At 63.8% G+C, this 190,253-nt stretch carries 158 protein-coding genes, 2 tRNA genes, 8 pseudogenes and 1 riboswitch; of the genes and pseudogenes, 99 read left to right on the top strand and 69 right to left on the bottom strand.

What is annotated here, in order from left to right:
• Positions 1 to 300: 300 nt before the first annotated feature.
• Positions 301 to 764: pseudogene (locus LB528_RS08695) on the bottom strand (N-acetyltransferase family protein).
• Between the two features lie 193 nt (positions 765 to 957).
• On the opposite strand from LB528_RS08695, the gene LB528_RS08700 reads away from it, so the two are divergent.
• A complete protein-coding gene (locus LB528_RS08700; RefSeq protein WP_224714672.1) occupies positions 958 to 1,881 on the top strand; it encodes a glycine--tRNA ligase subunit alpha in 924 nt (307 codons plus the stop codon).
• On the opposite strand, the gene LB528_RS08705 is transcribed toward LB528_RS08700, so the two are convergent.
• On the bottom strand, positions 1,878 to 2,060 hold the full coding sequence (locus tag LB528_RS08705; protein ID WP_224714548.1) for a hypothetical protein: 183 nt from the start codon (positions 2,058 to 2,060) through the stop codon (positions 1,878 to 1,880). The two genes, LB528_RS08700 and LB528_RS08705, sit on opposite strands and share 4 nt — an antisense overlap.
• 251 nt (positions 2,061 to 2,311) lie before the next feature.
• On the opposite strand from LB528_RS08705, the gene glyS reads away from it, so the two are divergent.
• Complete coding sequence (glyS, locus tag LB528_RS08710) at positions 2,312 to 4,618, top strand: glycine--tRNA ligase subunit beta (protein WP_224714549.1); 2,307 nt, start codon at positions 2,312 to 2,314, stop codon at positions 4,616 to 4,618.
• 42 nt (positions 4,619 to 4,660) lie between these two features.
• Here glyS and LB528_RS08715 read toward each other — a convergent pair whose 3' ends face one another.
• Positions 4,661 to 5,164 carry a hypothetical protein gene (locus LB528_RS08715; RefSeq protein WP_224714550.1) on the bottom strand — a complete coding sequence of 168 codons (504 nt, stop codon included), beginning with the start codon at positions 5,162 to 5,164 and terminating at the stop codon, positions 4,661 to 4,663.
• A gap of 174 nt (positions 5,165 to 5,338) precedes the next feature.
• Here LB528_RS08715 and LB528_RS08720 point away from each other — a divergent pair, with 174 nt between their 5' ends.
• From LB528_RS08720 to LB528_RS08730, 3 genes are all read left to right on the top strand, one after another.
• A complete protein-coding gene (locus LB528_RS08720) occupies positions 5,339 to 6,301 on the top strand; it encodes an L-threonylcarbamoyladenylate synthase (RefSeq protein ID WP_224714551.1) in 963 nt (320 codons plus the stop codon).
• A 79-nt stretch (positions 6,302 to 6,380) separates the two neighbouring features.
• Complete coding sequence (locus LB528_RS08725; RefSeq protein ID WP_224714552.1) at positions 6,381 to 7,814, top strand: FAD-binding oxidoreductase; 1,434 nt, start codon at positions 6,381 to 6,383, stop codon at positions 7,812 to 7,814.
• Between the two features lie 185 nt (positions 7,815 to 7,999).
• The gene (locus tag LB528_RS08730; protein WP_224515979.1) at positions 8,000 to 8,566 is read left to right on the top strand and encodes a DUF6101 family protein; all 567 of its coding nucleotides are present in this window, start codon (positions 8,000 to 8,002) and stop codon (positions 8,564 to 8,566) included.
• A gap of 197 nt (positions 8,567 to 8,763) precedes the next feature.
• Here the strand turns inward: LB528_RS08730 and ubiA are convergent, their stop codons facing one another.
• Both ubiA and LB528_RS08740 read right to left on the bottom strand, forming a co-directional pair.
• A complete protein-coding gene (ubiA, locus tag LB528_RS08735; RefSeq protein ID WP_224714553.1) occupies positions 8,764 to 9,747 on the bottom strand; it encodes a 4-hydroxybenzoate octaprenyltransferase in 984 nt (327 codons plus the stop codon).
• Between the two features lie 65 nt (positions 9,748 to 9,812).
• The gene (locus tag LB528_RS08740; protein WP_263487081.1) at positions 9,813 to 10,703 is read right to left on the bottom strand and encodes a LysR family transcriptional regulator; all 891 of its coding nucleotides are present in this window, start codon (positions 10,701 to 10,703) and stop codon (positions 9,813 to 9,815) included.
• A gap of 191 nt (positions 10,704 to 10,894) precedes the next feature.
• On the opposite strand from LB528_RS08740, the pseudogene LB528_RS08745 reads away from it, so the two are divergent.
• Positions 10,895 to 11,687 (top strand): annotated as a pseudogene (locus tag LB528_RS08745) (phytanoyl-CoA dioxygenase family protein).
• 185 nt (positions 11,688 to 11,872) lie between these two features.
• Positions 11,873 to 13,153 carry a phosphoribosylamine--glycine ligase gene (gene purD, locus LB528_RS08750; protein ID WP_224714554.1) on the top strand — a complete coding sequence of 427 codons (1,281 nt, stop codon included), beginning with the start codon at positions 11,873 to 11,875 and terminating at the stop codon, positions 13,151 to 13,153.
• Here purD and LB528_RS08755 read toward each other — a convergent pair whose 3' ends face one another.
• The 6 genes from LB528_RS08755 to LB528_RS08780 form a co-directional block, all read right to left on the bottom strand.
• Positions 13,154 to 14,521, bottom strand: coding sequence for an alpha-glucosidase/alpha-galactosidase (locus tag LB528_RS08755; RefSeq protein WP_224714555.1), 1,368 nt, complete (start codon positions 14,519 to 14,521; stop codon positions 13,154 to 13,156).
• Positions 14,522 to 14,541: 20 nt separating this feature from the next.
• A complete protein-coding gene (locus tag LB528_RS08760) occupies positions 14,542 to 16,212 on the bottom strand; it encodes an ABC transporter ATP-binding protein (RefSeq protein ID WP_224515985.1) in 1,671 nt (556 codons plus the stop codon).
• A 9-nt stretch (positions 16,213 to 16,221) separates the two neighbouring features.
• Positions 16,222 to 17,376 carry an ABC transporter permease gene (locus tag LB528_RS08765; protein WP_224515986.1) on the bottom strand — a complete coding sequence of 385 codons (1,155 nt, stop codon included), beginning with the start codon at positions 17,374 to 17,376 and terminating at the stop codon, positions 16,222 to 16,224.
• Positions 17,377 to 18,384, bottom strand: a complete 1,008-nt coding sequence (locus LB528_RS08770; protein WP_224714556.1) for an ABC transporter permease — start codon at positions 18,382 to 18,384, stop codon at positions 17,377 to 17,379.
• A gap of 111 nt (positions 18,385 to 18,495) precedes the next feature.
• The gene (locus LB528_RS08775) at positions 18,496 to 20,577 is read right to left on the bottom strand and encodes an ABC transporter substrate-binding protein (protein ID WP_224714557.1); all 2,082 of its coding nucleotides are present in this window, start codon (positions 20,575 to 20,577) and stop codon (positions 18,496 to 18,498) included.
• Between the two features lie 104 nt (positions 20,578 to 20,681).
• A complete protein-coding gene (locus tag LB528_RS08780; protein WP_224515989.1) occupies positions 20,682 to 22,148 on the bottom strand; it encodes an alpha-glucosidase/alpha-galactosidase in 1,467 nt (488 codons plus the stop codon).
• Positions 22,149 to 22,394: 246 nt separating this feature from the next.
• Between LB528_RS08780 and LB528_RS08785 the strand changes: the two genes are divergently transcribed.
• Positions 22,395 to 23,237, top strand: coding sequence for an AraC family ligand binding domain-containing protein (locus LB528_RS08785; RefSeq protein ID WP_411962126.1), 843 nt, complete (start codon positions 22,395 to 22,397; stop codon positions 23,235 to 23,237).
• Between the two features lie 42 nt (positions 23,238 to 23,279).
• On the opposite strand, the gene LB528_RS08790 is transcribed toward LB528_RS08785, so the two are convergent.
• Complete coding sequence (locus LB528_RS08790) at positions 23,280 to 24,443, bottom strand: glycoside hydrolase family 25 protein (protein ID WP_224714559.1); 1,164 nt, start codon at positions 24,441 to 24,443, stop codon at positions 23,280 to 23,282.
• 246 nt (positions 24,444 to 24,689) lie between these two features.
• Here LB528_RS08790 and LB528_RS08795 point away from each other — a divergent pair, with 246 nt between their 5' ends.
• The 8 genes from LB528_RS08795 to LB528_RS08830 all read left to right on the top strand — a co-directional run bounded on the left by LB528_RS08795 (position 24,690) and on the right by LB528_RS08830 (position 34,553).
• Complete coding sequence (locus LB528_RS08795; protein ID WP_224515991.1) at positions 24,690 to 25,574, top strand: AraC family transcriptional regulator; 885 nt, start codon at positions 24,690 to 24,692, stop codon at positions 25,572 to 25,574.
• A 298-nt stretch (positions 25,575 to 25,872) separates the two neighbouring features.
• Positions 25,873 to 26,955: a sugar ABC transporter substrate-binding protein gene (locus LB528_RS08800; protein ID WP_224714560.1), complete on the top strand. Its 1,083-nt coding sequence runs from the start codon at positions 25,873 to 25,875 to the stop codon at positions 26,953 to 26,955.
• Positions 26,956 to 27,022: 67 nt separating this feature from the next.
• Entirely contained in the window at positions 27,023 to 27,859 is an 837-nt protein-coding gene (locus LB528_RS08805; RefSeq protein ID WP_224714561.1) for an ATP-binding cassette domain-containing protein, read from the top strand.
• Positions 27,856 to 29,109 carry a sugar ABC transporter permease gene (locus LB528_RS08810; protein ID WP_224714562.1) on the top strand — a complete coding sequence of 418 codons (1,254 nt, stop codon included), beginning with the start codon at positions 27,856 to 27,858 and terminating at the stop codon, positions 29,107 to 29,109. The genes LB528_RS08805 and LB528_RS08810 overlap by 4 nt, the downstream gene beginning before the upstream one ends.
• Before the next feature lie 24 nt (positions 29,110 to 29,133).
• Positions 29,134 to 29,862, top strand: a complete 729-nt coding sequence (locus LB528_RS08815; RefSeq protein ID WP_224714563.1) for an SDR family oxidoreductase — start codon at positions 29,134 to 29,136, stop codon at positions 29,860 to 29,862.
• A 118-nt stretch (positions 29,863 to 29,980) separates the two neighbouring features.
• Positions 29,981 to 31,588 (top strand): FGGY-family carbohydrate kinase, encoded by a 1,608-nt coding sequence (locus LB528_RS08820; RefSeq protein WP_224714564.1) that lies wholly within the window; start codon positions 29,981 to 29,983, stop codon positions 31,586 to 31,588.
• A 423-nt stretch (positions 31,589 to 32,011) separates the two neighbouring features.
• Positions 32,012 to 33,781, top strand: a complete 1,770-nt coding sequence (locus LB528_RS08825) for an acyl-CoA dehydrogenase family protein (RefSeq protein ID WP_224714565.1) — start codon at positions 32,012 to 32,014, stop codon at positions 33,779 to 33,781.
• A 19-nt stretch (positions 33,782 to 33,800) separates the two neighbouring features.
• A complete protein-coding gene (locus LB528_RS08830; RefSeq protein ID WP_224515998.1) occupies positions 33,801 to 34,553 on the top strand; it encodes a crotonase/enoyl-CoA hydratase family protein in 753 nt (250 codons plus the stop codon).
• 21 nt (positions 34,554 to 34,574) lie between these two features.
• On the opposite strand, the gene pdxH is transcribed toward LB528_RS08830, so the two are convergent.
• Positions 34,575 to 35,192, bottom strand: a complete 618-nt coding sequence (pdxH, locus tag LB528_RS08835) for a pyridoxamine 5'-phosphate oxidase (protein ID WP_224515999.1) — start codon at positions 35,190 to 35,192, stop codon at positions 34,575 to 34,577.
• Between the two features lie 40 nt (positions 35,193 to 35,232).
• Between pdxH and LB528_RS08840 the strand changes: the two genes are divergently transcribed.
• The 4 genes from LB528_RS08840 to LB528_RS08855 all read left to right on the top strand — a co-directional run bounded on the left by LB528_RS08840 (position 35,233) and on the right by LB528_RS08855 (position 38,307).
• On the top strand, positions 35,233 to 35,697 hold the full coding sequence (locus tag LB528_RS08840) for an RT0821/Lpp0805 family surface protein (protein ID WP_224714566.1): 465 nt from the start codon (positions 35,233 to 35,235) through the stop codon (positions 35,695 to 35,697).
• A 114-nt stretch (positions 35,698 to 35,811) separates the two neighbouring features.
• Positions 35,812 to 36,738 (top strand): DnaJ C-terminal domain-containing protein, encoded by a 927-nt coding sequence (locus LB528_RS08845; RefSeq protein ID WP_224714567.1) that lies wholly within the window; start codon positions 35,812 to 35,814, stop codon positions 36,736 to 36,738.
• A gap of 107 nt (positions 36,739 to 36,845) precedes the next feature.
• Positions 36,846 to 37,664, top strand: coding sequence for an enoyl-ACP reductase FabI (gene fabI / locus LB528_RS08850; RefSeq protein ID WP_224714568.1), 819 nt, complete (start codon positions 36,846 to 36,848; stop codon positions 37,662 to 37,664).
• A 55-nt stretch (positions 37,665 to 37,719) separates the two neighbouring features.
• Positions 37,720 to 38,307 carry a histidine phosphatase family protein gene (locus tag LB528_RS08855; protein ID WP_224714569.1) on the top strand — a complete coding sequence of 196 codons (588 nt, stop codon included), beginning with the start codon at positions 37,720 to 37,722 and terminating at the stop codon, positions 38,305 to 38,307.
• Between the two features lie 194 nt (positions 38,308 to 38,501).
• On the opposite strand, the gene LB528_RS08860 is transcribed toward LB528_RS08855, so the two are convergent.
• Complete coding sequence (locus LB528_RS08860) at positions 38,502 to 38,765, bottom strand: DUF1344 domain-containing protein (RefSeq protein WP_224516004.1); 264 nt, start codon at positions 38,763 to 38,765, stop codon at positions 38,502 to 38,504.
• A gap of 205 nt (positions 38,766 to 38,970) precedes the next feature.
• Between LB528_RS08860 and aroC the strand changes: the two genes are divergently transcribed.
• Both aroC and ribB read left to right on the top strand, forming a co-directional pair.
• Positions 38,971 to 40,080 carry a chorismate synthase gene (gene aroC / locus LB528_RS08865; protein ID WP_224714570.1) on the top strand — a complete coding sequence of 370 codons (1,110 nt, stop codon included), beginning with the start codon at positions 38,971 to 38,973 and terminating at the stop codon, positions 40,078 to 40,080.
• 84 nt (positions 40,081 to 40,164) lie between these two features.
• Positions 40,165 to 41,265 (top strand): 3,4-dihydroxy-2-butanone-4-phosphate synthase, encoded by a 1,101-nt coding sequence (ribB, locus tag LB528_RS08870; protein WP_224714571.1) that lies wholly within the window; start codon positions 40,165 to 40,167, stop codon positions 41,263 to 41,265.
• Positions 41,266 to 41,403: 138 nt separating this feature from the next.
• Here the strand turns inward: ribB and LB528_RS08875 are convergent, their stop codons facing one another.
• The gene (locus LB528_RS08875) at positions 41,404 to 42,624 is read right to left on the bottom strand and encodes an MFS transporter (RefSeq protein ID WP_224516007.1); all 1,221 of its coding nucleotides are present in this window, start codon (positions 42,622 to 42,624) and stop codon (positions 41,404 to 41,406) included.
• Between the two features lie 120 nt (positions 42,625 to 42,744).
• On the opposite strand from LB528_RS08875, the gene LB528_RS08880 reads away from it, so the two are divergent.
• Together LB528_RS08880 and LB528_RS08885 are read left to right on the top strand one after the other, a co-directional pair.
• Positions 42,745 to 43,338: a TetR/AcrR family transcriptional regulator gene (locus LB528_RS08880; RefSeq protein ID WP_224714572.1), complete on the top strand. Its 594-nt coding sequence runs from the start codon at positions 42,745 to 42,747 to the stop codon at positions 43,336 to 43,338.
• A gap of 230 nt (positions 43,339 to 43,568) precedes the next feature.
• Positions 43,569 to 44,552: a hypothetical protein gene (locus LB528_RS08885; protein ID WP_224714573.1), complete on the top strand. Its 984-nt coding sequence runs from the start codon at positions 43,569 to 43,571 to the stop codon at positions 44,550 to 44,552.
• On the opposite strand, the gene bluB is transcribed toward LB528_RS08885, so the two are convergent.
• Positions 44,553 to 45,284 (bottom strand): 5,6-dimethylbenzimidazole synthase, encoded by a 732-nt coding sequence (bluB, locus tag LB528_RS08890; protein ID WP_224714574.1) that lies wholly within the window; start codon positions 45,282 to 45,284, stop codon positions 44,553 to 44,555.
• A gap of 42 nt (positions 45,285 to 45,326) precedes the next feature.
• A riboswitch (cobalamin riboswitch) is annotated at positions 45,327 to 45,505 on the bottom strand.
• 116 nt (positions 45,506 to 45,621) lie between these two features.
• Here bluB and LB528_RS08895 point away from each other — a divergent pair.
• The 6 genes from LB528_RS08895 (at position 45,622) to LB528_RS08920 (ending at position 50,656) form a co-directional block, all read left to right on the top strand.
• Positions 45,622 to 46,548 (top strand): histone deacetylase family protein, encoded by a 927-nt coding sequence (locus tag LB528_RS08895; RefSeq protein WP_224714575.1) that lies wholly within the window; start codon positions 45,622 to 45,624, stop codon positions 46,546 to 46,548.
• A 3-nt stretch (positions 46,549 to 46,551) separates the two neighbouring features.
• The gene (locus tag LB528_RS08900) at positions 46,552 to 46,803 is read left to right on the top strand and encodes an exodeoxyribonuclease VII small subunit (RefSeq protein WP_095766752.1); all 252 of its coding nucleotides are present in this window, start codon (positions 46,552 to 46,554) and stop codon (positions 46,801 to 46,803) included.
• A 44-nt stretch (positions 46,804 to 46,847) separates the two neighbouring features.
• On the top strand, positions 46,848 to 47,114 hold the full coding sequence (locus tag LB528_RS08905) for a DUF2277 domain-containing protein (RefSeq protein ID WP_140694206.1): 267 nt from the start codon (positions 46,848 to 46,850) through the stop codon (positions 47,112 to 47,114).
• Positions 47,115 to 47,124: 10 nt separating this feature from the next.
• Positions 47,125 to 48,045, top strand: coding sequence for a pirin family protein (locus LB528_RS08910; RefSeq protein WP_224516012.1), 921 nt, complete (start codon positions 47,125 to 47,127; stop codon positions 48,043 to 48,045).
• A 265-nt stretch (positions 48,046 to 48,310) separates the two neighbouring features.
• Positions 48,311 to 50,218, top strand: a complete 1,908-nt coding sequence (gene dxs, locus LB528_RS08915) for a 1-deoxy-D-xylulose-5-phosphate synthase (RefSeq protein WP_224714576.1) — start codon at positions 48,311 to 48,313, stop codon at positions 50,216 to 50,218.
• A 150-nt stretch (positions 50,219 to 50,368) separates the two neighbouring features.
• Positions 50,369 to 50,656, top strand: a complete 288-nt coding sequence (locus LB528_RS08920; protein WP_224714577.1) for a hypothetical protein — start codon at positions 50,369 to 50,371, stop codon at positions 50,654 to 50,656.
• On the opposite strand, the gene LB528_RS08925 is transcribed toward LB528_RS08920, so the two are convergent.
• Complete coding sequence (locus tag LB528_RS08925) at positions 50,653 to 51,054, bottom strand: GFA family protein (protein ID WP_224714578.1); 402 nt, start codon at positions 51,052 to 51,054, stop codon at positions 50,653 to 50,655. The two genes, LB528_RS08920 and LB528_RS08925, sit on opposite strands and share 4 nt — an antisense overlap.
• A 109-nt stretch (positions 51,055 to 51,163) precedes the next feature.
• Here LB528_RS08925 and LB528_RS08930 point away from each other — a divergent pair, with 109 nt between their 5' ends.
• The 3 genes from LB528_RS08930 (at position 51,164) to LB528_RS08940 (ending at position 56,177) form a co-directional block, all read left to right on the top strand.
• Positions 51,164 to 51,931, top strand: coding sequence for a TlyA family RNA methyltransferase (locus LB528_RS08930; RefSeq protein WP_224714579.1), 768 nt, complete (start codon positions 51,164 to 51,166; stop codon positions 51,929 to 51,931).
• Positions 51,928 to 53,169, top strand: a complete 1,242-nt coding sequence (locus tag LB528_RS08935) for a class I SAM-dependent RNA methyltransferase (RefSeq protein ID WP_224714580.1) — start codon at positions 51,928 to 51,930, stop codon at positions 53,167 to 53,169. The genes LB528_RS08930 and LB528_RS08935 overlap by 4 nt, the downstream gene beginning before the upstream one ends.
• Before the next feature lie 179 nt (positions 53,170 to 53,348).
• A complete protein-coding gene (locus LB528_RS08940) occupies positions 53,349 to 56,177 on the top strand; it encodes a caspase domain-containing protein (protein WP_224714581.1) in 2,829 nt (942 codons plus the stop codon).
• Positions 56,178 to 56,539: 362 nt separating this feature from the next.
• Here LB528_RS08940 and LB528_RS08945 read toward each other — a convergent pair whose 3' ends face one another.
• From LB528_RS08945 to LB528_RS08960, 4 genes are all read right to left on the bottom strand, one after another.
• Positions 56,540 to 57,211, bottom strand: a complete 672-nt coding sequence (locus LB528_RS08945) for a transglutaminase-like cysteine peptidase (protein WP_224714582.1) — start codon at positions 57,209 to 57,211, stop codon at positions 56,540 to 56,542.
• A 188-nt stretch (positions 57,212 to 57,399) separates the two neighbouring features.
• Positions 57,400 to 58,812, bottom strand: coding sequence for a metalloprotease TldD (gene tldD / locus LB528_RS08950; protein WP_224515395.1), 1,413 nt, complete (start codon positions 58,810 to 58,812; stop codon positions 57,400 to 57,402).
• A 100-nt stretch (positions 58,813 to 58,912) separates the two neighbouring features.
• Positions 58,913 to 59,380: a YbjN domain-containing protein gene (locus tag LB528_RS08955; protein WP_224714583.1), complete on the bottom strand. Its 468-nt coding sequence runs from the start codon at positions 59,378 to 59,380 to the stop codon at positions 58,913 to 58,915.
• 71 nt (positions 59,381 to 59,451) lie between these two features.
• Positions 59,452 to 59,991 carry an invasion associated locus B family protein gene (locus LB528_RS08960; RefSeq protein ID WP_224515399.1) on the bottom strand — a complete coding sequence of 180 codons (540 nt, stop codon included), beginning with the start codon at positions 59,989 to 59,991 and terminating at the stop codon, positions 59,452 to 59,454.
• Positions 59,992 to 60,319: 328 nt separating this feature from the next.
• On the opposite strand from LB528_RS08960, the gene coxB reads away from it, so the two are divergent.
• The 13 genes from coxB to LB528_RS09025 all read left to right on the top strand — a co-directional run bounded on the left by coxB (position 60,320) and on the right by LB528_RS09025 (position 70,178).
• A complete protein-coding gene (coxB, locus tag LB528_RS08965; RefSeq protein ID WP_224714584.1) occupies positions 60,320 to 61,204 on the top strand; it encodes a cytochrome c oxidase subunit II in 885 nt (294 codons plus the stop codon).
• Between the two features lie 38 nt (positions 61,205 to 61,242).
• Positions 61,243 to 62,892, top strand: coding sequence for a cytochrome c oxidase subunit I (gene ctaD / locus LB528_RS08970; RefSeq protein WP_224515403.1), 1,650 nt, complete (start codon positions 61,243 to 61,245; stop codon positions 62,890 to 62,892).
• 73 nt (positions 62,893 to 62,965) lie between these two features.
• A complete protein-coding gene (locus tag LB528_RS08975) occupies positions 62,966 to 63,910 on the top strand; it encodes a heme o synthase (RefSeq protein WP_224515405.1) in 945 nt (314 codons plus the stop codon).
• Positions 63,907 to 64,098 carry a hypothetical protein gene (locus LB528_RS08980; protein WP_224515407.1) on the top strand — a complete coding sequence of 64 codons (192 nt, stop codon included), beginning with the start codon at positions 63,907 to 63,909 and terminating at the stop codon, positions 64,096 to 64,098. The genes LB528_RS08975 and LB528_RS08980 overlap by 4 nt, the downstream gene beginning before the upstream one ends.
• Entirely contained in the window at positions 64,098 to 64,724 is a 627-nt protein-coding gene (locus LB528_RS08985; RefSeq protein WP_224515409.1) for a cytochrome c oxidase assembly protein, read from the top strand. The genes LB528_RS08980 and LB528_RS08985 overlap by 1 nt, the downstream gene beginning before the upstream one ends.
• Before the next feature lies 1 nt (position 64,725).
• Positions 64,726 to 65,607 carry a cytochrome c oxidase subunit 3 gene (locus LB528_RS08990; RefSeq protein ID WP_224714585.1) on the top strand — a complete coding sequence of 294 codons (882 nt, stop codon included), beginning with the start codon at positions 64,726 to 64,728 and terminating at the stop codon, positions 65,605 to 65,607.
• Between the two features lie 83 nt (positions 65,608 to 65,690).
• Positions 65,691 to 66,077 carry a DUF983 domain-containing protein gene (locus tag LB528_RS08995; protein ID WP_224714586.1) on the top strand — a complete coding sequence of 129 codons (387 nt, stop codon included), beginning with the start codon at positions 65,691 to 65,693 and terminating at the stop codon, positions 66,075 to 66,077.
• On the top strand, positions 66,074 to 66,829 hold the full coding sequence (locus tag LB528_RS09000) for an SURF1 family protein (RefSeq protein ID WP_224714587.1): 756 nt from the start codon (positions 66,074 to 66,076) through the stop codon (positions 66,827 to 66,829). The genes LB528_RS08995 and LB528_RS09000 overlap by 4 nt, the downstream gene beginning before the upstream one ends.
• Positions 66,830 to 66,966: 137 nt before the next feature.
• The gene (gene ispH / locus LB528_RS09005; protein ID WP_224515417.1) at positions 66,967 to 67,971 is read left to right on the top strand and encodes a 4-hydroxy-3-methylbut-2-enyl diphosphate reductase; all 1,005 of its coding nucleotides are present in this window, start codon (positions 66,967 to 66,969) and stop codon (positions 67,969 to 67,971) included.
• 6 nt (positions 67,972 to 67,977) lie between these two features.
• Positions 67,978 to 68,940 carry a homoserine kinase gene (locus tag LB528_RS09010; protein ID WP_224515419.1) on the top strand — a complete coding sequence of 321 codons (963 nt, stop codon included), beginning with the start codon at positions 67,978 to 67,980 and terminating at the stop codon, positions 68,938 to 68,940.
• On the top strand, positions 68,937 to 69,464 hold the full coding sequence (gene rnhA / locus LB528_RS09015) for a ribonuclease HI (RefSeq protein WP_224515421.1): 528 nt from the start codon (positions 68,937 to 68,939) through the stop codon (positions 69,462 to 69,464). The genes LB528_RS09010 and rnhA overlap by 4 nt, the downstream gene beginning before the upstream one ends.
• A gap of 132 nt (positions 69,465 to 69,596) precedes the next feature.
• Positions 69,597 to 69,878: a type II toxin-antitoxin system ParD family antitoxin gene (locus LB528_RS09020; protein ID WP_224515424.1), complete on the top strand. Its 282-nt coding sequence runs from the start codon at positions 69,597 to 69,599 to the stop codon at positions 69,876 to 69,878.
• A 66-nt stretch (positions 69,879 to 69,944) separates the two neighbouring features.
• Complete coding sequence (locus LB528_RS09025) at positions 69,945 to 70,178, top strand: type II toxin-antitoxin system RelE/ParE family toxin (RefSeq protein ID WP_318012287.1); 234 nt, start codon at positions 69,945 to 69,947, stop codon at positions 70,176 to 70,178.
• A 29-nt stretch (positions 70,179 to 70,207) separates the two neighbouring features.
• On the opposite strand, the gene LB528_RS09030 is transcribed toward LB528_RS09025, so the two are convergent.
• From LB528_RS09030 to LB528_RS09040, 3 genes are all read right to left on the bottom strand, one after another.
• Positions 70,208 to 70,684 carry a DUF2938 domain-containing protein gene (locus LB528_RS09030; protein WP_224714588.1) on the bottom strand — a complete coding sequence of 159 codons (477 nt, stop codon included), beginning with the start codon at positions 70,682 to 70,684 and terminating at the stop codon, positions 70,208 to 70,210.
• Positions 70,684 to 71,166: a peroxiredoxin gene (locus tag LB528_RS09035; RefSeq protein WP_224714589.1), complete on the bottom strand. Its 483-nt coding sequence runs from the start codon at positions 71,164 to 71,166 to the stop codon at positions 70,684 to 70,686. The genes LB528_RS09030 and LB528_RS09035 overlap by 1 nt, the downstream gene beginning before the upstream one ends.
• Before the next feature lie 85 nt (positions 71,167 to 71,251).
• Positions 71,252 to 72,058, bottom strand: a complete 807-nt coding sequence (locus tag LB528_RS09040; RefSeq protein WP_318012288.1) for a protein-disulfide reductase DsbD domain-containing protein — start codon at positions 72,056 to 72,058, stop codon at positions 71,252 to 71,254.
• A 126-nt stretch (positions 72,059 to 72,184) separates the two neighbouring features.
• Here LB528_RS09040 and LB528_RS09045 point away from each other — a divergent pair, with 126 nt between their 5' ends.
• Complete coding sequence (locus LB528_RS09045) at positions 72,185 to 72,793, top strand: YqgE/AlgH family protein (RefSeq protein ID WP_224714591.1); 609 nt, start codon at positions 72,185 to 72,187, stop codon at positions 72,791 to 72,793.
• Between the two features lie 157 nt (positions 72,794 to 72,950).
• Here the strand turns inward: LB528_RS09045 and LB528_RS09050 are convergent, their stop codons facing one another.
• The 4 genes from LB528_RS09050 to thrC are packed head-to-tail and all read right to left on the bottom strand — an operon-like array spanning position 72,951 to position 79,158.
• Complete coding sequence (locus tag LB528_RS09050; RefSeq protein ID WP_263487086.1) at positions 72,951 to 75,797, bottom strand: EAL domain-containing protein; 2,847 nt, start codon at positions 75,795 to 75,797, stop codon at positions 72,951 to 72,953.
• Positions 75,798 to 75,841: 44 nt separating this feature from the next.
• Positions 75,842 to 76,438, bottom strand: a complete 597-nt coding sequence (locus tag LB528_RS09055; RefSeq protein ID WP_224515435.1) for a GNAT family N-acetyltransferase — start codon at positions 76,436 to 76,438, stop codon at positions 75,842 to 75,844.
• A 15-nt stretch (positions 76,439 to 76,453) separates the two neighbouring features.
• Positions 76,454 to 77,746, bottom strand: a complete 1,293-nt coding sequence (locus tag LB528_RS09060) for a M16 family metallopeptidase (RefSeq protein ID WP_224515438.1) — start codon at positions 77,744 to 77,746, stop codon at positions 76,454 to 76,456.
• 14 nt (positions 77,747 to 77,760) lie between these two features.
• Positions 77,761 to 79,158, bottom strand: coding sequence for a threonine synthase (gene thrC, locus LB528_RS09065; RefSeq protein WP_224714593.1), 1,398 nt, complete (start codon positions 79,156 to 79,158; stop codon positions 77,761 to 77,763).
• 127 nt (positions 79,159 to 79,285) lie between these two features.
• Between thrC and LB528_RS09070 the strand changes: the two genes are divergently transcribed.
• The gene (locus LB528_RS09070) at positions 79,286 to 80,029 is read left to right on the top strand and encodes a hypothetical protein (RefSeq protein ID WP_224714594.1); all 744 of its coding nucleotides are present in this window, start codon (positions 79,286 to 79,288) and stop codon (positions 80,027 to 80,029) included.
• 57 nt (positions 80,030 to 80,086) lie between these two features.
• On the opposite strand, the gene LB528_RS09075 is transcribed toward LB528_RS09070, so the two are convergent.
• Positions 80,087 to 81,649, bottom strand: a complete 1,563-nt coding sequence (locus LB528_RS09075) for a winged helix-turn-helix domain-containing tetratricopeptide repeat protein (protein ID WP_224714595.1) — start codon at positions 81,647 to 81,649, stop codon at positions 80,087 to 80,089.
• A gap of 109 nt (positions 81,650 to 81,758) precedes the next feature.
• Between LB528_RS09075 and LB528_RS09080 the strand changes: the two genes are divergently transcribed.
• Positions 81,759 to 82,220 (top strand): cupin domain-containing protein, encoded by a 462-nt coding sequence (locus tag LB528_RS09080; protein WP_224714596.1) that lies wholly within the window; start codon positions 81,759 to 81,761, stop codon positions 82,218 to 82,220.
• 17 nt (positions 82,221 to 82,237) lie between these two features.
• Here the strand turns inward: LB528_RS09080 and LB528_RS09085 are convergent, their stop codons facing one another.
• Positions 82,238 to 82,927, bottom strand: coding sequence for an HAD family hydrolase (locus LB528_RS09085; RefSeq protein WP_224714597.1), 690 nt, complete (start codon positions 82,925 to 82,927; stop codon positions 82,238 to 82,240).
• A gap of 175 nt (positions 82,928 to 83,102) precedes the next feature.
• Between LB528_RS09085 and LB528_RS09090 the strand changes: the two genes are divergently transcribed.
• Positions 83,103 to 84,236, top strand: a complete 1,134-nt coding sequence (locus LB528_RS09090) for a site-specific DNA-methyltransferase (protein ID WP_224714598.1) — start codon at positions 83,103 to 83,105, stop codon at positions 84,234 to 84,236.
• Between the two features lie 51 nt (positions 84,237 to 84,287).
• On the opposite strand, the gene LB528_RS09095 is transcribed toward LB528_RS09090, so the two are convergent.
• Both LB528_RS09095 and mutY read right to left on the bottom strand, forming a co-directional pair.
• Complete coding sequence (locus LB528_RS09095) at positions 84,288 to 84,899, bottom strand: HAD family hydrolase (protein ID WP_224714599.1); 612 nt, start codon at positions 84,897 to 84,899, stop codon at positions 84,288 to 84,290.
• A gap of 10 nt (positions 84,900 to 84,909) precedes the next feature.
• Positions 84,910 to 86,031: an A/G-specific adenine glycosylase gene (mutY, locus tag LB528_RS09100; RefSeq protein ID WP_224714600.1), complete on the bottom strand. Its 1,122-nt coding sequence runs from the start codon at positions 86,029 to 86,031 to the stop codon at positions 84,910 to 84,912.
• 32 nt (positions 86,032 to 86,063) lie between these two features.
• Between mutY and LB528_RS09105 the strand changes: the two genes are divergently transcribed.
• The 3 genes from LB528_RS09105 to smc all read left to right on the top strand — a co-directional run bounded on the left by LB528_RS09105 (position 86,064) and on the right by smc (position 90,999).
• A complete protein-coding gene (locus LB528_RS09105) occupies positions 86,064 to 86,573 on the top strand; it encodes a DUF721 domain-containing protein (protein ID WP_224515456.1) in 510 nt (169 codons plus the stop codon).
• A gap of 154 nt (positions 86,574 to 86,727) precedes the next feature.
• Positions 86,728 to 87,474 carry a DsbA family protein gene (locus LB528_RS09110; protein ID WP_224515458.1) on the top strand — a complete coding sequence of 249 codons (747 nt, stop codon included), beginning with the start codon at positions 86,728 to 86,730 and terminating at the stop codon, positions 87,472 to 87,474.
• 63 nt (positions 87,475 to 87,537) lie between these two features.
• Entirely contained in the window at positions 87,538 to 90,999 is a 3,462-nt protein-coding gene (smc, locus tag LB528_RS09115; protein ID WP_224714601.1) for a chromosome segregation protein SMC, read from the top strand.
• 30 nt (positions 91,000 to 91,029) lie between these two features.
• Here smc and LB528_RS09120 read toward each other — a convergent pair whose 3' ends face one another.
• Positions 91,030 to 92,742, bottom strand: a complete 1,713-nt coding sequence (locus tag LB528_RS09120; RefSeq protein WP_224714602.1) for an HAD family hydrolase — start codon at positions 92,740 to 92,742, stop codon at positions 91,030 to 91,032.
• 224 nt (positions 92,743 to 92,966) lie between these two features.
• On the opposite strand from LB528_RS09120, the pseudogene LB528_RS09125 reads away from it, so the two are divergent.
• A pseudogene (locus LB528_RS09125) lies at positions 92,967 to 93,889 on the top strand (acetamidase/formamidase family protein).
• A gap of 74 nt (positions 93,890 to 93,963) precedes the next feature.
• On the opposite strand, the gene LB528_RS09130 reads toward LB528_RS09125, so the two are convergent.
• From LB528_RS09130 to LB528_RS09155, 6 genes and pseudogenes are all read right to left on the bottom strand, one after another.
• Positions 93,964 to 94,038: transfer RNA gene (locus tag LB528_RS09130), tRNA-Gln, on the bottom strand.
• A gap of 83 nt (positions 94,039 to 94,121) precedes the next feature.
• A pseudogene (locus tag LB528_RS09135) lies at positions 94,122 to 95,066 on the bottom strand (IS630 family transposase).
• Positions 95,067 to 95,231: 165 nt separating this feature from the next.
• Complete coding sequence (locus LB528_RS09140; protein ID WP_224714603.1) at positions 95,232 to 96,188, bottom strand: NAD-dependent epimerase/dehydratase family protein; 957 nt, start codon at positions 96,186 to 96,188, stop codon at positions 95,232 to 95,234.
• A 95-nt stretch (positions 96,189 to 96,283) separates the two neighbouring features.
• Positions 96,284 to 97,374, bottom strand: a pseudogene (locus tag LB528_RS09145) (GDP-mannose 4,6-dehydratase).
• Positions 97,367 to 98,779 (bottom strand): phosphomannomutase, encoded by a 1,413-nt coding sequence (locus tag LB528_RS09150; RefSeq protein ID WP_224714604.1) that lies wholly within the window; start codon positions 98,777 to 98,779, stop codon positions 97,367 to 97,369. Before LB528_RS09150 ends, LB528_RS09145 begins: the two are co-directional and overlap by 8 nt.
• 93 nt (positions 98,780 to 98,872) lie before the next feature.
• On the bottom strand, positions 98,873 to 99,217 hold the full coding sequence (locus LB528_RS09155) for a VOC family protein (RefSeq protein WP_224714605.1): 345 nt from the start codon (positions 99,215 to 99,217) through the stop codon (positions 98,873 to 98,875).
• Positions 99,218 to 99,432: 215 nt separating this feature from the next.
• On the opposite strand from LB528_RS09155, the gene ppdK reads away from it, so the two are divergent.
• The 5 genes from ppdK (at position 99,433) to LB528_RS09180 (ending at position 105,577) form a co-directional block, all read left to right on the top strand.
• The gene (gene ppdK, locus LB528_RS09160; RefSeq protein WP_224714606.1) at positions 99,433 to 102,117 is read left to right on the top strand and encodes a pyruvate, phosphate dikinase; all 2,685 of its coding nucleotides are present in this window, start codon (positions 99,433 to 99,435) and stop codon (positions 102,115 to 102,117) included.
• Between the two features lie 135 nt (positions 102,118 to 102,252).
• Positions 102,253 to 103,356 carry a glycosyltransferase family 9 protein gene (locus tag LB528_RS09165; protein WP_224714607.1) on the top strand — a complete coding sequence of 368 codons (1,104 nt, stop codon included), beginning with the start codon at positions 102,253 to 102,255 and terminating at the stop codon, positions 103,354 to 103,356.
• A gap of 179 nt (positions 103,357 to 103,535) precedes the next feature.
• Positions 103,536 to 104,081 carry a glycosyltransferase family 9 protein gene (locus LB528_RS09170; protein ID WP_224714608.1) on the top strand — a complete coding sequence of 182 codons (546 nt, stop codon included), beginning with the start codon at positions 103,536 to 103,538 and terminating at the stop codon, positions 104,079 to 104,081.
• A gap of 8 nt (positions 104,082 to 104,089) precedes the next feature.
• Positions 104,090 to 104,695: a glycosyltransferase family 9 protein gene (locus LB528_RS09175; protein WP_318012289.1), complete on the top strand. Its 606-nt coding sequence runs from the start codon at positions 104,090 to 104,092 to the stop codon at positions 104,693 to 104,695.
• A 135-nt stretch (positions 104,696 to 104,830) separates the two neighbouring features.
• Positions 104,831 to 105,577 (top strand): polysaccharide deacetylase family protein, encoded by a 747-nt coding sequence (locus LB528_RS09180; RefSeq protein ID WP_224714609.1) that lies wholly within the window; start codon positions 104,831 to 104,833, stop codon positions 105,575 to 105,577.
• Positions 105,578 to 105,604: 27 nt separating this feature from the next.
• On the opposite strand, the pseudogene LB528_RS09185 reads toward LB528_RS09180, so the two are convergent.
• Positions 105,605 to 105,993 (bottom strand): annotated as a pseudogene (locus LB528_RS09185) (DUF427 domain-containing protein).
• A gap of 106 nt (positions 105,994 to 106,099) precedes the next feature.
• Positions 106,100 to 106,456, bottom strand: a complete 357-nt coding sequence (locus tag LB528_RS09190) for a hypothetical protein (RefSeq protein ID WP_224714611.1) — start codon at positions 106,454 to 106,456, stop codon at positions 106,100 to 106,102.
• 189 nt (positions 106,457 to 106,645) lie between these two features.
• Between LB528_RS09190 and LB528_RS09195 the strand changes: the two genes are divergently transcribed.
• The gene (locus LB528_RS09195; RefSeq protein WP_224714612.1) at positions 106,646 to 108,274 is read left to right on the top strand and encodes a fatty-acid--CoA ligase; all 1,629 of its coding nucleotides are present in this window, start codon (positions 106,646 to 106,648) and stop codon (positions 108,272 to 108,274) included.
• 81 nt (positions 108,275 to 108,355) lie between these two features.
• Positions 108,356 to 109,141, top strand: coding sequence for a DUF1499 domain-containing protein (locus tag LB528_RS09200; protein ID WP_224515493.1), 786 nt, complete (start codon positions 108,356 to 108,358; stop codon positions 109,139 to 109,141).
• Positions 109,142 to 109,244: 103 nt separating this feature from the next.
• On the opposite strand, the gene LB528_RS09205 is transcribed toward LB528_RS09200, so the two are convergent.
• Positions 109,245 to 110,153 (bottom strand): MBL fold metallo-hydrolase, encoded by a 909-nt coding sequence (locus LB528_RS09205; RefSeq protein WP_224714613.1) that lies wholly within the window; start codon positions 110,151 to 110,153, stop codon positions 109,245 to 109,247.
• A gap of 222 nt (positions 110,154 to 110,375) precedes the next feature.
• On the opposite strand from LB528_RS09205, the gene LB528_RS09210 reads away from it, so the two are divergent.
• The 9 genes and pseudogenes from LB528_RS09210 (at position 110,376) to LB528_RS09250 (ending at position 118,404) form a co-directional block, all read left to right on the top strand.
• A complete protein-coding gene (locus tag LB528_RS09210) occupies positions 110,376 to 110,966 on the top strand; it encodes a biotin transporter BioY (protein ID WP_224714614.1) in 591 nt (196 codons plus the stop codon).
• 221 nt (positions 110,967 to 111,187) lie between these two features.
• Positions 111,188 to 112,078, top strand: a complete 891-nt coding sequence (gene rfbA, locus LB528_RS09215) for a glucose-1-phosphate thymidylyltransferase RfbA (protein ID WP_224714615.1) — start codon at positions 111,188 to 111,190, stop codon at positions 112,076 to 112,078.
• Complete coding sequence (rfbC, locus tag LB528_RS09220) at positions 112,071 to 112,625, top strand: dTDP-4-dehydrorhamnose 3,5-epimerase (protein ID WP_224714616.1); 555 nt, start codon at positions 112,071 to 112,073, stop codon at positions 112,623 to 112,625. Before rfbA ends, rfbC begins: the two co-directional genes overlap by 8 nt.
• A 14-nt stretch (positions 112,626 to 112,639) precedes the next feature.
• Positions 112,640 to 113,773 carry a dTDP-glucose 4,6-dehydratase gene (gene rfbB / locus LB528_RS09225; protein ID WP_224714617.1) on the top strand — a complete coding sequence of 378 codons (1,134 nt, stop codon included), beginning with the start codon at positions 112,640 to 112,642 and terminating at the stop codon, positions 113,771 to 113,773.
• Positions 113,770 to 114,687, top strand: coding sequence for a dTDP-4-dehydrorhamnose reductase (gene rfbD, locus LB528_RS09230; RefSeq protein ID WP_224714618.1), 918 nt, complete (start codon positions 113,770 to 113,772; stop codon positions 114,685 to 114,687). Before rfbB ends, rfbD begins: the two co-directional genes overlap by 4 nt.
• A 2-nt stretch (positions 114,688 to 114,689) precedes the next feature.
• Positions 114,690 to 115,442: an ABC transporter permease gene (locus LB528_RS09235; RefSeq protein ID WP_224714619.1), complete on the top strand. Its 753-nt coding sequence runs from the start codon at positions 114,690 to 114,692 to the stop codon at positions 115,440 to 115,442.
• A 195-nt stretch (positions 115,443 to 115,637) separates the two neighbouring features.
• Positions 115,638 to 116,198, top strand: a pseudogene (locus LB528_RS09240) (ABC transporter ATP-binding protein); the annotation flags it as partial.
• Positions 116,198 to 117,676 carry a hypothetical protein gene (locus LB528_RS09245; RefSeq protein WP_224714622.1) on the top strand — a complete coding sequence of 493 codons (1,479 nt, stop codon included), beginning with the start codon at positions 116,198 to 116,200 and terminating at the stop codon, positions 117,674 to 117,676. The pseudogene LB528_RS09240 and the gene LB528_RS09245, both read left to right, overlap by 1 nt.
• 194 nt (positions 117,677 to 117,870) lie before the next feature.
• On the top strand, positions 117,871 to 118,404 hold the full coding sequence (locus LB528_RS09250; protein ID WP_224714624.1) for a hypothetical protein: 534 nt from the start codon (positions 117,871 to 117,873) through the stop codon (positions 118,402 to 118,404).
• Positions 118,405 to 118,629: 225 nt separating this feature from the next.
• On the opposite strand, the gene LB528_RS09255 is transcribed toward LB528_RS09250, so the two are convergent.
• The 4 genes from LB528_RS09255 to LB528_RS09270 are packed head-to-tail and all read right to left on the bottom strand — an operon-like array spanning position 118,630 to position 122,012.
• Entirely contained in the window at positions 118,630 to 119,010 is a 381-nt protein-coding gene (locus tag LB528_RS09255) for a hypothetical protein (protein ID WP_224714626.1), read from the bottom strand.
• Positions 119,000 to 119,950, bottom strand: coding sequence for a WxcM-like domain-containing protein (locus LB528_RS09260; RefSeq protein ID WP_224714628.1), 951 nt, complete (start codon positions 119,948 to 119,950; stop codon positions 119,000 to 119,002). Before LB528_RS09260 ends, LB528_RS09255 begins: the two co-directional genes overlap by 11 nt.
• Positions 119,947 to 120,897 (bottom strand): glycosyltransferase family 2 protein, encoded by a 951-nt coding sequence (locus LB528_RS09265; RefSeq protein WP_224714629.1) that lies wholly within the window; start codon positions 120,895 to 120,897, stop codon positions 119,947 to 119,949. Before LB528_RS09265 ends, LB528_RS09260 begins: the two co-directional genes overlap by 4 nt.
• A complete protein-coding gene (locus LB528_RS09270; RefSeq protein ID WP_224714630.1) occupies positions 120,882 to 122,012 on the bottom strand; it encodes a DegT/DnrJ/EryC1/StrS family aminotransferase in 1,131 nt (376 codons plus the stop codon). The genes LB528_RS09265 and LB528_RS09270 overlap by 16 nt, the downstream gene beginning before the upstream one ends.
• Positions 122,013 to 122,584: 572 nt before the next feature.
• Between LB528_RS09270 and LB528_RS09275 the strand changes: the two genes are divergently transcribed.
• The 3 genes from LB528_RS09275 to LB528_RS09285 all read left to right on the top strand — a co-directional run bounded on the left by LB528_RS09275 (position 122,585) and on the right by LB528_RS09285 (position 126,213).
• Positions 122,585 to 124,618, top strand: a complete 2,034-nt coding sequence (locus tag LB528_RS09275; RefSeq protein WP_224714631.1) for a UDP-N-acetylglucosamine 4,6-dehydratase — start codon at positions 122,585 to 122,587, stop codon at positions 124,616 to 124,618.
• A 122-nt stretch (positions 124,619 to 124,740) separates the two neighbouring features.
• Positions 124,741 to 125,673 (top strand): glycosyltransferase family 2 protein, encoded by a 933-nt coding sequence (locus tag LB528_RS09280; RefSeq protein WP_224714632.1) that lies wholly within the window; start codon positions 124,741 to 124,743, stop codon positions 125,671 to 125,673.
• 3 nt (positions 125,674 to 125,676) lie between these two features.
• On the top strand, positions 125,677 to 126,213 hold the full coding sequence (locus LB528_RS09285) for a sugar transferase (protein ID WP_224515539.1): 537 nt from the start codon (positions 125,677 to 125,679) through the stop codon (positions 126,211 to 126,213).
• Between the two features lie 13 nt (positions 126,214 to 126,226).
• On the opposite strand, the gene LB528_RS09290 is transcribed toward LB528_RS09285, so the two are convergent.
• Both LB528_RS09290 and LB528_RS09295 read right to left on the bottom strand, forming a co-directional pair.
• The gene (locus tag LB528_RS09290) at positions 126,227 to 127,171 is read right to left on the bottom strand and encodes an NAD-dependent epimerase/dehydratase family protein (protein ID WP_224714633.1); all 945 of its coding nucleotides are present in this window, start codon (positions 127,169 to 127,171) and stop codon (positions 126,227 to 126,229) included.
• Positions 127,168 to 128,460 (bottom strand): O-antigen ligase family protein, encoded by a 1,293-nt coding sequence (locus LB528_RS09295; RefSeq protein ID WP_224515541.1) that lies wholly within the window; start codon positions 128,458 to 128,460, stop codon positions 127,168 to 127,170. Before LB528_RS09295 ends, LB528_RS09290 begins: the two co-directional genes overlap by 4 nt.
• Before the next feature lie 454 nt (positions 128,461 to 128,914).
• Between LB528_RS09295 and cysD the strand changes: the two genes are divergently transcribed.
• Genes cysD through cysQ form a run of 3 tightly spaced genes read left to right on the top strand, consistent with a single transcriptional unit; the run spans position 128,915 to position 132,550 of the window.
• Positions 128,915 to 129,820, top strand: coding sequence for a sulfate adenylyltransferase subunit CysD (cysD, locus tag LB528_RS09300; protein ID WP_263484120.1), 906 nt, complete (start codon positions 128,915 to 128,917; stop codon positions 129,818 to 129,820).
• A gap of 2 nt (positions 129,821 to 129,822) precedes the next feature.
• Positions 129,823 to 131,760, top strand: coding sequence for a sulfate adenylyltransferase subunit CysN (gene cysN / locus LB528_RS09305; protein ID WP_224515543.1), 1,938 nt, complete (start codon positions 129,823 to 129,825; stop codon positions 131,758 to 131,760).
• Between the two features lie 10 nt (positions 131,761 to 131,770).
• Positions 131,771 to 132,550, top strand: a complete 780-nt coding sequence (gene cysQ / locus LB528_RS09310) for a 3'(2'),5'-bisphosphate nucleotidase CysQ (protein ID WP_224515635.1) — start codon at positions 131,771 to 131,773, stop codon at positions 132,548 to 132,550.
• A 117-nt stretch (positions 132,551 to 132,667) separates the two neighbouring features.
• Here the strand turns inward: cysQ and LB528_RS09315 are convergent, their stop codons facing one another.
• From LB528_RS09315 to LB528_RS09345, 7 genes are all read right to left on the bottom strand, one after another.
• A complete protein-coding gene (locus LB528_RS09315; RefSeq protein WP_140846230.1) occupies positions 132,668 to 132,964 on the bottom strand; it encodes a DUF982 domain-containing protein in 297 nt (98 codons plus the stop codon).
• A gap of 199 nt (positions 132,965 to 133,163) precedes the next feature.
• Complete coding sequence (locus LB528_RS09320) at positions 133,164 to 135,332, bottom strand: amylo-alpha-1,6-glucosidase (RefSeq protein WP_224714635.1); 2,169 nt, start codon at positions 135,330 to 135,332, stop codon at positions 133,164 to 133,166.
• A 224-nt stretch (positions 135,333 to 135,556) separates the two neighbouring features.
• A complete protein-coding gene (locus LB528_RS09325) occupies positions 135,557 to 136,651 on the bottom strand; it encodes a glycosyltransferase family 4 protein (RefSeq protein WP_224714636.1) in 1,095 nt (364 codons plus the stop codon).
• 465 nt (positions 136,652 to 137,116) lie between these two features.
• Complete coding sequence (locus tag LB528_RS09330) at positions 137,117 to 138,286, bottom strand: DegT/DnrJ/EryC1/StrS family aminotransferase (RefSeq protein ID WP_224714637.1); 1,170 nt, start codon at positions 138,284 to 138,286, stop codon at positions 137,117 to 137,119.
• A gap of 254 nt (positions 138,287 to 138,540) precedes the next feature.
• A complete protein-coding gene (locus LB528_RS09335; RefSeq protein WP_224515549.1) occupies positions 138,541 to 139,464 on the bottom strand; it encodes a carbohydrate kinase family protein in 924 nt (307 codons plus the stop codon).
• On the bottom strand, positions 139,461 to 139,907 hold the full coding sequence (locus LB528_RS09340; RefSeq protein WP_224515551.1) for an RbsD/FucU family protein: 447 nt from the start codon (positions 139,905 to 139,907) through the stop codon (positions 139,461 to 139,463). Before LB528_RS09340 ends, LB528_RS09335 begins: the two co-directional genes overlap by 4 nt.
• Position 139,908: 1 nt before the next feature.
• The gene (locus LB528_RS09345) at positions 139,909 to 141,132 is read right to left on the bottom strand and encodes an ROK family protein (RefSeq protein ID WP_224714638.1); all 1,224 of its coding nucleotides are present in this window, start codon (positions 141,130 to 141,132) and stop codon (positions 139,909 to 139,911) included.
• A 210-nt stretch (positions 141,133 to 141,342) separates the two neighbouring features.
• Between LB528_RS09345 and LB528_RS09350 the strand changes: the two genes are divergently transcribed.
• The 10 genes from LB528_RS09350 (at position 141,343) to LB528_RS09395 (ending at position 157,769) form a co-directional block, all read left to right on the top strand.
• Entirely contained in the window at positions 141,343 to 142,377 is a 1,035-nt protein-coding gene (locus LB528_RS09350) for a sugar ABC transporter substrate-binding protein (protein ID WP_095767162.1), read from the top strand.
• 162 nt (positions 142,378 to 142,539) lie between these two features.
• Complete coding sequence (locus LB528_RS09355) at positions 142,540 to 143,601, top strand: ABC transporter permease (protein WP_224515557.1); 1,062 nt, start codon at positions 142,540 to 142,542, stop codon at positions 143,599 to 143,601.
• Positions 143,602 to 143,603: 2 nt separating this feature from the next.
• Positions 143,604 to 144,386 (top strand): ATP-binding cassette domain-containing protein, encoded by a 783-nt coding sequence (locus LB528_RS09360; RefSeq protein WP_176477005.1) that lies wholly within the window; start codon positions 143,604 to 143,606, stop codon positions 144,384 to 144,386.
• Positions 144,387 to 144,528: 142 nt separating this feature from the next.
• Positions 144,529 to 146,991, top strand: a complete 2,463-nt coding sequence (locus LB528_RS09365) for a glycogen/starch/alpha-glucan phosphorylase (RefSeq protein ID WP_224714640.1) — start codon at positions 144,529 to 144,531, stop codon at positions 146,989 to 146,991.
• Between the two features lie 154 nt (positions 146,992 to 147,145).
• Positions 147,146 to 149,359, top strand: coding sequence for a 1,4-alpha-glucan branching protein GlgB (gene glgB / locus LB528_RS09370; protein WP_224714675.1), 2,214 nt, complete (start codon positions 147,146 to 147,148; stop codon positions 149,357 to 149,359).
• A gap of 63 nt (positions 149,360 to 149,422) precedes the next feature.
• A complete protein-coding gene (glgC, locus tag LB528_RS09375; RefSeq protein ID WP_224714641.1) occupies positions 149,423 to 150,691 on the top strand; it encodes a glucose-1-phosphate adenylyltransferase in 1,269 nt (422 codons plus the stop codon).
• A 151-nt stretch (positions 150,692 to 150,842) separates the two neighbouring features.
• Positions 150,843 to 152,288, top strand: coding sequence for a glycogen synthase GlgA (gene glgA / locus LB528_RS09380; RefSeq protein ID WP_224714643.1), 1,446 nt, complete (start codon positions 150,843 to 150,845; stop codon positions 152,286 to 152,288).
• A gap of 3 nt (positions 152,289 to 152,291) precedes the next feature.
• Complete coding sequence (locus tag LB528_RS09385; protein ID WP_224714645.1) at positions 152,292 to 153,920, top strand: alpha-D-glucose phosphate-specific phosphoglucomutase; 1,629 nt, start codon at positions 152,292 to 152,294, stop codon at positions 153,918 to 153,920.
• 196 nt (positions 153,921 to 154,116) lie between these two features.
• Positions 154,117 to 156,114, top strand: a complete 1,998-nt coding sequence (glgX, locus tag LB528_RS09390) for a glycogen debranching protein GlgX (RefSeq protein ID WP_224714646.1) — start codon at positions 154,117 to 154,119, stop codon at positions 156,112 to 156,114.
• Positions 156,114 to 157,769, top strand: coding sequence for an alpha-glucosidase family protein (locus LB528_RS09395; RefSeq protein ID WP_224714647.1), 1,656 nt, complete (start codon positions 156,114 to 156,116; stop codon positions 157,767 to 157,769). Before glgX ends, LB528_RS09395 begins: the two co-directional genes overlap by 1 nt.
• Before the next feature lie 7 nt (positions 157,770 to 157,776).
• Here the strand turns inward: LB528_RS09395 and LB528_RS09400 are convergent, their stop codons facing one another.
• Positions 157,777 to 159,531: a TadG family pilus assembly protein gene (locus LB528_RS09400; RefSeq protein WP_224515575.1), complete on the bottom strand. Its 1,755-nt coding sequence runs from the start codon at positions 159,529 to 159,531 to the stop codon at positions 157,777 to 157,779.
• Positions 159,528 to 159,893 carry a TadE family protein gene (locus LB528_RS09405; RefSeq protein ID WP_263487083.1) on the bottom strand — a complete coding sequence of 122 codons (366 nt, stop codon included), beginning with the start codon at positions 159,891 to 159,893 and terminating at the stop codon, positions 159,528 to 159,530. The genes LB528_RS09400 and LB528_RS09405 overlap by 4 nt, the downstream gene beginning before the upstream one ends.
• 374 nt (positions 159,894 to 160,267) lie before the next feature.
• On the opposite strand from LB528_RS09405, the gene LB528_RS09410 reads away from it, so the two are divergent.
• The 4 genes from LB528_RS09410 to LB528_RS09425 all read left to right on the top strand — a co-directional run bounded on the left by LB528_RS09410 (position 160,268) and on the right by LB528_RS09425 (position 165,712).
• On the top strand, positions 160,268 to 161,860 hold the full coding sequence (locus LB528_RS09410; protein ID WP_224714650.1) for a peptide ABC transporter substrate-binding protein: 1,593 nt from the start codon (positions 160,268 to 160,270) through the stop codon (positions 161,858 to 161,860).
• 177 nt (positions 161,861 to 162,037) lie between these two features.
• Complete coding sequence (locus LB528_RS09415; protein WP_224515579.1) at positions 162,038 to 162,961, top strand: ABC transporter permease subunit; 924 nt, start codon at positions 162,038 to 162,040, stop codon at positions 162,959 to 162,961.
• Positions 162,954 to 164,078: an ABC transporter permease gene (locus LB528_RS09420; protein ID WP_224515582.1), complete on the top strand. Its 1,125-nt coding sequence runs from the start codon at positions 162,954 to 162,956 to the stop codon at positions 164,076 to 164,078. The genes LB528_RS09415 and LB528_RS09420 overlap by 8 nt, the downstream gene beginning before the upstream one ends.
• A gap of 17 nt (positions 164,079 to 164,095) precedes the next feature.
• Positions 164,096 to 165,712 carry an ABC transporter ATP-binding protein gene (locus tag LB528_RS09425; RefSeq protein WP_224714651.1) on the top strand — a complete coding sequence of 539 codons (1,617 nt, stop codon included), beginning with the start codon at positions 164,096 to 164,098 and terminating at the stop codon, positions 165,710 to 165,712.
• A gap of 26 nt (positions 165,713 to 165,738) precedes the next feature.
• On the opposite strand, the gene LB528_RS09430 is transcribed toward LB528_RS09425, so the two are convergent.
• Positions 165,739 to 166,068, bottom strand: coding sequence for a hypothetical protein (locus LB528_RS09430; RefSeq protein WP_224515589.1), 330 nt, complete (start codon positions 166,066 to 166,068; stop codon positions 165,739 to 165,741).
• A gap of 178 nt (positions 166,069 to 166,246) precedes the next feature.
• Positions 166,247 to 166,323, bottom strand: a tRNA-Pro gene (locus LB528_RS09435).
• 192 nt (positions 166,324 to 166,515) lie between these two features.
• On the opposite strand from LB528_RS09435, the gene LB528_RS09440 reads away from it, so the two are divergent.
• Positions 166,516 to 168,756 (top strand): AGE family epimerase/isomerase, encoded by a 2,241-nt coding sequence (locus LB528_RS09440; RefSeq protein ID WP_224714653.1) that lies wholly within the window; start codon positions 166,516 to 166,518, stop codon positions 168,754 to 168,756.
• Here the strand turns inward: LB528_RS09440 and betB are convergent.
• From betB to betI, 5 genes are read right to left on the bottom strand one after another with little or no spacing between them, the layout of a single operon-like run.
• On the bottom strand, positions 168,750 to 170,213 hold the full coding sequence (gene betB, locus LB528_RS09445) for a betaine-aldehyde dehydrogenase (protein WP_224714655.1): 1,464 nt from the start codon (positions 170,211 to 170,213) through the stop codon (positions 168,750 to 168,752). The genes LB528_RS09440 and betB overlap by 7 nt on opposite strands.
• 49 nt (positions 170,214 to 170,262) lie before the next feature.
• Positions 170,263 to 171,915, bottom strand: a complete 1,653-nt coding sequence (gene betA / locus LB528_RS09450) for a choline dehydrogenase (RefSeq protein WP_224714656.1) — start codon at positions 171,913 to 171,915, stop codon at positions 170,263 to 170,265.
• A complete protein-coding gene (locus LB528_RS09455; RefSeq protein ID WP_224714657.1) occupies positions 171,908 to 172,912 on the bottom strand; it encodes a threonine/serine dehydratase in 1,005 nt (334 codons plus the stop codon). The genes betA and LB528_RS09455 overlap by 8 nt, the downstream gene beginning before the upstream one ends.
• Positions 172,909 to 174,438 (bottom strand): choline-sulfatase, encoded by a 1,530-nt coding sequence (gene betC, locus LB528_RS09460; RefSeq protein ID WP_224714659.1) that lies wholly within the window; start codon positions 174,436 to 174,438, stop codon positions 172,909 to 172,911. The genes LB528_RS09455 and betC overlap by 4 nt, the downstream gene beginning before the upstream one ends.
• Positions 174,435 to 175,025, bottom strand: coding sequence for a choline-responsive transcriptional repressor BetI (gene betI / locus LB528_RS09465; protein ID WP_224714660.1), 591 nt, complete (start codon positions 175,023 to 175,025; stop codon positions 174,435 to 174,437). Before betI ends, betC begins: the two co-directional genes overlap by 4 nt.
• Before the next feature lie 188 nt (positions 175,026 to 175,213).
• On the opposite strand from betI, the gene LB528_RS09470 reads away from it, so the two are divergent.
• The 3 genes from LB528_RS09470 to LB528_RS09480 all read left to right on the top strand — a co-directional run bounded on the left by LB528_RS09470 (position 175,214) and on the right by LB528_RS09480 (position 178,349).
• Positions 175,214 to 176,380, top strand: coding sequence for an acetyl-CoA acetyltransferase (locus tag LB528_RS09470; RefSeq protein ID WP_224714661.1), 1,167 nt, complete (start codon positions 175,214 to 175,216; stop codon positions 176,378 to 176,380).
• A 51-nt stretch (positions 176,381 to 176,431) separates the two neighbouring features.
• On the top strand, positions 176,432 to 177,436 hold the full coding sequence (locus LB528_RS09475; protein WP_224515606.1) for an asparaginase: 1,005 nt from the start codon (positions 176,432 to 176,434) through the stop codon (positions 177,434 to 177,436).
• 100 nt (positions 177,437 to 177,536) lie between these two features.
• The gene (locus tag LB528_RS09480; RefSeq protein WP_224714662.1) at positions 177,537 to 178,349 is read left to right on the top strand and encodes a class I SAM-dependent methyltransferase; all 813 of its coding nucleotides are present in this window, start codon (positions 177,537 to 177,539) and stop codon (positions 178,347 to 178,349) included.
• On the opposite strand, the gene LB528_RS09485 is transcribed toward LB528_RS09480, so the two are convergent.
• Positions 178,346 to 179,722, bottom strand: coding sequence for a TIGR03808 family TAT-translocated repetitive protein (locus tag LB528_RS09485; RefSeq protein ID WP_224714663.1), 1,377 nt, complete (start codon positions 179,720 to 179,722; stop codon positions 178,346 to 178,348). The two genes, LB528_RS09480 and LB528_RS09485, sit on opposite strands and share 4 nt — an antisense overlap.
• Positions 179,723 to 179,828: 106 nt before the next feature.
• On the opposite strand from LB528_RS09485, the gene greA reads away from it, so the two are divergent.
• Positions 179,829 to 180,311: a transcription elongation factor GreA gene (greA, locus tag LB528_RS09490; protein ID WP_224515612.1), complete on the top strand. Its 483-nt coding sequence runs from the start codon at positions 179,829 to 179,831 to the stop codon at positions 180,309 to 180,311.
• On the opposite strand, the gene LB528_RS09495 is transcribed toward greA, so the two are convergent.
• The 4 genes from LB528_RS09495 to LB528_RS09510 all read right to left on the bottom strand — a co-directional run bounded on the left by LB528_RS09495 (position 180,308) and on the right by LB528_RS09510 (position 184,645).
• Positions 180,308 to 180,694: a type II toxin-antitoxin system death-on-curing family toxin gene (locus LB528_RS09495; RefSeq protein ID WP_224714664.1), complete on the bottom strand. Its 387-nt coding sequence runs from the start codon at positions 180,692 to 180,694 to the stop codon at positions 180,308 to 180,310. The two genes, greA and LB528_RS09495, sit on opposite strands and share 4 nt — an antisense overlap.
• Positions 180,691 to 180,921, bottom strand: coding sequence for an AbrB/MazE/SpoVT family DNA-binding domain-containing protein (locus LB528_RS09500; protein WP_224515618.1), 231 nt, complete (start codon positions 180,919 to 180,921; stop codon positions 180,691 to 180,693). The genes LB528_RS09495 and LB528_RS09500 overlap by 4 nt, the downstream gene beginning before the upstream one ends.
• A gap of 167 nt (positions 180,922 to 181,088) precedes the next feature.
• Positions 181,089 to 183,206: a methylmalonyl-CoA mutase gene (gene scpA / locus LB528_RS09505; protein ID WP_224714665.1), complete on the bottom strand. Its 2,118-nt coding sequence runs from the start codon at positions 183,204 to 183,206 to the stop codon at positions 181,089 to 181,091.
• A complete protein-coding gene (locus tag LB528_RS09510) occupies positions 183,203 to 184,645 on the bottom strand; it encodes a methylmalonyl-CoA mutase subunit beta (RefSeq protein WP_224714666.1) in 1,443 nt (480 codons plus the stop codon). Before LB528_RS09510 ends, scpA begins: the two co-directional genes overlap by 4 nt.
• A gap of 247 nt (positions 184,646 to 184,892) precedes the next feature.
• Here LB528_RS09510 and LB528_RS09515 point away from each other — a divergent pair, with 247 nt between their 5' ends.
• From LB528_RS09515 to LB528_RS09530, 4 genes and pseudogenes are all read left to right on the top strand, one after another.
• On the top strand, positions 184,893 to 186,416 hold the full coding sequence (locus LB528_RS09515; protein ID WP_224714668.1) for a helicase HerA-like C-terminal domain-containing protein: 1,524 nt from the start codon (positions 184,893 to 184,895) through the stop codon (positions 186,414 to 186,416).
• 251 nt (positions 186,417 to 186,667) lie between these two features.
• Positions 186,668 to 187,237, top strand: coding sequence for an AraC family transcriptional regulator (locus LB528_RS09520; RefSeq protein ID WP_224714669.1), 570 nt, complete (start codon positions 186,668 to 186,670; stop codon positions 187,235 to 187,237).
• Between the two features lie 183 nt (positions 187,238 to 187,420).
• On the top strand, positions 187,421 to 187,876 hold the full coding sequence (locus LB528_RS09525; RefSeq protein ID WP_224714671.1) for a hypothetical protein: 456 nt from the start codon (positions 187,421 to 187,423) through the stop codon (positions 187,874 to 187,876).
• A pseudogene (locus tag LB528_RS09530) lies at positions 187,873 to 190,253 on the top strand (calcium-binding protein); the annotation flags it as partial. The gene LB528_RS09525 and the pseudogene LB528_RS09530, both read left to right, overlap by 4 nt.

A 190,253-nucleotide genomic window follows, 5' to 3' on the forward strand; every position in this document is an offset into this window, starting at 1 on the left:
CGTCGCAAGGAAGCTCCTCGTCGTCCTCAACGCCATCATGCGCGACAAAACCGCATTCGCATGAACACAGTTGCCATTCCGTAACGTCAGAGCGTTGCGACGGTGCAGAATTCTGCTCCGCTGCATTCCTTGATCAGGGTCACGGAATGGATTCCAGGGTCTCCGCGACGCCGCTTCGCCGCTGCTCCGCCCTGGAATGACGAGGTTGAGAGGCTTCAGCCAATCGCCAGCGTTGCGCTGATTTCGGCGAAAATCTTGTCCGTCGACAAATGGACTTTCAAGACCCTTGTGTCGAGGAAACTAGAACATCTTTCTGTAGACGACGAACCCGGACTTCTCGCCGACCTTGTCGTAGAGCTGCATCGCCGTGTGGTTCGTCTCATGCGTCAGCCAGTAGACGCGGTTCGCGCCCGCTTGCCTGGCGCGCTCATAGACGCCTTCGATCAGCGCCCGGCCGACGCGCCCTGGCCACGCGCGGCCTCCGTGGTGAAGAGATCCTGCAGATAGCAGCTCGGCGCGATCGACGTTGTCGAGCGATGATAGAGATAGTGGACGAGGCCGAGCAGATTGCCATCGCGCTCGGCCACCAGCGCATGCACCGGCTCATAGGCATCGAAGAAACGCGACCAGGTCATCTGCGTGATCTCGCCGGCAAGCGCCGTCGGGCCGGAGCGCCCGTAAAACGCGTTATAGCCGTCCCACAGCGGCAGCCATTGCTCGTAATCCTGCCTTGTGACGGGTCGGACGGTGAGTTGACCGGACATAGCGAAACCCTCTGTCGTTGAAATGGAACGGAGCAAACGGCGACCGCCGCTCGACGGCAATGGGCCAGCCCGCCGCAAAGCTTTCCGCCTTGCCGGGCGCGAGCCTCCGCCTTGACGCTCGGCGGCCCGGCAACTAGGGAAGCGTCATCCTGCGCTTTCCGAGGCCGCCGTGACCATCGAGATTCCCCCCCATATGCATCCCAGCCGCTCCTTCCAGGGGCTGATCCTGACCTTGCACAATTACTGGGCGGACTATGGTTGCATCATCCTGCAGCCCTACGACATGGAGGTCGGCGCCGGCACCTTTCATCCGGCGACCACCTTGCGCGCGCTGGGTCCGCTGCGCTGGAACGCCGCTTACGTCCAGCCCTCGCGCCGGCCGAAGGACGGGCGCTATGGCGAAAACCCGAACCGGCTGCAGCACTATTACCAGTACCAGGTGATCCTGAAGCCCAATCCGCCAAACCTGCAGGAGCTCTATTTGGGCTCCCTTGAGGCGATCGGCGTCGATCCGCTGCTGCATGACATCCGCTTCGTCGAGGACGACTGGGAAAGCCCGACGCTCGGCGCCTGGGGACTCGGCTGGGAATGCTGGTGCGACGGCATGGAAGTCTCGCAGTTCACCTATTTCCAGCAGGTCTGCGGAATCGAATGCGCGCCGGTGGCGGGCGAGCTGACCTACGGGCTGGAGCGGCTCGCCATGTATGTGCAGGGCGTCGACAATGTCTATGACCTGAACTTCAACGGCCGCGAGGGCGCCGAGAAGGTCACCTATGGCGACGTCTTCCTGCAGGCCGAGGAGGAATATTCGCGCCACAATTTCGAGTTCGCCAACACCGCGATGCTGCTGAGGCATTTCGAGGACGCCGAGGCCGAGTGCAAGGCGCTGCTCGATGCCGGCACGCCGAAGCCGAGCGACAATCTGGCAATGCACCGCATGGTTTTCCCGGCCTACGACCAGTGCATCAAGGCAAGCCATGTCTTCAACCTGCTCGACGCGCGCGGCGTGATTTCGGTCACCGAGCGGCAGAGCTATATCCTGCGCGTGCGCAATCTGGCCAAGGCCTGCGGCGAAGCGTTCCTCAAGACGCGGGCGGGCGGGCTGGCGGCGGCTTAAGCCGACACGGCTTTCACGGTCTCAATGGCGGCGCCGGCCGGCAACGCGATCTGCGCCGATGCGCCGTCAATCGTGCGCATGGCCTGCCTGACCCCTGGCATCGTGATGGTGCCATGCGCCTGGGCGGCGAAGCAGGCGCTGAGCGCCAGGATCTGCAGGGTTCTCGATGCCGTCTTCATCGTCGTTCAGCCAATAGGTCTCTGCCTGAGCGTTTGTCGCTTCAGCGCAGCGTTCGGTTCATCGGAAGGTCTGCTCCAAGGACGGGCCGCCTGGCGCCAACCCGACAGCGGACCGAAAAATTCCGTGAAATCGCTTGAAGAGGCGATCTGCTTGCGGGTGACAGCGGCCGACCGAGTTGCTATTTCCCGCCCATTCGTTACGGCGCCGCGCGCCGACCCTCCCCATCAAGGGGAGGGTAGGGAACCAATCAATGCCCGACTTGCTGCTCGAACTTCGCTCCGAGGAAATTCCCGCCCGCATGCAGCGCAAGGCTGCCGGCGACCTCAGGAAGATGCTGACCGACGGTTTGGTCGAGGCGGGCCTGACCTATGAGGCGGCGCGCGAATACTGGACGCCGCGGCGCCTGGCGCTCGATATCCGTGGCTTGACGGCGCGCTCCAAGGATATCCGCGAAGAGATCAAGGGACCCTCGACCACGGCCCCCGAGCAGGCCGTGCAGGGCTTCCTGCGCAAGGCCGGCCTGTCGTCGATCGCAGACGCCCATGTCCATTCCGACCCGAAGAAGGGCGACTTCTATGTCGCCCATATCGTGAAGCCGGGCAGGGCGGCCGAAGAGATCATTGCCGAGCTGGTGCCGGGCATCATCAGGAACTTCCCTTGGCCGAAATCGATGCGCTGGGGGCCGGCTTCGGCGAAACCCGGCTCGCTGCGCTGGGTGCGGCCGCTGCAGTCGATCGTCTGCACCTTCGGGCCGGAGACCGAGGAGCCGGTGGTGGTCGATTTCGAGATCGACGGCGTCCGCTCAGGCAACGTCACCTATGGCCATCGCTTCCACGCGCCGGGCCCGATCACCGTGCGCCGCTTCGACGACTATGTGGCGAAGCTCGAAGCGGCCAAGGTCGTGCTCGACGCCGACCGCCGCAAGGAGATCATCCTGGCCGACGCCCGCAACACAGCCTTCGCCAACGGCCTTGACCTCGTCGAGGACGAAGGCCTGCTGGAGGAAGTCTCCGGCCTGGTCGAATGGCCGGTCGTGCTGATGGGCGAGTTCGAGCAGGATTTCCTCACCATTCCGGGCGAGGTCATCCGCCTCACCATTCGCGCCAACCAGAAGTGTTTCGTGACCCGGCCGCAGGGCGCGGGCGAAAACCTGTCGAACCGTTTCATCCTGGTCGCCAACATCGAAGCGACCGACGACGGCAAGGAAATCGCCTACGGCAACGGCAAGGTGGTGCGCGCTCGCCTGTCCGACGCGCTCTATTTCTGGAAGACCGACCAGGGCGATCTGCCCGACCTCGACCAGCTGAAGGAATCGGCGGAGAAGTTCGGCCTGGATTTGAAAAAGCCGCTCGACCAGCGCATGGCGCGGCTCGATCACCTCAACGTCACCTTCCATGCCAAGCTCGGCACGCAAGGCGCGCGCGTGGAGCGCATCAAGCAGCTGGCCCAGGAGCTGGCGCCGACGGTCGCGAAGTCCATCTCCCCCCTTGCGGGGGAGATGGCCGGCAGGCCAGAGAGGGTCGCCGCGCGTGAAGCGCCGACCCCCGTGGCGAGAGGCAGCGTCGGCGCTCTACGTGAGGCGACCCCCTCTGTCGCTTTCGGCGACATCTCCCCCTCAAGGGGGGAGATTACCGCGCTCGTCGCCCGCGCAGCCGTGCTCGCCAAGGCCGATCTGCAAACCGAAGTGGTCGGCGAGTTCCCCGAGCTTCAGGGTGCCATGGGTCGCAAATACGCGCTGCTGCAGAGCGAGCATCCTTCGGTGGCCGCAGCCGCCGAGGAGCATTACAAGCCGCAGGGTCCTTCCGACCGCGTGCCGACCGATCCGGTCTCGGTTGCCGTCGCGCTCGCCGACAAGCTCGATACGCTAACCGGCTTCTGGGCGATCGACGAGAAGCCGACCGGCAGCAAGGACCCGTTCGCGCTGCGGCGAGCCGCGCTTGGTGTGGTCAGGATCCTCATCGAGAATCGCATTCGTCTGGCGCTGACGTCTGTTTTCGCCAAGGCCTTTGCAAGCTTCAAGGGCGGTGCGGATCAGTCGTCCGACCTCCTCGCCTTCTTCCACGACCGCCTGAAAGTCTATCTCCGCGACCAGGGCGCGCGGTACGATCTGATCGATGCCGTCATCACACCGCAGTCCGACGACCTGCTGCAGATCGTGCGCCGCGTCGAGGCGCTCGGCTCCTTGCTCGACACCGAGGACGGCAAGAACCTGCTTGCCGGCACCAAGCGCGCCGCCAACATTCTGGCCGCCGAGGAGAAGAAGAAAACGCTCATCGCTGAAACTGTTGAGCCGGCTCTGTTCCGCGAGGACGCGGAAAAGAAGCTCTATGCCGCGGTGAATCAGGCCGAGAAGGAAGCCGGCCAAGCAATTCAAAATGAAGATTTTTCCGCTGCCATGCTGGCTCTTAGCGTGTTGCGCGAACCGGTTGATTCCCTCTTTGGGGGCGTTCTCGTGAATGATGAGGACCAGGCCGTGCGCGCCAACCGTCTGGCGCTTCTCGCCCGCATCCGCGCCGCCACCGATCAGGTCGCGGATTTTTCAAAAATCGTAGGCTGACGGCGCAGAAATCGCGACTCACATCGAGGCGGTATCCAGTGTCTACATCGCCTTGCCGACGCGCGGCAGCGGCTGAGCATTCGGCGGCTGCGCGCCGCCCGATGCGTTGGCTGTCGCGGCCGGCTGGCTGGCGGTTTTGCTGTTGCCGTTCGAAGCGGACGCGGTGCCGTTCGCGGGCGTTGCCGGCGACGTGCCGTTTGCCGGCGCGGTGGCTGTAGTTGCCGGCGTGGTGGGCTTGGCCGCTGCGGTCGCCGCAGGCGTTGCGAAGGCGCCGCCGACGATGCCGCCGCGAATGATCATCGGGGCTTGCTGGTGCCCGGACTTCTCGGGAATTGCCGCGACCTTTTCGTCGGTGACTGCGGGCATGGGGTCGCCAAGCGCTATCACCGAGGGGGTCGAGGCCGAGGACAGCTTGGCCGGCTCGATCGCATTCAGCCGGATGACTGAAGGCGTCGAGGTCGAGGGGGCGACCATGACGATCGACGAGGCATATGCCGCGCCGTTCATCGTCAGAAGGCTGATGCCCAACGCTCCAAGCAAACGCATCACAACAACTCCCAAGCCCGCAACCGCATGGAACCCGCACCTTAGGGCCGGCAGATTGAAGCCGGCTTGCCTGGAAACTTAACATCTTAGGGATTGATAAATCGCCAATGCCCGCACTTGCCCGATGAAAGCGGTCGTATTACGGGACCGGCATGTTCAGGACTGGTGGCGGATTTGGCTGAGATACTGGCGGTCGGCGAGGCTATGGAGCTGGCATTGGCGCTGCTCGAAGGCGGTGACGTCGTCGCCATCCCGACCGAGACGGTTTATGGCCTGGCGGGCGACGCCACCAACGGCGTTGCCGTGGCGCGCATTTTCGAGGCCAAGGGCCGGCCGCGCTTCAATCCGCTGATCGCCCATATCGCCGATCGCGCGATGGCGGACCGTATCGCCGGTTTCGACCCGCTGTCGGCAAAACTGGCCGACGCCTTCTGGCCCGGCCCGCTGACCCTGGTGCTGCCGCAGCGCGCCGGCAACCGCATCCATCCGCTGGTCACCGCGGGGCTGGACACGATCGCTTTGCGCATGCCGCGCGGGTTCGGTGGCGAACTGATCGCGCGCCTCGGCAGGCCGCTCGCTGCCCCAAGCGCCAATTCCTCCGGAAAGATCAGCGGCACGACGGCGCAGGCGGTCGCCGCCGATCTTGGCGACAGGATCAGGCTGGTCGTCGATGGCGGCGCGACGCCGGTCGGCCTGGAATCGACTATTCTCAAGGTCGAGAACGGCAAGTTGCGGCTGCTGCGGCCCGGCGGCATCGGCGCAGAGGAGATCGAGGCGGTGGCCGGCGCGAAATTGTCGCGCGGCGCCGGCGGCATCGAGGCGCCGGGCATGCTCGCCTCGCATTACGCGCCGGGCGCCGCAATGCGGCTCAACGTCGGAAAAATTGCCGAAGGCGAGGCGTTGCTTGCGTTCGGCCGCAACCGCGCCGAGGACTGGGAACGGGCCGTTGCGCTGCGCAACCTATCCGAAATAGGCGACCTGCGCGAAGCGGCAAGCAACCTCTTCGCCTATATGCAGGCGCTCGACCGTGTCGGCGCCGCGACCATCGCCGTCGAGCCGATCCCGTTCGAGGGCTTGGGCGAGGCGATCAATGACCGGCTCGCCCGCGCCGCCGCGCCACGTGACAAGACCGCCTGAGTCTATCTCTTTGTTTTGACGCAATTCCGGACGGAAACCGCTTCGCACTTTTCCTGGAATTGCTCTAGTCTCGCCGCCCATGAACGATCAGCCTTTAGACCTCGATCCTGCCGTCATCGATCGCTTCGCGGCGATCGTCGGCGACAAACATGCGTTGCGCGACCAAGCCGACATCGCGCCTTACATCACCGAGCGGCGCGGCCTTTGGCACGGCCGGACATCGCTGGTGCTCAGGCCCGGCAGCGTCGAGGAAGTGAGCCGCATCATGCGCCTTGCGACCGAGACCGGAACGCCGATCGTGCCGCAAAGCGGCAATACAGGCCTGGTCGGCGCCCAGGTGCCGGACAAATCCGGCCGCGACATCATCGTCTCGCTGTCCAGGCTGAACCGCATCCGCGAAATCGACGTTTTGTCGAACACGGTGACCGTCGAGGCCGGCGTCATCCTGCAGACGCTGCAGGAAGCGGTCGACGCCGACGACCGGCTGTTTCCGCTCTCGCTCGCCGCGCAAGGGTCCTGCCAGATCGGCGGCAATCTCTCCTCCAATGCCGGCGGCACCGGCGTGCTTGCCTATGGCAATGCGCGTGAGCTCTGCCTCGGCGTGGAAGTGGTGCTGCCGACTGGCGAGGTGTTCGATGATTTGCGCAAATTGAAGAAGGACAACACCGGCTACGATCTGAAAAACCTCTTCATCGGCGCCGAAGGCACGCTCGGCATCATCACCGCCGCGGTGCTGAAATTGTTCCCGAAGCCGAAGGGCAGGGAGGTCGCCTTTGCCGGCCTGCCGTCGTCGCCGAAAGATGCGCTGTCGCTGTTCACTTTGGCGATGGACAGGGCCGGCGCATCGCTCACCGCTTTCGAGCTGATCGACAAAAGGCCATACGATTTCACGCTCAAGCACGGGCAAGGCATCACGCGGCCGCTGGCCGACGACTGGCCGTGGTATGTGCTGATGCAGATCTCGTCCGGCCGCTCCGAGGAGGACGGCAAGGCGCTGATCGAAGAAATCCTGGCCGAGGCTCTCGAGCAAGGCATCGTCGGCGACGCGGTGGTGTCGGCAAGCCTTGCCCAGGGCGACGCTTTCTGGAATTTCCGCGAGACGCTGCCTGAATGCCAGAAGCCGGAGGGCGCCTCGATCAAGCACGACATCTCCGTGCCGATCGCCTCGATCCCGGAATTCATCGAAAAGGCGGCCGGGGTGGTTGAGGGGGTCTGCCCCGGCGCGCGCGTCGTCTGCTTCGGCCACATGGGCGACGGCAATCTGCACTACAACATCTCGCGTCCCGTGGATTGGCAGGACGAGGCGTTCCTCGAGCTCTACCACCCCATGAACAAGGCCGTACACGACGTCGTGCGCTCCTTCCATGGCTCGATCTCGGCCGAGCACGGCATCGGCCAATTGAAGCGCGACGAGCTGATCGCCACGGCGCCGCCGATGGCGATCGACCTGATGCGCCGGGTGAAGGCGGCCTTCGATCCGGCCGGCATCATGAATCCCGGTAAGGTTATCTGATCCTTCTTGGATCCGGCGGCCGGTCGCATTCCGATAACCATCGGCTCAGATCAGCAAAATTTAACCGACTTTCTTAAGCGCGCCGGTAAGAAGCGAGCGCTAACATTTCTTCCCATAACGAGGCCGGAAAAACCGGCCCTGAGAGAACCGGAAAACGGCCCTCAGGACTAACAGGGAAGACATCGATGAACACTGGACTGAAGCCAGTCTGGGCCGGGCGCAACATGCGTCTCGACCCGTTTCGCCTGCCGCAGATGGTGAGCTATGCCACCCGCGACGACTATGGCGATGTGACCTTCACCATCGACCAGCGCGGCGCCGTCATCCGCCGTGTGCTGGAGATGAGCGGCGTGCCGGCGATCATCGCGCTGCCCCCCAATGCGTTCCGCGGCGTCGCCGCGCGCGCCATGGAGGATCCGGACGGCAACGTCACCGTGACGCTCGAGCTCCTGCACAATGATCCGATGCTGTCGGTGCCGCTGCTGGTCGCCGACGATCTCGAGGACGTCGCCGCCGACTGGCGCGCCTGGGCCGATGCCTATCGCCTGCCGATGCTGCTGATCGAGGCCGACGGCATCGCCCGCACGTTGGAAGAATCGCTCGGCGCCGCCATCAAGGCGCTGCCGCCGCAGGAACGCCGCAAGGGCCGCGTCTCCACCATGCGCCGCCCGCGCTTCCTCGCCCGCCGCAAGGCCGGCAATCTGGGCTTGAGGCTGGTCATCGACGGCCAGGAGATTATCGCAAGGGAGTAGGTTTCTTCTCCCCGTCACTATACGGGGAGAAGTGCCCGGCAGGGCGATGAGGGGCAGCGCCGACCTGGGGGTTTAGCCGCCTCAAAATTGATCCAACACACGCTATATCGCCGTGCCTTTCGCCTTACCTCCAAGGTCGGCGCCGCCCCTCATCCGGCTGCCGCCACCTTCTCTCCGTGGAACGGGGAGAAGGAAGACTACACCAGCGGCTTCAGCCATATCCACACCGAGCCGCCGATCAGGCCGAGGAAGATCAGCCAGCCGACCTGGTTGTTCGACTTGAACAATTTCAGGCACTGGTCCGGATTGCCGATGTCGAGCCGGATGATCTGGCGCGCCATATGTGCGCCGGCGGCGATCAGCCCGGCCAGCGCCACGATCGGCACCTGCGCCGAGGCGAAGGCGATGGCGAAGCAGATAAGCGCGCCGCCATAGAGCCCGGTGAGCCACATCTTGGTGTTGTCGCCGAACAGCCGCGCCGTCGAGCGTACGCCGACGATGGCGTCGTCTTCCTTGTCCTGATGCGCGTAGATCGTGTCGTAGCCGATCACCCACAGGATCGAGCCGATATAGAGCATGATCGCCGGATCATCGATGTCGCCGAACTCGACCGCCCAGCCCATCAGCGCGCCCCAGGAGAAGGCCAGCCCTAGCACGAGTTGCGGCCAGTTGGTGATGCGCTTCATGAACGGGTAGACGGCGACGATCGCCAGCGAGGCGATGCCGAGCGGAATGGCGAAGCTGTTGAACTGCAACAGCACGGCAAGCCCGATGAGCGCCTGGATGATGACGAATGCCCAAGCCTGGCGACGTGTCACCTTGCCGGCCGGCAGCGGCCGCGAGCGGGTGCGCTCGACCTGGTTGTCGATGTCCTCGTCAGCGAGGTCGTTATAGGTGCAGCCGGCGCCGCGCATGGCGACCGAGCCGATGAAGAACAACAGCAGATACCAGGGCGCCGGAAGCAACGTCAGCAACGAGTCGGTCGGGCGTGGATAGGCGCCCGCGGCAAGTGCTGCCGACCACCAGCAGGGCCACAACAGCAGCTGCCACCCGATAGGCCTGTCCCAGCGCGCAAGCTGCGCATAGGGCCACAGCCAGCGCGGCAGCACCCGATAGACCCAATGGCCGCTCGGCGCATCGGCGACGCGGCCCTGGATCGCTTTCGACTGGACGGTTTCCATCGCGCTGGAGTGGCAGCAGCTAAGGGCGCTGTCAAGCGGCAGCGTTGTCGCTCAAGCGCTGAAACCTAGGCAGTGAAAACGTCGTGACCGGCAAACCATGCCTTGGCGACGTCGATGAACGCCGCAGCCGCCTTCGACAGGCGCTGGCGCGTGTCGTGGGTCAGGATGATGCGCTGCATCGGCACAGGATCGGACAGGGGCTTTAAGACCAGCGGCAGGCCGTCATAGCTGCGGTCGCCATAGGGCCTCGTATAGCTGACTGCGACGCCGAAGCCGTTGGCCACCATGGAGCGCTGCAGCTCGAACGAGCTGGTCGTCGCCCGGGCGACCGGCGAGAGGCCGCGGCTGAGGAAGAGGTCCAGCATATGCTGCCAACTATGCGGCTGGTCGGTGGTGACCAGCGGATGCTGCGCGAGCTCGGCCAGGCTGACGGCGTGCTTGTCCGCCAGCTCATGGCCGGCCGGCAAAAGCGCGTGCGGCCGCAGCTCGTGCAGGAGGATGCGCTTGAAATGACCGGGCAGGCCGAGATCATAGGTGAGGCCGAGATCGACGGCGCCGTCGGCCAGTCGGCGCCCCAGCGTGTCGAAGGTTTCATCGCCGATGACGACCGTGACGGCCGGGCAGCGCTCGGCGAAGGCGCGCATCAGCGCGGGCGCGAAATAGGGCGCCAGATCCTCGAAGCAGCCGAGCACCAGTTCGGCGCCGACATCGGCGTCGCGCGAACCGAGCGCCGCCAGTTCATCCGCCTCGCCCAGCACCTGCCTCGCCTTGGCCACGGCCCTGCGGCCGAAGGATGTCAGCGAAACGCCGCTGCCGCGCTGGCGCACGAACAGTTTCTGGCCAAGGTCGGCCTCGACATTGTCGATCGCCACCGAGATCGACGGCTGCGACAGGTTCAGCGCCTGGGCTGCCGCGGTCACGCTGCCATAGCGGGCGACGGCAACGACATAGCGCAACTGGTGAGGGTCAATCTCATAGGTGAAAACTATAAATCAGATGGCAAGTTATTATTTTACGCGATGTCAGCCGCTTGCGATAGTCGGCCACCGAGCCACGAGCAGTTCCAGGAAAGCGTGAAGCGGTTAGGCTCGGCGACTTCGCCGTAGCCTTCCGTCCGGAATTGCGTCAAACAATGAGATCGAGCGCCATGGCCAGCCCAGAGATCTATGCTTCGACGATTGCCGATTACCAGCGCGACGGCGCGGTCTGCATCCGCGGCGCCTTCAAGGACTGGGTCGACGTGATCGCCGACGGCATCGAGCGCAATATGCGTCACCGCAGCGCCACCGCTTCCGACATCGCCGGCGGCAAGGGCACCTTCTTCGACGATTACTGCAACTGGGAGCGCATCCCGGAATTCGTCAGGATCGTCAGGGAATCGCCGGCCGCCGCGCTCGCCGCCGCGGTCATGCAGTCGCGCAGCGCCCAGTTCTTCCACGACCACGTCCTCGTCAAGGAGCCCGGCACGCAGAAGCCGACGCCCTGGCACCAGGATATTCCCTATTATTCGTCGACGGCAGCCAGACGGTCAGCTTCTGGATTCCGATCGATCCGGTGAAGGAAGCGACGCTGAGGCTGATCGCCGGCTCGCACAATGGGAAAAGATGGTGCTGCCGGTGCGCTGGCTGAACGACGCCAATTTCTACGCTGGCGAGGACGACTACCTGCCGGTGCCCGATCCCGACAACGACCCGTCGATGAAGGTTCTGGAATGGGAGATGGAGCCGGGCGACGCCATCCTGTTCGACTTCCGCACCGCGCATGGCGCGCGCGGCAACCTGACGGCGGCACGCCGCCGGGCGCTGTCGCTGCGCTGGGTCGGCGATGACGCGCATTATGTCGAGCGTCCCGGCCGCACCTCGCCGCCCTATCCCGGCCACGACATGAAGCCCGGCCAGAAACTGCGCGAAGATTGGTTTCCCGTCATTTTCCAAAGCTGAGGCATTTCCAGAGCTGAGCCGTCCTCCGGAGCTTGAGCCGTTCCCGACCGAGGTCGGAGCCCGTCTCATTGGCCTTGATGAGGCCCACGTTCCCGTGCGCAATTGCCGCCAAAATGCCGAGACGCCTTGACCCGTCGCCCGCGGACCAATAGCGGGTTCGGGGAGACGATCAGCAAGAGGTGGCCATGAACGTTCTTCTTCTCGGTTCGGGTGGCCGCGAACATGCGCTCGCCTGGAAGATGTCCGCCTCGCCGCTGCTGACGAAGCTCTACGCCTCGCCCGGCAATCCGGGCATCGGCCGCATCGCCGAACCGGTGAAGCTCGACGTCGCCGACCATTCCACTGTGGCCGCCTTCTGCCAGGAAAAGAAGATCGATCTGGTCGTGGTCGGTCCGGAAGGCCCGCTGGTCGCCGGCATCGCCGATGATCTGCGCGCCTGGGGTATCCGTGTCTTCGGTCCGTCAAAGGCCGCGGCAAAGCTCGAAGGCTCGAAGGGCTTCACCAAGGACCTTTGCGCCAAATTCAACATCCCGACCGCCGCCTATGGCCGTTTCAGCGACTTCGCCTCGGCGAAAGCCTATGTCGAGAAGACTGGCGCGCCGATCGTCATCAAGGCCGACGGGCTCGCCGCCGGCAAGGGCGTTACCATCGCCATGACGCTCGATGAGGCGAACGCCGCGCTGGAAGCCTGTTTCGACGGCGTTTTCGGCGCGGCCGGCGCCGAGGTCGTGATCGAGGAATATCTGACCGGCGAGGAGGCGAGCTTCTTCTGCCTGTGCGACGGCGCCACCGCGCTCCCCTTCGGCACCGCGCAGGACCACAAGCGCGTCGGCGACGGCGATACCGGGCCGAACACCGGCGGCATGGGCGCCTATTCGCCGGCGCCGGTGATGACGCCGGAAATGACCGAGCGCACCATGCGCGAGATCATCGAGCCGACCATGCGCGGCATGGCCAATCTCGGCGCACCTTTCGCCGGCATCCTCTTTGCCGGCCTGATGATTACCGACCAGGGCCCCAAGCTGATCGAATACAACACCCGTTTCGGCGATCCCGAATGCCAGGTGCTGATGATGCGGCTGAAGGACGACCTGCTCGTCCTGCTCAACGCCGCCGTCGACGGCCAGCTCGCGCATATGTCTATCCGCTGGAGCGACGAGACGGCGTTGACGGTGGTGATGGCGGCGCGGGGCTATCCGGGCACGCCGGAAAAGGGCTCGGTCATCCGCGGCCTCGATAGGGCGGAAGGCGAGGGCGTGCAGGTCTTCCATGCCGGCACCGCCATCAATGGCGGCGCGCTGGTCGCCAATGGCGGCCGCGTGCTCAACGTCACCGCGCTCGGCAAGACCGTCGGCGAGGCGCAGGCCAAAGCCTACGCGGCGATCGAGCATATCGACTGGCCGCAGGGCTTTTACCGCCACGACATCGGCTGGCGCGCCGTCGAACGCGAAAAAGCTGGAAGCTGATCAGGGAGCCTTGCTTCTGCCTCTCCGCGCCCAGGCCGGCAGCCAGTCGCCATGCGCGGCAAGCAGGTCGTCGACCAATGACCAGATCTGGTCGAGGTCGAGCTCGGCCGCGGTGTGCGGGTCCATCATCGCCGCGTGGTAGATGTGCTCGCGGTTTTCGCTCATCAGCGCCCGCACCGTCAGCTCCTGCACGTTGATGTTGGTGCGGATCAGCGCTGTCAGCTGCGGCGGCAGATCGCCAATGTAAGTGGGCTGGATGCCGGAGGCATCGACCAGGCACGGCACCTCCGCCGCGCAGTCGAAAGGCAGCGAGGTGATGCAGCCATTGTTGCGCACATTGCCGTAGATCACCGACGGCTCGCCGGTCCACACCGAGTTCATGATCGAGGAGGCATATTCCCTGGACTGCTCGACCTCGATTCGGTCGGCCGAGCGGTAGGCTTGCGCCTCGCCCTTCCAGCGCTCGATCTGCTCGATGCAGCGTTTCGGATATTCGTCGAGCGGAATGCCGTATTTCTCCATCAGGTCGCCGCGCCCCTCCTTGATGAAATAGGGCGTGTACTCGGCGAAATGCTCGGAGCTCTCGGTGACGAAATAGCCGAGCCGGGTCAGCATCTCGTAGCGCACCTTGTTCGGGCAGCGCGGGTTCCAGCCGGGTTTTGGCGCGCGGCTCTCGCGATAGGCGCGCACGAGGTCGGGATAGAGGTCGCGGTAGGAGCCGTCCGGCTGGCGATGCTCGAACTTGAGATAAAACGCCATGTGGTTGATGCCGGCCGAGCGATAGCGGATCTCCTCATAGGGAAGGTCGAGATCGTGCGCCAGTTCCATCGCCGTGCCCTGCACCGAGTGGCAGAGCCCGACCTGCTTGATCGTCGGATATTTCTCGGCGATCGCCCAGGTGTTGATCGCCATCGGGTTGACATATTGCAGCATGATCGCCTCGGGGCAGACGGCGAGCATGTCCTCGCAGATCTTCCACAGATGCGGCACGGTCCTCAGGCCCCGCATGATGCCACCGACGCCGAGTGTGTCTGCGATGGTCTGGCGCAGGCCGTATTTCTTCGGCACCTCGAAATCGGTGACGGTGCAGGGCTCGTAGCCGCCGATCTGGAAAGCGACGACAACGAAGTCGGCGCCGGAAAGCGCCTTTCGCTGGTCGGAATAGGTCTCGGCCTTCGCCTTGACGCCCAGCGTCGCTATCAGCTTGTTGACGACGACGGCGCTCTCTTCCAGCCGCTGCGGGTTGATGTCCATCAATGCGATCGTCGCGCCCGACAGGGCCGGCCGCTGCAGCACGTCGCCGACGATGTTCTTCATGAATACCGTTGAGCCGGCGCCGATGAACGCGATCCTGGGATTTCTTGCCACTGTAAAAACCTCCGGCACTTCTAGGCCACGTCGAAAGCGGCCCTGACGAGCCGTTCCGTGTAGGCGGTCTTGGGATTGGAAAGGACCTCGTCGACGGGTCCCTGTTCGACGATCTTGCCGTGCTGCATGACGATGACGCGGTGGCACAGCGCCCGCACCACCTTGAGGTCGTGCGAGATGAAGAGATAGCTCAAGCCGCGCTCGTCTTGCAGCTTTCGCAACAGGTCGATGATCTGCGCCTGCACGGAAAGGTCGAGCGCCGAAGTCGGCTCGTCGAGCAGGATGAATTCGGGCTCCAGCGCAATCGCCCGCGCGATCGCGATGCGCTGCCGCTGGCCGCCGGAGAATTCATGCGGGAAGCGCGACAGGATGTTGCCGGGCATGCCGGCGCTCACCAGCGCCTCGCGCACCCGTTCGTTCCGCTCGCGCCGCGTCGCACCCAACCTGTTGACGACCAGCCCTTCCTCGATGATCTGGCCGATCGTCATGCGCGGATTGAGCGAGGAGAACGGATCCTGGAACACGATCTGCATGCGCGAGCGCAGCGGCCGCATCTCGGCCCGCGTGAGACCCTCTATCGGCTGGTCGTCGAAACGGATCTCGCCGCGCTTGGCGTCGAGCAGCCGAAGCAGGGCTTGCCCGAAAGTGGTCTTGCCGGAGCCGGATTCGCCGACGAGCCCCAGCGTCTCGTGGCGGCAAAGTTTCAGGTCGAGATCGTCGACGGCGACCAGCTCGCGCCAGTCCGGCTTCATGAAAGAGCCGTGGCGCAGCATGAAACAGACGCGCACGCCATTCGCCTCAAGGATCGTGCGGGACTTGTCGGGCAGCACCTTCGGCCGTCCGTGTGGCTCGGAAGCGAGCAGCCGCTGCGTGTAGGGATGTTGGGGATTGGCAAACAGTCGCTCGGTGACGTTATGCTCGCGCATCTCGCCATGCTGCATGACATAGACGTAGTCGGAGAACTTGCGCACCACGGTGAGGTCGTGCGTGATCAGGATCACCGCCATCCGCAGCTCTTTCTGCAGGTTGCGGATCAGGTTCAGGATCTGGGCCTGCACGGTGACGTCGAGCGCGGTGGTCGGCTCGTCGGCGATCAGCACGTCCGGTTCGTTGGCCAAGGCCATCGCGATCATGACGCGCTGCCGCTGGCCGCCCGAGAGCTGATGCGGATACTGCTTGAGCCTTGCCTCCGGTTCGGGGATCTGAACATGCCGCAAAAGCTCGAGCGCTCGCGCCCAGGCTTGTCTGCGGCCGACTTTGCGATGCACCCTGATCGCCTCGACGATCTGGCTGCCGACCGTATAGATCGGGTTCAGCGAGCTCATCGGCTCCTGGAAGATCATCGAGATGCGGTTGCCGCGCAGCTTGCGCCGGGCGCTCTCGGCAAATTTCAGGATGTTCTGCCCGCAATAATCGATGCTCGACCGGGGCGAAACCGTCGCCCGCCGCGATAAAAGCCCCATGACGGTGCGCGCCGTCACCGACTTGCCTGAGCCGGACTCGCCGACGATCGCGATCGTCTCGCCGCGATAAAGCTGGAACGAGACGTCCTTCACCGCCTCGACGGTGCCGTGCTCGACCTTGAAGGCGACCTCGATATTGCGCGCGTCGATGATGGGCTGCTCATGGCGCGCGTCATGGTCGAGCCGGACGGCTGGCGCGAAATTGTCTGCGAGCGCGATCGTCGTCATCCGGCCACCTCAATAGGGATCGACGGCATCGCGCAGGCCATCGCCCAGCGCGTTGAAGGCAAAGACGGTGATCAGCACGAAGCCGACCGGCGACAGGATCCAGGGATAGGTGCCGATGACCGAATAGGTCGCCGTGTCCTGCAGCATCAGGCCCCATGAGATCAGCGGCGGCTTCACCGCGAAACCGAGAAAGCCGAGGAAGGATTCGAGCAGCACCACGGTCGGGATCGCCAGCGTCACCGCGACGATCACGTGGCTCATCACATTGGGGAAGATGTGCTGCATGATGATGCGCCGGTCTGTGGCGCCCACCGCCATCGCGGCGCGCACATAGTCGATCCGCGCCAGCGCCAGCGTCTTGCCGCGCACCTCGCGCGACATCTGCGCCCAGCCCAGCGCCGACATCACGATGATGACGAAGGCGAGGAAGACATTCGTCGGTGCTGTCACGGGGATCAGCGTCGTCAGCGCGAGATAGAGCGGCAGTTGCGGGAAGGCGAGCACCAGCTCGACGAAGCGCTGCATCCAGACATCGAACTTGCCGCCGAAATAGCCGGAGACCATGCCGACGGTGGTGCCGATCACGGTGATGATGAAGACCACCGTCAGCGCGATCATCAGCGACACGCGCGAGCCGTGGATGGCGCGCGACAGCACGTCGCGGCCGAACTTGTCGGTGCCGAGGAAATGCACCGGCTGACCATCCATCGAGCCGAAGAGGTGCCGGTTCGCCGGGATGAGCCCAAAGAGCTTGTAGGGCGCACCCTCGACGAAGAAGCCGAGCAGCCGCGGATGGTCGTAGTCAGGCCCGACGATCGGCTGGAAGGTGACCGGATCGAGGTCGGTCGAATCGGCCAAGGCATAGATTCTCGGCCGCGCGACGAAATTGCCGTCCTTGTCGTGGAAGACGGGCAGTTGCGGCGGCGCGAAGGCCACATCGGTCGCCTTCGGATCGGAGGGCGCCAGGAAATCCGCGAACACCGCCATGACAAGCAGGAGCACAACCAGGCACAGCCCGGCCATTCCTGTCCAGGAACGCTTCAGGCGACGCCAGACAAGGGCGATATAGCTCTCATTGCCGTGCGCCGGCTCAGCAAAGGTCACGCCTGCCGCCGGCAAAGGCGTAAGGGATGGGGGCGTCGGGGAGGGGTCGCGCGCCAGCATCTAGCGCTCCCCGAACTGGCGGATGCGGGGATCGAGCAGCACCAGCAGCATGTCGGCAATTATGTTGCCGACGATCAGCGTCGCCGACAGCACCATCATGAAGGTCGCCGTGACATAGACGTCGCCCACCGCCATCGAGCCGACGATCGCCGGCCCGACGGTGGGCAGCGCGAAGATGATCGCCGTCTCGATCTCGCCGGTCAGCATGTAGGGCAGCACTACGCCCTGATACATCACCAAAGGATGCAGCGCGTTGGGCACGGCGTGCCGCATCACCACGGCGCCGCCGGTCAGGCCTTTGGCCTTGGCCGTCTCGACATATTGCGCGTTGAGCGTGTCGAGCAGATTGCCGCGCATCACGCGCATATTGTAGGCGAGCCCGCCGAAGGTCGCGATCGCCACGACTGGCCAGACGTGCTTGACCAGGTCGACGACCTTCGCCCACGACCACGGCGCGCCGCCATATTGCGGTGAGAAGAACGAGCCGATCTCCGAGACGTTGAACTGGAAGACCAGCAGATAGACGATGATCAACGCCATCAGGAAGCGCGGCACCGTCATGCCGAGGAACGAGATCGCGGAAAGTGTCGAGTCGATCCAGCTATACTGCCTCGTCGCCGCCCATATACCGAAGGTGATGCCGAGCACCGAGGCGAGCAGATGGCAGACCAGCGCCAGAAGCAAGGTGCGCGGCAAGCGCTCGCCCACCACATCGGCCACCGGCTTGTTGTAATAGAGGCTGTAGCCGAAATCGCCGCGCGTGACGATGCCGCCGATCCAGTTGAGATACTGGACGGGCAGCGGCTTATCGAGGCCGTGTTCGACCCGGTAAGCCTGGGCTTGCGCATCCGCTTCGGCGTAGGAGGCGCCGCCCTGGTTGATCAGCTGCGATTTGATGTAGTCGGCATAGTCGCCAAGCGGCGCCTGGATGATGGCGAAGGTGACGAGGCTCAAGATTGCTAGCACGGGAAGCGCCGACGCTATGCGCATAAGCAGGAATCGCAACATCGGATGGTCCACTTTCCTTCTTCCCGGTCGCTCCTGGGGCGCCCCCGAGATTTGGTTTTGTCCGGCCGCGCCAGCGGCGCGACCGGAGTTCTCTTCGTCAGGGGAGGTTAACTAGTTCATCGGGCCCTTGTCTCCGGGCTTGCCGGGAAGCTCCTCGGGGAAGAGCTCATATTTCGCCTGCTTGTCGGCGGCGACGAAGACGCGCTCGCGGATGATCGAATCCTCGGCCCAGTTGAACATGTAGATCGGCGTGCCCTGCGGGACGTTGGAGAAGCGCTTGTTGACGATCAGCGCTCCGGGGTATTCCGTCAGGCCGACATTGTAGACGTTTTCCGTCGATATCTTCTGGAACTTTCGCATCAGGTCGGCGCGCTCGTCATTGTCCTGCGTCGCGACGAACTTGTTGACGATGTCGACAAGGTCCTTCTCGAACGGCATCAGGTCGACCTCGCCGCTTTCCGGCGCGCGATGGTTCCAGCTGGTCTTTGGACCGACGGGAGCGAGCTGCTCGGTGTTCTGCACCACGGAAGTCAGTTCGGTCTCATTGCGCCGGATCAGCCAGTCGAAGCGGCCGGAATATTGGGTTGCATCGCGCTGCGTGCCGTTGACGCCGTTGATGACCACCCTCAGCCCAAGCTTTTCCATTTGAGCGACGACGCCTTCGGCCAGGCTCTTGTCGGTCGTGTAGTCGTTGTTGACCAGCATCACGATCTCGACATTCTTGCCGCCGGCCGTCCCGGCCGGGAAGTTCACGAAACCGTCGCCATCCGTGTCCTTGAGACCGGCCTTGGCAAGTTCAGCCTTGGCGCCCTTGAGATCGAAGGGATAGTAAACGGTCGATTTGCGGTCATAGAAGCTGGTGCCCGAGGAGAAGCCGCCCGGATAGATGGCGGTGAACGGGCCCTTGACCAGCGAGTCGCCCAGCGCCTTGCGGTCGAGCGCCATGGTGACCGCCTTGCGGAAATCCTCGTTGCGGTTGAGCTCACGCAGCGCCTGGCCGCGCTCGTCCGGATTGCCCCAGCCATTGGCGGAAAAATTCATGCGCAGATTATAGCCGATGAGGCGCGGACCGAAGGCAAGCCGTGCCGGCGCGTTCTTCTCGGCGGCACGCTTCAGCGAGGCGACGAAGTTCTCCGGCTGCTCCAGGTTGGAGAAGTCGCCCGAGCCCGCCACCGCCTGGACGTCGCGATCGGCCCAGGTCGAGAGCTTGTATTGCAGCTCGTTGAGATAGGGCAGTTGGTTGCCCTTCTCGTCGACCTTCCAATAGTAGGGATTGCGGCGCAGGACGATGATGTCGTCCGGCCGGTATGCTACAGGCACCCAGGCGCCCATCACCGGCATGTTCATGAATTCCGGCGGGAAGGCATTCTTGAACTGGTCGTAGGTGTTCTTCGAATATTTCGGATGCTGCGGCTTGAGGATATGCGACGGGCCGGGGCAGAAAGTGCCGTAGGCCATCGCAAAGAGATATTGCTTCGGGAACGCCGCCTTGAACGTCCATTCCACGGTGTAGTCGTCGATCTTCTTAAGCGTGGTGCCGACGCCGAAGGTTTCCTGCGTCGCGCCGTTGAGCGGCGAGACGTTGGGATCGAGCACTTCGTCCTCCCAGTAGAACATGACGTCGTCGGCGTTGAAGGGTGCGCCGTCCGACCATTTGGCGCCTTCGATCAGATGCATGGTGAGCTTGTGGCCGTCCTTCGACCATTCCCAGCTCTTGGCGAGGTTGGGCAGCGGCTCGATGTCCTTGGCTTCGACCTGGAACAGCGGCGCCGTGCGGGTCAGGCATTCGGACAGGCCGATGTCGATGCCGCCCCAGCCTTGAGTCTGGCCGGCGCCATAGTTCCAGCCTTCCGGCCTTCCGCCGATGACGTGGCGCATCGTGTCGCCATAGACGCCAATGCCGTCCGGCATGTTGCCCGCCTTGAAGACCATGGGCTCCTTGGGTAGCCTCTCCTTGACCGGCGGCAGCTTGCCGGCCTTGACGTATTTCTCGGTCACCCAGCCCGGCTCGTGATATTCGGGCAGCGCCTTGAACTCCAGGATGGAGTCGCGCGCCACGTAGTGGATCTTGCCCTCGGCCGGAAACGTCGCCGGTTCCGGCGGGATCGTCGGCTCGGATGCAAAAGCGTGTGCCGGAATGGCGGCGCTCACCGCCAGTCCGGCGGCAAAGCCAATTGTGCGTAAGGTCCTCATAGTCTCCTCCCAGTTGTTTGGACGCCTGCTGCTGCCCGCCTCTTGTTTCTGGACGGCTGATCCGGCGGACGTGCCTCCTGCATGTCTGCCTGCCTGCCCGGATCTCAGCCGGCCTGTTTGAGTGCCGCCTTTTCGGCGCGCAATTCCTCGATCGAGCGCACGTTGCGCCTGGCCGCGCCCGCCCATTCGCGGGTCTTGACCTTGGCTTTCGAAAGCCGCTCCTTTGCCGCCGGAACGGCATCGGCATATTGCGGCAGCCAGGCCGCCTGGGCGACGACCATCTCGTCCACCATCTGCCAGACCTCTTCCGGCGTCGACACCGCGCCGACCAGCGGGTCATGCAGGACGGCGAGCTTCAACAGGTCGATGTCGCCGGCGATCGCGGCATGCACTGACATGCGCTGCACATTGATCGAGGCCATGCAGGTGGCCGCGCAGGCCTCCGGCAGCGTGATGCCGGCCGCCATGTTGATGCCGAAGCGGTCGACGAAACCGGGTGACTCGATGATGGCGTCTTGCGGCAGGTTGGTGATCACGCCGTTGTTCTTGACGTTGAAGTGGCCGCGATAGACGCGGTTGGTCTCCAGCGCTTCGAGAATGTGGCTGGCATGCTCGTTGGAGCGTTTTGCCGGGTCGATCGGCTTAGACGCCGCTTCGAGGAACTGCGGATATTCCGTCTCGAACCAGTTGCGGGTCTCGGTCGAGTAGCGCAGATAACCGCCCGTCTCGCCATGGATCCAGTCCGACATGTCGATCCAGCGCGTGATCTCGTCAGGGCGCTTGCGATACCAGGGCAGATATTCGGAGAGATGCCCGTTGCTTTCGGTCGAATAAACGCCGAAGCGCTTCAGCACGTCGATGCGCAGCTTCTCCTGCTTCGAATAGACGGGGTGGGCCTCGAAGGCGGCGACCAGCTCGTCCTTGCCGATCGGCCGGCCGTTCAGCCTGAGCTCGACGAACCAGGTCTGGTGATTGATGCCGGAGCAGACATAGTCGAGCTCCTCGGGCGACTTTGCGCCCAGCACTTCGGCGATCTGCTCGGCGCCGTGCTGCACGCCATGGCAGAGGCCTACCGTGTCCACCTTGCCATACTCGATCGCGGCCCAGGTGTTCATGGCCATAGGGTTGGCGTAGTTCAGGAACTTGGCGCCGGTCGCGGCGACCTCGCGGATGTCCCGGCAGAAATCGAGGATCACCGGAATGTTGCGTTGGCCGTAGAGGATGCCGCCGGCGCAGATCGTGTCGCCGACGCACTGGTCGATGCCATATTTGAGCGGGATGCGGATGTCGTCCGCATAGGCTTCCAGCCCGCCGACGCGCACGCAGCTGATGATGTAGCGCGCGCCCTCCAGCGCCTTGCGGCGTTCGGTCGTTGCCGTCACCTTGGTCGGCAGCTTGTTCGCTTCCACGATCCTGTCGAGGATCGCCTTGATCATCCCGAGATTGTGCTCGCTGATGTCGGTCAGCGCGAATTCGACGTCCTTGAATTCCGGCACGCACAGGATGTCGGTGAACAGCTTCTTGGTGAAGCCGACGCTGCCGGCGCCGATAATAGCGATTTTGAAACTCATCACCTTCACCTCGATTCAATCGAATGCTAGGCAAGGAGCCACGGAGGAGAACATGGCCGCACGCAACAGCGCGCATGCCATTTAAACCCGGAAATCCGGCTTTTCTCCTCCCGCCCGCTCCTCGACCGCGGGTCTTTCGCGTTCTGAGAAGCCGGATTATGCGCTTATTCGCCGGCGCGACCAGAGAAGGATTATGCTTTCGAGGGTAATTTTGTGCTGCATGACCTGATCGCCAACGGAAAGCTGATGCGGACGATCTCGCTGCCGCGCGGCCGCCAGCGCCTGCACGCCATGCCGACCAGCACCGGCTACGAAGTGCGCGAGGACGAGACCTACGACTGGGACGGGCGAAAGCGCGGCCAGACCCCGTTCACGGTTCTCCAGCATACGATCAGCGGCACCGGTCAGTTGCGCTACGAGAGCCGCAACTATCGTCTGCAGGCGAACGATACGCTGCTGGTTCTGGTGCCGCACAACCATCGCTACTGGTTGGCCAAGGGCGACCGCTGGGAATATTTCTGGATCTCGATGAACGGTGAGGAGGCGCTTCGCGTCCACAAGTCCATCCTCAGCGTCTCGGGCCCGGTGCTCCGGCTGCAGCCGGCGACCATCGACCACCTTGCCGATTGCAGCCTGCGGCTGATCAAGGGCGCCGCTTCGCCAGGCGCGGCCTCCGCGATCGCCTATGAAGCGGCGATGGCGCTCTATGACGATGTCTTCGGCTCGCATGCCTTCGCCGAGAAGCAGAGCGCCATGCAGCCTGTCATCGACCACATCAACGCCAATCTCGACAAGCCGCTGCCGGTGGCGGAGCTGGTCGAAATCAGCGGCCTTAGCCGCGCCCATTTCTCACGCTGCTTCGCAGAGAGCGAAGGGCTGGCGCCGGCCGAATTCGTCCTGCAGCAGCGCCTGCAGCGCGCGGCGAAGCTGCTCACCAAGGCGGATTTCCTGCCGGTGAAGGAGGTCGCGGTGCTGTGCGGCTTCGAGGATGCGAACTATTTTTCGAAGGTCTTTCGCCGCTGCTACGGCATCAACCCGACACAGTTTCGCACCACCGGCATGTATGCGAGCCTCGGCAGCCATCGCTGATGTCCCTCTGGGCTCCTGGAAGAAGTCGGCTCCTGGAAAAAGTCAGCGCCTGGCGCTGTCGAGCGCCGTCGAGGCGGTGCTGACCGGATCGGCCGCGGCGGCGAAAGCCGCGTCGATCTGCTCGGGCGTGCGCTGTCCGGAGCGTTTCCAGGCGACATATTGCACAATGCCGAAGCTGGCACGCCGCGGCACCGTCTTCACCACCGGCATGCGGAACCCGTCGCGGAATTTCTCCCAGCGCGCGCCGAGCACCGCGACCATTTCCTCGACGGTCGGCGGCGTCGCCACGTCGGCATAGGTGATGGTGACCTTGCCGGCCAACGCGGCCTGACGCGAAACCGGCACCGGGATCGAGGCGAGGTAGTCGGCCGGGACGTCGAGCAGGCCGCCAAAAGACCATTGCCGGCGCAGCTCGTCGGCGCTCATCGGCGCGACGCTGACGTCGATGTCGTTGCGCGTGCCGGGTACACGATATGGACAACGCAAACGTCCGCAATTGGTGTGCGCCGAGAATTGCCAGAGCGCATAGCCCTGCCAGTTGCCCATCGGAAAATGCACGTCGATGTCGGGCTTGTAGCGCGCATACCAAAGCGGCAGCCGCGACAGGAGGCGATACTGGTAGCGGTTGTCGGCGATATACTGGGCGGTCTTGCCGTTGACATAGAGCACCGGGAAGCGGCCGAGGCGGCGATGCACCTGGCGCACGAATTCCTCGGCGTCTTCCAGCGACATCCATTGAGTTGGATCGATGCCTTCGATGTCGAGCGCCATCAGCTCGTCCGGGGCCGGCTCGGCGAAATCGATGAAATTATTGGCCTGCTCGACCGGATTGCCGGGCCGTGCCAGGTGATAGGCGCCCCATTTCAAGCCAAGCGCCTTGGCCACGATCTTGCGCGTCTGGAACAATTCGCGCGTCACCGCATAGCGCTTCCATTGCGCCTTGCAAAGTTTGACGTCGGCTTCGGCGCCGAAGCAGAAATAGGGCGGTGGCAATCCGTCGGATGCCTTATTGATGAAGCCGGCGATGCGCTTGTCGGTGACGAGCTGCTGCCAGTCGATCGAATTGTATTCGTAGGCGTCGATCACCAGCGGGCGGTCGGCATTCTTCCACGGCTCGGAGAAATCCGAGGCCTTTGCCGCCGTGCCCAGCGCAACCGCCGCCGCGAGAAGCGCCAGGCGGCGAAGAGGGCGCGCCGGCTTTTTCATCAGGGTCCCCACTGACCAGGAAACGATCCTGAACCGCTATGGTTAAGGAATTGCTTTCAGGACATCGGCTGCTTTGACCTCCTCCAAAACGTCAAAAAAGTATCAGTGGGGTGGACAAGCCGTGGTGGCAGGCGTTTCAATTGCCGCCTAAGCTTTCAATCACGGCGGCCAATGGGAATACACGGGCCGCCTGACGAAGCGCAGCAACCGGTCACAAGACCGGACCCGCGCGGGGAGGAAATGAAGATGAATCCGGACCTGGAAGTCGTCCAGATCAGACAGGGAGAGTCGTTCAAGGCCTGGGCCCACGGCTACCCTTTCCGTACTGTCCGCTGGCACTTCCATCCCGAGTACGAGCTGCATCTGGTCGTCGCCACCACCGGCCGCTATTTCGTCGGCGACTTCATCGGCGAGTTCGAGCCGGGCAATCTGGTGCTCACCGGGCCCAATCTGCCGCACAACTGGGTCAGCGACGTGCCGCCGGGTGAGACCGTGCCGCTGCGCGGCCGCGTCGTGCAGTTCTCGGAAGAATTCATCGCCGGCGCCGCCGCCGCCTTGCCCGAACTTGCCGCCTGCGCCGGCATCCTCGAAACCAGCCGCCGCGGCGCGCTGTTCTCGCCGGCGACGGCTGAGCTCGTGGCGCCCGTACTGGCGGAACTGACCGAGGCGCAGGGTGTGCGCCGCCTGTCGCTGTTCATGGCCGTGCTCGATATATTGAACCGCGCCGGCGACGTCCGCACGCTGGCCAGCGCCGGCTATCTGCCCGACCCCTCGGGCTTCATGTCGGCCGGCATCAACCAGGCGCTCGCTTACATCAACTGCCACCTGACCGAGCCGTTCAGCGAAGGCACTCTGGCCGAGATTGCCGGACGCAGCCCGAGCGCCTTCTCGCGCAGCTTCCGCCGCCACACCGGGATGGCGCTGGTGCAGTATGTCAACCGGCTGCGTATCAACCTTGCCTGCCAGCTCTTGATGAGCGAGGCCCAGATGTCGATCACCGAAATCTGCTATGCCGCCGGCTACAACAACATCTCGAATTTCAATCGCCAGTTCCTGGCGCAGAAAGGCATGTCGCCTTCGCGCTTCAGGGCCTTGCTGGCTGAGAACGTCAACGCGGAGATTGCCGCCTAACAGGGAGGAAGCGGGAGGAGCCTAAAGCGGTTCCGGTCAGAAAGATCTTTCGTCCGGAATTGCATCGACAAAGAAATATTCAGGGAAGGAAAGACGCGGGGTGCAGGGCACCCTGTGCTGGGGTTCGTTTGCCCGAAATCCAGCACGTTCAGGAGGATGTCTGCGTGGTTAATCGGGATCGATCGATCCTGGGCCGCTGAGAACATTCCTCCCAACAGTTCGTCATGCAGTCAAGGCCTGGCGCGTGGTTCACCGCGCAGGTCCTCGTGAAACCATTTCTCGAAACGGAGACATTCGAATGACCAGACATGCTTGGAAATCGCCGTCTGCCTTGAAGTCGACAATCGCGGCCGTTTTCGCGGTCTCGCTGCTCGGCAGCACCGCGGCCTTCGCCGACAACGTAACCGACGCCACGGTTGCCTTCCTGATGCCCGACCAGGCGTCGACCCGCTACGAGCAGCACGACTATCCCGGCTTCGTCGCCGAGATGAAGAAGCTCTGCCCGGGCTGCAAAGTGATCTACCAGAACGCTGACGCCGATGCGGCGCGCCAGCAGCAGCAGTTCAATTCGGTGATCTCGCAGGGCGCCAAGGCCATCGTGCTCGACCCGGTCGATTCGACCGCCGCCGCCTCGCTGGTGAAGCTCGCCCAAAGCCAGGGCGTCAAGGTGATCGCCTATGACCGGCCCATCCCGACGGCGCCCGCCGATTTCTACGTGTCCTTCAACAATGAAGGCATCGGCAAGGCCATCGCCGACTCGCTGGTCGAGCACCTCAAGGCTCTGAAGGTCGACCCGGCCGGCGGCGGTCTGCTGCAGATCAACGGCTCGCCGACCGATGCGGCCGCCGGCCTGATCAAGAAGGGCATTCACGAGGGTCTCGACAACAGCGGCTATCCGATCCTGGCCGAGTTCGACACGCCGGAATGGGCGCCGCCGAAGGCACAGCAATGGGCGAGCGGCCAGATCACCCGCTTCGGCGCCAAGATCCTCGGCGTGGTGGCCGCCAATGACGGCACCGGCGGCGGCGCGATTGCCGCCTTCAAGGCGGCTGGCGTCGACCCTGTTCCGCCGGTGACCGGCAACGACGCGACGATCGCGGCGCTGCAGCTGATCATTGCCGGCGACCAGTACAACACCATCTCCAAGCCGAGCGAAATCGTTGCGGCCGCCGCGGCCAACGTGGCCGTCAAGCTCTTGTCGGGCGAGAAGCCGAAGGCCGAGATGACGCTTTACGATACACCCTCGCAGCTCTTCACGCCGGCGGTGGTGACGCAGGAGAACCTCAAGGCCGAGATCATCGACAAGAAGATCAACACGGCCGCCGAGCTCTGCGTCGACCGCTATGCCGAGGGCTGCAAGAAGCTCGGCATCACTAAGTGATCATATGGCATCCGGCCGCCACTCGGCGGCCGGATGTCCAGGGAACGACTGTCAAGAAAGGCGGCGCATGAGTGAGAGTCTTGAAGAGTCGGCTTCCGTCGGCGAGCTGGTGCTCAGCCTGCGCGGGATATCGAAGAATTTCGGCGCCGTTTCGGCGCTGACCGATATCGATTTCGATGTCCATGCCGGAGAAGTCGTCGCGCTGGTCGGCGACAATGGCGCCGGCAAGTCGACGCTGGTCAAGATCCTCGCCGGCGTGCACCAGCCGAGCTCGGGAACGATCAATTTCCGCGGCAAGCCGGTCACGCTTCCGGACCCTCGCGCGGCGCTGACGCTCGGCATCGCCACGGTCTTCCAGGATCTCGCGCTCTGCGAGAATCTCGACGTCGTCGCCAACATTTTCCTTGGCAACGAGCTCAGCCCGCTGCGGCTGGACGAGGTGGCGATGGAGATGCGCGCCTGGACGCTGCTCAACGAACTGTCGGCACGCATCCCGAGCGTGCGCGAGGCGGTCGCCTCGCTGTCCGGCGGTCAGCGCCAGACCGTCGCCATCGCGCGCTCGCTGCTGCTCGAGCCGAAACTCATTCTGCTCGATGAGCCGACCGCAGCGCTTGGGGTCGCCCAGACGGCTGAAGTGCTCAACCTTATCGATCGCGTCCGCTCGCGCGGCCTCGGCGTCGTGATGATCAGCCACAACATGGAGGATGTCCGCGCCGTCGCCGACCGCATCGTCGTGCTGCGGCTGGGGCGCAACAACGGCGTCTTCGAGCCCGATGCCTCGAACCAGGATCTGGTGAGCGCCATCACCGGCGCATCCAACAACGCGGTGTCGCGCCGCGCCGAGCGGCTGCGCATGGAGCGCGATCACAGCGGCAGCGCACAGGCGGGGGAGCAACGCCCATGACGGCAGAGAAAAGCCCCTCCGCCCCGCTGGCGCTCGACCGCGCCGACGCGCGGGTGAAGCATGAGGCGGGTATAGGCGGAGCCGTCCGCGCCTTCCTCGACCGCGTGCGCAGCGGCGACCTCGGCTCGCTGCCGGTCATCGTCGGCCTCGTCGTCATCTGGACCGTGTTCACCAGCCTCAATCCGGTGTTCGTTTCCAGCAGCAATCTGGTCAATCTCCTGTTCGACTGCTCGACCGTCGGCGTCATCGCGCTCGGCATCGTCTGCGTGCTGATGGTCGGCGAGATCGATCTTTCCGTCGGCTCGATCAGCGGCTTCGCCTCGGCGCTGGTCGGCACGCTCTGGGTCAACCAGGGCTGGCCGGTCGCGCTCGCCATCCTCGCGGCGCTCGCCTTCGGTGCCCTGATCGGCTCGCTCTATGCCCTTTTGTTCAACCGTCTGGGCATGCCGAGCTTCGTTTCGACGCTTGCCGGCCTGCTCGCGGTGCTGGGCATGCAGCTCTACATCCTCGGTTCCACCGGCTCGATCAACCTGCCCTATGGCTCGGCGCTGGTGGATTTCGGCCAGCTGATGGTGATGCCGAAATGGGTCTCGCACACGCTGGCGGCGATCCCTGGCTTGGCGATGCTGGCCAGCGGGCTTCGCACCTTCGCGCGCCGCCGCGCGGCCAACCTGTCTGCGCCGTCCGTGACCGGGCTCATCGTGCGAGTCGCCATAATAACCATCGGCCTCGAGCTGATCGTCGCCTACCTCAATCAGTCGCGCGGCATTCCGTGGATGTTCGGCCTGTTCGTCGGCCTCGTCGTGGCGATGAACTATGCGCTGACCCGGACCAAGTGGGGGCGCTCGATGACCGCCGTCGGCGGCAACCGCGAGGCGGCGCGGCGCGCCGGCATCAAGGTGCGGGCCATCTATCTCAGCGCCTTCGCGCTCTGCTCGCTCTTCGCCGCGCTGGGCGGCGTGCTGGCGGCCGCACGGCTCGCTTCCGCGAGCCAGCAGGCCGGTACCGGCGACGTCAACCTGAACGCCATCGCGGCCGCGGTCATTGGCGGCACCAGCCTGTTCGGCGGCCGCGGCAGCGCCTATTCCGCGCTGCTCGGCATTATCGTCATCCAGTCGATCGCCAGCGGCCTGACGCTGCTCGATCTGTCCTCATCGCTTCGTTACATGATCACCGGTGCCGTTCTGGCCATCGCCGTGATCGTCGACTCCCTCGCGCGCCGCTCCCGTGCCTCGCACGGCCGCGCCTGAACAGTTCAAACGAGAAGGGTACACATGGCTCACAATCTTTCGGGAAAAGTCGCCGCGGTCACCGGCGCGGCATCGGGCATCGGTCTCGAATGCGCCAGGGCGATGCTTGCCGCCGGCGCCCGCGTCGTGCTGGTAGACCGCGCGGAGGACAGGCTGAAGGAGGTGGTCGCCGAGCTCGGCGACGGCGCGATCCCGCTGGTGGTCGACCTCACCAGCCCCGCCAGCGTGGCGACCATGATGCCCGGCATCCTGGAAAAGGCCGGCCAGCTCGACATCTTCCACGCCAATGCCGGCTCCTATGTGGGCGGCGAGATCCTCAACGGCGATCCGGATGCCTGGGACCGCATGCTGAACCTCAACATCAACTCGGTGTTCCGCTCGGTGCACGCGGTGCTGCCGCATATGGTCGAACGCAAGACCGGCGACATCGTTGTCACAAGTTCGATTGCCGGCCTCGTCCCTGTCGTCTGGGAGCCGGTCTACACGGCCTCCAAGCACGCCATACAGGCCTTCGTCCATACGCTGCGCCGGCAGGTGGCCAAGCACGGCCTGCGCGTCGGCGCAGTGGCGCCCGGACCGGTGGTGACGGCGCTGATCAGCGATTGGCCGAAGCAGAAGCTCGAGGACGAGCTGGCGGCCGGCGGACTGATGCAGCCCACCGAGGTCGCGGACGCCGTCCTGTTCATGCTGACGCGGCCGAGAAACGTCACCATTCGGGATCTGGTGATCCTGCCGCAGAGCAATGATTTGTAGGCAGTAGGAGTTAGGCAGTAGGGAATAGGGAAAGAGGCGGTTGCCTCCGGCCATCCAACACGGACCATCTCCTACTGCCTACTGCCTACTGCCTACTGCCCTACCTTGAGGTCCCCCCATGCCTTCCCACTTCCTCGGCATCGATGTCGGCACCGGCAGCGCTCGCGCCGGCGTTTTTGACGAGCGCGGCGAGCTGCTCGCTTCCGCCAAGCGCGACATCGCGCTCTTCGTCGAGCCCGGCGAGATCGCCGAGCAGTCGAGCCGGGACATCTGGCAGGCGGTGTGTGCCGGCGTGCGCGAGGCGGTAGGGAAGGCGGGCGTCGATCCCCGGGAAATCGGCGGCATCGGCTTTGACGCGACCTGTTCGCTGGTGGTGGTCGGCGACGACGGTGGGCTTTTGCCGGTCGGCCGCTCGGGAGATAGCGACAGGAACATTATCGTCTGGATGGACCATCGCGCTCTCGACCAGACCAGGCGCATCAACGCCCTCCGGCATCCGGTCCTCGACTATGTCGGCGGCGTCATTTCGCCCGAGATGGAGACGCCGAAGCTTTTGTGGCTGAAGGAGAACCTGCCGGGGACCTTTGCCAAAGCGAGGCATTTCTTCGACTTGGCCGATTACCTGACCTGGCGCGCCACCGGCAGCCTTGCCCGCTCGGTCTGCACGCTCGCCTGCAAATGGACCTATCTCGGCCACGAGCGGCGCTGGGACGAAAGCTATTTCCGGGCCGTCGGGCTCGGCGAGCTTGCCGAGGAGGGTTTTGCCCGCATCGGCACCGACGTGGTCGATCCCGGCACGGCGCTGGGCGCCGGCCTGACGGAAGCGGCGGCCGCTGAATTGGGACTGGTTTCAGGCACGGTTGTCGCTGCCGGGCTGATCGACGCCCATGCCGGCGGCGTCGGCACCGTGGGGGCCGCGGGCGAAGCCGGCACCATCTCGTCGCGCATGGCCTATGTGCTCGGCACCTCTGCCTGCACCATGGCAAGCAGCGAAGGGCCGGCCTTCGTTCCGGGCGTGTGGGGACCCTATTATTCCGCCATGGTGCCCGGGCTCTGGCTGAGCGAAGGCGGCCAGTCGGCGGCCGGCGCGGCCATCGATCTGCTGGTGCATTTCCACCCGGCCGAAGCCGAGGCCTCCGCGCGCGCCGCGGCCGAAGGCAAATCGCTGGTCGATTGGCTGGCCGCGGCCGCCACGGCGGGTTCGCCCGACCTCTCGGCCGCTGCCACACTCGCGGGAAGCATCCATGTCGTCCCCGAATTCCTCGGCAATCGCTCGCCCTTGGCCGATCCGGATGCGCGCGGCCTGATCGCCGGGATCGGCACCGACCGTTCCGTCGAAAATCTCGTCGGCCTCTACGTGGCCGGGCTTTGCGGCCTCGGCTATGGCGTGCGTCAGATCGTGGCGGCGATGGCGTCATCCGGTCTTGCCGTCGATACCATCGTCATCAGCGGCGGCGCCGGGCAGTCGCCGCTGGTGCGCCAGCTGCTTGCCGACGCCGCCGGCTTGGCGGTCGCCGCGTCGCAGTCGCCCGAACCGGTGCTGCTGGGTGCTGCGATGCTCGGAGCGGTGGCAGCCGGCCGGTATGCGGACATTTCGAGCGCCATGCCTGCCATGTCCCGGCTTGGCGATGTCTTTACACCTGCGTCGAGTGACATGCGCGCTTGGCACGACAAGCGTTACGAAGCCTTCCTGGCGCTGCAGGCGGTGGGACGCAGCATACGTTGAGAGAGTCGCTTTATCCTTGCGCAATTCCGGACGGAAAACCGCGCCCCACTTTCCTGGAACTACCAGCCGGATGTAATTCGTCGTAGATTCTGAGTGGTAATTGCAGCTTTGAGATAGGCCTTGGCCTTCGCGATTTCGTCATTCTATGGCGGAGCAAGGAGCGAAGCGACGCGCGCAGACCATAGAGTCCATTGCGTTACGTTGAGGCCCTTCTACGGTCCAGAATTCTGCTCCGCTGCACTCCACGGCAAAAGCCACGGAATGATCCCCGGGTCTGCGCGTCCGCTCCGCCCGTGGATGACGACGTCTACGCAAAATCCGCGTGACAAAGTTTGACGTTTACGTAAAAAGAAGGTGCGAAATCGACGCGTGGTTTCGCTTCGGCCATGCACTAGGATTGGCTGGAACGGAGGAGGAGCAGACATGTATCGCGCGCCGGTCGAGGACATCGCCTTCACGCTAAAGCAGGTGGCGGGGCTGAAGCCGGCGCTTGACGCCGGCATTTTTGCCGATCTCGGCGAGGACCTTGTCGACGCGATCCTGGCCGAGGCGGGCCGCTTCGCCAGCGAGGAGGTCGCTCCCCTCTACAAGATCGGCGACGAGCAAGGTGCTGTGCTGAAGGACGCCGCGGTCACCACGCCCCCCGGCTGGAAGGAGCTCTACCGGCGCTGGATCGAAGGCGGTTGGAACGCGCTGTCGGGTCCGGAAGAATTCGGCGGACAGGGCCTGCCGACCATGCTCGGCGTCGCCGCGCTCGAAATGTGGAACTCCGCCGCCATGGCCTTCGGCATCGGCCCAACGCTGACCATGGGCGCCGTCGAGGCGCTCGACAAACACGCCTCGGAGGACCTCAAGGCCAAATACCTCGCAAAACTCGTCTCCGGCGAGTGGATGGGCACGATGAACCTGACCGAGCCGCAGGCGGGCTCCGATCTCGCGGCCTTGCGCAGCCGCGCCGAGCCCGTCGGCGACGGCACCTACCGCATCTTTGGCCAGAAAATCTTCATCACCTATGGCGAGCACGATTTCACCGACAACATCGTGCATCTGGTCTTGGCCAGGCTTCCCGACGCGCCGGCCGGGACGCGCGGCATCTCGCTGTTTTTGGTGCCGAAGTTTTTTGTCAACGACGACGGTTCGCTCGGCGCCCGCAACGACGTCTTCTGTTCCGGCCTCGAGCACAAGCTCGGCATCCATGCCTCACCAACCTGCACCATGATCTATGGCGACGGTTTTCAAGGTTCTACACCCGGCGCCATCGGCTGGCTGATCGGCGAGGAGAACAAGGGGCTGGCCTGCATGTTCACCATGATGAACAACGCCCGCCTTGCCGTCGGCATGCAGGGCGTGGCCGTGGCCGAGACCGCCACACAGAAGGCGATCGCCTATGCCAATGAGCGCCGCCAGGGCAAGGCCTCGGCCTATTCGGGCCCCGGCATGGCGCCGATCGTCCATCACCCGGACGTGCAGCGCAATCTCTTGACCATGAAGGCGCTGACCCAGATCGCGCGCTCGATCAGCTATTCCTGTGCGCATGCGCTCGACCGCGCGCGTGTCGGCGAGGGCGAGGCCGCCGCCAAATGGCATGACCGCGCCAGCCTGCTGACGCCGCTCGCAAAAGCCTTTTCCACCGAGATCGGCGTCGAAGTCGCCTCGTTGGGGCTCCAGGTGCATGGCGGTATGGGCTTCATCGAGGAGACGGGTGCAGCCGCGCTTTATCGCGATGCGCGCATCGCGCCGATCTATGAAGGCACCAACGGCATCCAGGCGATCGACCTTGTCGCGCGAAAGCTGCCGCTCGGCGGTGGCGAGCATGTGTATTCTTATATCGGCGAATTGAAAGCGGTGGCCGATGCGGTGCGCACCTCCAACATCGACGGTTTCGGCCGCACCGCCGACAATCTCGACCATGCACTGGCCGATCTCCACGAGGCGACGGGCTTTCTGCAGAAGCTCACGGCCGATGGTAAGGCCGATGCCGCCATGGCCGGCGCGACGCCCTATCTGCGCCTGATCTCGCTCGCTGCCGGCGGCGCTTATCTGGCGCAAGGCGGGCTGGCCGATCATGGCCGCATCGCCCTTTGCCGCTTCTTCGCCGAAAACCTGCTCGGCGAGACGCGCGGGCTCAAGGATCGTGTCGTGGGCGGCGCCGAGAGCCTTGCCGTTGCCGGCAAGGAACTGATTCCCGCTTGACGTTCACAAGGAAAAAATCGTGACAGACCACATCCTCGTCGAGCGCCAGGGCGCGGTGCAGATCATCCGCATCAACCGCCCCGACAAGAAGAACGCGCTGACGCGCGCCATGTATGCGAAAATGTCGGCGGCGCTCGCCGAAGGCGACGCCGATTCGGCGGTCCGCGTCCAAGTCTTCCTCGGCGTTCCGGGCGCCTTCTCCTCCGGCAACGACCTAGCCGATTTCCTGGTCATCGCCACCGGCGGCGAGGGCGGCAACGAGGTCTGGGATTTCCTGATGGCGCTGGCCAAGGCCGAAAAGCCGATGGTGTCGGGCGTTGACGGCATTGCGGTGGGCATCGGCACTACGCTCAACCTACATTGCGACCTGACCTTTGCCACGCCGCGCACGCTGTTCCGCACGCCCTTCGTCGATCTCGGCCTGGTGCCGGAAGCCGGCTCCAGCCTGATCGTTCCGCAACTGCTTGGCCGGCAGGGCGCCTTCGCGCTGCTCGGCCTCGGCGAAGGCTTTTCGGCCGAGCGCGCCAAGGCCGCGGGGCTGATCTACGATGTCGTCGCGGAAGACTCCCTCGAAAGCGCGGTGTTGGCCGCCGCCAACGACATCGCGGCCAAGCCGCCGCAGGCGCTGAAGATCGCGCGCGACCTGATGCGCGAGCCGCGCGATGAATTGATCGCCCGCATCAAGGTCGAAAGCGAGCATTTCCGCGAGCGGCTGACCTCCGAAGAGGCGCGCGCTGCGCTCACCGCTTTCATGACGCGCAAGAAGGGCTGAGTCCTTCGCCTCTGTTACCGTTCAAGGATAAAGCCGCGTCTTGTCCCATCCGCCTTGCGCGTTGCGCGAAAAGACGACGCGGTCATGCAGGCGGAACGGCCTGTCGTGCCAGAACTCGATCGTCTGCGGCAGGATGCGGAAGCCCGACCAGTGTTTTGGCCGCGGGATATCGCCGATGGCGTAGCGCGCCGTGTATTCGGCCACCGCCTTTTCCAGCGCGAAGCGGCTCTCCAGCGGCCGCGACTGTTTCGAGGCCCAGGCGCCGATGCGGCTGCCGCGTGGGCGCGTGGCATAATAGACGTCGGCCTCGGCGTCGCCGACGATCTCGACCGGCCCGCGCACCCGCACCTGGCGGCGCAGCGATTTCCAGTGGAAGCACATCGCCGCCTTCATGCTGCCAAGAATTTCGCGGCCCTTGGCGCTCTCGAAATTCGTGTAGAAGACAAACCCCTTTTCGTCGAAGCCCTTGAGCAGCACCATCCGCACATCCGGCATGCCGTCGGCGTCGACGGTTGCCAGCGCCACTGCGTTGGGATCGTTGGGTTCGCTTTTCGTGGCGTCCTCCAGCCATGCGGCAAAGAGCCGGAAAGGCTCCGCGGCCTCGGTGAAGTCACCGCTTGTTAACTCAGTTTCGTTCATAGTTTTCCGAATTTTTACCGTTCCGGGAGGAGTTCGCCGATTGTTGCGTATCGCGCAAGCTTTTGACAGCAGGCAATGGGGCGTTATCGCTTCGGCCAGCGTCAAGGCTGTGGTCGTGACGGCGGCCATTTCCCTTGCCGGCTGCGGTGCGGGCGGCTTCAGCCTGGAAAAGATGGATGTCGACCGCTCGATCATCACTTCCAGCGCGCCGTCCTCGCCTGCTGCTCCGGCGATCGCCGACAAGGACTCCGACCAGACCACCATCGGCAACGCCGTTTCTTCCGCCGATATCAAGGAACTTGGCGGCCAGGCCGTGCCATGGGCCAACGCCGGCACCGGTTCGCGCGGCGCCATCACCGAGTTGGTCGAGCTGAAGGACGGCGGTGTGACCTGCCGCCGCTTCAGCGCCACGCGCGAGAGCTTCGACGGTGTTGCGCTCTACAAGGGCGAGTTGTGCCTCGCCGAAGCCGGGGGTTGGCGCATGCAGGAATTCAAGGCGCTCTGATTCCGGTGCTCTGAGTTTCAGGCGCTAATTGCCCTTGCGCCACTGGAATTTCTTCCTATGCGAGCGCATATAGGGGGGCGACTACAAATCCATTCTCTCTTGCAGGCAGGAAGCATGCGCGACCCCTATGAGGTGCTGGGCGTTGCCAAGAACGCATCGGCCAAGGACATAAAATCGGCTTACCGGAAGCTCGCCAAGAAGTATCATCCGGACCAGAATCCGAATGATCCCAAGGCGAAGGACCGTTTTGCCGCCGCCAACCAGGCCTACGAGATCGTCGGCGATGAGAAGACGCGCGCTGCCTACGATCGCGGCGAGATAGACGCCGAGGGCAAGCCGAAATTCCAGGGTTTTGAAGGCGCGGCCGGCGGCGACCCGTTCGCCGGTTTCCGCCGTCAGCAGGGCCCGGGCGGTGCGCATTTCGAATTCCGCACCGGGCGCCCGGGCGGCGATCCGTTCGACGGCAACAGCGACATCTTCAGCCAGATATTCGGCGAAGCCTTTTCCGGCGCCCGCGGCGCCGGCCGGGCAGACCGCCGCCAGCCGGTCCAGGCGGCCGATCTCAACGTCACCATGGATATCAGCGTCGAGGAGGCAGCCACTGCCGATAAGGTGACGGCGATGTTTCCCGACGGCCGCAAGGTCGCGGTCAAGCTGCCGGCCTATGTCGAGGACGGCCAGACGATCCGCCTGAAGGGCCAGGGCGAGCAGGGTCCGGGCCAGCCGGGCGACGCGCTGGTCAAGATCCATATTCGCCGCCATCCGCGTTACCGCATCGAGGGGCGCGACCTACATGTCGATCTGCCCGTCGATCTGGCCGATGCCGTGCTCGGCGCCAAGGTGGCGGTCGAGACGCCGACCGGCAAGCTCGCGGTCAACGTTCCGGCATGGTCGAGCTCGGACAAGGTGCTGCGCCTGAAGGGCAGGGGTCTGCCGGAAAAGGCCGGCGGCCATGGCGATCTGTATGCCCATGTGCGGCTGATGCTGCCGGAGAGCGGCGATGCCGAGCTCGAGGCCCTGATGCGCCGCAGAAAAGGGTGATTGAGGGAATTTTGTTCCTGTTGCAGTGTCTTTTGAGCGCTTGAAGGGGCTTTGTGCCTGTGCGATAGGCTCTCCACAAAGCAGATTTTCTTGCGGAGAGCTTGCACATGGCGGGTGGACAGGGCCTGATGGCCGGTAAGCGGGGCCTGATCCTGGGTGTCGCCAACAATCGGTCGATCGCTTTCGGCATCGCCAAGGCTTGCGTCGATCACGGCGCCGAAATCGCGCTGACCTATCAGGGCGAGGCCTTCAAGAAGCGCGTGGAGCCGCTCGCGGCTGAGCTCAACGCGCATGTCGCCGGCCATTGCGACGTCACCGACCCGGAAAGCCTCGACGCCGTCTTCGCCGATATCGCCAGGCACTGGGGCAAGCTCGACTTCCTCGTCCACGCCATCGCCTTCTCCGACAAGGACGAGCTCACCGGCCGCTATGTCGAGACGACCCGCGACAATTTCCTCCGCACCATGGATATCTCGGTGTTTTCCTTCACCACCATCGCCAAGCGCGCCGAGCCGCTGATGACCGATGGCGGCTCGCTGTTGACGCTGACCTATTACGGCGCCGAGAAGGTGATGCCGCATTACAACGTCATGGGCGTCGCCAAGGCGGCGCTGGAAGCAAGCGTGCGCTATCTCGCAGTCGATCTCGGTGCCAAGAAGATCCGTGTCAACGCGATCTCCGCCGGTCCGATCAAGACGCTGGCCGCCTCCGGCATCGGTGATTTCCGCTATATCCTGAAGTGGAACGAGTACAATTCGCCGCTGAAGCAGACGGTCACCCAGGAAGAAGTCGGCGATTCCGGCGTCTATTTCCTGTCGGACCTGTCGCGCGGCGTGACCGGCGAGGTCCATCATGTCGATTCCGGCTACCATGTCGTCGGCATGAAGGCGGTCGACGCGCCGGATATCTCGACCGTCAAGGACTGATCCTTACCTTCGCCTATCCTTCGTCCCAGGCCCTGGCCCGACCTTGGAAGACCTGATGTATCCGCTCGCCTACATCGCGCGCCACGGCCAGACTGAGTGGAATGCCGAGCACCGCCTGCAGGGCCAGGCCGACACCGACCTCAATGCGTTCGGCCGCAAGCAGGCGACGCGCAATGGACTACGACTGGCGGAACTCGTCAGAAATCCTGCGGATTTCGACTTTATCGCCAGCCCGATGCGGCGCACGCGTGAGACGATGGAACTGATGCGCGAAGCTATGGGGCTCGATCCCTCCGGCTACCGCACCGATCCGCGCCTGGTCGAGATAAGTTTCGGCGACTGGCAGGGCTTCACTTTCGCCGAACTGGAGAAGCGTGCCCCCGGTTCAACCGACGGCCGCCGCCACGCCAAGTGGGACTTCCAGCCGCCGGGCGAGGGCGCGGAAAGCTACGAGATGCTGCTCGAGCGGATAAAACCGTGGTTCGACGCGCTGCGCCAGCCGACCGTCTGCGTCACCCATGGCGGCGTCATGCGCTGCTTCTTCCGCTTGGTCACCGGCATTTCCAAGCAGGAGGCCGCCAGCCTCGAAATCCCCCAGGACCGTCTGCTGCGGCTGGAGGGCCGGAGCTTGGCGTGGCTTTAACAAATCGAGCCCTGGCAAATTCAGGTCAGGCCGAGTCGAGAAAGCTGATTCCGAGAACGGGCCTACGCTGGCCGTAGCCTTCGTAGCGCGGAGGCCCTCATTAGAGCTTCGGGCGGCGAAGGCCGGAGCGTACTTTCAGTACGTGAGCACCGGAAGCGCCGGAAGCCGCCTTCGCAGGCCGGCATCACCTGAATTTAGTTCTGGTCGCTGTCGGGCAACTGCATATCCGTCACGACATTCTCGCCATTGGTCACGTCATAGGCAATGACGATGTCCATGCCGGGCTTCAGCGAGTCGAGATCGGTCTCGGCGTTGAGCTTGTAGGCCTTGCCGTCGTCAAGCGTCAGCGTCAGCGTGTCCTTGTCGACCTTCTTGATCAGGCCTTCGGTCTGGCCGGCGAACGCGGCGGCGGTGGAAATCAGCAACATGGCGCAGGCGGCGCCAATCAGGGTACGCATCGTCGTCCTCTTTAGGTCATTGCGCCGGCTGGTAGCGGCGGATCCTCAACGGCGGATGGGAAGAGAGCAGAAACCAACCGAATGTGTCAAAACTAAATCCGCCACATCACAGTTTGATGCATCCGATCACCGTTTGACCACTGTGGAAAACGCCAATAGAAGGCAGCCTTAACCGGGTTCCCTCGCCGGGGCAGGGCGTATTCTCATGTCGCACAACACATTCGGCCATCTCTTTCGCGTCACCACCTGGGGTGAAAGCCATGGCGCCGCGCTCGGCTGCGTTGTTGACGGCTGTCCGCCCGGCATCCGCTTCAAGCGCGAGGACATCCAGGCCGAACTCGACCGCCGCCGCCCTGGGCAGTCGCGCTTCGTCACCCAGCGCCGCGAGCCGGACGAGGTCAAAATCCTGTCCGGCTTCATCCTCGACGAAGACGGCAAGACGATGATCACCACCGGCACACCGGTGTCGATGCTGATCGAGAATGTCGACCAGCGCTCCAAGGATTATGGCGAGATCGCCCGCCAGTACCGGCCGGGCCATGCCGACTATACCTACGACGTCAAATACGGGCTGCGCGACCACCGTGGCGGCGGCCGCTCCTCGGCGCGTGAGACGGCAGCGCGGGTGGCGGCCGGCGCCCTGGCGCGCAGGATAGTGCCCGGCATGACGGTGCGCGGCGCGCTGGTCTCGATGGGCGAAAAGTCGATCGACCGCGCCAACTGGAACTGGAATTTCGTCGGCGACGCCGAGAACCCGTTCTTCACCCCGGATCCCGCCTCGGTCCCGGTCTTCACCGCCTATCTCGACGGCATCCGCAAGGCTGGCTCTTCGGTCGGCGCGGTGATCGAGATCGTCGCCGACGGCGTGCCGCCCGGCCTCGGCGCGCCGATCTATGCCAAGCTCGACCAGGACATCGCGTCCGGCCTGATGTCGATCAACGCCGTTAAGGGCGTCGAGATCGGCAATGGTTTCGAGGCGGCCTGCATCACCGGCGAACAGAACGCCGATGAGATGCGCATGGGCAATGACGGCAAGCCGGTGTTCCTGTCCAACAATGCCGGCGGCATCCTCGGCGGCATCTCGACCGGCCAGGCGATCGTCGCCCGCTTCGCCGTCAAGCCGACCTCATCGATCCTGACCCCACGCCAGTCGATCGACAAGGACGGCAAGGACGTCGAGGTGATGACCAAAGGCCGCCACGACCCGTGCGTCGGCATCCGCGCCGTGCCGATCGGCGAGGCGATGGTTGCCTGCGCGATTGCCGATCATTATCTGCGGCACAGAGGACAAACAGGGAGGGGAGCAGGGGAGTAAGGCAGTAGGGGAGCATGCTAACGCCTGCCCGGTGGCCAAAACTTTTTCCTTTCCCCTACTCCCTTGCGAGCGAAGCGAGCACCGATGCCATACGACCAGAAGAAGATCGTCGAAGCGATCCGTGCCTTCGAGCGCGGCGAGATCGTCGTCGTCATGGACGATGACGGGCGCGAGAACGAGGGCGACCTGATCGTCGCCGCCGTCCATTGCACGCCGGAGAAGATGGCCTTCATCGTCCGCCACACCTCCGGCATCGTCTGCACGCCGATGCTGCGCGAGGACGCGAGACGGCTGAACCTCGCGCCGATGGTGGCGGATAATGATTCCGCCCATACCACCGCCTTCACCGTCAGCGTCGATTTCAAGCACGGCACCACGACCGGCATTTCCGCCGACGACCGCACGCTCACCGTGCGCAACCTTGCCAACGGCAATGTCGGCCCCTCGGATTTCGTGCGCCCCGGCCACATCTTCCCGCTGATCGCGCGCGAAGGCGGCGTCTTGATGCGCTCCGGCCATACGGAAGCCGCGGTCGATCTCTGCAAGCTCGCCGGCCTGCCGCCGGTCGGCGTTATCTCGGAACTGGTCAATGACGACGGCACGGTCAAGCGCGGGCCGCAAGTGCAGGCCTTCGCCGAGGAACATGGGCTGAAGCAGGTCTCGGTCGCCGACCTCATCGCCTATCGGCAGCGCAAGGAGACGCTGGTCGAACGCGTCGCCTGCTCGGACATCGATACGCCCGGTGGCAAGGCGCAGGCCTTCACCTACACGCTGCCCTGGGATTCCATGCACCATCTCGCGGTCGTCTTCGGCGACATCCGCGATGGCGAAGAGGTGCCGGTACGGCTGCATTCGGAAGATGTCGTCACCGACGTCTTCGGCACCAGCCACCGGCTCGACGGCATCATGAAGGCGATGGGCGAGCGCAGGCGCGGCGTCATCGTCTATCTGCGCGAAGGCTCGGTCGGTGTCGCCCATCAGGAGCGCAAGCGGCCCGCGAGTGGCGACGGCGAGGACCACGAGGAAGCCCGCCACCGCGAGAACGAATGGCGCGAGATCGGGCTCGGCGCCCAGATCCTCAAGGACCTGGGCATCTCCTCGATCAACCTGATCGCCTCGCGCGAGCGCCACTATGTCGGGCTTGAGGGGTTTGGCATTCACATCGCCAAGACGGAAATTCTGTAGGCCTCGAAGGGTTGACGAGGTCCTACAGCGGTCCGCCGGCCTGGCTGGCTGACCGAAAGCCTGCGCGACGGAGGCGATGTCGCAGGCCGTCGGATAACTGCCAACGTCTGCGACGATGATCGGACGGCCGAATAGCCGTCACTCCGCCGCAACCACCGCCTCGCCCCTGTCCGCCTCGCAATCCTCCGTCGCCAGCCGGCATTGGCCGGCCAGCACCGTGACCAGCGCGATTGCTCCGGCCGCGACCGAAACCCAGAACCCGTTCTGCGGTCCGAAAGTGTCGACCATCCAGCCGGCGGCGAAGGAGCCCAGCGCCATGCCGATGCCGATCCCGGTCGTCACCCAGGTGACACCTTCGGTGAGCATCGCCGGCGGCACGTGGCGCTCGATCAGGCCGAAGGCGGTGATGAAGGTCGGCGAGATCGCGACGCCGCTGACGAACACCGCGAGCGCGAGCGTCGGCACCGTGTCGGCGAAGAGCAGTGGCAAGGTGGTGAGTGCGATCACGGTGACCGCGAGTGCCAATTGCCGTTGCAGCGGCGCCTTGAGGCTGAGCGCGCCGACGATGATGCCGAGCACGAAGGATCCCAGCGCATAGACGCCGATGACGAGGCTTGCCGCCTCAGGTTGGCCAAGCTCTTTGGTGATGGCGACTGTGGTGACTTCCGTCGTGGCGAAGGTCGCGCCGACGAAGATCAGCGCGAAAGTGATGATCTGCACCGGCCGCAGGCGGATCGCCGACCCGGCCGCGCCATGTTCGGCCGGGCGGACCGGCGGCTCGGACGAGCGCTGCAGCAGGAATGCCGCCGAGCCGAGCGCAAGCAGCAACGTGCTGACCACCATGCCTGCTTCGGGAAACAGCGCCGCGCTCAGGCCCACCGACAGCGAGGCGCCGGCGACATAGACCAGTTCGTCGGCGGCCGATTCGAAGGCAAACGCCGTGTTGAGCTCCGGCCGGTTGCGGAAGATCTCGGTCCAGCGCGCCCTGACCAGGGCCGGGATGCTGGGCATGGCGGCGGCAAGCAACGCCGACAGGAACAACGTCCAGACCGGCCAATGCCGGTTGGCCGCGACGACCAATGTCGCGAAGGAAAGCACCGAAACGAGCGTCATCGGCGCGGCGATCGCCGTCTGGCCGCGCCGATCCACCAGCCGCGACACCTGCGGCGACAGGAAGGCGTTCACCAGCGCGTATGTGGCCGAGACGGCGCCGGCCAGCCAATATTCGCCATGTGTTTGTGACAGCATTGCCACGATGCCGATCGGCGCCATGGCGATCGGTAAGCGCGCGATGAAGGCCGCCGCGGCAAAGCCTTTCGTGCCGGGAGCCCGAAAGATGTCCGAATAAGGGTTTCGCATGGTCCTGCTCCTCGACAAGGGTGAATGCCGCAACTACATACGCAGCGTATGAAAGTCAGATAATTCATACGCCGCGTATGTCAATTGGCATACGAAGCGTATGAGAATAGGTCCAGGGCCATGCACAAACCGCGCAAGGAGATGATCGCCGAGACGCGCGCCAAGCTGATCGCGGCCGCCCGCCATGCCTTTGGCACGATCGGCTATGCTGAGGCCTCGATGGACGATTTCACCGCTTCGGCCGGCCTGACGCGCGGGGCGCTCTACCACCATTTCGGCGACAAGAAGGGGCTGCTGCAGGCGGTGATCGCCGAGATCGACGGTGAGATGGCCTTGCGGGTGAACGAGGTGGCTTCGAAAGCGCCCACCCGCTGGCAGCATTTCGTCGACGAATGCACCACCTATATCGAGATGGCGCTGGAGCCGGAAATCCAGCGCATCATGTTCCGCGACGGCCCGGCGGTGCTCGGCGATCCGGCACTGTGGCCGAACGCCAATGCTTGCACCGCCTCGATGACCGAGCATCTGACCAGGCTGCAGGAAGAGGGCGTGGTCGTTCCGGAGCTTGATCCCGAGACGACCTCACGGCTGATCAATGGCGCCAGCAGCCAGGCCGCGCAGCGCATCGCCAATTCGAACGATCCGGAAGCCACCTCGAAGAAGGCGATCGCGGCCTTCAAGCAATTGCTCGAAGGCTTGCGCAAGAAGCCATGACGGTTCGCTTGGGTAACCAAGCCACCGGGTTGTGCACCGGTTTCAGGCCGGCGCAACCCTGCCGTGATTGACAATCGCCGGGGCAAGCGCATCCTCCTCCGCCATCTCTTACAGCGCCGCGCGTTCTTTGAACGCGCAAAGGACGCTGTAAAACTTTAATTCGGCGCATGATCCTTTCCGAAAATCGATTCCGATTTTCGGGTCATGCGCGGGGTGTGGGAGTCGGGGCCATGTGGGACTTCAGCATTGGCCGGTCTGTGTCGATCATGATGCGGACATGGCCGTTCATCATCTTTCGCATGATCGTCTATTTCGGCATCACAGGCGCCTACATCATGGCGACCGGTACCGGCGCCAGCGTCGGTTATGGCGTCGGGCACATCTCGACCAATCCCGACGGTCCGATGTCCTTTGCGCTGTGGGGCGGGGTGGTCGGCTTCGGGGTCGTCTCGATCGCCGTCTACTGGATCCGCGAATACATCCTCTATGTGCTGAAGGCGGGTCATATCGCCGTCATGGTGCATCTGATCGACGGTCATGACGTTCCCGACGGCCAGGGCCAGATCGCCTATGCGAAGGAAGTGGTCACCCAGCGCTTCGCCGAGGCCAACATCCTTTTCGTCGTCGACCAGCTGGTCAAGGGCGCCATCCGCGCCATCACCGGCCTGATCGGCGGCATCGCCGCCTTCCTGCCCATTCCGGGACTGGGCGGCGTGGTCAGCTTCATCAACACGGTGATCCGCCTGTCGCTGACCTATGTCGACGAGATCATCCTCGGCTATAACATCCGCATCAGTTCGAACTCGCCATTCGAGACGGCAAGACAAGGCGTGGTGCTCTACGCGCAGAACGGCAAGCACATGGTCAAGAACGCCGTCTGGCTGGCGGTGATCATGTGGGGCGTGTCCTTCGTCATCTTCCTGTTGATGCTGGCACCCGCGGCCGCCATTCTGTGGGTAATGCCGGGCCAGCTTGCCGGCTGGGCTTTCGTGCTCGCCATCGTCTTTGCCTGGGCCTTCAAGGCAGCCTTCATCGAGCCCTTCGCCATCGCCTCCCTGATGCAGGTCTATTTCGAAGCCATCGAAGGGCAGGAGCCCAATCCCGAATGGGACCGCCGGCTCGCCGAGACCTCGTCCAAATTCAGGGAACTGCGCGACAAGGCGCTGGGCTCTTTCGGCGCCGGCTCGCGCTGGGATACCCCGAGAGCCGCCTGATCATGGCTCTGATGGGCCGCCAAGCTTTGCGATTGCCGATTTGAGCGGCGCCTCGCCGGCGCCGCGAAACGTCTCGCTCATGACCAGTTCGGGCAGCGGCAGGCGCTTGCCCCAACCATGCGCCTCGAGGTCCGGCTTCGGCGCGAAAGCCGAGACGCGGCCGACGCAGAGATAGGCGATCGGCGTGACATGCTCCGGGATCGACAGAAGTTGCTTCAGCGACTCGGTTTCGATAATGCTCACCCAGCCGACGCCGACACCTTCGGCCCGCGCCGCCAGCCAGAAATTCTGCACCGCGCAGACGGTGCTGTAGAGATCCATCTCCGGATTGTGCCAACGCCCGAGAGGCGAGTCCTTCGAGCGCTTCCGGTCGCAGGTGATGCACAGATTGAGCGCGCTTTCGCAGATGCCTTCGAGCTTCAGCTTGCGATAGAGCGCCTGCCGCTCCGCCTCGATCGCCGGCAGTTCCTGCTCGCGCGCGGCGAGAAAAAGGTCAAGCACCTCCCGCCGTCTCGCGGGGTCGCGGATGACGATGAAATTCCAGGGCTGCATATAGCCGACAGACGGCGCATGATGCGCGGCGGTGATGAGCCGGGCCAGCACATTGTCATCGAGATCGTCGGGGACAAAATGGCTGCGCACGTCGCGCCTGGTGAACATGGCCCGGTAGACCGCGTCGCGCGCCAATTGGTCAAAGTCGCCGCCACTCGCGGCGATCGCTGCTGCTGTCATCGCTTTTCCCCTTGCGATAAACAGTCCCCCGCCTGACCAAGCGGAAGACCATGTCTGCCGGGCCGGTCTTCTGGCTCGGGATCGTCCCGCATCCGGCGCCTTCCCGTCTTCGACAGTGGCGTTTGCCGGCGCGGTCCCCCTTACAGTGTTGGGCACGCCACGGAGTTCAACCGTGTTCCCGATTCTCCCGCGTCGCGGGCACCAGGCAGCGAGGAGACCTTACAGCGAAGCCCGGCACCCGCCAATGGCATTAGCGACACGGCAAGACGCGATTTTCCCCAGCCATTCGGCCTGCCAAACATGGTCATTGCGGTCATAGGTCCCTAGATTAGGCGCCATGGCCACCCGTCTCTACACGCATCCGATCTTCCTCGAACACCTCACGCCGCCCGGTCACCCCGAGCGGCCAGACCGCCTGCGCGCCATCGAGCGCGTGCTCGACGACGAGGCGTTTTCGGCGCTCGACCGCGTCAAGGCGCCGGAAGGCGACGAGAAAACGATCCTCTATGCGCACCCGGAGGATTTCGTCGAGCGTGTCCGCGCCGCGATCCCTGAGAGCGGCATCGTCTCGATCGACGCCGACACAAGCGCCAGCCCGAAAAGCTGGCAGGCCGTGATCACCGCGATCGGCGGTGCCAACGCGGCGGTAGACGACGTCTTCGAGGGCCGTGCGGCAAACGTCTTCGTCGCCGCTCGTCCGCCCGGCCATCACGCCGAAAAGACCACCGCGATGGGCTTTTGCCTGTTCAACACGGCGGCGATCGCCGCCCGCTACGCCCAGAACAAGCATCAGGCAGAACGCGTTGCCATCGTCGATTGGGACGTCCATCACGGCAACGGCACCCAGGACATCTTCTGGGACGACCCGTCGGTCCTCTATTGCTCGACGCACCAGATGCCGCTTTATCCGGGCACCGGCGCGAAGAGCGAGACCGGCGCCGGCAACATCGTCAATGCGCCGCTGGCGCCGCAGACCGGCAGCGATCTCTTCCGCGACGCCTTCCTGTCGCGCGTGCTGCCGTCGATCGACGCGTTCGCGCCGGACCTGATCATCATTTCCGCCGGCTTCGACGCGCACCATCGCGACCCGTTGGCCGAGATCAACCTGACCGAGGACGATTTCGACTGGGCGACCGGGCAATTGATGGAACGCGCCGGCCGCCACAGCGGCAACAGGCTCGTCAGCCTGCTGGAAGGCGGCTACGATCTGCAGGGACTGGCATTTTCAGTCGCCGCTCATGTCGGGCGGCTGATGAAGGGATAGAGTATGGCATTGGAAGGCAATGAGGACGTCAAGGCGATGAGCTTCGAACAGGCGCTCGATGCGCTGGAGAAGATCGTCGATGATCTTGAGCGCGGCGACGTCCCGCTCGACCAGTCGATCAAGATCTATGAGCGCGGCGAGGCGCTGAAGGCGCATTGCGACAGGCTGCTGAAAGCGGCCGAGGACAAGGTCGAGAAGATCAGGCTTTCGCGCGACGGCAAGCCGGTAGGAACGGAGCCGCTGGACGCCGACTGATTTGGAATAGGGTGGGCAGAGAGAGCAGGTAAGGAGTTCAAGCCATGTGCCGCAACATCAAGACCTTGGCCAATTTCGAGCCGCCGGCGACCAATGACGAAGTGCATGACGCAGCGCTTCAATTCGTGCGCAAGCTGGCCGGCTCGACGAAGCCGTCCAAGCGCAACGAGCACGCTTTTTATCATGCAGTGGAAGCGATCGCGGCCGCTGCGCGCGAATTGATCGATTCGCTCGAAACCAATCAGGAACCGCGCAATCGCGAGGAAGAGGCTGCCAAGGCGAAGGCCAGGTCGGCGCTGCGTTTCGCCTGAGGGAACCGACATGAGCTTCTTTCCGGGAAACGACCCCGAACCCGGCGATGCCTTCGCCTGCGACCAGATCGAGCTGATGGTCGTTCCGAACGCCAAGGACATTGGCGGCTTCGAGGTGCGCCGCGCTCTGCCGACGGCAAAACGCCGCCTGGTCGGGCCGTTCATCTTCTTCGACCGCATGGGCCCGGCGATCCTGCGCGCGGGCCATGCGCTCGACGTGCGTCCACATCCGCATATCGGGCTGTCCACCGTCACCTACCTGTTCGACGGCAGGATCAGGCATCGGGATTCGCTCGGCACCGAAATGGTGATCGCGCCGGGCGACGTGAATCTGATGACAGCCGGGCGCGGCATCGTTCATTCCGAGCGCACGCCACAGGAACTGCGCGGCGCGCCGATGTCGGTCTCCGGCCTGCAGACCTGGCTGGCTTTGCCCGACGGCAAGGAGGAGATTGCCCCGGTGTTCGCGAACACGTCCGTGGCCCGCCTGCCGCAGATCGATGCCGAGGGTGTCAGCGGCCGCGTCGTCATTGGCGCGTTCTCAGGCCTGCGCTCGCCCGTGGCGACCGCCTCGGACACGCTTTACGCCGATCTCAGGCTGGCCGCCGGCGCCAGCGTGAAGATTCCGGCCGATGCCGAAGAGCGCGCCATCTATACGCTGGAGGGCAACGTCTCGATCGCCGGCGATGTTTTCCCGGCCGAACGGCTCCTGGTGTTCAAGCCGGGCGAGGAGATCGTTGTCTCTTCCGAGCGGGGTGCGCATTTCATGCTGTTCGGCGGCGCTTCGCTGGGCTCCAAGCGCTATATCTGGTGGAATTTCGTCTCGTCCTCCAAGGAACGCATCGAGCAGGCCAAGCAGGAATGGAAGACAGGTCGCTTCGATATCGTTCCCGGCGATGAGGAGGAGTTCATTCCGCTGCCCGAGAACTAAGGTGTGTTGATATTCAGGTGAAGCCGGCCTGCAAATGCCGGTTTCCTGCGCTTCCGGTGCTCACGTACTTTGAGTACGCTCCGCTCCGGTTCTCGGAATCCATCATTTTCGGCGCGGCCTGACCTGAATCTCAATACACCTTGCAGCGTAGCACGCGTCACTGACGCACATTTACATTCGCCCGCCGGCGGACTATTCCCGCGCATGATTATGGCGCGATCTGCTGGTAGCGCCGTGTTCGATCGATAAGGCAGGACGCGCCCGAGTGAAGCCAGACACGCCGCTGCTCGACAAGGTCCGCATTCCGGCGGATTTGCGGACGCTTGATGAGAGCGCGCTGCCGCAGCTTGCCGCGGAACTCCGCGCAGAGCTCATCGACGCCGTGTCGCAGACCGGTGGCCATCTCGGCGCCGGCCTCGGCGTCGTCGAACTGACCGTCGCGCTGCACTATGTGTTCAACACGCCGCAGGACCGGCTGATCTGGGATGTCGGCCACCAGGCCTATCCGCACAAGATCCTGACCGGCCGCCGCGACCGCATCCGCACGCTGCGCCAGGAAGGCGGCCTCTCCGGTTTCACCCGGCGCGCCGAGAGCGAATACGACCCGTTCGGCGCCGCCCATTCCTCGACCTCGATTTCAGCCGGTCTCGGCATGGCCATGGGGCGCGACTTGTCGGGTGGCCGCAACAATGTCATTTCCGTTATCGGCGACGGCTCGATGTCAGCCGGCATGGCCTTCGAGGCGCTGAACAATGCCGGCGCGCTCGATGCCCGGCTGATCGTCATCCTCAACGACAACGACATGTCGATCGCGCCGCCGACCGGCGCCATGAGCGCCTATCTGGCGAGGCTTGCCTCCGGCAAGGCCTATCTGGGCTTACGCGATTTCGGCAAGAAGCTGACATCCTACCTAGGCAAGCGCGCCGACCGCGCCATCACCCGTGCCGTCGAGCATGCGCGCGGCTATGTTACCGGCGGCACCTTGTTCGAGGAGCTTGGCTTCTACCATATCGGCCCCATTGACGGTCACAATCTCGAACATCTGATCCCGGTGCTGAAGAACGTCCGCGACAATGGCAAAGGCCCGGTGCTGATCCATGTCGTGACCCAGAAGGGCAAGGGCTACGCGCCGGCGGAGGCCGCGGCCGACAAGTATCACGGCGTCAACAAATTCGACGTCATCACCGGCGCGCAGGCCAAGGCGCCGGCCAACGCGCCCGCCTACACCAAGGTCTTCGCCGAGAGCCTGATCCAGGAAGCGCGTGAGGACGACCGCATCGTCGCCATCACCGCCGCCATGCCGAGCGGCACTGGCCTCGATCTCTTCGGCGAGGTGTTTCCGCAGCGAACCTTCGATGTCGGCATTGCCGAACAGCATGCGGTGACCTTCGCCGCGGGGCTCGCCACCGAAGGCTACAAGCCTTTCGCGGCCATCTATTCGACCTTCCTGCAGCGCGCCTACGACCAGGTCGTCCATGACGTGGCGATCCAGAAACTGCCGGTACGTTTTCCCATCGACCGCGCCGGTTTCGTCGGTGCCGACGGCGCCACCCACTGCGGCGCTTTCGATACGACCTTCCTGGCCACGCTGCCGGGCTTCGTTGTCATGGCCGCCGCCGACGAGGCGGAACTGCGCCATATGGTGCGCACCGCGGCCGCTTATGATGACGGCCCGATCGCCTTCCGCTATCCGCGCGGCAACGGCGTCGGCGTCGACATGCCGGAGCGCGGCTCGCTGCTCGAGATCGGCAGGGGCCGCATCCTCAAGGAAGGGACCAAGGTCGCGCTGCTTTCCTTCGGCACGCGGTTGCAAGATTGCCTTTTGGCGGCCGAGGAACTTGGCGCTGCGGGCCTTTCCACCACCGTCGCCGACGCCCGCTTCGCCAAGCCGCTGGACGAGGATCTGATCCGGCGGCTCGCCCGTTCGCATGAGGTGCTGGTGACCGTGGAAGAGGGCGCCATTGGCGGCTTCGCCAGCCAGGTGCTGCACTTCCTCGCCCATGAAGGCCTGCTGGAAAGCGGCCTCAAGGTGCGCCCGCTGGTGCTGCCGGACGTGTTCACAGACCATGCCAAGCCGGAAAAGATGTATGCCGATGCCGGGCTGGATTCGGCCGGCATCGTGCGCACTGTCTTCGCCGCGCTCGGCCGCGGCATGCAGGCGCAGCGCGCCTGAATCAGAACGTCAAGACGCAGAATCGATTTGCCGGCTTCCTGAACTAAGTTTTTGTTAAGGCTCCTGTTTTGCGGTTCGCTTACCCTGTCTCTTGGCCGTTTTTCAACGGCGCCCTGCTAAGACCTTGGTCCGAGGCAGGGGATAAGAACAATGAAGTCGTTCCTTTGCGGCATGGCCTTGTTGGCTGCAATGGCCGCGCCGGCGGCAGCCGAAACGCGTTACGACCGCAACCTTGAAAAAGCGGTGCTGGATATCGTCGCCGGCAAGATGGGCAACATCCGCGGCGGCTTCTCTTACAAGCAGGTTCCTCAACTCGTCGTGCTACCGGAAGCGGTGCGCGCCGCGCCCACTGCAGTTGAACCGCAGCGCAAGGAAGCCTCCGGCAATGAGGGCCTGATGCCCGCCGTCGAGCGCCAGGTTTCGCGCACTATTTTTTAGAACCACATATCACGTACGCATCGGCCGTCGCGCGGCAGGTCGTCGAAACTATTCAGGCCGTCGAAATGGTCGATCGGCAGGTCGGCGACCTCCTCGGGCGGCGCAAGCCTGACATTGACCGCGATACGCGTGCGGCCGCTTTCGCCGGAGCGCAGGCCGCGCCAGGCGACCACGCAGGCGCAGGTCGGACAGAACAGGATTTCTAGCGCGGGCTCCGCCACCTCGGCGCGTGTGTACGACTTCAGCGGTCCGGCGACGCGGATGCGCTCATCGACATAGTCATAGGCCCAGAGCGCACCGTAGCGGCGGCAAAGCGTGCAATTGCATGCGGTGATTCCACCGGGATCGCCCTCCAGCGTCCAATGAACCGCGCCGCAATGACAGGTACCTTTCAGCATTGCCACCTCCACCGGCTGAGGAACCGCCTGATCCTGTCGGCATTCTGTAGCCTATTGCCCGATATTCAAACCCATTGCGTTCGCGCCCGGCTTTCGCCAATGAAGGCCGATGAGTTCCCCTTTGCCAGCCAGCCGGCGCCAGCGGCTCGACGAATTGCTCGTTGGGCGTGGCCTGTTTGCCAGCCGTTCGCGCGCCCGTGACGCGATCGAGCGCGGCACGGTGACGGTTGACGGCGCCGTTGCCCGCAAGCCCGGCCAACCTGTCGCGCCGGACTGCCTGGTCGCCATCGACGATCCGGCTCAGGCCTATGTGTCGCGCGCCGCGCTGAAGCTGATCGCCGGCCTCGACCGTTTCGGCCTCGATCCTTCCGGCAGCGAGGCGATCGATATTGGCGCCTCGACCGGCGGCTTCACCCAGGTGCTGCTCGAGCGCCGCGCGGCCCATGTCACGGCGATTGATGTCGGCCACGGCCAGTTCCACCCTGACATTGCCGGTGACCCGCGCGTCACGGTGATCGAAGGGCTGAACGCGCGCGATCTGACGGCAGTCGATCTCGGCGGCCGCGTTCCCGGTTTCCTTGTCTGCGACGTCAGCTTCATCTCGCTGAAGCTTGCGCTGCCGCCGGCGCTGGAATTGGCGGGCGAGGGCGCCAAGGTAATCCTTCTGGTCAAGCCGCAATTCGAGGCGGGCCGCGAGGCCATCGGCAAGGGCGGCCTGCTCAAGGATCCGGGCGATGCCGAGCGCATTGCCGCAAATTTGCGCGACTGGCTGGCCGGCGTTCCCGGCTGGCGCGTGCTGGGACTTCAGCCATCGCCGATCGAAGGCGGCGACGGCAACCGCGAGTTCCTGCTCGCGGCCATGAAGGACGGGCGATGAGCACACGCTTCACCATCGCGAGGCTCGGTTCGCAGGGCGACGGCATCGCCAATGCCGAAGGCGGGGAGGTCTTCATCCCGTTCACGCTGCCGGGCGAAACGGTCACGGCCGCGCGCCAGAAGGACCGCGCCGCGCTGATGTCTGTATTGGAAGCCTCGCCGCTCAGGATCGGCCCGGCCTGCCGCCATTTCACCGAATGCGGCGGCTGCGCGCTGCAGCATTACGAGGCCGCAGCCTACCAGCAATGGAAGCGTGAGAAGGTCGTGCAGGCGCTGAAGGCCAAGGGCATTGTATGCGACATCGCTGCGCTGGTGCCTTGCGCGCCGCACAGCCGCCGCCGCGTCACCTTCAGCGCGAGGCGCACCGAGGCCGGCATGCTGCTTGGCTTCATGCGCGCGCTGTCTTCCGAGATCATCCCGATCGAGGAATGCCCGATCTCGCTGCCGGCGATCGTCTCGGCGCTCGACAAATTGCGCGCCCTCGCCGGATTGGTCTGCGCCACCCCGAAGACGTTTCATATGACGGTGACCGTCACCGCTTCAGGCCTCGACATAGCCGTGCACGATGCCGGCAAGCTTGGCGACCATCAGCGCCGTATCGCGTCGAATTTCATCATGGCCGAAGGTCTGGCGCGGCTTTCCGTCGACGGCGAGATCGTCGTCGAGCCGAGGAAGCCAGTGGTGCAGTTCGGATCGGTCGCGGTCGCCGTGCCGCCCGGCGCCTTCCTGCAGGCGACCGAAGCCGCCGAGCAGGCGATGGCGGACCTTGTCGGCCGGCATTTGTCGCGCGCCAGGAAGGTCGCCGACCTGTTTGCCGGCTGCGGCAGCTTCGCGCTCAGGCTCGCGGCGAAGTCAGAGGTTCATGCTGTGGAGGGCGATGCGCCGGCGCTCGCCGCGCTCGACCGCGCCTTCCGCTTCGCCGGCGGCCTGAAGCGGGTGACCAGCGAACGCCGCGACCTGTTCCGCCGGCCGCTGATCTTCAAGGAGTTGAACCTCTTCGACGGCCTCGTCTTCGATCCGCCGCGCGCCGGCGCCGAGGATCAGTCGAAGCAGATCGCCCGCTCCGACGTGCCGCTGGTCGCCGCGGTGTCCTGCAATCCGGTGACGCTGGCGCGCGATCTGCGCATCCTGATCGATGGCGGCTACACGCTGAAGAGCGTCACGCCGATCGACCAGTTCCTGTGGTCGCCGCATGTCGAGGCCGTGGCGCTTTTGGAGAAGCCGAAGCGGCGGCGGTAGCCCACGGCCGAGGGCTCGCATGAAAATTGTGAAGCCTCTGTTCTTTCGACGAAATTGTGCCCTAAAGCCGCCTTCATGCGGGCTCTTAATTCTGCTGTTAGGGAAACATTCCTGCCTCTCCGGCGTTATCGCGTTGGACCAATGGCGGACCCAATGGCGGACAAGGATGGCGGATTGCAATGCGCTCGCTTCGGAAAGTCATCGGTCTTGTCGTCGTTCTCATCGCGTTCGCCGTCGCGTCCACGACGGGCGCGCTCGCCCAACAGCAGAAACGTCTCGCATTCGTCATCGGCAACGCCGCCTATCCGTCGGATGCGCTGGTCACCTCCGCGAATGACGCCGGCCTGATCGCGCAGACCCTGCAAGCAGCAGGGTTCGATGTGGTCGGCGCGCGCGACGTCGACCAGGAATCATTGCGTGGCGCGCTGCGCGATTTCCTTGGAAAGGTTTCCGCCGCCGGTCCGGACGCGACCGTTTTCGTATACCTCGCCGGCCGCGGCGTGCAGTTCGAAGGTGAGAACTATTTCTTGCCGGTCGACGCTCAGATCGCCAATCCGGCCGACGTGCCGCTGCAAGCCATGCGGCTCTCCGATATCACCAGGTCCCTGGCGGGACTGCCGGCGAAGGTCAATATCGTCGTTCTCGACGCGGCTCGGCCGAATGCGCTTCCGAAAATGAGCCAGCCGCTGGCCAGCGGTCTCGCGCTGGTCGACCCCGACCCCAACATGCTGATTGCGTTCAATGCGGCGCCTGGAACGGTTGCGCCGGAAGGCAAAGGCCCATACGGCGCCTATGCTCAGGCGCTCGCCGAGATGATGCGCGAAGGCGGCTTGTCGCTTGACGATGTTTTCGACCGCACGCGGCTACGCGTCAACGAGGTGACGCAAGGCGCCGAAATCCCGTGGGACGCCTCGAAGATCAACACGCCTTTCGTCTTCTTCGAACGCGCTCCGGACGCGCCGCCGCCGAAGGTTTCGGAGGCCGAAGAACGGGCCAACCGGACTAGGCCGATCCGCGACTTCAATGCGCATGACGCCTATGTCGCGGCACTCGATCGCGACACCATGCGCGGCTACGAGGAATTCCTCGTCGCCTATCCGCACGATCCGATGGCCAAGCGTGTGCGCGCCATCATCGCTGCGCGGCGCGAGGCGATCACCTGGCGCGAAACATGGCTGCGGGATACGCCGGAGGCCTATTGGTCCTACCTCGAGCGCTATCCGCACGGGCTGCATGCCTGGGACGCGCGCCGCCGGCTGGAGCATTTCGACGCCGAGCTCGAGCCACCGACGAGCTTCACTGTCATCGTCTACGACGTGCCGCCGCCGCCGCCGGAGGAAATCGTCTATGTCGATCGTCCGGTGCTCTATTTCGACGATCCCGATTTCGATTTTGAGCCGCCGCCCCCGATCGACGTGATATTCCTGCCGCCTCCGCCGCCGGATTTCGTCGTGCTGCCGCCGCCCCCACCGCCGGTCGATGTCTACGTCCTGCCGACGCCGGTCTTCGTCCCCGTGCCGGTCTGGGTCAGGCCGCCGCGTGACATCGTGCCGCCGCCGAACGACATCATCTTCAACAACATTCACAACACGACCGTCATCAACAACACGACGATCAACAACGAGCCGGCCAATCAGGCTGGACAGCCGAGCGCCAATGCACCGAGCGGTCTCACCCCCGGGCAGAAGATGGCGGCTGGCGCGGGCGCGGCCGCACTGGCGGCCAAGGTGGCGCTGCCGCCGGTGCTGCAGAAAAGGGCGGTGCTGTTCAGGCAAAACCAGGGCGGCCAGCCGCCGAAGCCGGGCCAGGCTGCCACGCAGGGCCAGCAGCCTGGTGCGACGCCGCCATCGCTGAAGCCGGGCCAGGCTGTCACGCAGGGCCAGCAGCCGGGTGCGACGCCGCAGGCGAGGACGATGGGTAAGCACTCGACCGATCACGCCCTGCCGGGAGCTGACGGCAAAGCGCTGCCGCTTGTCAACGGCAAGCCGGTGCTCAACGGCCAGAACGCGCCCAACAGGAAGGTGCTGGGCAAGCAAGGCACGGCGAGTGGCAACGAGCAGGCTACCGGGAATGCCGGCGCCCCCGTTACGGGCAACGGCCAGCAGAACGGAGTTGTCGACGATCAGGGCAAGAAGGGTAAGTTCCGCAAGCTGCCGACCGTCAATGGCGCACCGGGCGAGAGCGGACAGAACGTCCAGCAGAGGTTCAGGAAGAACAATCCGAATGCGTTGTCCGGCCAGAACGAGGGCAGGCCGAGGAAGCTGACACGCAAAGATTTGTCGGCAGGCCAGACAGCTGTCGGCCCGAGCGATCAAGGCTCGGACAACGGAGGCGGTAGAGGTAAGAAGCTCCGCAAGCTGCCGACCGTCAATGGCGCGCCGGGCGAGAACGGGCAGAACGCTCAGCAGAGGTTCGGGAAGAACAATCCGAATGCGTTGTCCGGCCAGAACGAAGGCAGGCCGAGGAAGCTGACACGCAAAGATTTGTCGGCAGGCCAGACAACTGTCGGCCCGAGCGATCAAGGCTCGGTCGTCGGAGGCGATAGAGGCAAGAAGTTCCGCAAGCTGCCGACCGTCAACGGCGCGCCGGCCGACAACCGGCCGAGCGTTCAGGAGCGGCTCAGGAGAAACAATCCGAGCGTGTTCTCCGACCAGAATCAGGGCGCGGCCAACGGAAACAGGAAGTTCCGCAGGCTGCCGAACGGCGAAGAGGGCTCCGCCGGCGCAGGCACCAACGTCCGGCGCAACTTCAAGCAGGAAAGGCCGGACGTGCAGGTGCTCAGGCCGCAAAGGCCAGAGTTCCAGGCGCAGCCAAGGCCTCAGATGCAAGAGAGACGCCTGCAGCAGTTGAGGCCTGAGCCTCAGATGCAAGAAAGACGCTTGCAGCAGCAGCGGCCTCAGCCTCAGATGCAGGAACGGCGCCTGCCGCAGCAGCCCAAGGAGCAGCCGCCGCAGGGAAACAAGAAGCCGACCTGTGGGCGTCCTGGCGAGCCGCCCTGCCAGCAGTAGGCCAGCAAGGCTTGCCTGGCGGCAATGGCCCGTCCGTAGGCCGGATTATTTTACGGCCCACGATTTGCGAGGTTGAGAATGTGACGGCCAAATCTGTCAAAAGCAGACCGGACCGCTCTGGTCGCGCCGGGAGCGATTGTGGGAAAAAGGTGAAAGGGTCGAGCTCGGCGACTCCACCGTAGCCTTCCCTCCGGAATTGCATCCCAGGGATATAGAGCGGCTCGCCGTTTCCGTGAAACGGCAAAACGCTCTGGCTTTAGTCTAGAGCATGATCCCGAAAAGTGGGAACCGGTTTTCGGAGAAGATCATGCTCCAACAAAGAGTTAGATCAGGATGGCGATTCAACGAAACGTCATCCTGATCTACGAGCTTGGAGACAGCCGTTTCGCCGTGCCGCCGCGCTGGTTGAGCGAAACCCAGACATTCGGGTTCTGCTGCGATTGGCGTTTCAGGAAATAATAGCCGGTGGCGTTCCAGGGCCGGATTTCGTCGACCAGATTGTCCAGCACGAAATCGCCCTTGTCGGTCTTCACCGTCAGGATGGTGTGGCCCTCATTGTGAAGATCGCGCACCACCGTCATCAGCAGCGCCTGCCGGGGAAATCCCGCGTCCTGGAGAAGCTTGCGCTTGTAGAGCGCGTAGATCTTGCAATCGCCCTTGCCATCGGTCGGATAGTCCCAATGGTCCATCATCGTGCCCCAGTGGTCGTAATTGCTGACCGGCTTGATGGAACGGTTCGCCGTCCGATTTATCCGCTTGAGGATGCTCATGTTCTGCGCGGTCAGCCTAATGCTCGCGGGGGGCAGGGTGGGCACCTTGCACTCCTTCGGCCGGCGATGACAGAAATCGAGCCAGCCATATGGAACGCTGGTGCTGCTACCGACGGCGGCGGAGCTTGCAGCAGGTCGTGTCGACGTTGGCTTGAACGGCGACGACTGCGCCGCTGCAGGGCCGACTTGCAGCGACGCGGCGCCAACCAACGAAACGAGGCCAAGGAGGAGGGAAGAGGCCAGGACGCCAGGGGAACGCTGCATTGCCGACACCACCGCAACCAGAAGACTGGCGAGAAGCTAATGCGCAAACGCCTGCCCCGCCAATTAAACAATTACTAATGTCCTAACACGATTGTGTTCACTTCAAGGTGGAGGATGCATTCAAGCCGGAATCAATCGCCTGGCGCGGGGACTGCTCGGATGGTCGTTCGGGCAGCGAACGAAAGGCCTCAAACCCTGGTGCCGCCCACCGTCATCTGGTTCATCCGCAGATGCGGCTGGCCGACGCCGACAGGCACGCCCTGTCCGGCCTTGCCGCACATGCCGATGCCGGTGTCGAGCTGCATGTCGTTGCCGATCATGCTGACGCGGTGCATGGCGTCAGGACCGTTGCCGATCAGCATCGCGCCCTTGATCGGCTGCGTCACCTTGCCGTCCTCGATCATGTAGGCTTCGGTGCAGCCGAACACGAACTTGCCGGAGGTGATGTCAACCTGGCCGCCGCCGAAGGAAACGGCATAGATGCCGTTCTTGACCGAGGCGATGATCTCTTCCGGCTGCATGTCGCCGGAGGTCATGTAGGTGTTGGTCATGCGCGGCATCGGCTGGTGCGCATAACCCTCGCGGCGGCCGTTGCCGGTCGCCTTCATGCCCATCAGCCGGGCGTTCTGGCGGTCCTGCATATAGCCGACCAGTATGCCGTCATCGATCAGCACGTTGCGCGCCGAAGGCGTGCCTTCGTCGTCGACGGTGAGCGATCCGCGCCGCTCGGGGATCGTGCCGTCATCGACCACGGTGACGCCCTTTGCTGCGACCTGCTGGCCCATCAGGCCGGCGAAGGCCGATGTCTTCTTGCGGTTGAAATCGCCTTCGAGCCCGTGTCCGACCGCCTCGTGCAGCATCACGCCCGGCCAGCCGCTGGAGAGCACGATGTCGAACGTGCCCGCCGGCGCAGGGACGGCCTCGAGATTGACCAGCGCCTGCCTCAGCGCCTCGCTGGCTGCATGCTTCCAGCTTTCCTCGCTGACGAATTCGCCAAAACTCTTGCGGCCGCCCATGCCATAGGAGCCGCTCTCCTGCCGGTCGCCGCTGCCGACCACGACCGAAACGTTGATCCGGACCAGCGGGCGGATGTCGCGCACGATCTGGCCGTCGCCGCGCATGATCTCGACATGCTGCCAGGAGGCGGCGAGCGAGGCCGTCACCTGGCGCACGCGCGGATCCTTGGCCCGCAGCCAGCCGTCGATCTCCTGCAGCAGCTTTGCCTTGGCCTCGAAAGACGGCGAGGGGATAGGGTTCTCGTCGCCATAGAGATGGCGGTTGGTGCGGGCGGGCGCTCCGGCCAATGTGCCGGAATAGCCGCCCTTGACCGCCGAGACGGCATCGGCCGCGCGCAGCAGCGAGGCCTCGGAGAGATCGCTGGAATGCGCGTAGCCGCTGGCCTCGCCGGCCACGGCGCGCAGGCCAAAACCCTGGTCGGTGTTGAAATTGGCCGTCTTCAGCCGGCCATTGTCGAACATCAGCGCTTCGCTTTCGCTGTATTCCAGGAACAGCTCGCCGTCGTCGGCGCCCTTGATGGTCTCGGTGACGATCTCTTTGACGCGATCGTCGGAAATATCGAATTGGCCGATCAGGCTGTTCATGGCAAATCCATTCGTGGAAACAAAATCGTTGCACCGGATGTAGGCGCAAAGCCGCCATTGCACAATCGCCAACAGGATCAAGCCGACGATTGCGCCGCCGTCACTCGCCGCTCAGGAAGTTCTTGATGTTGGCGGCCATCGCGTTCCAGTTGGAAAACTGTTCCTCGAGATTGGCTTTGGTGATGCCGCCGGCGAAAGAGACATCCATCTTGAAATTCGAGCCGTCGCCCGAATAGGCCTTCACCCAGCGGTATTTTGCGTTCCAGGCGTTGGCTTGGTCGGCGGTCAGCGGGTCGGTGTAGCCGGTCGAGAACTGCAGCGACTTGCAGTTCTCGTGGTCTTCGCAGCCATAGAAATAGATCACGTATTTGACGCCCTCGACCCGCCCGGAAATCATCGGGTCGCCATTATCGTCCCTGCCCATCCTGGCCGAGCCGAAACCCTTGGCGACATCGAGGATCGCCGCCGGTTCCGGGCTCTGGAGGATTTCGGCATCCTCGGCCCGCGCGGCCGAAACCGCAGCGACCAGCGCCAGACCGGTAACGAAAGCGGATAAATTCGCGCGCATTGAGCCTCCTGGCCACCAAACGCGCATTCGCCACCTGACCTCAGGATCAGGAGCGGCGCGTAGCAAGAAGATCAAGGTAGGGCGGCGAAACCTTCCGCAAAGCCCTTGAGGTCGACGGGAATGCCGATGCCTTCCTCGGGCGTCTGGAAGACGATGAAGGTGGCCGAGGTGCCGCTCTTCAACGTGTCGAGCAGCGGCTTTTCGAGGATCACCTCGGCGTAGCAGCCGTCCTGGAAGCAGCGCACGAAATAAGCGCGGCCGATATCCTTGCCGTCGACATTGAGGCCGAGGCCGTTGGGAAGCAGCACGCCGAGCGGAGCCAGCACGCGCAGGATCTCGGCCTTGTTGTCGGCGGTGCGTAGCACCACGACCGAAAGGCCCATTTCAGGACGGTCCTCGGCGACGACGTTCTGCATCATCACGCATTGTTCGGACGTCGCGCCCGCCGGCGTGTCGCAGATGATCGACCACGCGCCATGCGTCGACTTTACCGTGCCGCTCGGGGGCGTGGCATTGTTCGGCGAGGCGGCGGCGCCAACGGCTATGCCGACGCCGAGCAAGGCAAGGGCAAGAACGACCTTCGCCAAGGTTCTCGAAAGCCAGGAAGTCATGACGGCTCCATTGCGAATCACGGCACTTTAAGCCGCGCCGGGGCCAAGTAAAGGATGAGACCGTCGCCGGCCCGCCCCGATACCGGCAATTCCATGCTTTTCCAAAGCAAATTCGCCCGAATTGCGACCGTTGCGCATATGGCGCGGCGGGCGCAGAAGATGTCCCTCGGCCTACGCGCAAAAATGCCGCACGGTTTCCTCCGCTCCTTTCTTGCGGAGGGAAATAGAGTATGGTTTGAACCACCCTAGGGACAGACCGGGATTCCCGATCCTGGCAGCGTCCGTTATTGGTGCGACCAGATCGCGGGAAGTGGGAGACGAGAGGGCGATGAGGAAATTCCTGGCAAGCGCTGAATTCTTGGCAGGTGCGGCCGCTTCGGCCGTGCTCTTCTCCAGTGCGGCGGCCCGCGCCGACCAGCCGCGGGAATGGGAAGTGACCTTCCAGGCTCCGGCGACCGACATGATGCGGCAGATCGAGCGGTTCGGGAACTACACAATGTGGTTCATCGTCCCGATCACCATCCTCGTGCTGGTGCTTCTGCTGGTCTGCATCGTCAGGTTCCGCGCCAGCGCCAACCCGGTGCCGTCCCGGACCAGCCACAACACGCTGATCGAGGTGATCTGGACAGTTGGGCCCGTGATCGTGCTTCTGCTGATCGCCATTCCCTCCTTCCAGTTGCTCACCGCTCAATACACCCCGCCGGAAGAAGCCAAGCTCACCGTCAAGGCGACCGGCAACCAGTGGAACTGGGACTACGAGTACCAGGTCGACAAGACCTTCTCCTTCAACTCGGCGCTTCTCCAGGACGCCGACCGCGCCAAGGCCGGCAAGGAAGATCGCGCCCTCTATCCGCGCCTGCTCGCGGTCGACAATGAGCTGGTTGTGCCGGTCAACACCATGACCCGCGTGCTGATCACCGCGGCCGACGTCATCCACTCCTTCGCCGTGCCGTCCTTCGGCATCAAGATGGACGCCGTTCCCGGCCGCACCAACGAGACCTGGTTCAAGGCGGAGAAAGAAGGCCTCTACTACGGGCAATGCTCGCAGCTCTGCGGCAAGGACCATGCCTTCATGCCGATCGCCGTGCGCGTCGTATCCGATGCGCAGTTCAAGACCTGGCTGGAGACGGCCAAGACCGACGTGCCTGCTGCCAACAAGGCGCTGATGGCCGAGATCGATGGTACCAACAAGGTAGCGGCCGCCGGCAACTGATGCCGCGGGTTAGCAAGATTTAGGGAACGGAGCGGAACATGGCAGAGGCTGCAGCTCACGATCACGGCGACCACAGGCCGCATGGCTGGGTCCGCTGGGTCTACTCGACCAACCACAAGGACATCGGCACGCTCTACCTGATCTTCGCGATCATAGCCGGCGTCATCGGCGCCGCGCTCTCGGTCGCCATCCGCATGGAGCTGCAGGAGCCGGGCATCCAGATCTTCAGCGGCCTGGCGCAGATGGTCTACGGCATGCAGGGCGACGCCGCCATCGACGGCGGCAAGAGCATGTATAATGCCTTCGGCGCCGCGCACGGCCTGATCATGATCTTCTTCATGGTCATGCCTGCGCTGATCGGCGGCTTCGCCAACTGGATGGTGCCGATCATGATCGGCGCGCCGGACATGGCCTTCCCGCGCATGAATAACATCTCCTTCTGGCTGCTGCCGCCGGCATTCATCCTGCTGCTCTCCTCAATGTTCGTGCCAAGCGCGCCGGGCGCTTTCGGCGTCGGTGGCGGCTGGACGATCTATCCGCCGCTCTCGACCTCCGGCCAGCCGGGACCGGCGATGGACCTGGCGATCCTGGCGATCCATATCGCCGGCGCGTCGTCGATCCTCGGCGCCATCAACTTCATCACCACCATCTTCAACATGCGCGCTCCCGGCATGACGCTGCACAAGATGCCGCTGTTTGCCTGGGCGGTGCTGATCACCGCCTTCCTGCTCCTGCTCTCGCTGCCGGTTCTGGCGGGCGCCATCACCATGCTGCTCACCGATCGCAATTTCGGCACCGCTTTCTTCGTGCCGGATCAGGGCGGTGACCCGATCCTCTTCCAGCACCTGTTCTGGTTCTTCGGCCATCCCGAAGTCTACATCCTGATCCTGCCGGGCTTCGGCATCGTCAGCCATATCGTCTCGACCTTCTCGAAGAAGCCGGTGTTCGGCTATCTCGGCATGGCCTACGCCATGGTCGCGATCGGCGCTGTCGGCTTCATCGTCTGGGCCCATCACATGTACACGACCGGCCTGTCGCTCGACACCCAGCGTTACTTCGTGTTCGCCACCATGGTCATCGCGGTGCCGACCGGCGTGAAGATCTTCTCCTGGATCGCCACCATGTGGGGCGGCTCGATCTCCTTCAAGCCGCCGATGCTGTGGGCGCTGGGCTTCATCTTCCTGTTCACCATCGGTGGCGTCACCGGCGTCCAGCTGGCCAATGCCGGCCTCGACCGCTCCCTGCACGACACCTATTTCGTGATCGCCCACTTCCACTACGTGCTGTCGCTGGGCGCCGTGTTCGCCATCTTCGCCGGCTGGTACTACTGGTTCCCCAAGATGACCGGCTACATGTACTCGCCGGTGATCGCCAATACCCACTTCTGGGTCACCTTCGTCGGCGTCAACTTGATCTTCTTCCCGCAGCACTTCCTCGGCCTTGCCGGCATGCCGCGCCGCACCGTCGACTATCCGGACGCATTCGCCGGCTGGAACATGGTGTCGTCCTACGGCTCCTACATCGCGGCCGTCGGCGTTGCGATCTTCCTCTACGGCGTGTTCGAAGCCTTCCAGAAGAAGCGCGTCGCCGGCGCCAACCCGTGGGGCGAGGGTGCCACCACGCTCGAATGGCAGCTGCCTTCGCCGCCGCCGTTCCACCAGTGGGAACAGCTGCCGAAGATCAAGTAGGCGCCCCTACGCATACGAGGCCGCCGGCTTGCACGGCGGTCTTGGCCAACGGAATGATGGACTTTAAGTACGCATGGCCCTTGCCGAAGACAGATTGATGGAGGAAGCGGGTTTTCGCATGTCGGAAGCGACCGCAGGCGATTTCTTCGCCCTCCTGAAGCCGCGCGTCATGTCGCTGGTCGTCTTCACGGCGTTTGTCGGCATGATCGCGGCGCCCGTCGCCATCAATCCGCTCATGGCGGTGATCGCCATCCTCGCAATCGCCATTGGCGCCGGTGCTTCCGGCGCGCTCAACATGTGGTACGACGCCGACATCGACGCCGTGATGACCAGGACCGCCGGCCGCCCGGTTCCGTCCGGCCGCGTCACCCCAGGCGAGGCGCTGAGCTTCGGCCTAGTGCTCTCGGTGCTGTCGGTGATGACGCTCGGCGTGCTGGTTAACTGGCTGTCGGCATCGCTTCTCGCCTTCACCATCTTCTTCTACGCCGTCATTTACACCATGTGGCTGAAGCGCTGGACGCCGCAGAACATTGTCATCGGCGGCGCCGCCGGCGCCATCCCGCCGGTGATCGGCTGGGCCGCCGTGACCGGCTCGGTCAGCCTCGAAAGCGTGATCCTGTTCCTGATCATTTTCCTGTGGACGCCGCCGCATTTCTGGGCGCTGGCTCTCTTCAAGTCCGACGACTACGCCCGCGCCGGCATCCCGATGATGCCGAATGTCGCCGGCCATGCCTCGACCCGTAGGCAGATCTTTGCCTATGCGCTGATCCTGGCGCCGGTCGGCGTGCTGCCATGGGCGCTTGGTTACACCACGGCCGGCTATGGCGTCGTCTCGGCGGTCCTCGGCGCGGGCTTCGTCTGGTATGCCTGGAAAGTGCTTGCCATGACTGACGACGACCGCGCGATGAAGCCGGCCAAGGCGCTGTTCGGCTATTCGCTGCTCTATCTCTTCGCCATCTTCGCCGCCTATCTCGTCGATTGCGTCGTCGGGCGCGCGCTCATGATGGGGGGGGTATGACCGTGGCCGAAAAGAACCTCGAACTGGTCACGTTGACAGAGCGTCAGCGCAAGGCGCGCCGCAACCGCTCCATCGCCATCGGCGTCGCGCTGGCGGCGCTCGTCATCATCTTCTATGCCGCCACCATCGTGCGCTTCGGTCACCATGGCGCGAGCCTCACCGGCTCGGGTCTGCTTGGGGGCGGCTGATGAGCGGCGACTTGAGCAAGCCCCGCAAGGTCAACAACGGCATCGTCGCCGCTGTGTGCCTCGCCTTCTTCGCCGGTATGATCGGCATGGCCTATGCGGCGGTGCCGCTCTACAAGATGTTCTGCCAGGTCACCGGCTATGGCGGCACCACGCAACGCGCCGAGAAGCAATATGCCGGCCGTGTGCTCGAACGCGACATCACCATCCGCTTCGATGCCAACACCAACGGCATTCCCTGGCAGTTCGAGCCGGTCGCCCGTTCGGTGACGATCAAGATCGGCGAGACGACCCAGGCGCATTACAGCGCAACCAACAGGTTCGATCGCCCCATCACCGGCCGCGCTTCGTTCAACGTGCAGCCTGAAATGGCCGGCGCGTATTTCAACAAGGTGGAGTGTTTCTGCTTCACCGACACGACGCTGAGGCCCGGCGAGACGCTGGACATGCCGGTCGTGTTCTACGTCGATCCAGACATCGTCAATGTGCCGGAACTCAAGGACTTGAAGACGATCACCCTATCCTACACGATGTTCCCGGTCGAAAAGAAACAGCCGGTCGCCTCGTCGGCGCCGGCCGCTGGCAGCAGCAACAAAGTTCCAGATTCCGAAGCAAGCCTCGGGGGTTGATATGGCAGACGCGCACGCAAAACCACACCACGACTACCATCTCGTCAACCCGAGCCCCTGGCCTTTCCTGGGCTCGGTCGGTGCGCTGGTCACCGCTGTCGGCGGCGTCTGCCTGATGCAGTATCTGAAGGGCGGCAGCTTCCCGGTCTTCGGCCACAACATCGCCAATCCGTGGCTGTTCTTCATCGGCATGATCATCGTGCTTTACACGATGTTCGCCTGGTGGTCGGACACCATCAAGGAAGCGCATGAGGGCTACCACACGCGCGTCGTGTCGCTGCATCTGCGCTACGGCATGATCATGTTCATCGCCTCCGAGGTGATGTTCTTCGTCGCCTGGTTCTGGGCCTTCTTCGATGCAAGTCTCTTCCCTGGCGAGGCGAACCAGTATGCCCGTACCGCTTTCACCGGCGGTGTCTGGCCGCCGAAGGGGCTTGAAGTCCTCGATCCCTTCCACCTGCCGCTCTACAACACCATCATCCTGCTTCTGTCGGGCACGACGGTGACCTGGGCGCACCACGCGCTTCTGCATGGCGACCGCAAGGGCCTGATCAACGGCCTGGTGCTGACCGTCGGCCTCGGCATGCTGTTCACCATGGTGCAGGCCTACGAGTACATGCACGCTCCGTTCGGCTTCAGGGATTCGATCTACGGCGCCACCTTCTTCATGGCCACCGGCTTCCACGGCTTCCATGTCATCATCGGCACCATTTTCCTGCTCGTTTGCCTGATCCGCGCGTGGCGCGGCGACTTCACCCCGAAGCAGCATTTCGGCTTCGAGGCGGCCGCCTGGTACTGGCACTTCGTCGACGTGGTCTGGCTGTTCCTGTTCAGCGCCATCTATGTCTGGGCCTCGAACGGCGCGCTGATCGAAGGCCATTAAACCGACAGGTTTCGGAATCCCAAAGGCGGCTGCGGCGACGTGGCCGCCTTATTCTTTGGGGCGAAAAGGTCTACGGTGAGAACATGAGCGAAGATAAAGCGATCTGGCCACCCATCGATCCGATCTCGGCCGGCCTGCACGGCCGCTGCCCGCGCTGCGGCGAAGGCAAGCTGTTCTCGGGTTTCCTCACCGTCGGCAAGCGCTGCTACAATTGCGGGCTCGATTATTCCTTCGCCGATGCCGGAGACGGACCGGCGGTGTTCGTCATCCTGATCATCGGCTTCATCGTCGTCGGCCTGGCGCTATGGATGGAGGTGACGCTCAGCCCGCCGCTCTGGCTGCACTTCATTTTGTGGATACCGCTGGCGCTGGTTCTCTGCCTGACGGCGCTGCGCCTCATCAAGGGCGTGCTGATCACCTTGCAATATTCCAAGAAGGCCGCTGAAGGCAGGCTGGAATCCCAACAATGAATGAGACGACAGGCTCGGTGGCCGACCGTTCGCGGCCGCGCTTGGCGTTGCTCACCGGTCTCGGTCTTGTGCTGTTCGCCGTCCTGATCGGGCTCGGCACCTGGCAGGTCCAGCGCTTGCACTGGAAGGAGGACCTGCTCGCAACCATCGATAAGCGCACGCATTCCGCGCCGTTGCCGATGGCCGACGTCGAGAGGGAGTTCGCCGCTTCCCACGATGTCGATTACACTCCGGTGACGGTGACCGGCACGTTCCTCCACCAGGGCGAGCGGCACTTCTTTTCGACCTGGCAAGGCGACAGCGGCTTCAACGTTTACACGCCCTTGCAGCTGGAGGATGGCCGCTTCGTGCTCGTCAACCGCGGCTTCGTTCCCTACGATCTCAAGGATCCGGCCAAGCGCCAACGGGGCGAAATTGCCGGCAAGGTGACGGTGACCGGGCTCGCCCGCAATCCGCTGCCTGCAAAGCCGTCGATGATGCTTCCCGACAATGACACCGCCAAGAACATCTTCTATTGGAAGGATCGCGACGTCATGGCGGCGACCGCCGGCTTGCCTGCCGGTTTCGTGCTGGTGCCGTTTTTCATTGATGCCGACAAGACGCCGAATCCCGGCGGCCTGCCGGTCGGTGGCGTCACCATCATCGACCTGCCGAACAACCACCTGCAATATGCCGTCACCTGGTACGGGCTGGCCGCCGCCCTGGCAGCCGTGCTGATTCTAAGACTGCGCCGCCCGGCGAAGGAGCAGTGAGCGCCGCCGCTCTTGACAGGGCAGGGGTGCGCACCTCATTTCGCCTACAACAAAGAGATAGAGCATGATGTGGTCCGAAACCGCTTCACACTTTTCGGCATCATGCTCTTGATTCCGACTGAACCGGCTTCGCATTCATGACCGAGAAAAAACCACCGCTGACGATCAGGCTGTGCCAGCCACGCGGCTTCTGCGCCGGCGTCGACCGCGCCATCCAGATCGTCGTGCTGGCGCTGAAGAAATACGGCGCGCCGGTCTATGTCCGCCACGAAATCGTGCACAACCGCTACGTCGTCGAAGGGCTGCAGAGCCTCGGCGCCGTCTTCATCGAGGAACTGTCCGAGATTCCGCCGGAGCATCGCCAGTCGCCCGTGGTCTTTTCCGCGCATGGCGTGCCGAAATCGGTGCCGGCGGATGCCGAGGCGCGCAATCTTTTCTATCTCGACGCCACATGCCCGCTCGTCTCCAAGGTGCACAAACAGGCGATGCGCCACCAGCGGCTCGGCCGCCACGTGCTCCTGATCGGCCACGCCGGGCACCCGGAGGTGATCGGCACGATGGGCCAATTGCCGGAAGGCGCGGTTACGCTGATCGAGACTGAGGCCGACGCCGCGCGCTTCGTGCCCGTCGACGCTTCGGCATTGGGCTTCGTCACCCAGACGACCTTGTCGGTCGAGGACACCGCCGGCATTATCCGGGCGCTCCAGGAGAGGTTTCCCGAACTACACGCGGCCGCGGCCGAATCCATCTGCTACGCCACGACCAACCGCCAGGAAGCGGTGAAGGAGACGGCGGCGGGCGCCGATCTTTTCCTTATCGTCGGCGCTCCCAATTCGTCCAATTCGCGCCGCCTTGTCGAAGTGGCGGAGCGCGCCGGCGCCACGATGTCGCTTCTCGTGCAGCGCGCCGCCGAAATTCCGTGGGATGAGATCGCCGGGATCAGGACGCTCGGCCTGTCGGCCGGCGCATCGGCGCCGGAAATCATCGTCGATGAGATCATCGACGCGTTCCGGCAGCGCTTCGAAGTCACCATCGATCTGGCCATCACGGCCACGGAAACGGAGGATTTTCCGGTGATGCGGGTGCTGCGCGATGTCGAACTGACGGCGGCCGACATGGCCTTCGTCAATGGAGCGGCGTGAAACCGGATGGCCGTCTACACCGACGTCAACGAAGGCGAGCTGACCGCATTCCTCAAGGCCTATCCGGTGGGCGAGCTGCTTTCCTACAAGGGCATCGCCGAAGGTACCGAGAATTCCAATTTCCTGGTCCATGCCTCGACCGGCTCCTACATCCTGACCCTCTACGAGAAGCGCGTCGACAAGGCCGACCTGCCGTTCTTTCTCGGCCTGATGGGCCATCTCGCCAGGAAGGGCATTTCCTGCCCGCTGCCGGTCACCGCGCATGACGGCACCGTCATCGGTACGCTCGCCGGCCGGCCCGCCGTCATCATCACCTTCCTCGAAGGCCTATCGCTCAGGCGCCCGACCGCCGCGCATTGTGGCGAGGTCGGCAAGGCGCTCGCCGGCCTGCATCTTGCCGGCCAGGATTTTCAGATGCGAAGGCCGAACGCGCTGGCCATCGACGGCTGGCGCAAGCTCTGGGCGGCCTCGCGCGAGCGGGCCGACGAGGTCGAGCCCGGCTTGGCGGCCGAGGTCGATGCCGATTTCGTCGATTTCGAGCGCAACTGGCCCACCGGCCTGCCGAAGGGCATCATTCATGCCGATCTGTTCCCGGACAATGTCTTCTTCCTCGGCGAGAAACTGTCGGGGCTGATCGACTTCTATTTCGCCTGCGACGATCTCTATGCCTATGATGTCGCCACCTGCCTCAACGCCTGGTGCTTCGAGAAGGATTTTTCCTTCAATCTGACCAAGGGCACGGCGCTGCTGGCCGGCTATCAGTCGGTGCGGCCGCTCTCGGGCGACGAGAAGGCGGCGCTGCCGATGCTGGCGCGCGGCTCGGCGCTGCGCTTCATGCTGACCCGCCTCTATGACTGGCTGACCGTTCCGGATGGCGGGCTGGTGATGAAGCGCGATCCGACCGAATATATCCGCCGCATGCGCTTCCATCGCGCCATCAAGTCGCCATCCGAATACGGGCTGACATGAACAAACAGATCGAGATCTTCACCGACGGCGCCTGCTCGGGCAATCCCGGGCCCGGCGGCTGGGGCGCGGTGCTGCGCTACAACGGCGTCACCAAGGAGTTGTCGGGCGGCGAGGCCGAGACCACCAACAACCGCATGGAGCTGCTCGCCGCCATCACGGCGCTCAATGCGCTGAAGGAGCCTTGCGCGGTCGACCTCTACACCGACAGCAAATACGTCATGGACGGCATCTCCAAATGGATCCATGGCTGGAAGAAGAACGGCTGGAAGACCGGCGACAGGAAGCCGGTCAAGAATGGCGAGCTCTGGCAGGCGCTCGACGAGGCCAACCGGCGCCACAAGGTCACGTGGCATTGGGTGAAAGGCCATGCCGGCCACCCGGAGAACGAGCGTGCCGACGAACTGGCCAGGCAAGGCATGGCGCCGTTCAAGAAAGGCCCGGTGAAGCCTGTCGTGGCGGCGCAGCCCCTAGCGCAGCCGAAGCGGCCGGCGGTTGCGAAGGCGCGACGTTCGACTCAAAGCTAATTAGGCCTGCCGGCCTGCCGGTCGATGGCGGGAGGAGGTGCGATCACAGCATTTGATCGGCTACCGGATCAGCAGTGCCATTGATTCCTGCAAGGGGGTATTATTTTCTACCATAGAGCAAGGATAGCTGCCATGGCAAACGTGGAAAAAATCAGCGTGGCGGTCACGACGCAGCAGGCGGCCGTCATGCGTGAGGCCGTGGAAACCGGCGAATACGCGACCACGAGCGAAATCGTGCGCGAAGCGGTGCGCGACTGGTTGGCTAAGCGAGAACTGCGCCAAGAGGACCTGCACCGTCTGCAACGGCTCTGGGATGAGGGCAAGGCGAGCGGGAGACCGGAGCCTTTGGACTTTGACGCCCTCAGAAACGAAGCTCGGCAGAGGCTAAAGGACGCCGCGCCGAATGGCCGTTAAGGTAGTCTGGTCACCGCGGCCAGAGCCGATTTAATCGACATCTATGTAGCCATCGGCAGCGAAAGCATGAGGGCCGCCGATCGCTACTATGACTGGATAGAGGACCGGGCGCGGCAGTTGGCGGACCAGCCACGTATGGGCGTAAGACGGCCTGACATTCGGGCCGCGGCGCACATGTTGGTGGCGCCGCCGTTTGTGTTGTTCTATGAAACTATACCGGACACCGATAATGGCCCAATAGAGTTGGTGGAGATCGTTCGCGTCGTGGACGGGCGCAGAGACCTGAACCGTCTGTTCTGATTTAAGCTCATCTGCCGGTGCCGGAATCGTCAGCGGATCAGCAGCGCCGTCGAGAACATGCCGAGCGCGAACACCGTGTGCGCCAGGAGGTTGAGCGCGCGCACCTTCGTCGGGTTGGGGAGCTTGGATGCCGCCCAGCCGGCGCCCATGCCAGGCGCCAGCAGGAACCAGCCCGCCCCGACCGTGACGATGCCGAGGATGAAGGCCGGCAGGAATGTCGGCGTCGCCAACCAGCCCGCGCCGGCGAGCACGACAAGGATCACGCCGTAGAGAATGCCGACGAGGTAGTGGAACGCCCAGCCGAGCGCCTTTTCATGCGTATAGGGCGCCGCCTTGCCGATATCGTCGTGAAAGACCCTCTCCGGCAGATGCCGCACCCAGCGTCCCACCATGGCCCAGTTGGGCAATGGCTGGCCGATTGCCTTATTGAGGATGATCGCCCAGATGTCCATGAACACCGTGGCGCCGATGCCGATCGCCACTGCGCGCCAGATGGTGTCGAGCATCAGAGCTGCTCGAGGATCTTGGCGGCGCCGGACTCGTCGACGCCCGGTTTGGTCTCGACATTGAGCGCCATGACCTTGCCGTCGTCGACGATCATCGAAAAGCGCTTCGAGCGCAGCCCCATGCCGGCGGCGGAAAGATCGTTGTCCAGCCCCACCGATTTGGCGAAATCACCGCTGCCGTCGGCGAGATAGAGGATCTTGCCTTCGCCGCCGGTGAACCGCGCCCAGGCGCCCATGACATGCACGTCGTTGACCGAGACGACGGCGATCGTGTCGACGCCGCGCGAAAGAATGGCGTCATGGTTCTCCAGATAGCCCGGCAGGTGGTTGTTGCTGCAAGTCGGCGTGAAGGCGCCGGGAACGCCGAACAGCACCACCTTCTTGCCGGCGAATATCTCATCGCCGGTGATCGGCTTGGCGCCGTCGGCGGTCATCACTTTGAAGGTTACTTCGGGCAGTTTTTCGCCAACCGAAATGGTCATGGGGAGCCTCGCTTGGGGGATGGGAAGGACCGATGTTTTCGATATCGGACTGCGCGGGCTCCGGCAACCTCTTCACAACCCTGGATCAAGGGAAAGGCAGCAACCCGTCGACCGAGCCCTCGGCGCTGGTCAGCGTGTAATATAGCCCGCCATCGGTCGGCGTCGCCGACGGCCGGTCGAGGATCGGCACGGTGAAGACGAGCTTGCCGTCCCTTTGGCTGCGCACCGGCGCGCCGAACATGTAGTCGCGCTCGCCGGCGATGAAGAAGTCGACGGATTGCGGATCGCCGGGCGACTGCGCCTGGACGACAAGAGTTTCGTGATCGCCGGGCAGCACGCTGACTCCGAAATCGGATCGGGCCGGGGAAGGCAGCGTCGCGAGCGCGGTTTTCACCAGTGCGACGTCGGTCGCGTTGTCCGGATCGGAGTCGGGATCGACACTGAGCCGGGTCTGCACTGGAATGCAGATCGTCTCGCAGATGCCAAGGAAGACATGGGCGTCGATGGTCGCCGGTTGGCCGGGCGAAGACACCGTGTAGGTCACCGGCAGCGACACCGGACGATCGTAGCCGGCCCATTTGCCGTAGCCGTCGTCATGCCGCTGCGGCGGCGGGAACGACAATTGGGCGTCGGCGATGTTGGTGCTGCCGGAGATGTCGAGCTGCGGCGGCACGCCGGCATCGCCCGGATCGCGCCAATAGGTCTTCCAGCCGGGCTTCAAGGCGATATCGAGCACGCCGTGGATCTTGCCGGCCTGGTCGGGCTTGCCGGTGGTCACCAGCCGAACCTTGCCGCCTTCACTGTTGTACCAGTTCGAGGAGGAGGCTTCGGCGGGGAGGCTTGCAGCCCACCCGAAAACGGCACCGATAACCAGTATTTTCATATATCGCATAGCGGTGATTTGACCGTCCGTTCTTGGCCGCGCAATGACTTCGTCAGCTTCCCGGTATCATATTTGCGTGACATCGGGGACCCGCACCATCTTTTCGGCGCTGCCGAAACGCGTTACGCTCAAGCCATGGACTTGCTGCGCCACAAGAAGGCGGCCGCCGGACGCGGCTTCCTCGACGACCAGTTCCTGATTGCCATGCCGGGCATGAAGGACGACCGTTTCGCGCGCTCCGTCATCTACGTCTGCGCCCATAGCGACGAGGGCGCGATGGGCCTGATCATCAACCAGACGCAGCAGATGCTGTTTCCGGACCTGCTTGTGCAGCTCGGCATCATGAACGAGCAGGAAGCGATCCGCCTACCGGCGCATACGCGCGATTTCGTCGTGCGCAATGGCGGGCCGGTCGACCGCAGCCGCGGCTTCGTTCTGCATTCCGGCGACTATCGCGTGGAGTCCTCGCTCAACGTCTCCGACGATATCTGCCTGACGGCAACCGTCGACATATTGCGCGCCATCTCCACCGGCCGTGGCCCGCGCTATGCGCTGATGGCGCTTGGCTATTCCGGCTGGGGCGCCGGCCAGCTCGAAACGGAGATCGCCGAGAATGGCTGGCTCACCTGTCCGGCAACGCCCGAGCTTCTCTTCGACACCGACATCGAGCGCAAATACGACCGCATCCTCGCCTCGATCGGCATCGACCTCGCCCATCTGAGCGCCGCCGCCGGGCACGCTTAGCCTGCCGTGCCGAGCAGACGCCGTTTCCAAACTCGCTCATGCGAGTCATATGGTGGTGATTTCGAGAACCGGACCGGAGCGTGCTTAACGCACGTGAGCACCGGAAGCGCAGAAAGCGCCGCCAGATGGCCGCAGGAGTAGAGTTTCCAAACGGCCTCTAAGCCTGGGTCAGCGGATACTGCTCCCTCAGCGTCTTCAGCACCTGATCGCCGGGCATCGGCGCGCCGAACATGAAGCTCTGGACATATTCGCAGCCCATCTGGCGCAGCTCCAGCGCGTCGCTCTCGTCGGAGATGCCTTCCGCGACAACCGAAAGCCCGAGCTCATGCGCCATGTTGACCATGGATTTGAGCAGCACGGCGCGCTTCGGCGTGGCGTCGTCGACGAAGCTCTTGTCGATCTTGATCGTGTCGAAGGGGAAGCGCGTCAGATAGGAGAGTGAGGAATAGCCGGTGCCGAAATCGTCGAGCGACAGCCCGATGCCGAGCTGCTTCAGCTTGGTCAGCACATGCGCGGTCTGCTCGGGATTGTCCATCACCAGGGATTCGGTGAGCTCGAGCCGGAAGCAGCGCGGCTTCAGATTGGCGCGCGCGATCACGGAGCGCACGTCGCTGACCAGGTCGCGGCGGATGAGCTGGCGGCTGGAGAGGTTGACCGAGACCGACAGCGGCGCGTCGCCGATCTGCTTTTGCCAACCCGCCAGGTCCTCGGCCGCCTGCTGCATGGCGAACAGGCCGAGCTGCACGATCAGCCCGCAATTCTCGGCGACCGGGATGAAGTCCCCCGGCGGGATCATGCCGCGGCGCGGATGGTCCCATCGCAGCAGCGCCTCGAAGCCGGCGACGCTGCCGTCTTCCAGCCGCACGATCGGCTGGTAGGCAAGCGTGAACTCGCGCCGCTCGATGGCGCGGCGAAGGTCGGATTCGAACTGCAGCCGGTCGGTGCCGACGGTGCGGAAGGCCGGCCGGAACGGCTCGATCCGGTCACCGCCGAAGCGCTTGGCCTGGTGCATGGCAAGCTCGGCGTCCTTGACCATATCCTCGGCCGAAGTCTGCGCCGTCGTCCAGGTGATCAGGCCGATCGAACCGGTCAGCACGATCTCGCGCTTGGCGAAGGTGATCGGATTGTTGATCGCATGCTTGATGGCATCGGCGATCGCCGCGATGCGGGCCGGGTCCTGCTCCGAAAGCAGCATCAGCGCGAACTGGTCGCCGGCAAAGCGCGACAGCGAATCCTTCGGCTTGAGCAGCCGGTGCAGCCGGCGCGCAACAGTGAGCAGAATGGTGTCGCCTGCGGAAATGCCCAGACCGTCATTGACCTGCTTGAAGCGATCGATATCGATGATGAAGACCGTCGGGCGCACCTTCTCCTCGGTGCGGGCGATCGAGATGATCGCCTCCAGCCGGTTCATGAACAATTCGCGGTTCGGCAGGCCGGTCAAATTGTCGTGCACGGCATCGTGCAGCAGCCTTTCCTCGGACTTCTTCTGTTCGGTAACGTCGACCATGGTGCCGACGCAGCGGATCACCTCGCCGTCGGAGCCGATAACCGGGCGGGCGCGCAGCGAGAACCAATGGTAGTGGCCGTCGGCGCCGCGCAGGCGGAAATTCTGCGCCACCTTGCCGCGGCGATGCTCCAGCACCACGTCGAGCGTGGTGCGGAACGTGTCGCGGTCGTCGGCATGCAGCACCGGCAGCCAGTTGCGGGCAGCACCCCCAAGGCTGTTCGGCGCAAGGCCGAGCTGCAGGCTGATGTCCGGCTTGGTCACCACGCGGTCGCGCAGCACGTCCCAGTCCCAGACGATGTCGCCCGAGCCCGCCACGGCCAGTGCCTGCCGCTCGAGGTCGGAGAACAGGCCCTGGTGCAGCGCGCCGCCGGCAAAGGCGTGCTGCATGACCGTGAAGCCGATCAAGAGGATGATCAGGATCAGCCCGCCGCCCAGCGCCGGCTGGGCGATGTCGTTGTCCAGCATGCCCGTGATCGCCATCCACGACCCGCATAGCCATAGGAGCACCATCACCCAGCTCGGCACCAGCATGATGGCGCGGTCATAGCCGCGAATGCCAAGGAAGATGATGAGGCCGAGACCGGTGAGCGCGGTGGCGGCAAAGGAGAGGCGGGCGATGCCGGCGGCGACCGCCGGATCGACGATGGCGACGCCGGCGATCAGAAGCAGACCCAGGATCCAGACCAGCGCGCCATAGCTGAAATGGCCGTGCCACCGGTTGAGGTTGAGATAGGCGAACAGGAACACCACGAAGGTTGCGGCTAGAGCCACCTCCGTGCCGGCCCGCCATATCTGCTCGTTGCCGGGCGATATCTCGATGATCTTGTTGAGGAAGCCGAAGTCGACGCAGATATAGGCCAGCACCGCCCAGGCGAGCGCCGCGGTGGCCGGGAACATCGAGGTTCCCTTGACCACGAACAGGATGGTCAGGAACAGCGCCAGAAGGCCTGAAATGCCGATGACGATGCCGCGGAACAGCGTGTAGGAATTGACCGAGTCCTTGTAGGAATCCGGCTCCCAGAGATAGACCTGCGGCAGCTTTGGCGAGGCGAGCTCGGCGATGAACGTGACCACCGTTCCGGGGTTCAGCGTCACCCGGAACACGTCGGCGTCAGGGCTTGTCTGGCGGTCGAGCGCGAAGCCTTCGCTGGGCGTGATCGCGGCGATGCGCGTCGAGCCGAGGTCGGGCCAGAAGAGACCGGAATTCACCAGGCGGAAATGCGGCGCGACGATCAGCCGGTCGAGCTGCTGGTCGGTGGAGTTGGCGAGCGCGAAGACGGCCCAGTCGCCGCTCGAGCGCGCGTCATTGGCCTCCACCTCGATGCGCCGCACGATGCCGTCGGGCCCGGGCGCGGTCGAGACCTGGAAATTCTCGCCCTGGTTCCGGTAGATCTCCACCGCGCCGGAGAGGTCCAGCGCCTTGTCGTCGCGCGCGATCTTGATCGGCTCGACGGCGAAGGCCGGCATGGCCGAAAAAAGCGTGACGACGACCGTCATGATGAGGGCGAACAGCGACGCTAATCGCGGAGAATTCGTCACAATCAGCCCTTCGTTCCTTCGCCCGGGGGATCGTCCGCGATTCGGGCGTAGAGGTAGTGATCCTGCCAGATGCCATTGATCCTGAGATAGGATCGCAGAAGTCCTTCGCGCCGGAATCCGGCTTTTTCAAGCACGCGGATCGACCGGGCGTTTTCGGGAATACAGGCAGCTTCGATCCGGTGCAACCTGAGCGTATCGAAGGCGAAGCGCGACACCAGCTTGACCGCCTCGGTCATCAGGCCGCGGCCGCCGAAGCGTTCGCCGATCCAGTAGCCGATATGGCCGCTCTGCGCGACGCCGTGGCGGATGTTGCCGAGCGTGATGCCGCCGGCAAGCTTGCCGCTCGATTTTTCGAAGATGAAGAAGGCGATGGCCGTGCCTTGCGCGTAGTCCTCGCGGTAGCGGCTGATGCGCAGCCGCCAGGCAGTGCGGTCAAGCTCATCCGGCTGCCAGCGCGGCTCCCAAGGTTCGAGGAAAGCACGGCTTTCGCCCCGCACCGCCGACCATTCGCGGTAGTCGTTGGTCAAGGGCACGCGCAGCGTGACCTTGTCGCCCTTCAGTGCCGGCAGGTCGCGGCGAAAGAAAGGAAGCGCGAACACGGTTTTGGTCGAAGATCAGACGGCGAGCCGGCGGGCCGTCGTCTGCGGGCCCGCAAGCGATTCGAGGATCGCCTCGTAGGGCGCAAGCGTGCCCACAGGGCCGACCGCGGTGAGCGTGGGCTTGGTCGAAAACAGCCGCGAGGAGAGGTCGGTCAGCCGCTCGATGGTCAGCGCCGAAAGCCGCTCCATCAATTCCTCCTTGGCGATCGGTCGCCCGAACAGAAGCAGCTGCCTTGCGATCTGCGAGGCGCGGCTGGCCGGGCTCTCGGCCGACATGATGAGGCCGGCGCGATATTGCGCGCGCGCCCGGTCGAGCTCGTCCTGCTGGATGCTCTCGCCGGCCTTCTGCAATTCGTCGATGATCACCGGCACCAGCTTGGCGATGTCGCTCTGCCCGGTCGCGGCATGCACGCCGAAGATGCCGGTGTCGGAAAAACCCCAATGGAAAGCATAGACCGAATAGCAGAGGCCGCGCTTCTCGCGCACCTCCTGGAACAGCCTCGACGACATGCCGCCGCCCAGGATCATCGACAGCACCTGCGAGGCGTAGAAATCGCGCACATGATAGGCGCGGCCCTCGAAGCCCAGCACGATCTGCGCATCCATCAGGTCGCGGTCCTCGCGGAAGTCGCCGCCGACATATTGCGCATATTGCGGGATATTGCCCGCCGCCTTGGAACGAAAGCCGCCGAGCTGTTTTTCGACCTCGCGCACGAAATTGTCATGCTTGACGTCGCCGGCGGCCACGATGACCATCCGCTCTGCGTCATATTGTCGTTCGATGAAGTTGTGCAGCTGTTTGGAGGTGAAGGATTTGACCGTCTCCGGCGTGCCCAGGATCGAGCGGCCGATGGTCTGATGGCGGAAGGCCGTTTCGGTAAAGCGGTCGAAGACGATGTCGTCGGGCGTGTCGTGCGCGGCGCCGATCTCCTGCAGGATCACATGCTGCTCGCGCTCAAGCTCGTCGGGATCGAATTCGGACTCCTGCAGGATGTCGGCCAGGATATCGACCGCCAGCGGCACGTCGTCCGAAAGCACTCTGGCGTAGTATGAAGTCGTCTCGACGCTGGTGGCAGCATTGATCTCGCCGCCGACATTCTCGATTTCCGAGGCGATCTCGAAGGCGCTGCGGCGCTTGGTGCCCTTGAACGCCATGTGCTCGAGCAGATGGGCCATGCCATGCTCGTCGTCCCGCTCATTGCGGGCGCCTGATTTGACCCAGGCCCCTAGGGCAACCGATTCGATGCTTGGAAGGGTTTCGGTGGCGACTGTCAGGCCGTTCGACAGACGGCTTACCTCAACACCCATATGGCAAGTGCTCCTTAACGCGCCGCCCGCGAGTGGCGGCTCACGTAATCTTCCACCATTTTCAAGTCGGATGGAAGTATCGTGTATTTTTCGTCGGCTGTCATCAAGCCGCCTAGCCATGCGGGCAGGGTAGGGGCGATGCCGCTCGCAGCCTCCACCGCCGCCGGGAATTTCGCCGGATGCGCGGTGCCGAGCACCACGATGGGCACCGGACCGGAGGCATGGGCGACCGCGACATGAACGGCCGCCGCCGTATGCGGATCGAGCAGGTAGTTGCTGTTCTCCAGCGTCGTGCGGATGGTGGCGGCGACCTCGTCGACAGTAGCGCGGCCGGCGTCGAACTCGGCGCGGATGCGCTTGAACTCGCCCTCCTCGATGGTGAAGGCGCCTGATTGCTTCAGCCCGTTCATGTAGCGCCTGACCGTCTCGGTGTTGCGGCCCGAAGCCTCGAACAGCAGGCGCTCGAAATTCGACGATACCTGGATATCCATCGACGGCGAGGTCGTGGCGAACACGCCCTTGGTGCGGTATTCGCCGCTCGCCAGCGTGCGCGCTAGGATGTCGTTGTCGTTGGTGGCGATGATCAGCCGCTCGATCGGCAGCCCCATGCGCTTGGCGGCGTAGCCGGCGAAGATATCGCCGAAATTGCCGGTCGGCACAGTGAAGGAGACCGGCCGGTCGGGCGCGCCGAGCGACAGGGCCGATGAGAAATAATAGACGATCTGGGCCATGATGCGGGCCCAGTTGATCGAATTGACGCCCGAAAGCGACACCCGGTCGCGAAAGCCGTGGTCGTTGAACATGTCCTTCACAAGGCCCTGGCAGTCGTCGAAATTGCCCTCGACCGACAGCGCATGGACGTTGGGGGCGCTCGACGTCGTCATCTGGCGCTGCTGCACCGGCGAGACCTTGCCGTGCGGGAAAAGGATGAAGATGTCGGTGCGGTCGCGGCCGGCGAAGGCGTCGATCGCAGCACCTCCGGTGTCGCCCGAGGTCGCGCCGACGATGGTGGCGCGCTGGCTGCGTTCGGCAAGCACGTGGTCCATCAGCCGCGCCAGCAACTGCATGGCCACATCCTTGAAGGCCAGCGTCGGCCCGTGGAAGAGCTCGAGGATGAAGGTGTTTTTCCCGGTCTGCACCAGCGGGCAGACGGCCTCATGCCGGAAAGTCGCATAGGCTTCTCGCACCAGCCGCTCGAAGACCGGCGCCGCGATCTCGCCGCCGAGGAACGGCGTCAAGACGCGGATGGCAAGGTCCGGATAGGCAAGCCCGCGCATGGCGCGGATGTCGGCGGCCGAAAACTGCGGCCATTCGCGCGGCACGTAAAGCCCGCCGTCGCGCGCGAGGCCAGCCAGCACCGCGTCCGAAAATCCAAGCGCGGGCGCATCCCCGCGGGTACTCACATATTGCATCGTCAAAGGCCCATTGCTGCCGGTCGCGTCATCCACGGCAATTGTTAATTTTCCGAGCCGGCTCAGTCGCATTTTTGCCGCGCGGTTGCTATACGTCACCGGCTTTGTGAGAGGGAAGTGCAGTTTCATGGCGTTTTATTCGGTCAACCGTCGATTTGTCGCGGGTCTGGCGCTTACCGGCTTTATGCTTGCCGCCGCCGGCTGCCAATCGGGCGACAGTGGCATTCTTAACTTTGGTTTGACCAAGAAGGATCCGACCGCGCCGCCGCCGCCGCAGGATCCCAAGATACTCGCCAGCCAGTTGCGCGCCTATTGCCCGAAAGTGTCGCTGCGCGACGGCACCGCCTATTTCAACAGCTATGCCAAGGGCGCAACGGCGAAGCCCAAGAAAAAGAAGCTTGACCCCGCGGCGCAAGCCGAGGCCGAGGCAGCAGCCGCGGCCGCCCAGACCGGCCCCAACGGCCAGCCCGTCGATCCCGCTCACGATCCGTCCAAGATCATCTACCAGGCCTCGATCACCGATGTGACGCGCGATTGCACCCATGCCAATGGTCAGATGTCGATGAAGATAGCCGTCGCCGGCAAGGTCGTGCCGGGGCCGATGTTCGCGCCCGGCACCATCACCATGCCGATCCGCATCGCGGTTCAGCACGGCGACGAGGTGCTTTATTCGCAGCTGCATCCCTACCAGGTGCAGGTTACCGACCCGTCGGCCGCTACCCAGTTCGTCTTCGTCGACAACAACGTCGTGGTGCCGGAGCCGACCGCACGCGACTACCAGGCCTATGCCGGCTATGACGAGAATACGCCGGCCGCCTCGGCGGATAAGTCGAAAGGCAAGAGGAAGAAGCGCGCTCCGGCGACGAACTGAGCAAGGGCAGGAAACAACGGCGTCTCGCTGGCCAACGGAACACGCGCTGTTCGTCATCTACTCAGGTAATCCGGCTGCCCGTAGTGCGCTGCCAAGAGCCTGCGCGAGCGCGGGCGCGCAATTCACGCCTGCAAACTGGCGGCTGTAGCGAAAGCCGGGCTGAAGCTCGATCACGCGGGCGGCAGCCGCCCTCGCTTCGTCCAATCGGCCAAGCTTGGCCAGCGCGGCGGCCAATTGCACATAGGTGATGCTGTGCGCCGGATTGGCTTGGACGGACTTGTAGGCAGCACGGCAAGCCTCTTCGTAACGGCCGCGCAGCAAATGGCTCATCGCCTGCGCATCAAATGCAGCCCAGGCCCATGAATCGAACGGGCTCAGCCGCACGCCCTGCTCGCTCCACTCTATCGCGCGCTCCGCTTCACCGCTCCATCCAAGCATGACGCTGCCGAGGATGTAGGTCAGCGCCGATGACGGGCTGATGGCAAGCGCAGCTTCCAATGCCGCGAACGCACCGGCGCGATCATGCGCATCCATTCCGATGGAAAAGCCCGCCCATGTGAGGGCGAGCGCATCATCCTGCCCGTGAACGATGGCCGATCGCGCGTGGCGGATCGAAGACGCACGGTTGATCTCCTGCAGGCCGGCGCGGAGGAACAGGCAATGATGGCACATCGCGGCATTGCCATGCGCCAGCGCATAGGCCGGTTCGAGCGCGAGCGCACGCTCGAGCAGCACCAGCGCCCTAGTCACCTGCTCCGGCATGCCTGAATCCACGTCGGGCTGGGCCTGCAGCACGAGATCGTAGGCATCGAGACTGTCGGGGCGCTTGCGCCTGACTCGTTCGATTTCGGCTTTCCGCACGCTTGGCGCAATCGCTCCTACTGCTGCCAGTGCGATCTCGTCTTGGAGCGCGAAGATGTCTTCGGAGCTGCGATCGTAGCGCTCGGCCCAGACATGAGCGCCAGTCGAAGCATCGATCATCTGCGCGGTGACACGCACGCTGCCGCCAGCCTTGCGCACACTGCCTTCGAGGACATAGCGAACGCCAAGCTCGCGGCCGACCTGCTTCACGTCGACGGCGCGACCCTTGTAGCTGAAGGTCGAGTTTCGCGCGATGACGAACAGCCACTTGATGCGCGCCAGACCTGTGATGATATCGTCGACCATCCCATCGGCAAAATATTCCTGCTGCGGGTCGCCGCTCAAATTCGAGAACGGCAGGACCGCGACGGAGGGCTTCTCAGGCAAGCTCGGCGCCGACGCGGCGCGGGCGGCGGCCGAGGTATCGGGAACATTGGTGACAAGGGCCGGTCCGACATAGCGATAGCCGCGGCGCGGCAGCGTCTCGATCCAACTCGCGACATTCGCCGCGTCGGCCAGAGTCCGGCGCAAGGCTGCGATCTGAACCGTCAGATTGTTGTCGGCAACCGCCGATCCGCCCCAGCCAGCCTCGATCAGCGCGTCCTTCGATACGGGTTGGCCCGCATTCTGGATCAGCAGCCGCAGCAGCGCCACGGAGCGCCGCCCGAGCATGGTTGGCTCGGCCCCGTAAAAGAGAATGCCCACCTCAGGATCGAGGCGGAACGGGCCGAACTGGTAGGCGTCGCCCCTGGCTGTCATTCGAGTCTTTTAGCAAATTTTTGGCAACGGATTCACGACTTTCCGGTGTGAACGGCCGATGTTGCGCGAACGCTTGCCAGAAACAAGCACCCTGTCAGAGGAGGATCATATGAGCGCTGATGCCGTCATCCGCATGCCCGACGAGAAGAAGGGCGTCATGTTGCGTGGCCATCCAATGGCTTTCCTCGTTACCGATGAAAATACCAGGCATACGAGCATGTTCGACTGGACGATCCCGCCGGAATTCGCCACCGGGCGGCATGTTCACCGGGTGCAGGAGGAGACCTTTTACCTGCTCGAGGGCGAGTGTGAATGGCATGTCGGCGACAGGACGATCCAGGCAACGCCCGGCACTTTTCTGTTCATCCCGCCGGGAATGCCGCACAACATCACGAATGTCGGCGAGAAGCCGGCGCGCGTGCTGATGACCGTCTCTCCGCCCGGTCACGAGCATTATTTCGAAGAGCTTGCCGAACTCACGGCGCAGGGCGCGCCGGATCCGAAAGCGCTCGCCGATCTGCGAAACCGCTACGACACCGACCAGCTGTCGACGCTGACGACGCGCTCGTAGCCGGGTCCCTTGGGTTTCTAGGCGTCTTCCGACCACTCCGACAGTGCCGCGATCGTGCTGTTGAGCTCCGCCCAGCGCCGGATGACCGTTTCGGCGCCGGCCTCGGTCAGCGCATCGGCGTGGCCCGGGTAGCTGTGCCCTGCGCCGGTGAAGCCGATGACGCGCATGCCGGCCGCCCTGGCGCCGGCAATGCCATGCACGGAATCTTCGATAACGAAGGTGTTCTTCGGGTTGGCGCCGAGTTTTTCGGCAGCGTAGAGGAACACGTCCGGCGCCGGCTTGGTCTTCTTGCTGGGGATATCAAGTCCTGAAAAGATACGGCCGGCGAAGAACGGCAGCAGCCGCACCTTCTCCAGCATGAATTCGACCCGCTCGGTGCGCGAATTGGAGCAGACGGCGCGTGGCGCGGTTACGGCCGCCACCGCCTCGCGAGCACCGTCGATGATGCGCACGTCTGCGCGCAGCTTGCGGTCGACGAGTTCTTCCTCGCGGTCGATCAGCGAGGCCTGGAGCGGAATCCGCGACTTCTCCTCGACCCGCAGCATGATGTCCTTGAAGGTCAGGCCGGCATAGGTCTCGGCAAGCTCCTCGGCCGAAATCTCGAATCCGGCCGACGTCAGAAGCTCGGCATCGACGCGCGCGGCGATGATTTCGGAATCGACGAGCACGCCGTCGCAATCGAAGATGACAAGGTCTGGCTGGGGCATGGCAATCCGAAGCGTGGGAGGAAATGACCTGGCTGGCTCAAGCGGCGCGGCATACACCAATGGGCCGGCCTTCGCAAACCGCCGTGGGTCAGGCGGCGAGCCTTCACCGAATGTTTACGCTGATCGGTAACCATAACGGAGAGTAAAACCGTAACGCGTACTTTTGGGTGTTTCGATGTCTGTCGTGCGTCTTCTCGACGAGCTTTCCCACGCTCCCCAGCAGTCCGAATGGCTGGACACCATCCTGAAGGGCGATTGCGTCGCCGCCCTCGACCGGCTGCCGGAAAAGTCGATCGACGTCATCTTCGCCGACCCGCCCTACAATCTGCAGCTCGACGGCGACCTGCACCGGCCCGACCAGTCCAAGGTCGACGCCGTCGACGACGACTGGGACCGGTTCGAGAGTTTCGAGGCCTATGATGCCTTCACCCGCGCCTGGCTGCTCGCGGCGCGCCGCGTGCTGAAGCCCAGCGGCACCATCTGGGTCATCGGCTCCTACCACAACATCTTCCGCGTCGGCGCCCGCATGCAGGATCTCGGCTTCTGGATCCTCAACGACATCGTCTGGCGCAAGACCAACCCAATGCCGAATTTCCGCGGCCGCCGCTTCCAGAACGCGCATGAGACGATGATCTGGGCCTCGCGTGACCAGAAGGCCAAGGGCTACACCTTCAATTACGAGGCCTTGAAGGCGTCGAATGACGATCTGCAGATGCGCTCCGACTGGCTGTTCCCGATCTGCACCGGCGGCGAGCGGCTGAAGGACGAGAACGGCAACAAACTGCATCCGACGCAGAAGCCGGAAGCCTTGCTTGCCCGCATCATGATGGCCTCGACCAAGCCGGGCGACGTGGTGCTCGATCCCTTCTTCGGCTCCGGCACCACCGGCGCCGTCGCCAAGCGCCTTGGTCGCCACTTTGTCGGGATCGAGCGCGAGCAGGCCTATATCGTTGCCGCCAACGAGCGCATCGCCGCGGTGCGGCCGCTGGAAAACGCCGATCTCACCGTGCTTTCGGGCAAGCGCGCCGAACCGCGCGTCGCCTTCATCAGCCTGATCGACAACGGCCTGGTGGTGCCGGGCGCCACACTCTACGACGCCAAGAAGCGCTGGGCGGCGAAAGTGCGCGCCGACGGCACGCTGGCCATCGGCGACAGCGCCGGCTCGATCCACAAGATCGGCGCCGAGGTGCAGGGGCTTGACGCCTGCAATGGCTGGACCTTCTGGCACTATGAACGCAGCGGCGGCCTCACCCCGATCGACGAGTTGCGCCGCATCGCGCGCCTCGGCATGGAGCGGGCAGGGGCCTGATCCGCCTGAACCTGAATCAAAACGTCAACGGATCGCCGCAAGCGATTCAGATCAGGCTGTAATCCCGAGCCGTTCAAGGTCCGCTTTAAGCGTCTGGGCGTCGGTAAACAGCACCGCCTGCCAGCCGGCGGCCTTGGCGCCGTCGACATTCTTCTGGCTGTCGTCGATGAACAGCGAAGCCGCCGGATCGAGCCCGAACGAAGCGACGTGATGGTCGTAGATGGCGCGGTCCGGCTTGATCAGGCCAATATCGCCGGAGACCGTGATGCCGCGCGGCTTTTCAAGGAACGGAAAACGGGCGCGAGCCTCGCGGAATGTGTCCGACGCCCAGTTGGTGAGCAGGGTCACGTCGCGGCCGTCATCGATCAGGCCCTCGAGAAGCGCGACGCTGTCGTCATAGGCATGCGGCACCATATCATGCCAGTGGCGGCGGAAGTTGCGGATGTTCTCGGCATGGGCGGGATGCTCGGCGATCAGCAACGACTCGGCTTCTTCCCAGGTCCGGCCACGGTCCTGCTCGATGTTCCAGGCGCTGGTGCAGACATTGTCGAAGAACCACTTCCGCTCCCCGGCGTCCGGGATAAGCCGGCTGAACGGGATGTCCGGATCGTAGTGGACCAGCACCTTGCCGATGTCGAAGACGATGTGGCGTATCTCGGTCATTGCAGGCCTTTCAGCGGGTAGGTTGTTTCTTAGTCGCGCCCGGTATCGCCGCCTCGATCACCTTTTTCATGACGGTAGGCAGCGCTTCCCCGGAAATTTCATGGGCCAGCGACCAGAAGTGCCCCGCCGGCGCATCGCGCTTGATGTGGGCATGGAAGATTTCGAGTTCGAGAGAGAAATGGGTGAAGACATGGCCGATCTGCCCGGCGCGCCGCCAATCGGCGGCAAAAGGCGCAGCCTCGGCCGTCGTGGCGCCATCGATCCGCGCCGTCCAGCCGGTGGTCGGCACCTCCGTCATGCCGCCGAGCAATCCCTTCTCCGGCCGTTTGCGCAGAAGGATGGCGCCGTCGTCGCGCTCGGCGACGAAGGCAGCACCCTTGCGCAGCGGCTTGTCGTCCTTCGGCAGGCGGACCGGGAAGCGTTCCGGATCGCCGGTGAGGATGGCGCTGCAATCCTCGCGCACTGGGCAGAGCATGCAGCGCGGCCGCTTCGGCGTGCAGATTGTCGCGCCGAGATCCATCATCGCCTGGGCGAAATCGCCGGGCCGCGTCCGCGGCACCAGCTTTTCGACCAGCGCGCGGATTTGAGGCTTCGCTTCGCTGAGCGGCGTTTCGATTGAATAGAGCCGGGTCATCACCCGCTCGACATTGCCGTCGACGACCGCCGCCGGCTGGTCGAAGGCGATCGCCGCGATCGCCGCCGCGGTGTAGGCACCGATGCCGGGCAGTTCGCGCAAGCCCGCCTCGGTGTCGGGAAAGCGGCCGCCCCGCAGCGCCACGAGGTCGGCGCAGGCTTTCAGGTTGCGCGCCCTGGAATAATAGCCAAGCCCGGCCCAGGCCTTCATCACGTCCTCGGCTGACGCCGCCGCCAGCGCCTCGACCGTCGGCCATTTCTCGACGAAGTTGCGGAAATAGGCTTGCACCGCCTCGACCGTGGTCTGCTGCAGCATTACCTCGGACATCCAGACGCGATAGGGATCGGCCCGCACGCCGCGCGCAAACGCGCCCGGGGCGACGCGCCAGGGCAAGTCGCGATGGTGGGCGTCATACCAGGCAAGCAGGCGGGACGCGATATCCGTATCGCCGGACGCGGCCTGCTGTGATGCCTTGCGGGTCTGGTTCAGTGGTGCCATTGATCAGATTAGTTGGGGATTGGAGAACGCACATGGCAGGGAAAAGGCCCTTCGGCAATCCCGTTCCGGTGAGCGATCTCGCGACCGAGATCCTCGATCCGGTGCTGAAGAAGCGCGCCGGCATCTCGATCGGGCTGGTGCAGTCCTGGGAAGAGATCGCCGGGCCTCGGCTCGCCAGCCATTCGCGGCCGGAGAAGATACACTGGCCGCGCCGCCTGCATGAAGACGACCCGTTCGAGCCGGCGACGCTGATCATCGCCTGCGAAGGCATGGCCGCGCTGCACCTGCAGCACGAGGCCGGCGAGGTCATCAACCGCGTCAACGCCTTTCTGGGCTTCAACGCGGTCGGCCGCATCAAAATCCTGCAAAAACCGGTGCTTTCGCAAAAGGCGCGGCCGAAGCCGGCGCCGCGGCCTTTGAGCGAGGCCGAGAAATCGAAGCTTTCGCATCTGGTCGGCAAGATCGAGGATGACGGCTTGCGCGCTTCGCTGGAGCGACTCGGCGCCACAATTATGGGTGAAAGGAAGCCCAAAGGGTCGTAAGAAGCGTCATGAATGCGTCGCCAATCTCGCGCATTCGTGATGCGTATGATCGAGTTTCGCGATTGGATTGGGGATCGCAATGCCTTAATTCGCGCCAACTCTCGCCTTTTCTAGCCCTTGCATTGCAAAATCCAACCGATATCAGGTGATTCGCATGAACCGTGCCCCGTTTGGCAAAAGTCTGTCACGCAGAAACCTTCTGACCACGCTGGCCGCTGTTCCTGCGGTCGCGCTGCTTGCCGCATGCAGCGACTCCGGCGAGGAGGCGAAGGCGGCCGATGTGAAGCCTGCCAACCCGTCTACGCCTGCCAAGCCGGCCGCCACGCCGGCGGCGGCCCAGGCGCCCGAGGCGCAAGGCACCGTCGACATGGCGGAATTGCTCAAGCCCGGCGCGCTGCCCGACAAGCAGCTCGGCAAGGACGACGCCAAGGTCACCATCGTCGAATACGCATCGATGACCTGCCCGCATTGCGCGCATTTCAACGACACCACCTTCCCGCAGTTGAAGTCGAAATACATCGACACCGGCAAGGTCCGTTACATCCTGCGCGAATTCCCCTTCGACCCGAGCGCCGAGGCCGGCTTCATGCTGGCGCGCTGCTCCAAGGACAACTACTTCGCCATGGTCGACGTGCTGTTCAAGCAGCAACCGAGCTGGGTCGGCGTCAGCAACACCAAGGAAGCACTGCTGCAGATCTCCAAGCTGGCCGGTTTTACACAGGAGTCCTTCGAGGCCTGCTTGACGGACCAGAAACTTCTGGACGATGTGAGAGCAGTCCAGAAACGCGGAGCGGACGAGTTCAAGGTCGACTCGACGCCGACCTTCTTCATCAACGGAAAGACCTACAAAGGGGCGATGTCGATTGAGGAAATGTCGGCCATCATCGACCCTCTGCTCTGACATCCAGGCCGCGCCGAAGCGGTCCGGCTTCGGCGCGCACGCCTGTAGTGTTGGGCGGCGCGAATGAAGTTTTCGCGCCTTCGCCTCCTCGGTTTCAAGTCCTTCGTCGAGCCCGGCGAGTTCGTCATCGAACGCGGGTTGACCGGCATTGTCGGGCCGAATGGCTGCGGCAAGTCGAATCTCGTCGAAGCGCTGCGCTGGGTGATGGGCGAAAGCTCCTACAAGAACATGCGCGCGTCCGGCATGGACGACGTGATCTTCTCCGGTTCCGGCGCGCGGCCGGCGCGCAACACCGCCGAAGTCACGCTTTTCCTCGACAATACGGACCGCACCGCGCCAGCCGCCTTCAACGATGCCGATGAATTGCAAGTGTCGCGCCGCATCGAGCGCGAAGCGGGCTCGCTCTACCGCATCAACGGCAAGGAAGCCCGCGCCAAGGACGTGCAGCTTCTGTTCGCCGACCAGTCGACCGGCGCGCGCTCGCCTTCCATGGTCGGCCAGGGCCGCATCGGCGAGCTCATCCAGGCGAAACCCCAAGCCCGCCGCGCGCTGCTTGAAGAAGCCGCCGGCATCTCCGGCCTGCACACGCGCCGCCATGAGGCGGAACTGAGGCTGAAAGGCGCCGAACAGAACCTCGAGCGGCTGGACGACGTCGTCGGCGAGTTGGAAGGCCAGATCGACAGCCTGAAGCGCCAGGCGCGCCAGGCTTCGCGCTTCAAGAACCTGTCGGCCGACATCCGCAAGGCGGAAGCGACGCTTCTGCATCTGCGCTGGACCTTGGCCAAGACCCAGGAAGGCGAGGCGCGCTCGGCGCTCGCCGTCGCCACAACGCTGGTCGGCGACCGCGCCGCGGCCCAGATGGCGGCAGCCAGGGAGCAGGGCATCGCCGCGCACCGGCTGCCGGACCTGCGCGACGCCGAAGCAGCCGCGGCCGCCGCCTTCCAGCGCCTGTCTATCGCCAAGACGCAGATCGAGGAAGAGGCCGGCCGCATCCGCTCGCGCCAGGCCGAGCTCGAACGCCGGCTGCAGCAGCTCGACGCCGACATCGCCCGTGAGGAGCGGATGGTGCGCGACAATGCCGATATCCTCGAGCGCCTGCGCTCCGAGGAGGCTGAGCTCAACTCGGACAATGCGGGCGCCGCCGAGCGCGAGGCGACCACGCGTGCCGCCTTCGAGCAGGCCGGCGCGACGCTGTCGCAGAGCGAGGCAAAACTTGCCGCGCTGACCGCCGAACGCGCCGAGGCCGCCGCCTCGCGCCACCAGATCGAGCGCAGTTTGCGCGAGACCGCCGAGCGCCGCGACCGCTTCGCCCGTCAGCTGGCCGAGGTCGACCGCGAGCTTTCCGATATCGCCGCACGCATTTCCGGCTTGCCCGATCCGGCCGAAAAGCGGCTTCTGGTCGAGGATGCGCTTGCCCGGCTGGAAGAGAGCGAGGCCGGCGCCACCGCCGCCGAGCAGGCCGTCGCCGAGGCGCGCGCAGCCGAAAACGCCGCCCGCCCGCCGCTGCAGGACGCCAGGGCGGAACTGGCGCGCATCGAGACCGAGGCGCGCACGCTGGCGAAGATCCTCAACGCCACCAGCGGCGGCGCTCTTTTCCCTTCTGTGCTTGAGCAGATCAGCGTCGAGCGCGGCTATGAGACGGCGCTGGGTGCGGCGTTGGGCGAGGACCTCGATGTCCCGCTCGACCGCAGCGCACCGGTGCATTGGGGCGAAAGCGCGATCCAGCCGGGCGACGCGTCACTGCCCGAAGGCGTGAAAAGCCTTGCCAGCGTCGTGCGCGCACCGGCGCAACTCGCCCGCCGTTTGGCGCAGATCGGCATCGTCGATACCTCGGACGGGCGCCGCCTCCAGGCGCAGCTTTCGCCCGGCCAGCGGCTGGTCAGCCGCGACGGCGCGCTCTGGCGCTGGGACGGCTTGACCGCGAGCGCCGATGCCCCGACCGCCGCCGCGCTGCGGCTGGCGCAGAAGAACCGTCTGGCCGAGCTCGATGCCGAAGCCGTGCAGGCGACGCGCGTCGTGCGCGAGGCCGAGGAAGCGCTGGCGCGCGCCGAGCAGACGATGCGCCAGGCAAGCGAGGCCGAACGCAATGCGCGCCAGGCCGGCCGCGACGCCCAACATACGCTGGATGCCGCCCGCAACGTCCTGGCCGAGGCCGAGAAGGCCGGCGGCGAGCTGGTGAGCCGGCGCGCTGCCCTGGACGAAGCCCGTGCCCGCATCGTCGACAGCCACGAGGAGACGCAGGCCGCCTTCGTCGAGGCCGAGGAGATGCTGAAGGACGCGCCTGATCTGGGCGATCTCCAGCTGCAGCTCGAACAGGCTTCCGCCAACGTCTCGCGCGACCGCGCCACGCTTGCCGATGCGCGTGCCGTGCATGAAGGGCTGCGGCGCGAGGCCGAGGCGCGCATGCGCCGGCTGGATGCCATCGGCGCCGAGCGCAAGAACTGGCTGGAGCGCGCCGAAAATGCCTCGACACAGATCGCCGCGCTTGGCGAGCGCAAGGCGGAGGCCGAAGCCGAACGCGAGCGGCTGGCGGATGCGCCCGACGAAATCGACGCCAAGCGCCGCGCGCTCCTGACGCAGCTTTCCGAGGCCGAGGCGTTGCGCCAGGCGGCGGGCGACCGCTTGCAGGAGGCGGAGAACAAGCAGGCCGAGCTCGACAAGGCGGCGACCGCCGCCATCCAGTCGCTCGCCGAGGCGCGCGAGACCCGCGTGCGCGCTGAGGAGCGGCTCACCGCCGCCGACGAGCGGCGCGCCGAGATCGAGGCGCGCATCCAGGAAGCGCTGAACACGCCGCCGCATCTGGTCATCAAGCACACCGGCCTCGAAGCCGACGATCCGATGCCCGACATGGCCGAGATCGAACGCCAGCTTGACCGGCTGAAGATTGAGCGCGAGCGGCTCGGCGCCGTCAACCTGCGCGCCGAGGAAGAGCAGAAGGAGCTGTCCGACAGGCTCGAGACCATCGTCTCCGAGCGCGAAGACATCATCGAGGCGATCCGCAAGTTGAGGCAGGCGATCCAGAGTCTCAACCGCGAAGGGCGCGAACGGCTGCTGTCGGCCTTCGAGATCGTCAACGGCCATTTCCAGCGGCTGTTCTCGCACCTGTTCGGCGGCGGCACGGCCGAATTGCAGCTGATCGAGTCGGAAGATCCCCTGGAAGCGGGGCTGGAAATCCTCGCCCGCCCGCCCGGCAAGAAGCCACAGACTATGACGCTGCTTTCCGGCGGCGAGCAGGCGCTGACGGCGATGTCGCTGATCTTCGCCGTGTTCCTCACCAACCCCGCGCCGATCTGCGTGCTCGACGAGGTCGACGCGCCGCTCGACGACCACAATGTCGAGCGCTTCTGCAATTTGATGGACGAGATGTCGAAGACCACCGAGACGCGCTTCGTCATCATCACCCACAACCCCATCACCATGGCGCGCATGGACCGGCTGTTCGGCGTCACCATGGCCGAACAGGGCGTCAGCCAGCTGGTCTCCGTCGACCTGCAGGCCGCCGAGGCAATGCGCGAGGCGAGCTGAGAACTTGGACTGATCGGGCTAGGAACCGATCTACTTCTCCGGAGCGGTGGCCGGCGCCGTATAGCGCCTCCGCACCGCATCGATCACCAGCTTGCGGCTTTCGTCGGCCGACAATGTCTTGTTCTTCTCCGCCTCTGCCGTTTCTCGGGCGAGGTCCTTGTCCCTGATCTGCTGACGAAACCATTTGGAATAGTCGCCGGCGCGCAGATGGTATTCCCACGTCCTGTCATCGATTCCTTCCGCCATTTGCGCGAAGATTATGAGATTATGGGCTCTGAGGTTCATCGCCTTCTTCGGCCCGGTGAAATAGAAGCTGCCCGCCTCGTCGAGCTCGCCCTCGGCATATTTGCGGCTGTGGCGCTTCAACGACTGCTCGGGCTCGATCGCCTTGACCGTGAATGGTTTCTTGCCGTTGTGCGGCCGCCAGAACAGCACCCGGTCCCCCTTGGGCATTGGAATGTCCTTTGGCGCCTGGATACCTGTTTCCTTGCAGAAGGTCTTGATGACGCCCTTCGCCTTGGGCCCAAGCGCGATTACCGCCGTCACCAGGCCGAGCGCATCGGTCGAGATTGCTTCGGGATGGACAGTGATCAGCACGGTGCCGGGCAGCTCGATCGAAAGCACCGATCGCGTATCCCCGCGTCGCTTGGGCATCAAATGATGCGCCTCATCGATGATCAGCCAGTGCGGCCTTGCCGTGCGATAGCGGACATTGCCGAGGCCGGGCAGCAATTCGGCGAAGAAGTCGGGCCGCTCATCGACCTTCAACGCCAGGCCGTTGACCACGACATTGGTCTGCGGTTTCTCGATCAGTTCCAGCAACTGTTCCTTGTTCGGCGCGGTCGAGCCGTTGCCGAGCGGCACCGCGCCTTTCAGCCCGTCATAGTCGCCCTCAGGGTCGAAAATGCAGAATTGCAAACCCTTTTCGACCAGCCGCTCGGTGAGCGCCGTCGCCAAAGTCGATTTGCCGATGCCCGAGCTCCCGGCGATCAGCACCGTTTCTATCGGCGAGAGATAGATCTCTTTCCCGCGCGAGGTCCCGAGCAGAACGCCGCGCAAGCGTTTCTTGGCCAGCAGGTAATCGTGCTTGATCAGCTTGCGGATCAGTTCCTCAACGCCCTTGCCGCGTGCCTCCTTGGTGACGAGGTCGGCGGTTTCCTTGACGGCGGGCAGCGCGTTGGCCACCGCGACGCTGCAGCCGGACGACCTGAGGAAGGCATGGTCGTTTTCGGCGTCGCCAACGGCCACGACGTTATGCGGCGACAGCTTCAGGTCGTCGAGCGCCGCCGCCAGCCCGGTCGCCTTGTTAATGCCGGAAGGCAGGATCATCACCGCGCCCTTGTTGAAAATGATCTCCAGCTCCAGCCCAAGCTGCTTGATGACGTCGAGCACGGTGGCCTGGTGCGGCTCCCAGGTGGCGACGATCGAGCGGCCGACGGACAGCGGCTTCACGCCGCGCTTCTTGAGCCTGTCGACGAAATCTGCGGAAGGCGAGGGCGAGATCGTACGCTCTTCCTCGCTGGCCGGCGTGTAGATCAGCGCGCCGTTTTCGGCGACCACCTTGTCGAACAGGGAAAGTTCGGGAAACACGTCCTTGAGATCGGGCAGTTCCCGCCCGGTGACGAGGATCAGCTTGCGCCCGGACTTCTTCAGCTTCTCCAGCGCCGAGACCGTGCTGGCCGCGACCAGGCCGTCATGCGCCAGCGTGCCGTCATAGTCGGTGGCCAATGCCATGAAATACATCGGTTGAACGTCTCCGAAGGCTGTTTGCCCACCCGCCAGGAGAACCCGGCCGCGTGGACCACAACGCCCGGCGGCACAAAAGGTTTAGGTCGAGCACTGGATTTGTCAGGCCGGTGCCAGGCCGTCATCGCAGCGGGGGACTCGCCCATGCAAACGAAACGGTCGCACACCCGGAGCCCGATCTGCCACTTGCCGCGCCACAACGTCTTCGCTACTGCCATTCCATGGCAACGCACAGGCTTATCAACACCACGTGGCACAATGTCCTCGGTATGGTTGCGCCGGCGCTCACAATTGCATCCGGCGATGTGGTGACGACGGAAACGCTCGACGCTCGGGGCTTCGATAAGAACGATGTGCAACGGGCACGGGGACCAAACCCAATGAACGGCCCGATCTTCGTGACTGGGGCCGAACCTGGCGACGCCCTCCGCGTGGACATCCTGCGCATGGACCCGATCCGCTCCACCGGGTGGACGATCTCGTCACTGGCCCAAACGTCGTCGATCCGGAGGCTGCTCGCGGGTTGCCGGCACGGGACAAAGTCACCTGGCGGATCGACCCGGAATCGCGAACTGTGGCGTTGCAGGAGCCGCCGCCGGGCCTTGAAAGCTTCATTTTGCCGGTCGAGCCTATGATTGGCTGCTTTGGCGTGGCGCCATCGATGGGCCAGGCTTTCTCTACTGCGACCAGCGCAGAAAATGGCGGCAACATGGATTACCGCGGGTTTCGGCCTGGTGCGACCGTCTGGTTCCCCGTTGCCGTGGAGGGTGCGCTCTTCTTCGCCGGCGATTGCCATGCGGCGCAGGGCGATGGCGAGATTGTCGGAACCGGGATCGAAACCTGTTTTCAAATCGAGCTTCGCTTAACCGTTGAAAAGGATAGGCGGCTAGTATGGCCTCGCGGTGAGAACGAGACTCATATTTTCTCTATTGGCAACGCGCGCCCGCTTGATCAGGCCCTGCAGCACGCGACCACGGATATGCTTAACTGGCTGACCGGCGACCACGGCTTGTCCGCCGAAGCCGCATCCCATCTGATGGGACAGGTTGTCCGATATCACGTCGGAAACGTTTTTGACCCTGCCTACACGATGGTTTGCCTTATCGAAAAGCGATGGCTTCCGAAGCCGGCCTCCGTAGGCTGACCGGGCGATCGCAGGAAAGAGCGGTTTTCTGTTCGGAATAGGGTCGAAAATGGCCGGATCTGCTTGATGGCAGTTGGCTGGGGCGCCAGGATTCGAACCTGGGAATGTCGGTACCAAAAACCGATGCCTTACCGCTTGGCGACGCCCCAGCAGGCGGGGCATGCCGCGCTGCGCGCGGCCTTATAGGACGAGGCGGAGCAAAGCTCAATGCCGGAAAATCAACTAGAGTCTTTCATGTTTTGACGGAAGCGTATCCGGCGTTCGAAGTAGTTCTTGCATTCGGTTGCCTCGATGGTTGCGACGAGGTGGCCGATGTGGCGCCAAGTGTCCTCGACGGTGCGTTTCTGAGCCTGGCGCATCCAGTGCTTGATCTTGGCGAAGGCCTGCTCGATCGGATTGAGGGTCCGGTGAGTAGGGCGGCAGGTACCAGAGCCTGGCGCCAGCGGCCTTGATCATCTGCCTGATGGCAGCGGACTTATGGCTTCCCAGATTGTCCATGACGACGATATCGCCGGGTTTCAGCACGGTGATGAGCTGCTGTTCGACATAGGCGGAAGCATTGGCCGTTGATCGGTCCGTCGAAGACGCAAGGTGCCGCGAGCCGATCACAGCGCAGCGCGCCGAGGAAAGTCAGCGTGCGCCAGTGGCCATGTGGAGCCAGGCCGCGCAGCCGCTTGCCCTTCGGCCCCCAGCCGCGCAGGGGAGCCATGTTGGTCTTGATCCAGGTCTCATCGATGAAGACCAGGCACTGCGGATCGAGGCCGGCCTGCCAGGATCGCCATCGCTGGCGCCTGCGGGCAATATCGGCGCGTGCCTGCTCAAGGGCGAACAGCGTTTTTTTAAAGCTCAGGCCTTCGCGGCGCAGGAACTGCCACACTGCGTTGTGCGAGACCTTGAGCCCACGAGCGGCCAACTCGTCCTTCAGCCGATGCAGAGTCAATTCACAGGTCTGATTGATCCGCTCCACGATGAAGGCACGGTGCGGCTCCAGCACCCTCTTGCGATGCCCGCCCATTTTGCCAGGCGCTATCGAGCCGGTCGCCTGATGACGCTGCAACAACTTCACCGCCGCCGAAACCGAAATGCCGAACCGCTTGGCGGCCGACCGGCGGCTCTCGCCGCTCAAAACTGCCGCTACAACCCGCTCGCGAAGATCATCGGAAAGAGGTCGAACCATCTGATGCTGGCCTCCAATCCAGCCAGCATCTTGAATCACAAATCCAACCGAGCGGGAATCCCTTCCGATTCTGTCGAGCGGTGAAACGCTCTAAAGCGATAGCGACGCGGGGCCACGGCAGCGGTTCAGCCTACGCTCTCCGGGAAACAGGCGATGCATCCCTGCCTACGCCTGGGCCACACGCACGCGGCAATCCTCCAGGACGGCCGCAAGCGTATCTTCGAAGGAATGCTCGGGCGCCCAGCCAAGCAAGGTCCGGGCACGGGTCGCATCGCCAACGATGCATGGCAGATCGCTCGGTCGCAACCGCAGGGGATCCTGCTCCGTGACGATCCTGGCGCTGCTTTGCGCGAGCAGCAGATCGAGGATGTCTCCCATCCGCCAGGAAACGCCGGATGCAATGTTGAAAATGGTGTTCGGGGCAAGGTCGCGGCTGGTCAAGACCGCGCGGGCATAGGCATTGGCGATGTCGCGCACATCCAGGAAATCGCGCCTCGCATCGAGATTGCCGACGCGGATGACCGGCTGAGCCAGGCCTGCTTCGATCCGTGCGATCTGCATGGCGAAGGCCGGGACCGCAAAGGCTTCCGTCTGGCCCGGGCCTGTATGGTTGAAGGGACGCATCCGGACGCACTTCAATCCCTGGCGTGAAAGTGCGCCGAGCGCGAGGTCGGCCGCGGCCTTGGTCACGGCGTAGTCGTCGATCGGAGCAAGCAGCGTGTTTTCGTCGAGCGGTCGTCCGGTTTTCGCGCTTTCGCCATAGACCAGGCCGGATCCGATATGGATCAGCCAGCAGTCCGGAGCCTTGTCGAGGATGGCATTGGCCAGGTTGAGTGCGCCGTCCACATGAATGCGCCACGTGTTTCGGGGGTCGGCCTGGGCGGCACCCAGTGCCGCGACCGCCGCCAGGTGAACGACATGGGTGGGCCGGTGACGGGCCACGGCGTCCTGCACGGCAGTCGCGTCTGTCACGTCCAACTCCTCGACCTGGCCGAAAGCGGGATGCGGACCACCGTCCTTTGAGGTCGCGGCAACGGCAATTTCGTGGCCGCAAATCCTGCGCAGCGCGTCGAGCACATAGGGACCGACGAAACCGTTGGCGCCGGTTATCAAAACCCGCATGCCGGCCTCACGAACCACGACGTATCGTCCGCATGTCGATGCGTGGCGAAAGACGGTGCGTCAAGTCATCGACCCGTAAATGCAAGGGCTTCCTTTCAACGCCTGGGTGCCGCGTGGCGCGCCAGATCGGCGTCCACCATTTCACGAATCATCTCTTCCAGGGAGATCGTCGCTTCCCATCCGAGTTTCGCCTTTGCCTTGGCCGGATTGCCGAGCAGGATTTCGACTTCCGCCGGCCTGAACAAGTCAGGATCGATGACGAGATGATCGTCCATCTTCAGCCTCACATGCTCGAAGGCGATTCTGCACATGTCGCGCACCGTCGTTGTTCTGCCCGTGGCGACGACATAGTCGTCGGGCTGATCCTGCTGCAGCATCAGCCACATGGCGCGGACATAGTCCTTGGCGTGGCCCCAGTCGCGCTTGGCGTCGATGTTGCCCAGGCGCAGTTCCCTTGCCAGGCCCCTCTTGATGCGCGCGACGGCGTCCGTGACTTTGCGGGTCACGAATTCGATGCCGCGCAGCGGCGATTCGTGATTGAACAGGATGCCGCTCGATGCGTGCAGGCCGAAGCTCTCGCGGTAGTTGATGTGATCCAGTGACCATAGGCCTTTGCCACCGCATAGGGGGAACGGGGATGGAAAGGCGTGGTCTCCGACTGCATCGGCTCCTGGATAAGGCCATACATCTCCGATGACGAAGCCTGATAAAAACGCGCCTCGGGAATTTCGAGACGCAGCGCCTCGAGAACATTCGTGACGCCGATGCCGGTGACGTTGCCCGTCAGGATCGGCTGCTGCCAGGAGGATTTGACGAAAGACTGTGCGGCAAGATTATAGACCTCGTCCGGCCTTATGTTGCGCATGGCTCGGGCCAGGCCCGACAGGTCCGTGAGGTCGCCATCCACGATCCGCACTTCGTTCTCGATCCCTAGCCATTTCAGGCGCGCGGTGTTGACCTCGGCTGTGCTCGACCGTCGCGCCAGCCCGTATACTGTGTACCCCTTCGAAAGCAGGAGCTGTGCCAGATAGGCGCCATCCTGCCCCGTAATGCCGGTTATCAACGCTGTCTTCGTCATCGATGCTCTCGGGGGTCGAGCGGCCGCGACTCCCAGTTGTAGAGCGGGCCGCGCTCCCGGGCTGTGGCAACCGCCGTCGCCACTTTCGTTATACGGCCTCTCAATCATCTGCCAGTGTGGCGTCCCGCGCCCGTTTCAGCGCCATTGCCACAATTTCACTCGCCCTGTCATGACTGCCGGCCTCGGCATAGCAGCGAAATTCGGGAGCGTTGCCGGAAGGCCGCAGATGGATGATCTCGCCGCTGGTCATCCGTGCCCTGAGACCGTCGGTCTCATCGACATCCGCGAGGGTGCCGAAGGGGGCAAGAAATTGCCGCAACGCGTCGCGGTCGGCTAGCTTGCGCATCAAGCCGCGCGATTTCTCGACAGGGAAGTTCTCGAGGCGCTCGCTGGCGCAGACCGGAAGGTTCCAGGTTTCGCGCAGGCCGGACAGCGATTTGCCCGTCGACGCCATCGTGCCCAGCACCGCCAGGATGGGCAAAAATGAGTCCCGCGTCGGCAGCGCGGACAAGGTCCTGCCATTCACCTGGCAATCCGATCCCAGAAGAACCCCGCCATTGGCCTCGAAGCCGACCACGATGCCGCCTGCCTGCCGCGCGGCGTCCATTCCCTCTATGACGAAGGGAGACCCGACCTTCGTTCTCCTGACGCTGAATCCGAAAGCCTCGGAGATGCCTGAATTGGAGGTGACCGGCGTCACCACGATTTCGGCCTTGAGGAAGAGCGCCGTAGCCAGCCCGATCAGGTCGCCGCGGAACATCTCACCCTTGTCGTCGATGACGAGAGGACGATCGGCGTCGGCATCGGCGGAGAGCACGGCGTCGAATTTGAATTCGCGCACCCAGTCCTTCACCTTCGCCATCGTTTCCCGGCTCACGGCCTCCGTGTCGACGGGCACGAAAACCTCCGTTTTGCCGACGGCGATCACATCCGCGCCAAAGGATCCCAGGACCTCAACCAGCAACTCCCCCGCCACAGTGCTGTGCTGGTAGACACCGAGCTTCATTCCGGCAAGGGCGCCAGGGGGCAGTATGTCGTCGACACGATCTCGAAAGGCCGCGAGCGCCTGTTCATGGCCGGTTTGCCAGTCCGCCTGGGCCGGCGGCCAGGGATACCGGTCCGACAGCTCCGCGACATGAGCGGTGATCGCGGCCTCGTCCTGCTTGTCGATCTCCCCCTTCGGCCCATAGAACTTGATGCCGTTGCGGTCGGCGGGAATATGCGAGCCCGTCACCATGAGCGCCGCGGCGCCATGCAGGCGCGCATAGAAGGCAAGCGCGGGTGTGGGGATGGGGCCGCAATCGACCGGCTGGAAGCCGCTTGCGGCCAGCGCCGCCATGCAATCTTCGGCTATCGTTAGACTGCTGTCGCGCAGGTCGCGCCCGACGAAGACCTCGCCTTGCCGAAAGCCGGTCGACCGCAAGCGCCGGGCAAAACCCTCGGTATAGAGTCCGCTCGGCCGCCCGACCAATTCGGAAGCCAGACCCCGAACACCGCTTGAGCCGAATTTCATCAGTCTGCTTTTTTGAAGGTTGCCGCCGTTCTATGGAATGAGCCCGGCTGCCCCCCGGCTGTCAACAGCAAAACAACCCGAAATTGCGACTCCCTAATGTCCCCAAACGGCCAGTTCGTTGCCGGCCGGATCGGTGAAGTGGAACCGCCTGCCGCCCGGGAAGGAAAAGATCGGCTTGACGATGGTGCCGCCGGCACTCTCGATCGCGTCCAGCGTTTCCTCGAGATTTTCGGAGTAGATGACCGGAAGCGGCTTGGCCGGCGCTTCGTCGGCATCTGCCTGGAAGCCGCCGTCGAGGCCTTCGGCAAAGGCGGAATAGGTCGGGCCGTAGTCGGTGAACGACCATGAAAACGCTGCGCTGTAGAAGGATTTGACGCTGTCCAGTGTGCAGCCCGTCGCCGACAGTTCAAGATAGTCGAGTTTTCCGTTGAGTTTCATCACGCTACTCCACTAAGTTCTTGTTATGTTCTATATCGCGCGATACCCTCCGGCAAGTCTTTTTGACGCAGCGTTTGCTTAATCGATTGTAGTCGCGACAGGCACCCGGCCGGTGCTTGCCTTTCGCACTGCAGCATCCTATCGCTCGGATCGCGAAGGCGGGGAACCGGACCCTGGTCCGGCTGTTTCTATCTTCCACGAACTGGAGGGCAAGCATGACCAAGTGGGTTTACACCTTCGGCGATGGCGCCGCCGAGGGCCGTGCCGGTGACCGCAACCTTCTCGGCGGCAAGGGTGCCAATCTGGCCGAGATGTGCAGCCTCGGGCTGCCGGTGCCGCCTGGTTTCACCATCACCACTGAGGTCTGCAACGCCTATTACGCCAACGGCCGCACCTATCCCGAAGCGCTCGAGGCGGATGTCGTCGCTGCTCTCGACCATATCGGCCGGATCACCGGCCGCCGCTTCGGCGATCCGTCGAAGTTGCTTCTGGTCTCGGTCCGCTCCGGCGCCCGCGCTTCCATGCCCGGCATGATGGATACGGTGCTCAATCTCGGTCTCAATGACGAGACGGTCGAGGCTCTGGCCGCCGATTCCGGCGATGCGCGTTTTGCTTATGACAGCTATCGCCGCTTCATCCAGATGTATTCCGACGTCGTCATGGGCCTCGACCACGAAGTATTCGAGGAAATCCTGGAGGACCAGAAGGCCAGCCTCGGCCATGAGCTCGACACCGAGCTGACGGCCGAAGAATGGCAAGGCGTGATTTCGCTCTACAAGGCCAAGGTCGAGGAAGAGCTCGGCAAGCCGTTCCCGCAGGATCCGCACGAGCAGCTCTGGGGCGCGATCGGCGCCGTGTTCTCGAGCTGGATGAACAGCCGCGCCATCACCTATCGGCGCCTGCACGACATCCCGGAAAGCTGGGGCACGGCGGTCAATGTCCAGGCCATGGTGTTCGGCAACATGGGCGACACGTCCGCAACCGGCGTCGCCTTCACCCGCAATCCCTCGACCGGCGACAGGCAGCTCTACGGCGAGTTCCTGGTCAACGCCCAGGGCGAGGACGTGGTTGCCGGTATCCGCACGCCGCAGAACATCACCGAGGCGGCGCGTATCGCCGCCGGCTCCGACAAGCCGTCGCTGCAGAAGCTTATGCCCGACGCATTCCAGGCTTTCGTCGACATCTCCGACCGGCTGGAAAAGCACTACCGCGACATGCAGGATCTCGAATTCACCATCGAACGCGGCAAGTTATGGATGCTGCAAACCCGCTCCGGGAAGCGCACCGCCAAGGCGGCGCTGAAGATCGCCGTCGAAATGGCGAAGGACGGGCTGATCACCAAGGAGGAGGCGGTCGCCCGCATCGACCCGGCCTCGCTGGACCAGCTGCTCCATCCGACCATCGACCCGAAGGCGGCGCGCGACGTCATCGGCATGGGACTGCCGGCCTCGCCGGGCGCCGCCACCGGCGAGATCGTCTTTTCATCCGCCGATGCCGAGGACGCCAAGGCGCAAGGGCGCAAGGCGATCCTGGTGCGCATCGAGACCAGTCCGGAAGACATCCACGGTATGCATGCCGCCGAAGGCATCCTCACCACGCGCGGCGGCATGACCAGCCACGCAGCGGTGGTGGCGCGCGGCATGGGCAAGCCCTGCGTGTCCGGCGCCGGCTCGCTGCGCGTCGACTACAGGGCCGGCACGCTCATCTCGATGGGCCAGACCTTCCGCAAGGGCGACATCATCACCATCGACGGCGGCAACGGCCAGGTGCTGAAGGGCGCGGTCGCCATGCTGCAGCCGGAGCTGTCCGGCGATTTCGCCGCCATCATGGAGTGGGCGGATGCCGCGCGCCGCATGAAGGTGCGCACCAACGCCGAAACGCCGCTCGACGCGCGCATGGCGCGCTCTTTCGGCGCCGAGGGCATCGGCCTCTGCCGCACCGAGCACATGTTCTTCGAGGGCGACCGCATCGTCGCCATGCGCGAGATGATCCTGGCCGACACCGAGAAGGACAGGCGCGCAGCGCTCGACAAGCTCCTGCCCATGCAGCGCTCGGACTTCCTCGAGCTGTTCGAGATCATGGCCGGCCTGCCGGTGACGATCCGCCTCCTCGACCCGCCGCTGCATGAGTTCCTGCCGAAGACCGAGGCCGAGCTCGCCGAGGTCGCGACCGCCATGAATGTTTCAGCCGACAAGCTCAGGCAGCGCACGGAGGCGCTGCACGAATTCAACCCGATGCTCGGCCATCGCGGCTGCCGGCTCGCCGTCTCCTATCCGGAGATCGCCGAGATGCAGGCGCGCGCCATCTTCGAGGCAGCGGTCCAGGCCGGCCGCAAGGCCGGGGCGCTGGTGGTGCCGGAAATCATGGTGCCGCTGGTTGGCCTCGTGAAGGAGCTGCAATACGTCAAGGCGCGCATCGATGCGGTCGCGCAAAGCGTCATGCAGGAGACCGGCACCAAGATCGATTACCTGACCGGCACGATGATCGAATTGCCGCGTGCGGCGATCCGCGCCCATGTCATTGCCGAAGCGGCCGAATTCTTCTCCTTCGGCACCAATGATCTGACGCAGACCACCTTCGGCATCTCGCGCGACGACGCGGCCTCCTTCCTCGAAACATACCGGCGGAAGGGCATCATCGAGCAAGATCCGTTCGTGTCGCTCGATATCGACGGCGTCGGCGAGCTGGTGCGGATCGCGGCCGAAAAAGGCAAGACGACGCGGCCCGCTATCAAGCTCGGCATCTGCGGCGAACATGGCGGCGATCCGGCCTCGATCCGTTTCTGCGAGGAGGTCGGCCTCGATTATGTGTCGTGCTCGCCCTACCGTGTGCCGATCGCCAGGCTCGCAGCCGCGCAGGCTGCGGTGGCTGCAGCAAAGAGCGCGGCAAAACGCGCCTGACGGGCTTCGGCTAGCGGCGTCCCGATGCCTTACGGTTTTGTATGCGATGTCACGCGAACGTGCGCGTGACGGCCCTGAATCTCGACATCGTTTCAGGGGAGGTTCCGACACCGAATTCATTGGTGACGGAAGCCCATGTTGCAGATTTCCTCGTCCGCCTGCCGCTCCATCCTGATCCTGCAGACCAAATTCATCGGCGACATCGTGCTGGCCTCGGCGCTGGCGAAGAACCTGCAACTTCAATATTCGGGCGTCAGGATCGTGTTTCTCTGCGAAGCGCATTTCGCCGGCTTCCTGACGGCGCACGGCATTGCCACCGAGGTCGTCCCCTTCAGCCGCGCCAAGATGCGCGGCTCGCCGCTCCAGCGGGGACGCGAGCTCTTCCGCATGGTACGGACTTTGCGGCAGCACCGCTTCGACGTGACCATCGACATCACAGACTCCAAGACCTCGCGGATCATTTCCGGACTGGTCAACGCCCGGGTCAGGGTCGGCTATTTTCCGACGGAGCGGCCTTTGCGCTGGCACGAACGTCAACCCGCCAATTTCAGGATGAAGCCCTTCGGATTCGGCAAAAAGCACTATCTCTATCGCTACTTGTCTCCGTTGGAGGCACTTGGCATCGCGTTGCGCGTCAGGGCTCCGGCGATTCGGCCGCCGCCCTTCGAGACGACGCGCGCCCGGGCGCTGCTTGCCAGGCACAGAATTCAGCCAAACGCCTTCATTGCCGTTCATGCCGGGGCAAGCTTCGCGGGTCGGCGCTGGCAGCCGGAGCGCTTCGCCGAAGCAATCGACAGGATCGTGCGGCAAACCGGCCTGCGGGTGGTTCTAGTCGGCGGTCCGGACGAGAGCGAGGCGACCGACAGGATCATCGCGGCGGCGAAGACGCGTGTCGTCAACCTTGCGGGCATGCTGGAGCTGGAAACTCTGCTGGCGCTGCTCAAGGAGGCGCGGCTGTTTCTCGGCAATGAAAGCGGGCCTATGCATATAGCGGCCGCGGCAGGCACGCCGGTGGTGGGCCTGTTCGGTCTGACCAACCCGGTCCGTTGGGCGCCGGTCGGCGTGCCGAGCGTCTCGCTCAGGCCTTCCATGCCTTGCGATTGCGTCGGCGGCGACCTGTGCCGCCGGACCGATCCGAGCAAGGCATGCTGTGTCTGGCGCCTGGAGGTCGATCCGGTCGTCGAGGCCGCGCTGGAACTCCTGGCACGGACGGAGATGTCCCTGGAGGCCGCAGTCTGACATCCGCGGGAAAGCCCCGCATCGGCTGCGTCGCGCCTCCTGGAGCAATTCCAGGAAAGGCCTGAAACGCCGGGCTCGGCGCCTCCGTCTTTCGTGCCTATGGGCGCGCGAGTCACTCTGGTCCACAACCTTGCCGTCTTGTATGAGAGCCACGTGAAACACACGCATGGCGGCTCCACATGTCTACGTCTCAGCCCAGCTTCGTGGACTCTGATCCGTCCGGCGCCCGGACATGGATGTCGCGGCTTCGCTCCGGCCCTTTGCGTTCGATCCTGATCCTGCAGACGAAGCACATTGGCGATCTCGTTCTTTCCACCACGTTGGCGAGCAATCTGCAGCTCGAATATCCCGGCGTCCGTATCGTCATCCTCTGCGATGGCCGCTTCGCCAGCTTCCTCACGGCCAACGACGTCGCCTCGGAGGTCGTGACCTTCCGCCGTTCCCATATGCGTGGCACGCCGCTGCGGCGCGCGCAGGAGCTTATTCTCACGCTCCTTAAGTTGCGCCGGAGCCATTTCGATATGGTCGTCGACATCACCGATACGAAGACGTCGCGGTTCATCTCGGGGCTGGTTGGTGCACCGGTTCGCGTCGGATATATCCATCCGAAAGGCCGCCGCGTTGGCTCGAGCGCCAACCTCCCAACGTCAAGGCAAAGCCGTTCGGCTATGGCGGGCAGCACTTCCTCTATCGTTATCTTTCGCCGCTGGAGGCGCTTGGCATAGAGCTGCGCGTGCGGGATCCCGACATCCAGCCGCTGCCGTTGGAGACGACGAAAGCCTTGGCGCTGCTGGACAAGTTCCACCTTCGGCCGAACGCCTTCGTCGCCGTGCATGCCGGGGCAAGCTTCCCCGGGCGCCGCTGGCAGCCCGAGCGCTTTGCCGCCGCAATCGACCGGATATCGGCCGAAACCGGTCTGGACGTCCCTCTGGTCGGCAGCCCGGACGAGAACGAGGTGGTCGAAAAGATCCTGGCGGCTGCGAAGACACGGATCGTCAACCTTGTCGGAGCGCTCCCGCTTGAGACCTTACCGGCGTTGTTCAAACAGGCGCGGCTGTTTCTCGGCAACGACAGCGGCCCCATGCACATGGCTGCCGCGGTCGGCACTCCCGTCGTCGGCCTGTTCGGCCTGCAGAGCCCCGTTCACTGGGGACCGGTCGGCGTGCCGAGCATCGCGGTGAGCCCGGCCATGCCTTGCGACTGCGTCGGCGGCGACCTGTGCGAACGGCCGGACCCCAACAAGGCGTGTTGCGTCTGGCGCCTGGAGGCCGACACGGTCGTCGATGCCGTGCTCCAACTGCTGGCGCGAACGGAGATGGCCCCGGAGGCCGTGGTGTAAGGCGAAAGCAAATTTTCGCGACTGCTGCTTTTTGCGCTGTTTGCCGTCCCGATTTTCGCCTAGATGCCGGTTTTGTAGGGACAAGTTTTTGGCGCAGCGCGGAGAATGCCCGATCGCGCCGGTTTGGAACGAATGATGGGCCTGTTTCGAAACTCCCTTTGCGCAATGGCGCTGTCGCTGTTCGCGGCGTCGGCGGGCAATGCCGCGACGCTGCTCGAGCCGACGCTGCATGTGAAGCCGCAGGGCGTTGAAGGCGGTGGCGGTCGCGTTGCCCTGACGCTCGATGCCTGCGGCGGCAAGACCGACACAAGGATACTTTCGGCGCTTGTCGACAACAGGATACCGGCGACGATCTTCGTTACCGGCATCTGGCTGAAGCGCAATGCCGAAGCCGTCGAGATCATGCGGGCGCATCCTGATCTGTTCGAATTGGAGAACCATGGCGGCCGCCACATTCCGGCAGTCGATACGCCGCAGAAGATCTACGGCATCCGCAGCGCCGGCAGCCCGGACGCCGTGCAGGCCGAGGTTGAATCCGGCGCCGCCGCCCTTGCCGGGGCAGGCGGGCCGGCGCCAAGATGGTTCCGCGGCGCCACGGCCGAATACAGCCCCTCGGCGATCGCCATGATCCGCAGGCTGGGCTTCAAGATCGCAGGCTTCTCGGTCAACGGCGACGGCGGCTCGCTGCTCGGCGCCAAGGAAACGGCGCGCCGCATCGGCGCCGCCAAGGACGGCGACGTCATCATCGCCCATATCAACCAGCCGACCCATGCCGCCGGCGAGGGCGTGGTTCAGGGCCTGCTCGCCTTGAAGCAAAAGGGCATGACCTTCGTACGCCTCGACGATGCCGAGGGTATAGGCAACGACGGCACGACGGACTGAGGTGCCGTCTGGCGGGCCAACGAAGGCTCAGCCCGGTTCGGCTTCGACCGTCACCTTGTTCGTATAGAACGCGCCGTGATTGCGGATTCGGCCATTTCGTCGAATGGCGTCTCGTAAGCCCACATCGCATTCTTGCCTGCCTCGCCGGCCGGCTGGACGCTCCAGTAGCTGGCATGGCCCTTGTACGGGCAGTGCGTCGAGTGCTCGGTGCCGGCGAGCTTGCTGAAGTCGATGTCGTCGAAGGGGATGTAGAAGGCGGCCGGATAGGGCGGTTCCGAAAGCACCTTGGCCCTGGTCGATCGGGCGATGACGGTGTCGCCCGCGCGCACGGTGACGCCGCCGCGATAGGGTTCGACCCTGATCACCTTGTCGGGATTGCGCTGAAAGCCGGGAGCTGGGTTGGCGAGCTTGTCCATGAATGGTCTCCTTGCGGAGAACTTACATGTGTCGGCCAGGCGCATCGCGCAAGCGCGCGTTCCGCTTGGTGTCATCACCATTCATTGCACGTCTGTTTTCCAGTCGTCAGGCGGCCGTCTTGAAGGCATCCATAAGGCCGGCATAGGCGGCGGCAATGCCTGCGACCGGATTGGTGCTCCGCGCTGCGGCTTCGACTTTGAGCGCGCCGCCGCTGGTCGGCAGCGTCAGCAGCAGGAACTGGCGGTTGCCGGCGTCGCCGATGCAGGCGGCGGCGACATGCTCGCCCTCCGCGCCGTTTTCGACCCGCATCTTGAACAGTAACGTTCCGCCGACGGCCTCCAGCGCGCCGCCGACGACTTCGGCAAATTCATCTTCGGAAACGGTTTTGATGTCCGGCGTCAGATCGTCCAGACTTTCGGCAAGCGTGCTTTCGAGGGCTTTTTCATCGAGCTGCGCGTCCATGCGAATCTCTCCATTCGCCAATCTCACCCAGCCCGTTAATGAAGCTTAACGGCGACGATGGCCGGATTATGGCGGTTTTCCCGGTCCTTCGATCCATCCACCGGCTTCGACTTATGGCGGCTGGACAAACCGCCGGTTCGTTTCACAATGCGTGAAACAAATGACGCGAATGCGCAAAGGGAGGAATTGATGCTTGGATTGATGCAGGAATGGCCGCTGCTTTGCCATAAGCTGCTCGACCATGCGGAACGCCAGCACGGCAGCCGGGAGGTCGTGTCGCGTTCGATCGAAGGCCCGATCGTGCGCACGACCTTTGCCGAGATTCATCACCGGTCGCTCAAGGTGGCGCAACGGCTGGAGCGCGACGGCTTCAGCCTGGGCGACCGCATCGCGACCCTCGCCTGGAACACGGCCCGCCATATCGAGGCCTGGTACGGCATCATGGGCATTGGCGCGATCTATCACACGCTCAACCCGAGGCTTTTTCCCGAGCAGATCGCCTGGATCATGAACAATGCCGAGGATAACGCGATCTTCGTCGACCTGACCTTCGTGCCGCTCCTGGAAAAGATAGCCGGCGCGGTCAGATCGCTGCGACGGGTTATCGTGCTGACCGACCACGCGCATATGCCGCAAACATCTCTGGCGAATGCCGTCGCCTACGAGGAATGGCTGGCCGAAGCCGACGGCGCCTTCACCTGGAAGACGTTCGACGAGAACACCGCCGCTGGCATGTGCTACACCTCCGGGACGACGGGCGACCCGAAGGGCGTTCTCTACAGCCACCGCTCCAATGTGCTTCATGCGATGATGGCGGCGATGCCCGACGCCATGGGCCTGTCGACGCGCGATGTCGTCCTGCCTGTCGTGCCGATGTTTCACGCCAACGCCTGGGGGCTCGGCCAGAGCGGGCCGATGATCGGCACCAAGCTGGTGATGCCGGGCTGCAAGATGGATGGCGCCTCGATCTATGAACTGCTCGACACGGAAAAGGTGACGTTCAGCGCCGCCGTGCCCACCGTCTGGATGATGCTGCTGCAATATCTGGAGGAGACCGGAAAGAAGCTGCCTTATCTGAAGAAGGTCGTGATTGGCGGGGCGTCCTGCCCGCGTGCCATCATCGCCAAGTTCCAGGACAATTACGACGTGCAGGTGGTGCATGCCTGGGGCATGACCGAGATGTCGCCGCTGGGCACGCTGTGCACCTTGAAGCCTCAACATGAGATGCGGACCGGCGAGGCGCGGCTCGATGTCCAGGGCAAGCAGGGTTTTCCGCCCTTCGGCGTCGAAATGAAAGTGACCGACGACGATGGTAACGCGCTACCCTGGGACGGCAAGACTTTCGGACATCTCAAGGTGCGCGGCCCCGCGGTAGCCCGCGCCTATTATGGCGGCGACGGCGCCGAGCAGTTCGACGCCGACGGTTGGTTCGACACCGGCGATGTCGCCCATATCGACGCCAGCGGCTATATGCAGATCACCGACCGCGCCAAGGACGTCATCAAGTCCGGCGGCGAATGGATATCGACCATCGATCTCGAGAATCTCGCCGTCGGCCATCCGGACGTGGCGGAAGCGGCGGCCATCGGAATCCCGCATTCCAAATGGGGCGAGCGGCCCCTGCTCGTCGTCGTGCGCAAGCCCGGCAGGGAGCCGAGCAAGGGCGACATTCTGACCTTCATGAGCGGCAAGGTGGCGAAGTGGTGGATGCCCGACGACGTGGCCTTCGTCGGCGAAATCCCGCACACCGCCACCGGCAAGATCCAGAAGACCAGTTTGCGCGCCCAGTTCAAGGATTACCGCCTGCCGACGGATTGACGAAAAATGTTCGATCTTCGGCTTCAAGCCCGCGCTAAAAACCTCTAAGTCTCGGTTCGGACTGGGGTAATGCGGCAGACAATGGCTACAATTCCTGAACGGCAGACGTCGAGGGCGGCCGGCTGGTCGCGGCGGATCGGCGCATTTTCGCTCGTCCTTCTGCTGACCGTCGTGGCCGGCTATCGGCTCGATCTCATCGAGACGCCGCCTTTCCTGTGGGTGCTGGCGGTCGTAGCACTGTTGGCGGCGCTTGCCCTGTTGCTGGCAGGCCTCGCCCTGTCGCGGGTCTGGAGCTTCGGCGATCGCGGCGGCCGCGATCTCTCCATCGGCGCGCTGTTGGCGCTTCTGGTGCTAGCACCCTACGGCGTCGCGGTCTATTGGGCCACGATCTATCCGCCGCTGCGTGACATCTCGACCGATCTCGACGATCCGCCGGCGTTGGACATCAGCGACCGCACCGCCGACATGAACGAGCTGTCGCCGCCGACGCCGGGCGAACAGGCCCTGCAGGCGGAGGCCTATCCGCTGGTCAGCGGGCGCAGCTACAATCTGCCTTTCGAAACCGTCGTTGACGCTGTCGAAACCGTGCTCGACCGCCGCGACTGGCAGTTGACGGCGCCTTATCCCGACATCAACGGCCAAAGCGAAGCGACGATCAACGCGCTGGCCAAGGGCTTCGTGCTGGGATTGCCGGCCGACGTCGCCATCCGCATCACCGACGACGGCGAGCAGGTCATCGTCGACATGCGCTCGGCCTCGCGCTACGGCCGCTACGACCTCGGAGACAACGCCGCCCGCATCACGGCTTTCCTTGGCGAGCTCGACCAGGAGGTCGCCGGGCAGGTCGGCGCTGCGCCAGCCGAGTAGAGCAATTCCGGGAAAAGTGTGAAGCGGTTTCCGTCCGGAATTGCGTCAAAAAGGAAGTGGGAGCGCTTCGCTGTTTTCGGTGAAACGGTAAAGCGCTCCGGACTTATGCGTCGGGTGCGAAAACGCCGTCTATGGCCGGATCGCCGTCGGTGACGACCAGTCCGCGCGCGACCAGGTCCTCGAGATGGGCAAGCACCGACAGGCCGGCTGCGCCGTGCAGCCGCGGGTCGGTGTCGCGATAGATCGCCGCGACCATTTCCGTGATCGTCCGATCTCCGGCGCGGATGCGTTCCAGGATCGCCCTTTCGCGCATCTTGCGATGCGTCTTCAGGCCGCGCATGAAGCTTTGGGGCGCGGCCACAGCTCCGCCATGGCCAGGCAAAAGCAAGCGATCGTCGCGCGCCAAAAGCTTGTCGAGTGAGCTCATATAGTCGGCCATGGCGCCGTCGGGCGGCGCGACGATCGAGGTCGACCAGGCCATGACATGGTCGGCTGAAAACAGGGTTCCGGTTCCCTCGAGCGCAAACACGGCGTGGTTTGCGGTGTGGCCGGGCGTCAGCACGGTGCGGATGGCCCAGCCGTCGCCCTCGGTCAGCGCATTGTCGGCCAGCACGACATCGGGAACGAAGTCCAGGTCGGCGCTGGCGTCGAGCGGATTGACCTCGCCGATGCGCAAAGCGCGGGCCGGCCGATGCGGGCCTTCGGCAAGCGTCGGGGCGCCGGTCAGCTCCTTCAATCGCGCCGCGAGCGGCGAATGGTCGCGATGGGTGTGGCTGACGAAGATGTGGCTGACAGGACGGCCAGCGATCGCCGCAAGCAGCGTTTCGAGATGGGCGTCGTCGTCCGGCCCTGGATCGATCACCGCCAGTGTGTCGCGGCCGACGAGATAGCTGTTGGTGCCGTGGAAAGTGAACGGGCTTGGATTTCTGGAGGTGACGCGCAGCACACCCGGCGCAACCGCAACCGCCCGGCCATAGGCGGGATCGAAGCTGGTGTCGAATTCAAGGGCCATGCCGGCGTGCTCCGTTGCGATGCGGCAAAATGATTGCCGTCCGATACGGAAGCCAATATAGGAAAATCAATGCATGTTGCCCAAAACTGCGCCGCGGTTTTGGGAGAACGACATAGATCAAGACGAATTTTTAAAGCGCGTCGCCTGGATCCGTTTCTGCGCGGTGCGGTTTAAAAGCCAGCAAATCAGCCACCCAATAAATTAGCCAGAACGGGGAAGACCATGGCAACTGCAACCACGATGCGCCCGCTTGTTTCTCTCACCCTGCCGGATCGCGGCGCTGCCCGGCTCGCGACCCAGCTCTTCCTGGCGCTTGCCGGAACCCTGCTGCTGACGCTTTCGGCCAAGACCAAAGTGGTGCTCGGCCCGGTCGACATCTCGCTGCAGACGCTGGCCGTGCTGTTGATTGCCTCTGCCTTCGGCCTGCGCCTTGCCGTCGCGACGCTCCTTCTCTACCTCGCCGAGGGCGCTTTTGGCTTGCCGGTCTTCCAGGGCACGCCGGAAAAGGGCATCGGCGTCGCCTATATGCTGGGCTCGACCGGCGGCTACCTCGCGGGCTTCGTGGTCATGGCCGCGATCGCCGGCTGGGCCGCCGATCGCGGCTGGGACCGCAATCCCTTCAAGCTGTTCAGCGCCATGCTGACGGCGGAGGTGGTCATGATGGCCATGGGCTTTGCCTGGCTGGCGATGCTCATCGGACCGGAAAAGTCCTGGCAGTTCGGCGTCCTGCCCTTCATCGTCGGCGACCTGATCAAGGTGGCTTTGGCCGCCAGTCTGGTGCCGGCCGTGTGGACATTGCTCAAGCGCGGCTGAGCCAGATTGACGCAAAAGGGCCGGCGGGCGACAAGCGCCTGCCGGCCCTTTTTCATGGCACGGTCGGATTTCGCTCGAAACCACCGCATGCCGGATGGTAGCAAGGGGTTAAGTAACGTCGGGAAGCAGTCGAAGCCGACATTGACAAGCAAGCGTCCGAAACCTAAGCACGGGCAACTTGGCGTCGAGGCGGGGGCCGCGGTAGTTCAAGGAGAGGCTTGTTGAAAGGAATTATCCTTGCGGGTGGCAGCGGGACACGCCTCTACCCGCTTACATTAGCGGTTTCTAAGCAGATACTGCCGATCTACGACAAGCCGATGATCTATTACCCGCTGAGCGTGCTGATGCTCGCTGGGATTCGCCAGATTCTGGTCATTTCAACTCCGCGCGACTTGCCGGTTTTCCAGGCGTTGCTGGGCGACGGTTCCGAATTCGGGCTGGAACTGTCCTATGCCGAGCAGCCGCAACCCAACGGCCTCGCCGAGGCCTTCATCATCGGCCGCGACTTCATCGGCAAGGACAGCGTGTCGATGATTCTCGGCGACAACATCTATTTCGGCGGCGGCCTGTCGCAGCTCTGCCGCGAGGCGGCGACGCGCAATGGCGGCGCCTCGGTCTTCGCCTATTATGTCGACGATCCCGAGCGTTATGGCGTGGTCTCCTTCGACAAGGCCACCGGCAAGGCGCTGACGATTGAGGAGAAGCCGCAAAAGCCGAAATCCAACTGGGCCGTGACCGGTCTCTATTTCTACGACAACGATGTGGTCGACATCGCCTCGACGATCCGGCCTTCGGCGCGCGGCGAGCTCGAGATCACGGCGGTCAACAATGTCTATCTCGAGCGTGGCAAATTGCATGTCCACCGCCTCGGCCGCGGCTATGCCTGGCTGGATACCGGCACGCATGACAGCCTGCTCGAGGCATCGTCTTTCGTGCGCACGATCGAGCATCGCCAGGGCATCAAGATTGCGTGCCCGGAAGAGATTGCGCTGGAGCAGCACTGGATCAGCGCCGACAAGGTTCTGGATCGCGCCGCGCGGCTCGGTAAGAACGAATATGCCGCCTATCTGCGCCGGCGCGTGGCCGATCTGATGGAGCATCAAGGTGCTTGAGGTCAGGCCGCTCGGCCTCGACGGCGTGCTGGAGATCGTGCCGAAGCGGCATGGCGATGCGCGCGGTTTTTTCAGCGAGACCTGGAATGCGGAGCGCTTCGCCGAAGCCGGCATCGATCTCGCCTTCGTGCAGGATAACCATTCCTATTCCGCCGCGGCCGGCGTGCTGCGCGGCCTGCATTACCAGCTGCCGCCGCGCGCGCAAGCCAAGCTGCTGCGCGTCATCCGGGGCAGCGTGCTCGATGTCGCGGTCGACATCCGCCGTTCTTCGCCCACTTTCGGCAAATGGGAAGCGCTGGAGATATCGGCCGACAAGGGCAACCAGATCCTGGTGCCGAAAGGCTTTGCGCATGGTTTCGTCACGCTCGTGCCGGATACCGAGGTGCTCTACAAGGTGACCGACACCTACTCGCCCGCGCACGACCGCTCGATCCGCTTCGACGATCCGGCGATCGGCATCAAATGGCCGGAGATCGCGGGCGGTTTCCATCTGTCGGATAAGGACCGTAACGCGCCGCTGCTGACCGCGGCGGAGGTGTTCGCGTGAGGAGGGACGGCGGCATGAATTTTCTGGTCACCGGCGGCGCCGGTTTCATCGGCTCGGCCGTATGCCGGCATCTGTGCGCCAATCCGGCCTACCGCGTCACCAATCTCGACAAGCTCACCTATGCCGGCAACCTCGCTTCGCTGAGGCCGATCGAGAACGCGCATAATTACCGTTTCGAGCAGGCCGACATCCGCGATGAGCGCGCGGTGCTGGAGATCTTGCGCCGCGACGACATCGACATCGTCATGAACTTAGCCGCCGAGAGCCATGTCGACCGCTCGATCGATGGGCCGGGCGCCTTCATCGAGACCAACATCGTCGGCACCTACCGCATCCTGAACGCCGCGCTGGAATATTGGCGCGGCCTTCCCGACGAGCGCAAAGCGGGCTTCCGCTTCCACCATGTCTCGACCGACGAGGTGTTCGGCGACCTGCCTTTCGACGGCGGCATGTTCGTGGAGGAGACGCCCTATGCGCCGTCTTCGCCCTATTCGGCCTCCAAGGCGGCCTCCGACCATCTGGTGCGGGCCTGGCACGAGACCTATGGCCTGTCGGTGGTGCTGTCCAACTGCTCCAACAATTACGGCCCCTATCATTTTCCGGAGAAGCTGATCCCGCTGGTCATCCTCAATGCGCTCGACGAGAAGCCGCTGCCGGTCTACGGCGCCGGCACCAATGTGCGGGACTGGCTGTTCGTCGAGGATCACGCGCGCGCCCTTGAGCTGGTGGCCACCAGGGGGCAGCCGGGCGAGAGCTACAATGTCGGCGGCAATTCCGAGCGCACCAATCTCGGCGTGGTCGAGGCGATCTGCGATCTTCTCGACCTCAGGCGGCCGCGCGCCGGCGGTAAGCGCTATCGCGAGCTGATCGCCTTCGTCAGCGACCGCCCCGGCCATGACCGCCGCTATGCGATCGACGCCTCCAAGATCGCGCGCGAGCTGGGCTGGACGCCGCGGGAGGATTTCGACAGTGGCCTGGCAAGGACCGTCGACTGGTATCTCGACAACAAATGGTGGTGGGGGCCGATCCGCGAGCAGCGTTACGCCGGCGAGCGGCTGGGCCACGGTTCAGTCGCAAAGAGCCAACACAGTCCGATCCAAAGCAGCCCGGCCGGGAACGCGGCCGAGAGCAGGAAGGTAACCACGTGAGGCTTGCCGTCACTGGACGCGAGGGCCAGGTCGCCGCAAGCCTGGTCGAGGCGGCGCGGAACCGCGACGATATCGAGGTCGTCGCCGTCGGCCGGCCGGCGCTCGACCTTGCGCGGCCCGACACGGTGTTCGCGGCCCTTGAAGCGGCAAGGCCCGACATCCTCGTTTCGGCCGCCGCCTACACCGCCGTCGATCAGGCCGAGGACGAGAAGGACCTGGCCTTCGCGGTGAACGCAACCGGCGCCGGCAAGGTGGCGGAAGCCGCGGCAAGGCTCGGCGTCCCCGTCATCCATCTGTCGACCGACTATGTCTTCGACGGCGCCAAGGACGGCGCCTATGTCGAGGCCGACCCGACCGCCCCGCTCGGCGTCTACGGCGCCTCCAAGCTCGCCGGCGAAGAGGCCGTGGCGGCCGCCAACCCGCGCCACGTCCTCCTGCGCACGGCCTGGGTCTACAGCCCCTTCGGCAGGAACTTCGTCAAGACCATGCTGAGGCTGGCCGCAGACCGCGACGAGATATCGGTCGTCGCCGACCAGTGGGGCAATCCGACCTCGGCGCTCGACATCGCCGAAGCGATCCTGCATGCGGCGCCGAAGCTGGGCGACGACAGGAATTTCGCCGCCTTCGGCGTCTATCACTTGGCGGGCGAGGGCGACACCAACTGGAGCGGCTTTGCCCGTCACATCCTCGACAAAAGCCGAGCGTTTGGTGGTCCGTACGCGAAAGTGCGCGATATCGCGACGGCGGATTATCCGACCAAGGCCAGGCGCCCGCAAAATTCGCGACTGTCGAGCGCGAAGTTTGAGGCTGCATTCGGGTGGCAGGCGCCGGGGTGGCGGGAGGCAACCGAGGAAGTAGTGAGCAGGCTACGGGGCGGCGCTGCGGAAGCTACAGCGGCCACTCTGAAGGGATGAAGATGATCTCAAATACGTCAACGCTGTGGTTTCGGCTTGCTCAGTTCGACATAACGCTTCGTTACCGAAACTCGACCTTCGGTCCCCTTTGGATAGCTTTGAATACAGCGATATTTGCTGCATCGGTTGGCTTTCTTTATGCAGTTCTGCTCAACCAGCCAATAAAAGAATACCTGCACCATTTGGCGACGAGCATAGTTCTTTGGCAATTCCTCTCGGCAACTGTGGTCGAAGGTGCTGACAGCGTAATTAACGCTCATGACCTAATTTTGAATACAAAAATGTCTCCGGCTTCTTGTGTATTTCGATGTGTCACAAAGAATTTTATGATACTTCTTCACAATCTGTTGGTTGTTTTGGTGACGATGTTAATAGCTTATCCGAACGTTGGATTAAATTTTCCAATGTTCGGTATTGGTGTCGCGTTGCTGATAGCTCACGCGACCTGGATATCGTCCATTGTATCGGTTGTTTCGGTGAGGTTCAGGGACGTACCGTTAATCACAGCATCGGCGATGCAGTTGCTTTTCATACTATCGCCGATCCTTTGGACAGCGAAGGTTCTACCCTCTGAATCGCTATTCCTGGTTTTCAATCCCATCACCTACATGATCGACGCCGCGCGCACGCCGATTCTAAATGGTGGCACAGACTACACAAGCGTACTGGTTTCTGCCGCGATCGCTTTGCTGGGCAGCCTCGCCGCATACGGGCTTTATCGAAGAACTCAGCACCGAATTCCCTATTGGCTCTGAACTCTGAAGCCAGCAGTAAATTGGAGTCCAATGTCACAGCCATCGATTCGACTATCTGACGTCGCGGTTCGAATCCCGATCTGGTCGGCCCCCGCTAACCGTTCGCTCAAGCAGGCGGCCCTCAGATTTACGACCGGCGGTCGTCTTTTGGCGAGTGATTCCGGTCGTTTCGAGGTGGCCGCGCTCGACGGCGTTTCGCTCGACCTTCAGCCCGGTACGCGATTGGGCCTGTGCGGGCACAATGGTGCCGGCAAGACGACGCTGCTCCGGGTGCTGGCAGGTATTTTGAAGCCGACGAGTGGGATTGCCACTATTAAGGGAGATACGGCCGTTTTAATAAAGCCGTCGATGGGTCTGTCTCCCGAACTTACCGGACGAGAGTTTGTCCGGCTTCAGAGCCTTATGGCTGGAATATCGCCAAAAGAAGTTGAGCAGAAGATTGAGTCGATCATCGATTTTTCGGAGCTCGGCGACTTCATCGACCTTCCCGTCCGCACATACTCGGCAGGCATGCAGACACGATTGTCATTTTCAGCTGTTACGGCTTACCCAACCGACATCGTGCTCCTGGATGAGGGATTGGGAACCGGCGACGAATCTTTCCAGAAGAAGGCGCGCGATCGGATGGACCGTTGGCTGAACGACGCGGCCATTATTGTTCTGGCGTCTCATTCGGATGCATTGATCCGCTCCATGTGTCACTCGGCAGTATATCTCGAAAAGGGTCGAATCGTTAGAGAGGAGATTTTCAGGTAATGCGTCGACGGCTTACTACAGCGCTTGCCGGCGCGGGATCGCGGTTGTTTGGGCACCAGGAGTTGAAGCAGTCCTATCACAAGGTCTTCGATCCGCATGTCCAACTCCAGAGCTACAAGAGTCGGTTTGCCTACCTTTGCCTCTCTGCGGCTCACCGCTTTGGACTCCTTGCAGATCTGCAGTCCTCTTATCTCGCGGGTCTCCCACTGGTTCCTGCGATCGCGCCTCCGAACCACATTTATGATCGCGATTTCCTCAATCTACGACTGAACCGTGTCTACGATTTGCCGGAGGTCAAAATTGATGAGCGCAGGCCGCAGACGATCAACGTTCTCGTTCCGGCTTTCGATTTTAAATCGATCTCCGCGGGTTTTTTTGGCGTCTTCCAGATGGCGCTTTTCCTGCGCAAGACTGGCGTGAACGTTCGTCTTGTAATGTTTGATAACTTCTATTTCAACATTTCAGAATTTAGGGAGAAAGTTCTGAAGTATCCTGGAATGGAAAATATATTTGACGAATTGGAGGTGGAGTATATCGGCGAAAGACGGTCGCCGCTTTGTATCTCAAAGTACGACTGTGCTGTCGCGACCGTCTGGTATTCTGCCTATTTTGCGGAGAAAATACAGTCTTTAACCGAAAATGATAGGTTTATATACCTTATACAAGATTACGAATCGCTATTTTATCCAGCAAATAGTTTGCATGCGATTGCCGATCGAACCTACGAAATGGATTATCACGCAATTTTTTCCAGTGAGAGCCTTATGAATTTCTTTATTGAGAATGACATTGGTGGGATCAGGCATCGAGGCATTTCTCATACATTCTTCAACAACGCATGCTCGGCCAATCTTCTACCCAAGGAATTATTCATTCAGCGTAACCGAGCTAAGAAAAAGAAAAAGATAGTCTTTTATTCTCGTCCGGTTGTGGATCGGAATATGTTTGAATTGACAGCGTTGGCTCTCTCGACTGCGTTCAGGTCAGGAATATTCGACCCTGATGAATGGGATTGTGTTGGGATGGGTCTTGGTGAAGGTGTTGTTGAATTACTTCCAGGCGTTCGGTCGCTTTCGCTGCCCAGAATGGATCTAAGCACGTATATCGAAGAAGTTGCCAGCTTCGATATCTGCCTTACCTTGATGGCTTCGCCGCATCCAAGCATGATACCGATGGATTTGGCTGGGTCGGGATGCGTCGTCGTGACGAACACTTTCAAGACGAAGACCGAGGGCTATCTGCAGAGCTTGAATGGAAACATAATTCCGGCGGCGCCGGGGCTGAATGAGATCGTTTCGGCATTGGAATTGGCAAAGTCCAGAAGCCAGGATTTGGAGGCGCGCTTTAGGTTCGCGAAAGCTATGAAATATCCTCGTAGCTGGGATCAGTCGCTCACCGCCAGGCACGTGAATTTCTTCAAGCAGCGCATCCGCGTTCCGGCAAACCAAAAGCTAGGCGGGGAGCGAAAGCCGGCTTAATGTCAGCGCCCGTCGGCACGCGCTACACGGCGAGGCCGGGTGCTAACATCGGAACGATAACGACAAAGATGGCTACATCACATAAGGCGATCAGGCTTGAGGCGGCCAGCTCCCAAAGAACCTTAATAGTAGTTGGCTGTGGGCGGGGAGGAACTAGTCTTGTTGCTGGCGCGGCCAGGATATTGGGCGTGCCAATGGGCACTGCCGCAGACTCGCTCAATCACGAAGACATCGAACTCGTCAATCTGGCGCAAGGGCGGGACCTAGATGGCAACCCGACCGGTGACGCGTCCCAAATGGTAACGGAGAAGCTTAGGAAGTTAGTTCTGGCAAGAAATGATGCAAATGAGCTTTGGGGCTGGAAAGATCCTTCAGCCGATCTCTACCTTGAGACGATATCGGACGTTCTACGCAACCCATTCGTCTTGTTCGTCAACCGCGATATGGCCGCGATTGCGCAGTCAGAGCTCAGCCAAACGCAGGGCTCGATAGAACAGGCCTTCGAGCAGGCGCTGCTTCGCTTCGGCAGATACTGGGAGTTGCTGCAAAGATTGCAGTGGCCGACTTTGCTTGTGAGTTATGAGCGGGCTGCATTGAACTCCGAGGCTCTGCTTTGCGAAGTTGCGGATTTTATAGGGCTCCCCCCACCAACAGAGAGGCAAAAGACCGCGGTCAAGGCGTTCGCCTTCGAGCGGACCTATCGGCAAATAACTCAGTCTCTTGAGTAGCTCCGGGCGACGGGGCCGGGGATTTGCAATCTGAAGTGGCGTGGACGATGTTTTGTCCGGCGCCGTTCTGATGCATCTTCATGCGCGGAGTCAGTACTACCCAATGACTGTATGCGTAGAAGCCGTGGCGCGCCATAATCGTGCGCTTCTCCCGCACGGCCCAGCCTGCCGAATACGCCGGCATCATGGCCACCGAGACCGCCGCCCGGATCGAGGAGGGGCGTATCAGTATCGTCTGCGGAGTATCCATCGGGAAACCAGGAAATTGAGCATCGTCGTGACGACAAGCGTTGCAAAGAAGGCCGCCGCTTGGCTTTGCAGCGCTCGCTCAAGAAAATGAAGGGTCGCCAACCCGGCTACAAATACCACCGCGACCGAGCCGCCGACCGCCAGCCGATCTGCGAAGCCGGTGCGCCCTCCGGGAAAGACGCGATCCGGATAGAACACCATTACGAATGCGAGACCTGCCAGCCAGGCAATGGTGTAGGAAACGCCCGACGACACGATCGTCAGGCCGGCAAAGTAGACGCCACTCGTCAGCGCGGTGTTCAGTCCTCCCGCCGCAAGAAAACGGATTGCATCCGAGCCTATCCGGTCAGCGGTCATCCGGCCCGACCGTCGCGAGGAAATCCGAATAGTCCCTGATATAGTCGCTTGCGTCATATGGATGCGAGGCCATGACGAGCAAGACCGTGTCCGGCTGGAACTTGTACTGGATGCCCCACACGCCGGGCGGCAGGTAGAGCCCGACCGAGGGATCCGCCAGCGACACTTCCTTTCTGCCGTGGCCGTCATCGACGACCACCGACAGGCGACCATGGGAGGCAATCAGGAATTGCTGGCACTGGCGGTGCGCATGCTCGCCCCTGACCTTGTCGGAACGAACGCCGTAAACGAGAAACGAGCGCAAGGGCTTGAAAGGCAGGTTCTGTCCGAACTCGAGCGGCGCCAGCTCGCCGCGAAGGTCGCTGAAGTGCGGCAGCCGCCAGAGCTCGCATCCGCCGACCCCGAGCGCCATCCTGTCGCCTGCAGCGCCGGGGGCCGCTTGCGTCATCACAGGCTCGACCTGCGGGCCGGTCTGATAGCCGACGATGATGGCCGGATTTCCGACCACCACGGCATTGGCCGGGACGTTTTTGGTCACTACGGCGCCGGCGCCGATCATCGCCTGGCGGCCAATCGTTATGCCCGGCAGGATCGTTGCATTGGCGCCGATCGACGCGCCGTCCTCGACGATCGTCTGGAGAAACTGCTCCGGATAGTGTTTCGAACGCGGGAAGCGGTCGTTGGTGAAGGTGGCATTCGGACCGACGAACACGCGATTGCCCAGCCGAACGCCGTCCCATAGCTGAACGCCGCTTTTTATCGTGACGTCATCGCCGACGGTCACGTCGTTTTCGATGAAGACATGATCGCAGATGTTGCAGTTCGCGCCGATCACGGCCCCCGGGAGGACGTGGGCAAACGCCCATATGCGCGTGCCATTGCCGACGCGCGTGCTTTCGCACATACCGCGGTCGTGAACAAAAAATGGTTTGTCGTTCATGCGGAGGTCCCGTCAACAATGCGGCTTATTATCCGCAATGGCCGCGATTTGGTGTTTTCAACCGCCCGCCAAAGATAACAGCCGAGGATGCCTTGCACCGCGAGGATCGCTGATCCAAATCCCACGATCAGCAGCACCAGCGTCGTGTATCCGGCCGCGTCGATTTTGCCCAGCAAGCGGGCGACGACGGTGATTGCCGCAAACACAAGGCTGAGAATGCAGCCGGCGATCCCCACCCACAGCGTAAGAACGATCGGAAAGTCGGAAAACGAGAAGATCGAATCCATCATATATCTGAGCCGGCGCCCAATGCCCCAGGCACTCTTCCCATGCTCCCGTTCGCGCCGGCGGTAAGGCACGAACTCCCGCCTGAACCCAACCCAGAAGAGCTGAACCACAAGCGAGCTGTTTGGCTCCTCGATTGACAGGATCGCATCGAGAGCCTGGCGGTTGCAGGCAAATATGTCGACGCCGCCGCTCGGCATGCTGGGCAAAATCAGCCTGCGGTAAACGCTCCAGAAGGCCCGGGACAGGAAACGTGTCAGAAGGGGGTCGTCGCGGCCGGTTCTGCGGCCAAACACGACGTCGGCCGCGTCCTTTTCCAGCATCGAAAAGAATTCGACAATGAGCCCGGGCGGCTCCTGCAGGTCGGCCGCCATCGCGGCCACATGTTTGCCGGACGCATGCTCGAGCCCCGTCCGAATGGCCGTGAAGGAACCGAAATTCCGGCTGTGAAATATGATCTTGTACCTGTAGCTTGCGTCCTTCAAAGCCCTGACCAGCAGGCCGCCCGACTGATCGGGCGACCCATCGATGACGAAGACAAACTCGATGTCGCCCTCGTATAGGGCGTCGAAATCGGCGACAGCCCGCAACAGGGAAGGGAGGTTCGGCTCATTGCGGTAAATGGGAAAAACAAGAGAGCGCGCAGTCACATTGCCTCCCATTCGGTCAGGGCCCCGCACACTTGCTCGACCTCATCATTCGTCATGTCCGGGTAGCACGGGACGGAACAGAGACGACTGATGCTTGCCCGGGAAATTGCGAGATTTTCGGTCCCTTTCATGGGCAGGGCAGCCCAACCAACCTGATCGCAATCGAGCACGGGATAGTGGACATCGGTATCGACGCCGCGCTCCTTCATGAAGGTGCGGAATGCGTCACGGTCGTCACACAGCAGCACCGCGAGGTGTGCGACGGCGCCGTTGCCGCCGTCCAGGAATTTGAGCCGGCGCCCGGTAACCGCCTTAAATCGGCCAAGGATGCTACGGCGTTGTTCGTTGCGGCTGTTCAACTCCGGAAGAAGCACATCCAAAATCGCGGCCTGGACCTCGTCCATGCGAGAGTTGCGCCCTCCCGGCAGGGCCACATGGTATTTGGAACTCCAGCCATATTGATGAAGCTGACGAACGCGCTCCGCCAGTCTTGGGCTGGAGGTGAGGACTGCGCCACCGTCACCCATCGCGCCGAGATTTTTGGTTGGATAGAAGCTGAAAGTGGCGATGTCTCCAAGTGATCCAGCCGTTTCATCCCTGATGCGAGCACCATGTGCTTGGGCGCAATCCTCAATGACGGGTATGTGCGACATGCCGGCATTGACAAGTCCTGCCCGGATAGCGGGAACATCGACCACGCCGCCGTAAAGATGGGTAACGACGATCGCGGCTGTGTCGGTACTCGTCGCTTCCAGCACCGATTGGACGCTTACAAGTTGGCTAGTTGGCTCGATGTCGACGTAGTGTGGAATGAGGTCGTTGTGCCAGCACGCACAACTGGCATATCCCCCGGCATTCGCCGCCACGATCACCTCGCGTCCATGCGCATCGTCAAGCCCGACGACAGAGCGTAAAGCGAGTTCAAGGGCGTCCGTTCCGTTTGCGACGAGGATGCAATCCGAGGCTCCTACAAACGTCGCAAAGTTCGCTGCGAATCGCTTCCCTGCCGCGCCATTGAGCCACCATCCGGACCGCAGCGTGCTCGCTGCTTCGCGCGCGATTTCTACCTCATAGCGCTGGTACAGGCGCTTGAGATCATTCATCGGAACGGCATTCGGCTTCGTCATCAACAACTCGACAGCGTGTCTTATTCATTCCGGCGTGTTCGCCCGCAAACATTCGGAATTCAGATGATTCTGACATCACTCAGTTAAGAATACTTGCATCGCGGAAACAGCGGAAAGCCAGGACCACAGCACAACTGTTGAGATTCCGGCTCGGACGCGATAGGCCGGCGTCATTTTGGGGAACGCCGTGAGCCAAGGGGCTGGCCAAAACCGCTTCGGCAGACCTGATCGGCACCGCGGTCAGCGACTCATAGCCATTGCGACAGGCATGGCAGCGTGCTGCGGCTTAGTGAAGCCGGATCGTCACATCGTGACATTTATTAGCTTTCCCTATTGGGCATCCGACAGTTTCTCTGAACGACTGGCAATCCAGCCTGAGTTATTGCCGTTCTTAGTCAAATCATTCGCACAATCGAATATCGCCCAAAAAACCTCTAGCCCTTCCGCCCTCTCCGCGCTAAGGCGGTAACCGGGCGACGGGGTCGGGGAATTGCAATCTGAAGTGGCGGTGGACGATGTTTTGTCCGCGGCCGTTCTGATAGTATCCCCGCGCCTGGAGTCAGTACTGCCCAATGACCGCATACGTAGAAGCCGTATCGGAACTCCGACCGAGGATGCGGCGCGCCATCATCATGGTCCAGGACCTCGTCATGGTCTTGGTCGCGGTTGCTCTCAGCCTCGTCCTGTCGCAGTCGCGGCTGTCGTTCGACGCGCTATCCGCCGGCGGGCTGGCCTGCTGGGCGCTCATCGTGCTCATCGCCCATCTGCTGTTCCGATCCAGCGGCCTTTACAACACCGTCTGGCGCTTTGCCTCCACGCCCGATTTCTTCAACATCCTTAAGGGCTGCGGCAGCCTGACGGTGGTGCTCTATCTGGCCTCGCTTGCCTTCCGCTTCTTTTTCCAGCCGGTCGCCGGCCTCAACGAGCGCCAGTTCATCGTCTTCTTCCTGGTCTCCTTCACCATCATCTCGGCGCCCAGGCTCTATTATCGCTTCCTGCGTGACGGCGCGAGCTGGCGCATCTTGCGCCGCGCCGCCAGCGATGCCCCGACCAAGCAGGCGCTGTTCATCGGCCGGCTGAGCGAGGCGGACGTGATCGTCCGCTTTACCCGCACGGCCCAGCCTGCCGAATACGCCATCGCCGGCATCATGGCCACCGAGAGCGACGCGCCGCTCGGCACGCGGATCCGGGGCGTTCCGGTCGTGGCGCTCAGGCCGCGCCTGGTCGAGGTGCTGGAAGACTATGTCAAGGGGACGCAAAGCCTCGACCTTCTGATCTTCGGCCAGGGGGTAGAGCGCGAGATCGAGGACTATGCCGAGCTGGTGCGCGTCGCCCGCCACAGCGGCATCGCCGTCGTCCAGTTTTCCGGCCTGTCGGAACTGGGGCAGGGCGGCAAGCTGGTTCTCGATGATGTCGAGATGGAAACCATCATGCGCCGCTCCGCGGTCGCCACCGACACCACGCGCATCGGCGCCTTCGTTGGCGGCAAGCGGGTGATGGTCACGGGCGGCGCCGGCTCCATCGGCCGTGTGCTCGTCAAGCGCGCGCTGGAGCTGGGCGCCGAGGCGGTGCTGGTGGCCGATAATTCCGAGTTCGGCATTTTCCAGCTCGATCAGCAGACCGACGACGCCGACCGCGACCGGCTGACCAGCCGCATCGTCGACGTCACCGACCGGCCTCACATGACGCGCCTCGTCAACGAGTTCAAACCCGCGATCATCTTTCATGCCGCGGCCCTGAAGCACGTGCCGTTGCTCGAGGAGAACTGGGAAGCGGCGATCGCGACCAATGTCTTCGGCACGCTCGCCTGCGCCGAGATCGCCGCCGAATGCGGGGTGCCGCAGTTCCTGCTGATTTCCAGCGACAAGGCCGTTGATCCGACTTCGGTGCTGGGCGTCACCAAGCGGGCGGCCGAGCAGATCGTCTCCTCGCTGCATGAGGCCGAGGCGGCGTCGCCGCCGCCGCGTGCCGGCGCGGCGAACGGCCATGCCGGCGCTCCCGATCTGCGTCGTTCGAGCACGAAATTCATCGCCGTGCGCTTCGGCAACGTCTTCGGCTCCAACGGCTCGGTGGCGACCATCTTCCAGGCGCAGATCGAGGCCGGCGGGCCGGTCACCATCACCGACCGGCGCATGACCCGCTATTTCATGACCATGGCCGAGGCCGTCGATCTCGTCATCATGTCGGCCGCCGATGCCGAGCAGCGCCGGGGCGCGGATGACTACGCCATCTACATGCTCGACATGGGCAAGCCCGTGCCGATCCTCGAAGTCGCCGAAACCATGATCCGCATGGCCGGCAAAAGCCCCTACACCGATATTCCGATCCGCTTCACCGGCATCAGGCCCGGCGAGAAGCTGCACGAGACGCTGCACGCCGAGAACGAGGAGGTGGTCAAGCTCGACACCGCCAAGATCTTTGGCCTCAGGACAGGCGTCGTCGAATGGCCGAAGATCGAGGCGGCCCTGCCGGCGCTGGTTGCCGCCACGCACGATCGCGACAAGGCCGCGGCGCTTGCCATCCTGGCCGGGTTCTACAGGGCGGAAGAAGACATTGGCGGCCTGCGCGAAGAGGCAGCGCCGAAAGCCGCCGGACAGGTCGGTTAGAGCATGTCTCCCGAAAGCGGGAACCGGTTTCGGATAAAGACATGCTTTACACCTGTGCCGCGTGCCAGCAACTGGCTATTGAAACCTGTTCAAACACCCTGCGGGCAAGCGATTCCACCGCCGTGACCAGAAAAGATCAGCGCGTCGCCGTTCTCATGGGCACGAAGGATGGCGCGGCCTATATCGGCGAACAATTGGAATCCTTGCTGGCGCAGTCCTGGCCGCTCGTCGATCTCTGGATCTCCGACGACGGTTCGTCGGACGCCACGACCGCAATCGTCGAGACGTGGCGGTCCCGTTGGAACAAGGGCTCTCTCACACTGGTGGATGGTCCGCGAAAGGGCTTCGCCGCCAATTTCCGCTCGATGATCATCGATCCGCGCATCGATGCCGACTACTACGCCTTTTGCGACCAGGACGATGTCTGGGAGGAGGATCGGCTGGAGAGCGCCATCCGCTGGATGGAGGGACAGGACATGGAAACGCCGCTCCTGTTCTGCTCGCGCACCGCGACCATTTCGCAGACCGGCGTTCCGGCCGGCTGCTCGCCGCTCTTCCGGCGTCCGCCGTCCTTCCGCAATGCGCTGGTGCAAAGCATCGCCGGCGGCAACACGATGCTCTTCAACCGCAAGGCGCGCGACCTTCTGGCGAAAGCATCGGCCAGAGCCGAATTCGTCAGCCATGACTGGTGGGCCTATCTCATCGTCACCGCCGCCGGCGGCAAGGTCCGCTACGAGCCGCGGCCGCTGGTCAGGTATCGCCAGCACGCGGCAAATCTTGTCGGTGCCAATGTCTCGTGGAGGGGAAGGCTTTCAAGGCTGGCACGTCTGTTCAAAGGCCAGTTCGCCACCTGGACCGACACCAACCTGCGCGGCCTCGCCGTCAACCGCGACCTCATCGCACGCGATGCTGCACTATGCCTTCGCCTATTCATCAGGGCGCGCAAGGGTAATGTCTTCAGGCGTTTCAGCCTGCTCGGCAAAAGCGGCGTCTACCGGCAGACATTCATGGGCACGCTTGGGCTCTACATCGCTTTCCTCTGGCGCCGGATCTGAGCCATGACGGCGAAGCGTGTGCTCGACCTTGCGGTCGCCGTTCCGATGCTGGCGCTGACGTCGCCCGTCCTGCTTGTCGCGATGCTGGCGATCCGGGCCACGTCGGCGGGCCCCGCCATCTTCTCGCAGATCCGCGTAGGCCGGGGAGGAGCCCTCTTTGCCTGCCGCAAGCTGCGCACCATGTATCTCGCAACGCCTTCCTTGCCCACGCACGAGGCGCCGGCCGGTTCGGTCACCGTCGTCGGCAAGGTGCTGCGCGCAACCAAGGTCGACGAACTGCCGCAGCTCTGGAACGTGCTCAAGGGCGAGATGAGCCTTGTCGGCCCTCGTCCATGCCTGCCGACGCAGACGGAACTGATCGAACGGCGCAAGGAACTGGGCGTGCTCACCGCACTTCCAGGCATCACAGGACTGGCGCAGATCGAGGGCATCGACATGTCCGATCCAAAACTTTGCGCTGAGACCGATGCGGCCTACATCAAGGCCGCCTCGACGAGCCTGGACCTCAAGATATTGCTGGGCACAGTCTTCCGCGCGTAGAGCGTTTGGCCGCTCACGGTACCGGCGAACGGCCCCCTTGTCGCGCCAGTTCCTCAAGCCGGCCGAGCGTATCGGTTTCCCGTTCCCAGCCTTCCGAGGCCAGCAACGACGAATCGCAGACCTGCGTCGCCACCAGAGCCTGCCACGCGGCCTGTCTGCCGGTGAGCGTGGCCAGCACCCGGAAAGGCCAGGCCGGCATGGGAAGAAGCCGGGCAGGCCGGCCATATCCGCGCCGGAACGCGGCGACGATTTCGGACATCGCAACCGGCGTAGCGTCGCCGAGCACATAGGTCGGGCGCGGCGGCACGGGACGGGTCAAAAGATGCCTCACGGCGCCGGCCACGGCATCATGCGAGACGAGCGAGCGAACCGCCGTCAGAGCGGCTGTTGGCAACGGCAGGCCGGTGGCCGCCAACCGCATCAGCCAGCGCAGGTTTCCCTTCATGCCTTCGCCGTAGACCGGCGGCAGCCGCAGCGCCGTCGCGCCGTCGCGTCCGGCCGTTGCAAAAGCCTCCAGCATCTTGATCTCGCCTTCGCGCTTGGAGTGCCCGTAGGCGCATTGCGGGGCGGGGGGCGTCGCCTCGTCGATGGTGCCGCTGAAACCGGCACCCGTCACGGCGCGGATCGAAGAGAGATAGATGAAGCGCCCGTCGGTGCGCGTGGCGGCTGCCTGGGCGAGCCGTCCGGTCAGCATCGCGTTGACGGTTCGGAAGTCGGCCGCGCCGGCGCTGCGATCATTGTTGAGCGCCGCGCAGTGGACGACATGCGTCACGTCGCGCATCAGCGCCAGGAAGGCTTCCTGCGGCGCATCGGCGCCGGGCAGCGCGACGGCATCGTCCGCTCCCGCCAGCCGCTGCGGCAGGCGCGAAGCGATCCGTATGTCGAATCCGGCTTCGCGCAACCGGCTGAAGACCCGGCGCCCAATGAGGCCTGTCGCGCCGGTGACCAGGACCTTCATGGTTGCGGGCTGACACTCGGCGCCATGGCAGGCGCGTCTTTGCCGGTTGGCGCCACCGTCCGCCCGGACGCAAGGTAGGTTCCCGCAATCAGGAATACCATCAGCGTCGCGTCGAGGATATCGTGGCCGACGAGGATGCCGGTCATTCCGCCGGTGAGATAGGTGATGACCGCGACAAGGATCATCGTCGCGCCGAACCGCTCCACCGGATCGGCGCTGCGGCGCAGCGTCCTTGCGGCGTTCCAGGCGGCAACGATGAAGATCGACGCCAGGGCCAGCGCTCCCAGCAGGCCGGCCTCGACCATCGCCGTCAGGAAGCCGTTGTGAAAATGGCTGAAACCCGCGCTTAGACCGAACTGCTCTTGAAAACCCTGCTTCATCAGCGCGCGGCTGGCCGTGATGCCATGGCCGAAAATCGGCATCTCGCGAACCGCGGCAAAGCCGATTTCCCACATCGCCACGCGCAGGCCGAGCGCCGTCGAATGGTCGCCATTGGCATTCAGCGCATCCCAGTCGCTGACCAGGAAGTCGGTTCGATCCAGCACGACGCGAGAGCCGATGGCGGCGATCACAAGGGCAACCACCACGCCGATCGCCACGAAGCGCGCCACGCTGGCGCCGGTGAACCGGCGGCGGTTGATGACAAGCAGGACGATGCCGGCAATCGGCACGGCCGCCCAGATCATGCGTGATCCCGAATAGACGATCGCCATGGCTCCGGCGATCGCCGCCAGGACCAGCAGCTTCCAGCGTTTCTCGATGCCCGACAGGGCGCCGGCGAGGCATGTCATGGCGGCAAGGCAGGTAACGGTTGCGAAGACGATCGGGTTTCCGGCGCCGCCCTCGGCCCTCACGCCGAGCCAGTGATACTGGAATAGGGCGATCGCCAGCGCGCCGAAGCAGGCCGCGGTGCTCGCCAGAATGGCAATGCGTGCCAGCGTGGCCTTCTCGGTGATGCTCCAGGTCGAATAGGAGATGGGGAAAAGCAGGAAGGTGATCAGCGGCAGGAAAAACCGCAAATCGGCAGCCAGCGTGCCGTTGACGATCGAAGCGAGAACCATGGCCGCGCAATAGGCATAGATCGCCACCGTTGGCGCGAGCATCGGCTGGTCGATGTTGAAGCGCCGGCGTTTCGTCGCCAGAAGCATCACGGACCACACGCCACCGGCATTGAAAGCTATGCTGACCAGCGATCCAAGCACCGGCGGCGAAAAAAAGCAGACGATCGAGAAATAGAAATTGATCTGTGCGGGCGTGAGGCGGCGCCGGAGCTTTGTAAACGGATTCAATGCTTTGCTTCGCAATTTACCAGGTTGCGCCCGGATCTCCATGGAGCCGGCCAAAGGCCGCCTCGCCGATCTCCGTTTGCCGCCCCTGCCGTTCCCCAAGCCCGTATAGCGGCTGGCGCCGCCCTGCGATAGAGCAGTCGACAATGTTGCGACAGAAATCCCCCGATCCGGCCAGGATCGAACGGCCTCGGAATTCCCCGGACGGCACGGTCTTTCCTCGCGTCCGCCTTTTGATGCCCTGGCAGGATTTTCCGCTTTGCCGGCCATGCTTGGAAAATTCGTTCTCTAATCAGCTCGCGCCGCGCGGGTCCTGCATTGTTATTGGCGGCGCCGATCTGTTAGAACGCACGCACGAAACAGTTTGTCCGAAGTGAAGCTTGCACCCGAGCGGCATGGGATTGCCCCCGCGGTGCAAGATTTCCGCCCGACGGCACGAGAGAACGCTCGACGCTCCATGAATATCGCGCTCACGCATCTGCAGCGGCTCGAGGCCGAATCCATTCACATCTTCCGCGAGGTCGCGGCGTCTTTCTCCAAGCCGGTGATGCTCTATTCGGTCGGCAAGGATTCTTCCGTGCTGATGCATCTGGCGATGAAGGCCTTTTATCCGGCCAAGCCGCCTTTCCCGTTCCTGCATGTCGACACCACCTGGAAATTCCGCGAGATGATCGCCTTTCGCGATCAGATGGCGCAGAAACTCGGCTTCGACCTTTTGGTCCATGTCAACGAGGATGGTGTGCGCGAGGGCATCAATCCCTTCGACCACGGCTCCAACACCCACACCCATGTGATGAAGACGGTGGCGCTGCGCCAGGCCCTCGACAAATACGGCTTCGACGCGGCGTTCGGCGGTGCCCGCCGCGACGAGGAGAAGTCGCGCGCCAAGGAGCGCATCTTTTCCTTCCGCAACGCCCAGCATGCCTGGGACCCGAAGAACCAGCGGCCGGAAATGTGGAAGATCTTCAACACCCGCATCGCGCCGGGCGAATCGATCCGCGTCTTTCCGCTGTCCAACTGGACCGAGCTCGACATCTGGCAGTATATCCTGCAGGAGAACATCCCGATCGTGCCGCTCTATTTCGCCAAGGAGCGGCCGGTGGTCGAGCGCGACGGCATGTTGATCATGAAGGACGATGACCGCATGCGGCTGCGCGCTGGCGAGACGGTCGAGAACCGTCTCGTGCGTTTCCGTACGCTCGGCTGCTACCCGCTGACCGGCGCGATCGAGTCCGACGCCGCCACGCTTGAGGCCATCGTCGCGGAGATGCTGACCGCACGCACCTCCGAGCGCCAGGGCCGCCTCATCGATCGCGACGAGGCCGGCTCGATGGAAAAGAAGAAGCGCGAGGGTTATTTCTGACAATGCGCCACATCATGGCCAAGAGCCTCGCCCCCACCGATTCGATCCGCGACTACATGGCCGCGCAGGAGAAGAAGTCGCTGCTGCGCTTCCTCACCTGCGGCTCGGTCGACGACGGCAAGTCGACGCTGATCGGCCGGTTGCTCTCCGACACCAAGCAGATCTTCGAGGATCAGCTTGCGGCGCTCGAAAAGGATTCGCGCAAGCACGGCACCACCGGCGACGACATCGACTTCGCGCTGCTGGTCGACGGGCTGGAGGCGGAGCGCGAGCAGGGCATCACCATCGACGTCGCCTACCGCTTCTTTGCCACGCCGAAGCGCAAGTTCATCGTCGCCGACACGCCCGGCCACGAGCAGTACACGCGCAATATGGCGACGGGCGCCTCGACAGCCGATCTCGCCATCGTGCTGATCGACGCGCGCCAGGGCGTGCTGCGCCAGACCAGGCGTCATTCGATCATCGCCTCGCTGCTCGGCATCCGGCACATCGTGCTTGCGGTCAACAAGATCGACCTCGTCGGCTTCGACAAGACCGTGTTCGACCGGATCGTCGCCGACTATGGCGAGTTCGCGCGAGAGCTGGGCTTCGTGAGCGTCGCGCCGATCCCGATGTCGGCGCGCTTCGGCGACAACGTCACCAGCCGCTCGGAGCGCACGCCCTGGTATTCGGGGCCGTCGCTGATCGAGCATCTCGAGACCGTATCGGTCGACGAGGCCGCCGTCGAGCTGCCGTTCCGCTTCCCCGTCCAGTATGTGAACCGCCCGAACCTGGATTTCCGCGGCTTTGCCGGCACCGTCGCCTCGGGCACCGTTTCGCAAGGCGACGAAGTCGTCGTCGCGAAATCCGGCAAGGCGTCCCGGGTCAAGCGCATCGTCGCGCAGGGCGGCGACCTCGAGCAGGCGGTCGCCGGCCAGGCGATCACGCTCGTCCTTGAGGACGAGGTCGAGGTGTCGCGCGGCAACCTGCTGGTTTCGCCGGCAGCGCGTCCGCAGGTCGCCGACCAGTTCGCCGCCAACATCGTCTGGTTCGACGAGCAGGCGCTGCTACCCGGCCGCTCCTACATCCTGCGAACCGAAACCGACCAGGTGAGCGCGACTGTCACCGACCTGAAATACCGCGTCAACGTCAACGATTTCGCGCATGAGGCGGCGAAGTCGCTCGACATCAACGAGGTCGGCGTCTGCAACCTCTCTACCCGCGCGCCGATCGCTTTCGATCCCTTCGCCGAGAACCGCACCACCGGCGCCTTCATCCTGATCGACCGCGTCACCAACGCCACCGTCGGCGCCGGCATGATCCTGCATACGCTGCGCCGTGCCGAAAACATCCATTGGCAGTCGCTCGATGTCGGCAAGCGCGGCCGCTCCGACCTGAAGAATCAGCGCCCGGCCGTGTTCTGGTTCACCGGGCTGTCCGGTTCAGGCAAGTCGACCATCGCCAATTTGTTCGAGAAGAAGCTGTTCGCGTCCGGGCGCCACACCTATATCCTCGACGGCGACAATGTCCGCCACGGCCTCAACCGCGATCTCGGCTTCACTGACGCCGACCGCGTGGAGAACATCCGCCGTGTCGCCGAGGTGGCCAAGCTGATGGCCGATGCCGGCCTGATCGTCATTGTCTCCTTCATATCGCCCTTCAGCGCCGAACGGCGCATGGCGCGCGAGCTGATGGCCGAAGGCGAGTTCGTCGAGGTCTTCGTCGATACGCCGTTCGAGGAATGCGCACGCCGCGATCCGAAGGGCCTTTACGCGCGCGCTCTGAGCGGCGAGATCAAGAACTTCACCGGCGTGGATTCTCCTTATGAAGCGCCGCAGAATCCGGAAATTCACTTGAAGACCCTCGGCAGGAGCCCGCAGGAAATGGCGGAAGCCCTGGAGCACTGGCTGACCGAGCGCGACATCGCCGAGGAACAGTATGGCAATGGCGGCGGTATCTGACGACGAGGCGATGCTGGGCGTCTTCGAGCGCCTGGCGCTGGAAGCGGGGCGCGAGGTGATGCGCGTCTTCCACGAGGGCTGTGCCGTCGACGGCAAGGCGGACTCTTCGCCGGTGACGGAAGCCGACCGCGAAAGCGAGAAGATCATCCTGGCCGGCCTGCGCGCCGCCTATCCCGACATCCCATGCGTGGCCGAGGAGGAGGTTGCGGCGGGCATCGCGACGCCCGATCTCGACGGCGCCTTCTTCCTGATCGACCCGCTCGACGGCACCAAGGAATTCGTCAACCGCCGCACGGACTTCACCGTCAATATCGCCCTGATCCGGCACGGCGTGCCGGAAGTCGGCGTCGTTTTCGCGCCGTGCACCGGGCGCTTCTTCAGCGGACGGCCGGGCAAGGCCGAGGCGCTGGAGGTCGATGCGGATTATCGCATCACTGAACGCCGCCCGATCCATGTGCGAGAAGGCGGCACGCCGCTCGCGGTCGTGGCCAGCCGCTCGCACAACACGCCGGAAACCGAGGAATTCATCCGCGATCTCGGCGCCGCGGAGATCGTCTCGATCGGCTCATCGCTGAAATTCTGCCTGCTCGCGGCGGCGGAAGCCGACGTCTATCCGCGCTTCGGCCGCACCATGGAATGGGACACGGCGGCAGGAGACGCGGTGCTGCGCGCCGCCGGCGGCATGACGCGCACGCTGGACGGCCAGCCGCTCGTCTACGGCAAGCGCAACCAGGCCAGCGACGGCGACTTCGCCAATCCGCATTTCATTGCGCGGGGGAAGGGCGCGTAACCTCGCCACTCGAGGAGGATGGCCGGCAGGTCAGAAGGGGATCGGCGCCGACGTTTGCGTTTCGCTCCGGCGCGATTCATCGCAAGCTGCGCCTGACGAGTAGCCCTTTCGCACCCCTCACAAGAGGTCTGCGTTGCTGATCTTTGGCCCAGTCATCCACGGCGGTGCTGTGGGCACGTCCTCGATGACTCCAACCTTGCGGGCCCAAGTCGTAAAGGCCTTGTGCGCGGCCTCGACTGGTTTCCGACCGTCATAGGCCGAGTAGCACGCCTCGCAGGCCGCCGCGTGAAGCAGGCCACGTCTCTCCACAGGCCATTCTTCCAAAAACTCAATGGCATCCATCACGCAGTCGATCTTTTGAATGTAGCCATTCTCCCCTACGAAAACCGACTGCTTGAAAGCATCACTTTCCATAGTGACCTCCCTTCAACAACTGACCCCGTTGGTCATTTCCGCAGATGCACCGCTAATACTCGAACACCTGCACGCCCGGCTGGGGACAAGAGAAAGATTGGAAGCAGCTCTTTTCAGTTCAAGAGGAGCCTGCGAGACGTCGCCAGCAGCACCTGGATGCTACCGTGAGCATCGATGGCAGGCCCTGCTGTCCCGGTTGCTAAGAGCGAACGACCAGCGGCACTAGGCCCTCGTGCCGCTCGCCGAGATAGCAGACGACCCGGTCGCCGACGCGCTGGAAATTGAGGTCGACCTTCGCCTCTCCCACGGTTAAGTGCCGGATGACGATGTTGTCGATGCCTATCGGCAACCGTGGGCGTTCGACATTAATCTCGCGCTTCCAACCATCGATGCGGATCCCCAGGCAGGCCTGCAGCATCATGAACGCGGAACCGGCCGACCATGCCTGCGGCAGACAGGCGACGGGATAGGCGATCGGCGCATCCCCGATCGCCCGCGTAAAGCCGCAGAATAGCTCTGGAAGCCGCATATTGAACCGGACCGCCGCCTCGAACATGCTGCTCATAAGCTTCACGACGCTGGTGCGCTCCTGGTAGCGGGCTAGCCCGGCGGCACAGATCGCCGTGTCATGCGGCCAGATCGAGCCGTTATGATAAGACATCGGATTGAACGGAATCTCATCGTCGGCCAAGGTGCGAACGCCCCAACCGCTGTGCAGATGTCCCGACAGCAACTGCTCGGCAATTGATTTCGCCCGTTCTGCCGAGGGCAGCCCAACGTAGAGCAGGTGACCCGCGTTGGAGGCGCGCACCGCGCATTGCCTGCCTTCTCCATCGATTGCCAAAGCGTAGAAATTGCGGTCCGGCATCCAGAACCGGGCCTCCACTGCGCTGCGTATTTTTTCTGCCATGGCGCTCCAGTGCGCCGCCTTGGCGGCGTCTCCGCGTTTGGCTGCCAAGGCGGCCATGCCTTGATAGGCTGCGAAGACGTAGCCTTGCACCTCGACCAGTGCGATCGGACCGCGAGGTATTTTGCCGTCGGCATGGAAGATAGCGTCGGCGCTGTCCTTCCAGCCCTGGTTGAAGAGACCCGTGTCCGCCGCCCTATTATAGGTCACGAAACCGTCGCTGTTGCGGGCACCGACTTCCTCCATCCACCCGATTGCTGCGCACAGCGAATCCCACATGCGATCGACGAACTCGTCATCGCCCGTGCGATCGGCGTAGGACCAAGCCAGGTAGACATAAAGCGGAGTGGTGTCGACGCCGCCATAATAGCGGCCGAACGGCAGCTCGCGCAGTATAGCCATTTCCCCTTTGCGCGTTTCATGCATGATCTTGCCGGGCTCGGCATCGTCGAACACAGAGGTCTCTGTCGATTGATAGCGGCCAAGGAACGCCAGCACGCCGCGGGCGAGCTCGGGGTTGAGCCACAGCATTTGCAAGGCGGAAATGACGCCGTCGCGGCCGAAGGCAGTCGAAAACCAGGGAATACCGGCGTACGGATATGGGCCGGTCTCCAGATCGGTGGTCAGCAGGGCGATGTCGGCACGTGTGCGCGTGAGCCAGTCATTGAACACGCGGCCGGAGCTGAAAACAGTGGCGCCCTGCCGACGCTTTGAGCGCATTGCAAATCGCGCTCGCGCCGCGGCGGCGCGGAACCGATCACTGGACGGGATTTCTTCGTTCTGACCAACTTCCAGATACAGCGCCTTTTTGTCATGCCTCCCCACCAGAATGAGAAACTCTGCATGATGGGGATGGATCTGGTCGGGCCTCATCGAACACGCGATGACGGATTGGCGCGCCACATTATCGAGGCCCTCGTAGCAAAATGTCACGCCTGACTCGCCGACCAAGGCGTCATGTGCGCGACCGCGCCGGCTGCGCGTGGTGCCGCGCACCTCGAACATGTCACGGAAATCGGCATCGAAGTCGAACCGGACCGGCAGCGACACCTCACGCGCGGAGTAGTTCGTGAAAGTGACTCGCTCGTACATGCGGTCATGCCAGATGAATCTGGTCCGCTCGATGTGCACGACCCCAGGCAGCGTTTCACTACCGTCGGGCCCGATGGTAGCCAAATTTGTGAGATTGGCGGTGAATAGGATGTTGTCCTGCGACAGCGAGGCTCCGAGCAGCGACGGCATGCGGCCACCTATGAACAGCCGGAAACGCGACAGCACTCGCGTATCATCGCGGAAAAGCCCGTCGCCGCTGCCGCGTATGTCGCCATAGCTGTCCGCGACGACGAAGCAGTCCTCATGCTTCAGCGCAAATTGCCTATGCGGCTCGCGCGGGGCCGATTCATCGAGTGCGGGGAGAGCGACCGCTGGATTAAGCTTGCGTTCTTCGACTTCGATGCTCATCTCATCCCTCCCGTTCAGACGGTCGATGCTGGCGCTCATCCCATATGCCTGCGCCCGACCACCTCCTAATCAACAGTATCTCGCATCAATGCTGCGATGCCTATGATCCCGAGAGCGTCATTGAAATCTTGGCGGATATTCGGCGAAGCTTCCGCTGTTCGAGTCCGATCGAATGCGGCGGGAACCCGGCGATTCTAACCGCCAACTCGTCTCAAGCGGTGCTGTTAAAAAGTGCTGGCTATTTCAGCCGCGTTTTCGGCGAACCCGTTTCGCGAGCCGAGTGGAAATTGCTCGTCGCGCGCCAGCAAGCGGTAGATCCCCAAATAGTCGCTGCACATGCGCCTGACCGTGAATCGCCTTTCAAAAGTTTTCCGCACACGTGCGCGATCGAGACTGCCTATCCGCCGCACAGCTTCGACGGCTTCGTCAATGCTTTCCACTATCAGTCCGGACACGCCATGATCGATGACCTCCGGAACGGCTCCGCGGTTGAACGCAACCACCGGGGTGCCGCAGGCCATCGCCTCGATCGTCACGAGGCCGAACGGCTCCGGCCAATCGATCGGAAACAGCAGCGCCGTCGCATTGCCCAAAAATTCCGCCTTCGCACGCTCATCAATTTCGCCGATGAACTCGACATTCGAATGCCGAAGCACCTGGGGTTCGACCCTGTCGCTCCAAAATGATTGGTCCACTGCGTCGATTTTGGCTGCGATCTTCAGCGGCATTCCGGCGCGCGTGGCGATTTCTATCGCGGCCTCCGGTCCCTTTTCGGGTGAGATGCGGCCGAGGAACGCGAGGTATCCAGCGGCTTTCGGCCGGAATGGCAGGAGATTGTTCGGCAGGCCGTGATAGACCGTTCCAAGCCAGTTGACCGGCGGCATGGGCCGGCGCTGGTCGTCCGAAATCGAGACCAGTGGAATGTCGTTGAACATCGCGTAAAGCTGCGCCAGGTCCGGAAGGTCGAGTCGGCCATGAAGCGTGGTAACGGTTCGCTGCGCGAACTCTCGAATTATCGGGAAATGGAGAACGTCGACGTGGAAATGCAGCACGTCGAATTCATTCGCCCGTCTGCGAACCTCTTCAAGCATCATGACATGGTAAGGAATGGGATTCTGTGCTTTCGGATTCAGGCGCAGTGCAACGTCGCAACATGCCACCAGTTCGGCCGAAGTACGTGAATCGCCGCTGGCGAACAACGTCACGTCATCGCCCCTTCGAATCAGCTCTTCCGTCAAATAGGAAACGATGCGCTCGGTCCCGCCATAGAGCTTGGGTGGCACGGACTCAGTCAGGGGTGCGATCTGGGCAATCTTCATGTGCAGGGCATCCTGGAACGAAAGTCGGCCTTCAACGAACCGGCGACGGCAGCGGGCACCCCTTCTCCCGGTTCGCCGTTCTCGCGAACTTTCGAACTGCTAATTTGTTCCCGGCATCAATCACTTCGCCGTGGCATCGTATGCAAAGGGCAAGGGCGGAATGTAAATTGCCGGAGGGGCAAGCCCGTTGGCGAATATGGCGGCGATCGAGGCGTCGGTCAGGCCAACAAGGAAACACCGCAGAGCATGTACGCTGCGGCTGATGCAGTGCGGCCACATTCAGGCTTGGCCTTGCTAATCAATGAGGAACATCGGCCCGCTTGATCCGCGAGCATCCCCGATTCCGACAGCGCCACATTCGCATCCCGCGATATGCGCCGGTAGCCCATCTGGCGTGAAGAAACCGCTGCTGTGAGTCCTATGCGATGGAGACCCCTCTGTCGCCTTGAGCGACACTGAGGGAGATTAGGCCGCCGCGACATGCGCCGAGTTCGAGCCGATATAATTCCGGATCGTCTCGATGATGCGGTCCTGATCGGCCTCGCTCAAATAGGCGTGCATCGGCAGGCAGAGGATCTGCTTCGGCAGTTCTTCCGAGACGGCAAGGCCGGTCGGCGTGCGCGGATAATGCTTATACGCGACCTGTTCGTGCAGCGGCTTCACGTAATAGATCACCGACGGAATCCCCTTCTCGCCGAGATGGGCCTTGAGCCCGTCGCGCTTCGGGGTCTCGATTGCATACTGCGCCCAGGCCGAGCGGCCGTGGCCGAGATTGCGCGAGGCCTTGACGATGTCGCCGAGGCCCTTGGCATACCGGTCCGCCACCACCTGCCTGGCCACCATCTCCTCTTCGAGGATGGCGAGCTTTTCGATCAGGATCGCCGCCTGCAGCGTGTCGAGGCGCGAATTGATGCCGACGCGGACATTGTCATATTGCGTCTCGCCCTTGCCGTGGAAGGCGAAGGAACGGAGCTTGTCGGCCAGCGCAGCATCATTGGTGAACATGGCGCCGCCGTCGCCGTAGCAGCCAAGCGGCTTGGCCGGATAGAAGCTGGTCGAACCGACATGGCCGAAGGCGCCGCACATCTTGGCCTCGGCGGAACCGCCGATCGTCGTGCCGTCGGCGGAACCGCCCATCGACTGCGCGGCGTCCTCGATCACCAGGAGGTTCTCGCGCCTGGCGATCGCCATGATCGCCTCATAGTCGGCGGCAAGGCCGAACAGATCGACCGGGATGATCGCCTTCGGCTTCAGCCTTCCTTCCTTCTTGATCATCTCGATCGCCGCCTCGAGGCTGGCGATATCGATATTGTAGGTGTTGCGGTCGACGTCGACGAAAACCGGCTCGGCCTTGGCGAGCGCTACCACCTCGGCGGTGGCTGCGAAGGTGAAGCTCGGCACGAACACCGCATCGCCCGGGCCGATGCCGGCGGCAAACAGCGGCAGGAGCAGCGCGTCGGTGCCGTTGGCGCAGGCGACCACATGCTTGACGCCGATATAGGCCGCGAGCTTGTTTTCGAATTCGGTGACCTGGGGGCCGAGGATGTAGCAGCCATCTTCGACCACCTTGTCGATCGCGGCCTTCAGCCGGTCGCGGATTCGTTCGCGCTGCGCGCCAAGATCGATGAACTGCATGTCGCCCTCGAAAGTGCCTGTAAAACCGGCCCGCTGGTAACAGACTTGAACCGGCTGAGAAAGCCGGTGGCGGCCAGCGCAAATTGCTCAGGTGTCGCAGCCTGTTACAGATTTTGCCGGCGCAATGCGTGAAAAAGCCGGAAATCCGAGCTTCGAGTGGCGTTTTCCGGCCCCTCTTATCGCGTCGATCCACCGATGGGAAACATAAAGTGATCGGCCGTGAAGGGCGGGTTCACGTCGGTCCCCACGCCGGCTCAGGCAATTTCGTGCCGCCATGGCGGGTTGGCGCCGGCCCGCGACACAGTCACCGCCGCCGCCTTGGCACCGAGCTCCAGCGCCTTGCGGATGGCGTCTTCGGAGAGGCTGTCGATCGCTGCCTTGGTGAGCAGGCCCTGTTCATGCAGCGAGGCCAGGATGCCGGCGTTGAAGGTGTCGCCGGCGCCGACCGTGTCGACCACCTTCACCTTCTGCGGCAAGACCGTGACCTTATGGTCCTTGCTGTAGCCGACCGCGCCTTCGCTGCCATGGGTGACGACGATAAATTTGGGCCCGCGATCCAGCCAGTTGCGAACCACGTCCTCATGCGAGCCGGCCTCGTCGAACCAGTTGAGGTCCTCGTCCGAGAGTTTGACGATGTCGGCCATCGCCATCATCTCGCGGATACGCCTCAGATGCTTGGCCTTGTCCGGGATGAAGTTCGGCCGGATGTTGGGATCGAGCATCATCACCCGGCTCCCGTGCTCGCGCCGCATGAACTCCTCATAGGTCGAACCAGCCGGCTCGGAGATCAGGCTGATGGCGCCGAACAGCATCGCCTCGATCTCGGCGCCGAGCTTCGGCAGGTCCTCGATGGTCAGCATCCGCCCGGCGGTATTCTCGTCATAGAAGGTGTAGGTCGCCTGGCCGTTGGTGAGCCGCACGAAGGCGAGCGTCGTCGGGCGAGGGGACGTGTGCGCATAGGTGGAGCTCACCTTGCTGGCGCCGAGCGCCTCGCGGAACTGCCCGCCGAACAGGTCCGAGGAGAGGCCGGAGAAAAAGCCGGCCGGAGCGCCGAGCCGGCCAAGCGCGATCGCCGAGTTGAACACCGCGCCGCCGACATAGGGCGCGAAGGCCGCTTCGCCCTCCGTCGTGGTACGCGGCAGCATGTCGATCAGCGCTTCGCCACAGCAAAGGATCATGTCGTCTTCGTCTCCGGCGGATGGATCACGCCCTTGCGGATGATGATGTTGGCAAAGAGCCTGGGTTCGCTGGTCGCGACAATGGCGTGCGCGGCCTTGACGCGTGCATAGAAGTCGGCCCCGGCCAGCGCAACCACCTTATGACCCGGCGCACGCCTGGCGCAAACCGCTTCCATCTCGCGATGCACGGGGTCGGCCAGCGCCGGGTCGCCCTTCACCGAAGCACGGAACAACGCCTCCGGCACCGCCTCGTCCACCGGCAGCACGCTGAGCACGGCGTCGAGGACAGCTATGACGTGGTGGCCGTCCGCGCGGATCAGCCGCCGCGCCTGTTCCTCGGCCGGATAATTGCCATCGACGATCGCGATCTCGTCGCCGTGACCCATTGCCCTGAGCGTCGCCAGGAACTGGGGCCCGAGCAGTGACGGGATGCCCATCAGCATGTCAGGCGCCCCCGGACGTGTTCGGTCCGATCAGGAAGCGCTCGGAGAGCGGCAGGCTGGCACCGCCCATGGCGCGTGCGTGGATGCCGACCGTTCCCTCGCGAACGATGGGCAGCTTCAGCCCCTCTGCGTCGACGGTGGCAATCGCTTCCGTCACGGCATCGACCAGCCGGCGCCGCACATCGAGCGGCATCCAGCCCTCGATGACCGCCGCTTCGAAATCGATGACCGACGAGGCCGCGACAATGGCATAGGCAAGCGCCTGCGAGGCGCTGGCGATCCAGTCGTCGAGCTCGCCGCCGATATCGCCCCATTCCTGCGGCGAGGTCCACAGATAGGAGCCGTCGATGCCCCTGGCCGAGAGCGCCTTCTCCAGCATGGCGATCGAGGCGACGTCGATGAGCTGCGTCGGCTTCCCGTCCGGCCCCGGCACCGGCATCGAGCCCAGCGCGCCGGCGTTCCCCTTCGGTCCGCTGTAAAGACGGCCGTTGAGCACGATGCCGCCGCCGGCGAACGCGCCGATATAGAAATAGACGAAATCGCGCGCCGCGCCCGCCTGGCCGAAGACGAGTTCGGCGCCGCAGGCCGAAGTCGCGTCGTTCTGCAGGTAGACGGGGAACTCGCACTGCCCCTGGATGTCGGCGCGGATGTCGCGATGGCGCCATTCGTCCATGATCTCGCGCGGCGCGCCGGCCGTGTCGGCCCAGTTCCACAGCTCGAACGGCATGGCGATGCCGAGCCCGGCAATGCGCTTGTCCTGCGCCGGCGTCAGCTCGCTGCGCATCGTCTTGATGCCGGCGGTGACGAACTCGACGGTCTCACGCGGCGCGGGATAGCGGTAGGAATGCTGCAGCATGGCGCGCACATTGCCGAGGAAGTCGATCAGCACCAGCTCGGCCGAGCGGCGGCCGATCTTGAGGCCGATGAAGAAGGCGCCTTCCGGGTTGAGCGCCATCGGGATCGAAGGCTGGCCGATCTTGCCGCGCAGCGGCGCCTGGCGCAGGAGCAACTTGTCTTCCTCGAGCTCGCGCATGATCACCGACACCGTCTGGGCCGACAGTCCTGTCATGCGCGCGATGTCGGATTTGGCCAGGCTGCCATGCTGGCGTACCAGGGACAGCACGAGCCGCTCATTGTGGTCGCGCATGCCGCTCTGGTTCGTGCCGCGATGCAGCCGGCTTTCCAAAGCCTCGGGCGAACCGTGCCTCGCAATGCCGGTCTCCACCCTGTTCCTCCCGTCTGTTTCCCCTCGGGGCTTTTCGTTCAGAATGGGTGAACAGCGCAAGGGTGTCAATAATAAATAAGAGTGATTTATTTATTGACAGTCGTTGCGGACTGGTGTCTTTTGATCTGGCGTCCACGCTGGGAGAAATGGTTGGATGCGTTTGAGGCGCCGGGTTGGCCGGCGTCCGGAATGGTTCACTGGGAGGAAATCGTGACCAAGAAATCGCTGCTGAAATCCACCGTATTCGCGGCGGCCGGGCTGGGCCTGCTCGCATTCGCCTCGTCCGCGTCGGCCGCGGGCGTCGGCGCCTGCCTGATTACCAAAACCGACACGAACCCCTTCTTCGTCAAGATGAAAGAGGGTGCGACCGCCAAGGCCAAGGAACTCGGCGTTGACCTTAAGACCTATGCCGGCAAGATCGACGGCGACAGCGAGAGCCAGGTCGCGGCGATCGAAAGCTGCATTGCCGACGGCGCCAAGGGTATCCTGATCACGGCCTCCGATACCAAGGGCATCGTGCCGACGGTGAAGAAGGCGCGTGACGCCGGCCTGCTGGTGATCGCTCTCGATACGCCGCTCGATCCGATCGACGCCGCCGACGCCACTTTCGCAACGGACAATCTCGAAGCCGGCAAGCTGATCGGCGCCTGGGCCGCCGCTACGCTCGGCGACAAGGCCAAGGATGCCAAGATCGGCTTCCTCGACCTGACCCCCTCGCAGCCGACCGTCGACGTGCTCCGTGACCAGGGCTTCATGATGGGCTACGGCATCGATGTGAAGGACCCCAACAAGATCGGGGACGAAACCGATCCGCGCATCGTCGGCCATGACGTGACGAACGGCAACGAAGAGGGCGGCCGCAAGGCGATGGAGAACCTCCTGCAGAAGGACAACACCATCAACGTCATCCACACCATCAACGAGCCGGCCGCTGTCGGCGCCTATCAGGCGCTCAAGGCCGTCGGCCTCGAGAAGCAGGTGCTGATCGTCTCGGTCGACGGCGGCTGCCCGGGCGTGAAGTCGGTCACCGAAGGCGTCATCGGTGCCACCTCGCAGCAGTATCCGCTGCAGATGGCGGCGCTCGGCATCGAGGCGATCGCCGCCTTCGCCAAGGACGGCACCAAGCCAAAGCCGACCGAAGGCAAGAACTTCTTTGACACCGGCGTCAACCTTGTCACCGACAAGCCAGCCAATGGCGTCAAGTCGATCGACACCAAGGAAGGCCTGGCCAAGTGCTGGGGCTGATGCTCTGAGAGGTCCACGAACCGTGCGGCTGGGGGCTTGATCCCCGGCCGCATCGGGTGGACGATGCGCTTTCGTCAAAGCGCGACAATCCTGGCGACAAGACCGGAATAGGCGTCGACGGCGCGTGCGGCAATGAGAGGCCGTATGCAGACGGGAGGACATATGTCTCAGATACAGGAATTCGAAAAAGTACTTACGGGAAGCGACACCAGCGTCGCCGCCTTCGACGAACACAAATCGGCCGTCAAGCGCGCCCAGCACTTCCTGCATTCCACGCCGGCGGCGGTGCCGCTGATCGTGCTGGTTCTGTCGGTCATCATCTTCGGCATCGCCATCGGCGGACGTTTCTTTTCGTCCTATACGCTGACGCTGATCCTGCAGCAGATCGCCATCGTCGGCATTCTCGGTGCCGCGCAGACATTGGTCATCCTGACCGCGGGCATCGATCTCTCGATCGGCGTCATCATGGTGATTTCGGCGGTGATCATGGGCAATTGCGCGGTGACCTATGGGATGCCGGCCATTCTCGCCGTGGCGATTGGGCTTGCCGCCGGCGGCGCCTGCGGACTGCTCAACGGCCTCCTGGTCGCCTACATGAAGCTGCCGCCCTTCATCGTCACGCTCGGCACCTGGAACATCGTCATGGCCACGAATTTCATCTATTCGGCCAATGAGACGATCCGAGACACCGACGTCGACGTGCAGGCGCCGCTGCTGCATCTGTTCGCGGTGAGCTTCAGGGTCGGCTCTGCCGTGCTGACGCTTGGCGTCATTGCCATGGTCCTGCTGGTGATCCTGCTGTGGTACGTGCTCAACCACACCGCATGGGGCCGCCATGTCTATGCCGTCGGCGACGATCAGGAGGCTGCGAAACTGTCGGGCATCCAGACCAAGAAAGTGCTGATGACGGTCTATGCCCTTGCCGGGCTGATCGCCGCTTTCGCGGCTTGGGTCTCGATCGGCCGCAACGGCTCGATCTCGCCGTCCGCCGCTGTCACCGACTACAATCTGCAGGCCATCACCGCGACCGTGATCGGCGGCATCTCGCTCTTTGGCGGGCGCGGCTCGATCCTCGGCACGCTGTTCGGCGCCATGATTGTCGGCGTCGTCTCGATGGGCCTCAACATGCTGGGCGCCGATCCGCAATGGAAGGTGCTGCTCACCGGCGTGCTTATCATCGGCGCCGTGGCGATCGATCAATGGATCAGAAAGGTTTCGGCATAGTCATGACCCAGGAGCCCATTCTCACAGCGCGCGGTCTGATCAAGCGCTATGGCCGCGTTACCGCCCTCGACAATGCCGATTTCGACCTCTATCCGGGCGAAATCCTCGCCGTCATCGGCGACAACGGCGCAGGCAAATCATCACTGATCAAGGCGATCTCCGGCGCAGCGGTGCCCGACGAAGGCGAAATCCGGCTTGAGGGCAAGCCCGTTGCCTTCAAGTCGCCGATGGAGGCCCGGGAAGCCGGGATTGAAACCGTCTACCAGAACCTCGCTCTGTCGCCGGCGCTGTCGATCGCCGACAACATGTTTCTCGGCCGCGAGATCCGCAAGCCCGGCCCGCTCGGCAGCTGGTTGCGCATGCTCGACCGTCCGGCGATGGAGAAGCGTGCTCGCGACAAGCTTACGGAGCTCGGCCTGATGACCATCCAGAACATCAGCCAGGCGGTGGAAACGCTTTCGGGCGGCCAGCGCCAGGGCGTGGCAGTAGCGCGTGCCGCCGCCTTCGGCTCGAAAGTGGTGATCATGGACGAGCCGACGGCCGCCCTTGGCGTGAAGGAAAGCCGCCGCGTGCTGGAGCTGATCCTGGACGTCAAGAAGCGCGGCCTGCCGATCGTTTTGATCTCGCACAACATGCCGCACGTCTTCGAGGTGGCGGACCGCATCCACATCCACCGGCTTGGAAGGCGTCTCTGCGTCGTCGATCCTAAGCAGATTTCCATGTCGGATGCGGTGGCGCTGATGACCGGTGCCAAGAAGCCGCCGGAGGACGCGCTGGCGGCTTGATCCCTACGACAGGTCCCTATTGCCGCAGGCGGGCCGACGGGTCGGTTGACTAAATCGATTGAACCCATGCTGCAATGCACTAGGATGGGGCTGGGAGGACGATACAAGCCGTTATGATCACGCCAGTTGAACGAGAGGCGAAATGACATCCGCCATGACGATCGAAGCCCCTGTTCTCGACAATCCCGACCCCAAGACCCTCGCCGAGGAGGTCTTGATGTCGCTCAAATACCGGGTCGGCAAGGACACAACCGTCGCGACGCCCTATGACTGGCTGACGGCTTCGATCAAGGTCGTCCGCGACCGCATCGTCGACCACTGGATGCAGGCAACCAGGGAAGCCTATGACCAGCAGGAAAAGCGCGTCTACTACCTTTCGCTCGAATTCCTGATCGGGCGCCTGATGCGTGACGCCTTCTCCAATCTCGGTCTGATGGAGAACATGCGCGAGGCGCTGTCCTCCCTCGGCGTCGACCTCGACCTGATCGCGGGGCTCGAACCGGACGCCGCGCTCGGCAATGGCGGCCTCGGCCGTCTCGCCGCCTGCTTCATGGAAAGCATGGCGACCGTCGACATCCCCGCCCATGGCTACGGCATCCGCTACGCCAACGGCATGTTCCGCCAGGAAATCCACGGCGGCTGGCAGGTCGAGCTGCCGGAGACCTGGCTCGATCACGGCAATCCCTGGGAGTTCGAACGGCGCGAGCGTTCCTTCGAGGTGGGCTTCGGCGGCTCGGTGGAATCGATCACCTCGAAGGACGGCCGGGTCGAACGCCACGTCTGGAAGCCGACCGAGCATGTGCTGGCCGTCGCCTACGACACGCCGGTGGCCGGCTGGCGCGCCAGGCGCGTCAACACGCTGAGACTCTGGTCCGGCATGCCGATCGACCCGATCCTGCTCGACAAGTTCAACGCCGGCGACCACATCGGCGCGCTGGCCGAGAGCAACAAGGCCGACGCGCTGTCGCGCGTGCTTTACCCGGCCGATTCCCACATGGCCGGCCAGGAGCTGAGGCTGCGGCAGGAATATTTCTTCTCCACCGCCTCGCTGCAGGACATCGTCCAGCGGCATTTGAGCCAGTATGGCGACCTGAAATCGCTGCCCGACAAGGCGGCGATCCACTTGAACGACACCCATCCCGCGGTCGCCGTCCCGGAGCTGATGCGGCTCCTGATGGACGTCCATGGCATGGACTTCGACCAGGCCTGGGACATCACAAAGCGCACCTTCGGCTACACCAACCACACGCTGTTGCCCGAGGCGCTGGAAAGCTGGCCGGTGCCGCTCTTCGAGCGGCTTTTGCCGCGCCACATGCAGATCGTCTACGCCATCAATGCGCAGGTGCTGCTCGAGGCCCGTGCCACCAACCAGTTCTCGGGCGATCAGATCGCCCGCATCTCGCTGATCCAGGAAAATGGCGACCGCCGCGTGCGCATGGGCAATCTGGCCTTCGTCGGCTCGCATTCGATAAACGGCGTCTCGGCGCTCCACACCGAGCTGATGAAGGAGACGGTGTTCGCCGATCTCCACAAGCTCTATCCCGACCGCATCAACAACAAGACCAACGGCATCACGCCCAGGCGCTGGCTGATCCAGTGCAATCCGGGCCTGACCTCGCTCGCCCGCGAGGCGATCGGCGACCGCTTCATGGACGATATCGAGGCGATCAAGGACCTCGACCCGCTCGCCGACGACGCCGCTTTCCGCGAAAAGTTCGCCGCCGTGAAGCGGCAGAACAAGGCGCGGCTCGCCAACCTCGTCATCGATCGTCTCGGCATCAGGCTCGACCCGTCGGCGCTGTTCGATATCCAGGTCAAGCGCATCCACGAATACAAGCGTCAGCTGCTCAACATCCTGGAGGCGATCGCGCTTTACGACCAGATCCGCTCGCATCCCGAGCGGGACTGGATGCCGCGCGTGAAATTCTTCGGCGGCAAGGCGGCGCCAAGCTACCACAACGCCAAGCTGATCATCAAACTGGCCAATGACGTCGCGAAAGTCATCAATGGCGATCCATCGGTGCGCGGCCTGCTGAAAGTCGTGTTCGTGCCGAACTACAATGTCAGCCTGGCCGAGGTGATGATGCCGGCAGCCGACCTCTCCGAGCAGATCTCGACCGCCGGCATGGAGGCATCGGGCACCGGCAACATGAAGTTCGCGTTGAATGGCGCGCTCACCATCGGCACGCTCGATGGCGCCAATGTCGAGATCAAGGAACATGTCGGCGACGACAACATCTTCATCTTCGGCCTCACCACGGCCGAAGTCGCCGAGCGGCGCAACAATAGCTACAATCCGCGCGGCGTGATCGAGGCCTCGTCCGAGCTGTCACAGGCGGTATCGGCCATTTCCTCCGGCGTCTTCTCGCCCGACGATCCCGACCGGTATCGCGACCTGATGAACGGCCTCTACCAGAGCGACTGGTTCATGGTGGCGGCCGACTTCGATTCCTACGCCGCCTGCCAGCGCGAGGTCGACGCCGTGTGGCGCAACAGCCCCGACTGGTATGCGCGCGCCATCCGCAATGTCGCCCGCGTCGGCTGGTTCTCGTCCGATCGCACGATCCGTCAATATGCGAAAGACATCTGGAACGTGCCCGTCTGATATGATTGCATGAGCCACAAAGAATGTGGCCAGATGCATGTCGCCCAAAAGTGCGTAGCGGTTTTGGGATCACGACATGCACCAAGACAAAGAACAGCGCATGCCGGAGCGAGGCATGCGCCAGAACAAGGTGCCCGGGGAGGGCGACCGTTTGATGAGCAAGCCGCGCGCGACCGCTGCGACAAGCGGGCCGGACGGACTGGCGCCAGCCGGCGATGTCGCGGCGATTGTCGCCGGAACGCATGGCGATCCTTTCGCGGTCCTGGGCGTGCATGAAGCCGGCAAGGGCTTCATTGCCCGCTGCTTCGTGCCCAATGCCGAATTCGTCACCGCCTACACGCTGACCGGCAAGGAGGTCGGCGAGCTTTCCCGCAGTGACGATGCCGGCTTCTTCGAGGGCAAGGTCTCGATCCGCAAGCGCCAGCCGCTGCGCTATCACGCCAAAAATGCCGGCGGCGACTGGTGGCTGACCGATCCCTATTCCTTCGGTCCGGTGCTCGGCCCGATGGACGATTACTATATGGCCGAGGGCTCGCACTTACGGCTGTTCGACAAGCTCGGCGCCCACATCATCGATCATGAGGGCGCCACCGGCGTCCATTTCGCTGTCTGGGCGCCCAATGCGCGGCGCGTCTCCGTGGTCGGCGCCTTCAACGACTGGGACGGCCGCCGCCACACGATGCGCGACCGCAAGGACACGGGCATCTGGGAATTGTTCATTCCCGATATCGGCGCGGGCAAGCCCTATAAGTTCGAGATCATCGGGCCCGACGGCGTGCGCCTGCCGCTGAAGGCCGACCCGTTCGCTTTCGAATCGGAATTGCGCCCGGCGACCGCCTCGGTGACAGCGCCGCCCATGGCGCATCAATGGGGCGACGAGGCGCATCGCAGTTATTGGCAGAAAGCCGATCCCCGGCGCGAGGCGATCTCGATCTACGAGGTCCATGCCGGCTCCTGGCAACGCCGCGACGACGGCACGTTCCTCTCCTGGGACGAGCTCGCCGCACGGCTGATCCCCTATGTGGCCGAGACCGGCTTCACCCATATCGAGTTCCTGCCGATCTCGGAGCACCCCTACGATCCATCCTGGGGCTACCAGACCACCGGGCTTTATGCGCCGACGGCCCGCTTCGGCGATCCGGACGGCTTCGCCCGTTTCGTCGACGGCGCGCATCGCGCCGGCGTCGGCGTCATCCTCGACTGGGTGCCGGCGCATTTCCCGGTCGACGAGCACGGGCTGGTGAAATTCGACGGCACCGCGCTCTACGAGCATGCCGATCCGCGCCAGGGTTTCCACCCGGACTGGAACACCGCCATCTACAATTTCGGCCGCCGCGAGGTGGTGTCGTTCCTCGTCAACAATGCGCTGTTCTGGGCCGAGAAATACCATGTCGACGGCCTGCGCGTCGACGCGGTCGCCTCGATGCTCTACCTCGATTATTCGCGCAAGGCCGGCGAATGGATCCCCAACGAGAAGGGCGGGCGCGAGAACCTGCAGGCCGTCAGCTTCCTCCAGAAGATGAACAAGGAGCTCTATGGCCACCACCCCGGCGTGATGACGATCGCCGAGGAATCCACCTCATGGCCGAAAGTGTCGCGTCCCGTGCATGAAGGCGGCCTCGGCTTCGGCTTCAAGTGGAACATGGGCTTCATGCACGACACGCTGGAGTATCTCTCCAAGGAGCCGATCTATCGCAAGCACCACCACAACGAGATTACCTTCGGCCTGGTCTACGCTTTCTCGGAAAATTTCGTCCTGCCGCTGTCGCATGACGAGGTCGTGCACGGCAAAGGCACGCTGCTCCACAAGATGGCCGGCGACGACTGGCAGAAGTTCGCCACGCTGCGCGCCTATTACGCCTTCATGTGGGGCTATCCCGGCAAGAAGCTCTTGTTCATGGGCCAGGAATTCGCCCAGCGGCGCGAGTGGAGCGAGGAACGCGCGCTCGACTGGAACCTGCTGGAATTCGCGCCGCACCGCGGTGTCTGGCAGACGGTGCGCGACCTGAACTATCTCTACCGTTCGCGCCCGGCGCTGCACGCACGTGACTGCGAGCCGGAGGGGTTTTCCTGGCTGATCGTCGACGACCGCGACAATTCGGTTTTCGCCTGGCTGCGCAGCGCGCCGGACGGCAACCCGATCGCCGTCATCTCCAATTTCACGCCGGTGCCGCGCGAGAACTATCGCGTGCCGCTGCCGAAGGCGGGAAAGTGGCGCGAAATCATCAATACGGATGCCGCCGACTATGGCGGCTCCGGCATGGGCAACGGCGGCATGGTCGAGGCGAGCGGGGAAGGGGGCGGCACATCGGCGACGATGCTTCTGCCGCCGCTGTCGACGATCATGCTGGAATTCTTCACGGACTGAAGCAGATGATGTCTCATCCTGCTCTTGCAACGGTCCGGGCAGCTTGTTTGGGAGGGTAACAAAATGGCAGAGATCAAAAGAACCCAGCCGCTGGCGCGCGATGCCATGGCCTATGTGCTGGCCGGCGGCCGCGGCAGCCGCCTCAAGGAGCTGACCGACCGGCGTGCCAAGCCCGCCGTCTATTTCGGCGGCAAGACACGCATCATCGACTTTGCCCTCTCCAATGCGTTGAACTCCGGCATCCGCCGCCTCGGCGTCGCCACCCAATACAAGGCCCATTCGCTGATCCGCCACCTGCAGCGCGGCTGGAACTTCCTGCGGCCGGAGCGAAACGAAAGCTTCGACATCCTGCCGGCATCGCAGCGCGTCTCCGAAACGCAGTGGTATGAAGGCACGGCCGATGCCGTGTACCAGAACATCGACATCATCGAGGCCTACGGCCCCGAATATATGGTCATCCTGGCCGGCGACCACATCTACAAGATGGATTACGAGCTGATGCTGCGCCAGCATGTCGACGCCGGCGCCGACGTCACCGTTGGCTGCCTGGAAGTGCCGCGCATGGAGGCGACCGGCTTCGGCGTCATGCATGTCGATGCCAAGGACAACATCATCGCCTTCGTCGAAAAGCCGGCCGATCCGCCAGGCATCCCGGACAAGCCGGAATTCGCCCTGGCCTCGATGGGCATCTATGTCTTCAAGACCAAGTTCCTGATGGAACAATTGCGACGCGACGCGGCCGAGCCCGGCTCCAGCCGCGACTTCGGCAAGGACATCATCCCTTATATCGTGCAGCACGGTAAGGCGATCGCCCACCGCTTCGCCAAGTCGTGCGTGCGTTCCTCGCATGAGGCCGAGCCCTACTGGCGCGACGTCGGAACCGTGGACGCCTATTGGGAAGCCAATATCGACCTGACCGACATCACGCCCGAGCTCGACCTCTACGACCGCGACTGGCCGATCTGGACCTATGCCGAATTGAAGCCGCCGGCAAAGTTCGTGCATGACGAGGACGGCCGCCGCGGCGAAGCGATCTCCTCGCTGGTGTCCGGCGACTGCATCGTCTCCGGCGCCTCGCTGCGCCGCAGCCTGATTTTCACCGGGGCGCGCATCAATTCCTATTCCAAGCTCGAAGAAGTGGTGATGCTGCCCGACGTGCAGGTCGGTCGCAACGTGAGCCTCAAGCGCGTCGTCATCGACCACGGCGTCCACATCCCGGAGGGGCTTGTGGTCGGCGAGGACCCGGCGCTCGACGCCAAGCGTTTTCGCGTATCGGAGAAGGGCATCTGCCTGATCACGCAGGACATGATCAACAAGTTGTCGACCCCGTAGGGTCGATCAACAAGTTATCGACCTGTAGGGTTGATCAGCTGTCAACCCGCTAGGGTTGATCAGCGGCCTGATCGGGTCGATCAGCAGGCTGACGACTGGATCAACAGATTGTCACTTTGACCTGTCACGTTGAGATCGGAATGTGGAGCGCATGCAGGTTCTGTCGGTCACGCCCGAAATCTTCCCGCTGATCAAGACCGGCGGGCTTGCCGACGTAACCGGCGCCTTGCCGATCGCGCTTGCCCGCAAGGGCGTTGCAATGCGCACGCTGGTTCCCGGCTACCCCGTGGTGATGGCTGCCTTCGCCAAGAAGAAACCAGTCTATCAGTATCCGCTGCTGCAAGGCGGCAAGGCTTCGATCCATGCCGTCAAGATCGGCGACCTCGATCTTTTCGTGCTCGACGCCCCGCATCTCTTCGATCGCCAGGGCGGCCCTTACGGCACCGCTTCCGGCGCCGACTGGCCCGACAACTGGCGCCGCTTCGCGGCTTTGAGCCAAGCGGGCGGCGACATTGCCGGCGGTTCCATCTCCGGTTACCAGCCCGATATCGTGCATGCCCATGACTGGCAGTCGGCGATGACGCTTGCCTATATGCGCTACGGCAAGGCAGTCGGCGTGCCGTCGCTGATCACCGTGCACAACCTTGCTTTCCAGGGCCAGTTCGGCGCCGGCATCTTCGGTGAGCTCGGCCTGCCGAGCGTGGCGATGCAACTCGACGGCGTCGAATATTACGGCGGCGTCGGCTTCCTGAAGGCCGGTCTCCAGGCCGCCTGGGCGATCACCACGGTGAGCCCGACCTATGCGCAGGAGATCCGCTCGCCGGAATTCGGCATGGGCCTCGACGGCCTGATCAACATGCGCGCCAGCGACCTCTACGGCATCGTCAACGGCATCGATATCGACGTCTGGAACCCCCAGACCGACAAGCATCTGGTCGCCAATTATTCGGCCGAAACGCTTGCCGCGCGCGCCAAGAACCGCAAAGCGGTCGAAGAGCGGTTCGGCCTGGAGGCGGACGGCAGCCCGATCGTCTGCGTCGTCAGCCGACTGACCTGGCAAAAGGGCATGGATATACTGGCCGCGGTCGTCGACGGCATCGTTGCCGCCGGCGCGTGCCTCGCCATCCTGGGCTCGGGCGACGCCGGCCTCGAAGGCACGCTGCTTGCCGCCGCCGCCCGCCATCGCGGCCGCGTCGGCGTCGTCGTCGGGTATGACGAAGGCCTTTCGCATGTCATGCAAGGCGGCTGCGACGCCATCATCATTCCGTCCCGCTTCGAGCCCTGCGGGCTTACCCAGCTTTACGGCCTGCGCTATGGTTGCGTGCCGGTCGTCGCCCGCACGGGCGGTTTGGCCGACACCGTCATCGACGCCAACGAGGCCGCCTTGTCGGCCGGTGTCGCCACCGGCTTCCAGTTCGCGCCCAACAATGGCTCCGCGATGCTGCATGCCATCCAGCGGCTGGTCGAGCAGCATGCGCGGCCGGCGACCTGGACGTCGATCCAGCGCCAGGGCATGAAGGCCGATGTCTCCTGGGACAAGAGCGCCGAAAAATACGTCGAACTCTATCGCTTGCTGCTTTCGAAAAGGGCTGCCTGAGGCATGATCAAAACCGTCCCCACCAAACCCTATACCGACCAGAAACCTGGCACCTCCGGTTTGCGCAAGAAGGTGCCGGTGTTCCAGCAGGAGCACTATGCCGAGAACTTCATCCAGTCGATCTTCGATGCGCTGGATGGGTTTCAAGGCAATACGCTGGTGATCGGCGGCGACGGCCGCTTCTACAACCGCGAGGTCATCCAGAAGACCATCGCCATCGCCGCCGGCAACGGCTTCGGCAAGGTGATGGTCGGGCAGGGTGGGATTCTCTCGACACCCGCTGCCTCCAACATCATCCGCAAATACAAGACCTTCGGCGGCATCATCCTGTCGGCTAGCCACAATCCGGGCGGCCCGCACGAGGATTTCGGCATCAAATACAATGCCGGCAATGGCGGTCCGGCGCCGGAAAAGATCACCGACGCGATCTTCGCCAAGTCGAAGCAGATCAAGAGCTTCAAGATCGCCGATATCGGCACCGTCGATATCGACACGATCGGCACCGTCAAGGCCGGCGACATGACCGTCGAGATCTTCGACCCGGTCAAGGACTATGCCGAATTGATGGAAAGCCTGTTCGACTTCGAGGCGCTGCGGAAGCTCTTCAAATCAGGCTTCCGCATGCGATTCGACGCCATGCATGCGGTGACCGGTCCCTATGCCAAGGAGATCCTCGAGCATCGCCTCGGAGCCCCGGACGGCACCTGCCGCAACTTCAAGCCGCTGCCGGATTTCGGCGGCCACCATCCTGATCCCAACCTTGTCCACGCAAAGCATCTCTACGACGAGATGATGGGGCCCGACGCGCCGGATTTCGGCGCGGCTTCCGATGGCGACGGCGACCGCAATTTGATCATCGGCAGAGGCATCTTCGTCACCCCGTCGGACTCGGTCGCGATGCTGGCCGCCAATGCCAAACTGGCACCGGGCTACAAGGACGGCCTGAAGGGCATCGCCCGCTCCATGCCGACCAGCGGCGCCGCCGACCGCGTCGCCGAAAAGCTCGGCATCGGCATCTACGAGACGCCGACCGGCTGGAAGTTCTTCGGCAATCTGCTCGACGCCGGCCTGGCGACGATTTGCGGCGAGGAAAGCGCCGGCACCGGCTCCAACCATGTGCGCGAGAAGGATGGGCTGTGGGCCGTGCTTTTGTGGCTCAACATCCTCACTGCGCGCGGCGAGAGCTGCAAGGACATCGTCACCAAGCATTGGGCGACCTACGGCCGCAACTACTATTCGCGCCACGACTATGAGGAGGTCGAGAGCGACCGCGCCAACGCGCTGGTCGACGAATTGCGCGCCAAGCTCGGCTCGCTGCCCGGCACGACCGTGCGCGGCCTGAAGATCGCCAAGGCCGATGATTTTGCCTATCGCGATCCGGTCGACGGCTCGGTGAGTGAGCACCAGGGCATCCGGATCCTGTTCGAGGGTGGCTCGCGCGTCGTGCTCCGCCTCTCCGGCACCGGCACCTCGGGGGCGACGCTGCGCGTCTATATCGAGCGCTACGAGCCGGACAAGGCAAGGCACGACCTCGACACGCAGGAAGCGCTCGCGGATCTCATCGCCGCCGCCGACGACATCGCCGGCATCAAAAGCCACACCGGCCGCAATAAGCCGAGCGTGATTACTTGAGGGTGGGGATGCGCGTCTCCACCTTCTCCCCTTGTGGGAGAAGGTGTCGCCGAAGGCGACGGATGAGGGATGCTCCAGCTTGGCGCAGACCGGCGCTCACATCGCCAGCGCCTCAATTCTCCCAACATCCCTCGTCCGTCTCGGCGCTGCGCGCCGATTCACCTTGTCCCGCAAGGGGAGAAGGCGAGGCGCGCGCATGACCCTCGGCGCCACCGTCACCCCCGAAGGCATCCGCTTCGCCGTCTGGTCCTCATCGGCGAGACGCCTGTGGATCTCGCTTTTCGACGACAGCGGCGCGCGCGAGATCGACCGGCTGGAACTCAATCCGGAAGGCGAGGGCGTGCATGCGCTCCTTGTCCCCGGCCTTGGCGACAGCACGCGTTACGGCCTTCGCGCCGATGGCGACTATGCTCCGGAGCGCGGCCTGTGGTTCGACCCGAACAAGCTTCTCACCGATCCCTATGCCGTCCAGCTCGATCGTCCATACCAATATCATTGGCGGCTTGCCGCCAAACGCAACGAAGGCGCCGACACGACCTCGCTGATGCCGAAGGCGGTAGCGCGATCCCTGCCCAAGCCGGTGCCGCCCCAGCCGCCGCTGTTCCGGCCCGGCGGCTTGATCTACGAGCTCAACGTCCGCTCCTTCACCAGGCTGCATCCGGACGTGCCGGAAGCGCAGCGGGGCACCATCGCGGCGCTCGCCCATCCGGCCATCATCGAGCACCTGAAGCGTCTCGGCGTCTCCGCCGTCGAACTGATGCCGGTCACCGCATCAATCGACGAGCGGCATCTGCCGCCGCTGGGGCTGAGCAACGCCTGGGGCTACAATCCCGTCACCTTCATGGCGCTCGATCCGCGCCTTGCCCCCGGCGGCCTCAAGGAACTGCGCGACACGGTCGCGGCGCTGCGCAAGGCCGGCATCGGCACCATCCTCGACCTCGTCTTCAACCACACCGGCGAGAGCGATCGGCTGGGGCCAACGCTGTCGCTGCGCGGGCTCGATGCGCTGGCCTACTACCGGCATCAGCCGGACGGCCGGCTGGTCAATGACACCGGCACCGGCAACACCGTCGCCTGCGACCATCCGGTGGTGCGGGAAATGGTGCTCGACACGCTTCGCCACTTCGTCCGCTGCGCCGGCGTTGACGGCTTCCGTTTCGATCTGGCTCCGGTGCTTGGACGTGTTGACGGTGCCTTCGATCCGGAAGCGCCGCTGCTTCAGGCCATCGCCGGCGATCCCGTGCTCGCCGACCGCGTGCTGATCGCCGAGCCTTGGGACATCGGCCCGAACGGCTACCAGCTCGGCAATTTCCGCCCGCCATACCTCGAATGGAACGACCGTTACCGCGACGATGTCAGGCGCTTCTGGCATGGCGATGCCGGCGCGGTCGGCGCCTTGGCCACACGGCTTGCAGGTTCCTCCGACGTCTTCGGCAGAGAGGGCCAACAGGCGAGCCGCACAGTCAATTTCATCGCCGCGCATGACGGCATGACACTGGCCGACATCGTCGCCTATGAGCGCAAGCACAATCAGGCCAATGGCGAGCACAATCGCGACGGTCACAACGACAATTTGTCATGGAACAACGGCGCCGAGGGCGAGACGGACGAAGCTGCGATTGCCAAGGCGCGCTTCGATGACCAGCGCGCGCTGCTCGCCACGCTTTTCGCCTCGCGCGGCACCATCATGCTGACCGCCGGCGACGAGTTCGGCCGCACGCAAAAGGGCAACAACAACGCCTATGCGCAGGACAACGCCATCACCTGGCTGGACTGGGCAGGCCGCGATCAGGCGCTCGAGCAATACGCATCGTCGCTGGCTGCACTGCGTCGGGCCTCGCCTGCACTGGCCGATCCACGCTTCCTGACCGGCGAGCCAGCCGACGGATCGGAAATTCCCGACGTGGCCTGGCTGGCCGAGACCGGCGCGCCGCTCGGCGAGGCCGACTGGAACGATCCCGGACGACATCGCCTCGTCATGCTGCTCGCCGACAATGAGGGCGGCCGCCTTGCCGTCATGATCAATGGCGATCGCCGGCAATGCGTCTTCACCTTGCCTGCACGCGACGGATTTGAATGGCGTCCGGCGGTCGCGACAGAGCCGGACGATCTCGCGCGGCCGCTACCTGGTCGAAGCGTCGGTTTCATGGTCGAGCGGCGTGCCGCTAAATCGCGCAACGGGAAGGGCTTGTGATGGCTGGCGACAATTCCGGGCAAGGAAGCGAATGGTGGCGCGGCTGCGTCATCTACCAGGTCTATCCGCGCTCGTTCCAGGACACGACCGGCGACGGCAGCGGTGACCTCAAGGGCATCACCGCGCGGCTCGCCCATATCGCTTCCCTCGGCGTCGACGCCGTCTGGCTCTCGCCCTTCTTCAAGTCGCCGATGGCCGACATGGGCTATGACGTGTCGGACTACCGCGACGTCGATCCGATGTTCGGCACGCTGGAGGATTTCGACGCGCTGGTCGCCGAGGCGCACCGGCTCGGCCTCAAGCTCATCATCGACCAGGTGATCTCGCACTCGTCGGACAAGCACGAATGGTTCGTCGAGAGCCGCGCCAGCCGCGACAATGCCAAGGCCGACTGGTATGTCTGGGCCGACGCCAAGCCGGATGGCAGCGCGCCCAACAACTGGCAATCGCTGTTCGGCGGGCCGGCCTGGGAATGGGACGCCACCCGCCGGCAATATTACATGCACAATTTTCTCGCCGCGCAGCCGGATTTGAACTTCCACAATCCGGAGGTGCAGGATGCGGTCCTCGACACCGTACGCTTCTGGCTGGAGCGCGGCGTCGACGGCTTCCGGCTCGACACCGTGAACTACTATGTCCACGACCGCTGGCTGCGCGACAACCCGCCCTTGGCGTCAAGCGTCGCCGGAACCAATGGTGCGACCAGCACCTATGGCTTCCAGGAGCATCTTTTCGACAAGACGCGGCCCGAGAACCTCGACTTCCTGAAACGCTTCCGCGCGCTGCTCGACGAATATCCGGACCGCGCCGCGGTCGGCGAGGTGGGCGACGAGGAGCGTTCCTTGCAGACGCTCGCCGCCTATGTCTCCGGCGGCGACAAATTGCAGATGTGCTACACGTTCGACCTGCTTGGGCCGCAATTTTCCCCCGTCCATGTGCGCGGCTGCGTGGAGGCGTTCGAGACGACCGCCCCGGACGGCTGGGTCTGCTGGGCCTTCTCCAACCATGACGTCGTGCGCCATGTCAGCCGCTGGACGCGGCCCGGCGAGAGCCCGGATGCAGTGGCCAAGTTCTCGATCGCGCTGCTTGCCTGCCTACGCGGGTCGATCTGCGTCTATCAGGGCGAGGAACTCGGCCTCGAGGAGGCGGAGCTAGCCTATGAGGATCTGCGCGATCCCGTCGGCATCCGCTTCTGGCCGGGCGTGAAGGGCAGGGACGGCTGCCGCACGCCGATGGTCTGGGAAGCGGCGGCCGAGAATGCCGGTTTTTCGACGGCCAAGCCCTGGCTGCCGGTGCCGCAGGCGCATCGCGCCCGGGCGGTCGACGTCCAGGATGGCGAGGAGCGGTCGGTGCTTGCCGCCTATCGCTCGATCCTTGCCTTGCGCAAGAGCCATCCCGCACTGATCCAAGGCGCGATCCGCTTTCTCGATGCCGAAGGCGATGTGCTCGCCTTTGTCCGCGAGCGCGACGGCGAAAGGCTGCTTTGCGTTTTCAATTTCTCGGCCGAGGCAACAGGCTGGGCGCTGCCCACGGAGATCGGCCAGGCCGAGATAACGGCATTTGACGTTGACGCCGCCGGCATTCTGACTGGTGTTGTCGAGGACAGCGTGCTGGCGCTGCCGCCTCTGGGCAGTTTCGTCGGCAGGATTGGCTGACCGCAGCTTACTGAACCAGCACCGAACGCCCGCAGGTCGCGCCGGTCACCCGGACGTCGGCCTCGCCGACACGCACGCCAAGCGCCCCCAGAACGTTGTAGACCAGGCTGTCGACCGGCGCGGTCACGCCGTTAAGCAGCGTCGTTACCGCCGGTTTCACCGTGCCGAGCAGGGCGGTCACATTGAGGCCTAGCCCCAGCGCATCGATCGAAAGCGACAGGTTGTTGACCAGCGATGTCGTGAGCGACTGCGTCAGGTTCTTTGTCGACACCGTCTTGATCGCCTTGTTGGCGATATCGGTGGCACTGAAGGTCAGGTTCGTCGGCGCCATATTGGTGACCGAGAAGGCCGACGAGCCTGTCACCTGCAGCAGCGGGATGAGCAACAGCCTCAGGTCCGCGATATCGGCGTTGGAGAAGGACTGCGGTTGGGTAAAGTCGGCAAAGCCGCTGGCATTGCTGTTTGCAAGATGCGCCGAGACGACGCCGGGCTGCGCGGCGATCGAGACATTGATGCTCGACGGCCCGGTCGGGCAGCTGATGTCGGTCAGCTTGGCTTCGGCATAGGCCACTTCGACATTGAGCGGCAGGTGGACGGCGACAAGGCTGGTGCCGCCGCCGAGATTGGAATTGCCGACGGTGACGTCGGCGTTGAGCTTGATGCGCGTCTGCGCGGTGCGCACCACGCTGCCCGATTCTCCTACAGCCAGCCAGGGTGAACACTGCAAGGGCTCACCTATGGCCACGGCGAGGGTGGCGGATGTCAGCCCCGGAATGGTGGCGCCGAGATTGACCTGGACCTCGTTGTTGCCGTTCGCCAGTGCCGCCGCCGCCGTCAACATGCTCATGGCACTGGCGCCGACAGAAAGCCCGGCTGGCTTCTGTCCGAGGCCGAGGCTACCCACCGAGCCGAGATTGGCGAGATTGCAGAGCGGCACCTTGACGGTGTTGGTGGCGCTGGAAGCCATGGTCTGCAAGGCGATTTTGGCCGTGCGGTCCAGCCCCGGCACGTTTGCCATGGCGGTGGCGATCTGGCCGATCGTTGCCTTGGAGGCGAGCACGTCGGAATAGCTCACACCGGTCAGATGCAATTGCGTCGCCAGCGCATCGGTGAACGAAAGAACGTCGACATCGGCCGACACCAGTGAATTGTAATCCATCACGCTGAGCGAGATGTTGCCGCCGAGAAGGCCGCCGAGAAGCGCGTTGAGAATGCCGCCATTGAGGCTGGCAAGCCGCGAGCCGACCGAAAAAGCAGCTTGCGGCTGCGCGCTGGCGATTGCCGTCGTGCCGAGGGTGGGCGGCGACATGATCGAGCCGGCGAAATAGAGCGTGCCCTGCTTCTTCAGCGACACCTGCACGGCATTGTAGGGCAGCTTGCCCGCCTCGAACCGGCTGCCGGCGGCAATGGTGCTGACGCCCGTGTAGCGCCCCGGCAAGATCTGGACGACCGCCTTGCTGGCGGTTGGCGCCACAGTGGTGCCCTGTTGCTGTACGGCGACCGAGGTGATGCCGTTGTCGGCGAGCGTCGTCAGCACCGCCTGCTGGGCATTGGTGATGTTCGAGGCCGCGGTGATGGCGGCGAGGTCAACGATCGACTGCGCGGCGCGCCGCTCGTTGTAAAGCGAGCCTTCGTCGATCGCGAAGGCGGTCAGCGCCAGCGCCACCGGCGTGCATAGCGCCGTCATGACGGCGAAATTCGCGCTCCGGTCGGCGAGCAGCCTACGTGTCGCCGCAATCAATCCCCCCTTGGCCCGCATCATATCCCTCCGACGCGGATCGTCGATTGACTCTGGATCGTCGTGCCCGGCAACGGCAGCGTCCGGAACAGGTTCCAGATCGGCAGGTTGCGCGCATCGTAGGTGACCGAGACGACGAACTGGCTGCCGTCCGCGGCGCTGTCCTGCGCATTGACGGTCAGCTTGTTGGGATCGACGAAGGGATAGCCCGAGACCTCGTGAGCGACGAAATCGGTAACCAGCGCCTGCCGCTCGGTCTGGTTGAGGCCGGCAATCGCCGTGCGCGCCGCATCGGCGGCGATCTGCTGTACCGAATGGCTGGCGCCGAAATAAATCCCATATGCAACCATGCCGAGCAGAAGCAGGATGAAGATCGGCGCCAGCATGGCGAATTCGATTGCCGACGTACCCGTGGCGTCAGCCCGGAAACGACACCACAAAACGGGGAATTTTCGGTTTTTCAGCATGGCGCGGAGAATGCCAAAACCTGCCTGCAAAAACAGAAAACGCGTCGAACAACCGGCAGGTGTGCCAAGTTGAAGGCAAGCTCTAGCTTTAGTTTTCGCTGTTTTAGCGTGATGACGCTCACTTTGCGTCAAGCAGGCAATGGTTGAAATCAGATTTCGCTGTGTCTAGTCTGCTGCCACCAGCCGCCGGAAGGGACCGGCGGCACGCCTGAAACGGGGCCGTTTCAACGGTTCCGGGGTGTCAAAACTTAAGAAGGCGCGGCTGAGGGGCTGCGCCGATAGGGAGAAACTTCATGCTGAAAAACATGCTGAAGGCGACGGTGTTCGCCACCACATTGGCCTTGGCCGCCGGCACATTCTACACGCCGGCCTTCGCCGAGACTGTCTACAACCGCGGCGCCGCCGCCGAGGCGGAGACGGTCGATCCGCATAAGACTTCCACAGTCTATGAAGCCGATATTATACGCGACCTGTTCCAGGGCCTCGTCATGCATGACCAGAAGACGAACCTCATTCCGGGCGCCGCCGAAAGCTGGACAGTATCGGATGACGGCACCGTCTACACCTTCAAGCTGCGCAAGGACGGCCTCTGGTCGGACGGCACTCCGGTGACGGCGGACGACTTCGTCTATTCGTTCCATCGGCTGGAAGATCCGGCCACCGCTGCAGAATACGCCTCGATGCTCTATCCGGTGAAGGGCGCCGAGGACTTCAACACCAAAAAAGGCAAGGCCGAGGATATGGGCGTGAAGGCGATCGACGCCAACACGCTGCAAGTCACGCTCAAGGCTCCGACACCCTATTTCCTGGAGATGCTGACCCACCAGGCGACCTATCCGGTCAACAAGGCTTCCATGGACAAGCTCGGCGCCGACTGGATCAAGCCGGGCAAGCTGGTCTCCAACGGCGCCTATACGCTGGCCGAGTGGGTTCCCAACGACCATTTGAAATTGGTCAAGAACCCGAAGTTCTGGGACGCCGCGAGCGTCAAGCTCGACGTGGTCAACTACATCCCGACCGAGGATCGCTCGTCGGCGATGAAGCGTTTCGAAGCAGGCGAACTCGACAGCTATGGCGATCTGCCGACCGAACAGCTCGCCGATCTAAAAACCAAATTCGGTGACCAGGTCCGCGTCGGGCCATATCTCGGTACTTATTATTATGCGATCAAGACCGACAAGGCGCCTTGGGACAATGTCGAGTTGCGCAACGCCATCTCGATGGCGATCGACCGCGACTTCCTCGCCGAGAAGGTCTGGCAAAACTCGATGCTGCCTGGATATTCGATGGTGCCTCCGGGCATCGAGGGCTACACGCCGGCACTGGCCAAATATGCCGACATGCCGCAGATCGACCGCGAGGATGCGGCCAAGAAGATCCTGGAAAAGCTCGGCTACACGCCCGAGCATCCGTTGAAGATGGAGATCCGATACAACACCTCGGAGAACCACAAGAACACGGCGGTCGCCATCCAGGAACAGCTGAAGCCGCTCGGCGTCGAGGTGACGCTGCTCAACACCGACACCAAGACCCACTATAGCTTCCTCGAGCAGAAGGGTAACTACGACGTCGCCCGCGCCGCCTGGATCGCCGACTACAAGGATCCGGAGACCTTTCTCGGCATCTCGCGCAAGGCGAGCGGCAACAACTACTCGAACTACAACAGCCCTGCCTATGAAGCCGCTATGGACAAGGCAGCTGCCGCCGGCGGCAAGCCTGAGGAGCGCATGAAGGACCTCGCCGCAGCCGAGCGCATCCTCGTCGACGACGTCGGCGAGATCCCGCTTCTCTACTACAGCTACCACGACATCGTTTCCTCGAAGGTGCATGGCTTCGAAGACAATGTGATGGACATTCATCCGTCCCGCTTCATCTCCAAGGACTGACAAGAAACCTTGGCCGTACCGCCGCTCTCTTTTTGGGAGCGGCGGTCGCGGTCTGTCGTCGTGCCGGGCCGAAAGTCGGATTGGATTTTCAGGCTGCCCGGTGCGAAGATCAGAGATGCCGGCGCGCCACGGATCTTCGACTGGAGAGCCTGTCGCCCTGGCTGAAGCGGGGCGCCGATGCTGCGTTATGTCTTCCGGCGGCTGTTGACCGCCATCCCGACGCTGTTCGTCATCGTGACAGTGGCGTTTTTCCTGATCCGCGTCGCGCCAGGCGGCCCGTTCAACCAGGAGCGGGGCTTGAGCCCTGAGATCAGGGCCAATCTCGAAGCCCAGTTCGGTCTCAACGATCCGCTCTGGCTGCAATATGTCCACTATCTCGGCAATCTTTTGCGCGGCAGTTTCGGCCCGAGCTACAATTTGCCGGATTTCACCGTCACCGAACTCTTCGCCAAGGGTCTGCCGATCTCGGTGCAGATCGGTACCTCGGCACTGGTGCTGGCGCTGGTGCTGGGCTCGATCCTCGGCACGATCGCGGCGCTCAACCAGAACAAAATAGGCGATTATTCTGTGATCGCTTTAGCCACCGCCGGCAGCACCATCCCCACCTTCGTCACCGCGCCGGTGATCCAGCTCGTGTTCGGGCTTTCCTGGAAGCTGCTGCCGATCGGCGGCTGGGGCGACGGCGCCTTGATCAACAAGGTCGGTCCGGTGCTGACGCTGGCCTTGCCGCAGATCGCCATCGTGGCCCGCCTGATGCGCGGCTCCATGATTGAGAGCCTGCGTTCGCATCATATCCGCACCGCCCGCGCGCTGGGCCTCTCCGACTGGTCGGTGGTCGTCAAGCACGCATTGCGCGGCGCCGTGCTGCCGATCGTCTCCTTCACCGGCCCGGCGGCAGCCGCGCTGTTGACCGGCTCGATCATCGTCGAGACGATCTTCTCCATCCCCGGGGTCGGCCGCTACTTCGTCGATGCCGCGCTCAACCGCGACTACACTCTGGTCATGGGAACCGTGGTGGTGATCGCGCTCTTCACCATCGTCTTCAACCTGATCGTCGACCTGCTCTACGCGGTCGTCGACCCAAGGGTGCGCTATGACTGAGCTCGCCGTCGCGGTTCCCGAGCCGATCGTCGGCCGCTCGCTCTGGGGCAATGCCTGGGCGCGGCTGAAGCGCAACCGCGCCGCGATGCTCAGCCTCTACTACCTGGCTTTTATCGCCGTCATCAGCATTTGCGGTCCGTGGGCCGTGCCACATCAATACACCACCATCTATGGCGACTATGTGCGCATGCCGCCGAGCCTTTCGGCCTATCCAAAACCCGACATGATCCAGGGTGCGCTGGGCGACGCCATCAAGCGCATGCGCGCCGAGATCAAGGAATGGCACCAGGACGGCAATCGCGTCATCGTGACCATCACCTCGACCAAGCCGATCGACGACCGCAACATCCGTTATCTCGACCGCTCCGACGCCTTCGATGATACCAGGATCGAGAACAAGTCGCCCGACGGCCTGGAAGTGACCATGAGCTCGGCCGTGAAGCAGCAATATTTCTTCTTCGGCACCGACAACACCGGCCGCGACCTGCTCTCGCGCACGCTGATGGCCGGGCGCATATCCTTGGCCATCGGCCTGCTTGCCGGCGTCGTCGCCGGCGTCATCGGCGTCATCTACGGCGCGGCGGCTGGCTTTGCCGGCGGCCGGGTCGACGAGGTGATGATGCGCATCGTCGACGTGCTCTATTCGCTGCCCTTCATCTTCTTCGTCATCATGCTGGTGGTGTTCTTCGGCCGCAACTTCGTGCTGATGTTCCTGGCCGTCGGCGCTGTGCTGTGGCTCGACATGGCGCGCATCGTGCGCGGCCAGGCGCTGTCGATCCGCAGGCAGGAATATGTCCAGGCGGCGGAAGCCATGGGGGTCAGCCAGCGCGGCATCCTGCTGCGCCATGTCATTCCGAACCTCCTCGGGCCGGTGGTTATCTACATGACGCTCCTGGTGCCGCAGGTCATCATCCTGGAAAGCTTCCTCTCCTTCCTCGGTCTCGGCGTGCAGGAGCCGATGACCAGCTGGGGCGTGCTGATCTCGGTCGGCGCCAAGAACATCGGCTATGCCAACTGGCTGCTCCTGTTCCCGGCCTTCTTCCTCGTCTCGACGCTGTTCGCGCTGAACTTCGTCGGCGACGGCCTGCGCGACGCGCTCGATCCGAAGGATCGATAAAGATGGGGACCGCGGACATGGCTGCCGAAACGATCCTCAGCGTCAAGGACCTGCGCGTCCGCTTCCAGACCCTCGACGGCACGGTCGAGGCCGTCAAGGGCATCAACATCAAGGTCAATGCCGGCGAGACGGTCGCCGTCGTCGGCGAATCCGGCTCCGGCAAGAGCCAGACGATGATGGCGGCGATGAGCCTGCTTTCCTCCAATGGCGAGGCGACAGGCCAGGTCGACTATCGCGGCCGCAATCTTCTGGAGATGACCAAAAGCGAGCTGAACCAGGTCCGCGGCCGCAAGATCAGCATGATCTTCCAGGAGCCGATGACCTCGCTCGACCCGCTCTACACCATTGGCAACCAGCTGATGGAGCCGATCCGCCGGCACCGCGGGCTATCCGGGGCTGCGGCGCGGGAAGAAGCGCTGAAGCTTTTGCGGCTGGTGCACATTCCCGATCCCGAGCGGCGGATGAAATCCTATCCGCACGAGATGTCGGGCGGCCAGCGGCAGCGCGTCATGATCGCCATGGCTCTGGCCAACGACCCGGACATCCTGATCGCCGACGAGCCGACGACTGCGCTCGACGTCACCATCCAGGCGCAGATCCTGATGCTGCTCGCCGAATTGCAGCGCAAGCTCGGCATGGCGATCGTCTTCATCACCCACGATCTCGGCATCGTGCGCCGCTTCGCCGACAGGGTCTATGTCATGCGCCAGGGCGAGGTGGTGGAGGAGGGCGAGGCGGAAGCGCTCTTCGCCAACCCGCAGCATGCCTACACCAAAATGCTGCTCGCGGCCGAGCCGACCGGCACCAAAGCAGCGCCGCCCGCCAGTTCCCCGGTGCTGCTCGAAGGCCGCAACGTAGAGGTCGTCTTCAAGATCGGCGGCGGCTTGTTCGGCGGCGAGCCGCTGATGCTGCGCGCGGTGGACAAGATCTCGATCCGGCTGAAGCGCAACCAGACGATCGGCATCGTCGGTGAGTCGGGCTCAGGCAAGTCGACGCTTGGCCGCGCGCTGCTCAGGCTCCTTCCGAACGACGGTGTCATCCGCTTCGGCGACCGCGACATCTCAGAAGCCGACCGCCGGGCGATGCGCCCGCTCAGGCGCGAATTGCAGCTCGTCTTCCAGGATCCGTTCGGTTCGCTGTCGCCGCGCATGACCGTCGGCCAGGTCATCACCGAAGGGCTTCTGGTGCACGAGCCGTCGCTGACCGGCAAGCAGCGCGACCAGCGCGCCGTCGAGGCGCTGCGCGAAGTCGGCCTCGATCCCAATGCGCGCAACCGCTACCCGCATGAATTCTCCGGCGGCCAACGCCAGCGCATCGCCATTGCCCGCGCCATGATCCTGAAGCCGAAAGTGGTGGTGCTGGACGAGCCGACCTCGGCGCTCGACCGTTCGGTGCAGAAGCAGATCGTCGAGCTGCTGCGCAAGCTCCAGGCCGACCACGAGCTGTCTTACCTCTTCATCAGCCACGACCTCGCCGTGGTGCGCGCCATGGCCGACTACATCATCGTCATGAAGCAGGGAAAGATCGTCGAGGAAGGGCCGACGCAGGAGATCTTCGACAATCCGCGCGAAGCCTACACCCAGACGCTGATGAACGCGGCGATCGATACGGCACGATTCAGGATGAGTGCCTGAAGCGGGCAAGCTTATCCTCGCTCGCCTCAGAGCGAGGATGGGCACCTCTGGTTCCGCGTCGCGACGATCACCTGCTGCTGTTGCTGCAGCCGTTCGATCCGGGCGGTTTCGCGGTTGGCGATCGCCGTCTTCACACGCTCGCCGCCGAGCAGCCATGTCGGCACGCTGGTGTTGGCGACCTTGCCGCGAGCGATTGCGGTACGAGAAATATCGGTCGCGGTGTCGCCGACCGCACTGTTGAGCTCGGGGCAGTTCATTTTGTCGTATTTCGCCGGGCTGATCGACGCGGTGGTCGATGAGCAGCCCGCCGCCAGAAGCAGCATCGCGATCGAGATGGCTATAAACTTGAACGTCATTCCTCAATTAGCCGCTCTGCGGCTCCGCGCTCCACGAACCAAGGACAAGACGCCATTAGGTCAAAGTAAGGGCCGGCTGTCGAGCACAATGGGCGGCAGCAGCCAATCCGGCTCGCCGTTCGACGATGAAAGGTTAATGCGGGAGGGCGGGATCGCAGCACTTAAGTGCTTGTTTTTCTGGTCGGAGTGGCAGGATTTGAACCTGCGACCCCCTCGTCCCGAACGAGGTGCGCTACCAGACTGCGCTACACTCCGTGACCAGACCGCGGGCTTATAGCTGCCGCTTTCCGATCCTGCAAGCGGCAATGGCAGTCCTTCTGTCGCATTTCCTTTCTTTCGCGGAGCTTGCCCGAATGGCATAGGATTTTGGCTGTCGGGTAAAGGTGGGCTTAAAGGCTTTTGTCGTAAGTCCGACCCATGGGAGCCGGACTTTTGACAGGGTCGTTCATGAGCCAGCGCATCGTCAGTTTCGCCATGAGCGGCGGCGTCGGCTCGCGGCTGTGGCCGCTGTCGCGCGAGGACAATCCCAAGCAATTCCACGACTTCTCGGGCGATGGCTCGATGCTGGCCAAGACTTTGCGCCGCCTGGCGGCGCGCCCGCAAGGCGAAACACCGATTTTCCTGATCGCCGCGGAGCGTCATGCCGAGCGCGTCCATGCCGACCTTGCCGGCATCGATCTTGCCGGTGGCGGACCGCTGTTCGAGCCGACGGGCCGCAACACGGCCGCCGCCGTGGCGCTGGCCAGCCTGCGCACGCTCTCCGACTATGGCGACGAGCTGGTGCTGGTCGTGCCGTCCGATCACGAGATATCGACGCCTCGCCAGTTCTGGCAAAGCATCGAGGCGGGCACGGCCGCGGCGAATGCCGGCCGGCTCGTGGTGTTCGGCCTCAAGCCGACCCAGCCCGAGACCGGCTATGGCTATATCGAGGTCGGGGCTGACAAGGACGGCGTCTTCGACGTCTCGCGTTTTGTCGAGAAGCCCGATCTCGCCACCGCGCAGGCCTATCTCGACGCCGGCAGCTTCTACTGGAACACCGGCATCTTCCTGTTCCGCGCCGCCGTCATGCGCGACGCCTTCGCGGCCTATGTACCGAAAATCTGGCAGGGGACGGAGGCCGCCTACAAGGCTGCGACCAGCGACCTATCCGGCCTTTATATGCCGCTCGATCTTTATTCCGCGATCCCGTCGACCTCGATCGATTACGCCATCATGGAGCGCGCGAAAGGTATCGCCATGGTTCCGGCCGGCTTCCGCTGGAACGATCTCGGCTCCTGGCAGTCGCTGCTCGACGTTGGCCCGTCCGATGGGCAGGGCAACGTCATCGCCGGAGACGTCGTCGCCATAGATTGCGAGAACTCCTATATCCGCAGCGAGGGTCGGCTGCTATCGGCCATTGGCATGAAGGACGTGGCCATCGTTTCCACTGCCGATGCCACTTTCGTCGCCCCTGTCAGCTACAGCCAGGACGTCAAGAAGATCGTCGAGCAGTTGGAGAAATCCGGCCGGCTGGAGACGAGGTTCACGCCGGCGCATGACCGCGTCATCGAGAGCGGCGCCTGGCGGCGGCGCGTGCGCCATTGGCTGTTCGAGGAGACGCTGCCGCTGTGGTCGACTGTCGGCGTTGACGAACGCCATGGCGGCTTCCATGAGGCGCTGAGCTTCGATGCCTCGCCGCTGATGAAGCCGAAGCGCATGCGCACGCAGGCGCGCCAGGTCTATGCCTTCGCGGTAGCCAAGGAGCGCGGCTGGGACGGCCCGGCGGACAGGCTGATCGCGCATGGCATCGACTTCATGGTAGGGCAGGGCCGCACCGACCGCGGCGGCTGGGTGCGCACGCTCAACATCGACGGCTCGGTCGCCGATCCGGTGGAGGATGCTTACGATCATTCCTGCGTGCTTTTGGCGCTCGCCCACGCCCATATATCGGGACACCCGGACGCGTTACGGCTCGGCGAGGAGACGTTTTCCTTCCTCGATGCGCATCTGGAAGACGCCCGCATGACCGGCTTTCTGGAAACCTCCGACGGTGCGGAAGAACGGCGTTCCAATCCGCACATGCATCTGCTCGAGGCCTTCCTTGCCTGGCACAAGGCGACGGGCGAGCGCGCCTATCTGCGCCGCGCCGCGCGCATCATCGACCTTTTCCGCAGCCATTTCTTCGATGCCGAAAGCTGGACGCTGGGCGAATATTTCGACGAGGGTTGGAAACCGGCGGCGGGTGAGAGGCGGAGCTGGACCGAGCCCGGCCATCATTTCGAATGGGCCTCGCTGCTGGTCGATTTCGCCGCCCGCAGCGGCCAAGGCGAACTCACCGCCTTCGCCCGCAAGCTTTATGCCTCGGCCGTTGCCAACGGCCTCAACCGCGCCACCGGCCTCGCCTATGGCGCCGTCTCTCGGCAGGGCCTGCCGCTCGACACGGTCTCGCGCAGCTGGCCGCAGGCCGAGGCGATCAAGGCGGCGATCGCGCTCGACGGCTCGGGCGGGCCCGACCTCAAGCCCGAAATCGAAGCGCGCGTCGGCCGCCTGTTCCGCTGGCACATCGATCCGGCGCCGCTCGGTCTGTGGATCGACCGCATCGACGAGCGCGGCCGCTCACTGGCGACCGAGGTGCCGGCCAGCATCTTCTACCATCTCGTCTGTGCGCTGACGCAATATCTGGACGGGACGGCAGAGGGGTCTCAGTAGGGCGCTATCACGTCCCCCGTCTCGACATAAACCGCCTTCAGCTGCGAGTAATGCGCCAGCGCCGCCAGCGAATTCTCGCGGCCGATACCGGACTGCTTGACCCCGCCGAAGGGCATTTCCACCGGCGTGAGGTTGTAGGCGTTGATCCAACAGGTGCCGGCCTGCAGCTCGGCGATGACACGATGGGCGCGCGGCAGGTCGCGGGTGAACACGCCGGCCGCGAGCCCGAATTCGGTGTCGTTGGCGCGCTCAATCACCTCGTCCTCGCTGTCGAATTTGAGCACGCTCATCACCGGCCCGAAAATCTCTTCCCGCGCGATGCGCATGCGATCGGTGACGCTGGTGAACACCGTAGGCTCGATGAAGAAGCCGCCTTCGAAACCCTGCAGCGACGGCAAGTTTCCGCCGCAGGCGAGGCTCGCGCCATCCTGCCTGCCGGCCGCGATGTAGGAAAGGACCTTGTCCTGCTGCGCCTTGTTGACCAGCGGCCCCATCTGCGTTTCGGGATCAAGCGGGTCGCCGATGCGGATTTTCTTGGTGCGCTCGACCAGCCGGTCGACGAAGCGGTCATGAATGCCCTTCTGCACGAAGACGCGCGTGCCGTTCGAGCAGATCTGGCCGGTGGAGTAAAAATTGCCGAGCATGGCGCCGCCGATGGCGTTCTCGACATCGGCGTCGTCGAAGACGATCAGTGGCGACTTGCCGCCGAGCTCCATCGTCGCGTGCTTCATCTTCGAGCCGGCAAGCGACAGCACCTTACGGCCGGTCGGCACTGAGCCGGTCACCGAAACTTTTGCCACGACATCATGGCCGACGAGACCTGCGCCGACATCGCCATAGCCCTGTACCACATTAAACAGACCATCGGGCAAGCCAGCCTCTGAATAGATTTCGGCAAGCGCCAGCGCCGATAGCGGCGTGTTCTCCGACGGCTTGAACACCATGGCATTGCCCATGGCCAAGGCCGGCGCCGACTTCCAGCCGGCGATCTGGATCGGATAGTTCCAGGCGCCGATGCCGACGCAAACGCCGAGCGGCTCGCGGCGCGTGTAGGCGAAGGGTCCGCCGAGATCGATCATCTCGCCATTGAAGGCGGCGGCCGCGCCGGCGAAATATTCCAGGCAGTCGGCGGCCGAAGGCGCGTCCGCCACCAGCGTCTCCTGGATCGCCTTGCCGGTGTCGAGCGTCTCGATGCGGGCAAGATCGGCATTGCGCGCGCGAAGAATGTCGGCGGCCCGGCGCAGGATGCGTCCGCGCTCGACTGGCTTCAGCCGCGCCCAGGCCGGCTGCGCGGCGCGCGCGGCCTCGATGGCGAGCTCCAGAACGTTCGGCGTCGCTGAATGCAGCGTGGCGATAGTCTCGCCCGTCGCCGGATAGATCACCGGCAGCGGCGCACCGCCTTCGTCCTCGATGTAGCGGCCGTTGACGTAGTGCGATGCCGTCGGTTGGGCGCGCATGGCTTTCTCCAGAACTGTTGGCCGATCGGGCCGTCTGCCCGACAATGCCCTATCGGTCCGCCACCTGCCAGCGCGGATTGATCCACGGTTCCTGGTTGGATGGCGCCAGCGGCGTTCGGCCAAGGATGTGATCGGACGCCTTTTCGCCGGTCATGATCGACGGCGCGTTGAGGTTGCCGTTGGTCACCCGCGGGAAGATCGAGGAGTCGGCGACGCGCAGCCCATCGACGCCGATCACCCGGCATTCCGGATCGACAACGACGGTCAGGTCGTCGGCGCGGCCCATCCTGCAGGTGCCGCAGGGGTGGTAGGCGCTTTCGGCGTGATCGCGGATGAAAGCATCGAGCTCGTCATCGGTCTGCACATGGCTGCCCGGCGAAATCTCCTGGCCGCGAAAGCCGTCGAAGGCTTTCTGGCCGAAGATCTCGCGCGTCAGCCGGATGCAGTGGCGGAACTCGCTCCAGTCGTCCGGATGCGACATGTAGTTGAAGCGGATCACCGGCTTCGCCTTCGGGTCGGGCGAGCGCAGCATCACCGAGCCGCGCGACTTCGAACGCATCGGCCCGACATGCGCCTGGAAGCCGTGCGACTTCGCCGCCGATTTGCCGTCATAGCGCACCGCCGCCGGGATGAAGTGGTATTGGATGTCCGGGTAGTCGACGCCGGCCTGCGAACGCACGAAGGCGGCCGCCTCGAAATGGTTGGTGGCGCCGAGCCCGCTCTTGAAGAACAGCCACTGTGCGCCGATCAATGCCTTGGAGAAGGGATTGAGCACCGAGTTCAGCGTGATCGGCTTGGTGGATTCCTGCTGGATATAAAGCTCCAGATGGTCCTGCAGATTGGCGCCGACGCCTGGCCGGTCGGCAACCACCTGGATGCCGTTTTCCTGGAGATGCGCGCCCGGGCCGATACCGGACAGCATGAGAATCTTCGGCGAATTGATCGACGACGCCGCGACGATCACCTCGCGCCGCGCCTTAACGACCTGAATCTTTTTGTTGGCTTCGATTTCGACGCCGATCGCACGTTGATTCTCGATCACCACGCGTCGGGCGAAACCCTTGAGCAGGCTAACATTTTTGCGTTTGAGAGCCGGCTTCAGATACGCGTTCGCCGCCGACCAGCGGCGACCGCCCAGAATGGTCTGCTCCATCGGCCCGAAACCTTCCTGCTTCGAGCCGTTATAGTCGTCGGTGAGCTCGAAACCGGCCTGGCGGCCTGCCTCCATGAACGCACCATAGAGCGGGTTCTTGCGTGTGCCGCGCTGCACATGCAGCGGGCCGCCTTTGCCTCGCCAGCCGTCCTCGCCGCCGTCGGAATCCTCCATGCGCTTGAAATAGGGGAGCACGTCGGCGAACGCCCAGCCGGCGGCGCCCTGTTCGGCCCAGTGGTCGAAGTCATGCGCATGCCCACGCACATAGACCATGCCGTTGATCGAGGACGAGCCGCCGATCACCTTGCCGCGTGGGGTGGCAAGCACGCGCCCGCCGAGATGCGGCTCGGGCTCGCTAGCGAACCCCCAGTCGTAAAGGCTCATATTGAGCGGGATCGACAGCGCCGACGGCATCTGGATCAGTGGCCCCATATCGGTGCCGCCGAACTCGATGACGATCACCGAATGCTTGCCGTCTTCCGACAGCCGGTAGGCCATGGCCGAGCCGGCGGAGCCGGAGCCGATGATGACGAAATCCGCTTCAAGCATTGTTCATATGCGCCATAAAATCGGCGAGTGAGACATTGCCGCCGGTTGCAACCACAAGGACCGTCTTGTCCTTCACATCCACCTTGCCGCCGAGCAGCGCCGCGAGCGACGCCGCGCCGGACGGCTCCAGCACCAGCTTCATCCGCTCGAAGGCGATCTTCATCGCCCGCCGCACCGAAGCGTCGTCGACGGTGACGCCGCGCACGCCGGCAGCAGTCACCGCCGCGAAGGGCGCGTCGCCGGGCTTGCGCGCCATCAGCCCGTCGCAGATCGATTTCGGCCCGATCGGCATGGTCTCGATCGCGCCATGCGCCAGAGACGAGCCCATGCCGTTGAAACCTTCCGGCTCGACGGCGATGATCTCGCTCTTGGGCGATACATAGTGGAAGGCGAGCGAGACGCCGCCGATCAGTCCGCCGCCGCCGACCGAGCAGAACACCAGATCGGCATGCGCCTTCTTCATGGCCAACTGGTCGAGCGCTTCCAGCCCGGCGCCGGCCTGGCCGGCGACGATCTCCGGATCGTCGAACGGATGCAGCAAGGTGAGGCGCTCGGTCTCGGCGATCTCGCGCGCCTTTGCGGCCGCAACCTCCTCACGCGCGCGGTCGCCATGATCGGTCAGCACCACGCGCGCGCCATAACCGGCCGTCGCGTCGCGCTTGGCGGCGGGCGCGTCGATCGGCATGACGATCGTGACGGGAATGCCCAGCGCCTGGCCGGCGGCCGCCAGCCCCTGAGCGAAATTGCCGGAGGAATAGGCGACGACTCCCTTCTTCGCCTCATCCGGCGACAATCGCTTCAGCCGCCAATAGGCGCCGCGCACCTTGAAGGAGCCGGCCCATTGCAGCGACTCCGGCTTGATGAAGACGCGCGCGGCACCGGTCTCCTTGGCTAAAGCCGCCGACTCCAAGAGCGGCGTCACCTGCGTGGCCGTCGAGGTGACGGCATAGGCCTGCTTCAGGTGGTCGAGGGTAGGGACGAGAATGTCTGCCATCATTCGCCTCTCGGATACCGTTTGCTCTCTTCGAGATTGTCGAGGTTCATATGATTGCGCATGTAGCGTTCCGACGCCTTCTGCAGGGGTTGGAACTCCCACGGGTAGTAGGCGCCGTTGCGCAGCGCCGGGTAGATTACCCAGCGGCGCGCCTGGCTTTCGCGCACGGCGGCGTCGAAGCTCGCCATGTTCCAGCGCGTGCGGACCTTGTCCATGAAGGACGAGACCAGATCTGCGTAAGCTGGATCGGCGGCGAGATTGTCGAGCTCACGCGGATCGGCTGCGAGGTCGAAGAGCTGCGGCGGATCGAGCTCGCAATGGACGAATTTGAATTTGCCCTCGCGGATCGCCACCATCGGCGCGTAGGAGCCTTCGGCCGCATATTCCATCAGCACCGGCGCCGAACGCTCCTTGCCGCCGGCAAGCGGCAGCAGCGATCGGCCGTCCGTCCAAGGCGCTATCGCGCTCATATCGATGCCGGCGAGATCGCAAAGCGTCGGCGCCACGTCGAGATTGGAAACAGGCGCCCCGATCAGCCCGGCCTTGATGCCCTTGCCGGCCATCATCAAAGGCACCCGCGCAGAGCCTTCGTAGAAGCACATTTTGAACCACAGGCCGCGCTCGCCCAGCATGTCGCCGTGGTCGGAGCAGAACAGCACGATCGTGTCGTTAGCCATGCGGGTTCGCTCCAGCACCGACAGCAACTCGCCGATCTTGTCGTCGAGATAGGAGATGTTGGCGAAATAGCCGCGGCGCGAGCGGCGCACCTGTTCCGGCGTGATGTCGAAACTGTCGTAGTCGGATGCCTTGTAGAGCCGCTTTGAATGCGGATCTTGGCTGTCGTAGGCGATGAAGCCCACCTCCGGTTCCAGCGCCGGGCAGTCCTCGTAAAGGTCCCAGTATTTGCGCCGCGCGACATAGGGATCGTGCGGATGGGTGAAGGAGACGGTCAGGCACCAGGGGCGCCGGTCGGCGTCATCTGATACACGCGCGAACTCGTAGAGCTTCTGCGTCGCATGGAAGGCGACCTCGTCGTCATATTCCATCTGATTGGTGATCTCGGCGACGCCGGCGCCGGTCACGGAACCCAGATTGTGGTACCACCAGTCGATGCGCTCGCCGGGCTTGCGGTAGTCCGGCGTCCAGCCGAAATCGGCGGGATAAATGTCGGTGGTGAGCCGCTCTTCGAAACCGTGCAACTGGTCGGGGCCGACGAAATGCATCTTGCCGGAAAGCACCGTGTGATAACCGGCGCTGCGCAGATGATGCGCGTAGGTGGGGATCGAGGAGGCGAACTCGGCGGCGTTGTCATAGACCTGCGTGCGCGACGGCAATTGCCCGCTCATGAACGAGGCGCGGCCCGGTGCGCAAAGCGGCGAGGCGGTGTAGTTGTTGGCGAAACGCGCCGAGCGCACGGCAAGCGCCTTCAGATGCGGCGCATGCAGGAATTCGGCCGGGCCGTCCGGGAAGAGCGTGCCGTTGAGCTGATCGACCATGACGATCAGGAGGTTGGGTCGCCGGGTGGTCAAGGCAGGCTCCGTCCGTTGAGCTTGGTTTCGAGATAGTCCTCGACGAGCGCGATTGCGGTCTGCGCGTCTGGCACGCCGTCTTTCAGCGCGCGGCGGATGTAGAGCCCGTCGATCAGCGCCGCGGTCGCTTCGGCCACGCGGTCCGCCTCGGCTCGTGGCAGGATGCCGGCCAGCCCGCTCATCAGGTTCGAATTGAGCCGCCGCGCATAGATGCGCAGCAGCCGCCGCAGCTCAGTCGATTTCTGCGCCTCGACATAGAAGGCGAGCCAGGCCGCGATGATCTGAGGCTGGAACTGGTCGTCGGAAAAGCTGACTGCGACGACGGCCGAGACGCGCTGGCGCGGCGTGGCGGCAAGGCTGAACGCGCGTCTGGTGTCGGTGTTGAGCTCGGCGAGGATGTGCCGCATCGTCGCGAACAGCAATTCGTCCTTGGCGCCGAAATAGTGATGCGCCAGCGCCGACGACACGCCGGCGCGGCCGGCGATCTCCGACATGGTCACGTCCAGCGATCCGCGTTCGCCGATCGCCGAGATCGTCGCGTCGATCAGCGCCTTGCGGCGCACTGGCTCCATTCCGATTTTCGGCATTTTGGGGGTCCGGTTCGAGCCAAGGTTATTTTTTATTGACGCATCAATCAATAAAAATCGGCGCCGGGATCAACCGATCGTGTCGTTCTGGCCCATGGATGAGGCTGGAAAATGGTTCATTATTGAACAATATTGAATCACGTGCCCGCGAAGGATCGTGCTAGGCTGCGGCGCAGATGGAGGTTGCCATGACCGCATGCATCGTCGGCTGGGCGCATTCGCGCTTCGGCAAGCTCGAAGGTGAGACGCTGGAGGGCCTGATCACCAAGGTTGCCGTCGAGGCGCTCGACCACGCCGGCATCGGCCCGGACGATGTCGACGAGATCGTACTTGGCCATTTCAACGCCGGCTTCTCGCCGCAGGATTTTACCGCGAGCCTCGTGCTGCAAGCCGATGACCGGCTCCGCTTCAAGCCGGCGACGCGCGTCGAGAACGCCTGCGCCACCGGCTCGGCCGCCGTCCGTCAAGGCATCCGCGCCATCGTTTCCAACGCCGCCCGCATCGTGCTGGTGGTCGGCGCCGAGCAGATGACGACGACGCCTGGTCCCGAGATCGGCAAGAACCTGCTCAAGGCATCCTATCTGCCGGAAGAGGGCGACACGCCGGCAGGCTTTGCCGGCGTCTTCGGCAAGATCGCGCAGGCCTATTTCCAGCGCTATGGCGACCAGTCGGATGCGCTGGCAATGATCGCCGCCAAAAACCACAGAAACGGCGTCGACAATCCCTACGCCCAGATGCGCAAGGATTTCGGCTATGAGTTCTGCCGCCAGGAAAGCGAGAAGAACCCGTTTGTCGCCGGTCCGCTGAAGCGCACCGACTGCTCGCTGGTCTCGGATGGCGCGGCCGCGCTTGTGCTCACCGACACCGCAACGGCGCTCAAGATGCGCCGCGCCGTCACCTTCCGCGCCAACGAGCATGTGCAGGACTTCCTGCCGATGTCGAAGCGCGACATCCTCTCCTTCGAGGGCTGCGAGCGCGCCTGGGAGCAGGCGTTGAAGAAGGCCGGCGTCACGCTCGACGACCTCTCCTTCGTCGAGACGCATGACTGCTTCACCATCGCCGAATTGATCGAATATGAGGCGATGGGCTTGGCCAAGCCAGGCGAGGGCGCCAGGCTGGCGCTGGATGGCACGACGGCCAAGGACGGCCGCCTGCCGGTCAATCCCTCCGGCGGCCTGAAGGCCAAGGGTCACCCGATCGGCGCCACTGGTGTGTCGATGCATGTGCTGACCGCCATGCAGCTGACCGGCGAAGCCGGCGGCATCCAGGTGCCGGGCGCGAAGCTCGGCGGCATCTTCAACATGGGTGGCGCGGCGGTGGCCAACTACGTTTCCATCCTCGACCGGATCAGATAGAAGCGGCCCGCATTGAAGCGGCGCGCCGCGGGCGCGCGTGCGGGAGGCGACATGACAAATCCGGTTCTGGTCGAAGTCACGCGCGGCGAGGTGGTCGAAAGCAGGCACCGCGGCGCGGTTTCGGTCTTCGATGCCGACGGCAAGCCCGTCTGGGAGATCGGCGACACGGACCGTCCGGTGTTTCCGCGCTCTGCGGTGAAGGCGATCCAGGCATTGCCGCTGGTCGAATCGGGTGCTGCCGACGCCTATGGCTTCGGCGACCGCGAACTGGCGCTGGCCTGCGCCTCGCATTCGGGTGAGCCCGCCCATGTCGAACTGGCAACGGCGATGCTCGCCAAGGCGGGCCTCGACAGAAAAGCGCTGGAATGCGGCGTGCATTGGCCCTCGAGCCACGACGCCACCATCGCGCTCGCCCGCGCCGGCAACGTGCCGAACGCCTTGCACAACAACTGCTCCGGCAAGCATTCCGGCTTCCTCTGCACCTGCGTGCATGCCGGCATTGCGCACGCTGGCTATGTCAAAGCCGGCCATGCGCTGCAGGAGATGGTGCGCGACGCCATGCAAGCCGTGACGGGCGCGGCGCATGACGTCGATCATTGCGGCATCGACGGCTGCTCGATCCCGACCTATGCCGTGCCGTTGAAGAGTTTTGCGCTGGGCTTTGCCCGCATGGCGACGGGCAGGGGCTTTGCGCCGGAGCGCGCCAAGGCGGCGAAGCGGCTGCTCGCCGCTTGCATGGCGGAGCCGTTCCTGGTCGCCGGCACGGGCAAGGCCGACGTCGCTCTGATGCAGGCGGCACCCGGTCGCATCTTCGTCAAAACCGGCGCCGAAGGCGTTTATTGCGCGGCATTGCCAGAACTTGGCCTCGGCGTCGCCTTGAAATGCGATGATGGCGCCGGCAGGGCGGCGGAGGTGATGATCGCCGCCGTGCTGGCGAAGCTGCTGAACGGTGAAGAAGCGGTTGCGGCAAAGCTCACCGAGCTTGCCCATCCTCCGGTCGAAAGCCGCGTCGGCGCCAAGGTCGGCTTGCTGCGGCCGACGGCGGCGCTCAATTAGCGCATCGGCTTACCGACGCGCATCTGCCGCGCGCGTGAACCCAAGACAGAAAATTATGTGCTAGTTTCCTCCATCATCAAACGGGCGCTGGATGCTCGCCATGCTGGAAGCAGACAAGGTGTTTGCCGGGTCGATCCCGGAAAATTACGATCGCCATATGGTGCCGCTGATTTTCGAGGCCTATGCCGCGGAGACCGCACGGCGGGCGGTGTCCTTCTCACCCTTGGCCGTTTTGGAGACCGCCGCGGGTACCGGGGCCGTCACCCGCGCCTTGGCGCCAAAACTCTCTCCTGGTGCCAGCTACATCGTAACCGACCTCAACCAACCGATGCTCGATTATGCGGCTTCGCGCGAGGGGCCCGACAGCCGCATTACATGGCGCCAGGCGGATGCCCTGAAGCTGCCCTTTGAGGATGCGGCCTTCGACCTCGTCTGCTGTCAGTTCGGCGCGATGTTCTTTCCCGACCGCGCCGCTGCCTATCGCGAGGCGAAGCGGGTCCTGAAGCCCGGCGGACATTTCCTGTTCAGCGTCTGGGATCGCATCGAGGAGAATATATTCGCCGACGATGTGACGAATGCTCTGGCAACGATCTTTCCACACGATCCGCCGGGTTTCCTGGCGCGCACGCCGCATGGCTATCACGACAAGGACCTGATCCGCCGCGACCTCGAAGCCGCAGGATTTTCCGATGTGACGATCGACACCAGAGCCGAGCAGAGCCGCGCATCCTCGCCGCGCGTTCCCGCCGTCGCCTATTGCCAGGGCACCCTGCTTCGCAACGAGATCGAGGCCAGGGAGGCCGGACGATTGGCGTCCGCGACCGACTACGCCGAATCCGTGATCGCCGACAGACACGGTCGTGGCGAAATTGCCGCCAAGATCCAGGCGCACATCATCGTGGCCTCGGTCTAGCTGACCTTGTTGCGCTCCACGGTGAGATGCGCGTAGCCGGAATCGGTCGACTGGGTGAGGTCTCCGGTGACCGGATCGGCCCAGCGCTGGCCGATGATGGCGCCATTCCTCGCGCCGTCGATGACGTTGTCCGAGATGACGGCGCTGCCGGAGCCTTCGACGACCGAAACGACGATGCCGGTGCCCGCCTTGCGGATGATATTGCCTGTCGCCACGACATTGCGCAGATAGGGACCCCAGCCGAGCTGCATGCCGTAAAGCGGCGCGTTCTCGACGACATTGCCGGAAACCGTCGTGTCGGCCTCGGCGCTGATGCCGACGCCGAAGCCGGGCGGATCGGCAGTGTAGGGGCCGGTGGTAGAGAGGTTGCGCACGATGTTGTTCGAGCAGACCGCAATGCGGCCGCCTTCGTTGAAATTGACGATCGAGATGCCGTTGGCGGCACCGTCGACCAGATTGTTGCTGAGGATAGCGCCTTCGAAGGAGAATTCCGAATAGATCCCCGTCTCTCCCGAGCGCGAGCAGGTGTTGCCGGTGATCTGCAGATTGCTCGAACTGTTGGCACGGATCGCAGTAAAGGCGCAGTCGGAGACGATATTGCCGGAGATGACGACATTGCCGGCGCGGAAGGCGTTGATGCCGTTGCCGTTCTGGCCGGTGCCGCCGCTGTACGCGCCGATCCGCTGGACGCGGTTGCCGCTGACGATGGTGCCGTCCTCCGCAGCCTGCCAGCGATGCACCAGGATGCCGCCATTGGCGCAGTCCGAAACGCTATTGCCGGAAATTTCCAGCCCGCCGGCCTCGACTGAATAGATGCCGGCATCCGCGGCACCCGAAATATTCGAGCGGCCGACACGGCCGACGGCATGCTCGAGCGCCAGCCCGTTCTTGCCGCTGCCGGTCACCTGGCAATTGTCGATGACGAGATGGGCGACGCGGCGCAGGTCGAGCAGGCCTTGCGTATAGTCGGCCAGCCAGCGGTTGGCGCCGTCGAGCACCAGCCCGCTGAGTTCGATATACTCCGCCTGCTCGGCCATCATAAGGTGGCCGTTGCCGCCATAGACGATGCGCGTCGCGCCGGGCACGCCCGACAGGCGCACCCGGGCAGGCAGCTTAAGGTTCGAGACGAGATAGGTGCCGGGCGGCAGGAACACCGGCTGGTCGCGGTCGCTGGCTTCGGTCAGCATCCTGGCGAAAGCCTTGCTCTGGTCGTCGACCGCGCCCGGCTGCACGCCGATCTCGGTGGCGTTGATCGAGCCGCGCATCCCCGCCATCTCGATGCCCGGCAGCGACTTCGCCGATGCCTTGCCGGCGAAGACACCGGCGACGGCGAGGCCCGCGGTCCGGGCAAGCAGCGTTCGTCTGTTCAACATCGGCACAGGTCCTGGCGTTTCGCCCTGTCTGTCGCAGGAAGCGTGCCAATGCCGGCCCACCGCCAAACCGCTTGTGCAGTTGCCTCGCCAAGCCTAAGTTCACCAGATGAGCAGAGCTTTCACGCGCGAAGAAGACAGCGAAAACGCCATTGCCGGCGTCGGCGAACGGCCGGTCAGCGCGCACCGCAACCTGGTGACGGAGCGCGGCCTGGCGATGATCGAGGACAATCTCGCCGAGCTGCGCGACCTGATGGCCAAGGCTGAAAGGCGCGGCGACCGCGAACGCCTCGCGGTCGTGTCGCGCGACTTGCGCTACTGGACCGCGCGGCGCGAAAGCGCGGAACTTTCCGTGCCGGAGCCGGGCAGCGACGTGGTGCGCTTCGGCATGGGCGTCACCCTGGAAGGCGACAACGGCAAGAAGGTGCATTGGCGCATCGTCGGCGAGGACGAGGCCGATCCGTCGAAGGGGAGCATTTCCCATGTCTCGCCGATGGCCGTGGCCCTTTTCGGCAAGAAGGTTGGCGAGGTCGTCACCGTCAACGGCAAGGAATGGGAAATCGTCAAGCTCTCGGACAAGGCCGAGAACTAATCTTCGAGCTTCACGACATGGTCGCGGAAGAAGGCGGCCGCCCCAGCCTCATCGATCTGACCTGCGGCGACCATCATCACCAATTGGATGATCTCTTCCTGCTCAGCCTCGACGCTTAATCCGTTGAAATAAAGAAACAAGTCGGCGGCAGCAAAGGCCGTCCGCTTGTTGCCATCGACAAATGGGTGGTTCTTCGCGATACCGAAGAGGTAGGCCGCCGCAAGCTCGCAAAGATCCGGCTCGCCATAGGCCTCTTTCTGCTGCGGCCGCCCAAGGGCCGATTCTAGCATGCCTTCATCTCGCATACCTGACGCGCCGCCGTGAAGGCGCAACTGCTCGGCGTGCATTGCCTCCACGAACTCCCGCGAATGATGCTCGATCATTTCGCGAGAGCGCGGTAGGCGACCTCATATTTTTTCATGCGCTCGCGAGCTATGTTCATTTTACTTTCAAATGCTTCCGGGTCGCTCTCAAGTCGACGAAGTCGAAGCTCACCTGCGTTCTCGGCAGCAATAAGCGTATCCCCGGCGCGAACATTTAGCCGATCGAGCATTTCCCGAGGCAAAATTACACCTTCGGAATTGCCGATCTTGCGTACTACAATGTTCATTGGCGAAAACTCCTTCAATCTCCTCCACTCTCGGTTCCCTACCAAGCTGGTGGAATTGATCAAGCACTCAATTCCACCAGCTTGGTAGGGAACCGAGAGTGGAGGAGATTTACGTACTTGTCTATAACACTGTTGTAACAGTGATTATAACGGTTAACGCTCAATTGTCAAGCCAGCAACCGATCCATCAGCCGGTTCGCCGCTTCCGGGATGACGGTTCCCGGCGGGAAGATCTCCGCCGCGCCTGCCGCCAGCACCGCGTCGTAGTCCTGCGGCGGGATGACGCCGCCGGCGACGATCAGTATGTCGCCGTGGCCGAGCTTCTTCAGCGCTTCCTTGAGCTCGGGGATCAGCGTCAGGTGCCCGGCGGCCAAGGAGGAGGCGCCGATGATGTCGACATTGTGCTGCACTGCGAGCTTGGCGATCTCGTCCGGCGTCTGGAACATCGGCCCGACGGTCACGTCGAAGCCCAGATCGGCAAAGGCGCTGGCGATCACCTTCTGGCCGCGGTCATGGCCGTCCTGGCCCATCTTGGCGACCAGGATGCGCGGCTTGCTGCCGGATTTCTTTTCGAACGCTTCGATCTTCTCCTGCAGCCGCTCAAGCCCCGGGTTGTCGCCGAGCGCCTCGCGATAGACGCCGGAGATCGTCTGCACCGCCGCCGTGTGGCGTCCGAATACTTTCTCCAACGCCAGCGAAATCTCGCCGACGGTAGCATTGGCGCGCGCCGCGCGGACCGCGAATTCGAGCAGGTTCTCGTCGCCCTCGGCGGCACGGGTCAGCGCCGCCAGCGCATCCTCCAGCGCCGCGACGTCGCGTGTGCCTTTCAGCCGCTGCAGCTTCGCCAATTGCCTGGCCTTCACCTCGGCATTGTCGATCTTCAGCACATCGACCTCGATATCCGCTTCAGGCCGGTGCGCGTTGACGCCGACCAGCACCTGCTCGCCGGAATCGATGCGCGCCTGCGTGCGCGCCGCCGCTTCCTCGATGCGCAGCTTCGGGATGCCCTTTTCGATCGCCGCCGCCATGCCGCCGAGGTTTTCGACCTCCTCAGTATGGCCGAGCGCGCGCTCTGCCAGATCATGCGTCAGCCGCTCGACATAGGCCGAGCCGCCCCATGGATCAATCATGCGCGTGGTGCCGGATTCCTTTTGCAGGATGAGCTGCGTGTTGCGCGCGATCCGCGCCGAATGGTCGGTCGGCAGCGCCATTGCTTCGTCGAAGGAATTGGTGTGCAGCGATTGCGTATGCCCCTGCGTCGCCGCCATCGCCTCGATCATCGTGCGGGTGATGTTGTTGTAGGGATCCTGCGCTGTCAGCGACCAGCCCGAGGTCTGGCAGTGGGTGCGAAGCGACAACGAGCGCTCGTCCTTCGGCGCAAAATTCTTCTTCATCAGGTCTGACCACAGCAGCCGCGCGGCTCTGAGCTTGGCGACCTCCATGAAGAAGTTCATGCCGATCGCCCAAAAGAAGGAAAGCCGCGGCGCGAACCGGTCGATGTCAAGACCGGCGGCGACGCCGGCGCGCGCATATTCGATGCCGTCGGCGATCGTATAGGCAAGCTCGAGGTCGGCCGTCGCGCCGGCCTCCTGCATGTGATAGCCGGAGATCGAGATCGAGTTGAACTTCGGCATATGCTTGGAGGTGTAGGCGAAGATGTCCGACACGATCCGCATCGATGGTTTCGGCGGATAGATGTAGGTGTTGCGGACCATGAACTCTTTCAGAATGTCGTTCTGGATGGTTCCGGCGAGATCCTGCTGAGCGACGCTCTGTTCCTCGGCCGCGACGATGTACAGCGCCATGATCGGCAGCACGGCGCCGTTCATCGTCATCGACACCGTCATCTCGTTGAGCGGAATGCCGTCGAAAAGCTGGCGCATGTCGAGGATGGAATCGATCGCCACGCCCGCCATGCCGACATCGCCGGCGACGCGCGGATGGTCGCTGTCATAGCCGCGATGCGTGGCGAGATCGAAGGCGACCGATAGGCCTTTCTGGCCGGCCGCGAGGTTGCGCCGGTAAAAGGCGTTGGATTCCTCTGCCGTCGAGAATCCGGCATATTGCCGGATCGTCCAGGGCTGCTGGACATACATGGTCGGGTAGGGGCCACGCAGGAAGGGTGGCAGGCCCGGATAGGTGTCGAGATTGGCGAGACCCTTGAGGTCGCTTTGGTCGTAAAGATGTTTTACGGCGATGCCTTCCGGCGTCATCCGCTGGCCTTTGAGCTCGACCGGCGCGCGACGCGGCTCCGACCAGCCGATCCGGTTGAAATCCGGGATCATGATCCGGCTCCGATCGACTGGTCGATGCGCACCGGAAACAGCGGCTCGCAGGTCGCGACACCCTCCGTCAGGGCCGGGCGCCGCTCCTGCGGCAGTGTCTCGACTGGGCGCTCTGTGCCGACACGGTAAAGCGTCGTGCCGACAATGCCGCGTTCGCCCGACCGGTAAGCGCCATTGCGCTTGGCGGCGGCCGTCTGGACGCGATTCTGGATATAGCCCTGCTGCAGGCTGACGAGCACGCCGCCCTCGGCCTCAATGCGCTGGAATTCTTCCCAGGCCGCAGCGCAGAGATCGTTCGTCAGTGACTCCACCGCGCCCGAACCGCTGGCCGGATCGGCGACATAGCCGATATGGCTCTCCTCGGCCATGATGAGCTGCGCGTTGCGGGCGACGCGGCGGGCAAAGCCGGCCGGCAGCCCATGCGTGATGGTATGCGGCAGGATCGAGATCGAATCGGCGCCGCCGGTTGCCGCCGCGAAGGCCGCGATCGCCGTGCGCAAGATGTTGGTCTCCGGGTCGGCCATCGTCATCATGCGATAGGAGGTCTCGGCATGGATGCTGGCGGTCGAGGCCGGGATCGAGCAAGCTTCCTGGACGCGCGCCCAGAGCTTGCGCAACGCCCGCACCTTGGCCATCGACAGGAACTGGTCCTGGTCCACGCTGAGCGCGAAGCCGATATAGGGCGCCGCGTAGACCAGCGGCTGGCGCGCCTTCTCGAACATTCTGAGATAGGACACGACCGATGCCATCATCGTGCCAAGCTCCTGCGCCTCGGTGGCGCCGGCATTGTGGAAGACGCGGCCGTCGGCCTCGAGCAGCACGCCCGGCACGCCCATCGAGAAGAAATGCGCCAGCGACTGCGGCATCGATTCCTGCAGCGCCTCGATCGAGGTGCGCAGCCGCCCGGTCCCAGCGAAGATCGCCGCCGGATCGATGCCGAAGGAAAGGTTGAGCTTGGCCGGATCGGAACGGCGTTTGCTCAGGAAGGCGAGCAGCCAGTCGGCCACGGCGCGGCTCCACGGATGCGCGTCGATGCGCACTTGCACGCGGTTGAGCGGCACGCCGTCGAGCACTCTTTCCAAGGCTTCCGCGGTGCGCGGCAGGCCGTAGCCGAAGGCATTCGGCGCGCCCTCGAAGACAAGCGAAAGGCCCGTCGCGCCTTGGGCGATGTCTTCCAGCGCTTGCGCGCTGGCCCGGGCGACATCCGGGTCGTCGACGCGCTGGCTGACGATCCAGCGCGCGGTCGGATTTGTGCGCGGCAACGGCTCGGCGGTCGTCGAGCGCTGGCTCAGCGGCTCGATGCGGATGCCGTCGTCGGTATGGGAAACGAGCTTTTCCTCGAAGGAACCGCCGGCAAGGGCCTTTTCCGCCAGCGCCAGCCAACGCTTGGCGTCCGGGTTCGGAAGGTCGACATCCCTGGTCAAGGCGCCGGCGCCCATCGCTCTCCTCGCTTCTTGGCCGCATCAGCCGGTCCAACCAATCTAAGGTCAGGAACCGGATATCACAATGCGTCATCCGGCCGGTTCTCGCGGCCAGGCAATCGATTGCCAAACATGCGCAAAATCCGCAAGCGCCAAAGGCCAAATTCGATGCACCCCAAATCAATACCGGGCATTGCCGCATGCGACTGGCGTTACTATACGTCGGGGTGAGGCCCTTGAGCGAAACAGATTGCGGAGACCGGATATGGCTGACGAGACCAGCATCTTCATCGGCGCCAGCCGCAAGCCCGACGATTCCTATCAGCGCGCCGAAGAGCTGCTGCTGCGATACGGCAACCGCCACGGCCTTGTCACCGGGGCCACGGGCACCGGCAAGACCGTCAGCCTGCAGATCCTGGCCGAGGGCTTTTCGAATGCCGGCGTGCCTGTCTTCTGCGCCGACATCAAGGGCGACCTTTCCGGTATAGCCATGATGGGCGAGGCCAAGGATTTCCTGGTCAAGCGCGCCGAGCAGGTAAAGCTCGATCCCTACCAGTTCCAGGAATTCCCGGTCATCTTCTGGGACCTGTTCGGCGAGCAGGGCCATCCGATCCGCGCCACCATTTCCGAGATGGGGCCGCTGCTTTTGTCGCGGCTGATGAACCTCACGGAAGCGCAGGAGGGCGTCATGAACATCGCCTTCCGCATCGCCGACGAGGAAGGCCTGCTGCTGCTCGATCTCAAGGACCTGCAGGCGCTGCTCGCCAACATCGCCGAGCGCGCCGACGAACTCAGCGCACGCTACGGCAATGTCACCAAGCCGTCGGTCGGCGCCATCCAGCGCACGCTGCTCGTGCTGGAGAGCCAGGGTGCCGCGAACTTCTTCGGCGAGCCGGCGCTGCGCATCGCCGACATCATGCGCACCACCCGTGACGGGCGCGGCGCGATCAGCGTCCTGGCCGCCGACAAATTGATGATGAATCCACGGCTCTACGCAACCTTCCTGCTCTGGCTGATGTCGGAGCTGTTCGAGGAACTGCCCGAGGTCGGTGATCTCGACCGGCCGAAGCTGGTGTTCTTCTTCGACGAGGCGCATCTTCTGTTCGAGGACGCGCCGAAGGTGCTGATCGATCGCGTCGAGCAGGTGGTGCGGCTGATCCGCTCGAAGGGTGTCGGCGTCTATTTCGTCACCCAGAACCCGCTCGACATCCCGGAAAAGGTGCTGGCCCAACTCGGCAACCGCGTCCAGCATGCGCTGCGCGCCTATACGCCGCGCGAGCAGCAGGCGGTGCGTACGGCGGCCGAGACCTTCCGGCCCAATCCCGATTTCGACTGCGCCACCGCCATCACCCAGCTCGCCACCGGCGAGGCGCTGGTCTCGATGCTGGAGGACAAGGGCGTGCCGGCCATGGTCCAGCGCACGCTGATCCGGCCGCCGTCATCGCGGCTCGGCCCGATCACGCCCGACGAGCGCCGCAAGATCATCGCCGAGAGCCCGGTCACCGGCCAGTACGACGAGACCGTCGATCGCGAATCGGCCTTCGAGATGCTGCAGAAAAAGGCCAAGGAGGCGCAGGATTCCGAGGCCCAGGCGCAGCAGCAAAACAGCGGCGGTTCGCGCTGGACCATTCCGGGCTTCGACGATGTCCTGGGGACAGGCAACCGACGGTCCTCAAACCGCCAGACCGTTGCCGAAGCCGCCATCAAGTCGGTGGTGCGCTCGGTCGGCTCGTCCGTCGGCCGCGCCATCGTGCGCGGGATTTTGGGAAGCCTGGCGCGCGGCCGCTGAAGCAAAGAGGCGGCACTGCGCGGAGCACGACGCGAATCACGTCCCGCAACCTTTGATGTCGGGCGAGCCCCGCCTGTCGTCGCGCGAATCCGCCACGGAAATGTGCGCCCCTGAAAGCTGTCCCCGTTACCTCCCGACCATTAGATCTTACTCGCCGACGGGCGAGCCGCGTCAGCGGCAGCTAAAACTTTTCGCGAGGGAACTTTTCTCGGCGCGACCGCAATTTCCTGAAATACCGAAGGGGCCAAATCATGGCCTTTGACGCTGTTGCCGGGGGGCAAACTGGATGGCGCCGACAGCACGTGCGATCACGAATTATTGTGGCCAGGGAACGAGAAGCGCCCGCTAAGGTTGGGCCAAAGCTGCGGAGGGCTGGGCATCAGGAGTCCGAGTTGCGGCGCGATGACGATCTGCCGGCCTGGTATTCGGAAATTCCTGCTGAAAGGCGGCCACTGCTGAACGCGAAAGGCGGGCTGTCGATCGGCCACGCGCGCCTCGTGGCGCAATTCTTGCGCGAGAACTTTTCGCGCAAGCTTTCACTCGCCGAGATGGCGGCTGTGTGCGGGCTATCCCCCTACCATTTCGCCCGTGCTTTCTCCAAGACGTTTGGCGTGACGCCGCATCAATATGTTCTTGCCCTTCGCCTGGACTTTGCCGAGAAGCTGCTGGCCGAAAGGCGCATGTCGATCACGGATATCGCCTATCTGAGCGGCTTCTCGAGCCAGAGCCATCTCACCACCACGATGAAGAAATACCGCGACGTGACGCCGATGCAGGTGCGAGAGAGGCTGGTTCGATCGCGGGCCGTCAGGCAGGGCTGATTTCCCGGGATGGTTGTGTATGGATCGGCTTATAAAAGGTATTACTAAAGTAATTTTGCGTTAACCTCTGGAGGATGTGCGGTATATTTTCAGATAAACAGCAATTTGTTGGAATACGAGGCTCTGAAAACCTGTCTTTCTGCAGCAAATCCGGTATTCGGATTCTAAGCAGGCCGAGGGGACATGAGCGACGACACGGCGATTCGCCGGAGCCTTTCCGAGGAGATCGGTTACTGGCTGGAGTCGGCATCGAGGACGCTTGAGAAGCGCTATGGAGATGGCGTGCCCCTGGCCAAGCAGGACATGCTGCTGGCCCATTATCTCTACGGCCTCACCGCCGTCGTTCACGCGCATGACGCGCCTGCCGTGCATCTGGCGGCGGTGCGCTCCTATCTCGAGCGGCTGATCCCCACCGAGCGGGTTACGGCGGCGCTCCAGGCTGTCCCTGAGGCGGGTGACGCCTGGCTTGAAAACACGCTCGATCGCGTCGAGGCGATCGGTGAGAAACAGGGCCATGCGCTGCTCGCGCGCGGCGCCGACGTGATCATCCCATTTTCGAGCAGACACGCTTTGGCGGCAGGGTCGGCGGAACCTGCCGTTATCGAGCGCGACCCACCAAAGGAGGCATTCTCGCAATGAACTTCAGGCAAGAACGGATCATTCGGCGCGGATCGGCTCGCTTCGCAGGCAATTGGATTTCCGGCGCCGGCGACAGCCGCTCGGTCCGTCGCCGCCTGATGGCGGTATTGCGAATGGCGCATCGGGTGCTTGGCCTCGGTCGCAAGAATATGGGTCTGGGAACACTGGGCAGCGGCGGCAACGCGCGTTCGGCTCTGGCCTGCGGCATGAGCCCGGCCAGCATGCTCGGCGGCCTGGCGGCAATCGTCGCGCTCGGCCTCGCCACGCCGGCGCTGGCGCAATATGCCGCGGGCGGCGGTTCGGCGACCGGCGGCAACGCCGTCGCCATCGGTAACGGCGCCGCGACGAATGGCAATAACAGCGTGGCGTTGGGCAGTTCCAACAGTGCAACGGGCGACGGCACGATTGCCATCGGCTACGCGATGGGTGTCAATGGCCTCAATTCCATAGGCATAGGTGTCTTCGCAGGCGCAACCGGCGTCAATGCCCTCGCCGTGGGCGGGAACGCCAAGGCCAACGGGGACGGAGCAAGCGCTGTTGGCGTCAATTCGGTTGCAACCACAAGCGCGGCCGCCTTTGGCAATAATGCGCGTGCCGACGGAGTGAACTCCACGGCGATCGGCACTGTTACCCGCGCGACCGGGCTGCGCGCCACCGCGCTCGGGTTCGGGGCAACAGCATCCGGCGTGGATTCGATTGCCCAAGGTAACAGCGCCATCGCAAGCAACCAGAATGCCGTCGCCATCGGCTTCCAAGCGGTCGCTACACAGATCAACTCCATCAATATCGGCGGGCGCACTCTTGCGGGAGCGGGTGCTACTGCGCAGGGGGCCATCGCCCTTGGCACGGATGTGACTGCGTCTCAGCAAAATACCGTTGCCATAGGCATACTGACCAAGGCAACGGGAACGAGCGCCACGGCGATGGGTAACACGGCCAGCGCCTGGGGCAACCAGTCCATCGCACTCGGCTTGGGAGCGCAGGCCGGCGTTCAGGCCAACACGGCGCTGCCCAACAGCATCGCGATTGGCACCAATTCGCTCTCTTCCGGCGCTTTCGCCGTCGCGATGGGCACTACTTCAATTGCGAGCGGCTCCGCCAGCACGGCCGTGGGCAACACCGCCGTTGCCAGCGGCGCAAATGCCTCCTCATTCGGGTCTGGATCGAGCGCGGCAGGAGACAATTCTCTCGCTGCTGGCGTCAGCGCCAGCGCTGGAGGGATCGGCAGTACCGCACTCGGCATCGGAGCCAACGCGGCGGGAGCGGACTCCGCTTCGATTGGTTCCGCCTCCAAAGCCACCGGTGCCCGTGCGTTCGCGGGTGGCCGTTCGTCCAATGCCGGCGGTGACGATTCCATCGCTATCGGCACGTCGGCCGTCTCGACAGCGGCAGGCTCGACGGCAGTTGGATCGGGCGCAGTGGCACAGGACGTAAACGCGGTCGCCATGGGCACCGCCGCCAGCGCGATCACCGCCGATTCCGTCGCGATCGGCACGGGCGCGGTGGCCGACGGCGGCAAGGCGGTCGCCATCGGTTACGGCAACGAAGCCTTTGGTGACGGTGCGGTCGCCATCGGCGATCCAAGCTATGCGAGCGGCACCGGCGCCTTCACCGGCGGCGCCAACAACATCGCCAACAGCGACGGCACGGCAAGCGCCACCGCCGCCAACCAGGCCGCCGGCGCGGTGGCGATCGGCAACAACAACAAGGCGATCGGGCAAGGCTCCGTGGCGCTTGGCAACGGTTCCACCGCGGGTGCCGCCGGTCTCGCCGGCAATGTCGCGCTGGGCAACGGCGCGACTGCGGCGGCAAGCTCCGGCGACGTCGCCCTAGGCTCCGGCTCGGTAACCGCCGCAGCGGTCGGCACCAGCGGCACGACGATCGGCGGGACGGCCTACAGCTTCGCCGGAACGGCTCCGACATCGACCGTCAGCATCGGCGCTCCCGGCGCGGAGCGGACCCTCACCAATCTCGCTGCGGGCCGGCTCAGCAACGCCTCGACCGACGCCATCAATGGCTCTCAGCTTTTCGCCACCAATCAGCAGGTGACGAAGAACACCACCGATATCGCCAACATCGGAAACACGATCACCAACATCAACACCGGCGGCGGCATCAAGTATTTCCATGCCAACTCGACGCTGCCCGATTCCCAGGCTCTGGGGACGGATTCGGTCGCGATCGGCCCCAATGCCGTGGCCAACAACGCGGGCGATGTGGCAATCGGCCTGAACTCGGTATCCGGCACCACGACCTTGGTCGGCGGCACGACGATAGGCGGCGTCAATTACACCTTCGCAGGCGGAACGCCGGCCGGCGCATTCTCGGTCGGCTCGGTGGGCGCGGAGCGCCAGATCCAGAATGTCGCGGCCGGGCG

It is taken from the genome of Mesorhizobium sp. CA4 (genome assembly GCF_020165075.1).
Classification (GTDB): Bacteria; Pseudomonadota; Alphaproteobacteria; order Rhizobiales; family Rhizobiaceae; genus Mesorhizobium.

Coding starts and splice junctions, on each gene's coding strand:
- LB528_RS08765 (WP_224515986.1), bottom strand. CDS start 17,376: ATGCTGGCGCGCGACCCCTCCCCGACGCCCCCATCCCTTACGCCTTTG.
- rnhA (WP_224515421.1), top strand. CDS start 68,937: ATGAACAAACAGATCGAGATCTTCACCGACGGCGCCTGCTCGGGCAAT.
- LB528_RS08705 (WP_224714548.1), bottom strand. CDS start 2,060: ATGAAGACGGCATCGAGAACCCTGCAGATCCTGGCGCTCAGCGCCTGC.
- smc (WP_224714601.1), top strand. CDS start 87,538: ATGAAGTTTTCGCGCCTTCGCCTCCTCGGTTTCAAGTCCTTCGTCGAG.
- betA (WP_224714656.1), bottom strand. CDS start 171,915: ATGCTTGAAGCGGATTTCGTCATCATCGGCTCCGGCTCCGCCGGCTCG.
- LB528_RS09340 (WP_224515551.1), bottom strand. CDS start 139,907: ATGCTGATGGGCATCCCGTCACTGCTCGGGCCCCAGTTCCTGGCGACG.
- LB528_RS09070 (WP_224714594.1), top strand. CDS start 79,286: ATGGCGTTTTATTCGGTCAACCGTCGATTTGTCGCGGGTCTGGCGCTT.
- LB528_RS08790 (WP_224714559.1), bottom strand. CDS start 24,443: ATGAAAAAGCCGGCGCGCCCTCTTCGCCGCCTGGCGCTTCTCGCGGCG.
- cysN (WP_224515543.1), top strand. CDS start 129,823: ATGCGCCACATCATGGCCAAGAGCCTCGCCCCCACCGATTCGATCCGC.
- LB528_RS09355 (WP_224515557.1), top strand. CDS start 142,540: ATGTCTCAGATACAGGAATTCGAAAAAGTACTTACGGGAAGCGACACC.
- LB528_RS09085 (WP_224714597.1), bottom strand. CDS start 82,927: ATGCCCCAGCCAGACCTTGTCATCTTCGATTGCGACGGCGTGCTCGTC.
- LB528_RS08775 (WP_224714557.1), bottom strand. CDS start 20,577: ATGAGGACCTTACGCACAATTGGCTTTGCCGCCGGACTGGCGGTGAGC.
- LB528_RS08940 (WP_224714581.1), top strand. CDS start 53,349: ATGCGCTCGCTTCGGAAAGTCATCGGTCTTGTCGTCGTTCTCATCGCG.
- LB528_RS08845 (WP_224714567.1), top strand. CDS start 35,812: ATGCGCGACCCCTATGAGGTGCTGGGCGTTGCCAAGAACGCATCGGCC.
- tldD (WP_224515395.1), bottom strand. CDS start 58,812: ATGAACAGCCTGATCGGCCAATTCGATATTTCCGACGATCGCGTCAAA.
- LB528_RS08770 (WP_224714556.1), bottom strand. CDS start 18,384: ATGTTGCGATTCCTGCTTATGCGCATAGCGTCGGCGCTTCCCGTGCTA.
- LB528_RS09500 (WP_224515618.1), bottom strand. CDS start 180,921: ATGAACATTGTAGTACGCAAGATCGGCAATTCCGAAGGTGTAATTTTG.
- LB528_RS09105 (WP_224515456.1), top strand. CDS start 86,064: ATGGCAGGGAAAAGGCCCTTCGGCAATCCCGTTCCGGTGAGCGATCTC.
- LB528_RS08825 (WP_224714565.1), top strand. CDS start 32,012: ATGTATCGCGCGCCGGTCGAGGACATCGCCTTCACGCTAAAGCAGGTG.
- scpA (WP_224714665.1), bottom strand. CDS start 183,206: ATGATCCCGGATTTCAACCGGATCGGCTGGTCGGAGCCGCGTCGCGCG.
- LB528_RS08795 (WP_224515991.1), top strand. CDS start 24,690: ATGAATCCGGACCTGGAAGTCGTCCAGATCAGACAGGGAGAGTCGTTC.
- LB528_RS09000 (WP_224714587.1), top strand. CDS start 66,074: ATGAATGAGACGACAGGCTCGGTGGCCGACCGTTCGCGGCCGCGCTTG.
- LB528_RS09485 (WP_224714663.1), bottom strand. CDS start 179,722: ATGTTGAACAGACGAACGCTGCTTGCCCGGACCGCGGGCCTCGCCGTC.
- LB528_RS08980 (WP_224515407.1), top strand. CDS start 63,907: ATGACCGTGGCCGAAAAGAACCTCGAACTGGTCACGTTGACAGAGCGT.
- bluB (WP_224714574.1), bottom strand. CDS start 45,284: ATGACAGCAGCAGCGATCGCCGCGAGTGGCGGCGACTTTGACCAATTG.
- LB528_RS08910 (WP_224516012.1), top strand. CDS start 47,125: ATGAGCTTCTTTCCGGGAAACGACCCCGAACCCGGCGATGCCTTCGCC.
- LB528_RS08935 (WP_224714580.1), top strand. CDS start 51,928: ATGAGCACACGCTTCACCATCGCGAGGCTCGGTTCGCAGGGCGACGGC.
- LB528_RS09250 (WP_224714624.1), top strand. CDS start 117,871: ATGGGCACTGCCGCAGACTCGCTCAATCACGAAGACATCGAACTCGTC.
- ctaD (WP_224515403.1), top strand. CDS start 61,243: ATGGCAGAGGCTGCAGCTCACGATCACGGCGACCACAGGCCGCATGGC.
- LB528_RS08810 (WP_224714562.1), top strand. CDS start 27,856: ATGACGGCAGAGAAAAGCCCCTCCGCCCCGCTGGCGCTCGACCGCGCC.
- LB528_RS09415 (WP_224515579.1), top strand. CDS start 162,038: ATGCTGCGTTATGTCTTCCGGCGGCTGTTGACCGCCATCCCGACGCTG.
- LB528_RS08925 (WP_224714578.1), bottom strand. CDS start 51,054: ATGCTGAAAGGTACCTGTCATTGCGGCGCGGTTCATTGGACGCTGGAG.
- LB528_RS08960 (WP_224515399.1), bottom strand. CDS start 59,991: ATGACTTCCTGGCTTTCGAGAACCTTGGCGAAGGTCGTTCTTGCCCTT.
- LB528_RS09455 (WP_224714657.1), bottom strand. CDS start 172,912: ATGATGGCAGACATTCTCGTCCCTACCCTCGACCACCTGAAGCAGGCC.
- LB528_RS09035 (WP_224714589.1), bottom strand. CDS start 71,166: ATGACCATTTCGGTTGGCGAAAAACTGCCCGAAGTAACCTTCAAAGTG.
- aroC (WP_224714570.1), top strand. CDS start 38,971: ATGTCGCACAACACATTCGGCCATCTCTTTCGCGTCACCACCTGGGGT.
- LB528_RS08905 (WP_140694206.1), top strand. CDS start 46,848: ATGTGCCGCAACATCAAGACCTTGGCCAATTTCGAGCCGCCGGCGACC.
- LB528_RS09080 (WP_224714596.1), top strand. CDS start 81,759: ATGAGCGCTGATGCCGTCATCCGCATGCCCGACGAGAAGAAGGGCGTC.
- LB528_RS08815 (WP_224714563.1), top strand. CDS start 29,134: ATGGCTCACAATCTTTCGGGAAAAGTCGCCGCGGTCACCGGCGCGGCA.
- LB528_RS09260 (WP_224714628.1), bottom strand. CDS start 119,950: ATGAACGACAAACCATTTTTTGTTCACGACCGCGGTATGTGCGAAAGC.
- coxB (WP_224714584.1), top strand. CDS start 60,320: ATGAGGAAATTCCTGGCAAGCGCTGAATTCTTGGCAGGTGCGGCCGCT.
- LB528_RS08780 (WP_224515989.1), bottom strand. CDS start 22,148: ATGAGTTTCAAAATCGCTATTATCGGCGCCGGCAGCGTCGGCTTCACC.
- LB528_RS09205 (WP_224714613.1), bottom strand. CDS start 110,153: ATGGCCCTTGAATTCGACACCAGCTTCGATCCCGCCTATGGCCGGGCG.
- LB528_RS09365 (WP_224714640.1), top strand. CDS start 144,529: ATGACATCCGCCATGACGATCGAAGCCCCTGTTCTCGACAATCCCGAC.
- glgA (WP_224714643.1), top strand. CDS start 150,843: ATGCAGGTTCTGTCGGTCACGCCCGAAATCTTCCCGCTGATCAAGACC.
- LB528_RS09030 (WP_224714588.1), bottom strand. CDS start 70,684: ATGCTCGACACCATCTGGCGCGCAGTGGCGATCGGCATCGGCGCCACG.
- LB528_RS09425 (WP_224714651.1), top strand. CDS start 164,096: ATGGCTGCCGAAACGATCCTCAGCGTCAAGGACCTGCGCGTCCGCTTC.
- LB528_RS08800 (WP_224714560.1), top strand. CDS start 25,873: ATGACCAGACATGCTTGGAAATCGCCGTCTGCCTTGAAGTCGACAATC.
- LB528_RS09320 (WP_224714635.1), bottom strand. CDS start 135,332: ATGAGCATCGAAGTCGAAGAACGCAAGCTTAATCCAGCGGTCGCTCTC.
- glgB (WP_224714675.1), top strand. CDS start 147,146: ATGAGCAAGCCGCGCGCGACCGCTGCGACAAGCGGGCCGGACGGACTG.
- fabI (WP_224714568.1), top strand. CDS start 36,846: ATGGCGGGTGGACAGGGCCTGATGGCCGGTAAGCGGGGCCTGATCCTG.
- LB528_RS09495 (WP_224714664.1), bottom strand. CDS start 180,694: ATGATCGAGCATCATTCGCGGGAGTTCGTGGAGGCAATGCACGCCGAG.
- LB528_RS09395 (WP_224714647.1), top strand. CDS start 156,114: ATGGCTGGCGACAATTCCGGGCAAGGAAGCGAATGGTGGCGCGGCTGC.
- LB528_RS08730 (WP_224515979.1), top strand. CDS start 8,000: ATGAACACTGGACTGAAGCCAGTCTGGGCCGGGCGCAACATGCGTCTC.
- LB528_RS09440 (WP_224714653.1), top strand. CDS start 166,516: ATGAGCCAGCGCATCGTCAGTTTCGCCATGAGCGGCGGCGTCGGCTCG.
- LB528_RS09045 (WP_224714591.1), top strand. CDS start 72,185: ATGGACTTGCTGCGCCACAAGAAGGCGGCCGCCGGACGCGGCTTCCTC.
- ubiA (WP_224714553.1), bottom strand. CDS start 9,747: ATGGAAACCGTCCAGTCGAAAGCGATCCAGGGCCGCGTCGCCGATGCG.
- LB528_RS08930 (WP_224714579.1), top strand. CDS start 51,164: ATGAGTTCCCCTTTGCCAGCCAGCCGGCGCCAGCGGCTCGACGAATTG.
- LB528_RS08995 (WP_224714586.1), top strand. CDS start 65,691: ATGAGCGAAGATAAAGCGATCTGGCCACCCATCGATCCGATCTCGGCC.
- LB528_RS09040 (WP_318012288.1), bottom strand. CDS start 72,058: ATGCGATATATGAAAATACTGGTTATCGGTGCCGTTTTCGGGTGGGCT.
- LB528_RS09420 (WP_224515582.1), top strand. CDS start 162,954: ATGACTGAGCTCGCCGTCGCGGTTCCCGAGCCGATCGTCGGCCGCTCG.
- LB528_RS09180 (WP_224714609.1), top strand. CDS start 104,831: ATGGGCCTGTTTCGAAACTCCCTTTGCGCAATGGCGCTGTCGCTGTTC.
- LB528_RS09335 (WP_224515549.1), bottom strand. CDS start 139,464: ATGATCCTTTGCTGTGGCGAAGCGCTGATCGACATGCTGCCGCGTACC.
- LB528_RS08900 (WP_095766752.1), top strand. CDS start 46,552: ATGGCATTGGAAGGCAATGAGGACGTCAAGGCGATGAGCTTCGAACAG.
- LB528_RS09020 (WP_224515424.1), top strand. CDS start 69,597: ATGGCAAACGTGGAAAAAATCAGCGTGGCGGTCACGACGCAGCAGGCG.
- LB528_RS09060 (WP_224515438.1), bottom strand. CDS start 77,746: ATGGGTGTTGAGGTAAGCCGTCTGTCGAACGGCCTGACAGTCGCCACC.
- LB528_RS09165 (WP_224714607.1), top strand. CDS start 102,253: ATGTTGCAGATTTCCTCGTCCGCCTGCCGCTCCATCCTGATCCTGCAG.
- glgC (WP_224714641.1), top strand. CDS start 149,423: ATGGCAGAGATCAAAAGAACCCAGCCGCTGGCGCGCGATGCCATGGCC.
- LB528_RS08860 (WP_224516004.1), bottom strand. CDS start 38,765: ATGCGTACCCTGATTGGCGCCGCCTGCGCCATGTTGCTGATTTCCACC.
- ribB (WP_224714571.1), top strand. CDS start 40,165: ATGCCATACGACCAGAAGAAGATCGTCGAAGCGATCCGTGCCTTCGAG.
- LB528_RS09400 (WP_224515575.1), bottom strand. CDS start 159,531: ATGATGCGGGCCAAGGGGGGATTGATTGCGGCGACACGTAGGCTGCTC.
- LB528_RS09430 (WP_224515589.1), bottom strand. CDS start 166,068: ATGACGTTCAAGTTTATAGCCATCTCGATCGCGATGCTGCTTCTGGCG.
- LB528_RS09480 (WP_224714662.1), top strand. CDS start 177,537: ATGCTGGAAGCAGACAAGGTGTTTGCCGGGTCGATCCCGGAAAATTAC.
- LB528_RS09255 (WP_224714626.1), bottom strand. CDS start 119,010: ATGACCGCTGACCGGATAGGCTCGGATGCAATCCGTTTTCTTGCGGCG.
- LB528_RS09265 (WP_224714629.1), bottom strand. CDS start 120,897: ATGGGAGGCAATGTGACTGCGCGCTCTCTTGTTTTTCCCATTTACCGC.
- LB528_RS09050 (WP_263487086.1), bottom strand. CDS start 75,797: ATGACGGTCGTCGTCACGCTTTTTTCGGCCATGCCGGCCTTCGCCGTC.
- LB528_RS08920 (WP_224714577.1), top strand. CDS start 50,369: ATGAAGTCGTTCCTTTGCGGCATGGCCTTGTTGGCTGCAATGGCCGCG.
- LB528_RS09360 (WP_176477005.1), top strand. CDS start 143,604: ATGACCCAGGAGCCCATTCTCACAGCGCGCGGTCTGATCAAGCGCTAT.
- ppdK (WP_224714606.1), top strand. CDS start 99,433: ATGACCAAGTGGGTTTACACCTTCGGCGATGGCGCCGCCGAGGGCCGT.
- LB528_RS08715 (WP_224714550.1), bottom strand. CDS start 5,164: ATGCGTTTGCTTGGAGCGTTGGGCATCAGCCTTCTGACGATGAACGGC.
- LB528_RS09155 (WP_224714605.1), bottom strand. CDS start 99,217: ATGAAACTCAACGGAAAACTCGACTATCTTGAACTGTCGGCGACGGGC.
- thrC (WP_224714593.1), bottom strand. CDS start 79,158: ATGCAATATGTGAGTACCCGCGGGGATGCGCCCGCGCTTGGATTTTCG.
- LB528_RS09410 (WP_224714650.1), top strand. CDS start 160,268: ATGCTGAAAAACATGCTGAAGGCGACGGTGTTCGCCACCACATTGGCC.
- cysQ (WP_224515635.1), top strand. CDS start 131,771: ATGCTGGGCGTCTTCGAGCGCCTGGCGCTGGAAGCGGGGCGCGAGGTG.
- LB528_RS09170 (WP_224714608.1), top strand. CDS start 103,536: ATGTCTACGTCTCAGCCCAGCTTCGTGGACTCTGATCCGTCCGGCGCC.
- LB528_RS08725 (WP_224714552.1), top strand. CDS start 6,381: ATGAACGATCAGCCTTTAGACCTCGATCCTGCCGTCATCGATCGCTTC.
- LB528_RS09525 (WP_224714671.1), top strand. CDS start 187,421: ATGAGCGACGACACGGCGATTCGCCGGAGCCTTTCCGAGGAGATCGGT.
- cysD (WP_263484120.1), top strand. CDS start 128,915: ATGAATATCGCGCTCACGCATCTGCAGCGGCTCGAGGCCGAATCCATT.
- LB528_RS08880 (WP_224714572.1), top strand. CDS start 42,745: ATGCACAAACCGCGCAAGGAGATGATCGCCGAGACGCGCGCCAAGCTG.
- LB528_RS09330 (WP_224714637.1), bottom strand. CDS start 138,286: ATGCAGTTCATCGATCTTGGCGCGCAGCGCGAACGAATCCGCGACCGG.
- LB528_RS08820 (WP_224714564.1), top strand. CDS start 29,981: ATGCCTTCCCACTTCCTCGGCATCGATGTCGGCACCGGCAGCGCTCGC.
- LB528_RS09515 (WP_224714668.1), top strand. CDS start 184,893: ATGGCTGACGAGACCAGCATCTTCATCGGCGCCAGCCGCAAGCCCGAC.
- greA (WP_224515612.1), top strand. CDS start 179,829: ATGAGCAGAGCTTTCACGCGCGAAGAAGACAGCGAAAACGCCATTGCC.
- LB528_RS08760 (WP_224515985.1), bottom strand. CDS start 16,212: ATGACGACGATCGCGCTCGCAGACAATTTCGCGCCAGCCGTCCGGCTC.
- LB528_RS09110 (WP_224515458.1), top strand. CDS start 86,728: ATGAACCGTGCCCCGTTTGGCAAAAGTCTGTCACGCAGAAACCTTCTG.
- LB528_RS08805 (WP_224714561.1), top strand. CDS start 27,023: ATGAGTGAGAGTCTTGAAGAGTCGGCTTCCGTCGGCGAGCTGGTGCTC.
- LB528_RS08985 (WP_224515409.1), top strand. CDS start 64,098: ATGAGCGGCGACTTGAGCAAGCCCCGCAAGGTCAACAACGGCATCGTC.
- LB528_RS09470 (WP_224714661.1), top strand. CDS start 175,214: ATGACCGCATGCATCGTCGGCTGGGCGCATTCGCGCTTCGGCAAGCTC.
- LB528_RS09270 (WP_224714630.1), bottom strand. CDS start 122,012: ATGACGAAGCCGAATGCCGTTCCGATGAATGATCTCAAGCGCCTGTAC.
- LB528_RS09195 (WP_224714612.1), top strand. CDS start 106,646: ATGCTTGGATTGATGCAGGAATGGCCGCTGCTTTGCCATAAGCTGCTC.
- LB528_RS09285 (WP_224515539.1), top strand. CDS start 125,677: ATGACGGCGAAGCGTGTGCTCGACCTTGCGGTCGCCGTTCCGATGCTG.
- LB528_RS09315 (WP_140846230.1), bottom strand. CDS start 132,964: ATGGAAAGTGATGCTTTCAAGCAGTCGGTTTTCGTAGGGGAGAATGGC.
- LB528_RS09510 (WP_224714666.1), bottom strand. CDS start 184,645: ATGGGCGCCGGCGCCTTGACCAGGGATGTCGACCTTCCGAACCCGGAC.
- LB528_RS09200 (WP_224515493.1), top strand. CDS start 108,356: ATGGCTACAATTCCTGAACGGCAGACGTCGAGGGCGGCCGGCTGGTCG.
- LB528_RS09405 (WP_263487083.1), bottom strand. CDS start 159,893: ATGCTGGCGCCGATCTTCATCCTGCTTCTGCTCGGCATGGTTGCATAT.
- LB528_RS09150 (WP_224714604.1), bottom strand. CDS start 98,779: ATGAAATTCGGCTCAAGCGGTGTTCGGGGTCTGGCTTCCGAATTGGTC.
- LB528_RS09210 (WP_224714614.1), top strand. CDS start 110,376: ATGGCAACTGCAACCACGATGCGCCCGCTTGTTTCTCTCACCCTGCCG.
- mutY (WP_224714600.1), bottom strand. CDS start 86,031: ATGGCACCACTGAACCAGACCCGCAAGGCATCACAGCAGGCCGCGTCC.
- LB528_RS09120 (WP_224714602.1), bottom strand. CDS start 92,742: ATGTATTTCATGGCATTGGCCACCGACTATGACGGCACGCTGGCGCAT.
- LB528_RS08785 (WP_411962126.1), top strand. CDS start 22,395: ATGCGGACGATCTCGCTGCCGCGCGGCCGCCAGCGCCTGCACGCCATG.
- betB (WP_224714655.1), bottom strand. CDS start 170,213: ATGCGCGCCCAACCGACGGCATCGCACTACGTCAACGGCCGCTACATC.
- glgX (WP_224714646.1), top strand. CDS start 154,117: ATGACCCTCGGCGCCACCGTCACCCCCGAAGGCATCCGCTTCGCCGTC.
- LB528_RS09140 (WP_224714603.1), bottom strand. CDS start 96,188: ATGCGGGTTTTGATAACCGGCGCCAACGGTTTCGTCGGTCCCTATGTG.
- betI (WP_224714660.1), bottom strand. CDS start 175,025: ATGCCGAAAATCGGAATGGAGCCAGTGCGCCGCAAGGCGCTGATCGAC.
- LB528_RS09325 (WP_224714636.1), bottom strand. CDS start 136,651: ATGAAGATTGCCCAGATCGCACCCCTGACTGAGTCCGTGCCACCCAAG.
- LB528_RS08895 (WP_224714575.1), top strand. CDS start 45,622: ATGGCCACCCGTCTCTACACGCATCCGATCTTCCTCGAACACCTCACG.
- LB528_RS09245 (WP_224714622.1), top strand. CDS start 116,198: ATGCGTCGACGGCTTACTACAGCGCTTGCCGGCGCGGGATCGCGGTTG.
- LB528_RS08875 (WP_224516007.1), bottom strand. CDS start 42,624: ATGCGAAACCCTTATTCGGACATCTTTCGGGCTCCCGGCACGAAAGGC.
- glyS (WP_224714549.1), top strand. CDS start 2,312: ATGCCCGACTTGCTGCTCGAACTTCGCTCCGAGGAAATTCCCGCCCGC.
- LB528_RS08855 (WP_224714569.1), top strand. CDS start 37,720: ATGTATCCGCTCGCCTACATCGCGCGCCACGGCCAGACTGAGTGGAAT.
- LB528_RS09385 (WP_224714645.1), top strand. CDS start 152,292: ATGATCAAAACCGTCCCCACCAAACCCTATACCGACCAGAAACCTGGC.
- LB528_RS08990 (WP_224714585.1), top strand. CDS start 64,726: ATGGCAGACGCGCACGCAAAACCACACCACGACTACCATCTCGTCAAC.
- LB528_RS08975 (WP_224515405.1), top strand. CDS start 62,966: ATGGCCCTTGCCGAAGACAGATTGATGGAGGAAGCGGGTTTTCGCATG.
- rfbB (WP_224714617.1), top strand. CDS start 112,640: ATGAATTTTCTGGTCACCGGCGGCGCCGGTTTCATCGGCTCGGCCGTA.
- LB528_RS08955 (WP_224714583.1), bottom strand. CDS start 59,380: ATGCGCGCGAATTTATCCGCTTTCGTTACCGGTCTGGCGCTGGTCGCT.
- LB528_RS08945 (WP_224714582.1), bottom strand. CDS start 57,211: ATGCAGCGTTCCCCTGGCGTCCTGGCCTCTTCCCTCCTCCTTGGCCTC.
- LB528_RS09010 (WP_224515419.1), top strand. CDS start 67,978: ATGGCCGTCTACACCGACGTCAACGAAGGCGAGCTGACCGCATTCCTC.
- LB528_RS09025 (WP_318012287.1), top strand. CDS start 69,945: ATGAGGGCCGCCGATCGCTACTATGACTGGATAGAGGACCGGGCGCGG.
- LB528_RS09090 (WP_224714598.1), top strand. CDS start 83,103: ATGTCTGTCGTGCGTCTTCTCGACGAGCTTTCCCACGCTCCCCAGCAG.
- LB528_RS09290 (WP_224714633.1), bottom strand. CDS start 127,171: ATGAAGGTCCTGGTCACCGGCGCGACAGGCCTCATTGGGCGCCGGGTC.
- LB528_RS08700 (WP_224714672.1), top strand. CDS start 958: ATGCATCCCAGCCGCTCCTTCCAGGGGCTGATCCTGACCTTGCACAAT.
- LB528_RS09475 (WP_224515606.1), top strand. CDS start 176,432: ATGACAAATCCGGTTCTGGTCGAAGTCACGCGCGGCGAGGTGGTCGAA.
- LB528_RS08885 (WP_224714573.1), top strand. CDS start 43,569: ATGTGGGACTTCAGCATTGGCCGGTCTGTGTCGATCATGATGCGGACA.
- LB528_RS09520 (WP_224714669.1), top strand. CDS start 186,668: ATGGCCTTTGACGCTGTTGCCGGGGGGCAAACTGGATGGCGCCGACAG.
- LB528_RS09095 (WP_224714599.1), bottom strand. CDS start 84,899: ATGACCGAGATACGCCACATCGTCTTCGACATCGGCAAGGTGCTGGTC.
- ispH (WP_224515417.1), top strand. CDS start 66,967: ATGACCGAGAAAAAACCACCGCTGACGATCAGGCTGTGCCAGCCACGC.
- pdxH (WP_224515999.1), bottom strand. CDS start 35,192: ATGAACGAAACTGAGTTAACAAGCGGTGACTTCACCGAGGCCGCGGAG.
- purD (WP_224714554.1), top strand. CDS start 11,873: ATGAACGTTCTTCTTCTCGGTTCGGGTGGCCGCGAACATGCGCTCGCC.
- LB528_RS09235 (WP_224714619.1), top strand. CDS start 114,690: ATGATCTCAAATACGTCAACGCTGTGGTTTCGGCTTGCTCAGTTCGAC.
- LB528_RS09275 (WP_224714631.1), top strand. CDS start 122,585: ATGACCGCATACGTAGAAGCCGTATCGGAACTCCGACCGAGGATGCGG.
- LB528_RS09075 (WP_224714595.1), bottom strand. CDS start 81,649: ATGACAGCCAGGGGCGACGCCTACCAGTTCGGCCCGTTCCGCCTCGAT.
- LB528_RS09190 (WP_224714611.1), bottom strand. CDS start 106,456: ATGGACGCGCAGCTCGATGAAAAAGCCCTCGAAAGCACGCTTGCCGAA.